Origin of the sequence: Actinoplanes sp. NPDC089786 (assembly GCF_040684855.1) — a bacterium.
GTDB lineage: Bacteria > Actinomycetota > Actinomycetes > Mycobacteriales > Micromonosporaceae > Actinoplanes.
Genome location: NZ_JBFBGU010000005.1, coordinates 1 through 223980 on the forward strand (window position 1 = coordinate 1; position 223980 = coordinate 223980).

216 protein-coding genes, 2 tRNA genes and 2 pseudogenes (1 of these 220 only partly in view) are annotated in these 223980 nt (G+C 71.3%); 117 read left to right on the forward strand and 103 right to left on the reverse strand.

Translation table 11 applies throughout. The features are described 5' to 3' along the window. Window positions 1–137: 137 nt before the first annotated feature. The gene (locus AB0O15_RS18335; protein ID WP_364319757.1) at window positions 138–992 is read right to left on the reverse strand and encodes a LysR family transcriptional regulator; all 855 of its coding nucleotides are present in this window, start codon (window positions 990–992) and stop codon (window positions 138–140) included. Between the two features lie 61 nt (window positions 993–1053). Between AB0O15_RS18335 and AB0O15_RS18340 the strand changes: the two genes are divergently transcribed. After that, window positions 1054–1653 carry an SDR family NAD(P)-dependent oxidoreductase gene (locus tag AB0O15_RS18340; RefSeq protein ID WP_364319759.1) on the forward strand — a complete coding sequence of 200 codons (600 nt, stop codon included), beginning with the start codon at window positions 1054–1056 and terminating at the stop codon, window positions 1651–1653. Then, window positions 1596–1850, forward strand: a complete 255-nt coding sequence (locus AB0O15_RS18345; protein ID WP_364319761.1) for a hypothetical protein — start codon at window positions 1596–1598, stop codon at window positions 1848–1850. Before AB0O15_RS18340 ends, AB0O15_RS18345 begins: the two co-directional genes overlap by 58 nt. A gap of 33 nt (window positions 1851–1883) precedes the next feature. Here AB0O15_RS18345 and AB0O15_RS18350 read toward each other — a convergent pair whose 3' ends face one another. The 3 genes from AB0O15_RS18350 to AB0O15_RS18360 are packed head-to-tail and all read right to left on the reverse strand — an operon-like array spanning window position 1884 to window position 4049. After that, window positions 1884–2714 carry a PHP domain-containing protein gene (locus AB0O15_RS18350; protein ID WP_364319763.1) on the reverse strand — a complete coding sequence of 277 codons (831 nt, stop codon included), beginning with the start codon at window positions 2712–2714 and terminating at the stop codon, window positions 1884–1886. Next, window positions 2711–3529, reverse strand: coding sequence for a metal-dependent hydrolase (locus tag AB0O15_RS18355; protein ID WP_364319765.1), 819 nt, complete (start codon window positions 3527–3529; stop codon window positions 2711–2713). Before AB0O15_RS18355 ends, AB0O15_RS18350 begins: the two co-directional genes overlap by 4 nt. A 58-nt stretch (window positions 3530–3587) precedes the next feature. Beyond that, window positions 3588–4049 (reverse strand): DUF1707 domain-containing protein, encoded by a 462-nt coding sequence (locus tag AB0O15_RS18360; RefSeq protein ID WP_364319767.1) that lies wholly within the window; start codon window positions 4047–4049, stop codon window positions 3588–3590. Window positions 4050–4241: 192 nt separating this feature from the next. Here AB0O15_RS18360 and AB0O15_RS18365 point away from each other — a divergent pair, with 192 nt between their 5' ends. The 3 genes from AB0O15_RS18365 (at window position 4242) to AB0O15_RS18375 (ending at window position 7455) form a co-directional block, all read left to right on the forward strand. Continuing rightward, window positions 4242–5510, forward strand: coding sequence for a sensor histidine kinase (locus AB0O15_RS18365; protein ID WP_364319768.1), 1269 nt, complete (start codon window positions 4242–4244; stop codon window positions 5508–5510). Further along, window positions 5507–6178 carry a response regulator transcription factor gene (locus AB0O15_RS18370; protein WP_364319770.1) on the forward strand — a complete coding sequence of 224 codons (672 nt, stop codon included), beginning with the start codon at window positions 5507–5509 and terminating at the stop codon, window positions 6176–6178. Before AB0O15_RS18365 ends, AB0O15_RS18370 begins: the two co-directional genes overlap by 4 nt. Window positions 6179–6873: 695 nt before the next feature. Beyond that, window positions 6874–7455, forward strand: a complete 582-nt coding sequence (locus AB0O15_RS18375) for a hypothetical protein (protein WP_364319772.1) — start codon at window positions 6874–6876, stop codon at window positions 7453–7455. A gap of 14 nt (window positions 7456–7469) precedes the next feature. Here the strand turns inward: AB0O15_RS18375 and AB0O15_RS18380 are convergent, their stop codons facing one another. From AB0O15_RS18380 to AB0O15_RS18390, 3 genes are all read right to left on the reverse strand, one after another. Next, a complete protein-coding gene (locus tag AB0O15_RS18380) occupies window positions 7470–8084 on the reverse strand; it encodes a GNAT family N-acetyltransferase (RefSeq protein ID WP_364319774.1) in 615 nt (204 codons plus the stop codon). A 29-nt stretch (window positions 8085–8113) separates the two neighbouring features. Beyond that, a complete protein-coding gene (locus AB0O15_RS18385; RefSeq protein ID WP_364319776.1) occupies window positions 8114–9646 on the reverse strand; it encodes an APC family permease in 1533 nt (510 codons plus the stop codon). 62 nt (window positions 9647–9708) lie between these two features. After that, window positions 9709–10371, reverse strand: a complete 663-nt coding sequence (locus AB0O15_RS18390) for a GPP34 family phosphoprotein (protein WP_364319778.1) — start codon at window positions 10369–10371, stop codon at window positions 9709–9711. A 247-nt stretch (window positions 10372–10618) separates the two neighbouring features. Here AB0O15_RS18390 and AB0O15_RS18395 point away from each other — a divergent pair, with 247 nt between their 5' ends. The 3 genes from AB0O15_RS18395 to AB0O15_RS18405 all read left to right on the forward strand — a co-directional run bounded on the left by AB0O15_RS18395 (window position 10619) and on the right by AB0O15_RS18405 (window position 13038). Beyond that, window positions 10619–11464 carry a helix-turn-helix transcriptional regulator gene (locus AB0O15_RS18395; protein WP_364319780.1) on the forward strand — a complete coding sequence of 282 codons (846 nt, stop codon included), beginning with the start codon at window positions 10619–10621 and terminating at the stop codon, window positions 11462–11464. 41 nt (window positions 11465–11505) lie between these two features. After that, window positions 11506–11721 carry a DUF397 domain-containing protein gene (locus tag AB0O15_RS18400; RefSeq protein ID WP_364320474.1) on the forward strand — a complete coding sequence of 72 codons (216 nt, stop codon included), beginning with the start codon at window positions 11506–11508 and terminating at the stop codon, window positions 11719–11721. A 183-nt stretch (window positions 11722–11904) separates the two neighbouring features. Further along, the gene (locus AB0O15_RS18405; protein WP_364319782.1) at window positions 11905–13038 is read left to right on the forward strand and encodes a type III PLP-dependent enzyme; all 1134 of its coding nucleotides are present in this window, start codon (window positions 11905–11907) and stop codon (window positions 13036–13038) included. Here the strand turns inward: AB0O15_RS18405 and AB0O15_RS18410 are convergent. Both AB0O15_RS18410 and AB0O15_RS18415 read right to left on the reverse strand, forming a co-directional pair. Beyond that, window positions 13015–13278, reverse strand: a complete 264-nt coding sequence (locus AB0O15_RS18410; RefSeq protein ID WP_364319784.1) for a hypothetical protein — start codon at window positions 13276–13278, stop codon at window positions 13015–13017. The genes AB0O15_RS18405 and AB0O15_RS18410 overlap by 24 nt on opposite strands. A gap of 21 nt (window positions 13279–13299) precedes the next feature. After that, a complete protein-coding gene (locus tag AB0O15_RS18415) occupies window positions 13300–14319 on the reverse strand; it encodes an FAD-dependent oxidoreductase (protein WP_364319786.1) in 1020 nt (339 codons plus the stop codon). Between the two features lie 215 nt (window positions 14320–14534). On the opposite strand from AB0O15_RS18415, the gene AB0O15_RS18420 reads away from it, so the two are divergent. Beyond that, a complete protein-coding gene (locus AB0O15_RS18420) occupies window positions 14535–17144 on the forward strand; it encodes a glucosidase (protein WP_364319787.1) in 2610 nt (869 codons plus the stop codon). Here the strand turns inward: AB0O15_RS18420 and AB0O15_RS18425 are convergent. Further along, the gene (locus tag AB0O15_RS18425) at window positions 17121–17690 is read right to left on the reverse strand and encodes a hypothetical protein (RefSeq protein WP_364319789.1); all 570 of its coding nucleotides are present in this window, start codon (window positions 17688–17690) and stop codon (window positions 17121–17123) included. The two genes, AB0O15_RS18420 and AB0O15_RS18425, sit on opposite strands and share 24 nt — an antisense overlap. A gap of 59 nt (window positions 17691–17749) precedes the next feature. On the opposite strand from AB0O15_RS18425, the gene AB0O15_RS18430 reads away from it, so the two are divergent. Further along, window positions 17750–18676 carry a histidine kinase gene (locus tag AB0O15_RS18430; RefSeq protein ID WP_364319791.1) on the forward strand — a complete coding sequence of 309 codons (927 nt, stop codon included), beginning with the start codon at window positions 17750–17752 and terminating at the stop codon, window positions 18674–18676. Between the two features lie 151 nt (window positions 18677–18827). After that, the gene (locus AB0O15_RS18435) at window positions 18828–19481 is read left to right on the forward strand and encodes a response regulator transcription factor (protein ID WP_364319793.1); all 654 of its coding nucleotides are present in this window, start codon (window positions 18828–18830) and stop codon (window positions 19479–19481) included. 41 nt (window positions 19482–19522) lie between these two features. Here the strand turns inward: AB0O15_RS18435 and AB0O15_RS18440 are convergent, their stop codons facing one another. Together AB0O15_RS18440 and AB0O15_RS18445 are read right to left on the reverse strand one after the other, a co-directional pair. Further along, window positions 19523–20668 carry a hypothetical protein gene (locus tag AB0O15_RS18440; RefSeq protein ID WP_364319794.1) on the reverse strand — a complete coding sequence of 382 codons (1146 nt, stop codon included), beginning with the start codon at window positions 20666–20668 and terminating at the stop codon, window positions 19523–19525. Window positions 20669–20757: 89 nt separating this feature from the next. Beyond that, window positions 20758–21717 carry a helix-turn-helix transcriptional regulator gene (locus AB0O15_RS18445; RefSeq protein WP_364319796.1) on the reverse strand — a complete coding sequence of 320 codons (960 nt, stop codon included), beginning with the start codon at window positions 21715–21717 and terminating at the stop codon, window positions 20758–20760. A gap of 248 nt (window positions 21718–21965) precedes the next feature. Here AB0O15_RS18445 and AB0O15_RS18450 point away from each other — a divergent pair, with 248 nt between their 5' ends. The 8 genes from AB0O15_RS18450 (at window position 21966) to AB0O15_RS18485 (ending at window position 33558) form a co-directional block, all read left to right on the forward strand. Further along, on the forward strand, window positions 21966–22166 hold the full coding sequence (locus AB0O15_RS18450; RefSeq protein ID WP_364319798.1) for a hypothetical protein: 201 nt from the start codon (window positions 21966–21968) through the stop codon (window positions 22164–22166). Window positions 22167–22180: 14 nt separating this feature from the next. Then, the gene (locus AB0O15_RS18455; protein ID WP_364319800.1) at window positions 22181–22642 is read left to right on the forward strand and encodes a GNAT family N-acetyltransferase; all 462 of its coding nucleotides are present in this window, start codon (window positions 22181–22183) and stop codon (window positions 22640–22642) included. Window positions 22643–22651: 9 nt separating this feature from the next. Beyond that, a complete protein-coding gene (locus tag AB0O15_RS18460) occupies window positions 22652–23482 on the forward strand; it encodes an LLM class F420-dependent oxidoreductase (RefSeq protein ID WP_364319802.1) in 831 nt (276 codons plus the stop codon). Continuing rightward, entirely contained in the window at window positions 23479–23868 is a 390-nt protein-coding gene (locus tag AB0O15_RS18465) for a TIGR03668 family PPOX class F420-dependent oxidoreductase (protein ID WP_364319804.1), read from the forward strand. The genes AB0O15_RS18460 and AB0O15_RS18465 overlap by 4 nt, the downstream gene beginning before the upstream one ends. 300 nt (window positions 23869–24168) lie before the next feature. Then, window positions 24169–27663 (forward strand): tetratricopeptide repeat protein, encoded by a 3495-nt coding sequence (locus tag AB0O15_RS18470; RefSeq protein ID WP_364319806.1) that lies wholly within the window; start codon window positions 24169–24171, stop codon window positions 27661–27663. Further along, entirely contained in the window at window positions 27660–28796 is a 1137-nt protein-coding gene (locus AB0O15_RS18475) for a hypothetical protein (RefSeq protein WP_364319808.1), read from the forward strand. The genes AB0O15_RS18470 and AB0O15_RS18475 overlap by 4 nt, the downstream gene beginning before the upstream one ends. Beyond that, window positions 28793–29377, forward strand: a complete 585-nt coding sequence (locus AB0O15_RS18480) for a hypothetical protein (RefSeq protein WP_364319809.1) — start codon at window positions 28793–28795, stop codon at window positions 29375–29377. Before AB0O15_RS18475 ends, AB0O15_RS18480 begins: the two co-directional genes overlap by 4 nt. Beyond that, window positions 29374–33558: a hypothetical protein gene (locus AB0O15_RS18485; RefSeq protein ID WP_364319811.1), complete on the forward strand. Its 4185-nt coding sequence runs from the start codon at window positions 29374–29376 to the stop codon at window positions 33556–33558. The genes AB0O15_RS18480 and AB0O15_RS18485 overlap by 4 nt, the downstream gene beginning before the upstream one ends. Here the strand turns inward: AB0O15_RS18485 and AB0O15_RS18490 are convergent. The 4 genes from AB0O15_RS18490 to AB0O15_RS18505 form a co-directional block, all read right to left on the reverse strand. Beyond that, on the reverse strand, window positions 33525–33926 hold the full coding sequence (locus AB0O15_RS18490; RefSeq protein WP_364319813.1) for a hypothetical protein: 402 nt from the start codon (window positions 33924–33926) through the stop codon (window positions 33525–33527). The two genes, AB0O15_RS18485 and AB0O15_RS18490, sit on opposite strands and share 34 nt — an antisense overlap. A 101-nt stretch (window positions 33927–34027) precedes the next feature. Then, complete coding sequence (locus AB0O15_RS18495; protein ID WP_364319815.1) at window positions 34028–34318, reverse strand: hypothetical protein; 291 nt, start codon at window positions 34316–34318, stop codon at window positions 34028–34030. A gap of 26 nt (window positions 34319–34344) precedes the next feature. Beyond that, a complete protein-coding gene (locus AB0O15_RS18500) occupies window positions 34345–34632 on the reverse strand; it encodes a hypothetical protein (protein ID WP_364319817.1) in 288 nt (95 codons plus the stop codon). Between the two features lie 38 nt (window positions 34633–34670). After that, on the reverse strand, window positions 34671–35255 hold the full coding sequence (locus tag AB0O15_RS18505; RefSeq protein WP_364319819.1) for a hypothetical protein: 585 nt from the start codon (window positions 35253–35255) through the stop codon (window positions 34671–34673). Between the two features lie 186 nt (window positions 35256–35441). Here AB0O15_RS18505 and AB0O15_RS18510 point away from each other — a divergent pair, with 186 nt between their 5' ends. Genes AB0O15_RS18510 through ugpC form a run of 4 tightly spaced genes read left to right on the forward strand, consistent with a single transcriptional unit; the run spans window position 35442 to window position 39658 of the window. After that, on the forward strand, window positions 35442–36653 hold the full coding sequence (locus tag AB0O15_RS18510; RefSeq protein WP_364319821.1) for an ABC transporter substrate-binding protein: 1212 nt from the start codon (window positions 35442–35444) through the stop codon (window positions 36651–36653). Between the two features lie 2 nt (window positions 36654–36655). Further along, window positions 36656–37597 (forward strand): sugar ABC transporter permease, encoded by a 942-nt coding sequence (locus tag AB0O15_RS18515; protein ID WP_364320475.1) that lies wholly within the window; start codon window positions 36656–36658, stop codon window positions 37595–37597. A 1-nt stretch (window position 37598) separates the two neighbouring features. Further along, window positions 37599–38438 (forward strand): carbohydrate ABC transporter permease, encoded by an 840-nt coding sequence (locus AB0O15_RS18520; RefSeq protein WP_364319823.1) that lies wholly within the window; start codon window positions 37599–37601, stop codon window positions 38436–38438. Window positions 38439–38446: 8 nt separating this feature from the next. Continuing rightward, window positions 38447–39658 carry a sn-glycerol-3-phosphate ABC transporter ATP-binding protein UgpC gene (gene ugpC / locus AB0O15_RS18525; protein WP_364319825.1) on the forward strand — a complete coding sequence of 404 codons (1212 nt, stop codon included), beginning with the start codon at window positions 38447–38449 and terminating at the stop codon, window positions 39656–39658. Window positions 39659–39718: 60 nt separating this feature from the next. Here the strand turns inward: ugpC and AB0O15_RS18530 are convergent, their stop codons facing one another. Then, entirely contained in the window at window positions 39719–40738 is a 1020-nt protein-coding gene (locus tag AB0O15_RS18530; protein WP_364319827.1) for an aldo/keto reductase, read from the reverse strand. A gap of 147 nt (window positions 40739–40885) precedes the next feature. On the opposite strand from AB0O15_RS18530, the gene AB0O15_RS18535 reads away from it, so the two are divergent. After that, entirely contained in the window at window positions 40886–41854 is a 969-nt protein-coding gene (locus AB0O15_RS18535; protein WP_364319828.1) for a winged helix-turn-helix domain-containing protein, read from the forward strand. Window positions 41855–41916: 62 nt separating this feature from the next. On the opposite strand, the gene AB0O15_RS18540 is transcribed toward AB0O15_RS18535, so the two are convergent. From AB0O15_RS18540 to AB0O15_RS18550, 3 genes are all read right to left on the reverse strand, one after another. Next, entirely contained in the window at window positions 41917–43701 is a 1785-nt protein-coding gene (locus tag AB0O15_RS18540) for an anthranilate synthase family protein (RefSeq protein WP_364319829.1), read from the reverse strand. A gap of 162 nt (window positions 43702–43863) precedes the next feature. Continuing rightward, on the reverse strand, window positions 43864–44367 hold the full coding sequence (locus tag AB0O15_RS18545) for a hypothetical protein (RefSeq protein ID WP_364319831.1): 504 nt from the start codon (window positions 44365–44367) through the stop codon (window positions 43864–43866). Between the two features lie 153 nt (window positions 44368–44520). Beyond that, window positions 44521–44760: a hypothetical protein gene (locus AB0O15_RS18550; RefSeq protein WP_364319832.1), complete on the reverse strand. Its 240-nt coding sequence runs from the start codon at window positions 44758–44760 to the stop codon at window positions 44521–44523. 172 nt (window positions 44761–44932) lie between these two features. Between AB0O15_RS18550 and AB0O15_RS18555 the strand changes: the two genes are divergently transcribed. Then, window positions 44933–45307, forward strand: a complete 375-nt coding sequence (locus AB0O15_RS18555) for a response regulator (RefSeq protein WP_364319834.1) — start codon at window positions 44933–44935, stop codon at window positions 45305–45307. A gap of 12 nt (window positions 45308–45319) precedes the next feature. Beyond that, window positions 45320–47308 (forward strand): ATP-binding protein, encoded by a 1989-nt coding sequence (locus tag AB0O15_RS18560; protein WP_364319836.1) that lies wholly within the window; start codon window positions 45320–45322, stop codon window positions 47306–47308. Between the two features lie 243 nt (window positions 47309–47551). On the opposite strand, the gene AB0O15_RS18565 is transcribed toward AB0O15_RS18560, so the two are convergent. After that, entirely contained in the window at window positions 47552–48595 is a 1044-nt protein-coding gene (locus tag AB0O15_RS18565; protein ID WP_364319838.1) for an NAD(P)-dependent alcohol dehydrogenase, read from the reverse strand. A gap of 94 nt (window positions 48596–48689) precedes the next feature. Here AB0O15_RS18565 and AB0O15_RS18570 point away from each other — a divergent pair, with 94 nt between their 5' ends. Beyond that, a complete protein-coding gene (locus AB0O15_RS18570; RefSeq protein ID WP_364319840.1) occupies window positions 48690–49274 on the forward strand; it encodes a TetR family transcriptional regulator in 585 nt (194 codons plus the stop codon). A gap of 7 nt (window positions 49275–49281) precedes the next feature. On the opposite strand, the gene AB0O15_RS18575 is transcribed toward AB0O15_RS18570, so the two are convergent. Both AB0O15_RS18575 and AB0O15_RS18580 read right to left on the reverse strand, forming a co-directional pair. Next, window positions 49282–50046 carry a DUF1206 domain-containing protein gene (locus AB0O15_RS18575; RefSeq protein WP_364319841.1) on the reverse strand — a complete coding sequence of 255 codons (765 nt, stop codon included), beginning with the start codon at window positions 50044–50046 and terminating at the stop codon, window positions 49282–49284. 56 nt (window positions 50047–50102) lie between these two features. Continuing rightward, window positions 50103–50795: a DivIVA domain-containing protein gene (locus AB0O15_RS18580; RefSeq protein WP_364319843.1), complete on the reverse strand. Its 693-nt coding sequence runs from the start codon at window positions 50793–50795 to the stop codon at window positions 50103–50105. A gap of 301 nt (window positions 50796–51096) precedes the next feature. Between AB0O15_RS18580 and AB0O15_RS18585 the strand changes: the two genes are divergently transcribed. Continuing rightward, a complete protein-coding gene (locus AB0O15_RS18585; protein WP_364319845.1) occupies window positions 51097–51771 on the forward strand; it encodes a hypothetical protein in 675 nt (224 codons plus the stop codon). Here the strand turns inward: AB0O15_RS18585 and AB0O15_RS18590 are convergent. From AB0O15_RS18590 to AB0O15_RS18605, 4 genes are all read right to left on the reverse strand, one after another. Next, complete coding sequence (locus tag AB0O15_RS18590) at window positions 51768–53003, reverse strand: SGNH/GDSL hydrolase family protein (RefSeq protein ID WP_364319846.1); 1236 nt, start codon at window positions 53001–53003, stop codon at window positions 51768–51770. The genes AB0O15_RS18585 and AB0O15_RS18590 overlap by 4 nt on opposite strands. A 46-nt stretch (window positions 53004–53049) precedes the next feature. Beyond that, complete coding sequence (locus tag AB0O15_RS18595) at window positions 53050–54564, reverse strand: alpha/beta hydrolase (RefSeq protein WP_364319848.1); 1515 nt, start codon at window positions 54562–54564, stop codon at window positions 53050–53052. 1 nt (window position 54565) lies between these two features. Continuing rightward, entirely contained in the window at window positions 54566–54880 is a 315-nt protein-coding gene (locus AB0O15_RS18600; protein ID WP_364319850.1) for a hypothetical protein, read from the reverse strand. Between the two features lie 162 nt (window positions 54881–55042). Continuing rightward, complete coding sequence (locus AB0O15_RS18605) at window positions 55043–56251, reverse strand: pyridoxal phosphate-dependent aminotransferase (protein ID WP_364319852.1); 1209 nt, start codon at window positions 56249–56251, stop codon at window positions 55043–55045. A 111-nt stretch (window positions 56252–56362) separates the two neighbouring features. Between AB0O15_RS18605 and AB0O15_RS18610 the strand changes: the two genes are divergently transcribed. After that, window positions 56363–57409 (forward strand): HEAT repeat domain-containing protein, encoded by a 1047-nt coding sequence (locus AB0O15_RS18610; protein ID WP_364319854.1) that lies wholly within the window; start codon window positions 56363–56365, stop codon window positions 57407–57409. Further along, on the forward strand, window positions 57406–58887 hold the full coding sequence (locus AB0O15_RS18615) for a glycosyltransferase (protein WP_364319856.1): 1482 nt from the start codon (window positions 57406–57408) through the stop codon (window positions 58885–58887). The genes AB0O15_RS18610 and AB0O15_RS18615 overlap by 4 nt, the downstream gene beginning before the upstream one ends. A gap of 71 nt (window positions 58888–58958) precedes the next feature. Here the strand turns inward: AB0O15_RS18615 and AB0O15_RS18620 are convergent, their stop codons facing one another. Further along, window positions 58959–59270 (reverse strand): hypothetical protein, encoded by a 312-nt coding sequence (locus AB0O15_RS18620; protein WP_364319858.1) that lies wholly within the window; start codon window positions 59268–59270, stop codon window positions 58959–58961. 3 nt (window positions 59271–59273) lie between these two features. On the opposite strand from AB0O15_RS18620, the gene AB0O15_RS18625 reads away from it, so the two are divergent. Together AB0O15_RS18625 and AB0O15_RS18630 are read left to right on the forward strand one after the other, a co-directional pair. Then, window positions 59274–59510, forward strand: coding sequence for a hypothetical protein (locus AB0O15_RS18625; protein ID WP_364319860.1), 237 nt, complete (start codon window positions 59274–59276; stop codon window positions 59508–59510). A gap of 74 nt (window positions 59511–59584) precedes the next feature. After that, complete coding sequence (locus AB0O15_RS18630; RefSeq protein ID WP_364319862.1) at window positions 59585–59986, forward strand: hypothetical protein; 402 nt, start codon at window positions 59585–59587, stop codon at window positions 59984–59986. A gap of 49 nt (window positions 59987–60035) precedes the next feature. Here the strand turns inward: AB0O15_RS18630 and AB0O15_RS18635 are convergent, their stop codons facing one another. Next, window positions 60036–60677 carry a DUF3159 domain-containing protein gene (locus AB0O15_RS18635; protein WP_364319864.1) on the reverse strand — a complete coding sequence of 214 codons (642 nt, stop codon included), beginning with the start codon at window positions 60675–60677 and terminating at the stop codon, window positions 60036–60038. A 180-nt stretch (window positions 60678–60857) separates the two neighbouring features. Between AB0O15_RS18635 and AB0O15_RS18640 the strand changes: the two genes are divergently transcribed. From AB0O15_RS18640 to AB0O15_RS18660, 5 genes are all read left to right on the forward strand, one after another. After that, window positions 60858–62105: an NRAMP family divalent metal transporter gene (locus tag AB0O15_RS18640; RefSeq protein WP_364319866.1), complete on the forward strand. Its 1248-nt coding sequence runs from the start codon at window positions 60858–60860 to the stop codon at window positions 62103–62105. Window positions 62106–62175: 70 nt separating this feature from the next. Continuing rightward, a complete protein-coding gene (locus tag AB0O15_RS18645) occupies window positions 62176–62931 on the forward strand; it encodes a 5-oxoprolinase subunit PxpA (RefSeq protein ID WP_364319868.1) in 756 nt (251 codons plus the stop codon). Then, entirely contained in the window at window positions 62928–63686 is a 759-nt protein-coding gene (locus AB0O15_RS18650) for a putative hydro-lyase (RefSeq protein ID WP_364319870.1), read from the forward strand. Before AB0O15_RS18645 ends, AB0O15_RS18650 begins: the two co-directional genes overlap by 4 nt. Further along, window positions 63683–64300 (forward strand): 5-oxoprolinase subunit PxpB, encoded by a 618-nt coding sequence (pxpB, locus tag AB0O15_RS18655; RefSeq protein WP_364319872.1) that lies wholly within the window; start codon window positions 63683–63685, stop codon window positions 64298–64300. Before AB0O15_RS18650 ends, pxpB begins: the two co-directional genes overlap by 4 nt. A 1-nt stretch (window position 64301) precedes the next feature. Then, window positions 64302–65225, forward strand: a complete 924-nt coding sequence (locus tag AB0O15_RS18660; RefSeq protein ID WP_364319873.1) for a biotin-dependent carboxyltransferase family protein — start codon at window positions 64302–64304, stop codon at window positions 65223–65225. Window positions 65226–65366: 141 nt separating this feature from the next. Here AB0O15_RS18660 and AB0O15_RS18665 read toward each other — a convergent pair whose 3' ends face one another. Further along, on the reverse strand, window positions 65367–66011 hold the full coding sequence (locus tag AB0O15_RS18665; RefSeq protein ID WP_364319874.1) for a class I SAM-dependent methyltransferase: 645 nt from the start codon (window positions 66009–66011) through the stop codon (window positions 65367–65369). A 119-nt stretch (window positions 66012–66130) separates the two neighbouring features. On the opposite strand from AB0O15_RS18665, the gene AB0O15_RS18670 reads away from it, so the two are divergent. Then, window positions 66131–66487 carry a VOC family protein gene (locus AB0O15_RS18670; RefSeq protein WP_364319876.1) on the forward strand — a complete coding sequence of 119 codons (357 nt, stop codon included), beginning with the start codon at window positions 66131–66133 and terminating at the stop codon, window positions 66485–66487. A gap of 64 nt (window positions 66488–66551) precedes the next feature. Here the strand turns inward: AB0O15_RS18670 and AB0O15_RS18675 are convergent, their stop codons facing one another. Continuing rightward, a complete protein-coding gene (locus tag AB0O15_RS18675; RefSeq protein ID WP_364319877.1) occupies window positions 66552–67049 on the reverse strand; it encodes an NUDIX domain-containing protein in 498 nt (165 codons plus the stop codon). 236 nt (window positions 67050–67285) lie between these two features. On the opposite strand from AB0O15_RS18675, the gene AB0O15_RS18680 reads away from it, so the two are divergent. From AB0O15_RS18680 to AB0O15_RS18695, 4 genes are all read left to right on the forward strand, one after another. Continuing rightward, the gene (locus tag AB0O15_RS18680) at window positions 67286–68062 is read left to right on the forward strand and encodes an SAM-dependent methyltransferase (protein ID WP_364319879.1); all 777 of its coding nucleotides are present in this window, start codon (window positions 67286–67288) and stop codon (window positions 68060–68062) included. After that, window positions 67993–68640: a nuclease gene (locus AB0O15_RS18685; RefSeq protein WP_364319881.1), complete on the forward strand. Its 648-nt coding sequence runs from the start codon at window positions 67993–67995 to the stop codon at window positions 68638–68640. The genes AB0O15_RS18680 and AB0O15_RS18685 overlap by 70 nt, the downstream gene beginning before the upstream one ends. A gap of 138 nt (window positions 68641–68778) precedes the next feature. Further along, a complete protein-coding gene (locus tag AB0O15_RS18690) occupies window positions 68779–69435 on the forward strand; it encodes a hypothetical protein (protein WP_364319883.1) in 657 nt (218 codons plus the stop codon). 69 nt (window positions 69436–69504) lie between these two features. Then, window positions 69505–70116 carry an HAD family phosphatase gene (locus tag AB0O15_RS18695; protein WP_364319885.1) on the forward strand — a complete coding sequence of 204 codons (612 nt, stop codon included), beginning with the start codon at window positions 69505–69507 and terminating at the stop codon, window positions 70114–70116. A gap of 9 nt (window positions 70117–70125) precedes the next feature. Here AB0O15_RS18695 and AB0O15_RS18700 read toward each other — a convergent pair whose 3' ends face one another. Next, window positions 70126–70443, reverse strand: a complete 318-nt coding sequence (locus AB0O15_RS18700) for a helix-turn-helix transcriptional regulator (protein WP_364320477.1) — start codon at window positions 70441–70443, stop codon at window positions 70126–70128. Beyond that, window positions 70325–71023, reverse strand: coding sequence for a hypothetical protein (locus tag AB0O15_RS18705; RefSeq protein WP_364319887.1), 699 nt, complete (start codon window positions 71021–71023; stop codon window positions 70325–70327). Before AB0O15_RS18705 ends, AB0O15_RS18700 begins: the two co-directional genes overlap by 119 nt. 3 nt (window positions 71024–71026) lie before the next feature. On the opposite strand from AB0O15_RS18705, the gene AB0O15_RS18710 reads away from it, so the two are divergent. Next, window positions 71027–71371: a hypothetical protein gene (locus AB0O15_RS18710; RefSeq protein WP_364319889.1), complete on the forward strand. Its 345-nt coding sequence runs from the start codon at window positions 71027–71029 to the stop codon at window positions 71369–71371. After that, window positions 71368–72015 carry a GntR family transcriptional regulator gene (locus AB0O15_RS18715; protein WP_364319890.1) on the forward strand — a complete coding sequence of 216 codons (648 nt, stop codon included), beginning with the start codon at window positions 71368–71370 and terminating at the stop codon, window positions 72013–72015. The genes AB0O15_RS18710 and AB0O15_RS18715 overlap by 4 nt, the downstream gene beginning before the upstream one ends. A gap of 3 nt (window positions 72016–72018) precedes the next feature. On the opposite strand, the gene mltG is transcribed toward AB0O15_RS18715, so the two are convergent. Beyond that, window positions 72019–73155 (reverse strand): endolytic transglycosylase MltG, encoded by a 1137-nt coding sequence (mltG, locus tag AB0O15_RS18720; protein WP_364320479.1) that lies wholly within the window; start codon window positions 73153–73155, stop codon window positions 72019–72021. A gap of 85 nt (window positions 73156–73240) precedes the next feature. Here mltG and AB0O15_RS18725 point away from each other — a divergent pair, with 85 nt between their 5' ends. Next, a complete protein-coding gene (locus AB0O15_RS18725) occupies window positions 73241–73846 on the forward strand; it encodes a hypothetical protein (RefSeq protein ID WP_364319892.1) in 606 nt (201 codons plus the stop codon). Here AB0O15_RS18725 and AB0O15_RS18730 read toward each other — a convergent pair. Together AB0O15_RS18730 and AB0O15_RS18735 are read right to left on the reverse strand one after the other, a co-directional pair. Beyond that, window positions 73812–74627 carry an SAM-dependent methyltransferase gene (locus AB0O15_RS18730; RefSeq protein ID WP_364319894.1) on the reverse strand — a complete coding sequence of 272 codons (816 nt, stop codon included), beginning with the start codon at window positions 74625–74627 and terminating at the stop codon, window positions 73812–73814. The genes AB0O15_RS18725 and AB0O15_RS18730 overlap by 35 nt on opposite strands. A gap of 78 nt (window positions 74628–74705) precedes the next feature. Next, on the reverse strand, window positions 74706–75515 hold the full coding sequence (locus AB0O15_RS18735) for a hypothetical protein (RefSeq protein ID WP_364319896.1): 810 nt from the start codon (window positions 75513–75515) through the stop codon (window positions 74706–74708). A 32-nt stretch (window positions 75516–75547) separates the two neighbouring features. On the opposite strand from AB0O15_RS18735, the gene AB0O15_RS18740 reads away from it, so the two are divergent. Beyond that, the gene (locus AB0O15_RS18740; protein WP_364319898.1) at window positions 75548–75724 is read left to right on the forward strand and encodes a hypothetical protein; all 177 of its coding nucleotides are present in this window, start codon (window positions 75548–75550) and stop codon (window positions 75722–75724) included. Here the strand turns inward: AB0O15_RS18740 and AB0O15_RS18745 are convergent. Next, entirely contained in the window at window positions 75701–76702 is a 1002-nt protein-coding gene (locus AB0O15_RS18745) for an LLM class flavin-dependent oxidoreductase (RefSeq protein ID WP_364319900.1), read from the reverse strand. The genes AB0O15_RS18740 and AB0O15_RS18745 overlap by 24 nt on opposite strands. A 76-nt stretch (window positions 76703–76778) precedes the next feature. On the opposite strand from AB0O15_RS18745, the gene AB0O15_RS18750 reads away from it, so the two are divergent. The 4 genes from AB0O15_RS18750 to AB0O15_RS18765 all read left to right on the forward strand — a co-directional run bounded on the left by AB0O15_RS18750 (window position 76779) and on the right by AB0O15_RS18765 (window position 82532). Then, window positions 76779–77216: an RDD family protein gene (locus AB0O15_RS18750; protein ID WP_364319902.1), complete on the forward strand. Its 438-nt coding sequence runs from the start codon at window positions 76779–76781 to the stop codon at window positions 77214–77216. A 207-nt stretch (window positions 77217–77423) separates the two neighbouring features. Beyond that, a complete protein-coding gene (locus AB0O15_RS18755; RefSeq protein WP_364319904.1) occupies window positions 77424–79610 on the forward strand; it encodes a bifunctional diguanylate cyclase/phosphodiesterase in 2187 nt (728 codons plus the stop codon). Continuing rightward, on the forward strand, window positions 79579–80361 hold the full coding sequence (locus AB0O15_RS18760) for a helix-turn-helix transcriptional regulator (RefSeq protein WP_364319906.1): 783 nt from the start codon (window positions 79579–79581) through the stop codon (window positions 80359–80361). The genes AB0O15_RS18755 and AB0O15_RS18760 overlap by 32 nt, the downstream gene beginning before the upstream one ends. Before the next feature lie 182 nt (window positions 80362–80543). Next, window positions 80544–82532 carry a transglycosylase domain-containing protein gene (locus tag AB0O15_RS18765; protein ID WP_364319908.1) on the forward strand — a complete coding sequence of 663 codons (1989 nt, stop codon included), beginning with the start codon at window positions 80544–80546 and terminating at the stop codon, window positions 82530–82532. Here AB0O15_RS18765 and AB0O15_RS18770 read toward each other — a convergent pair. The 3 genes from AB0O15_RS18770 to AB0O15_RS18780 all read right to left on the reverse strand — a co-directional run bounded on the left by AB0O15_RS18770 (window position 82529) and on the right by AB0O15_RS18780 (window position 88177). Further along, entirely contained in the window at window positions 82529–83923 is a 1395-nt protein-coding gene (locus AB0O15_RS18770; RefSeq protein WP_364319910.1) for a M36 family metallopeptidase, read from the reverse strand. The two genes, AB0O15_RS18765 and AB0O15_RS18770, sit on opposite strands and share 4 nt — an antisense overlap. A gap of 63 nt (window positions 83924–83986) precedes the next feature. After that, window positions 83987–84553: a HEAT repeat domain-containing protein gene (locus AB0O15_RS18775; protein ID WP_364319912.1), complete on the reverse strand. Its 567-nt coding sequence runs from the start codon at window positions 84551–84553 to the stop codon at window positions 83987–83989. Window positions 84554–84583: 30 nt separating this feature from the next. Beyond that, window positions 84584–88177, reverse strand: coding sequence for a hypothetical protein (locus AB0O15_RS18780; RefSeq protein ID WP_364319914.1), 3594 nt, complete (start codon window positions 88175–88177; stop codon window positions 84584–84586). A 315-nt stretch (window positions 88178–88492) separates the two neighbouring features. Between AB0O15_RS18780 and AB0O15_RS18785 the strand changes: the two genes are divergently transcribed. Beyond that, on the forward strand, window positions 88493–89548 hold the full coding sequence (locus AB0O15_RS18785) for an NADAR family protein (protein WP_364320480.1): 1056 nt from the start codon (window positions 88493–88495) through the stop codon (window positions 89546–89548). On the opposite strand, the gene AB0O15_RS18790 is transcribed toward AB0O15_RS18785, so the two are convergent. Next, window positions 89542–90519: a serine/threonine protein phosphatase gene (locus tag AB0O15_RS18790; RefSeq protein ID WP_364319916.1), complete on the reverse strand. Its 978-nt coding sequence runs from the start codon at window positions 90517–90519 to the stop codon at window positions 89542–89544. The genes AB0O15_RS18785 and AB0O15_RS18790 overlap by 7 nt on opposite strands. Before the next feature lie 199 nt (window positions 90520–90718). Between AB0O15_RS18790 and AB0O15_RS18795 the strand changes: the two genes are divergently transcribed. Continuing rightward, the gene (locus AB0O15_RS18795) at window positions 90719–91510 is read left to right on the forward strand and encodes a methyltransferase domain-containing protein (RefSeq protein WP_364320482.1); all 792 of its coding nucleotides are present in this window, start codon (window positions 90719–90721) and stop codon (window positions 91508–91510) included. Window positions 91511–91540: 30 nt separating this feature from the next. Here AB0O15_RS18795 and AB0O15_RS18800 read toward each other — a convergent pair whose 3' ends face one another. The 4 genes from AB0O15_RS18800 to AB0O15_RS18815 are packed head-to-tail and all read right to left on the reverse strand — an operon-like array spanning window position 91541 to window position 95790. Continuing rightward, window positions 91541–92104: a copper resistance CopC family protein gene (locus AB0O15_RS18800; protein WP_364319918.1), complete on the reverse strand. Its 564-nt coding sequence runs from the start codon at window positions 92102–92104 to the stop codon at window positions 91541–91543. After that, a complete protein-coding gene (locus AB0O15_RS18805) occupies window positions 92101–93234 on the reverse strand; it encodes a Dyp-type peroxidase (RefSeq protein WP_364319920.1) in 1134 nt (377 codons plus the stop codon). The genes AB0O15_RS18800 and AB0O15_RS18805 overlap by 4 nt, the downstream gene beginning before the upstream one ends. Continuing rightward, entirely contained in the window at window positions 93231–93800 is a 570-nt protein-coding gene (locus AB0O15_RS18810; RefSeq protein ID WP_364319922.1) for a copper chaperone PCu(A)C, read from the reverse strand. Before AB0O15_RS18810 ends, AB0O15_RS18805 begins: the two co-directional genes overlap by 4 nt. After that, on the reverse strand, window positions 93727–95790 hold the full coding sequence (locus tag AB0O15_RS18815) for a cytochrome c oxidase assembly protein (protein ID WP_364319923.1): 2064 nt from the start codon (window positions 95788–95790) through the stop codon (window positions 93727–93729). The genes AB0O15_RS18810 and AB0O15_RS18815 overlap by 74 nt, the downstream gene beginning before the upstream one ends. 101 nt (window positions 95791–95891) lie before the next feature. On the opposite strand from AB0O15_RS18815, the gene AB0O15_RS18820 reads away from it, so the two are divergent. Continuing rightward, complete coding sequence (locus tag AB0O15_RS18820) at window positions 95892–97340, forward strand: PepSY domain-containing protein (protein ID WP_364319925.1); 1449 nt, start codon at window positions 95892–95894, stop codon at window positions 97338–97340. A 104-nt stretch (window positions 97341–97444) separates the two neighbouring features. Here the strand turns inward: AB0O15_RS18820 and AB0O15_RS18825 are convergent, their stop codons facing one another. Genes AB0O15_RS18825 through AB0O15_RS18835 form a run of 3 tightly spaced genes read right to left on the reverse strand, consistent with a single transcriptional unit; the run spans window position 97445 to window position 98686 of the window. Further along, on the reverse strand, window positions 97445–97891 hold the full coding sequence (locus tag AB0O15_RS18825; protein WP_364319927.1) for an SRPBCC domain-containing protein: 447 nt from the start codon (window positions 97889–97891) through the stop codon (window positions 97445–97447). Continuing rightward, window positions 97884–98228 carry a metalloregulator ArsR/SmtB family transcription factor gene (locus AB0O15_RS18830; protein ID WP_364320484.1) on the reverse strand — a complete coding sequence of 115 codons (345 nt, stop codon included), beginning with the start codon at window positions 98226–98228 and terminating at the stop codon, window positions 97884–97886. The genes AB0O15_RS18825 and AB0O15_RS18830 overlap by 8 nt, the downstream gene beginning before the upstream one ends. Further along, window positions 98228–98686, reverse strand: a complete 459-nt coding sequence (locus AB0O15_RS18835; protein WP_364319929.1) for an SRPBCC family protein — start codon at window positions 98684–98686, stop codon at window positions 98228–98230. The genes AB0O15_RS18830 and AB0O15_RS18835 overlap by 1 nt, the downstream gene beginning before the upstream one ends. A gap of 156 nt (window positions 98687–98842) precedes the next feature. On the opposite strand from AB0O15_RS18835, the gene AB0O15_RS18840 reads away from it, so the two are divergent. Next, window positions 98843–99616, forward strand: coding sequence for an SDR family NAD(P)-dependent oxidoreductase (locus AB0O15_RS18840; protein WP_364319931.1), 774 nt, complete (start codon window positions 98843–98845; stop codon window positions 99614–99616). 77 nt (window positions 99617–99693) lie between these two features. Next, the gene (locus AB0O15_RS18845; RefSeq protein ID WP_364319933.1) at window positions 99694–99939 is read left to right on the forward strand and encodes a hypothetical protein; all 246 of its coding nucleotides are present in this window, start codon (window positions 99694–99696) and stop codon (window positions 99937–99939) included. On the opposite strand, the gene AB0O15_RS18850 is transcribed toward AB0O15_RS18845, so the two are convergent. Continuing rightward, a complete protein-coding gene (locus AB0O15_RS18850; RefSeq protein WP_364319934.1) occupies window positions 99918–100220 on the reverse strand; it encodes a hypothetical protein in 303 nt (100 codons plus the stop codon). The two genes, AB0O15_RS18845 and AB0O15_RS18850, sit on opposite strands and share 22 nt — an antisense overlap. A 77-nt stretch (window positions 100221–100297) precedes the next feature. Further along, the gene (locus AB0O15_RS18855; RefSeq protein ID WP_364319935.1) at window positions 100298–101281 is read right to left on the reverse strand and encodes a LacI family DNA-binding transcriptional regulator; all 984 of its coding nucleotides are present in this window, start codon (window positions 101279–101281) and stop codon (window positions 100298–100300) included. Between the two features lie 74 nt (window positions 101282–101355). Between AB0O15_RS18855 and AB0O15_RS18860 the strand changes: the two genes are divergently transcribed. After that, entirely contained in the window at window positions 101356–102165 is an 810-nt protein-coding gene (locus AB0O15_RS18860; protein ID WP_364319936.1) for a phytanoyl-CoA dioxygenase family protein, read from the forward strand. Here AB0O15_RS18860 and AB0O15_RS18865 read toward each other — a convergent pair. After that, window positions 102149–103963: an EAL domain-containing protein gene (locus AB0O15_RS18865; protein ID WP_364319938.1), complete on the reverse strand. Its 1815-nt coding sequence runs from the start codon at window positions 103961–103963 to the stop codon at window positions 102149–102151. The two genes, AB0O15_RS18860 and AB0O15_RS18865, sit on opposite strands and share 17 nt — an antisense overlap. Window positions 103964–104171: 208 nt before the next feature. Here AB0O15_RS18865 and AB0O15_RS18870 point away from each other — a divergent pair, with 208 nt between their 5' ends. Both AB0O15_RS18870 and AB0O15_RS18875 read left to right on the forward strand, forming a co-directional pair. Continuing rightward, window positions 104172–104645: a hypothetical protein gene (locus tag AB0O15_RS18870; protein ID WP_364319940.1), complete on the forward strand. Its 474-nt coding sequence runs from the start codon at window positions 104172–104174 to the stop codon at window positions 104643–104645. Window positions 104646–105095: 450 nt separating this feature from the next. Then, on the forward strand, window positions 105096–106490 hold the full coding sequence (locus AB0O15_RS18875) for a serine hydrolase domain-containing protein (protein ID WP_364319942.1): 1395 nt from the start codon (window positions 105096–105098) through the stop codon (window positions 106488–106490). A 433-nt stretch (window positions 106491–106923) separates the two neighbouring features. Here the strand turns inward: AB0O15_RS18875 and crcB are convergent, their stop codons facing one another. From crcB to AB0O15_RS18930, 11 genes are all read right to left on the reverse strand, one after another. Next, the gene (gene crcB, locus AB0O15_RS18880) at window positions 106924–107298 is read right to left on the reverse strand and encodes a fluoride efflux transporter CrcB (RefSeq protein ID WP_364319944.1); all 375 of its coding nucleotides are present in this window, start codon (window positions 107296–107298) and stop codon (window positions 106924–106926) included. Continuing rightward, entirely contained in the window at window positions 107295–107735 is a 441-nt protein-coding gene (locus AB0O15_RS18885; RefSeq protein ID WP_364319946.1) for a CrcB family protein, read from the reverse strand. The genes crcB and AB0O15_RS18885 overlap by 4 nt, the downstream gene beginning before the upstream one ends. A 294-nt stretch (window positions 107736–108029) precedes the next feature. Beyond that, window positions 108030–108512, reverse strand: a complete 483-nt coding sequence (locus AB0O15_RS18890; protein ID WP_364319948.1) for a hypothetical protein — start codon at window positions 108510–108512, stop codon at window positions 108030–108032. A 142-nt stretch (window positions 108513–108654) separates the two neighbouring features. Next, the gene (locus tag AB0O15_RS18895; protein ID WP_364319950.1) at window positions 108655–109503 is read right to left on the reverse strand and encodes an EamA family transporter; all 849 of its coding nucleotides are present in this window, start codon (window positions 109501–109503) and stop codon (window positions 108655–108657) included. Window positions 109504–109525: 22 nt separating this feature from the next. After that, entirely contained in the window at window positions 109526–111415 is a 1890-nt protein-coding gene (locus AB0O15_RS18900) for a hypothetical protein (RefSeq protein ID WP_364319952.1), read from the reverse strand. 57 nt (window positions 111416–111472) lie between these two features. Beyond that, window positions 111473–112336, reverse strand: coding sequence for a WD40 repeat domain-containing protein (locus tag AB0O15_RS18905; RefSeq protein ID WP_364319954.1), 864 nt, complete (start codon window positions 112334–112336; stop codon window positions 111473–111475). A gap of 139 nt (window positions 112337–112475) precedes the next feature. Then, window positions 112476–113864 (reverse strand): NAD(P)(+) transhydrogenase (Re/Si-specific) subunit beta, encoded by a 1389-nt coding sequence (locus AB0O15_RS18910; RefSeq protein ID WP_364319956.1) that lies wholly within the window; start codon window positions 113862–113864, stop codon window positions 112476–112478. Continuing rightward, window positions 113861–114157, reverse strand: a complete 297-nt coding sequence (locus tag AB0O15_RS18915) for an NAD(P) transhydrogenase subunit alpha (protein ID WP_364319958.1) — start codon at window positions 114155–114157, stop codon at window positions 113861–113863. The genes AB0O15_RS18910 and AB0O15_RS18915 overlap by 4 nt, the downstream gene beginning before the upstream one ends. After that, a complete protein-coding gene (locus tag AB0O15_RS18920) occupies window positions 114154–115206 on the reverse strand; it encodes an NAD(P) transhydrogenase subunit alpha (RefSeq protein ID WP_364319960.1) in 1053 nt (350 codons plus the stop codon). Before AB0O15_RS18920 ends, AB0O15_RS18915 begins: the two co-directional genes overlap by 4 nt. Window positions 115207–115287: 81 nt before the next feature. Next, window positions 115288–115896 (reverse strand): SDR family oxidoreductase, encoded by a 609-nt coding sequence (locus AB0O15_RS18925; protein WP_364319962.1) that lies wholly within the window; start codon window positions 115894–115896, stop codon window positions 115288–115290. Window positions 115897–115918: 22 nt separating this feature from the next. Beyond that, entirely contained in the window at window positions 115919–116461 is a 543-nt protein-coding gene (locus tag AB0O15_RS18930) for a helix-turn-helix domain-containing protein (RefSeq protein ID WP_364319964.1), read from the reverse strand. Window positions 116462–116549: 88 nt separating this feature from the next. Between AB0O15_RS18930 and AB0O15_RS18935 the strand changes: the two genes are divergently transcribed. From AB0O15_RS18935 to AB0O15_RS18960, 6 genes are all read left to right on the forward strand, one after another. Further along, window positions 116550–117404 (forward strand): SDR family oxidoreductase, encoded by an 855-nt coding sequence (locus AB0O15_RS18935; RefSeq protein WP_364319966.1) that lies wholly within the window; start codon window positions 116550–116552, stop codon window positions 117402–117404. 415 nt (window positions 117405–117819) lie between these two features. Continuing rightward, complete coding sequence (locus AB0O15_RS18940) at window positions 117820–118785, forward strand: D-isomer specific 2-hydroxyacid dehydrogenase family protein (RefSeq protein ID WP_364319968.1); 966 nt, start codon at window positions 117820–117822, stop codon at window positions 118783–118785. Then, window positions 118778–119824: a D-alanine--(R)-lactate ligase gene (vanA, locus tag AB0O15_RS18945; RefSeq protein WP_364319970.1), complete on the forward strand. Its 1047-nt coding sequence runs from the start codon at window positions 118778–118780 to the stop codon at window positions 119822–119824. The genes AB0O15_RS18940 and vanA overlap by 8 nt, the downstream gene beginning before the upstream one ends. Beyond that, entirely contained in the window at window positions 119814–120422 is a 609-nt protein-coding gene (vanX, locus tag AB0O15_RS18950; RefSeq protein WP_364319972.1) for a D-Ala-D-Ala dipeptidase VanX, read from the forward strand. The genes vanA and vanX overlap by 11 nt, the downstream gene beginning before the upstream one ends. Before the next feature lie 6 nt (window positions 120423–120428). Beyond that, window positions 120429–121610 carry a UDP-N-acetylglucosamine--N-acetylmuramyl-(pentapeptide) pyrophosphoryl-undecaprenol N-acetylglucosamine transferase gene (locus tag AB0O15_RS18955; protein ID WP_364319974.1) on the forward strand — a complete coding sequence of 394 codons (1182 nt, stop codon included), beginning with the start codon at window positions 120429–120431 and terminating at the stop codon, window positions 121608–121610. A 70-nt stretch (window positions 121611–121680) separates the two neighbouring features. After that, a complete protein-coding gene (locus AB0O15_RS18960) occupies window positions 121681–122457 on the forward strand; it encodes a glucose 1-dehydrogenase (RefSeq protein ID WP_364319976.1) in 777 nt (258 codons plus the stop codon). On the opposite strand, the gene AB0O15_RS18965 is transcribed toward AB0O15_RS18960, so the two are convergent. Continuing rightward, window positions 122451–124901 carry a tetratricopeptide repeat protein gene (locus AB0O15_RS18965; RefSeq protein WP_364319978.1) on the reverse strand — a complete coding sequence of 817 codons (2451 nt, stop codon included), beginning with the start codon at window positions 124899–124901 and terminating at the stop codon, window positions 122451–122453. The genes AB0O15_RS18960 and AB0O15_RS18965 overlap by 7 nt on opposite strands. Before the next feature lie 98 nt (window positions 124902–124999). On the opposite strand from AB0O15_RS18965, the gene AB0O15_RS18970 reads away from it, so the two are divergent. From AB0O15_RS18970 to AB0O15_RS18980, 3 genes are read left to right on the forward strand one after another with little or no spacing between them, the layout of a single operon-like run. Beyond that, window positions 125000–125593 carry a SigE family RNA polymerase sigma factor gene (locus tag AB0O15_RS18970; RefSeq protein ID WP_364319980.1) on the forward strand — a complete coding sequence of 198 codons (594 nt, stop codon included), beginning with the start codon at window positions 125000–125002 and terminating at the stop codon, window positions 125591–125593. After that, a complete protein-coding gene (locus AB0O15_RS18975) occupies window positions 125529–126662 on the forward strand; it encodes a hypothetical protein (protein WP_364319982.1) in 1134 nt (377 codons plus the stop codon). The genes AB0O15_RS18970 and AB0O15_RS18975 overlap by 65 nt, the downstream gene beginning before the upstream one ends. A 50-nt stretch (window positions 126663–126712) precedes the next feature. Continuing rightward, window positions 126713–127414 (forward strand): VIT family protein, encoded by a 702-nt coding sequence (locus tag AB0O15_RS18980; protein ID WP_364319984.1) that lies wholly within the window; start codon window positions 126713–126715, stop codon window positions 127412–127414. Window positions 127415–127419: 5 nt separating this feature from the next. Here the strand turns inward: AB0O15_RS18980 and AB0O15_RS18985 are convergent, their stop codons facing one another. After that, window positions 127420–128976: a serine/threonine-protein kinase gene (locus AB0O15_RS18985; RefSeq protein ID WP_364319986.1), complete on the reverse strand. Its 1557-nt coding sequence runs from the start codon at window positions 128974–128976 to the stop codon at window positions 127420–127422. 102 nt (window positions 128977–129078) lie between these two features. Between AB0O15_RS18985 and AB0O15_RS18990 the strand changes: the two genes are divergently transcribed. Continuing rightward, window positions 129079–130602 (forward strand): M1 family metallopeptidase, encoded by a 1524-nt coding sequence (locus tag AB0O15_RS18990; RefSeq protein ID WP_364319988.1) that lies wholly within the window; start codon window positions 129079–129081, stop codon window positions 130600–130602. A 51-nt stretch (window positions 130603–130653) separates the two neighbouring features. Here AB0O15_RS18990 and AB0O15_RS18995 read toward each other — a convergent pair whose 3' ends face one another. Then, window positions 130654–131244, reverse strand: a complete 591-nt coding sequence (locus AB0O15_RS18995; protein WP_364319990.1) for an RICIN domain-containing protein — start codon at window positions 131242–131244, stop codon at window positions 130654–130656. A 168-nt stretch (window positions 131245–131412) separates the two neighbouring features. On the opposite strand from AB0O15_RS18995, the gene AB0O15_RS19000 reads away from it, so the two are divergent. Then, complete coding sequence (locus AB0O15_RS19000; protein WP_364319992.1) at window positions 131413–133488, forward strand: ATP-binding protein; 2076 nt, start codon at window positions 131413–131415, stop codon at window positions 133486–133488. Window positions 133489–133516: 28 nt separating this feature from the next. On the opposite strand, the gene AB0O15_RS19005 is transcribed toward AB0O15_RS19000, so the two are convergent. Beyond that, window positions 133517–133882, reverse strand: coding sequence for a DUF2750 domain-containing protein (locus AB0O15_RS19005; protein ID WP_364319994.1), 366 nt, complete (start codon window positions 133880–133882; stop codon window positions 133517–133519). 75 nt (window positions 133883–133957) lie between these two features. Next, window positions 133958–142699 (reverse strand): DNRLRE domain-containing protein, encoded by an 8742-nt coding sequence (locus AB0O15_RS19010; protein WP_364319996.1) that lies wholly within the window; start codon window positions 142697–142699, stop codon window positions 133958–133960. A gap of 392 nt (window positions 142700–143091) precedes the next feature. On the opposite strand from AB0O15_RS19010, the gene AB0O15_RS19015 reads away from it, so the two are divergent. Continuing rightward, entirely contained in the window at window positions 143092–144171 is a 1080-nt protein-coding gene (locus AB0O15_RS19015; protein WP_364319998.1) for a hypothetical protein, read from the forward strand. A 4-nt stretch (window positions 144172–144175) separates the two neighbouring features. Here the strand turns inward: AB0O15_RS19015 and AB0O15_RS19020 are convergent, their stop codons facing one another. Next, window positions 144176–145057, reverse strand: coding sequence for an SDR family oxidoreductase (locus AB0O15_RS19020; protein ID WP_364320000.1), 882 nt, complete (start codon window positions 145055–145057; stop codon window positions 144176–144178). 85 nt (window positions 145058–145142) lie between these two features. Here AB0O15_RS19020 and AB0O15_RS19025 point away from each other — a divergent pair, with 85 nt between their 5' ends. After that, window positions 145143–145712, forward strand: a complete 570-nt coding sequence (locus AB0O15_RS19025) for a helix-turn-helix domain-containing protein (protein ID WP_364320002.1) — start codon at window positions 145143–145145, stop codon at window positions 145710–145712. On the opposite strand, the gene AB0O15_RS19030 is transcribed toward AB0O15_RS19025, so the two are convergent. The 5 genes from AB0O15_RS19030 to AB0O15_RS19050 form a co-directional block, all read right to left on the reverse strand. Beyond that, window positions 145686–146006 carry a DUF4387 domain-containing protein gene (locus AB0O15_RS19030; protein ID WP_364320004.1) on the reverse strand — a complete coding sequence of 107 codons (321 nt, stop codon included), beginning with the start codon at window positions 146004–146006 and terminating at the stop codon, window positions 145686–145688. The two genes, AB0O15_RS19025 and AB0O15_RS19030, sit on opposite strands and share 27 nt — an antisense overlap. After that, window positions 145996–147378, reverse strand: coding sequence for an acyclic terpene utilization AtuA family protein (locus AB0O15_RS19035; RefSeq protein ID WP_364320006.1), 1383 nt, complete (start codon window positions 147376–147378; stop codon window positions 145996–145998). The genes AB0O15_RS19030 and AB0O15_RS19035 overlap by 11 nt, the downstream gene beginning before the upstream one ends. Further along, window positions 147375–149015: an FAD-binding dehydrogenase gene (locus tag AB0O15_RS19040; protein ID WP_364320008.1), complete on the reverse strand. Its 1641-nt coding sequence runs from the start codon at window positions 149013–149015 to the stop codon at window positions 147375–147377. The genes AB0O15_RS19035 and AB0O15_RS19040 overlap by 4 nt, the downstream gene beginning before the upstream one ends. Then, window positions 149012–149944 (reverse strand): NAD(P)-dependent oxidoreductase, encoded by a 933-nt coding sequence (locus AB0O15_RS19045; RefSeq protein ID WP_364320010.1) that lies wholly within the window; start codon window positions 149942–149944, stop codon window positions 149012–149014. Before AB0O15_RS19045 ends, AB0O15_RS19040 begins: the two co-directional genes overlap by 4 nt. Window positions 149945–150085: 141 nt before the next feature. Continuing rightward, window positions 150086–151342, reverse strand: coding sequence for an MFS transporter (locus AB0O15_RS19050; RefSeq protein ID WP_364320012.1), 1257 nt, complete (start codon window positions 151340–151342; stop codon window positions 150086–150088). 116 nt (window positions 151343–151458) lie between these two features. Between AB0O15_RS19050 and AB0O15_RS19055 the strand changes: the two genes are divergently transcribed. The 3 genes from AB0O15_RS19055 (at window position 151459) to AB0O15_RS19065 (ending at window position 154081) form a co-directional block, all read left to right on the forward strand. Beyond that, window positions 151459–152148: a GntR family transcriptional regulator gene (locus tag AB0O15_RS19055; protein WP_364320014.1), complete on the forward strand. Its 690-nt coding sequence runs from the start codon at window positions 151459–151461 to the stop codon at window positions 152146–152148. Further along, window positions 152145–153233 carry a tartrate dehydrogenase gene (locus AB0O15_RS19060; RefSeq protein WP_364320016.1) on the forward strand — a complete coding sequence of 363 codons (1089 nt, stop codon included), beginning with the start codon at window positions 152145–152147 and terminating at the stop codon, window positions 153231–153233. Before AB0O15_RS19055 ends, AB0O15_RS19060 begins: the two co-directional genes overlap by 4 nt. Before the next feature lie 68 nt (window positions 153234–153301). Next, entirely contained in the window at window positions 153302–154081 is a 780-nt protein-coding gene (locus AB0O15_RS19065) for a methyltransferase domain-containing protein (RefSeq protein ID WP_364320017.1), read from the forward strand. 34 nt (window positions 154082–154115) lie between these two features. Here AB0O15_RS19065 and AB0O15_RS19070 read toward each other — a convergent pair whose 3' ends face one another. Then, complete coding sequence (locus tag AB0O15_RS19070; RefSeq protein ID WP_364320018.1) at window positions 154116–155498, reverse strand: MFS transporter; 1383 nt, start codon at window positions 155496–155498, stop codon at window positions 154116–154118. Between the two features lie 41 nt (window positions 155499–155539). Beyond that, on the reverse strand, window positions 155540–156514 hold the full coding sequence (locus AB0O15_RS19075; protein ID WP_364320020.1) for an NAD-dependent epimerase/dehydratase family protein: 975 nt from the start codon (window positions 156512–156514) through the stop codon (window positions 155540–155542). 82 nt (window positions 156515–156596) lie between these two features. Here AB0O15_RS19075 and AB0O15_RS19080 point away from each other — a divergent pair, with 82 nt between their 5' ends. Continuing rightward, window positions 156597–157793 (forward strand): YndJ family transporter, encoded by a 1197-nt coding sequence (locus AB0O15_RS19080; protein ID WP_364320022.1) that lies wholly within the window; start codon window positions 156597–156599, stop codon window positions 157791–157793. A gap of 12 nt (window positions 157794–157805) precedes the next feature. On the opposite strand, the gene selB is transcribed toward AB0O15_RS19080, so the two are convergent. The 3 genes from selB to AB0O15_RS19095 form a co-directional block, all read right to left on the reverse strand. After that, the gene (gene selB / locus AB0O15_RS19085) at window positions 157806–159578 is read right to left on the reverse strand and encodes a selenocysteine-specific translation elongation factor (RefSeq protein ID WP_364320024.1); all 1773 of its coding nucleotides are present in this window, start codon (window positions 159576–159578) and stop codon (window positions 157806–157808) included. A gap of 278 nt (window positions 159579–159856) precedes the next feature. Next, a complete protein-coding gene (selA, locus tag AB0O15_RS19090) occupies window positions 159857–161149 on the reverse strand; it encodes an L-seryl-tRNA(Sec) selenium transferase (RefSeq protein WP_364320026.1) in 1293 nt (430 codons plus the stop codon). A gap of 193 nt (window positions 161150–161342) precedes the next feature. Continuing rightward, window positions 161343–161435: transfer RNA gene (locus AB0O15_RS19095), tRNA-Sec, on the reverse strand. Between the two features lie 28 nt (window positions 161436–161463). Here AB0O15_RS19095 and selD point away from each other — a divergent pair. The 4 genes from selD to nrfD all read left to right on the forward strand — a co-directional run bounded on the left by selD (window position 161464) and on the right by nrfD (window position 167985). Next, window positions 161464–162471, forward strand: a complete 1008-nt coding sequence (gene selD, locus AB0O15_RS19100) for a selenide, water dikinase SelD (RefSeq protein WP_364320028.1) — start codon at window positions 161464–161466, stop codon at window positions 162469–162471. A 72-nt stretch (window positions 162472–162543) separates the two neighbouring features. Beyond that, complete coding sequence (fdh, locus tag AB0O15_RS19105; protein ID WP_364320030.1) at window positions 162544–165831, forward strand: formate dehydrogenase; 3288 nt, start codon at window positions 162544–162546, stop codon at window positions 165829–165831. Continuing rightward, entirely contained in the window at window positions 165821–166867 is a 1047-nt protein-coding gene (locus tag AB0O15_RS19110; protein ID WP_364320032.1) for a 4Fe-4S dicluster domain-containing protein, read from the forward strand. The genes fdh and AB0O15_RS19110 overlap by 11 nt, the downstream gene beginning before the upstream one ends. 173 nt (window positions 166868–167040) lie before the next feature. Next, window positions 167041–167985 (forward strand): NrfD/PsrC family molybdoenzyme membrane anchor subunit, encoded by a 945-nt coding sequence (gene nrfD, locus AB0O15_RS19115; RefSeq protein ID WP_364320486.1) that lies wholly within the window; start codon window positions 167041–167043, stop codon window positions 167983–167985. Between the two features lie 8 nt (window positions 167986–167993). Here the strand turns inward: nrfD and AB0O15_RS19120 are convergent. Next, window positions 167994–168077, reverse strand: a pseudogene (locus AB0O15_RS19120) (SAM-dependent methyltransferase); the annotation flags it as partial. Window positions 168078–169134: 1057 nt separating this feature from the next. Here AB0O15_RS19120 and AB0O15_RS19125 point away from each other — a divergent pair. Continuing rightward, a complete protein-coding gene (locus AB0O15_RS19125; protein ID WP_364320034.1) occupies window positions 169135–170613 on the forward strand; it encodes a GAF domain-containing protein in 1479 nt (492 codons plus the stop codon). Window positions 170614–170946: 333 nt separating this feature from the next. On the opposite strand, the pseudogene AB0O15_RS19130 reads toward AB0O15_RS19125, so the two are convergent. Both AB0O15_RS19130 and AB0O15_RS19135 read right to left on the reverse strand, forming a co-directional pair. Continuing rightward, window positions 170947–171084: pseudogene (locus AB0O15_RS19130) on the reverse strand (SAM-dependent methyltransferase); the annotation flags it as partial. A gap of 37 nt (window positions 171085–171121) precedes the next feature. After that, complete coding sequence (locus AB0O15_RS19135) at window positions 171122–172690, reverse strand: methyl-accepting chemotaxis protein (RefSeq protein WP_364320036.1); 1569 nt, start codon at window positions 172688–172690, stop codon at window positions 171122–171124. 255 nt (window positions 172691–172945) lie between these two features. Here AB0O15_RS19135 and AB0O15_RS19140 point away from each other — a divergent pair. Then, window positions 172946–173018, forward strand: a tRNA-Asp gene (locus AB0O15_RS19140). Between the two features lie 228 nt (window positions 173019–173246). Here the strand turns inward: AB0O15_RS19140 and AB0O15_RS19145 are convergent. Further along, the gene (locus AB0O15_RS19145; protein WP_364320038.1) at window positions 173247–174071 is read right to left on the reverse strand and encodes a hypothetical protein; all 825 of its coding nucleotides are present in this window, start codon (window positions 174069–174071) and stop codon (window positions 173247–173249) included. 120 nt (window positions 174072–174191) lie between these two features. Here AB0O15_RS19145 and AB0O15_RS19150 point away from each other — a divergent pair, with 120 nt between their 5' ends. Continuing rightward, window positions 174192–174392: a hypothetical protein gene (locus AB0O15_RS19150; protein ID WP_364320040.1), complete on the forward strand. Its 201-nt coding sequence runs from the start codon at window positions 174192–174194 to the stop codon at window positions 174390–174392. Here the strand turns inward: AB0O15_RS19150 and AB0O15_RS19155 are convergent. Both AB0O15_RS19155 and AB0O15_RS19160 read right to left on the reverse strand, forming a co-directional pair. Further along, window positions 174373–175227 (reverse strand): LLM class flavin-dependent oxidoreductase, encoded by an 855-nt coding sequence (locus tag AB0O15_RS19155; RefSeq protein ID WP_364320042.1) that lies wholly within the window; start codon window positions 175225–175227, stop codon window positions 174373–174375. The genes AB0O15_RS19150 and AB0O15_RS19155 overlap by 20 nt on opposite strands. After that, window positions 175224–176951: an FAD-binding oxidoreductase gene (locus AB0O15_RS19160; protein ID WP_364320044.1), complete on the reverse strand. Its 1728-nt coding sequence runs from the start codon at window positions 176949–176951 to the stop codon at window positions 175224–175226. The genes AB0O15_RS19155 and AB0O15_RS19160 overlap by 4 nt, the downstream gene beginning before the upstream one ends. Window positions 176952–177031: 80 nt before the next feature. On the opposite strand from AB0O15_RS19160, the gene AB0O15_RS19165 reads away from it, so the two are divergent. Beyond that, window positions 177032–177505: a MarR family winged helix-turn-helix transcriptional regulator gene (locus AB0O15_RS19165; RefSeq protein ID WP_364320046.1), complete on the forward strand. Its 474-nt coding sequence runs from the start codon at window positions 177032–177034 to the stop codon at window positions 177503–177505. On the opposite strand, the gene AB0O15_RS19170 is transcribed toward AB0O15_RS19165, so the two are convergent. Further along, the gene (locus AB0O15_RS19170) at window positions 177498–178403 is read right to left on the reverse strand and encodes a TetR/AcrR family transcriptional regulator C-terminal domain-containing protein (RefSeq protein WP_364320048.1); all 906 of its coding nucleotides are present in this window, start codon (window positions 178401–178403) and stop codon (window positions 177498–177500) included. The genes AB0O15_RS19165 and AB0O15_RS19170 overlap by 8 nt on opposite strands. Before the next feature lie 97 nt (window positions 178404–178500). On the opposite strand from AB0O15_RS19170, the gene AB0O15_RS19175 reads away from it, so the two are divergent. Together AB0O15_RS19175 and AB0O15_RS19180 are read left to right on the forward strand one after the other, a co-directional pair. Next, window positions 178501–179217 (forward strand): ABC transporter ATP-binding protein, encoded by a 717-nt coding sequence (locus AB0O15_RS19175; protein ID WP_364320050.1) that lies wholly within the window; start codon window positions 178501–178503, stop codon window positions 179215–179217. Continuing rightward, complete coding sequence (locus tag AB0O15_RS19180; RefSeq protein WP_364320052.1) at window positions 179214–180518, forward strand: FtsX-like permease family protein; 1305 nt, start codon at window positions 179214–179216, stop codon at window positions 180516–180518. The genes AB0O15_RS19175 and AB0O15_RS19180 overlap by 4 nt, the downstream gene beginning before the upstream one ends. Window positions 180519–180737: 219 nt before the next feature. On the opposite strand, the gene AB0O15_RS19185 is transcribed toward AB0O15_RS19180, so the two are convergent. Continuing rightward, window positions 180738–182831: an MMPL family transporter gene (locus tag AB0O15_RS19185; protein ID WP_364320054.1), complete on the reverse strand. Its 2094-nt coding sequence runs from the start codon at window positions 182829–182831 to the stop codon at window positions 180738–180740. 62 nt (window positions 182832–182893) lie between these two features. Between AB0O15_RS19185 and AB0O15_RS19190 the strand changes: the two genes are divergently transcribed. Then, on the forward strand, window positions 182894–183379 hold the full coding sequence (locus tag AB0O15_RS19190; protein WP_364320056.1) for a MarR family transcriptional regulator: 486 nt from the start codon (window positions 182894–182896) through the stop codon (window positions 183377–183379). Window positions 183380–183390: 11 nt separating this feature from the next. Beyond that, on the forward strand, window positions 183391–184161 hold the full coding sequence (locus AB0O15_RS19195; RefSeq protein ID WP_364320058.1) for an SAM-dependent methyltransferase: 771 nt from the start codon (window positions 183391–183393) through the stop codon (window positions 184159–184161). Here AB0O15_RS19195 and AB0O15_RS19200 read toward each other — a convergent pair. Together AB0O15_RS19200 and AB0O15_RS19205 are read right to left on the reverse strand one after the other, a co-directional pair. Next, window positions 184151–185362, reverse strand: coding sequence for an ATP-binding protein (locus tag AB0O15_RS19200; RefSeq protein ID WP_364320060.1), 1212 nt, complete (start codon window positions 185360–185362; stop codon window positions 184151–184153). The genes AB0O15_RS19195 and AB0O15_RS19200 overlap by 11 nt on opposite strands. Further along, a complete protein-coding gene (locus tag AB0O15_RS19205; protein ID WP_364320062.1) occupies window positions 185359–186009 on the reverse strand; it encodes a response regulator transcription factor in 651 nt (216 codons plus the stop codon). Before AB0O15_RS19205 ends, AB0O15_RS19200 begins: the two co-directional genes overlap by 4 nt. An 88-nt stretch (window positions 186010–186097) precedes the next feature. Between AB0O15_RS19205 and AB0O15_RS19210 the strand changes: the two genes are divergently transcribed. From AB0O15_RS19210 to AB0O15_RS19265, 12 genes are all read left to right on the forward strand, one after another. After that, complete coding sequence (locus tag AB0O15_RS19210; protein WP_364320064.1) at window positions 186098–186586, forward strand: hypothetical protein; 489 nt, start codon at window positions 186098–186100, stop codon at window positions 186584–186586. After that, window positions 186586–187623 (forward strand): peptidoglycan-binding domain-containing protein, encoded by a 1038-nt coding sequence (locus tag AB0O15_RS19215; RefSeq protein ID WP_364320066.1) that lies wholly within the window; start codon window positions 186586–186588, stop codon window positions 187621–187623. The genes AB0O15_RS19210 and AB0O15_RS19215 overlap by 1 nt, the downstream gene beginning before the upstream one ends. Beyond that, a complete protein-coding gene (locus tag AB0O15_RS19220) occupies window positions 187620–188273 on the forward strand; it encodes an ABC transporter ATP-binding protein (RefSeq protein ID WP_364320068.1) in 654 nt (217 codons plus the stop codon). Before AB0O15_RS19215 ends, AB0O15_RS19220 begins: the two co-directional genes overlap by 4 nt. After that, on the forward strand, window positions 188273–189451 hold the full coding sequence (locus AB0O15_RS19225; protein ID WP_364320070.1) for an ABC transporter permease: 1179 nt from the start codon (window positions 188273–188275) through the stop codon (window positions 189449–189451). The genes AB0O15_RS19220 and AB0O15_RS19225 overlap by 1 nt, the downstream gene beginning before the upstream one ends. 102 nt (window positions 189452–189553) lie before the next feature. Further along, window positions 189554–190195, forward strand: a complete 642-nt coding sequence (locus AB0O15_RS19230) for a VOC family protein (protein ID WP_364320072.1) — start codon at window positions 189554–189556, stop codon at window positions 190193–190195. A gap of 89 nt (window positions 190196–190284) precedes the next feature. Then, the gene (locus tag AB0O15_RS19235) at window positions 190285–191823 is read left to right on the forward strand and encodes an FAD-binding oxidoreductase (RefSeq protein ID WP_364320074.1); all 1539 of its coding nucleotides are present in this window, start codon (window positions 190285–190287) and stop codon (window positions 191821–191823) included. A gap of 5 nt (window positions 191824–191828) precedes the next feature. Beyond that, complete coding sequence (locus AB0O15_RS19240) at window positions 191829–192875, forward strand: sensor histidine kinase (protein WP_364320076.1); 1047 nt, start codon at window positions 191829–191831, stop codon at window positions 192873–192875. Next, window positions 192872–193498 carry a response regulator transcription factor gene (locus AB0O15_RS19245; protein ID WP_364320078.1) on the forward strand — a complete coding sequence of 209 codons (627 nt, stop codon included), beginning with the start codon at window positions 192872–192874 and terminating at the stop codon, window positions 193496–193498. Before AB0O15_RS19240 ends, AB0O15_RS19245 begins: the two co-directional genes overlap by 4 nt. Window positions 193499–193541: 43 nt before the next feature. Next, window positions 193542–194045, forward strand: coding sequence for a hypothetical protein (locus AB0O15_RS19250; protein WP_364320080.1), 504 nt, complete (start codon window positions 193542–193544; stop codon window positions 194043–194045). 49 nt (window positions 194046–194094) lie between these two features. Continuing rightward, complete coding sequence (locus tag AB0O15_RS19255; protein WP_364320082.1) at window positions 194095–195477, forward strand: cytochrome P450; 1383 nt, start codon at window positions 194095–194097, stop codon at window positions 195475–195477. Window positions 195478–195676: 199 nt separating this feature from the next. Continuing rightward, window positions 195677–196318: a cytochrome P450 gene (locus tag AB0O15_RS19260; RefSeq protein WP_364320488.1), complete on the forward strand. Its 642-nt coding sequence runs from the start codon at window positions 195677–195679 to the stop codon at window positions 196316–196318. Then, entirely contained in the window at window positions 196290–196592 is a 303-nt protein-coding gene (locus tag AB0O15_RS19265) for a cytochrome P450 (RefSeq protein ID WP_364320084.1), read from the forward strand. Before AB0O15_RS19260 ends, AB0O15_RS19265 begins: the two co-directional genes overlap by 29 nt. 4 nt (window positions 196593–196596) lie before the next feature. On the opposite strand, the gene AB0O15_RS19270 is transcribed toward AB0O15_RS19265, so the two are convergent. From AB0O15_RS19270 to AB0O15_RS19285, 4 genes are read right to left on the reverse strand one after another with little or no spacing between them, the layout of a single operon-like run. Next, a complete protein-coding gene (locus AB0O15_RS19270) occupies window positions 196597–197004 on the reverse strand; it encodes a TIGR03618 family F420-dependent PPOX class oxidoreductase (protein ID WP_364320086.1) in 408 nt (135 codons plus the stop codon). Between the two features lie 12 nt (window positions 197005–197016). Next, window positions 197017–197610, reverse strand: a complete 594-nt coding sequence (locus tag AB0O15_RS19275) for a hypothetical protein (RefSeq protein ID WP_364320088.1) — start codon at window positions 197608–197610, stop codon at window positions 197017–197019. Window positions 197611–197635: 25 nt separating this feature from the next. After that, a complete protein-coding gene (locus AB0O15_RS19280) occupies window positions 197636–198310 on the reverse strand; it encodes a transglycosylase SLT domain-containing protein (protein WP_364320090.1) in 675 nt (224 codons plus the stop codon). A 60-nt stretch (window positions 198311–198370) separates the two neighbouring features. After that, window positions 198371–198829, reverse strand: a complete 459-nt coding sequence (locus tag AB0O15_RS19285) for a MarR family transcriptional regulator (protein ID WP_364320091.1) — start codon at window positions 198827–198829, stop codon at window positions 198371–198373. 79 nt (window positions 198830–198908) lie between these two features. On the opposite strand from AB0O15_RS19285, the gene AB0O15_RS19290 reads away from it, so the two are divergent. Further along, window positions 198909–199943, forward strand: coding sequence for an LLM class flavin-dependent oxidoreductase (locus tag AB0O15_RS19290; RefSeq protein WP_364320092.1), 1035 nt, complete (start codon window positions 198909–198911; stop codon window positions 199941–199943). A 3-nt stretch (window positions 199944–199946) separates the two neighbouring features. Next, window positions 199947–200621 (forward strand): NAD(P)-binding domain-containing protein, encoded by a 675-nt coding sequence (locus AB0O15_RS19295; RefSeq protein WP_364320094.1) that lies wholly within the window; start codon window positions 199947–199949, stop codon window positions 200619–200621. On the opposite strand, the gene AB0O15_RS19300 is transcribed toward AB0O15_RS19295, so the two are convergent. Then, window positions 200618–200980, reverse strand: a complete 363-nt coding sequence (locus tag AB0O15_RS19300; RefSeq protein WP_364320096.1) for a hypothetical protein — start codon at window positions 200978–200980, stop codon at window positions 200618–200620. The two genes, AB0O15_RS19295 and AB0O15_RS19300, sit on opposite strands and share 4 nt — an antisense overlap. A gap of 86 nt (window positions 200981–201066) precedes the next feature. On the opposite strand from AB0O15_RS19300, the gene aroA reads away from it, so the two are divergent. The 7 genes from aroA to AB0O15_RS19335 all read left to right on the forward strand — a co-directional run bounded on the left by aroA (window position 201067) and on the right by AB0O15_RS19335 (window position 206639). After that, complete coding sequence (aroA, locus tag AB0O15_RS19305) at window positions 201067–202341, forward strand: 3-phosphoshikimate 1-carboxyvinyltransferase (RefSeq protein ID WP_364320097.1); 1275 nt, start codon at window positions 201067–201069, stop codon at window positions 202339–202341. A gap of 45 nt (window positions 202342–202386) precedes the next feature. After that, on the forward strand, window positions 202387–202935 hold the full coding sequence (locus tag AB0O15_RS19310; protein WP_364320099.1) for an RNA polymerase sigma factor: 549 nt from the start codon (window positions 202387–202389) through the stop codon (window positions 202933–202935). Then, entirely contained in the window at window positions 202932–203801 is an 870-nt protein-coding gene (locus AB0O15_RS19315) for a zf-HC2 domain-containing protein (RefSeq protein ID WP_364320101.1), read from the forward strand. Before AB0O15_RS19310 ends, AB0O15_RS19315 begins: the two co-directional genes overlap by 4 nt. Next, a complete protein-coding gene (locus AB0O15_RS19320) occupies window positions 203798–204457 on the forward strand; it encodes a hypothetical protein (RefSeq protein WP_364320103.1) in 660 nt (219 codons plus the stop codon). Before AB0O15_RS19315 ends, AB0O15_RS19320 begins: the two co-directional genes overlap by 4 nt. Further along, window positions 204454–205236: a hypothetical protein gene (locus tag AB0O15_RS19325; protein WP_364320105.1), complete on the forward strand. Its 783-nt coding sequence runs from the start codon at window positions 204454–204456 to the stop codon at window positions 205234–205236. The genes AB0O15_RS19320 and AB0O15_RS19325 overlap by 4 nt, the downstream gene beginning before the upstream one ends. A 9-nt stretch (window positions 205237–205245) precedes the next feature. After that, window positions 205246–206103: an ABC transporter ATP-binding protein gene (locus AB0O15_RS19330; protein WP_364320107.1), complete on the forward strand. Its 858-nt coding sequence runs from the start codon at window positions 205246–205248 to the stop codon at window positions 206101–206103. A gap of 68 nt (window positions 206104–206171) precedes the next feature. Continuing rightward, window positions 206172–206639 (forward strand): VOC family protein, encoded by a 468-nt coding sequence (locus AB0O15_RS19335; protein ID WP_364320109.1) that lies wholly within the window; start codon window positions 206172–206174, stop codon window positions 206637–206639. A gap of 96 nt (window positions 206640–206735) precedes the next feature. Here the strand turns inward: AB0O15_RS19335 and AB0O15_RS19340 are convergent, their stop codons facing one another. The 8 genes from AB0O15_RS19340 to AB0O15_RS19375 all read right to left on the reverse strand — a co-directional run bounded on the left by AB0O15_RS19340 (window position 206736) and on the right by AB0O15_RS19375 (window position 214591). Continuing rightward, window positions 206736–208274, reverse strand: coding sequence for an acyl-CoA dehydrogenase family protein (locus tag AB0O15_RS19340; RefSeq protein WP_364320111.1), 1539 nt, complete (start codon window positions 208272–208274; stop codon window positions 206736–206738). Window positions 208275–208379: 105 nt separating this feature from the next. After that, window positions 208380–208922: a GAF domain-containing protein gene (locus AB0O15_RS19345; RefSeq protein WP_364320113.1), complete on the reverse strand. Its 543-nt coding sequence runs from the start codon at window positions 208920–208922 to the stop codon at window positions 208380–208382. Continuing rightward, a complete protein-coding gene (locus AB0O15_RS19350; protein ID WP_364320114.1) occupies window positions 208919–209524 on the reverse strand; it encodes an ATP/GTP-binding protein in 606 nt (201 codons plus the stop codon). Before AB0O15_RS19350 ends, AB0O15_RS19345 begins: the two co-directional genes overlap by 4 nt. Beyond that, entirely contained in the window at window positions 209502–209873 is a 372-nt protein-coding gene (locus AB0O15_RS19355) for a DUF742 domain-containing protein (RefSeq protein WP_364320116.1), read from the reverse strand. Before AB0O15_RS19355 ends, AB0O15_RS19350 begins: the two co-directional genes overlap by 23 nt. A gap of 2 nt (window positions 209874–209875) precedes the next feature. Further along, window positions 209876–210313, reverse strand: coding sequence for a roadblock/LC7 domain-containing protein (locus tag AB0O15_RS19360; protein ID WP_364320118.1), 438 nt, complete (start codon window positions 210311–210313; stop codon window positions 209876–209878). Between the two features lie 39 nt (window positions 210314–210352). After that, a complete protein-coding gene (locus tag AB0O15_RS19365) occupies window positions 210353–211834 on the reverse strand; it encodes an ATP-binding protein (RefSeq protein WP_364320120.1) in 1482 nt (493 codons plus the stop codon). Between the two features lie 376 nt (window positions 211835–212210). Beyond that, the gene (locus AB0O15_RS19370; protein WP_364320122.1) at window positions 212211–213911 is read right to left on the reverse strand and encodes a HAMP domain-containing sensor histidine kinase; all 1701 of its coding nucleotides are present in this window, start codon (window positions 213909–213911) and stop codon (window positions 212211–212213) included. Then, window positions 213908–214591 carry a response regulator transcription factor gene (locus AB0O15_RS19375; protein WP_364320124.1) on the reverse strand — a complete coding sequence of 228 codons (684 nt, stop codon included), beginning with the start codon at window positions 214589–214591 and terminating at the stop codon, window positions 213908–213910. The genes AB0O15_RS19370 and AB0O15_RS19375 overlap by 4 nt, the downstream gene beginning before the upstream one ends. A gap of 79 nt (window positions 214592–214670) precedes the next feature. Here AB0O15_RS19375 and AB0O15_RS19380 point away from each other — a divergent pair, with 79 nt between their 5' ends. From AB0O15_RS19380 to AB0O15_RS19410, 7 genes are all read left to right on the forward strand, one after another. Beyond that, entirely contained in the window at window positions 214671–215801 is a 1131-nt protein-coding gene (locus tag AB0O15_RS19380) for an efflux RND transporter periplasmic adaptor subunit (RefSeq protein ID WP_364320126.1), read from the forward strand. Next, on the forward strand, window positions 215798–216478 hold the full coding sequence (locus AB0O15_RS19385) for an ABC transporter ATP-binding protein (RefSeq protein ID WP_364320128.1): 681 nt from the start codon (window positions 215798–215800) through the stop codon (window positions 216476–216478). Before AB0O15_RS19380 ends, AB0O15_RS19385 begins: the two co-directional genes overlap by 4 nt. Then, complete coding sequence (locus AB0O15_RS19390) at window positions 216475–217674, forward strand: ABC transporter permease (RefSeq protein ID WP_364320130.1); 1200 nt, start codon at window positions 216475–216477, stop codon at window positions 217672–217674. The genes AB0O15_RS19385 and AB0O15_RS19390 overlap by 4 nt, the downstream gene beginning before the upstream one ends. A 27-nt stretch (window positions 217675–217701) precedes the next feature. Beyond that, on the forward strand, window positions 217702–218265 hold the full coding sequence (locus tag AB0O15_RS19395) for a hypothetical protein (RefSeq protein WP_364320132.1): 564 nt from the start codon (window positions 217702–217704) through the stop codon (window positions 218263–218265). Window positions 218266–218301: 36 nt separating this feature from the next. Beyond that, window positions 218302–218580 (forward strand): DUF6412 domain-containing protein, encoded by a 279-nt coding sequence (locus AB0O15_RS19400; protein WP_364320490.1) that lies wholly within the window; start codon window positions 218302–218304, stop codon window positions 218578–218580. 88 nt (window positions 218581–218668) lie between these two features. After that, window positions 218669–219397, forward strand: coding sequence for a membrane protein insertase YidC (yidC, locus tag AB0O15_RS19405; RefSeq protein WP_364320134.1), 729 nt, complete (start codon window positions 218669–218671; stop codon window positions 219395–219397). A gap of 99 nt (window positions 219398–219496) precedes the next feature. Continuing rightward, complete coding sequence (locus AB0O15_RS19410; RefSeq protein ID WP_364320136.1) at window positions 219497–220942, forward strand: alpha/beta fold hydrolase; 1446 nt, start codon at window positions 219497–219499, stop codon at window positions 220940–220942. Here the strand turns inward: AB0O15_RS19410 and AB0O15_RS19415 are convergent. Both AB0O15_RS19415 and AB0O15_RS19420 read right to left on the reverse strand, forming a co-directional pair. After that, a complete protein-coding gene (locus AB0O15_RS19415) occupies window positions 220917–221594 on the reverse strand; it encodes a response regulator transcription factor (protein WP_364320138.1) in 678 nt (225 codons plus the stop codon). The two genes, AB0O15_RS19410 and AB0O15_RS19415, sit on opposite strands and share 26 nt — an antisense overlap. Further along, window positions 221591–222637, reverse strand: coding sequence for a histidine kinase (locus AB0O15_RS19420; RefSeq protein ID WP_364320140.1), 1047 nt, complete (start codon window positions 222635–222637; stop codon window positions 221591–221593). Before AB0O15_RS19420 ends, AB0O15_RS19415 begins: the two co-directional genes overlap by 4 nt. Window positions 222638–222656: 19 nt before the next feature. Between AB0O15_RS19420 and AB0O15_RS19425 the strand changes: the two genes are divergently transcribed. Both AB0O15_RS19425 and AB0O15_RS19430 read left to right on the forward strand, forming a co-directional pair. Next, window positions 222657–223415, forward strand: coding sequence for an aldo/keto reductase (locus AB0O15_RS19425; protein ID WP_364320142.1), 759 nt, complete (start codon window positions 222657–222659; stop codon window positions 223413–223415). A 514-nt stretch (window positions 223416–223929) separates the two neighbouring features. Then, window positions 223930–223980: the start of a cupin domain-containing protein gene (locus AB0O15_RS19430; RefSeq protein ID WP_364320144.1), read on the forward strand. Its footprint extends 387 nt past the window's final position; only the first 51 of its 438 coding nucleotides appear in the window; its start codon is at window positions 223930–223932; the stop codon falls past the right edge of the window.

The window sequence follows — 223980 nt, forward strand, 5'->3', positions numbered from 1 at the left end:
ACCGCACCGACGCCCAGAACCTCACCACCGCCGCACCCTGGACCTCACCCTGGCTACCCCAGAGTTACGGGAAACAGTTCCTGCCAGGGGCTTAGCCACGCGGAGCGGCCGAGCCACGTGGAACGCCTCGGGCCTCGCTAGCGGGCACTCGCCGCGACGGCCGCGCGGAACGCCTCGAGCAGGGGGCGGCGGTCGTCGCGGCGCCACAGCAGGATCAGGCGGCTGGGCGGGACGCCGGTGATCGGCAGGCAGACCACGCCGTCGCGGGATACCAGGGGCACGTTGCCCTCGGCGACCAGGCAGACTCCCAGGCCGGCCGCGACCGCCTCGGCCGCGGCTTCGGCCGAGGAGATCTCGCCGCCGATCGTCACCGGGTGGCCGCCCCTCGACTCGGCGGCCAGCCAGTGGTCGCGCAGTTCGCCGGCCGCCGCCGGCAGGGCCAGGAACGGCTCGTCGAGCACGTCGGCGATGTCGATCGATGTGCGCCCGGCGAACCGGTGCGAGGCGGGGACGGCCAGCAGCCGTCGTTCCGTGGCGACGTGCTGCCACCCGTACCGGGAAAGGTGCGGGACCGGCCACCAGACGAAAGCCACGTCGGTCTGCCGGCCACCCACCCCGCCGGTGGGATCGTCCCAGGGCACCTGCCGCAGCTGGAGGCGGGCGTCGGGGAAGGCGGCGCGGATCGCCGGCATCAACCCGCGCCCGACTCCGGTGCTCATCCCGACCACGAACGTGGCCGTCGCCTCGGCGACCGCGTCGGCCCAGGCCGCGAGCACCGTCCGGGCGTGGGGGAGCAGCGCGGCGCCGCCGGGTGTGAGCCGCACCTGTTGCCGGTCCCGCTCGAACAGCGGCGTCCGCAACTGGGTCTCCAGCGCCCTGACCTGCTTGGACAGCGCCGGCTGGCTGACGTGCAGCGCCTCCGCGGCCCGGGTGAAGTGCAGGTGTTCGGCCACCGCCACGAAGTACCGCAGGTCCCGCAGATGCACGTCCATAACCATTGGCTATCACGGCAGGTCTTGGACGGCGAGCGGGAGGGGTAGCAGGCTGGGCCGGGTGAGCGACGACAAGCGGGTGTGGTTGGTGACGGGGGCGAGCAGCGGCTTCGGGCGGGCGATCGCCGAGGCGGCCACGGCGGCGGGTGACCTGGTGGTGGGTACCAGCCGCCGCCCGTCCGGCGACGAGGTGCGGCTCGATCTGACCGAAGTCGGTGCGGCCGAGCGGGCGGTGGCCGAGGTGGAGCAGCGGTACGGGCGGGTCGACGTGCTGGTCAACAACGCCGGTCACGGGCAGGTGGGGGCGGCCGAGGAGACCACCGACGCCGAGCTGCGGGAGATCTTCGAGGTGCACGTGTTCGGCCCGGCGGCGCTGGTCCGGGCGGTGCTGCCGGGGATGCGGGCGCGCCGGCGCGGGGCGATCGTGCAGATGTCGTCGTTCGGCGGCCAGGTCGCGCTGCCCGGTTTCTCGGCCTACTGCGCCACGAAGTTCGCGCTCGAGGGCTACTCGGAGGCGCTGGCCGCGGAGGTCCGCCCGCACGGCGTCAAGGTCCTGGTGGTCGAGCCGGCGCGTTCCGCACCCGCCTGTTCGGCGGCGGCCTGGTGCAGAGCAAGACCCTCGACGCGTACGCCGACACGGTCGGCCCGACCCGCGCCATGATCGAGGCCGGCGACGGCGCCCAGCCCGGCGACCCGGCCAAGGCGGCGTCGGCCATCCTCGCCGCGCTCGACGCCGACGTGACACCGCTCCGCCTGCCCCTGGGCGGCGACGCCGTGGACGGCATCGTCGGCCACCTCGACGGCGTCCGCGCCGAGATCAACACCTGGGAGTCCACCTCGCGAGCGACCGCGTTCTAGGGGAGTGCCTACCGCTGGATCAAGCGCCGGCCGCTATCGCCAGAACTCGTCGGGATGGTCGCCGGGGCGGAAGCCGTGCGCCTCGGCCAGCGCGGCGGCCTCCCGGAAGCCGTGCCCGACGGCGTCCGGGCGGTGGGCGTCGCTGCCGAAGCTGATTGTTTCGCCGCCCTCCTCGCGCCACCAGCGCAGGATCGTGGCGTGCAGCGGGATGCGGGTGTTGACCTCGAGCGTGCGGCCGGAGGCCGCGGTGGCCCGCAGCGCGTACCGGAATTCGTCCTCGAACCGCCCCGGCTCGAACTCGCCGTGCGGCCACGACCGGGCCGCGTAGTCGATGTGCGCCAGCACCTGGAACGGCGCGTCCGAGCCGACCAGCCGCACCACCTCGGCGAGGTAGTCGCGCATCACCTCGTCGGCGTCGCGCAGGGGATAGAGGTACCAGGGCTCGGCGAAGCCGGAATCGTGCGGCAGGCAGTGCTGCGAACCGAGGACCCGGTCGAACGGGCCGGACCGCAGCACCGCCGCGCACGAAGAGGCGTTCCAGTGTGGCTGCCCGAGCTCGACGCCGGTGAGGATGCGCAGGCCGGGGAAGAGGGACCGGCAGCGTTCGATCGACTCCAGGTAACCGGTGACGTCCAGGGGCGGCGGGGTCAGCACCAGGTTCTCGTCGGCCATCGCCCGGTGGTGCTCGTTGACGTACGGTCCGCTGCCGGCCAGGGAGAAGGGCGTCGGGTCGACGTGTTCGGTGAAGGCGATCGACGGGAGCCCGATCTCGGCCGCCCGGGCGCAGGTGCGTTCCATCGAGCCGACGTCGGTGTCCCAGGAGAACTCGCTGTGGACGTGGTTGTCCGGCGGCAGCGGGGTCACGGCGCGGCGGCGTCGAGGTGGATGGAGTCGAGGACGCCCGGGAAGAACATGGCCACGAGGGCGAGCAGCGACACGATGGTGAACAGGCCACGGAGGACGAAGATCTCGCCCGGGCCGCCGGCCTTGATCGCGATGCCGTCGGGGATGCCGATCATCCGCCACAGGCGGTTGCCCAGCGGGATCGGCCAGAGCAGGGGCACGCCGCTGCGGGTGATCATGTCGCCGAAGAGGTGGACCACGCAGCCGACGCCCACCGCCGTGCCGAGCAGCGGATAGCCGCGGTCGGTGTCCAGCTGTGACGCGGCCATGAACGCCGCGGCGGCCGAGGTCAGCGTGATGATCAGCCAACCGGCGCGTTCGGCCCACTTGTCGAACAGGCCCCGCAGGGCCAGGCCGGCCATGAAGAACAGAACCCCGAGGACCGCCCATTTCCCGTACGCCGCACAGAGGCTGGTCGTGCCCCAGCCGACGAGCCCGGCGAACACCAGCGTGTGTGTGAACGTGCGGTGCCCGTTGGTGCGCCGGGGGTCCCGTGGCATCCGGGTGATCGAGTAGATGCCCAGCGACACCTTCTCGATCACCTCGGCGACGAACAGGGAGAACACCCCGAAGGTCCGGGCCACGGTCGCGCCGCCCTGGTTGCGGGTCACCTTGCCGGACAGGTCGAGGTCGGGCAGCAGGGCGGCGCCGGCGCACACCGTCGCCCCGATGGTCACGGCGAGCGGGCTCTGTTCGTACCCCGAGAAGTGATCGAGAGCCCAACTCCCCGCAAGCCAGACGGCGGCACCGGACAACGCATGAGACGGACCCATCACGCATTCAAGCGTTTCAGGGCGATGCCAGTCGATCAACGACCGTCCGGGCCGCGACCGCCTAGGGCGCGTTCCAGGGCGCGACCGGCTGGTGTCGCTGGTAGCCCGGGTGGCGGTGGTGGTGTCGCGGGCCGCGGTGTCTCGCGAATGCCATGAACAGGAAGAATATCGGGAAGATGGGCCAGAAGAAGTGTGCGCCGGAGAACAGCCAGACGGTCGTCAGCACGGCCGTGACGACGAAGACGAAGCCCCCGAACGCCCGGCGGTCCCGGCGTGTCGCGGCTTGGAACTCCGGCGTCTGGGCGAGCGCCTGGCGGCCGTTGCCCGGCAGGTCGGCGGTGAGCGGGATCAGCTCGTCGCGGAACTTGGCGGCGTAGCAGCTGCCCAGGCGCTCCTCGCCCTCCTCGAGCGTCAGCCGGCCCTCGGTCATCGCGGCACGCAGGATCGTCGCGACCTGTTCCCGCTCGGTGTCGGACGTGCGGAGCCGATGTTGCCCGGCCCGCGTGGCGTCGTCGGTGGTCACGGTAGCCCCCTTCGGTTCGTGCGAACTTCCTCAAGGCTCCCCGGTGGCGGCCCGTCCCGCGTCTGCCCGTGGTCGCGACTTCGCCTACGCCACCGGTCCCATACCGGACGTGCGGCGTACGACAGCGGGAGTACGCCGGGACCGGCCCTGGGTTTGATGCCCGGCGGTGGCCCGGTGCCGTACGTTCGGCACGTGGGACGACCGAGGAGCAGGCGGCATGCGCCATGGCAGCAGGACCAGCCATGGCCCGACCCGCCGTGGCGCTCGAACCGTCCGCACAAGGGCCCGCCCGCCGGGGTGGCGATCGGCGCCGGGCTGTTCCACGTGCTCGGGGCCAAGGACATCGCCTCGGACGGCCTCGTCTACCACCCGTTCGACGTGCTCGTGTACGCCCTGCTCCTGATCGGCCCGATCGCGCTGATCTGGCGGCGGCGCGCCCCGGTCGCGGTGCTGCTGATCGCGATGGCGGCGTCGATCGGCTTCGCCACGATGGCCGCGCCGCGCTGGGTGTTCCTGGTCGCCCCGCTGATCGCCTGCTGGAACGCGGTGAAGCAGGGCAAGGGCCGGCCGGCGTTCCTGGCCTCGGCGGCCGGCTACGTCGCGTACGTCCTGGTCGCCGTCGTCCTCGCCGACGAACTCGGCCTGGCCCCCGGCACCCGCCCCGGCCTGCGCACCCTGGTCGTGCTCGCGGCCGCGCTGCTGCTGTCGATGTTCTTCGGCGGGGCGGCCAAGGCGCAGTCCGAGCACCGGGCCGAGGTGATGAAGGCGCGCGCCGAGCGGGCCCGGGCCAAGGAGGAGCAGGAGCGGCGGCAGGCCTCCGAGGAACGGCTGCGCATGGCCCGTGAGCTGCACGACGTGCTCGGCCACCACCTGTCGCTGATCAGCGTGCAGGCCGGCGTGGGCCTGCACCTGATGGACAACCAGCCCGAGCAGGCGCGCGAGGCGCTGACCGCGATCAAGACCGCCAGCGGGGAGGCGTTGCGAGAGGTACGCGCGGTGCTCGGCGTGCTGCGGCCGGAGGAGGAGGCCGCGCCCCGGCAACCGGCGCTGGGCCTGGACCGGCTGGACGAACTGACCGGCAGCGCGGGGCTGCCGGTGACGACCACCCGGACCGGCTTGCCGCGCCCGCTGCCGGCCGAGGTCGACCGGGCGGCGTACCGGATCGTGCAGGAGGCCCTGACCAACGTGCGCAAGCATGCCGGCCCGGCGGCTTCGGCCGAGGTGTCGGTGGACTACGCGCCCGAGGGTCTGCGCCTCTCCATCCGCAACGACGGTTCGCCGGCTTCGTCGAACGAGGACGGCAGCGGGATCACCGGCATGCGTGAGCGCGCGTCGGCGCTGGGCGGCAGCCTGCAGGCCGGGCCGCTGCCCGCGGGAGGATTCCTGGTGACCGTGTTGTTGCCCGTCCCTCCGGATCCCGCTCCCGATTCGGGTGGGCCCGCTCCTCAGGAGGCGACTTGATCTCGGTGTTGCTGGCGGACGACCAGGCCCTGGTCCGGGCCGGGTTCCGCGCGCTGCTGAACGCGGAGCCCGGCATCGAGGTGGTGGCCGAGGCGGCCGACGGGGTGGAGGCGGTCCGCCTGGTCGAGGAGTTCCGGCCCGACGTGGTGCTGATGGACATCCGGATGCCCGGCGTCGACGGCCTCGAGGCGACCCGCCGGATCGCCGCCGACCCGCGCCTGGCCGCCACCCGGGTGGTCATCCTGACCACCTTCGAGCTGGACGAGTACGTGTTCGAGGCGCTGCGCACCGGCGCCTCCGGATTCCTGGTCAAGGACACCGAGCCGGTCGAGCTGCTGCGCGGGGTGCGAGCGGTGGCGGCCGGGGACGCGCTGCTCTCGCCGAGCGTCACGCGGCGGGTGATCGGCGAGTTCGCCACCCCCGGTCGCGGCCGGGCCGCCTCGCCGCCGGCCGAGCTGGCGCAGCTCACCGACCGGGAACGCGAGGTCATGGTCCTGGTCGGCGAGGGTCTCTCCAACGACGAGATCGCCGGTCGCCTGGTGATCAGCCCGGCCACGGCGAAGACCCACGTGAGCCGCACGATGCTCAAGCTCGGCGCCCGCGATCGCGCCCAGCTGGTGGTCTACGCGTACGAGGCGGGGCTGATCCGCCCCGGTTGGCTGACCTGACCTCCCGGAGATCGGGGCCACCACCGGGCCGGAGCTGATCCGTACCGGACTGGCCGGCGAGGCGATCTGGATCGGTTATCTGCTGCCGAACGAGATTATCTTCGCCGACGGCGTGCAAGTTTGACATGGTCCTGACATCGCAGATGTGGCCGACTTGTCGTAGCCTCATTGTCTTGGCCCCGAAGTCCTGGACTTCTGTACCAGGACATTCGCACATGCAGATGCAGATCCGCGCTTTCACCTGGGGAAAGCGCGGCCACCGTGTGTGCAATCAAGAGCCGTTTTCACTATTACTGACGGGTCACGTGCGCCCCTGTGCCGGCTGCGCCCGCCCCCGCCTTGGTTCCAGCCTTCTTGCGTCTGAGCAAGGACTTAGTGCAGTTTGGTGCTAGTCCAGATCGCTTTTCGGTCTCCGGGAAACGATGGCCACCATCGATCTTCGTAACGGTGCGTGCATGCAGGAGATATACGCATCGACACCGGTTTTTGACGCGACTCGGCCGCCCCGGCCGGCCGGCCGAGGCGGCAACCGTCACGAAAACGCGCTGGAGCAGGCCCGGACATGTGGATCGAGATCATCTTCGGACATGATTGGCACAAATGATTGACTAGCACTCATTGTCGTACTCACATCACTCTTCGTATGGTGATGGTCAAGAATCATCGACCGCAGTAAGTACGACGAGCGGGGTCGTTTGCCGACGACCCTCGGGGGTGCAGTGAGCATGCTTGTCAAAATCATCGAGCAGATCACCGATGACGAGAACCTCGACGCCGCGTGGAACCTCTACCTGGAGGCATTCGACGACATCCGTGCCCTCGCAGTGCAGCGTCACCTCATGTATCGCGACGAGTTCGACGCGGTCATGCGGGACCAGCGAGTGCAGAAGTACCTGGCTCTGCGGGACGACGGCACCCTGTGTGGTCTGTCCACGTACACCAACAAGCTGCACGCGATGCCGCTCGTCGCACCTGAATACTTCGAGCGGCGCTGGCCGGAGCTGTACCGGCAACACAAGGTCTGGTACTGCGGTTTCGTCGCCGTCGGCTGCGGGGCCCGGGACACCAGAGCCTTTGCCGATCTGGTAGAGGCCATGTACCTGACGGCCGCGAACCAGAACGGCATCATCGCCCTCGACTTCTGCCGGTACAACGACGACATGCGGAAGATGTCTCGTGTGATCCGGCTGATGCTCCACCGGTTGTCCGGCGGGGTGCGCGCCGAGTGCATGGACGCTCAGCAGTTCTGGATCTACGAATTTCCGTCGGCGGCCTGAGCCGTTGTCAGGGGTCAGGGCATAGGCGACCTCCACATCGACCAGAGCGGCGGCCCGTCGGGTAGATGCAACACGGACCGGACCTGATATCCGTGCCTGAGGTAGAGGTCTCGGTTCCGTGGGTCGTTGGCCTCGAGGTACGCCGGCAGGCCCGCCTGGTCGAGCCGGCTGTGGTGCCGGTCGAGCAGCGAGCTGCCGATGCCGTGACCCTGCCGGTCGGGGCGGACCGCCAGGAACGCGAGATAGTGGTGCGGGTCGAGCGGGTGGTTCTCTTCCATCAGCGCGTCGAGCTGGCACGCCCGGTCGAACGCGTCCCCGGTGACCTCCTTGAGCCGGCGCTCGTAGTCGATCGGGCCCGGGATGACCGAGGTGAAGGGGAACCACAACGCGACGCCGGTCATCTGCCCGGTGTCGGAGTCGGACATGCCGTACACCTCGCCGTACTGGACGGCGTAGTCGACGAAGATGTCGAAGTATTCGGGGCTGCGACTCTTCCGCTCGGACTGGTCCGGGTTGAGCCAGCGGGCGACCGGGCCGTCCCACATCGCCTCGGCCACGAGGTCGGTGATCTCGGCAGTGTCGAACGGCGACACGTGCCGGATGACCAGCTCCCTGATCGCGTACGTCATGAATCTCCCCTATGAGATCGGTTGATCGCTTACTTGATCGACGGAACGTGCGCGCTGAACGGGTCCGCGTGGGTGTGCGGGCGCTTCGGGAGCGGCGAGTCGAGGGTGGAGCGTTCGGTGCCGCGGCCGATCATGGCGTAGACCTCGGGCCGGCCCATCCGCATGATCAGCGCCCAGATCACCCCGATGATCGCGAAGACCAGGTAGGCCACCGAGAACACCCAGTGGAAGATCGAGCCCTCCTCGACCTGGAGCAGGTCGCCGAGGCCGATCACGGTCGCCGCGAGAATGATGCTCAGCAGAAGGAAGGCGAGGATCGGCGCGATCCGGGTACGCCAGACGGACTCGCGCCGGCGGTTGCGGGCGAAGAACGCGATCACCGCGGCCGACGCGCTCCACATCAGGATCAGCACGCCGAGGCCGCCGACCACGGTCAGCCAGGCGAACAGGTAGACCAGCGGGTCGGCGCCACTGATCTTGTAGAGCACGATGACGACCAGCGCCAGCAGGCTCTGGGTGATCGAGCCGACCACGGGGGCGCCGGTGCGGGGGTGGGTGTAACCCCAGAGGCGGGGGAGCACGCCCTCACGGCCGAGCGCGAACTGATAGCGGGAGACCGCCGCGTGGAAGGCCAGCAGGGCGGCGAAGATGCTGGTCATGAACAGCACGTAGCCGATGCTGATCAGGGCTTCCGGCACATGCGGCGAGACCAGCGTGAACACCATGTCGGTCTGTTCCGTGCGGGCCTGGCCGACGACCTGGTCGGGGCCGGCGCCGACCGACATCGCCCAGGCCGAGACGCCACAAAGAAGGCCGGCCAGGATGACCGACCAGTGTGTTGCCCGCGCGATCGTCTTCTTCGGATCCCTGGCCTCCTCGGAGAGGACCACGGTGGCCTCGAACCCGACGAACCCGGCGATGGCCAGCACCATCATCGCGACCACCTCGGGGGTGGCGAGCTGGGCCGGGGCCAGCGAGGAGAAGTCGACCGAGCCGGTCGCCGGGTTGGCGACCATCACCGTGTCGTAGATCAGGACCACGGCGATCTCGAGGACCAGCAGGACGCCGAGCACCTTGCCGCTCAGGTCGACCCAGAGCAGGCCGAGGACGGTGACGACGGCCCAGGCGACCAGGGCGCAGGCGAACCAGGAGGCGGTCAGGCCCATCGCGCCGAGCACGCCGGACGCGACGACGCCGAACAGTCCGAAGAGGCCGATCTGCATCAGCGAATAGGCCGGCAGGGCCACGAACGCCGCCGCCACGCCGAGCACCCGGCCGAGACCATGGGCGATGTACGAGTAGAACGCGCCGGAGTTCACGATGTGCCGGCTCATCGCCACGAACCCGACCGTGAAGATCGACAGGATTCCGGCCACCACCAGGTAGACCAGTGGCACGGCGGTGTTGCCGACCACGGCGTAGATGGTGGAGATGGATCCGATGATCACGGTCAGCGGTGCGGCGCCGGCCACCCCGAAGAACACGACGGAAGGAACCCCGAGCCTGTTGCGGGCCAGGGCCCGCGAGATGATGTCTGGCTCGGCCGCGTCCTTGGACGCCATTAACAGCCTCCCGGCCCATTGATCGACGTTGTACTTGGTGCGGTGATGACGGCCGACGGTGGTCACCGGCGCCCGGCCGTGAGCGCCGAGCCCACCGATGCCTCGGTATACTCGATCAGCTCACGAAGATCCATCGGGAGTGAGGCGATGGCGTCCGGCAGGGTCTGGAACGCGTGCCGGTGCACTTCGAAGTCGTAGAGCACGTGGCGGGTCAGGCCGGTGGCGGCGATCAGGCCGGCCAGCACCCGGTCGGTGATGTTCATGTCGAGGCCGCGGACCAGCAGGTTGGCCAGGCGGGCGGGAGCCCAGGCGGCGGCGTTGCGCTGCTCGGCGCTGTTCGGCATGTAGAGCGTCTGGGTGCTGAGCATGCGGCGGCGGGTCACCGGCTCGACTGCGCCGAGGCGCATCAGCCGCTCGCCGACCCGGACCGCCGCGTCCTGCGAGAGGAACGCGAGCCAGGTGCGGACCTCGCGGTGCTGTGGCTGCGCGATCAGCAGGTCGAGGATGTCGTGCGACAACGCGTCGCTCGGTGGCTGCCGGCTGACGATGTGCAGGTCACCCTCGATGACGCGAAGACGGCCCTCCAATATCAACTCAGCGAGGAGGGCAGCGGCCAAGCCAAGGCCTGTTGCCCGCGGATGTAGCCGGGATCGGCCCGTCCGGTCCTCGTGCGAGATCAGAAAGTACTGGTCAGCCAACACGCTGCCACGCCCCTTATAAGACACTCGACCTAAATCACGCCCGGGCCGGGCTGGCGGGCCCTGCGCAAGAACGCCTTAACTCGTTGTCCGGTGCATCATGTACCCAACTCGGAGATCAAGACAAGAAGTCCTAGACTCCAAGTACGAAACTCGATGTCTAATGTGGTTGTCGGGGCGGTCCCGACAATGCACCGGCGCCGGTCGAGTCCTCGTCGGATCTTGATTCCCGCCGGACGTAGGATCGGGTCCTGCATGGAGTCGAGGAGTCCTGGTGACCGTTGATGAGAGCCCTACGCTGCGACGGCGCCGGCTGGGTGCCGAACTCAAGCGGTGCCGCGAGGCGGCCGGGCTGACTCAGGAAGCCGTCTCACGCCATTTCGAGTGGAACACCGCGAAGCTCACGCGGATCGAGACCGCGCGCGTGGCGGTCACCGCTCGCGACGTGCGTGACCTGCTGACGCTGTACGGCCGGCTCGACGAGGACTACCGCGACGCGATGGTCGAGCTCGCCCGGTTGTCCAAGGAACGCAGCTGGTGGACCGACTACAAGGACGTTCTGCGCCCCGGCAACTTCGTCGGGCTCGAGGCCGGCGCGGCCGCGATGCGGGTGTTCGAGCCGGTGGTGGTGCCCGGGCTGCTGCAGACCGAGGCGTACATCCGCGCCCTCATGCGCTCGGGATCGGACGCGCCCCAGGCCGTGACCGACCGCCGGATCCGGCTGCGGCTGCAGCGGCAGGCCCGCCTGTCCGGAACCAATCCGCTGGAACTGGCGGCCATCGTGGATGAGTCGGTGCTGCGCCGGAACATCGGCGGCGAGGCCGTCATGCGCGACCAACTTCAACACCTTGTGGATATCGCGCAATCACCCAATGTGACGATTCGCATTCTTCCGCTGGACTTCGGCGAACATCTCTTCCTCGGCGGCCCAGCAGCGCTTTTGGAGTTTCGGGAGACCACCCATTTGGATGTTGTATATCTGGAAGGTCTTGCGGGAGACTACTACGAAGAGCAACCGAGCGAGGTTGCCCGTTACCGAGAAGAGTTCGATCGATTGGGCGCGGGGGCACTCGACCACCGGATGTCCCTTAAGATGATCGAGAGTCTCCTGCAGTTGTAGAGCTCTTCCGAGACAACAACATATCGAAGGGAGGTGCTTGGATTTTGTCTACGCATCTCAACGGTGCTGTGTGGCGCAAGGGCAGCCGCAGCAACGGAAACGGCGGCAGCAACTGTGTCGAGGTCGCGATCCTCGACACAGGTGTTGCCGTGCGTGACAGCAAGAACCGGTCTGGACCGGCTCTGATGTTCACTCAGGCGGAGTGGATCGCCTTCGTGGACTCAACTAAGGATGGCGAGTTCGACATCCAGTCCTGAGCCTAGCGATAGGCACGCACCGATGGGAAGTGCTTACTCAAAGTCAACTTCTCGGGTGTGGTAACCAATGCGCGAATGCTGCAACGCCCCTTGACGGGGCGTTGCAGCATGCTGCATTTTATACGGCCCGCGATAGGTGTACGCTGGGCACCGGTTCGGTCACCTAAAGTGAAAGAGTTTACGGTGCTGGAACAAGCCATCGGATTCCTTCCCTCCGGCTCGACCATGGGTGATCCGGCCGACGCCGGGCCACTGCTCGAAATGCGTTCCGCGGTCCTCCGCGAGGCGGTCGCCGAATTCACCGCCGCCTTCCCCGGTGTTAAACCTTTCTACGCCACGAAATGCAATCCCGATCCCGGTGTGCTAAGGATCCTGGGCGAGGCCGGCTGCTCGTTCGAGATAGCCTCCACCGCCGAGTTGCGCATGCTGACCGGCCTGCTCGGCGTACCCCCCGAAGACCTCATCTTCAGCAACCCCGTGCGCGCGCGGGCGCAGACCGCCGAGGCCTGGTCGGCCGGCGTGCGCCGGTTCGCCGTCGACTCCAGTGAGGAACTGCGGCGCACCGCGGCCGTCGCCCCCGGGTGCGACGTGCTGGTCCGCGTGGCCACCGCGCCCGGCGACAGCCTGGTGCCCAGCGAGGGCAAGTTCGGCGTCGGTGCCGACGACGCCGTGCGACTCTGCCGGGAGGCCGCCGAACTGGGCCTCAACGTGCACGGGCTGACCTTCCACATGGGGTCGCAGACGCTCACGCCGGAGGCGCTCGGCCGCCCCATGGACGACGTCCGGCAGGTGATCACCCGGATCGCCGCCGACGGCCTGCGGATCGAGCTGCTCGACATCGGCGGCGGCTTCCCGGCCCGCTACGCCGAGCGGATCCCGCCGATGGCCGAGTTCGGCCGGGTGTTCGCGCTCAAGATCAAGGAGTTTCCGTACGAGGTGGAAGCCGTCGCCGAGCCCGGGCGCTGCCTGGTCGCGAGCGCCGGCACGTTCCGCTGCCGGGTGATCGGGGTGGCGTCCCGGCACGGCGTGCGGTGGGCCCACACCGACCTGGGCGTCTTCAACGGGATGATGGAGGCGCTGGAGTCCGGGGGCGAGCTGCGCTACCCGCTGAGCGACAGCCGCGGGTCGGGGGCGACGGAGCTGTTCAACGTGACCGGGCCGACCTGCGACAGCCAGGACACGTTCGCCACCGGGGTGCCGCTGTCGGCCGACCTCCGCGAGGGCGACGAGATCTTCGTCGGGTCGGCCGGTGCATATACCGCTACTTACAGCACTCGATTCCATGGTTTTCCGTTACCTCGGGTTGTCATCATCTGACAACTCGGGCACCCGCCCGTTCGGGTGAAAAGATCGACGGTCGCCTCCCTCGGGCAGGGTCCGCATCCGCCGCCGGGCGTCGGACGCCTCGACGCCGGGAGTGAGCCGCGCCGCCTCGCGACGGAGTTCGGCCGCCTCGGGGGCGGCCGGGTCGGCGTCCTCCTCGGCCCGGGCCCAGAAGACCAGGGTCGAGATGTGGTGCACGCGGGCGGTGTCGTCGTCGGCGCCCACCGTGTGCATTTACCGTTGGTAATCGATGTGTCACTGTGGGTCGGCGGAAGCGTCGGCCGGACGGCAGCGGGCGAGTTCCGGGGCCGGGTGGCCGCTCACGATCTCTTGGGCGATGAGGCGGGCCGCGGTCGGGGCCAGGCAGACGGCCGAGTGCATGACGGCCAGATAGGTGCCGTCCGGGGCGTAACCGATCATCGGGCCCCCCGGGGGCATGGGGCGGACGCCGATCGTCGAGTTCAGGACGCGGACCTTCTCCGCGCCCGACCACGCCGCGCGGAAGCGGACCACGACGGCGGCGGGGTCGGCGTCGGGCTCGGCGGCGAACAGCAGTTCGCCGGGGCGGGACTCGCGGACCTCGAAGCCGGGGGCGGAGACGATCATGCGGACCAGGCCGGGTGGGGCGGCGGCGCGGATCAGCAGGGCCGGGGAGGGTTCGGTCAGGGCGGCGCCGGTCGCCAGGACCACCGCGTCGGCGGTCAGGTGGTCGCGGTCGGTGGTGACGCTGCGGGCGGTCGTCGCGGTCGCGGTGGTTCCGAGGAGTACGCGGGCGCCCAGGCTCCGGGTGGCCTCGACCAGGGCGGTGGCCATGCCGGCGGCGTCGACCGCGCCGTCGGTGGGGGAGTGGGTCGCCGGCCCGGCGGGCACGGCGCGCAGGTTCGGCTCGAGGCGGGAGATCTCGTCGGGGCCGACAAACGGCAGGGGCTCGGGTTCGCGTGCGGCGGGCTCGGGCGAGGCGGGCTCGGGTTCGCGTGAGGTGGGCTCGGGCTCGGGGGAGGCGGGCCAGGTGAGGGAGCCGCACCAGCGCAGGGGGATGGTGGGGACCTCGGCGGACAGGCGGCGGTGGTCGGCGAGGATGTGGGGGCGCAGGTCGGCGGCGCCGCCCGGCCAATGGCCGCCCTCGCCGATCCAGGCGAAGGAATTGGCGGTGACGCCCATTCCGGGGGCGGGCGCCCGCTCGATCAGCGTCACCTCGGCGCCGTCGCGGGAAAGCTGGTAGGCGACGCACGCGCCGACGATGCCGGCGCCGACCACAATCACTGAGTTCGGCACGGAGGCAGGCTAGGTCGTGTCTCGTGGATCAGCCAAGCGCCGCAGCCCTGGTGATCCACGAGACACGACCTTGGCCACGCCGCCGAGCAGGCACGAGGGGAATTCGACATATGATCTTGAATTCGCCGGACCCGGCGGTGGGGTGAAGATGAGTCGGAGTTCGTAACACGCCGCCTGGACAATCCTCGGTGTGGTCGACTGGTGACAGGTGGGGGGTGAGCGGCGGCGTGGAGCGGGTGCGCCTGGCGCAGGCCGACTCGGGGGAGCAGGCCTGGCGGGCCTGGGGGCCCTACCTGGCCGAACGCGCTTGGGGCACGGTCCGTGAGGACTACAGCGAACACGGGACCGCCTGGGACTACTTCTCCCACGATCACGCCCGGTCACGCGCCTACCGGTGGAACGACGACGGCATGGGCGGGTTCTGTGACGAGCGGCAGACGTTCTGCTTCGCGCTGTCGCTGTGGAACGGGGTCGACCCCATCCTCAAGGAGCGCATGTTCGGGCTCGGCGGGGACGGCGGCAACCACGGTGAGGACGCCAAGGAGTACTGGTGGTACCTCGACTCCACGCCCACGCACAGCTGGATGACCTGGCGTTATCACTACCCGCAGGCCCCTTTTCCGTACGACGAGCTGGTCAGCGTCAACGGCCGGCGCTCGCGCGAGGAGCCCGAGTACGAACTGCTCGACACCGGGGTGTTCGACGACGACCGGTTCTGGGCGGTGACCGTCGACTACGCCAAGGCGTCACCCACCGACATGTGCATCGCCATCACGGTGAGCAACCGTGGGCCGGATGAGGCGACGCTGCACCTGCTGCCCACGCTCTGGTTCCGGAACACCTGGTCCTGGGGGCAGCCCAACCGGCCGAAGCCGCAGATCCAGGGCTCGGACGGGCGGCTGGACGCCCAGCACCGGAGCCTGGGCCATCTCACCCTGCGGGGTGGCGCCGAGGCGCGGGCGCTGGTCTGCGACAACGAGACCAACTCGCAGCGCCTGTGGGGCACGCCGGGCGCCACCCGATATCCGAAGGACGGCATCAACGACCACGTCGTGCACGCCTTGCCGACGGTCAACCCGGCCGGCCTGGGCACCAAGGGCGCGCTGCACTATCGGGTGACGCTGGGCGGGGGCGAGACGCGCACCATCCGGCTGCGGCTCGTCCAGTCGGACGTACCCGAGCCCGAAGTTGATCTTGATTTTGCCGCGGTTCTCGACGAGCGGAAGCGGGAGGCCGACCAGTTCTTCGAGGAACTCGTGCCGGCCGCGGCGAGCAGTGAGGAAGCGGCCGTGGCCCGGCAGGCCGTCGCCGGGCTGATGTGGGGCAAGCAGTTCTACCACTTCGACGTCAAGCAGTGGCTGACCGGCGACCCGGGCTCGGCGCCACCGCCACCCGGCCGCCGCTTCGGGCGCAACAACGCCTGGTGGCACATGAACAGCTTCGACGTCATCTCGATGCCCGACCCGTGGGAGTACCCCTGGTACGCCGCCTGGGACCTGGCCTTCCACTGCGTCACCATCGCGCGCGTCGACCCGGGCTTCGCCAAGTCCCAGCTGTTGCTGCTGCTCCGCGAGTGGTACATGCACCCCAACGGCCAGATCCCGGCGTACGAGTGGGCGTTCGGTGACGTCAACCCGCCGGTGCACGCGTGGGCCGCCCTGCAGGTGTTCGAGATCGACGGCGGCCGTGACTACGACTTCCTGGCTCGCGTCGTACACAAGCTGCTCCTGAATTTCACCTGGTGGGTGAACCGCAAGGACGTCGGCGGCAACAACGTCTTCGAGGGCGGCTTCCTCGGGCTGGACAACGTGGGCCCGTTCGACCGGTCGGCGGCGCTGCCCGTGGCCGGCGTGCTGGAGCAGTCGGACGGCACCGGCTGGATGGCGATGTACGCGCTGAACCTGCTGCAGATGTCGATCCGGCTGGCGCTGCACGACCGCACCTACGAGGACATGGCGACGAAGTTCTTCGAGCACTTCGCGCACATCGCCGAGGCCGCGTACCGCCAGGGGCTGTGGGACGACGAGGACTGTTTCTTCTACGACGTGCTGCGGCTGCCCGACGGGCACCGGCTGCCGCTGAAGGCACGCTCGATCGTGGGGCTGCTGCCGCTGGCCGCGACGACCACGCTGAGCGCGGCGACCCTCAACCGGCTGCCCGAGCTCCAGGCCCGGGTGCGCTGGCTGCAGGCCAACCAGCCGGACGTCGCCGACGTGATCAGCGCGCGACGGCTGTCCCGCACCGGCGGGCAGCAGCGGCTGCTGTCGATGGTCGGTCAGGACCAGTTGCTGCGGATCCTGGGGCGGATGCTCGACCCGGAGGAATTCCTTTCCCCGTACGGGCTCCGCTCGCTCTCCAAGTCACACCAGGAGAAGCCGTTCCACGTGTCGCTGGGCGGCTCCGAGTTCGCCGTCGGGTACGAGCCGGCCGAGTCGACCAGCGGCCTCTTCGGCGGCAACTCCAACTGGCGCGGCCCGGTCTGGATGCCGATCAACTTCCTGCTCGTCGAGGCGCTGCGCGAATTCGCCTCGTTCTACGGCGACGACCTCAAGGTGGAGTACCCGACCGGCTCGGCCACCAAGGTGTCGCTGACCGAGGTGGCCGACGACATCTCCCGCCGCCTGGTGTCGATGTTCGTGCCCGACTCGTGGGGCCGCCGCCCGATCTACGGCGCCTCCGACCTCTTCCAGAACCACCCGGACTGGAAGGACCTCATCGTCTTCCCCGAGTACTTCCACGGCGACAACGGCGCCGGCCTGGGCGGCTGGCACCAGACCGGCTGGACCGCGCTGGTCGTCGACCTAATCCTGAACCTGCACCGCTAGCTCGTCGAGAATGTCCACGATGGACGCCCAGCCGCGCGGATCGGGCATGTGCGACGTGGCCACGCTCCGCACGTCGAAGCGGTTGTGCGGGGTGAGGCGGTCGGCCTCGTGGATGAAGCGGTCCTGCAGGGGCAGCGGGATCATCCGGTCCCGGGTGTGCCGGATGTACGTGCGGGGGATGCGGCCCCAGGTTTCCTTGTGGCCGCGCGCGTCGGCCAGCGGGATGTGCATCGACTCGTCCGGCTGCATGGTGTTGAGCAGGGCGAAGAACTCGTGGTCGGTGGCGCCCGCGCAGAGCGCCTCCTTGAGCTTGGCCAGCACCCGGGGGTCGGCGGTGCGGAAGTTGCTGCGGGTCGCGCCGATCACCTCGGGGTCGCCGACGCCCGCGCCGCCCAGCTCGAGGATCATGCTGTCCTTGGCCTCCGGCTCCATCAGGTACGCCGCCATCGACGGCAGGTCGACGCAGCAGAAGGCCGAGCTGTAGACCAGCCGCTGGATCAGCCGCGGCACCTCGTTGGCGACCCGGTTGACCGTGGCGGCGCCCATGCTGCCGCCTGGCCCAGACGCTGATCGCCGTCACCGGCGACGGCGCGTTCGCCGAGACCATGCTCGGGGTCAGCGCGTGGGTGCCGCTCGCCCTGTCGGTGGTGGCCGACAACATCGTCGAGCGGGGCGTGCCGGTCGCGCGTACCACCTGGATCTGGGTCTTGATCGCGGTGCTCACGGTGGTCGGCGTGCGGCCCTGGGACCCGACCTCGGGCCTGGTGGCGAACGGGTTGCTGCACAGCGCGGTGGCACCGCTGTTCGGGCTCTACCTGGCGGCGCGGCGCCGGAAGATGCAACTGCTGCGGGAGCGGGCCGAGCGGGCGGCGGATCGGGCGCGGGCCGAGGAGCGTACGCGGCTCGCGGCGGAACTCCACGACCTGGTCGCGCACCGGGTGACCCTGATGACCTTGCAGGCCGGGGCGTTGTCGATGAGCGCGCCGGACGCCGCGACCCGGCAGGCCGGGGAGGAGCTGCGGGACCAGGGGGCGCGAGCGCTGGACGAGTTGCGCGAGCTGGTGGGGGTGCTGCGCCGCGACGGGTCTTCGGTGGCGCCGGCCCTGGACGAGCGGCCGGCGCCGGCCCGGGGCGAGTCGCCGGCGCCGGCCCTGGCCGAATTGGTTGACGACGCGGTCCGGGCCGGGCAGCCGGTGCGGTTGACGGTGGACGGATCGCCGTCGCCGGAGCTGTCGAAGGTGACCGGGCGGACGGCGTACCGCGTGGTGCAGGAAGCCTTGACCAACGCGCGCAAGCACGCGGCCGGTGCCAGGGTGCGGGTTGCGGCCTCGTACGGCGCCGATGAGGTACGGATCGTGGTGTGCAACAGCGCGCCTCGCCGGCGGTCGGGGCCGGCCGGGAGTGGCGCCGGGACGGGGCTGGCCGGGCTGCGCGAGCGGGTCGAGTCGATCGGCGGGTCGTTGGCGGCCGGGCCGGACGCGGACGGCGGGTTTCGTGTGGAGACGGTGCTGCCGGCGCGGGGGCTGTCGTGATGCCGGGGTCGGGTGGTGCCTATATGCGCTCAGAGCTGTACCGCGTCGGTTTCGGGTGGTGCCTATATGCGCTCAGAGCCATACCACGCTGGGCGCGGGTGGTGCCTATACGCGCTCAGAGCAAAGGGGCGGGGAAGGGCATGGTGGGCGGGTGATCCGGGTGCTGATTGTGGATGACGAGCCGATGGTGTGCCGGCATCTGACGACGATTCTGGGGGCGGCGGGGGACATCGTCGTGGTGGGCACGGCCGCGGACGGGGCGGAGGCGGCCGAGGCGGTGGTGCGGGAGCGGCCTGATCTCGTACTCATGGATCTGCGCATGCCGGGGGTGGACGGCCTGGCCGCGACCGCCCGGATTCGCGCCCGGGCGGATCCGCCGATTGTGCTCGTCCTGACGACGTTCGACGCGGACGGGTACGTGATCGAGGCGCTGCGCGCGGGTGCGGCCGGCTATCTCGTCAAGTCGACGCCGCCCGGTGAGCTGCTCGACCTGATCCGGGTGGCGGCCCAGGGGCACACGGTGCTGTCGCCGGTGGCGAAGGAAGGGCTGGTGGCGGCGTCGGCGACGGCCCGGGACGAGCGGAAGGGGGCGCTCGACCGGCTGGCCGGCCTGACCGATCGCGAACGGGAGGTGCTGGCGGGCATAGGCGACGGGCTGTCCAACGCGCGGATCGCGTCGCGGCTGCATCTCTCCGAGGCCACCGTGAAGGGCTACATCTCGCGGATGTTCGAGAAGCTGGGCTGCGCGAACCGCACCCAGGCGGGGCTGCTGGCCAAGGCGGCGGGCCTGACCGCGGCCGAATAGGTGGGTCAGGGGGCGGGCCTGACCGCGGCCGAACAGGCGGGTCAGGCGGCGCGCAGGCCCAGGTAGCCGAGGGCGGCCCGGGGGTTCAGGCCACGGGGCAGGCCGGCGGTGAAGCGCCGCCACAGCTCCAGGTCGTAGCGCCAGGCGGAGAGGTAGCGGACGCACTGGGCCGGCTTGATCAGGCCCAGGCTGTAGGTGGCGGCGCCGAGCGCGTCGGCGATCCGGGCGCGGCGGGTGCGGGGCACGTCAGAAGCTGTCAAGTCGGTCCGGATCTGCTCGATCAGGGCGGCCCGGCCGGCCAGGAAGTCGCGCCAGTAGTCCTCGTCGGCGTCGTCGATCGGACGGCCCGCGTCGAGCAGCGCGAAGATGCCCTCGGCCAGGCAGTCGCCGAACTCCTCGCGCGCGGCGCGGCGCGGGTCGGCGTACGGGTCGTAGGCGCGCTGGGCGAACTCGCCGTGGGCGGCGCACCGGGCCAGGCGGTTGCGGTCGAGCACGAAGAACCAGTCCTCGTTGTAGATCGCCGGGAAGAACGCGGTGGCCGCCCGGGCGCCGCGGAACAGCATCGCGCCGGCGCCGAGGAAAGCCTCCTGCCGGTGGCCGGTCTCCCGGTGGGCGTGGCAGACCACCGAGTTGTCCGGGAAACCGATGTTGCGCTGGCCGACCACGTCGTGCCGGTCGAGCATCCCGGCGCCCTCGCGCAGGGAGGCGGGGTCGATGCCGTCGATGTCGTCGTCCAGGAAGAACGCCCGCTCCCAGCCGATCATCCGGGTCAGGGCCAGGCCCAGGTTGCGCTTGACGGGAGTGTCGGGCCGGCGCTGGAACGGCGTGTCCCGCACGACCAGGGTGGTGCGGAACCGGGGGAGGACGTTGTTCGGGCCGTGGACGTCGGCCGCCCACACCCGGGGGTTGCCCCGCCACAGCGCCCGGACCTGGGCGGCCTGGGCGTCGCGGCTGCACAGCACGACGAGGGTCGCGTCGAGGTGGTCGGCCAGGGCGACCGCGACGGCCAGCCCGCTCGCCTCGCGGGCGGCGGGGACGATGATCGCGTCGACCGGCGCGGTCGCGATGGCGGCGCCGGCGCCGGTGGCCAGCAGGCGGCGGTGTGATGAGTGGTGGGTCGTCGAGGCCATCGCGTTCGAGGGCCCCGACACGGTCGGGGTGGGCTGTCGGTCGAGAGTCGTGCTCACCTGGAGTGCCTTTCCTATTCGCCGTTCGTGCAATTTGCTTACGGCGAGAACACTCGCACGATCTCCTGCCAAGGGGTCGCGGATTTTTGTCAAGCCCGAATGGGGGCCGGCCACTCGTGGAGACGGTCATCCTCCATCGTCCAGTCCGGAACCACCACTTGTCGCGCGACTATTCGCACTCGGCAGACGACGCTGTAGGACGTGGCGCCGGGGAATCGTTGGGCCAGATGGGCGGCGTTACGATCGCGAATGTTGAAATCGGTCAATGCGCGGACGACGCCCAGGGTGCCGCGGCTGAACGAGCCGTTGAAGATGGTCAGGGTGCGACGCCGGTCGTACGGATTCGGGGCGCGCAGGAAATGCGCGACATCCTCGACGAGTTGGCTGCGGCCGCCGTTCTCCACGATGCGTGGCACCAGTTCGGCCGGGGCGGTCTCGGCGTCCACCACGAAGCCGCCCGGGTCGGCGTCCAGGGGGCGTTCCCGCTGGCGGACGGGGATGTGCTCGAGGTGTTTGATCAGCTCGGCGGTCACCGGGTTCCAGTCGACGCCGCCGAGCAGGATCAGGTGTTCGGCCAGGGTGTCGGAGGCCAGGTCGTCGGCGGTGCCGATGGTCACCCGGCTGGCCGGGTTCAGCGACGTGACCAGGGGCAGCAGCTCGATCAGGGCGTCCAGGTCGGCGTACTTGTAGGCGTCGATGTAGTCGGGGTTGACCTGGTCGAGCTGGCCCAGGCGGGCGCGGCGGACGTCGGGCAGCCGGGAGCAGACGATGGTGACCGCCTCGCCGGGCGCGAAGGTCAGCGGGTGGGGCGCGCGGTCGGCCGGGCCGGGGGAGCGCAGGGCCAGCAGCTCGGCGCGCAGGCCCTCGTCGCTGCCGGGGGCGAAGTGCCGGGCGTACGCCTCCAGCCGGCGGGCCGGCGGCACGGTTCCCTTCTCCCAGGCCGAGATCAGCGGCACGCTGACACCGAGGGCCCGGGCCAGCGTGGACTGGGTCAGCCCCGCCGCCTCCCGGAGCGCCCGCAGGCGCGCGGCGAGCGCCGGACCGTCCAATGGCGATTCTCCCTCCGGGCGCGGAACATCAAGAGAAGTTCAGCGATCGCTGAAGGCTACCGTGAGTCACCTGAAGATGCCTAGCCGTCACCTTGGTGACCTGCTCCCGGGAGCCTCAGGAACGGGGCTGAAATTAACTGAACAAATGGACCTGACGGCATCTGCGGAAGGCGGCGGAAAGCGGTCGGAGAAAGGCGGCGACGCAATTATGCTCGGTCCGTTCCCTTCGAGGAGAGGTTGTGATTCCGATGGGTGTGGACCTGCTGACCGCCATTGCCATTGCCGTGGTCGTCATGCTGATCAAGTTCGCGCTGGACTCCCTCCGCGGTATGGCCAGGCGGACCCGGGTGATGGCGCAGGGGATGTTCTCGGCCCTGGGGGTGGTCGCGCTCGGATTCACCGCGCTGATTGTTCTCGCGGGCTCGGTGATCTTGCGTTTTCACGGCTGATAATGTCTTCCGCCGTGCGTTATGACGTTCGGATGGCCGAGGAACGTGACCTCCGGCCACTTCAGGACCGGCTGACCGGTGATGATCTCGTCATTCTCCGGCACCGCCTGATGAATGACGACCGCGGGCGGCTGCTCCGCGCGGTCCGCGGTCTCGACACGGTCGGCTCGGTGATCGTCTCCTGGGCGCCGGCCGACGAGCGCGAGGTGCGCGCGGCGCTTCCCGGCGTACCGCTGATGTATCTGCTGCGCGTCGACCAGCCCTACCGGTGTCAGGGGATCGGCACCGGGCTGATCCGGCGGGGCGAGGCCTACCTGCGAGGACGCGGCCACGACCGGGTGCTGATCGGGGTCGACCAGGCCAACACCCGGGCCGGCCGGCTCTACCGCGCGCTCGGCTACCGCAACATGCTGGTCGGGCTGGCCGGGAGTGACGGTCCTTACGACATCCTCGTCCGCGAGCTCGGGCCGTACTAATTTCGAGTCATGGAATTCGGGGTCGGATACTTTCCCACGCATGACGGTGTCGGTCCGGGTCAGCTCGCGCGGCTCGTCGAGGAACGCGGGCAGGACGCGCTGTTCTTCGCCGAACACACGCACATCCCGGCGTCCCGCGAGACGCCCTACAGCGCCGGTGGCGAACTGCCCCGCAAGTACTGGCACACCTACGACCTCTTCGTCGCCCTGACCGCGGCCGCGGTGGCCACCTCCCGGCTGCGCGTCGGCAGCGGGGTGTGCCTGGTCATCCAGCGTGACCCGATCACCACGGCCAAGGAGGTGGCCAGCGTCGACCACCTCAGCGGCGGCCGGCTCGAGTTCGGCGTCGGCATCGGCTGGAACCGCGAGGAGATGCGCAACCACGGCACCGACCCGCGAACCCGGGTGGCGCTGTTCTCCGAGCGGGTCATGGCGATGCGGGCGATCTGGACCGAGGACGAGGCCACCTTCCACGGCGACCACGTGAACTTCGACCGGATCTGGTCGTGGCCCAAGCCGGCGCAACACCCGGGGCCGCCGGTGCTGATCGGCGGGGGCGGGAAGACGGTCCTCGACCGGGTGCTCGAGTACGCCGACGGCTGGTTCCCGAGGTGGAACGAGGAGAACCTGTTCGACCGGATCGACGAGTTGCGGGCCCGGGCCGACCGGCCGATGCAGGTGCAGGTGATCTCGGCGCCGCCCGACCCCAAGGTGCTCGAGCGGCTGGAGGCGCTGGGTGTGCGCCGGGCGCTGACCTGGCTGCCGTCCGGGCCGTGGAGCGTGGTGGAGCCCGCCCTGGAGAGGTGGGAGCGGGCGATCGGCGAGCTGACCGGGTCGTGACCCCGGCCGAACGGTTCGCGGCCGCGCCGGTCGCGCGGCTCGCCACCGTCGGCGCGGACGGGGCCCCTCACCTCGTACCCCTCGTCTTCGCCGTGGCCGGGGAGACGATCCACAGCGCGGTGGACGCCAAGCCCAAGCGGCACCGCGGCCTGAAGCGGCTCGCGAACATCGCGGCCGAGCCGCGGGTGAGCCTGCTGGTCGACCACTACGCCGACGACTGGACGACGCTGTGGTGGGTGCGCGCCGACGGCCTCGCGGTGGTCCGGGAGACCTCGGCGGCCGGGCTGGCGGCGCTGGCCGGGAAGTATGAGCAATATCGGGTGACGCCGCCACCCGGCCCGTTCATCGAGATCGCCGTGCGGCGCTGGACCGCGTGGTCGGCCTGATCAGCGGCGGTCTGTTGCCCTGGAGTCAGCGTGACCCCGCAGCCGGTCCCGGAACTGGTCTGACCAGCTCACCGAGCACCACACCGTCCATCATGGCTTCCCGGGCAGTGCCGTCCCTCCTCATGGCGGATTCGACTGGCCGCTTGCGGGAGGGATCGGCTCCGGGGTCCGGTGACGGTCGCACTTTGCGGTGGACTTGCTTCACGAGTGTTCAGTTGATCTCCGCGTGCTTCGATACTGTCCGTCCACCTCATCGACGGGCCGCTCTGGTGGCCCGTCGGACGAAGAAGGCGGCGGACCGTGGCGGCAGACCGGGTCGATGTGTTGATCGTCGTGGCGAAGAAGGTCGAGTTGGACGCGGCGAAGTCCGCCGCGTTGGCCAAGCCGGATGGCGGGCCGGGGGTGGCGGGCTGGGTGGAGTCGGCCTGGCCCGGTGCCTCTTCGCCGTACTGGCGAGGGACCTATCGCTATGGCGATCACCGCGAGTTGTCGGTCGCGCTCGTCCGCCAACCGGCGATGGGCGGCCGTCATCTGGCCCCGATCGCCACGGCGTTGGTCGAACAGATGAATCCACGCTGTCTGGCGATGTGCGGTATGTGCGCGGGAAGCCCCGAGTACACCGACATCGGCGATGTGGTCGTCGCGTCGCACGCCTACGTCTGGGACGAGGGAAGAGAAACTGAGACGGGCTTTGAGCCTGACCTCGACCCCCTTCCCATGAACAGAGCTTGGCTGAGTGTCACCCAGGAGTTCGATCCGGCCGATCTGCCGAGCCAGGGAACCGTTTCGCCTGATGACTCGAAGTGGTGGCTGCTCGAGCGTCTGCGGCGAAACCAGGATCCACGCGGACACCCGGGTCGTGAGCGGTACTTCCCAGCGGAAACCTGGGGGCCGCGGCTTGCGGCTTGGGAGAAAGAAGGGCTGATCGCTCGGTCGCAGGACGGTTCCTTCCTCCTCGCGGAGGAGGGCAGGCAGCAGGCGCTTCAGCGCTGGTACGACACCGTGGACGGTCCACTGGCGCTTCCGTTCCGGGTTGTGGTCGCGCCGATGGCGTCCGGCAACTCGGTGGTCAGGAACCAGGTGCATTGGAAACGCCTGGCCAACATGGGAATGCGACGTACGGCCGGGCTGGACATGGAGTGCGCGACGATCGCCACGGTGGCCCGCGAGCGCGACGTTCCCCACTGGCTGGTGATCAAAGGCGTCGCGGATCATGGCGACGCCCACAAGGACGACCAGCACCAGCCTTTCGCCTCCCGGGCGGCAGCCGAGGTTCTGTACGCGCTGCTTCCCGAACTGATGGGCTCGTCGGTGCCTGTCTCGACCAACCCGTCCGCCACCGCGCAGCTTGAACGCGACCTTCCCGATCTGGTCGGCCGGGACCAGTTCGTCAACGATCTGGTCGGCCGGCTGGCCCCGGTGATCAAGGGCATCGAGGCACAGCCGGCGATCGTCGTCCTGTGGGGACCCGGCGGAGTCGGCAAGACCACGGTGGCCACACGCATCGCTGGTCACCTGCGCGAAGGGGGCGCCTACCTCCTTTCCGTCAACCTCAACGGAGCCGAAGCGCCGGAGCGCCGGAAACGCTCCGATGACGTGGTGATGAGCTTTCTCGGTGAGCTCGGCGATGACGTGTCCCGGATCAAGCCGGAACACCGTCTGGCACGGTATCGGCGGCACCTCGCCGAACGCACCACGGTTCTGCTGCTGGACAACGCCTCGGATGCCGCCCATGTACGTGACCTTCTGCCCACGGCTGGACGGTGCGTAGTCATTTTGACCAGCCGACGGTCGTTGATGGAACTCGATGGGGTGAGCCGCGAACAGGTCACCCTGCTGGAGCGGGACCAGGGCCTCGAACTGCTCCGGAGTGTGGTGGGTCGAAGCCGAGTCGACGCCGAGCTGGAGGCGGCCACCGCGGTGGTGGACATGTGTGGCGGACTTCCCCTCGCCGTCCGGATCTGCGCGAACCAGCTCGACAGCAGGCCGGGCCGTCGCTTCCGCTGGCTGGAGACGAAGCTCCAGGTGCGGCGGCTGCCGCACCTGACCGCCGGCGAACGAAGTGTCCGCGCCGTGATCGAGTTGAGTTACCTCCACCTCATCGGCCGGAACGAACAGCGAGCGTTCCGTCTGCTTTCCCTGTTGGGGCAGGGTGATCTGCCCGTCTGGGCCCTCGCCGCGCTGCTGGACGTCGGCACGACCGAAGCCGACACTCTGCTGGACGAACTCATCGGGGCCGGGCTCGTCATCGAAGTCGAACACGACGGGAAGTTCGTGCGCGGCCGGTTTCATGACCTCGTACGCGAACTCGCCCGAGACCTCCTCCGGACCGAGGAGCCGGCGGCCGAACAGCACATGGCCGTCTCCCGTCTCGCGGATACTGTCCTACGGCGAGTGACCATGGCATACGACGAGTTGCGGCCGGCCGATCAAGCCGATCTCGCGCTCGAGGTACCCGAGTCGGGAAGGGATTGGGCGGCTTGGGTCGCCGAGGAGGCGAGCTGCCTCGTCGAGGTGGTGGAGCTCGCTGATCGTTTCGACCTGCATGCCGTGGTCTGGCGGATCGCGTGCAAGCTGATCCCGGCGCTCGAGGTTCCGAGCCTGTGGACCGAGTGGAAACAGGTCAACGACGTCGGGTTGCGCGCCGCGAAGGCAGACGGCGCCACGCACGCCTACGCCGAGCTGCTCCGGTTGAGGGGCGACCTCCGCGCCTGGTACCTGCACAGCGGCGACGATGCGGTGATCGACCTGGCGAAGAGCGTGGACATTCTGACGGAACTCGACGACGTCGGCGGCGCGGCCGGTGCGCGTGTCCGACTCGGCGAGGCATACCGGTTCGCGGGCCATCGCGGGAAGGCATTGATCGCGATGCAAGCGGCGCTGGCGGCCTTCGTGAGCATCAACGACAAGGCCGGAGCCGCCACGGCACTTTCCAGCATCGGCGGCGTGTATCGGGCGCAGGGCCAGACCCAGCTCGCCGTCGATGCCTTCCGCGAAGCCTTGCCGATCTTGGAGCGATCCGGGGATCGGCGGTCGGCGGCCATCGCCATGATCAGCCTGGGAGACACCCTGCATCTGCGTGCCGAGTGGGACGAGGCGATGGATTGGTTCGCGCGATGCCGCGTCCTGTTCGACGAGCTGGGTGATGCTCGTTGGGTCGCGAACACCGACCGCCACATCGGCCAGATATGCCTGCTGTGCGGGCGACTTGACGATGCCGAGAAGCTGTTCGACGACGCGCTCGCCGTGTTCCTGCTGCTGAAGGACAAGCGCCGCGAAGGGCTTGCGCGGTGGAACATCGGGGAGCTCCGCGCTGATCGAGGCGATCTGAGCGGAGCTATGGAGAGCCTCCGCACCGCCCGGCAGATCTTCGCCACGATCGAGGACAGGCTCTGTGAGGCCTTGACGGTTCAGGCGGCTGCGGACGCGCAGACACGCCTGGGATCCCTGGACGACGCCAACAAGTGGGTCAGGATCAGCCACGAGCTGTCCGTCAAGGGAGAACATGACTTGGTCACGGTGATGTGCGACCTCAACAGGTCGGCCCTCCTGGTCCGTGCGGGACGGCCGGATGACGCGCGTGCCCTGGCCGACACCTGCCTGACCGCGGCACGGAACTCGATCGCTCCGCGGTGGGAGGCGGCCGCGCTCGTTGCTCTCGGTGATGCCGCTGAGAGGGCCGGCGATCCCGCCGCGAGAAGGCGCCACCTGACGGCCGCCCGCGACCTGTATCACCGGATTCAGATGCCGCAGGCCGCTGATCTGGACCGACGGCTGGCGGAGGATCCGGCATGAGGATGACAACGACCGGACGCGTACTGGCCGGCCGGGGCTGGGCCCCGACGATCTCCGCTCTCTACCCCGGCCATCAGCTGGTCCGGTTCGGGAACACGATGTTTCCTGCCACCGTCTTTCCCGCTCCCGGTGGGGAGGACCCGGACAGCGCCCTCGGCGACCTCGATCTGGGTCTGATCCCGGCGGAGCATGACGCCGACCCGGGCCGAGCCTTCCGGTCTCTCGGCTTCGACCCTCGCGGTGAGGCCGACTACCGGGAGTACGCCGGCAGCCTCGCACATCCCGGCCTGCACGATGGGCCGACCTACGCAGCGGTCCGGATCCGGAACACGTCGAACGGTCCCCGCATCGACGCGAAGCCGGGATCCTATTTCGCCTCGCTGGCCACCGCGGAGATATTGGAGCAGGAGTTCGTCCAGACTCTCGTCGCCGATCCGGACCATCCGGCGCGGATGGACGCGCTACCTCGGCGAGCCTGGTTGCACCGCCGCCTCGACGGGGCCGATCCAGTTCTGGACGGCAGGTTCCGCGCGGGCGCCATGTCGGTTGCCGTCACCATCCTTCATCCGGCTCCGACAGGTCACAACGCATTGCTGGTGCGTCGCTCGGCACACGTTCGTACGCATCCTGGGTTCTTGCACGTCGCCCCGGCCGGGATCCTGGCTCCGTCCGGCGTGACCAGGACAGATTGGCGCGAGGGCTTCTCTGTTCGGCAAACGGTTCTCCGGGAGTACGCCGAGGAGATGTTCGGATATCGCCTGGAGACCTCCGGCGCCGCCGAGGTGAACGCGACCGTGCCCGTGCGCGATCTGGTCAAGGCGATCGAAGCGGGCGAGGCCGAACTACGTCTGACCGGTGTGTCGGTCCCGTTGCTCACCCTTCGGCCAGAGATCTGCGTTCTGCTCCTCGTGCACGAGCCCGACCGCTGTCAGTGGCTGGTCGACGGTCACAACTGGGAGGTGGGCAACGTCGTCGAGCTCGCTCTCGACGACGAGTTCCGGCCGGCGACGCGTCCCTCATCGGTGGACCTGAGCGACCTGCTCCCGGCGGCCGCGGCGTCGCTGCACCTGGCCACCGAGTCGGCTCGTGCGAATCAGCCATCTGCTCCCGGTCACGAGAGAAGGTCAACATGACGGACTCGGAGATCTCCATCGAGCGGCTGCTCATCGTCGAATACGAACGGCTCAAGGAGGAGCAGAAGAGCCGCATCGGGTTCCGGGACAATCTGATCTACGCCACTCTGGGGTCGATGGCCGCCGTGATCGCGGCAACGCTTTCCTCGAAGGGCCATGCCAATCTCCTCCTCCTGCTGCCGGCGGTCAGCACCGTGCTGGGCTGGACCTACCTGGTCAATGACGAGAAGGTGTCAGCGATCGGGACCTACATCCGAGAGACCCTTCATCCGCGATTCGCCGCACACCACGACGGTGTATTCGGTTGGGAGAAAGCACATCGGGGTGATCGCTTCCGTCGCTCCCGGAAGGTTCTTCAACTGGTCGTCGACCTGGGAACCTTCTGCGTCTCCGCCTTGGCCGCCCTGATCGTGTACTGGGTGAACGGGCCATGGAGCTGGATATTCTTATCGGTCTCGGTCCTCGAGCTCCTCGTGGTGGCGCTCCTCGCCGTCCAGATGATCAGGTACGCGGATCTTGGTGTGGAGCCGGCCGCACCCGTCGCCGATAAGACACCCGAGACGCTTGAGAGCCAATCATGAGCGGTGTCGACGTCCTGATCGTGACCGCCCTGCGGGAAGAGTTCGATGCCGTCCGGCGCATCGGCCCGGCTACCTCCGACGGCGAGCCGGGAATCGCCAACTGGGTGGATCGGGACGACGACGCCATTCGGTATGGCACCGCGGACTACCTGGATCGTGACGGCGCGCGTTTCTCGCTCGCGCTTGCCCGGCCGGAACGAATGGGCGTAGTCACGACCTCGGCCGTGCTCTCCATGCTCGCCGGACAGCTCGAGCCACGCTGCATCGCGATGTGTGGGGTGTGCGCCGGCAACCCGAAGTACACGACGGTCGGAGATGTCGTGGTCGCCGATTATGTGTTCTCGGCGGAGGAGGGCAAGCGGAGGACCGAGGGTCTGTCACCGGACTTCCGCCATTACCAGGCCGCCGCGCGGATCCTGAAAGCCGCTGAGCTGCTGTCGGAAGATGCCGGACACCTGCCGAGCTTCGGCGCCCCGACAAGTGCGGACCGAGAGCTCTGGATACTTGACCGACTTCATGCCGGTGAGCAGCCGTTGGAGCACATCGCGTATACGCGGTATTTCTCGGACGAGACCTGGCCGGCCATGCCGTATCGGATGGAGGCCGACGGCCTGATCAGCTTCACGGCCGGCCGATGGCGGCTGACCGGCAAGGGACGAGAGCTTCTGGCGCGGAGGATCCAGGATGCCGGTGGGGGACCGGCCCGGCTTCCGTTCAACGTGCTCAAGGGGCAGGTCGCGACACTGAGTGCGGTACGGGAGGACCCTGATATCTGGACGACGTTGACCGGGCAGAAGAGGTCCGTCGTCGCGCTGGACATGGAAGCAGTGACCGTGGCACAGGCCGCCCGCACTGCTGGTGTTCCGTACTGGATGGTCGTCAAGGGTGTCATGGACCATGCCGGCCCGGATCGCGACGACAGATACAAGCAGTTCGCCGCAACGGCCTCCGCCGAGGTTCTGTTCGACCTGCTCGGCCGATTGGCGCACGAGATCGCACCGAAGCTCAACCGCGGGATGTCCGGCGGGGCCGTCCAGATCCGTGCCGACCTCGCCGAGTGTGGATCAATTGTGTGGACGGATGCCGACTTCGCCGCGGGTCGGGCCGAGTCGGACGATGACGACCCGCCCTTGGACGAGGGTGAGACCGTCGACGTCTTCCTGCTCCGGAGTGGCGGTCTGCACAACCTGCAACGTCACTTCGATCGGCTCGGCGAAGTCTTCGATGTCTGGCTCAAGGCCGGACATCGCAAGCGGAAGGGTAACGGCCTCCGAGTCTTCTGGGTCGTCGGTCCCGGGAGCTCGCACCGCAGCAGGGCCCTTCTGGCGCTGCTTTCCCGGGCCGGGGGAATGGTGGACATCGTCTGCGACGCTGACCGCGACATCGGCCGTGCCGCGGCGTCCATCAAACGTCTGGCGAGCGCCCGCGCGATGGTCACCGGCATCGTGGGACTGGATCTCGTCGACACCGGCGATGCCGGCTGGGGCGATGTACGCACGGTGCTGCGCCGAATGGCGTACGACCCCATGTCACCGACCGGGAGCGGATCACTCCCTCTGATGGTCATCGGCGGTACCTCAGCGCAGGAACAACAGGTTTACAGAGCACTGGGGCAAGCCGTCGAGCTGAGCCCTCATGACGTCGCGGGCAACTCGGCGCCGTCGCCCGCCAGCGATGCCGGGGCGTTCGGCATGGCGAGTGATTCGCTGCCTGACGACGACATCTACTACCGCGGGCTACCGAGCACCACTCGTGATCTGTACGGCCGAGAGGCTGATCTGAACTTCTTGCGTGCCGCCTGGAACGATCGAGGCACAAGCATTCTTTGCATCGCCGCACTGGGCGGAGTGGGTAAATCGTCCTTGGTGAACTACTGGCTCCGGGAGATGCGGGGCAAGAACTATCCGGGAGTCCGGAAGTTGCTCGCCTGGTCCTTCTACAGCCAGGGCACCAAGGACGGGATGGTGTCCGCGGAGCCGTTCATGATCGACACGCTCCATTGGTACGGTGTGCGCGAGGCCGATCTGCTCAGCGCGCCGGATCGAGCCCGCCGCCTGGCCGAGCACATTCGATCCCGGCCCACGTTGGTCATCCTCGACGGTGTGGAGCCGCTCCAGTACCCGCTGAGTGCGCCGGACGTCGGGGGCCAGTTCACCGATTCGGCGATGACGATGCTCATCGACGAACTCGCCGAGCCTGGCTGGGGCGGGCTCTGCCTCATGACCACCCGGGTCAGACCGACAGCGCTCGAGGCTGATGCGGCGGAGAGTGGCCGCGGGACGGTCAGGCTTCTCGAACTCGGCAACCTCGATCCCGCGGCCGGAGCCGACCTGCTCCGCCACATCATCGGCGGACCTGGTCCGTTGGTGGAGAGCGAGCTGCTGGAGGCGGTGCGCGACGTCGACGGACATGCTCTCGCTGTGAATCTCCTCGGCCGGTACGTGCGCGACGTGCACGCGGGCCGTCTGTCCGGGCGGCTGGAGCTGCGGGGGCTGGCGGCCACCGACGGGGGTGGCCACGCGCGTCGGATCATGGAGAAGTACGCGGGCTGGCTCACGGAGCACCGGTGTACGCGCGAGCTCGAGATCCTGAGCATCATCGGCCTGTTCGATCGCCCAGCTCCACCGGAAGAGATGTCGGTCGTGCTGAGTGCCATCCGGCGTGGTTCCCACGGTGGCAATGGACGAGTGGGCGACCCCGAGTGGAACGATGCCGTCGACAAGTTGCGTGAGATGGGGCTGGTCAGTGACGAGTTACCGGAACTGCGCGGAACCCTCGATGCCCACCCTCTCGTCCGGGAACACTTCCGCGACCGGATGCGTCAACATTCCGGGGATCTCTGGCGGCTGGGGCATGCGGCGCTCTTCGACTACTACCAACGCAAGGCGCCGGCGCAGCCTGAGGACGCCGCGAAGATGAATCTGCTCTACACAGCCGTGCACCACGGTTGCGCGATCGAGCGCCATCAGGAGGTGTTCGACAACATCTTGGTTCCTCGGGTCTGGCGGGGCACTCGCGAGAGCTTCTCCACCCGCCGCCTCGGAATGGTCGGTTCTGAGGTGGTCGCTCTGTCGCACTACGTCCGCCTCCCGAGATGGAACGAGCTCCGCGACCTGTCCCTCACGCTCGAGGCTGAGGTGACCGTGATGTCCAACGCGAGCCTCAGGCTTCGTCAGCTCGGCCGGTTAGGAGACGCCCGGGCCAGCTGCGGCGCGCTGCTGGACGTGATCGACGATGCGGAGAAGAGGGATCGGCCGGGAGCCCAGATCGACGGGCGCCACCTCGCCGAGGCAGCATTCGCGGCATCGCTGTACACCGAGTTGCTGGTGATCGCCGGAGCGCTGGAGAGTCCGAAGCCCGAGGGCGGAGTGACGGCCGAGCTGATGAGCAGGCGCGCAATGACCTTCGCCGACCGAGCGTCGGTGCCGTACTTCCAGATGTACGCGCGGTCCTGCCACGCCGAGGTCGCATTCATGCTCGGAAAGCTCGACGAGGCGGACGATCGGTTCGCCGAGGCGAAGGCCGTCGACGGCTCGGACTACCCATTCGTCTACTCACAGAACACCTATCGGTACGGCTACTACCTGATCGACACCGGCCGAGCACGAGAGATCGTCGAGCAGGCGGAGGACCCGGGTTGGGCACTGAACGGCAAGAACTCGTCGCAGCTCTCCCGTGCCCTCCGCCCGTTGGTCGTCGGTGCCGCGGCCAGGTCCATGGTCGAGCAGGGCGAGTGGGATCCCGACCGCCTGGTGGCGGCCAGGCCGATTGTCGATGATGCGATCGTGCGTCTGCGCAGCGTCGGCTATGCCGACTACGTGGTCCGTGGTCTGCTCGAACGATCTCATCTCCTTCGAATCGGCCGGCGGACCGAGGACTACGCCACGGCGGTCCGAGATCTGGCCAAGGCGGCAGGTGCTGCCGCCGGAGCCGGCATGCGGTTGCTCATGGCCGACTCAGATCTCCAGTGGGCCGCACTGGACCTTGCCTACTGGCCCGTCATGACCAGCCGTGAACGTGTAGCCGTAGGGTCCACGGTCCGCGACCGGTTGCGCAGGGCTGGTGAGCAGATCGAGGTGCTGCGGTACGGGCGTCGGCGCGGCATGCTGCGCGAGTTGACGGAGCGGGCCGCGGCGTACGGACTCGATCAGGGAACCAGTGACACGACTGCCCGGGGATAAACGTCCGGCTGGTCCGGGTCGTAGGGTCCATCAGTCAGCCCGACCATGGTCAGTGCGGCTGATCCGTCGTTACGGATCGCATGTGACATTCCCGTCGGCACGTACACGAGAACCGCACCGGACCCTTCGAAGCGACGGCTCTGTGGAGTTTCTCCCGGCCCCTCATCCCAGTGCAGCGACCAGCGGTCCGAGGCCAGGACGAGCAAGATCTCATGCCGGAGGACGTGATAGTGGTTGCCTCGCACGGCACCTGGAGCGATGGTGGCCAGGTGGATGTCGGCCACCGGAAACGAGCTGTCGACAAGCTCGACCGGCACGCTGAAACTGCTGCCTCGGGTGTCGCCGGTATTCGGCAGTTCGACCACCATGAACTCACGATCCGGCACGACAAGACCGTCTCACGTCCACCCGTTACGCACAACCAGGTGGCGAATTCGAGTGAGTCGCTGGCGCCGGACGCGACGGGGATCTAGCCGGAGACCAGCTGGGCCAGGGCCTGGGCCAGGCGCATCGTCGCGGCGTGCAGGCGGGGCGGCTGCTCGGTGCGGCCCGGGTCGGCGTGTGCCTTGTGGTGGGGGACGCGCAGCGTGGCCAGGGCGTCGGCGGTCGCGCGGAGTTCCTCCCACGAGGCGGTGTCGACGGCCAGTTGCATGCCCAGCACGGCGGCCTCGTAGCGGCGCCAGCCGGCCGGGCTCATGCGTTGCACGGCGATCGCGTGCAGGGTGCGTTCGGCGTAGCGACAGGTCGAGTCATGATCCATGTGGGTCTCCCCCCGACCTCTCTGGGCTATGCCTCGATGATCACCCCGGCCCGGGTGATGATCGCTTCGGCCACCCGGCGTAGCTCGGCCTGGTCCGGTTGGAAGCCCGCGGCGATGTCCGGGTGCAGGTGGGTCCGCGTCTCGATCAGCAACTGCTCGGTCAGCTGGTCGACATTCTCACCGGCGTACCTTTCCGAAATCTTGTCGGTCGCGGCGGCCAGCGCGGAGGAGAGCTGATCCTCCAGCGGGCCCTGGAGCTTGCGTTCGACCGGGCTGAGGGACTGAGGATCCAGGTTGACCTGGGGTTCGACCATGCGGGGCGGATACCCATCCGCCCCGCGTCGCCAAACCGTCAGGACCGGCCGCGCTTGACCTCGAAAACGGTGTCGCCGGCGGCCAGTACCGCGACCGCGTCCCAGATCTTCACGGCCTCGTCGACGTCGGGTACCGGGCCGATGATCGGGCCGTGCACACCGCGCGGCGCGCCCTCGGGCCACAGCACCGGCGAGCCGATGTCCGGCCCGGCCGACTGGAACGCCTCGTCGTGCGACTCCCGCACGGCCGCGTCGAGCGACTCGTCGTGCAGCGCCTTGGTGTCCTCGATGCCCGCCGCCTCGGCCGCGGCCAGGACGATCTCCGCCGAGATGGGCGCGTCGGCGCCGTGCGTACGGTTGCCGATCTCGGTGTAGAACCGGCCGATGGCCGCGTCGCCTTCAGGCGAACCCGAAAGCGAAGCGATCAGCCGCAGCGCCGAGAACGACGCCTCGGCCGGCGCCCGCCACTGCTCGGGCGCGTTGGCCAGGCCGCCGTTGAGGATGGCCAGGCTGAACGGTCGCCAGTGGATGTCGAGGTCACGCTCGGGCGCCACCTTCACCAGCCACCGCGAGGTGCGCCACGTGAAGGGACAGAGCGGATCGAAGTAGTAAGTCACCTGCATGAACTCATCCTAGGCACGGTCAAGGTCAACGATGCATTCGCGTTTGTCAACGGTGACGGAGGGGCACCGGACAGCTACGAACCGCCCCACAGGCTGGATGGAGGGTCAATGGCTGACCAACATCTACATCCGCGACGGCGATCGATACGCGCCCGGACCATTGCGGCGGGGGCCGCGATCGCCCTGGTGGCTCCACTCGCCGCGTGCGGATCCGACAACGAGAGCGGAACTCCCGTCCTCAACCTCTATCAATTCCCCGTCGAGAACTTCCAAACCGTCGTCGATCGGTGCAACCAGGAGGCGGGCGGCAAGTACCGCATCGTCTACCAGGTGCTGCCGAGGCAGGCGGACGACCAGCGGGTGCAGATGGTGCGCCGGCTGGCCGCGAACGACGACAGCATGGACATCCTCGGCATGGACGTCACCTGGACCCAGGAGTTCGCCAGCGCGAACTGGATCAAGGAGTTCACCGGCCAGGACAAGACCGAGGTGGAGAACGGCACGCTGCCGGGCCCGCTCGCGTCCGCCGAGTACGACGGCAAGCTGTACGCCGCGCCGAACAACACCAACGTCCAGCTCCTCTGGTACCGCAAGGATCTCGTCCCGACGCCCCCGAAGACCTGGGACGAGATGATCCAGCAGGCCCAGCAGCTCAAGCAGGAGGGCAAGAACCCCTACCAGATCCTGACCATGGGCGCCCAGTACGAGGGCCTGGTCGTGCTCTTCAACAGCCTGGTCGCCAGCGCCGGCGGGCACGTGGTCAGCGACGACGGCAAGACCGCGGTGATGGACGCGGGCACGGTCAAGGCGCTGGAGGTCATGAAGAAGCTGGCCACCTCGGGCGTGGTCAGCCCGTCGTTCAGCAACGCGATCGAGGACGACGTCCGGCTGGCCTTCCAGAACGGCGGCGGCGCGTTCCAGGTGAACTGGCCGTACGTGTACGCGTCCATGCAGGGCGACGCGCCGGACCTGCTGAAGAACGCCGGCTGGGCCCGTTACCCGGGCATCGACGCGAACACGCCGAGCATCACCACGATCGGTGGCTCGAACATGGCGGTCAGCGCGTACAGCAAGCACCCGGACCTGGCCTTCGACGCGATCCGTTGCCTGCGCGGGCCGGACAGCCAGGAGTACCTCGCGGTCAACGCCGGTCAGCCGCCGAGCATCGAGGCGGTGTACGACCGGCCGGACATGCTCAAGGCGTACCCGATGAAGGACGCGCTGCTCGACGAGCTGAAGGACGCCGCGCCCCGGCCGCGTACCCCCGCGTACCAGAACCTCTCGACCGTGGTGGCCGCCGAGCTGTCGCCGCCGTCGCAGATCGACCCGCAACGGACCGCCGACGCCCTGAAGAAGTCGATCCAGGACGCCCTCGACTCGAAGGGAGTGCTGCCGTGACGATTCAGCAGGAGCGGCCACCGGTCGCGGAGAAACCGGCCGGGAAGTCGAAGCCGGTGCTGAGTGAGGGCAAACGCCAGGAACGCAAGCTCGGCTGGCTGCTGTGCGGGCCGGCCGCGCTGGTGATGGTCGCGGTGACCGCGTACCCGATCATCTACTCGCTCTGGCTGTCGCTTCAGCGCTACGACCTGAAGTTCCCGGACGAGCGGGAGTTCGTCTGGTTCGAGAACTATGCGACCGTGCTGACCAACAGCTACTGGTGGACCGCGTTCGGCGTGACCATGCTGATCACGATCGTGTCGGTGGCGGTCGAGCTGGTGCTCGGCATGGGGCTCGCGCTGATCATGCACCGGACCATCATCGGGCGCGGCCTGGTGCGGACCTCGGCGCTGATCCCGTACGGCATCGTCACGGTGGTCGCGGCGTTCAGCTGGCGGTACGCGTGGACCCCCGACACCGGCTACCTGGCCAACCTGTTCGCCGACGGCGCCCCGCTCACCGAACGGGCCAGCGCCCTGGCCATCGTGATCTTCGCCGAGATCTGGAAGACCACGCCGTTCATGGCGCTGCTGCTGATGGCCGGGCTCGCCCTGGTGCCGGACGACCTGCTCAAGGCGGCGTCGATGGACGGTGCCACCGGCTGGCAGCGGTTCACCAACGTGATGCTGCCGGTGATGAAGCCGGCCATCCTGGTCGCGCTGCTGTTCCGGACCCTCGACGCCTTCCGCGTCTTCGACAACATCTACGTCCTGACCGCCGGGGCCAACGAGACCTCGTCGGTGTCGATGATCGCCTACAACAACCTGATCAAGGGGCTCAACCTCGGCATCGGCTCGACGATGTCGGTGCTGATCTTCATCACGGTCGCGATCATCGCGTTCATCTTCGTGAAGCTGTTCGGCACCGCCGCACCCGGCAGCAGCGACGACGGCGGGAGGCGCTGACATGGCACTGGTGGACACCTCGCCGAAGGCCAAGCTCAAGTGGGGGCTGCTCGACGCGATCGTGGTGGTCTTCGCGATCTTCCCGGTGCTGTGGGTGGTGTCGCTGTCGCTGAAGACGACGGCCACGCTGACCGACGGCAACTTCATCCCGCGCGAATGGACCCTGGACAACTACCGGCTGATCTTCCAGACCGATCAGTTCGTCCGCGCGCTGATCAACTCGATCGGCATCGCGCTCATCTCCACCGTCATCGCGGTCGTGCTCGGCACGATGGCCGCGTACGCGATCAGCCGCCTCGATTTCCCGGGCAAGTCCCTGCTCGTCGGGGTCTCCCTGCTGATCGCCATGTTCCCGCAGGTGTCGCTGGTGTCCCCGCTGTTCAACATCGAACGGCAGACCGGCCTCTTCGACACCTGGCCCGGGCTCATCCTCCCGTACATCACGTTCGCGCTGCCGCTGGCGATCTACACGTTGTCGGCGTTCTTCAAACAGATCCCGTGGGACCTGGAGAAGGCGGCGAAGATGGACGGCGCCACCCAGGCCGAGGCCTTCCGCAAGGTGATCGCGCCGCTGGCCGCGCCGGGCGTCTTCACCACCGCGATCCTGGTCTTCATCTTCTGCTGGAACGACTTCCTGTTCGCCATCTCGCTGACCTCGACCGAGCGGTCCCGCACGGTCCCGGTGGCGCTGTCGTTCTTCACCGGCGCCTCCCAGTTCGAGGACCCGACCGGCGCCATCTCGGCGGCGGCCGTGGTCATCACGATCCCGATCATCCTGTTCGTGCTGTTCTTCCAGAAGCGCATCGTCGCGGGGCTGACGTCCGGCGCGGTCAAGGGCTAGGTGAATCCATGGCTGACATCGTTCTCGACAAGGTGACCAAGAGCTACCCCGACGGCACCACCGCCGTGCACGGCATCGACCTGGAGATCGCCGACGGCGAGTTCCTCATCCTGGTCGGCCCGTCCGGCTGCGGGAAGTCGACCACCCTCAACATGATCGCCGGGCTGGAGGACATCACGTCCGGCGAGCTGCGGATCGGCGGCGAGCGGGTCAACGACAAGGCGCCCAAGGACCGGGACATCGCGATGGTGTTCCAGTCGTACGCGCTCTACCCGAACATGACCGTCCGGGAGAACATGGCGTTCCCGCTGAAGCTGGCCAAGCTGCCCAAGGACGAGATCGACAAGAAGGTCAACGACGCGGCCAAGGTGCTCGACCTCTCGGAGTATCTCGACCGCCGGCCGGCCAACCTCTCCGGCGGGCAACGGCAGCGGGTGGCGATGGGCCGCGCGATCGTCCGCAGCCCCAAGGTGTTCCTGATGGACGAGCCGCTGTCCAACCTGGACGCCAAGCTGCGGGTGCAGATGCGCACCCAGGTGTCACGGTTGCAGAAGCAGCTCAACACCACCACCGTGTACGTCACCCACGACCAGACCGAGGCGATGACCCTCGGTGACCGGGTGGTGGTCATGCGCGGCGGTCACATCCAGCAGGTCGGTGACCCGCAGACGCTCTACGACCACCCGAAGAACCTGTTCGTGGCCGGGTTCATCGGCTCGCCGTCGATGAACTTCCTGCCCGCCACGGTGGCCTCGGGCAAGTTGCAGACCGCGATCGGCGAGCTTCCGCTGGGCGAGCGCATGCAGCGGGTGCTGGCCGCCGGGGACGCGCCGCGCGAGCTGGTGCTGGGCATCCGGCCCGAGCACTTCGAGGACGCCGCGCTGGTCGAAGATCGACAGCGGTCCCACGGGTACGAATTCACGGCGCCGGTCGACCTGGTCGAGTCGATGGGGTCGGACAAGTACGTGTACTTCACCGTCGAGGGCGGCGCGGCGACCGCGGCCGACCTGGCCGACCTGGCCGCCGACGCGGGCGGGGCCGACCTCCCGACCAGCGACGGGACCAGCCTGGTGACCCGGTTGTCGGCCGAGTCCCGGGTCCGCGACGGCGCCTCGCTGAAGGTGTGGCTCAACCTCGACAAGATCCACCTCTTCGACCCCAAGGACGGTCGCAACGTGACCCTGCACGAGGGCCGGGCGGCCGGGGTCGCCGCTTCCTGACCCACTGCTTCCTGACCCACCGCGAAGGCGGGCGCCGGCCTCCGGCGCCCGCTTCCGTCTCTAGAGCGCCCGGTCGCGCTGGTTCACGCCCAGCTCGCCGTACGGGTAGTCGGGGGCGTGCAGCTCGCTCGCCTCGTCGAGGACGGCCGTCTCGGCGTCGGTCAGGTGGAGCCCGGCCGCGCTGAGATTGGTCGCCAGCTGGTCGACGGTGCGGGCGCCCAGGATCGTCGACGTCACGCCGGGGCGGTCGGTCACCCAGGACAGCGCCACCTCGGCCATCGAGACGCCGCGGCCCTCGGCGACGCGCTGCACGGCGTCGACCACGGTCCAGGTGCGGTCGGTGCTACGACGGTCGTACGCCTCCATGCCGCGCTGCGGGTTGTCGCCGAGCCGGGTGTCGCCGGTCGGCCGCTGGTCCCGGGTGTACTTGCCGGTCAGCCAGCCGCCGCCGAGCGGGCTCCACGGCAGCAGGCCCAGGCCGGCGTCCTCGGCGGCCGGCACGATCTCCCACTCGATCTCGCGGACCAGCAGGTTGTACTGGGGCTGGAGGCTGATCGGGGCGACCAGGCCGAGTTCCCGGGCCCGGGCCACCGCCTTGGTCAGCTGCCAGCCGGTGAAGTTGGAGAAGCCGTAGTAGCGGATCTTGCCGGCCCGGACGAACGAGTCGAGCGTCCGCAGCGTCTCGTCGATCGGGGTCAGCGGGTCCCACGCGTGCGCCTGGTAGAGGTCGATCGCGTCCACGCCGAGCCGGGTCAGCGACGCGTCCAGCGCGCGGGTCAGGTGGCGGGCGGAGAGGCCCAGCCCGTTGGGCTCCTCGGCCATCGCGAAGCGGCCCTTGGTGGCCAGCACCACGCGCTCGGTCACCTCGGCCGGGCGGGACGCGAACCAGTGCCCGATGATCCGTTCCGACTCGCCGGCCGAGTAGACGTCCGCGGTGTCCACGAACGTGCCGCCCTGCTCCACGAACAGGTCGAGTTGGGCGTGTGACACCTTTTCGTCGGACTCGTTGCCGAACGTCATGGTTCCCAGGCAGTGGGCGGAGACGGCGCAGCCGCTGCGCCCCAGCAGTCGATATTCCATGACTTGAACGTATGCCCACCGGACGCAAGGCCATTCGACCATGGTGAAAACCGTCCGGATTGTTCGGAACCTGACAGTCTTACCGGGTTGTGTCGACCAGACTGACCCAACACAGTGGACGGCAACCGAGGAACGGGGAAGCCTGCGGTGCTGCGCATTCATTTCACGGAAGACGATCTCGCCCGGATCCGGCTCTCCGATGAACCTGATCCGTTATGGGAAACCCTGCTCAGCCTGCACATGTTGCAGGAGCGTCAGCCGCCGCCGATGTACGCGGGCTGGCGCGCCCGGGTCGGCCGGCAACTCGACCCGGGCCTGCGCCCGCTGCTGGCGCTGGCCCCGCCGAAGGGCTACTCACCGGATTTCCTGACGCCGGAGATCGGCTCGGAGGGGATTCAGGAAGGTCTGGACGCGATCCGGCACACCTCCGCCGCGACCTTCCGCCGTGACCTGGCGGTGCTGGCGGCCTACCAGCCCCACGTCGACAACCGGTTCAAGGCCCTGGCCGCCGCCGAGAAGGCCGCCGTGCACGACCTGACCGGCAAGATCGAGCGCTACTACGAGACCGCCCTGCAGCCGTACTGGATGCAGATCCGGGCGGCGGTCGGCGCCACCCGCGTCGCCCAGGCCAAGGAGGTCGCCCGCGGCGGGCTGGAGGCGCTGTTCGCCGGCCTGCACCCGAACGTGCGCTGGCGCCGGCCGGTGCTCGAGCTGCACGGGTTCGCGGTCAACCGGGACATCCGGCTCAACGGCCGCGGCCTGCGCCTGATCCCGTCGTTCTTCTGCCGTCAACATCCGACCGTGCTGCGCGATCCCGACCTGCCCACGGTGCTGGTCTATCCGCTCGACCCCGATCAGGTACGCCTCGCGCCGGCCCGCCGCACCAGCGACAACCCGCTGGCGGCACTCATCGGACGCACCCGGGCGGCGATCCTGGAGGCCACGGCCGACGGCTGCACCACCACCGAACTGGCCCGCCGGCTGGGCATCTCACCCGCCACCGCGAGCCACCACGCCTCGGTCCTGCGCGACGCCGGCCTGATCACCACGATCCGGATCGGCACCTCGGTGCTGCACACCATGCACCCCCGGGGCGAGCTGCTGGTGAATCAGTAACGACTGGGTCGGTGGTCCAAGCGGAGGCTCTCGATCCGCTTGAACCACCGACAGTCCTTTCGCTACCCGATGTTCGCCGGACTAATCGCGCGGGCGAGCAACGGAGGCAGCAAATCGTGAAGAACGGCGATGCCGTCGCGGCTGAGCACCGACTCCGGGTGGAACTGGACGCCGGCGAAACCGGGGCCGCGCAGGGCGTGCACGCTGCCGTCGGCCGGGTCGCGGGCGATCTCCACCGGGCCGTACGGGCTGATCAGCCGATCGTCCCCGGAGCGGGCGGTGAAACTGGAATAGAAACCGACTTTCCGCGGCCGGCCGAACAGGTCGATGTCCTGGGCGACACCCTGGTAGGGCGCGTCGCGGCGGTGCAGGGGCAGGCCGAGCAGGCCGGACAGGATCTGGTGGCCGAGGCAGACGCCGAGCACCGGGCGCCCGGCGGCGAGCAGGCCGGTGGTCAGGCCGCGCAGGTAGGCCATCTTCGGGTCGCCCGGGTTGCCGGGGTCGCCCGGGCCCGGCCCGACGATGACCAGGTCGGCGTCGAGGAGACCGACGTTCCGGTACGACGTGAGGGTGACGCGCAGGCCCAGCGAGCGGAGCTGGTGCGCCAGCATGGCCGTGAACGTGTCCTCCGCGTCGACGATGGCCACCGAGCGCCCGGCGAACGTGCTCAGCGCGGGCGCCCGCTCGTCCAGCCAGAACCGCGCCAGGTCGGTGTTGCGGTTGGTGAGCTCACGGCGTACCTCAGCGGTGTCGATCTCGGGTGGCGGGCCCGACGAGGAAGCCGGCGGCCGGACGCCCAGCGCGGCCAGGATCCCCGCGGCCTTGGTGTGGGTCTCGGCGACCTCACCGGCCGGCGTCGAGTGCCGGACCAGGGTGGCGCCGACCGGAACCCGCAGCGCGCCGGTCGGCGAGATCTCGGCGGTGCGGATCAGGATCGGCGCGTCCAGCGTCGGCCGGCCCGCCTCGTCGTGCCCGAGCAGCGCCAGCACCCCGCCGTAGTAGCCGCGCCCGCGCCGCTCGTGCCGGGCGATCACCCGGCAGGCGTTCTCGATCGGGCTGCCGGTGACCGTGGGCGCGAACATCGTCTCGCGCAGCACCTCGCGCACGTCCAGCGAGCCGCGCCCGGCCAGCAGGTACTCGGTGTGGGTGAGGTGGGCCATCTGCTTGAGGTAGGGGCCGACGACCTGGCCGCCGTGCTCGGCGACGACGGCCATCATCTTGAGCTCCTCGTCCAGCACCATGAGCAGCTCCTCGACCTCCTTGGGGTCGCGGAGGAAGTCGAGCAGGCCGCCTCCTTCCGAATGCCGGAACGTGCCGCTGATCGGGTTCATCATGGTCAGCCCGTCGAGCACGCTCACGTGCCGTTCCGGTGAGGCGCCGACGAGGGTACGGGTGCCGGTGTGCACCAGGAACGTCCAGTAGGCGCCCTGCTCGCCGTGCAACAGCCGGCCGAACGCCTGCTCCGCGTCGCCGTCCATCGTGGCCTCGTACACGCGATGGATGACGAAGGTGGAGCCCTCGCCGCGGCCGATCTCGTCCCGGAGCACCTCGGTGACGATCTCGGCGTACGCGTCGTCGTCGATGTCGAAGCCGCCGCCGGTGACCGTCACCTCGCCCGGCGGATAGGCGCTGAGCGGCTTGCGTTCGCGGCCGGTGATCACCAGGCATTCGAGCGGCGCGTCGTCGTCGACGCAGTCGAAGCCGCGCTCGGTGATCTGCCGGTACGGGATCAGCGCGAGCGTGTCGTCCGGTGGGATCTCGGCGAGCGTGGCTACGGTGACGACGTGGCCGGTCAGCACCTCGACGTGGTCGGCGCCGTCACGGTGGAGCAGTGCGTACGGTGGCATCGGGTCTCTTCTCGGGTTCGTGCCTGCCCGAGACGCCCGGCCGGTGGAAACGCGAAACGGCCGCCTCGGGGAGGCGGCCGCGGATGTCGATCACGCGCGGGGGAGTGGGCCGCCGGTCAGGCGGGCCACCACATGGTCAATCGCGCGTTCATGGCCGGAATCCTACGCAGCTTCCGTGACGCAGCGCCAGCTTCCCGGGCCGGCCGGTTTCGCCTCGGCCTTCGGGTCGGCGTGGATCAGGCGGCACGCCGCGGTCAGGTCGGCCGGCTGGGCGGCGCCCAGGAACGGCTCGCACATCCACGTGCCGCCCTGAAGTTCGGCGGTGGTGAGCGGGCCCGTCGTCGCGACGCAGTACCGCGTGAGGCCGGCCTGATCAAGCACGCCCAGCACGACGGGTGGGCGCTTCTTACGGCGTTGTCGCGCCACGTCGGGGGTCGCCCTCTTCGGGGTGTACGCCTTCGGCGTCGCGATCGCCCGGGAGGTGTTCTGCTCGAACCGGGGGACCGGATGGTTGCTGCGCACCTGGACGAATCGGGCGCCGATCAGGGCCAGGCTGACCAGGCTGAGCGTGGCGCAGACGGCGAGGATCAGCCCGGGTTGCCGGCGCCGGTGTCGCGGCCGGGGCGCGAGGTATCGGCCGCGCCCGTGGCCGCGATGTTCCGTCACTCACGCAACGTTACTTTTGCTGGTCCTCGCGCCGGTCATCGTCACGGTGCGTGTGTCATCCGTCGTTCGGTCGAGGCCGGTCACCCCTGTCCCAGTGGTAGACCCTGGCGGTATCCGGGCGCCGGATGCCGCTCTGCGCCACCACTCGTACCGTCAGGCCTCGGTGTACGCGTCGCGCACCGCGTGCCGCGCCCACCGCATGCGGCCGGGCGCGCAGTCCGGGTGCTCGCCGAACTCCTGGGCGACCAGCTCGGCGCAGCCGCCGGCGCCCAGCCGCTCCAGCGCGGCGATGACCGCCTCGCGGACCGACTCGGGCGACGGGCGCTGCGAGCGTTGCAGGTCGGAAGCGAACAGTGCCTCGGTCCGGACGTCATCGGTGAGCAGTGCGGTCATCGGATCCTCCTGCCGGGTCTCGGTTCTTCGTGCCTCTGTCAAGAAGACCGCTCGCCGGTTGGCGCTCCGCTGCGCCCGGGTTGCCATGCCGTTGCGGGATCCCGGGTCATAACCGGATTAACCGGATATCGTCCCGATAGGTAGCGTCTGTGAAAGAACCGGGGGACAAGCCGTGACGGTGGTGCTGGTCGCCGACGACGACGCCGATATCCGCGACCTGGTCTCGTTCAAGCTCGAGCAGGCCGGCCTGGAGGTCGTCCCGGTCGAGGACGGCCAGGCCGCGCTGGAGCAGGCCCGCGCCCGCCGGCCCACGCTGGCCGTCCTGGACGTGTCCATGCCCGGCCTGTCCGGCATCGACGTGTGCCGGATGCTCCGGGCCGACCCGGCCACCGCCGGGATCCTGATCATCATGCTCACCGCCCGGGTCCAGGAGCAGGACGTCGAGGGCGGGTTCAGCGCCGGCGCCGACGACTACGTGACCAAGCCGTTCAGCCCGCGCGAGCTGGTCTCCCGGATCCAGGCCCTGCTCAGCCGAACCAGGGCCTGACCGGCAGACCTCATGCGCGGCGACGGATCGGTCCGGCGGCTGCTCGGGCGGACGTTCGCGCTCCTGACCCTGCTGATCCTCGGCGCCGGGCTGGCCGAGATGGTCGCGGTGCTGCTCCAGCACCGGGTGGTCGATCAGCTCAGCACCCACGTCCAGCCGCTCCAGGTGGCCAACGCCCACCTGCGCGGCGTCCTCGCCGACGCCCAGCGGAGCCTGCGCGGCTACCTGCTCACCGGGGACGGCCAGATGCTGGACGGCTACTACGTCGCGCGCAGCGACTACGGGAAGGCCGTGGACGACGTCGAGACGCTGGTCGGCGACCGGGAGCAGGGCGGCGTCACCACCCAGCTCCGGCACGCCGACCAGTGGTGGGCGGTGGCCGAGCGGCAGCGCCGGACGCCGCCCCGCGGCGAGGCCGCGGCCGAGTACGTGACCGAGGGCAAGCCGCTGTTCCAGGCCTTCGCCGCCGCCAACCAGGAGCTGGACCTCTCGCTGGCCGCCCGGAGGGCCGCCCTGCAGCGTCGCAGCGCCCGGCTCGAGTGGCTCACCGTGAGCGCCGTCGCGGCACTCACCGTGATCGCGGCCGTGACCGCGGCGATCGCCGCGGCCCGCGCGAACCGCCGGATCACCACGCCCTTGGGCCGCCTCGTCGAGGTGCTCGACCGGCAACGCGCCGGTGACCACGCCGCCCGCGCCGACCCGGCGGCCGGACCGGCCGAGATCCGGGCGGTCGCCGAGGCGATCAACATCCGGGCCGAGGAGGCCGACCGGGCCCGCACCGCCGACCAGGACGTGGCCCGGCTCCGCGGCGCCGTGCGCGAGCTGGGCTATCGGATCCGGGTCACCTGGTCGTCGACGACGCCATCCGGGAGGCGGTGCACGGCCTGGCCGGGATGCTCGGCGCCGACCACGTACTGGTGCGGACCATGGCGAACGGTGTGCCGCCGGCGGTCAGCCTGCACGACGAGCACCGGCCCGGCGGCCCGCTGGCCGACCTGGCCGCCCGTGACACCACCTGGCTGCGCAGCGGCGACGTCTGGGCCACCGACGACCCGGCCCCGGCCGGCGACGTGCGGCCGACCGAGCAGGAGCAGCGCGCGTGGCGGGTGGGCCGGCGACGGGCCCGTCCTCACGGTCGCGGTCAGCGGCGGGGACGAGTGCATCGGCGCGCTGACCCTGATGCGTGACGGCGGGCCGTCGTGGACGGCGGTCGAGACGCGGCTGGCCGAGGTGGTCGCGGCCGACCTGGGGCGCGGCGTGCACCACGCCCGGCTGTACGAGCACGAGCAACACCTGGTGGCCAGGTTGCAGGAGCTGGACACCGCCAAGACCGACTTCATGTCGACCGTGTCGCACGAGTTGCGTACGCCGCTGACCAGCATCTCCGGCTATCTGGAACTGATGCTGGACGCCGAGGCGGGCGAACTGTCCGACCCGCAGCGCCGGATGCTCGAGGTGATCTCCCGGAACACCCGGCGGCTGCGCGAGCTGATCGAGGACATGCTGATCCTGTCCCGGATCGAGTCCGGCGCGTTCCGGATCAGCAAGCGCGACGCCGAGCTGGCCGGCCTGATCGACACTGCCCTGACGGCGATCGAGCCGGCCGCCGCCAAGGCGTCGGTGTCGCTGCACACCGAGGTGGCCGGCCCGCTGGCGCTGCGCGCCGACCCCGAGCAGATCGACCGGGTGCTGATCAACCTGCTGACCAACGCGGTCAAGTTCACCCCGCCCGAGGGCACGGTCACGGTGCGCGCGACCCGCGAGGACGACGAGATGGTGCTGGTCGTGGCCGACACCGGGATGGGCATCCCCGAGGCCGAGCAGCAGGCCCTGTTCGCCCGCTTCTTCCGCGCCACCAACGCCATCCACCAGGCCATCCCGGGCACCGGCCTGGGCCTGGCCATCGTCCGCACGATCATCGACAACCACGGCGGCTCGATCTCGGTCACCTCGACCGAGCGCGTGGGAACCACCGTGACCGTCCGACTCCCGGTCTCCTAGCCGGCCCGTTTGCTCTGAGCGCGTATAGGCAACACCCGGGCCCGAGGGTGTATGGCTCTGAGCGCGTATAGGCAACGCCGCGGCCCCTTTGCTCTGAGCGCGTATAGGCAACGCCGCGGCCCCTTTGCTCTGAGCGCGTATAGGCAACGCCGCGGCCCCTTTGCTCTGAGCGCGTATGGGCAACACCCGGGCCCGGGGGTGTATGGCTCTGAGCGCGTATAGGCAACGCCGGCTGGCGGACGGTCAGTCCAGATCGGACAGGTCGAGGACGAAGCGGTAGCGGACGTCGCCCTTCTCGAGGCGGGTGAGGGCCTCCTCGACGCGGGACGAGGGGACCAGCTCGATGTCGGCCGTGATGCCGTGCTCGGCCGCGAAGGCCAGCAGCTCGGCCGTGTGCTTGCGGCCGCCCACCCCGGACGAGGTCAGCTTCTTGCGGCCGAAGACCAGGTCCATGAGGCGGACCGGCGCCTCCAGCGGGGCGCCCAGCACGCTCAGCGTGCCCTCGAAGGCGAGCAGGGCCAGTAGCGGCGAGAAGTCGTGCGGCGCGGCGATGGTGTCCAGGATCAGGTCGAACCGGCCGAAGGCCTGCTTCAGCTGGGCCTCGTCGGTGGTGATGACGACGTCGGTGGCGCCGAGCGCGCGGGCGTCGGCGGCCTTGTCCGGCGTACGGGTGAGCACGGTGACCTCGGCGCCGAGCGCGACCGCGAGCTTGACGCCGAGGTGGCCCAGCCCGCCCAGCCCGGCGACGGCGACCCGGCGGCCCGGCCCGACCCCGGCCGAGCGCAGCGGCTCCCACACGGTGATGCCGGCGCACATGAGCGGGGCGGCGGCGGCCGGGTCGAGGCCGTCCGGCAGCCGGTAGGCGAAGGTCTCCCGCACCACGTACTCCCGGCTGTAGCCGCCCTTGGTCACCGTGCCGTCGATCCGGTCGGCGCCGCCGTAGGTGCTGACCGCCCGCTCGTAGCAGAAGTTCTCCTGCCCGATGCGGCACATCGGGCAGGCGCCGCACGAGTCGACGAGGGTGCCGACGGCCACCCGGTCGCCCGGCGTGAACCCGGTCACCGCGGCGCCGGCCTCGGTGACCGTGCCGGTGAACTCGTGGCCCGGCACCAGCCCGTCGGTCGGCTTGCCGACGATGCCGTGGATGGCGTGCAGGTCGCTGTGGCAGACGCCGCAGAAGTCGACGCGTACGGCGAGATCGTCCTCGCGCAGGTCGCGGCGCTCGAGCGGGACGCGTTGCAGGGCGGTCGAGTTGCCGGTGCTCTGCCAGGCGGTGGTGGTGCGCATGAGCCCTCCCAAACAAACTATTCGGTCTGCCCGAGACCGTAGCCGCTGATCGGCGAAAAACAAACCAACTCGTCTGTTTTGTTAGGGTGAACACGTGCCTGACCTGCCGACCACCGCCCGGGGCGCCGCGACCAGCCGCCGCATCCTCGACGCGGCCCGGGGCGAGTTCGCCGAGCGGGGCATCGCCGGCGCCCGGATCGACCGCATCACCGCCACCGCGCGCACCAACAAGGCCCAGGTGTACGGCTACTTCGGCAGCAAGGAAGGCCTGTTCGAGGCGGTGCTGGCCGACTGCCGGGCGCAGGGCGAGACCGTCCCGTTCGACGCCGGCGACCTGGCCGGCTGGGCCGTCGGCCTGTACGACGCCCACCTGCGCAACCGAGACCTGTTCCGGCTGATGGCCTGGGCCCGGCTGGAGCAGCGCCAGGCCGGCTTCCTGCTCAGCGACGGCGACACCGCCCCCAAGATCAAGGCCGTGGCCGACGCGCAGGCCGCCGGTCACCTGCGTCCCGGCAACCCGGCCGACCTGCTGCTGATGGTCTTCTCGATGGCGTCGGCGTGGTCGCCGTTCGGCGGCATCTACGCCGCGACGGCCGACGAGCCGGCCGCCGACCACGATCGCCGCCGGGCCATGCTCCGCGCCACCGTCGAACGCGCGGTGTCGCCGCTCCCGCGCTGATCGGGGGTCAGACCTTGCGGTACTTGGCCTCGGCCATCGAGAACAGGCCGTAGGACAGGAAGCCCAGCGCCACCAGGAGCAGGAGCCAGAAGCCGTAGGTCTCGCCGGCCAGGGCCCGCAACGCCGCGTCCAGGCCGCGGGCCTTGCTCGGGTCGTACTGGAGGGCCGCGGTCACGAAGAGGACGCCGGCGATGCCGTACGCGATGCCCTTGGCGGTGAAACCCACCTCGCCCAGCCGGCGCAGCAGATTGCGGGTCGCCCTGGTCATCCGGCTGACCCGCAGGTGGCGCTCGAAGCGCTTGGTCAGGCCGGCGATCGCCAGGCCGGCGCCGATGGCCACCACGATCAGACCCGCCGCGATCACCGCGACCCGGCCGGCGCCGGAGCCGAGCAGGCCCTCGGCCGCGTTCTGCTGGGTGTCGGCGCTGGACGCGGGCTTGCTGCGCAGCACCTTGACGCCGTTCCAGCCCAGATAGAGGTAGAACGCGGCCCGGCCGGCCGAGGCCACCCGCTCAGGCAGGCGGCGATCCTCGAAGATCTCCAGCACCTGCCACACGGCCATCGCCACCAGGCCGACGATGATCGTCACGATCAGCGCCACGCCGAACGGCGACTCGGCCAGCTTCTGCATCGCGCCGGACTGGTCGCCGTCGGCGGCGCGACTGCCGAAGGCGATGCGCACGATCAGGTACGCGAAGAGCAGGTGCACGATGCCGTAGCCGATGAAGCCGGCCCGGGTCAGCTTCTCCAGCCAGGAGTGTTGGGTGGGCATGGCCCGCCTCTTGACCCGCCGGCTCTCCGGCGAAACGTGTACTTTGCAGCCGTCGGTCAGCTCGGGTCGGCGTCGGGCGTGCCGTCGAGCAGCTTCTCCTGCAGGGCCAGGTGGTTCTGGAGGGCGGCGTGATAGCCCGCGGCCAGCCGGGTCAGGTCGTCGATCTCGTGCAGCAGGGCGGTGCGGGCGCCCTGGGTGCCGGCGACCGCTTCGCCGTGTTGCCGGCGGGCGTCGCTCTCGATCCGCAGCACCGACGCCCGCGCGTCGGTGACCGTGCGGTCGGCCTGCTCGCGCGCCGAGGCGATCAGCGCGTTCGACTCGTCCTCGGCCTCGCGCAGGTGGGTCTGGGCCGTGGTCTCGGCCATGGCCAGAACCCGGTCGGTGTTCTTCGTCACTGGCGCGCTCGGGGGCGCGGCCGAGGCGGCCCGGCGGGCGGCGTCGAGCCGTGCCTGCACCTCGCGGGCCTCGCGCTCGGCCCGGTCGCGGGCCTCGGCCGCGCGCCTCAGCTCGGCGTTGAGGGCGGCGAGGTCGGGGCGGGGCGAGGGGGGCGACGGGTGGCTGGGCTCGACCGTCTGGCCGGCCCGCCGTCGCAGCTCCTCGTTCAGCTCGAGCAGGGCGATCATCTCTTCGGAGACCTCGTCCAGCAGGGCGTCGACCTCTTCTTCGTGGTAGCCGCGCTTGCCCAGCGGCGACTTGCCGAAGACGGTGTTGTGAATGTCGGCGGGGGTGAGCGGCACGTTGCTCCTCATCAGAATCCGGTGGCGGGCCCGTCGCACGACGCCGACCGGCTCATCGCCCGTCGGCGTGGGCCGGCCGGCGATCGATCTGGTCGAACTGTACGCCCTTCGCGCTCCAGGCATGGGTGCCGATGGCTGTGGCGGCGCGCTCACAGACTGGCGTCAACCCGGCCACGGAGACCACAGATGGCCTGGTGGAACCGGTTCAGGAGAGGGTGCCGCGCTTCCTCGCCGGCCGGTTCACGCCGCCGGCCGGTTGCCGGTTCCGGCCACGGGTCGCCGAATCGGCCGACGTCGTTCCTAGGATCGCTCCATGCGTACCCCTCTGACGGTTTGCCTGCTTCTGGTCATGGCGGCGGCCGGTTGTGGCTCGGGGAAGACCGAGTTCGTGCCGGTGGAGTTCGGGACCGCACGGCCGGGCGGGGAGAAGATCGCGGTCGCGAAGGCCGAGGTGATCCCCGCGTCGCAGTGGCCGAGCGCGTGCAAGCTGCTGACCGACGGCGAGATCACGGCGCTGCTGCCGCAGGCCACGAAGATCACGCGCAGCCCGCGGCCGGTGAAGATCATCTCGATCCTGCAGAAGGACCAGAACTCGACGGCGGCCGAGGGGGAGTGCTCGTACAAGTTCTGGCTGAAGGGCGCGTCGATCGAGGAGGCGACGTCCAGCATCATCGTCAGCATCCGGGCCATGGGCGACCCGGCGCTGATCAAGGCGCACTACGAGAAGCACCTGGCCGACGACCGGAAACGCACCGACCAGGCCAGGGCCGAGGACCACGGCGACCGGCTCGGTGCCGAGGCCTGCTACGGCTGGGTCGACTCGCTGTCCACGCTGGTCTGCCGCCAGGGACCGCTGATGTTCGAGATCCGCGGGATGGGCTCCGGCGCCTTCGCCGGCGTCCCGTCCGGCCTCACGGCCGAGGCCATCCATTGGCGTGACAAGGCGCAGGGCCCGGTCGCCCAGTTGATCGCGGCCAAGGTTCCCTAGCCGGTCACGATGGCGATGTCGTCGACGTAGCCGCGGAAGAGGCCGGTGTTGCGGGGCTGGTCGTAGCCGATCCGGATCTGGTCGACCACGCCGCCGGCCAGCGGGTTCAGGCGGACCTGGACCTGGTTCCACTGGTTGGGGACCAGGTGGTTGCCCTCGCCCTGGAACTGCGGGTGGGCGCGGGTGCCGTACTGGTCGACGGCGCCCGAGTCGCGGAGGCTGCGGCCGTCGGTCAGGGACAGGTCGACGGCCACCGAGGTCGCGTTCGCGCTCTGCGGGTAGATCCAATAGGTGAGCGTGGACGCGGCCTCCAGCGGGAGGTGCACGTCGAGGACGCGGTTGTAGGAGTAGGACTGGGTGGCGCTGGTGTCGTTGCCCGAGAACATCAGCGCGTACGTGTCGCTGTGGGCCGTCTCCTGCCGGCGGCCGGACTCCATGGTGGTCAGGCCGCAGCAGTAGCCGCCCACGTTCAGTGATCCCTGAACGGTGTCGGTCCAGGTGATCGGCGCCTCGAAGGCGGTCCGGAGGAGCGGCCACGATCGGCCGGCGCCCAGCGCCGGGCGCAGGGCGGCGTACCAGATGGTGGCGAGCTTCTGGTAGCCCGCGTCGGTCGGGTGGATGCCGTCGCCGCTGATGTCGTCGATGGTCAGCGAGCCGTTCAGGTCGGCCAGCCAGACCCGGTGGCCGGCCGCCGTCTCGTCCCGGGCGATCGCCGGCAGCTGGGCGTTGAAGGCCTGCGCCTCGGCGTTGTTGCCGGCGTCCCGGGACGGCACCAGCGTCGAGAAGACCACGGCGATGCCGGGGCGGGCGGCCACGATGCGCTGGATCAGGGAGCGCATGCGGGCGGGCGCGTTGGGCAGGTCGTAGTTCTGGATCGTGTCGTTGGTGCCGACGTTGATCAGCACCACGTCGGGCTGGTAGGTGGCCAGCCAGCCGTCGACGGCGGCCGCGACCTGGTCGATCCGCCAGCCGGGGTGCCCCTCGTTGTCCTTGTCGGCCATCGTGCCGGACTGCTGCGACCCGACGTAGTCGATCGCCACACCGGCGCCGGCCAGGTGCTGACGCAGGCCCTCGCGATAGCCGTTGCCGTCGCTGGACGCGGTGCCCCAGGTGATCGAGGCGCCCAGCGGCATCACCCTGATGGGGTCGGCGGCGGCCGCGGAGGGCGCGGCGAGCCCGGCGGCGACGAGGACAGTGCTGATCAGACCGCGGAGCATGAGGTCCCCTGACATCGATGTCAGACCATCAAACCGCAAGACAATGATGTACGTCAATGTCTCAGATGATCAGACCGCCCAGCCGTCGCAGCGACGCCGTGCCCTCGTCGAAATAGGCGTTGTGTTCGTCATCGCGGTTCCCGTTGTCGTCGTGCAAGATCTGGGCGCCCCACGACTCCAGCGGGTCAGCCGGGTCGGCGCCGTGATCTCCGCCAAAGGTTTGCGCCGCCGGCCCCTGGATCCAGTCGTCGGGCGAGGTGATGGCATAGACGTGCTGCCCCTCGTAGCCCTCGCGCACGCCGTCGAGATTCAGCTCCGAGACGTGATCGACCGGGATGCCGGGGCTGGCCACCAGCACCAGGTCGTCGGCATTTAGGCCGTCGCCGTGCGCGGCGATCCCGGCCACCACGGTGCCATAGCTGTGAGCGATCACCGTCTGGTGCGCGGCGGCGCCGTTGTGCGTGGCGCGCAACCCGTCCTGGAACCGGTCGAGGGCGGGCGCGGCCGCCTCGGCGGGTGCCGCCCAGATGGCTCCGTCGATGGTCGGCGTGTCGTAGCCCACCCAGGCGATGACTGACGTCTGCGCCGCCACGGCCGGGTCCGCGGAGACCTCGCCGGCGGCGGCCCGCAGCCGCTCGGCCCGGCCGATCTCGCCGTCGATCGTGCCGAGGCGGGTGTCCACGCCGGGCACGACCGTGCTGACGTTGACCGCGTTGTCCGGGTTGCCGATCGCGACAATCGCCTGGCCCCGGCCGCTGGTGTCCAGTCCAAGCAGCAGTCGCTCGCCGCCGGGGTTCTCACGCAGGAGCTTGAGTCCGTCGATGCGCTCCTGGAGATCATGGATTTCCCGGGGATCGCCGTCCCGGCGCAGGGGCGGCGTGTCCCGCACTTCGTCGAGCCGCGTCTGGAGGGCGCCGATCTCCCGGTCGAGTACCGACCGGTTTGTTTCATCGCGCACCGCGGCCGGGATGCCGTCCAGGTTGCGGATGGCGTCCGGGTTCTCGCGCTTCAGCGCGTCCTGGGTGGCGTCCGGCTGGGTCTGCCACCAGGCGCGGATGTCACCGGGGGCGGCGCCGGGCGGCGGCAGCTCGGCCCGGCCCAGCGGCGCGCCCGCCGAGCCGGTGATCTGCTCCGCGCCTCCCTGCATGAGGCGGTCGACCTCGCCGGCGACCGCGGTGACGAACGCCGCGCGCCGGGCCGGCAGCTCGCCCTGATAGAGCAGCTCGTTGCGTTCCATCAGGTTCTTGATCGCGAGCTTGACCGAGGAGACCGTCGAGGCGTACGCGTCGGCCCGCCGCCCCAGCTCGACCATCTCCGAGCCGGTCCGGCCCACCGTGCCCAGGTGCCCGCCGGCCCGGGTCAGATAGGCCTTCCCCACGTCGTCGATCCAGCTCTGCTCCACCTCGGCGAGCGAGAAGCCGGCGGTACGGATGAACGCGTCGCCCTGCCCGCGCCAGGTGGCCGACAGCTCCCGCATCGCGTCCTCGTCGGCCTGCGGCCAGGCCGGTCGCCGGTCGGCCTGCATCTCGGCCACGACCTGCGGCCAGAGGTCGCCGCCGGGCTGCGCGACGGGCATGTCAGGCCTCGTCGATGATGACGCGGGCCAGGGTGTCGCGGGCGAAGTCCTCCGCCCCGGTGTACATCCGGACGCACTCGACGCCGACCTCCCCGTCCTTCCGGACCTCGCCCGGCGTCTGGTCGGCGATCGACCTGATCAGATCTCGGTCGGTCTCGTAGATGGCCTTGAAGGCGTCGGCCAGCACGTCGTTGCCGATCGCGCGCTCGGCCGTGCCGACCGCCGCGCGGCCGGTCTGCCAGCCGGTCCCCAGATCGTCACCGGCCACCGCGAGCCGGTGGGCGAGCGGCTCGACCACGTCCGTCCACATGTCCATCCGCCCACGATGCCGCCCGTGGCCGGCCCGGCGGGCACGGTGGCAGCAACCGGCCTCACCGCCACACGCGGGTGCCGATCAGCGGGAACGGGGCGGTCGTCTCGGCCAGGGCGGCGCGCGTGCCGAGGGACGTGCCGACGACCAGGGCGACGTCGCCACGGGTCACTGGTGGTAGCCGGACAGGAAGCGGGCCAGCCGGTCGATGGCGTCGTCGAGCACGTCCACCGGGGCCAGGAACACGACCCGGAGGTGGTCGGTGGTCGGGAAGTTGAAGCCGGTGCCGTGCGAGAGCAGCAGGTGTTCCTGCTCCAGCAGATCGATGATCATCCGCTCGTCGTCGCGGATCTTGTGCATCTCGGGGTCGAGGCGGGCGAACAGGTACAGCGCGCCGCCCGGCTTGGTGCAGGTGACGCCGGGGATGTCGGTGAGTTTGCGCCAGGCGTGATCGCGCTGCTCGTACAGCCGACCCCCGGGTTTGATCAACTCGACGATGCTCTGGTAGCCGCCCAGGGCGGTCTGCACCGCGTGCTGCGCCGGGACGTTGGGGCAGAGGCGCATGTTGGCCAGGAGCTGCAGGCCCTCCAGGTATTCCTCGGACCGCGCCTTGGGGCCGGAGACCGCCAGCCAGCCCGAGCGGAGACCGGCCGCGCGGTACGTCTTCGACAGCCCGCTCATCGTGAGCACGAGCAGGTCGGGGGCCAGGGCCGCGGCACACTCGTGCACCGCGCCGTCGAACAGGATCTTGTCGTAGATCTCGTCGGAGAGCACCAGCAGGTCGTGCTTGCGGGCGATGTCGAGCAGCCCGAGCAGGATGTCGCGCGAGTAGACGGCCCCGGTCGGGTTGTTCGGGTTGATGATCACCAGGGCGCGGGTCTTCGGCGTGATCGAGGCCGCGACGTGGGCCAGGTCGGGCTCCCAGTCGCGTTCCTCGTCGCAGCGGTAGTGCACGGCCCGGCCGCCGCAGAGCGACACGGCGCCGGTCCACAGCGGATAGTCGGGGCTCGGCACCAGCACCTCGTCGCCGGTGTTCAGCAGACCCTGGAGGCTCATCACGATCAGCTCGGAGACGCCGTTGCCGAGGAACACGTCGTCCGGCTGCACGTCGCGGACGCCGAGCGTCTGGTAGTACTGCGCCACGGCGACCCGGGCCGAGTAGATGCCGCGGGCGTCGCTGTAGCCCTGGGCGTCGCGCAGGTTGTGCACCACGTCGGTCATGATCGGCTCGGGCGTGTTCAGGCCCCACGGCGCCGGGTTGCCGATGTTGAGCTTGAGCAGCCGGTGCCCGGCGTTCTCGAGCTCCTGGGCTCGGCGCAGCACCGGACCGCGGATGTCGTACCGGACGTTCTTCAGCCTGCTCGCCTGCTCCACCATGACCTCAGCCTAAAGCCCGTCCCGACCGCCACATAACGGGTAATTTGCTCCTTATGCTACGGATCTTCACGATCATCATCGTGGTGCTGGCGGCCATTCGTGGTCACCGCCGTGGCGATCGTCGCGGTCCGGGTGCTGCGCCAGGTCCGCCGCCGCCGGCAGGCCACCCTGGCCGCCGGGCCGCGCCGGGAACTGCTGGCCTTCGTCGCGGACAACGGCGAGCAGGGCAGCCACGGCCTGGTCGCCATCCCCGAGGACGCCTGGAAGGCCGCCGAGCCCGGCGCCCTCAGCCTGCTCGGCAAGCTGCGCGGCGAGGCCCACCTGGCGCTCGTCTCGGTCTTTCTGCGCCGCGGCACCGCCCGCCGCGCCCTCTACGACCTGCGCTCCCGCAGCCGGGTCAAGCGCGCCCGGGCGGCCCAGGTGCTCGGCGACCTGGAGCTGCGCCAGGCCGTGCCGGAGCTGTGCCGGCTGCTCACCGACCGGCACGCGGAAGTGCGCGTGGTGGCCGTGCGGGCGCTCGGCCGGATCGGCGACCCGGCCGCGGCCTGGCGGATCATCGCCAGCCTGGACCAGTCCGACCCGGTGGCGTCCCTGCTGGCCACCCACACCCTGGTGCAACTCGGCCCCGAGGCGGAGGTCACCCTCTCGGCCGCGCTCGATCACCCCGAGGCCCGGGTACGTGCGGTCTGCCTCGAAGCCCTGGGACTGCTGGGCGCCACCGGGGCCCTGGACCGGGTCGCCCGGGTGCTGCGCGAGGACAGCGTGCTCGACGTACGCGTAGCCGCCGCCACCAACCTCGGCCGGCTCGGCACCCGCGGCGCCGTGGAACCGCTGACCGAGGCCCTGACCCCGGCCCGGCCCACCGCCCTGCGCTCCGCGGCCGCCCGCGCGCTCGGCGACCTGGGCGCGCCCTCCGCCGTGGAGGCGCTGGTGAGCATGATCGACGACGAGCACTACCGGGTGGCGCACGAGGCCGCCCACGCGCTGCGCCGGCTCGGGCCACGCGGCCTGCGAGCGCTGCGGGAGGTGCTGGAACTCGACGACGCCGAGGACCGAGGGCGGCACGCCCAGCCTTCATCGGCGGCCGCGCATGCCCGGGAGGCGCTGGCCATGGCTTCGTTGACGGCTTCCTTGGAAGAGCCGGTGGCCGTCGGATGAGCGTCGAACTCGTCCGGCCGATCCTGCACGCCACCGACTGGGCGATCTTCGCCTACTTCGTCGCCCTCAACTCCAGCTACCTGGTGCTGATCCTGCTGGCCGGGCTGGAGTTCGGGCGGCACCTGCGGCGGCTGCCGTTCGCCGGGCAGGACGACATGTTCCGGTCGCCGCTCACGCTGCCGGTCTCGGTGATCGTGCCGGCCTACAACGAGGGCCCCGGGATCGTGGCCGCGGTCCAGGCGATGACCGCGCTGCGCTACCCGAAGTACGAGGTCGTGGTGGTCGACGACGGCTCGGCCGACAACACCTTCGAGCAGCTGCGGGACCACTTCGACCTGGTCGAGATCCCGCGCGTGGTGCCCGGCGAGGTCCCGTACACCAGCCAGGTCCTGTCGGTGCACGCGGCCCGGGCCAATCCGGAGACCCTGACCGTCGTCCGGAAGACCAACGGCGGCAAGTCCGACGCCCTCAACGTGGGCATCAACCTGGCCCGGCACCCGCTGGTCTGCATGGTCGACGCCGACTCGGTCCTCGACCCCGACGCGCTGCTGTCGGTGGCCAAGCCGTTCGGCGACGACCCGCTGCGGGTGGCGGCGTGCGGCGGCGTGGTGCGGATCGCCAACGGCTGCAAGGTGGTCGGCGGCCGGGTGGTCGACGTCCGGATGCCGCGCACCTGGCTGGTCCGGGTGCAGGTCGTCGAATACCTGCGGGCGTTCCTGATGGGCCGCACGGGCTGGTCACGCCTGGGCGGCCTGGTCGTCATCTCCGGCGCCTTCGGCATCTTCCGGCGCGACCTGGTGGTCAAGATCGGCGGAATGGCCCACGACACCGTCGGCGAGGACGCCGAGCTGGTCGTACGCCTGCACCACTACCTGCGCGAACGCGGCGAGGACTACCGGGTCATCTTCGTGGCCGAGCCGGTCAGCTGGAGCGAGGCCCCCAGCAGCCTCCGCGTCCTCGGCCACCAGCGCCGCCGCTGGCACCGGGGCATCGCCGAGATCCTCAGCAAACACCGCCGCATGGTCCTCAACCCCCGCTACGGCCGCATCGGGCTGCTCGCCCTGCCCTACTACGTGGCCTTCGAGCTGGCCGCCCCGTTCATCGAACTCGCGGCCCTGGTGCTCGTGCCGCTGGGGCTCTGGGCAGACGCCATCAACCTGGACTTCGCGTGGCGGTTCGCGCTTGTCGCCTACGGCTACGGATTGTTGATCAGCCTGGTGTCGCTGTTCATCGAGGAGGTGTCGTTCCATCGTTATCCACGATGGACGGACCTGCTGCGCGGCGTGCTCGCGGCGATTATCGAGAACTTCGGCTATCGCCAGATCCTCGCGCTGTGGCAGGTGTCGGGGGCGGCCCACGCGTGGCGCGGCCGCCCGGCCGTCTGGGGGGTCATGCAACGCGAGGGCTTCGACACGGTCCCGGCCGATTCCGCCGAACTCGTCGGAGCCGGCTCGTCCCGTCCCGGAGATGGTGTATAGCCGGCAGGACATACCGGGGGTCCTCGCCAATTTGGCCGGGGCCCCCAATCTTTTCCCCGGTGCGCAAGCGATCACCTGCGCGGTTCGAGGATGTCGACCACTCTCAAGTCGGTCTCGTCACCGACCAGGTCGAGACCGTTCTCGGCGCGAGCGGCCAGGTCGAGCGGGGCGAGGCTCTCGACGAGGGCGGCGTGAGTGATGCGGTCGAGCCCGGCGCCCACCAGCGGAACAGCGGTGCGCAGCGTGGCCTCCAAGGCGACGCCCTGGGTGGAACCGCCATGCAACACGATGTTGCGTGCCCGACAGAGGCGCCGCATCGTGATCCGCAGGACAGTGCCCGCGCTCGTGAGTTCGGTCCGGGGATCGGTGACGACCCGGCGCATCCGATGTATAGCCGCGACATCGGCGTCACGCCGAAAGCCGCCGGCCGGTTCCAGGGCGATTCCGGCTTTGAGGGCCTCTTCGACGGCGAATGCTCGGTCCCGGTTCGTCGAGCAGGTCGCCAGTCTCTCGGCCAGCGCATCGGGCTTCGAAGGTTGATGGCGGCCGGCCTGATGCCGTTCCGGTTCGCTCTCATGAACGATGACCGCGCGACCATGTCCTCGACGAACTCGCGTGCTTGAGAGGCGGCGCTGAACGGGTCCCGAGCAGTCACCCGATAGAGGAATCCGCCCCCGGCTCGGACGCCGCTGACCGGATGGCCGCGCTGTCTGAGCCAGGCCATGACCTCGCGGTCGGAGATCCACGCGTCGTGCTGTTCGGCCAGTTCTCGCTCAGGCACACTGTCCAGTGCGGCCAGAACGGTGAAGACCCGCGGTTGAGCCGAGTCGAGCGCCACCGCGCTGTCGAGGACGTCCGCCGCGCTTGCGCGTTGGCGGGTGAGTTGCTTGATCCAAGCCCTCAGATGGTTGGCGTCGTAGCCGAGGTCGAGCAGGTGCGCCGCGACGACCCGAGCCAGCCGCTCCGGCTTCGGCCGGTTCACTTCCGGGCGTGCGGCTGCGGCGGCCCAGCGGAGCAGGTAACCACCCCGAGCGTGATCGACGATGTCTCGCAAGCGGCGATGGCCGGCGCTCAGGTCGGGGAGCGGATTGCTCAGTAGCGAGGTCACCGTGGCACGCAGTCGCTCTGACTCGCCATTGTCCAATGGGTCAGTGGACGGCGTTCTCGGGGATCTGGGGGTGGCGGAGGCCGGGGTGCCCGGCGGGGAGGCTGCGGCGGATCACCCACCAGCTCACGGCGATCACCGCGGCGACCAGGGGCCAGGTCAGGGCGATCTGGGCGACGCCCAGGGCGACGACCTGGCCGGCCGCGTACAGGGGCAGGAAGACGGCCAGGCGCACCACGTATTGCAGGACCCAGACCCAACTGCCTTTCTGGTACGCCGTGAGCAGCGCCGGGTCGCGGCGCCAGCTGGTGCGCTGGCCCAGGACGCCGCCCACGACGAGGCCCAGGAGGGGCCAGCGGATGACGATGCTGACTGCCCAGGCCAGGGCGCTGGCGCCGTTGGTGAGGAGGCGGATCAGGAAGAAGTCTTCGGCTCGGCCGGTTCGCAGGGCGACCAGGGCGGCCACGCAGACGCCCAGGAGGCCGATGAGGACGGCGCCGGGCCGGTCGCCGCGGCGCAGGCGCCAGGCGGCCATGGCCAGGGCCACCAGGACCGCGGCGGCGGAGCCCCAGGCTATCGAGTGGCCGGTGGCCAGCCAGCCGGCCAGGAAGCCGGCGACCGGCGCGCTGGCGTCCAGGGCCGCGCGGCGGCCGCCCAGCAGATCCGACAGCGACTCGTCCGCCACCCGACACCCCCCAATGAGTTAGGTAAGCCTAACCGCTTCAGTCCTTTTTGGGGGTGGTGGCGGGGCTGGGGGCGGCGGGTGTGCCACATGCGGAAAATTGTTCAACAACTCTTTCCAGATCGTTGAACAATCTCTACCGTCAAGGGATCGACGGATACCCCCAGTGGTCAGGAGCACACCATGCCACCTGAGTCATCCGCACCGGCCGCCATCACGGCGGAGTCCAGCCCCAAAGCCCGCCGTACCGCCCTGATCGGGGCGATCTTCCTGATGGCCACCAGCGCCATCGGGCCGGGCTTCATCACCCAGACGACCACCTTCACGGTCGCGCTCGGCGCGGCGTTCGCCTTCGGCATCCTGATGTCGGTGCTGGTCGACTTCGTCGTCCAGATGAACATCTGGCGGATCGTCTCGGTCACCGGCAAACGGGCCCACGAGATCGCCAACGCCGTCGTCCCGGGAGCCGGACACCTGCTCGCCGTGCTGGTCATCCTCGGCGGGCTGGTCTTCAACATCGGCAACGTGGCCGGCACCGGGCTGGGCCTGAACGCGGCGATCGGGCTGGACCCGAAGATCGGCGGCGCGATCAGCGCGCTGATCGGCATCTCGCTGTTCGTCGTCAAGCGCGCGGGGCTGGCCATGGACCGGGTGCTCATCGTGCTCGGCCTGCTGATGATCGGGCTGACCCTGTACGTCGCGATCGTCTCGGGGCCGCCGGTCGGCGAGGCGCTCACCCAGACCGTCTGGCCGGACACCATCGACTTCGCCGCGATCACCACGATCATCGGGGGCACGGTCGGCGGCTACATCACCTACTCGGGAGCCCACCGGCTGCTCGACAGCGGCACCACCGGGCCCGAGCACCTGCGCGAGGTGACACGCGGCGCGCTGACCGGCATCGCGGTCACGGGGCTGATGCGCTTCCTGCTCTTCCTCGCCATCCTCGGCGTGGTCGCGGGCGGCGTCGCGCTGAACACCAAGGGCAACGCCACCGCGGACGCCTTCGAGTCGGCGGCCGGCCAGATCGGGCTGCGGGCGTTCGGCGTGGTGCTGTGGGCGGCCGCCATCACGTCGGTGATCGGCGCGGCGTACACCTCGGTCTCGTTCTTCGACGCTTTCTCCCGGCGCTTCACCGAGACGCGTACGCGGAACTGGACGACCGTCGCCTTCATCGTGGTCAGCACGATCATCTTCCTGCTGGTCGGCGCCGCACCCGCCGCCCTGCTGGTGTTCGCCGGCGGATTCAACGGGCTGATCCTGCCGATCGGGTTCACGATCCTGCTGTACGCGGCCTGGCGGCGACGCGAGCTCCTGGGCGGCTATCGCTATCCCGGGTGGCTGCTCGTCGCCGGAGCGGTGGTCGCCGCGTTGACCTGGTACATGGGCGTGGTCTCGGCGCAGAAGATCTTCGAGTACCTGGCGTCCTGACCGTTCACGACTTTTCTGGCGGCTCGGGCGGGTGCGGCAACACCCGTCCCGAGCCGCTCCGGAGGGAACCATGGATCTGAACGCGGACCTGGGCGAGGGCTTCGGCACCTGGCGGCTCGGCGACGACAACGCGCTGCTCGAGGTCGTGACCAGCGCCAACATCGCGTGCGGCTTCCACGCCGGCGACCCGCGGACCCTGCTGGCCACCTGCGAACGGGCGGTCACCCGGGGCGTCGCCATCGGCGCGCAGGTCGGCTACCGCGACCTGCCCGGCTTCGGGCGGCGGTTCATCGACTACGACCCGGCCGACCTGGTCGCCGACGTGCTCTACCAGCTGTCGGCGCTGGACGGGCTGGCCCGGGTGGCCGGGTCGCGGGTGCGCTACGTGAAACCGCACGGCGCGCTCTACAACGCGATCGTGTCGCACCAACGGCAGGCCGCGGCGGTGGTCGAGGCGATCAGCCGGTTCGACTCCCGGCTGCCCGTGCTCCACCTGCCCGGAACGGTGTTCAGCGACGTGGCCTCGGCCGCCGGGCTGCGGGTCGTCACCGAAGCCTTCGCCGACCGCGGCTACACGCCCGAGGGCACGCTGGTGTCCCGGCGCTCACCCGGCGCGCTGCTCGACGACCCGTCCGAGGTCGCCGCGCGGATGGTGCGGCTGGTCACGGCGGGCGAGCTGGTCGCCGTCGACGGCACGATCATCTCCGTACGCGCGGACTCCATCTGTGTGCACGGCGACACCCCCGGCGCGGTCACGATAGCCCGCGCCGTGGCGAAATCGCTGGCTGACGCAGGCGTACCCGTCAAGCCTTTCGTTCTGTCATGATCGCCGCGCAGCTCCGCTCCTCGTTCCGCGACGGCGTGGTCCGCCCCACCGCCGGGCTCGCGCCGGGTCTCGCCCAGGCCAACCTCATCGCCGTGCCGCGCGAATGGGCCTACGACATGCTGCTGTACGGGCAGCGCAACCCACGCCCCTGCCCCGTGCTCGACGTGACCTCGTCCTGGACCACCCCGCTGGCGCCCGGCGCCGACCTGCGCACCGACCTGCCGCTCTACCGCGTCTGGGAGGACGGGGCGCTCGTCGCTTCACCCTCCGACGTCACGCCCCACTGGCGGGACGATCTGGTGGCGTTCCTGATCGGATGCAGCTTCAGCTTCGAGGCGGCGCTGATCGCGGCCGGGATCGAGATGCGGCACATCGCCCTCGGGCGCAACGTGCCGATGTACCGGACCAACGTCGCCTGCCGCCCCGCCGGACGGCTGCACGGGGAGATGGTCGTGTCGATGCGACCCATCCCGGCCGGGCAGGTGGCGCTGGCCACGACGATCAGCGCGCGCTTCCCGGACGTGCACGGGGCGCCCGTACACATCGGAGACCCGGCCTCGCTCGGCATCACCGACCTGGACTCGCCCGACTTCGGCGACGCCGTCCCCGTCGCCTCCACCGAGGTGCCGGTCTTCTGGGCGTGCGGCGTCACCCCGCAGGTGGCGGTCATGGCCTCCGGCGTGCCCTACGCCATCACCCACGCGCCCGGACACATGCTGATCACCGACGTCCCCGACACGAGATACCAGGTATGAGCACACGTTTCCTGCGCTGCGGCCGCGAAGCCGTCCTGGCCGAAGTGGCCGACCTGTCCGCCGCCATGGCGCTGTACGCGACGCTGCGGGAGGCGGCGCCGCCCGGCGTGATCGACCTGGTACCGGCCGCCCGGACGGTGCTGATCCGGCTCGACCCCGCGGTGCTCGCACCCTCCGCGGTGCCCGGCCTGATCTCCACCCTGCCGACCCCCGAGCGCCCATCCGTCGACGTGGGCTCGGTGACCATTCCGGTGCGGTACGACGGAGAGGACCTGCTTGACGTCGCCACGCATGTGGGCGTAACGGCCGACGAGGTGGTGAAGATGCACACGGCGGGGGAGTGGACGGTCGCCTTCACCGGATTCGCGCCCGGGTTCGGCTACCTCATCGGGGGCGACCCGCGGCTGACCGTGCCACGGCGGTCGTCACCGCGTACCCGGATCCCGGCCGGCTCGGTCGCCCTCGCCGGACCGTACTCCGGGGTCTACCCCAACGAGAGCCCCGGCGGCTGGCAGCTGATCGGGCGGACGGAACTGCGCATCTGGGACCTCGACCGCGACCCGCCGGCGCTGCTCACGCCCGGCGTGCGGGTCCGCTTCCAGGCGGTGACCTGACATGCGGATGACGGTGGTGAGGACCGGCCCCCGCGTTGTGGTGAAAGACCTCGGACGGCCCGGGCACGGCGCCCTCGGGGTGGCGCCGTCGGGGGCGGCCGACCGGGGGGCGCTGACGCGGGCCAACGCGCTGGTGGGGAACCCGGGCTGGAGTGCCGGGCTGGAGTGCACGCTGGGCGGGCTGCGGGTGGTGTTCGACTTCGACGCCGTGGTGGCGCTGACCGGGAGTGATGCGTCGTTGCTGGTGGATGGGGCGGCGCATGCGTCCGAGCGGGTGGTGGAGGTGGCGGCCGGGAGTGTGGTGCAGGTGGGGATGCCGCGGCGGGGGGTGCGGTCCTATCTGGCCGTGCGGGGCGGGATTGACGTGGCGCCGGTGTTGGGGTCGCGGTCGACGGATGCGTCAGGGTTGGGGCCGGCGCGGCCGGCGGCTGGCGATGAGCTGCCGATCGGCGCCCCTCCACGCAGGGGGGTGGGTAGCGCTGATCGACGGCCCGCCGCCTCCCCCACCCCGGCACTGGGTGGGTCGGAATCTAGCCCGCCGGAACCGCTTTCCGGCCGGTCATCCACAGGTGACGACCATCTCATCCTTGAAGTAGACCTCGGGCCGCGCGACGACTGGTTCACCGACGACGCGGTGGCGACCTTCCTCGGTGAGACCTACACGGTCACGCCGGCGAGCGACACGGTCGGCCTCCGTCTCGACGGCCCGGCTCTCACCCGGAGCCGCACCGAGGAGCTGCCCAGCGAGGGGGTGGTCCGCGGTTCGGTCCAGGTGCCGCCGAACGGCCTGCCGATCATCTTCCAGGCCGACCATCCGGTGACCGGGGGGTATCCGGTGATCGCGGTGCTGACGCCGGCCGCCGCCGATCGGGCCGCCCAGCTGCGCCCGGGCCAGTCGGTCCGCTTCACGGAGGCGCCTGCGTGATCGGCCTTCAGCGCGCATCTGGTCAGAGGTCGTTGCTGGTCAGCGGGTTGAGGCGAGTGGCTTGCCGGTTGTCTCAGCCGGCCGAGGGCCCGCTCGATCAAGCGGGACACGGTCACGTCGTGCTCATCGATGAGCACAAACCTAAGCCTTGCGGAGCAGCAGGTAGCCCTGCGGGCAGGACTCGGACTCCTCAGGCGGCCGGCTGCCCTGGAACACCACGTCGAAGCCGGCGCCGACAGCCAGGTCGATCATCTCCTGGGCGGGCAGCCAGTACGAATCGAACTCGACCCCGAGACCGGCCGACCGCCCGCTGCGCCGGTGCCGGCCGTCGCCGTCCTTGAACGCGGCCACCAGATAGCCACCCGGCTTGACGACCCTCGCGAGCTCGGCGAACGCGGGCTTCCGGTCGGGTGGCGCCAGGAAGATCAGCGAGTACCAACACACCACACCAGCCAGCGAGGCCTCCGGGAACGGCAGGCCGCGCAGGTCGGCCACCTCGAACGGGAACGCCGGATGATCACGGCGAGCGACGTCGATCATGCCGGGAGAAAGGTCGACGCCGCGTGGCGAAAGGCCGCGCGACGCCAAGTACGGTTCAAGGCGACCGGTACCGCACCCGACGTCGGCCACCTCGGCGCCCAGACCTGCGCCCAGGGTGAGTTCACTGAAGAGGTCGAGGACCGCGCGTTCGACCGGCATCGAGTCCAAGAGGCCGGCCAGCCGCTCCGCGTACCAGTCGGCGAGCACATCATGGGCGTGGCGAAGTTCTTCGATCGGGGCCTCCACGGCCGGAGACCCTAGCGGTTACGCCGTGCCCCGGGCGATCTCGATGCGAGCCGGAGACGAGTCATGTCACTGCAGGATCGGGGAAGCGGTCGATCCCCCTCGCCAATATCGTTGCTGCTATGGCCGTCGCACGCATGCCTCTCATCGTCATCGACTGTCCCGATCCTGGTGTGCTGGCCAGGTTCTATGGCGCGATGCTGGATTGGACGGTCGACTTCTCCGCCGAGCGGGCTTCGGTCTGTGGTGGGGACGGCCGGTGCATCTCGTTTCATCGGGTCGTTGACTACGCGCCGCCGACGTGGCCGACCCAGGACCGGCCCCAGCAGATGCACCTCGACATGCTCGTCGACGATCTCGATGCGGCCGAGGCGGTCGTGATCGAGCTCGGTGCGACCAGGCATCCGGAGCAGCCCGATACCTCTTTCCGGATCTTCCTGGACCCCGCAGGTCACCCCTTCTGCCTCTGTTTGAGGTGATCCGGACAGGGCCAGTTCGGCGAGCCGACGCTGCGTCTGACCGTGATCGCACACCCGGAACCTGCTAGAGGCCGAGTTGGACCGGCCGGTCCGGCGTCCCCGTGGTGAGCAGTGCGGCCAGGGGTGTTGTCAGGTCGCGGGGCGAGAACAGCTCGGATCCCATGTATCCGGTGATCTCCGAGAGATGCCACCACCGGAACCCGGCCAGGTTCTCCTGCGTGGCGAGTTGATCGTCGGTCAGCTCACCGCGGGGCTGGAAGTGGGTCGTGCGGACGAGGAAGTAGTCGTTGACGATGCCGGGGAGGCCCGGCGTGTGGTCGGCGGCCACGACCTGGTGCCAGACGTGAGGTGGATCGGCGCTGATCACCAGGCCGGTCTCCTCGCGCAGTTCACGGCGCAACGCCGTCAACCGGTCCTCGCCGGGTTCGATGCCGCCGCCCGGGGCCGACCACACGGCCGTCGCCTGCGCCGGCACCGCCGGATGAGGGAAGACGAACCGGCAGAGCAGGATCCGGTCGTCCTCGTCAAGGATGATCGCGCGGACGGCGCGGCGAAGCGTCATGGCGTGTCGGACGCGGCGACGAGGCGGGTGTTGATCGGCACGGCGGCAGAGTATCGACCGAGCGATGGCCACCGATGCTGCACCAGGAGCTGACCGAACGGGAGGAGAACAGTGACGCGGCGCGAGATGGGGCCTTTGTCGCTGGTGGAGCCTGGCGGCGGGTGCCGCTGGGAGAGGCTGGGAGGGAGTGCCTAGGATCTTTGTCCAACGGCCGCCTCATCGGAGGGCATTTCGTGATGAACGATCCCAAGATTGACGTAACCCGGCCGAGTAGCGCTCGGGTCTGGAACTACCTTCTGGACGGCAAGGACCACTTCGCCGTTGATCGGGAGGTTGGTGAGGCGCTGCGGGCGGCCAACCCGGGCATCGCGGCGGTCGCCCAGTCGCAGCGGAGGTTTCTCCGGCTGGCGGTCACGCTCCTCGCCGGTGAGGTGGGTATCCGGCAGTTCCTGGACATCGGCACGGGGCTCCCGACGGCGGACAACACCCATGAGGTCGCGCAGCGGGTGGCGCCCGAGTCGCGGGTGGTTTATGTCGACAATGACCCGCTCGTGCTGGCGCACGCCCGGGCGTTGCTGACGAGTTCGGCCGAGGGCGTGACGGCGTACATCGACTCCAACGTGGAAGATCCAGAACGGATCTTGAGCGAGGCGGCCCGTACGCTCGACTTCAGCCGGCCCGTGGCGCTGACCATGATCGGCATCCTGGGCAACGTCGCCGACTACGCCGAGGCCCGCGCGATCGTCGACCGGCTGCTCGCCGCGGTGCCGTCGGGCAGCTACCTGGCGATCAGCGACGGGACGAGCACCAGCGCGCAGAGCGTGGAGAGCCAGCGGGTCGCCAAGCAGAGCGGCCACCCGTACAACCTGCGTACGCCCGAGGAGATCGCCGGCTACTTCGATGGGCTGGAGCTGCTGGAGCCGGGCCTGGTGCCGACGTCGCGGTGGCGTCCGGAGCCGGGCACCGATCCGGCCGCGCTCGACGTGTACTGCGCGGTGGGCCGCAAGCCCTGAGGAAAGGCACATTCATGCCCGGTACGCCGGAATCTGTCACGTACCTCATCGTCGATGGGGAGAACATTGACGCCACCCTGGGCAACAGTGTTCTCGATCGCCGGCCGGCCCCGGCTGAGCGGCCGCGGTGGGAGCGCCTGCGTGAGTTCGCGCAGGAAACGTGGCAGCAGCCGGTCAAGGGTCTGTTCTTCCTGAACGCCTCGGGTGGCGGGCTGCCGATGCCTTTTGTGCGCGCGCTGCTGAGCATGGGGTACCGGCCGATCCCGCTGGCCGGTTCGTCGGATCAGAAGGTGGTGGACATCGGCATCCAGCGCACCCTGGAGGCCATTTCCCGGCGCGCCGGGAACGTGCTGCTGGCCAGCCACGACGGCGATTTCCTGCCGCAGATCGATCAGCTGCTCGGCGGTGACCGTCAGGTCGGCGTCGTCGGTTTCAAGGAGTTCCTGAACGCGGGTTTCACCGACCTGGCGGGCCTGCAGATCTTCGACATCGAGGAGGACGCGGGCTGTTTCACCAGCGTCCTTCCCCGGGTCCGGATCATCGATCTCGACAGCTTCGACCCGGAACGCTTCCTCTAGGCGAGGGCCTATGCCATTCCCACGACGAGGGGTTCTAGGGCGATGGGTCGCGGTCGTGGGCGCCCGGCACTGTATTCGATCATCGATACGGAACGGCCGGCCGGTGTGATCATCGTGTTCGTCGGGTAGAGGGCGGGAGTGGAACTGGGACCGGGTGAGCCGGCGGCCGGCCCGTGGCGAGTCGAGCGGCTCGACGACTTCGCTCGGTCGCTGGCCGCGGCGGCCGACCCGGTCGGGCGGCCGCGGATCGTTGCGGTGGACGGGCGCGGCGGGAGCGGCAAGACCGTGCTGGCCGATCGGCTGGCTCGGGAGTTCGCGCCGGCCGCGGTAGTGCACTCCGACGACGTGGCCTGGGCGCATTCGCGGTTCGGCTGGGACGACCTGATGATCGCCGGGATCCTGGAGCCGCTGCACGCCGGTGAGGCGGTCAGCTATCGGCCGCCGGCGTGGATCCGGGACGGCCGGGAGGGCTCCATCGACGTCGACCCGGGGGCGTTGACCGTGATCATCGAGGGTGTGGGGGTGTCCCGGCGGTCGCTCGCGCCCTACCTGGACGTGGCGATCTGGGTGCAGTCCGACTACGTCGAGGCCAAGCGTCGCGGGGTGCGCCGCGACATGGCCGACCTGGGTCGTGACCCGGAGGAGGCGGATCGCCTCTGGGACGAGTGGGAGGCCGAGGAAGCGCCGTTCCTCGAGGCCGATCAGCCGTGGCTCCGCGCCGGCGTCATCGTCGGCACGGCCTCGTGGGCGGCGCCACACGACCCGGCGACCGAGGTGTCGGTCGCCCGGGGTTGACGCTGGCCAGGCGATTCACTCAATTCAAGTCCCTCGATCGGGGGCTTTTCACGTCCTACTCTGTGCTGCATGCGGGGGCCGCGAGCGGTGCTCTTCGACCTGGACGGGACGTTGCACGACAGCGACCCGGTCTGGCGGGTCGCCTTGCTCGCCCTCGCCGATCGGCACGAGGTGGTTGCCGCGGCGGACGCCTTCGAGGGTCTGGCCGGTTTGAGTACGCCCGAAGCGGTCGCCCTCGTGCACGGCCGCCTCGGCCTCGTCGGCGGCGATGTCCCGGCCGACGTCCGGTGGCTCGAGACGCGCGTCTCCCGCGTCCTGCTCGAACGCGCCGGCTGGTACCCCGGCGCCCTCGACCTGGTGCGCGCCGTGCGGGCCCAGGGTGTCCCGACCGCCCTGGTCACGAGCAGCAGCCGGATCCTCGTCGACAGCCTGCTCACCGGCCCGGCCGCCGACCTCTTCGACACCGTGGTCACCGAGAACGACGTCGTGAACGTCAAACCCGACCCGGAGCCCTACCTGCTCGCCGCCGCCCGCCTCGGCCTGAACATCGCCGACTGCGTGGCCGTCGAGGACTCCCCGGCCGGCCTGGCCAGCGCGACGGCCGCCGGCTGCCAGGTCCTCGACATCGGCCGGGTGGCCGACCGCAGCGCCCTCGACCCGGCCTTCCTCGGCCTCGGGTGACACCACGCCCTACGAGATCTCGGGGCGGTCGCGGAGCTGGCGGCGGGACGTGATGGTCAGCTTGCGGAAGATGTTGCGCAGGTGGGCGTCGACCGTGCGAGGGCTGATGAACAGGCTGTGGGCGTACCCGACGCCGTGGTTCGTTCTTCCAGCAGAGAGAGGGCAGCCGAAGCCTCGGACGGGGCGCCGCAGCGGACGGCCGCATCGATCAGCTCGGGCAGGGCGGCGCCGGCCAGGAACAGTTCGCCCCGGTCGACGGCCGCGCGGGCGGCGGCCAGCGCCGGCGGATAGTCGCCGCGGTCGCGGCGGGCACGTCGACGTCCAGATCGTGTACGGCCGGCCACAGCAGCCGGGGATCGCCGGTCGGATCGGCGCCGGCCACGGTCAGCAGCAGCCGCGCCCCGGCCGGTAGCCGGGCCAGCCGGTTGCGGAAGCTGTTCTCGATCCGGGCCGTCATCGGGGCCGGTGGGCCGAAACCGCCGGCCGACGGCAGCTCCAGCAGGGCCAGCGGGTTGCCGCGGGCCTCGGCGACGATCCGGTCGCGTACCTGCTCGTCGAGCGTCCGGTGGCGGTCGGCGAGCACGGCTCGGGCGTCGGTGTCGGCCAGCCCGTCGACCTCCAGCCCGGGCAGTTCGGCCAGCACACCCGGCCCGGACGATGGCGCGGCGGTGGAAAGGGGCGGCGTTCGGGCGGCGAACAGGAGAGCGATCGGCTCGGCCGACAGGCGGCGGGCCACGAAGGTCAGCGTCCGGGTCGACGCCGCGTCGAGCCACTGGGCGTCGTCGACCAGGCCGAGCAGCGGCTGGTCGCGCGCGGCGGTGGTCAGCAGCTCCAGCGTCGCCAGCCCGGTCCGCAGCAGGTCGGGGGCAGAACCAAGAGCAAGATCGCCCGGCAGGGGTACGCACATCTGGTGCAGACCGGCGTACGGCAGCTCGGCTTCGAACTCCGCACCGGACGCGTCGAGCACCCGGAACCCGGAAGCGGCTTTCCGGGCGCGATCGCCACGATCGGCGCTTTTGTGCAGGGCCTGCGGATCACGAGTGAGGTGTCCGACGAACGCCTCCTGACCGAGGCGTGGCGGACGCTGGCGATCACCGTCTTCGCCGTGCTGGTGATCGGCAAGCCGGACGCCATGCGGCACGTGATCGCCGACGGACCGCTGGTGCTGGCCACGGGGATCGCCTACCTGCTGTGTCGCGGGTGGCTGGCCTGGAAGCCTTCGGCGCGCGGGGAACTGGTTGACTTGACCGCGTGACCACTGCACCAGACAGGGCGGAGACCGGGGCGGCCCGTGCGGTCGCCCGGCTCCGTGACCGGATGACCGCGGGGGAGCTGGCCCCGGGCACGCCGCTGCCGGAGAGCTTCTGGACCGTCGAGCTCGAGGTGTCGCGCAACACGCTGCGCGAGGCCTTCTCGACGCTGATCGAGGAGGGGCTGCTGGTGCGCTATCCGCACCGGGGCGTGTTCGTCGCCACGCTCAGCCCGGCGCAGATCGCGGACATCTATCGGGTCCGGGTGCTGCTGGAGTGCACCGCGCTCCGGCAGGCGCCGACCGATCCGCCGCGGGCCGGGGCGTTGCGGGCGGCCGTGGACGACGCGCTGGCCGCGGCCGAGGCCGGCGAGTGGCGGGCCGTCGGCACGGCCAACATGCACTTCCACGAGCAGATCGTCGCGCTGGCCGGCAGCCCGCGGCTGGACGGCTGGATGCGCCAGCTCACCGCCGAGCTGCGGCTGGCCTTCGCCGCGGCGCCCGACTACGAGGCGCTGCACCGGCCGTTCGTGCCGATGAACGACGAGATCACCCGGGTCTACGAGGACGGCGACGCCCTGGTCGCGGCCGACCTCCTGCGCGACTACCTGCTCACCTCGGAACGGGTCGTCCTCGGCGTACTGCCGTAGGCCTCAGAGACCGCCGTTCTTGCGGGCTTTCTCCTTGTTCTTCTCGTGCTCGGCGTCGGTCACCGCGAACGCCGAGTGGCCGTCCTTCTCGATGGCCACGAAGAACAGCCAGTCGCCCTTGGGCGGGTCCATCGCGCCCTGCAACGCGACCAGGCCGGGGTTGTTGATCGGCGTCGGGGTCAGGCCGGGCTTGCCGTGCAGCCGGTACGGGTTCTTCGGGTCGCGCAGCTCTTCGCGGGTCATCTTCCCGGACGGCTTCGTCGGCCGGCCGGTGAGCTGGTAGTAGTAGTTGATCCCGACGTCGAACTCGAGGCAGTTGCACGGGAAGTCGCCGTACAGCCGGTTGTAGGCGACCCGCGCGATCTTGCCGGTGTCGTCGTCGTTGCCCGACTCGGCCTGGGCGAGCGAGGCGACGATCAGCGCCTCGTACGGGCTGATCTTGCGCTCCTTGGGCACCCGCTCGCTGAACTTCAGCTTCTTGTCCTGCGCCAGGAAGTGCTTGACCATCTCGCTGAGCATCTGCTTCGCGGTCAAGCCTTCCTTGAACTCGTAGGTGTCCGGGAACAGGAAGCCCTCGATCGAGCGGGACTGCCTCTGACCGTCCTCACGCTCGAACCACGATTTGGGTACGCCGAGCGCCAGCGGATCTTTCCCGGCGGCGACGAAGTCGCCCTCGGGCACCTTGGTCGCCTTGGCCAGGGTGGCGTACACCTGCCTGGCGGTCTTGCCCTCCTCGATCGTGACGCCGCCGCGGACCCGGGACTTCGGATCGAGCAGCAGGGCCACCGCGGCCTCGCCGGACATCTGTTTGCGCAGGTTGAACGAGCCGGCCTGGATCTGCTGGCCGCGGGGGTTCTGCGCGGCGGCCCGGGTGAACGCCTCGACGCTCTTGACCACATCTTCGTCGCGCAGGACCACGCCGATGTCGGTGCCGGTGGAGTCTTCCGGGATGTTCACGCGGATGGCGCCGGTGCCGGCGCCGCTGTAGTCGGCGACGCTGAACCGGTCGTACAGGACGTAACCGCCGGCGCCGGTCAGACCGAGCAGGATGACAACCAGAGACCAGCTCGTCACCGCGATGCGCGCACGCTCACCGCGTCGAACGTGACGGGATCGGTACTTCTCGTCACCCACAGAGATGCCTCTCGTCGACGGTCAGAGGCGCAGCGTACGCATGCCTGTCGATGGGCGCGCCAGCAGGTTTACCTAATCTACACTCATCGATATGTTGCCACTGGTTGTCGCGCTGACCGTCGCGTTGAGTGCCCCCTGTCCCGCCCCCGACCACACGGCCCCGACCCGGCCCGGCCCGCTGCTGATCGACGTCTCGTCGGGCGGGGTGGTGCTGCGGTGGGCGCCGTCGACCGACGACCGCGGGCCGATCCACTACCAGGTGTACGAGCGGGACCGGCTGGTCACCACGGTCACCGAGCCCGGCTACCAGTACTCGGCCTTCCCGCCGCCGCCGGGCATCTTCATCTTCGCCGTACGCACGATCGACGAGGCCGGCAACGTGTCGGCGGCGGCCTACCAGAGCCTCGGCCGGATCTGGCGTGGCGACGAGGTGCCACCCGCGCCGACCGACCTGCGGCTGGCCTCCGGGGTGCTCTCCTGGACGGCGCCGGCCCTGCCGCCGGGCGGCTTCGTGCCGCCGGTGGCCGGTTACGAGGTGCTGCTCGACGGGCGGGTCGCCGGCCGGCTGGGCGGCACGAGCTTCGTGCTCGACGAGCGGGCGCGCGTCTACGGCGTACGCGCGATCAACGCCGTCGATCAACTCTCGCCGGTCGCCGAGCTGGTCACGGCTTCCGGCCGACCGCCGTCCAGAGGTTGATGTCCGAGCGCACCGGCACCGTGTCGCCCTCGTCGGGGCGCCACTCGCTGGCCGGCACCACGCCCGGCTCGACCAGCTCCAGGCCCTCGAACAGGTCGGCGAACTCGTCGAACGGGCGGGTCCAGACGTCGGACTTGCCGTCGCGGACCAGCTGCTCGTAGAGGGCCTGCTGCTCGGGGGTGCCGAAGTCGGAGGTGGCGTGCGTGGCGACCAGGTGACTGCCGGGCGGCAGGGCGTCCAGCAGCGTACGCACGATCGGCTTGGCCGCGCCCTTTCCGTGGATGAAGTGCAGGACGGCGATCAGCATCAGCCCGACCGGCTGTGTCATGTCCAGGGTGCCGCGCAGCTGCGGGTCGTCCAAGATCGACTGCGGGTCGTTCAGGTCGGCCTGGATGTAGGCCGTACGCCCGGCCGGCGTGCTCGTCAGCAAGGCCCGCGCGTGGACCATGACCAGCGGGTCGTTGTCCACATAGACGACCCGGCTCTCGGGCGTCACCCGCTGGGCGACCTCATGGGTGTTGTCGGCGGTCGGCAGGCCGGTGCCGATGTCGAGGAACTGCCGGATGCCGGCGTCGGCCGCCAGGAACTGCGTCGCCCGGCGCAGCAGCGCCCGGTTGGCCAGCGCGCCCAGCCGCACCTTGGGGAACAGCCGCTGCAGCTCGTCACCGGAAGCCCGGTCGGCCGCGAAGTTGTCCTTGCCGCCGAGCCAGTAGTTGTACCGCCGGGCGGGGTGCGCCACGCTGGCGTCGATCCCCGCGGCTCCCGCCACTCTGTCGTCCACGCCGGAACGATAGCCCGACAACGATCCCCGCCGCGACCGGCCCGGACGCGTCGCTGATCGTGATCACGGCGTCGCCGATCAGCTCGGTTTCATCGTCCACGAGCCGTCGCCCTCGATGGCGACGACGGTGGTTCCGGACGGGATGGGCACCTCGCGCGAGTATTTGCCGATCTCGTTGATCAATAGGTCGGGGGTCTCGCCGTAGGACTGGACGACGAAGTTGGACCGGCCCTTGTGGGTGAAGGCGGCCGTCTTGCCGGCGTCGGCGGCGGCGATCCGCAGGACCTGGTCGCCGCGGCCGGACGTGGTTCGTGGCCAGGCCGGCGCCTTGCTCATGACCTTGACGACGATCTTCCAGGAGCCGTCCGCCTCGACCTTCAGCGCGGCCGGCTCGTCGTCCAGGTCGATCGGGCGGGCGCCCCGGTAGGTGCCGACCTGGTTGACGATCAGCCGGCCCTCCTCGCCCTCGGAGTCGACCGACCAGATCGCGAAGTTGCTGCTGCCCCGGTGGCTGATCACCGCGAAGTGGTCGTACTGCTCGGCCAGCGGCTTGAGCTTGACCGTCCTGGTGCCGCGACCCGAATAGGTGACGTCGGCCGGGGGCGGGCCGGTCGGCGCGGTGGTCGTGGGCGGGGCCGAGGACGGCTCGGTGACCGGCGGCGCGGCCTCGGGCGTGGTGGGGCGGGGCGAGGCGGGCTCGCCGCCGGGGGCCGGCAGGCGCAGCCCCGAGAGCGGCCCGCCCTCCCTGCTGGCGACGACCATGAACGTCGCCCCGCCGCCGCAGCACAGGACCAGGACGCTGACCACGATGCCGAGGATCAGGGGCAGCCGGCTCTTCCGCGGCGCCGGCTGAGGCGCCGGCGGGAAGTAAGGAGGGGGAGCGGTCACGGCGGACAGGATAGTTGTCCGAGGTCCTTTCCGTGGTCCCGCCATTTTCGCTGGTCCGGCCGGCCGCGGTGAACGCGGTCCGCCGGGCCGGTCCCCGGTTCGACGCCGAGCTGGCCCGGCTCCGTGCCGATCCGGCGGCCGGCCTCGACGGCGACGCCCCCGCCCGGGTGATCGAGACGCTCAGGTCAGCGGCCGAGGGCCGGCCCTAAGGTCTGCGCCATGTCGGTGAGGATCTGGATGTAGTCGTCCGGGCGGAAGGTGAACGGCAGGGCGAAGGCCACCTCGTCGACCTCGCGGAAGGCGGCCTGCGCGTGCAGGCGCTCGGCGATCTCGGCCGACGGGCCGACGATGTCCGGCGCGAACATCATCCGGGCCGGGCCCTGCGGGGTCGTCGTGCGCGGCAGCCGCGTGGCCGCGTACTCCCGATAGCGGTTGACCTGTTCGGGCGACGCGCTGTCGGTCGGGATCACGACCAGCCCCTGCGACACCCGGGCCCGGTCGCCGTCCGGGTGGGCGGCCCGGAACGCCCGGATGTGGGAGAGCTGGATCTGGGCGAAGTCGTCCGACTCCTCGGCCCGCACCACGCTGCTGGTCAGGAAGTTCATCCGGTGCTCGCCGGCCCATCGCGCCGAGCGGAGGCTGGCGCCGCCGTACCACATGCGGGCGCCGAGACCGGGGGAGTGCGGCTGGACCCGGTCGGCGAAGTCCTCGAAGCCGACCCGGCCGCGGAAGTCGGTCACCTGCTCACCGCGTACGAAGGAGAGCAGCCTTTCCACCCGCCGGTAGGTGAAGTCCTCGGCCCCGGCGGTGTCCGGGTAGAGCACGTCCTTGACGTCGTCCCAGCGCATCGGCGGACCGACGCTGATGCCCGGGTTGATCCGGCCCCCGGAGAGCACGTCGAGGGTGGCCAGGTCTTCGGCCAGCCGCAGCGGGTTCTCCCAGCCCAGCGGGGTCACCGCGGTGCCCAGCTCGATGTGGCTGGTGCGCTGGGACGCCGCGCCGAGCACGGCCACCGGCGACGAGATGCCGAACTGCAGGTGCCGGTGGCGCAGCCAGGCGCTGTCGAAGCCGAGGTCTTCACCGAGCCGGATCAGCTCGAGCGTCGCCTCGTGCCCGGCCGCCGGGTCGTTCTCGTCGAACAACCCGATGGTGAGGAAACCCAGCTTGCGAAGCGGTCGCGAGTCCACGTCCTCACGTTAGCCCGGAAGATCGTCGGGGTACGGGGGAACCCGGGCAGGTCCACATAGGAGATGAGGAGACATCGTGTCTGTTACGGGGAACGCTCTCGATGTGCACGTGACCGGGCGCCGGGTGGTCGCCACGCTGATCGACGGCCTGATCTTCAGTGTGCTCGGCTACCTGGCGACCTCGCTGTTCGGGACGACGGTCGAATCGTCCAGTTTCCAGCTCACCACCCTGTCGCCCGGCGGCAGCGTGGTGCTCTTCGTCGTGGCCCTGGCCTACTACATCCTGTTGGAGGGGCTGCTGGGCCGGACGGTCGGCAAGATGGCCACCGGCATCCGGGTGGTCCGTGAGGACGGCGTCACGCCGCCCGGCTTCGGCCCGGCCACCATCCGCACGCTGCTGCGCATCGTCGACGGCCTCCTCGGCAACCTGGTCGGCTTCATCATCGTGCTGGCCAGCCAGAAGCGTCAGCGCCTCGGCGACCTGGCCGCCAAGACGCTGGTCGTCCGGGCCTGATCGACGGCAGATCAGGTGGCGAGCACCGCCCGCGGGGCCCGCTCGCCGCGAACTTCCGCGAGGCCGGAGCACGACACCTCGTGGTGGCGGGCGTCACTGCGGCGACGGCCGCTCGACCGGCTGGGCGTGCCGGTCGCTCAGGTTTGACGGTCCGCTGCCGATGGCACCCATGTGCGGTACGGGCGAGTGTGGCTGGGGTGGCTGGCGGTGGGTCTGCTCGCCATCGGTGGGTGGTGCCTGCTCGCCGACGGGCTGCCCCAGGATATCGCCTACGACGTGATCGGGCTGGCCTCGGTCGGTGCGATCGTGGCCGGGATCCGGATCCACCGGCCGGAGCGCGCGGCGATGTGGTGGTGGTTCGCGGCCGGGAATTTCGTCTGGGTGCTGGGCGACCTCACCTACGAGTTCTACGAGCACGTGCTGCATCAGGAGCCGTACCCCTCGTTGGCCGACGCGTTCTATCTCAGCGCGTACCCCATGATGGTCGTGGGTCTGCTGATGCTGGTGCGGCAGCGCCGGACCGGGGCGGGGCTGGTCGACGCCTCGATCGTGGCGACCAGTCTCGGGCTGATGCTGTGGATCTTCGTGATCCAGCCGATCGCCGCCGACTCGGACGCCTCGACGCTGGAGCGGCTGATCGGCGTGGCCTATCCGGCGGGCGACACGATGATGCTCTTCCTGCTGGCCGGGCTGGCCACCAACGGGCGGAAGGGCTCGCCCAGCTCGCACCTGCTCGGCCTGGCCACCCTGTTGCTGCTCGCCTCCGACGTCACCTTCGCGGTGCTGTCGCTCTACTCCGATCAGCAACCCTCCGTCCTGGACGCCGGGTTCCTGATCTCCTACGTGTGCTGGGCCGCGGCCGCGCTGCACCCCTCGATGCGTGGCTCCGTGGCCGGCGAAGAGCCGGACGTGCGGATGACCCGGCGCCGGCTCGTCCTGCTGGCGATCACCGCGGTGCTGGCGCCCGGGCTGCTGTTCGTCCCGTCGGTCGGGGCGGAGCAGCTCGCCCGGTGGGCCGTCGGCGCCTGTGGCATCGTGCTGTTCCTGCTGGTCGTGGGGCGGATGTCCGGTTTCGTGGCGACCGTGCAGCGGCAGTCCGGCCAGCTCGCCGACCTGGCCATGCGGGACGACCTGACCGGCCTGGCCAACCGCCGCCGGTTCGAGCAGGCGGTCCGCGAGGCGCTGGCCGGCGGCCGCCCCACCGTGCTGCTGCTCGACCTGAACGGCTTCAAGGAGATCAACGACGACCTCGGGCACGCGGTCGGCGACCGCCTGCTGGCCGTCCTGGCCGGGCGGCTGCGCAACGCCGTGCACCCCGATTCGGTGGTGGCGCGGATGGGCGGCGACGAGTTCGCGGTGCTGCTGCCGGACGCGCGGCCCGGCGACCTGCCGGTGGTGGTCGACCGGCTGGCCGGGACGCTGCACGAGGCGATCCGGGTGGGCGAGCACGACCTGCTGGCCTCGGCCAGCATCGGCAGCGCGGACGGCGCCGGCCTGGACGACCCGGTCGAGATGCTGCGCCGGGCCGACGTGGCGATGTACGCGGCCAAGCACGAGGGCGCCTGGCACCGGGCGTACGAGCCGGGCCTGGACGAGCGGGCCGGCGCCGAGGCGCGGCTGGGCGCCGAACTGCGGGCCGCCCTCGACGCCGAGCAGTTCCGGCTGGTCTTCCAGCCGATCGTGACGCTGCCCGAGGGCCGGCTGGCCGCGGTCGAGACGCTGGTCCGCTGGGAGCACCCGGAACGCGGCCTGGTCGGCCCGGACGACTTCGTCCCGGTGGCCGAGCGCAACGGCCTGATCGTCGAGCTGGGCGCGTGGATCCTGCGTACCGCCTGCCTGCGGGCCGCGGGCTGGCGCCGGGAGCACGGTCCGGCGGCGCCGCCGAAGATCAGCGTGAACGTGTCGGCCCGCCAGCTCGCCCAGCCCGGCTTCCCGGACACCGTGCGCGAGGCGCTGGCCACGAGCGGGCTGCCCGCCTCGGCCCTGGCCATCGAGGTCACCGAGACCGCCGTCTTCACCGGTGGCCGCGCGGTCGAGGCGCTGCACCAGATCCGGGCCCAGGGCGTGCAGGTGGCGCTGGACGACTTCGGCACCGGTCACTCGTCGCTGGGTCTGCTGCAGAGCGTGCCGGTGGACATCCTCAAGGTCGACAAGTCGTTCATCGACAACGTCACCAAGGCCGGTCGGCACGCGGTCATCGCCTCCTCGCTGATCGACATCGGCAACGGGCTCGGCCTGGCCACGGTGGCCGAGGGGGTGGAGACCGCCGAGCAGGCGGCCGAACTGCACCGCCTGGGCTACCGGCTGGCGCAGGGCTACCACTTCGGTCGGCCGGTGCTCGATCCGATGGCACCATCGAGGGATGCTGCCCTCACGTTTGCTGCGGTCCAGTGACCACCTGGGCTGGCGATCGGTCCACGCCGAGGTCTACCGCGACCCGCCGACGGCCGAGTTCGCCACCTCGGCGCGGACCGACCTGCTGCTCGTGCTGGTGACCGGCGGCAACTACGAGATCGAGAGCCGGCAGGGGCGGTCGTGGCGGCGTGCGGTGTATCGGCCGGGTTCGGTCGGCGTCACGGTGCCGGGCAAGACCGATCGGCTGCGCTGGCGGGCGCACGCCGGGCCGCCGCTGGAGTCGCTGCACCTGCGCCTGGCCGCCGACCTGATCCCCGCGGGCGCCGCCCCGATGGACACGCTCGACCTGAACGACCCCTACATCACCGCGTCGGCCTGGGTCCTGGCCCGGGCCCTGCGGGAGGGCGCGCCCGCGCTGTACGCCGACTCGGTCGCGCAGGCCATGACGATGCACCTGGCCCGCCCGCCGGCCGAGGGACGGACCGGCGACTTCGCCTCGGTGATCGACCTTCTGCACGCTCGGCTCGGCGACGACCTGACCCTGGACGACCTGGCCGCGCAAGCGGCGATGAGCAAGTACCACTTCCTGCGGATGTTCAGCCAGGCCACCGGGATGACCCCGCACCGCTACCTGACCCGGCTGCGGATGCGCCGCGCCGCCGAGCTGCTCCGCGGCACCGGGCAGAGCGTGCAGCAGATCGCCATCACCTGCGGCTACCTCAGCCCGGGACAGTTCGCCGCGGCCTTCCGGCGGGAGTACGGCATGAGCCCCCGCAACTATCGGCGCTAGCACCGCAACTCCGGGCGCGGATCGGGCCTGACCCGCGGGGAAAGCCGATCTCATGACTACCGACAAGCCCCTGGCCGGCAAGACCGCACTGGTCGCCGGTGGCACCGCCAACCTGGGCCGGCTGTTCGCCGAGGCGATCAACTGACAGCCAGATCTCAGATTCCGGGTGTACGCCTGGGAGCATGCGTGCTCTGGCCAGGCTCGGAGGCCTGCTCATCCTGGTGACCGTGTTGTCCGTCGCGGCGGCCGTGCCCGTCGGCCTGGCGGCCCGCGCGGTCACCCGGGTGCGGCGGCCATCCCTCCCGCAGCAGGTGCTCGACCCGGTCACGGATCAGGTCACCCGGGTCTACGCCGCCGACGGACACACCCTGATAGCGACCTTCTACGACGAGGACCGCCACGATGTCGCCCTGGCGGCCATCGCTCCGGTCATGCGACAGGCGATCGTGGCGGCCGAGGACGCCCGGTTCTACCAGCACGGCGGCGTCGACCCGCGGGGCGTGCTGCGGGCGCTGGTCGCCGACGCCGGCTCGGGCCACGCCGGTCAGGGCGCGTCGACGCTGACCATGCAGCTGGTGCGCAACGCGCTCAAGGACGACCCGGCGCTGACGCCGGCCGAGCGGGCGTCCGCGACGGCGGACACGGCGGCCCGCAAGCTGCGCGAGGCGGAATACGCGGTCGAGCTCGAGCAGCAGCTCAGCAAGCAGCAGATCCTGGAGAACTACCTGAACATCGCCTACTTCGGCGACGGCGCCTACGGGATCGACGCCGCCGCCCGGCGCTTCTTCGGCGTCTCGCCGGCGAAGCTCACTCTCGCCCAGTCCGCCCTGATCGCGGGCGTCCTCCAGTCGCCCGACTCCGACAATCCGGTCACCGGCGACCGCGCTCAGGCGCGATCCCGCCAGCTCTACGTCCTGGCCGCGATGGTCCGGGCCGGAATGATCACCCAGACCCAGGCGACGGCCGCGGCCGCCCGGAAACTCACCTTCACCGGCACGGCCCGGGCCAGTGGGTGCACCGACTTCTTCTGCGACTACCTGCAACGGTGGTGGGCCGCCCAGCCGCGTCTCGGCAACCTGCGCACCGGCGGCTACTCGATCGTCACCACCCTCGACCCGGCGGTGCAGAAAGCGGCTTCCGCGCAGGCCCGCACGGTCTACTCGAACGGCAACCGCAAGGCGTTGCCGATCGCCGTCGTGCAGCCCGGCACCGGGCACGTGCTGGCGCTGGCGGTCAACCGCCGCTTCGGCACGGCCAAGGGCGAGACCGTCGACCCGCTGATCAGCGGCGGCGGTGGGGTGCACGGCTACCCGTCCGGCTCGACCTTCAAGCTGTTCACCATGCTGGCGGCGCTCCAGGCCGGGATGCCGCTGAACACCGGGTTCGACGCGCCGGCCAGGCTGGTCACGCCCTGGTCCGACGACGGGCCGGGCAACTGCGGCGGCCGGTACTGCCCGGGCAACGGCAACCCGGCCTGGATGGACGGGCCGCGAACCATGTGGAACGCGTTCGGCCGGTCGGTGAACACCTATTTCGTGCACCTGGAGGAGCAGGTCGGACCGGCCGCGGCGGTGGCGCAGGCGAAGAACCTCGGCATCTCGTTCTCGGCGCCGGCCGACGCGCGGCTCGCGGCCGCACCCGACGGCTGGGGGTCGTTCACCCTCGGCGTGGCCGACACGACACCGCTCGAGCTGGCCTCGGCCTACGCCACGATCGCGGCGGACGGCAAGTACTGCCCGCCCACCCCGGTCAGCTCGATAACCGACGCCCGCGGAGCGAAGGTGCCGGTCGCCGACGACTGCCGGCAGGCCCTGCCGCCGGACGTGGCCCGGGCCGCGGCCGACGCCGCGCGCTGCCCGGTCGGCGAACAGAGCGCCTGGCACCAGTGCGACGGTGGCACCGCGCCGCAGGTCGCCGGGATCTTCGACGGTCACCCGGTGGCGGGCAAGACCGGCAGCACCGAGGACAACGCCACCGAGACGTTCGTCGGGTTCACGCCCGCGGTGGTGGCGGCGGGCATCGCGAACGATCCCCGGGACCCGTCCGACCACGTCGGCCACGCGGTCGAGTCCCGGGTGGTCACCGCCGTCGCGCGCACCCTGCATACGGCTGCGCGCGACAGCGGCTACCCGTCGTTCATCCCGCCGTCGCCCTCACTGGCGTTCGGTTAGAGGATGCCGCGGTTCTGGAAGGCGGCCTTGACCTTGGCGGCCGCACCGGCGCCGTAGAGCGCGCGGGCGGTGATCACGGTCAGGTTGGCCGCGGTCGGCATGTCGGTGTCCGGCGGGAAGTAGAAGTGCGCCTCGAGGATCACCCGATTGGCGTTGCGCCGGCCGAGCGAGGAGTTGATGTCCCAGAGCGCGCGCGACCAGATCTCGCCGTCGTCGTGCACCTCGCCGTCCAGGTCGGCCGGGTAGACCTTGGTGCCGTCGGTGCGACGCAGGCAGTGCGGCTCGTCCGAGGTGTACGAGGTGGCGTCCCAGTCCATCACGCAGGCCCACGGCGTGACCCGGGTGTCGCGGCTGGTGGCCTGCGACATGGTCACCGCCCAGTAGTCGCCGAAGCCCTCGCCGATCGCGCCGGCCTCTTCGGACAGACCGTAGTCGGGCACCTGGTCGGCCTGGATCGCGTGGCCGTACTCGTGCCAGATGACCTCGTTGTCCTCGGCGTCGTCCACGCCACCGGTGCCGAAGGTGATCGAGTCGTCCGAGTCGTCGTAGTACGAGTTGTCGTCCTCGAACCCGGTGGTCCGGAAGTCCTGCGGCTCGTTGTTGACGTCGGAGAAGCCCAGGTTGTGGATGTACTTCTGCGTCTCGGTGAAGCTGTAGTACGCCATCACCTCTTCGAAGTGATCGTTCTCCCGGTCGAACTTGTACACCCGCCGCGGCGAGGTGACCGCATTGGCGCTGATGTTGTTCGCGTACGCGCCCTGCAGGGTGGTCTTCCCACGGTTGAGGTGGGTCAACGTCACGTTCCGGTACGCCTTCGCGGGAATCGCCGCGGCCGCGTCGTCCTGGTCGTCCAGCGACTCGTCCTGCAACTTCACCACCGGGTTGGGGTCGAAGACGCGCCCCTTGCCGTCCGCGTGGCGGATCGTGCGCTCCTCCTTGAGCAGCGCGCCGGAGCTCGCGTCGAGCACCGACCGCACGGTGCCGCCGGGCGACGCGGTCAGCGTCACCCAGGCCAGCTTGGCCGGGCTGCCCGGCACGACCATCAGCTGGGCGCCGGCCGGCTGCCGCTTGAGCCGGCCCGCGACCGCCGACTTGGCCCGGTCGCCGGAGATCCCGGCCGATCGGGTGGCCAGGCCGGTGACCTGCTTGCGGCCGTCGGTGACGACCGGAGCCTTGGCGTTCTTCTCGGTGTGCGTGGCGTAGTAACCGCCGAGCACCGGAATGCCCTGGTAGAGCTGCTGGTACCAGGTGTGGGTGCCGAGCAGCGACTGGCGCACCTGCACCTGACGCAGATCGTCGGGAAGGGATGGGGCCGCACTTGCCGGGCTCGCCGCCGCTGCCGTGACTAACCCGGCGATGACCAGGGGTACAACCGCTTTCAGTTTGTTCACAGCCGCCGATGCTAGACCGCGCGGAGACCGATGGAAATGTTTCGTTCGGAAAGCTGTCCCGGCCTACCCGCGGTCCCAGCGGGTCAGGCCGAGAATGTTCGAGCTGCCCGCGCGAAGCGCCTCGCTCTCGTCGCTCTCGCTGACCTGGGCGACCACCGGCCGCAGGACCGGCCACCGCAGCCGGCTCGAGGCGGACACCGCCGCGAGACGTACCCGAGGCTCGGAGCGCGCGGCGTTGTCCTGGATCGCGTCCACGATGGTCTGGTCGATCTGGGCCGGCGCTGCCGCGCCCAGCAGGCGCAACGCCGAGATCCGCTCCTCCGGCGTGCTGGCTGACGTCACCGTCTCGACGATCTCGGGGAGCGTGAAGCACGGCACGTCGCGGGTGATTCGGTCGGCGATCGGCTGCGGGTCGTCGGCGTCGACGATCAGGAACGGCCGCTTCAGGGCGCTGTCCTGCACCAGCGTCACCGTCCCGCCGTCCACCGTCCACGACCACTCCGGCGACGCGTCGGCGATCCGCGCGGCGGCCACGGAGTCCTGGTCGAGCTGCCAGCCGTACCCGGTGGCAAGCTCGTCGAAGCGTTCGAACGACACGCTGTCGCGCGGCACGACGTTGAGCGTGGGCAAGGCATCTCCTCTGTTTGAGTCCCGATGGGGTCAGCCACCCAGGATGACGTCGATAAGCTCGTCAGCCCGGGCCGCCAGCAGCGCGGCCAGCTTCGGGTCCTCGGCGGCGAGCTTCTCGGTCTGTTCCTTGGTGAACTGGTGCACCGTCACCGTAATGCCCGCCGCCTGCAGTTGATGGACGGCCGCCTCGCCGGCGGCGCTGTCGGTCGGCGACGTGTGCCAGAGGGAGACCGCCGAGACTCGAACCTTCATGTCCCAGTTCCGGGCCTTGGCCTCGTCCCGGTATCTGATGATCGCCGGGGCGCACGAGGGGCAGGGGCTGCGCGTGACGTTCATCTGCAACCAGCAGAGCGGCGAGTAGTCGAAGGTCTGCTTGAACTGCTCCGCCTCGGGCAGGTGGCCCTTCAGAGCCTCCATGACTACGACCTCGGCGTGCTGGCCCAACCCCTTGGAATCGGTCGGCGTACCCTTCGCCTTGAGCGCACGGTCCAGCTCGCGGCGCGACATGAACTTGGTGCCATCGTCGTGCTCGGCGTAGTACCAGGACCCGCTGTACTGCCGCGCGCTGCGGACCACGCGGAGCTTGCCCAGGTCTTGCGGCCAGGACAGCGATCCCTGGGCCCGGGTGGCGATGTTCTGGTCGAGCTGGACGTCCTGCGGGATGCGGAACGGCTGCGTCTCGTCGAAGTGACCCTGCCCGGTGCGCGGGTCGGCTTCCAGGTTCACGTCGACGTCGTACACCTTGGTGCGCGGGCTGGCCGTGACGTAGACGTCGTACCCCGGCTTGCCGGACGTGCGGTGGATGACCTCGAGCTTCTTCAGGCCGCGTGGCTGCCAGATCCCGTAGACGGCGGTGGCGGCCGCACGCACCTTCGAGGCCTCGGTTCCGTCGGGCGCGCGGGTACGCAGGTCCTGAACGACTCCGGCGCGGATCGCCGCTGGGTCGGCCTTGCCGTCCGGGCCGGTCTTGCCGTCCTTGCCCTTGCCTTTCGCCTTGGCCTTGAGCTTGGCCCAGATGGCCTTGCCCAGCTTGACGATCTTCCCGACGATCCAGTCGACGGCCTTCATCACCGGCTTCGACAACGCCTGGAAGAAGGATTTGACCTTGGTGGCGATGCCACCGATTCCCAGGATCGCGGCCAGCGCCCCGATCAACACCGGAATCGACTTCGCCAGGGCCCCTTCAATCAATGCGGGTACGCCGCCCGCGCCGCCACCGGCGATGGCGATCACCGCGTCGAGGACGGCGTTGACGAACTCGATGATCTGGGCGCCGCGGTCGATGATGAACGTGACGATGTCGATGATCATCTTGCAGGCCTTGATGAACGCACTGGCCGGGTTGAGCAGGCTGATGATCCAGGTGATGCCGGCGATCAGCACGGTCGGGATCAGATACTGCGAGATCTTGCCGAGCAGGTTCTCCTTGAGGTCGCCGACCTGGTCCTTGATCTCCTCGTAGGCGCCGGCCACACCCCCGGACTGGAGTTTCGCCACGATCGGGACACCGGCCTCGACCGCGGTCATCGCCTGCTCGGGAACGCCCTTCTGCACGATCCGGCCGCGGATCGCACCCCAGGTGAGGCCGAGCAGGGACGCGATCATGGACAGGATGCCGCGCAGGTCGAACTTGTCGGGGAGCTGGATGCCGGCGTTGGCCATGCTGCCGAGCAGCCAGCCGATCAGACCCTTCTTCAGATGCGACCCGATGTTGTTCATGAACGCCTTCAGGCCGGCGCCGACGGCGGAGACCAGGTTGCCGAGGAAGCCGATCGGGTCCTTCAGGATGGCCATCACCGCCTGGGCGGCCTTCGCCAGGACGCCGAGGAGGAGGTCCTTGAGCTTGAGGATGGTGTCGATGACGCCCTTGACGGCGTCGACGGCCTTGGCGATCAGGCCTTTGTTCTTCTCCTTCTCGGCCTCGATCTCCGCATCAACCGACTTCAACGCTTCGTTGTACTTGGTGGCCAGGGTCTGGACGAGTTCCTTGCCCTTGGCGTCCACGGACTCGGTCAGTTCGTCGAACTTCCCCGAGAACTCCCCGGCCGCTTCTTTACCGACGGCTTGCAGGTCGGCGGGCAGTTTCTGGACCTCGGCTTGCAACTGCTGGCGGCCGGTGGCGATGCGCTGTTTGGCCCGGTTGAGTTCCCCGCCGATGACGTCGGCGACATTGGAGATGACGCCCTGCATCTTGGTGACGTAACCCTGCCGGGCGGTGACGAAGATCTGGTTCGCTTCGTCCGGGAGGCCGGCGAACTTGTCCTTGACCCACTTCAGCTTCCCGGTGAAACCCGAGTACCGCTTGTCCTTGTACTCGTCCATCTTCCGTTTGTGCTCAGCGGTGAACGAGTCTCTAGCCTGCTTCTCACCTGAGCTGAACGCGTCGTCGACCTTCTTGTCCAGGCCGGTGAGGATGCTCTCGACGTCCTTCTGGGTGGCGTCGAAGACGGTCTGCAGTTTCGCGGTGACCTGCGCCCGTTTCGACTCGTCCTTGCCTTGGGCGCCCTGCTGGCCCTGCCCGACCGCGTTGTTGGCGGCAGCCTTCTGCCCGCGCATGGCCTCGACCGACCCGGCGGCGGTCCCCTTCGCGTCCGCCTTCGCATCGCTCAGCGTTTGGTTCTCGGCCGCCCTCACCTGCCCGGGTGCGGTCGCGGCGTGCTGTTCGCCGGCTTTCTTCTCCTTGAGGGCCCCGGTGAACTCCGGCTCGTTCGACTTCGCGAGTTGCTCCTCGGTGACTTGGGCGCCGGCCATCTCCTGGTTGACCTGGGCCGGTCCGGCGGAGAAGTCGGTTGCGGCGGCGGGGGCTTTGTCGGGGACCGCGTTGTCCGGGTTGGGTGCGCCGGGGTTCGCCGGGGGTGGGTCTTTGGCCAGCGGGGTGACCGGTTTTTCTTTGGCCGCGGAGGTGTCGGGGGCGGCTTTGGTGGTGGTCTCGATCTGCTTGGCCGACTGTTCCTTACCCTGCCCGACCTGCCCCTGGACCTGGCCTTTGACCGCGTCGGCTTTGCCGGAGTCACCGAAGGTGTCGGCCTCGTCCAAGTTCTTGGGCGCTTGGTCGGCGATGGCTTTGTTGACCGCGGCGATGAACGCGGCTTTGTCGAACGCGCCGGGTTGGGCGGCGTTCATCTTCTCGGCGTTCGCGGCCTTGCCCTGCGCCTGCTTGTCATCGGCGGGCGGCTTGGCGGCGGCTTGGGCGGCGTTGGCCTTCGACGCCGGTGGTGGGTGGGCGGCGAGGGTGTTCTGCTTACCTTTCACGTCCGACTTCAGCGCCGCGAACTTCGGTGACGCCGTGGCCGGCGGCCGTGACAGGCGCTGCACCGGCACCGCTGGGGGCGCGGAGGTGGGCGGTTCTGACAGGCGCTGCACCGGAGCCGGCGGCGCGGCCGCGGTGCCCGTGTCCGCGGTGCCCGTGTCCGCCGAGAGAGAAAGAACGTTCGTTCTCTCTGTGCCCGGATTATGAACGCCGGCGGTGGCGGGGTCCTCCGGCGGGGCGGCGGCTTCGGGCCCGGCCAGACGCTGGGCCGGTGTGGTGGTGTCGTGCTCCGCGACCTGGTCGGCGGGCTGGACCGAGCTCTCGGTCGCCGGGGCGGCCGGCGCTTGAGCGGTCGCGCGGCGCTGAGCGATCATGCCCGCCAGCGCCCGGTTACCCGCGGCGGACTGGATTCGTTGTGCGGCGCCCAGGCTCAACGGCCTTCGTGCCGGTGCGCCGCGCGCCTCCGCCACCGATTCGGGCGCCTGGCCGCCGTGAGTTCGGGAAGCAGGCGAAGCCGAGCGTTCCGGTTCTTGGTCCTGAGTGTTCTCCCGCATCGCCGACCTCGCTCTCTCGAGCGTGCACTGACTCCAGGGTCGGACCGCTTCCGGGACGGAGGTAGTCCGGGAGCACTCGCATGAAGGCAGCCGCAGTTGCCCTAACGGGCAGCCGACTACGGTGAGCCGGTGACCATGTCCCGGCGGACCTATCGCGACGTCGACGGCCTGCGGGTCGAAGGCATCTGGCGGCCTGTCTTCATCCGCAACGGCGGGCACTACTTGCTCTCCGATCTCGTCGTCTACGCCGACGGCGCGATCGACACCGGCAGCGGCCTCACCGATCTGGACGGGCTGCAAGCAGAACTGCGTAACGGCCGGGTCGCCACCTCGCTCGACGAGGGCGGGCTCGCGTCGGCCCATCACGTGGGCACCTGGCGGTTCGCCGAGCCGCGGGGCTGGCTCGACGCGGACATGCTGGTCGGTGAGGTCGCCGACGAGATCGACCGGCTCAACGACCGCCCGGACTCGACCGGCCGGTGCCTGATGGCGGTGGAGACGTACCTGGGCGACCCGACCGAGGCGAACCGCCTCGCCGTCCGCGACCGCTACCTGGCCATCCCCGAGCACCTGCGGGTCTACGCCCTCGGCGACATGGACCGGAAGGACCAGCCGTTGAAGGCCCTGATCGACGGGGACGAGCGGGCGGTCGAGTACTTCCGGAAGCGGGGCCGCGGCATCGCCGAGTGGACGGCTCGCGTTCCCGCCGACGGCCCCGAGCAGGCCGAGCGGGCCACCCTGACGCTGTCCCGGCACTACTACCCGAACGGCTGGCCGGCCGACCCCGGCATCCAGGTGCTGCAGAACGACTACGCGGCCGTCATCACGGTCGACGGCCACACCTATCCGACCGTGACCCACGCCTACTGGGCCCTGTCGACCAGCGACGAGGAGACGCACAACCGGATCGCCGTCGCCCCGCGCGTCCACGACGCGGCCGAGTTGGCCAAGGAGGCGCCGCGCCGCGACAACTGGCCGGTGGCGCGGCTCGCGGTGATGGCGGCGCTGATGCGGGCGAAGTACGTCCAGCACCCCGCGCTCGGCGAAACCCTGCTGGCCACCGGCGACGCCCGCATCATCTACAGCGACCACGACTCGGCCTACTGGGTCCGGGGCGGCACCAACTGGATCGGCCGGTTGCTCGAGGTCATCCGCTCCGAACTGGCGGCCGAGCAGGCCGGCTTCTACTGATCCGCGGCCCGGTCGATCTGCTCGGCGGGGTACGGGGTCCGGCGGTCCGCCTCGAGCCGGCGCCAGAAGTCGAGCGTGCTGGCCGCGACGTCCCGGTTCCGGGCGATCGCCGGCTTGTCGTGCCGGGCCAGCCAGTGGTGCAGGTGCGCGCGGACGTAGGCGGCGTCGTAGCCGCGGTGCCGCTCCAGAAACGCGGCCTCCTCGGCGTCGAGGTCGAAGCCCTCGTGCAGCGCCAGCCCGAAGTCGGCGAAATAGACCCGATGCCCGTCGGTCAGCAGGTTGTGGAAGTGCGCGTCGAGGTGCAGCAGGCCGTGCGATCGCATGAACGCCGCGCCGCGCCGCAACTCCGCGTCGGCCCACTCCGCGCCGGCCGACTCCGCGCCGGTCGACCCCGCGCCGGTCGACCCCGCGTCGGCCCACTCCGGGTCGGCAGAGCGCTCGGTCAGCCACCGATCCATGGTGTACGGCAGGAGCTCCAGGAACAGCGTCACCACCGCGGGCGCCTCGGCCAGCGCCACCAGACGCCGCCGGATGGCGGGGGAGCGGTGCCAGTGTTCGTCCCACTGCTCCACGTCGACCGGCTCGGGCGGGTGTGGCCGTACCCGCCAGTGGTACATCAGCGGGAACCCGGCGAACGCCCCGGACAGCACCCACCCGGTGGTCAGCTCGTGGGTGGCGAGCTCACGCCAGGCGCCGAACCCGGCCGACCCGATGCCGTAGTGGTAGTGCATCGGCAGGCCGAAGAGGTTCGCCGTGCTGTGCCGGTGCGCCAGCTCGAGCGCGGTCACCGGCACGTTCTTGACGAACACCGGCACCCCGCCGACCTCGATTGTGCCGGTGTGCCCGCCGACGCCGCCGGCCCGCCCCTCCGCCGCCGCCGCCAGCGTGCCGACCTCGGCGTCGCTCATCGCGGCCAGCGCACCGGCGACCCGGGCGTGCCGCCGGGAACGGTCCTGATGATCGTCCGGCACGCCGACGAATCTACGGCCCGCAGCGCTCCGCGACCGGGCCGGGGCCCGGTCGCGGAAGCCCGGCGGTCAGCGGACGGTGAAGCGCTGCGCACCCGGTCGAGGATGCGTTCCGTGAAGGGGCACGACAGTGCAGCGATCAAGGGTTTTTGCCCAACGATTGAACGCGGGCGACGCCTGGCCGTTCGGTCTTGCCGTGAGCATGCCTACGTTCAGTGACAAGGCCCAGCCGCAGTACCTCCGCGACTACCTGGCCATCGCCGCCGCCTCGCCGGACATCGCCCGGGTGCGCGCCACCGCCCTCGACCTGTGGGAGCTCGGAACGGGGGAGCTGCGCCTCCTCGACGCCGGTTCCGGCAACGGCGAGGCCGCCCGCGAGCTGGCCGCCCTGCTGCCCGGCGCCGAGGTGACGGCCGTGGACTTCTCGGCCGACGCGGTCGCCGAGGCCACCCGCGGGCACGACGGCAGCCGGGTCAAGTACGAGGTCGGCGACGTGTGCGACCTTCCCTACGAGAACGGCCAGTTCGATGGGGTACGCAGTGAGCGCGTCCTCCAGCACCTGACCGACCCGGACCGCGCCGTGGCCGAGATGACCCGTGTGCTGCGCCCCGGCGGCCGCCTGTGCCTGATCGACACCGACTTCGAGAGCCTGCTGGTCGACGGCTCCCCGGCCGGCTTCAGCGACGTGGTGCGGGAAGCGATCAAGGCGGTGTCGGCCCTCCGGGCCGCCGAGGCGATGTCCTCCGGCCGTACCCTCCGCCGCCGCATGGTGCGGGCCGGCCTGACCGACCTCCGGGCCGAGCCGATCACGGTCGTCCACACCGACGTGGCCGCCGCGTCCCGGCTGGTTCCGTTGCAGCGGACCTCGGCGATGGCCGGGGCGCTGGGCGAGCGGCTCGACGCTCTCTTCGAGGTCGTGGAGCAGGCCGCCGCGGACGGCACGTTCCTGCTCGTGCTGACCATGTGGGCGGTCGCCGGCAGCAAGCCCCGCTGACCGTTTTCCGGCACGCGAGGTCCCGCGTCCCTACGCGGGCGTGGGCGGGCGGCCGGCCGCCGCTCGCCTGCGCATGACGAGCCACCACGCCGCGGCGGCCAGCACGACGGCCAGCGCCGCCAGCCCGGCCACAACGAGCGCGGGCCGGCCGCGGTCCGCGGGCGCCGGGGGAGCGGCGGCCGCCGCCGACGGCGTCACGGCTGCGGGCTGGGCCGGGTCGGCCACGGTGAAGACGTACGAGCCCTGCACGGTGTGCCCGTCGGTGGACACCACGCGATAGGCGACCGTGTAGGCGCCGTTGGTCAGCGCCCCGCTCAGCGCAACGGTTCCGGCGCCGTCCTGGATGGACGGCGGGGCGGCCGGCACGCGGCGCCGGGCCGTGTCGCTGACCACGATCGTGGTGAAGTCCGGGTTCAGGCTCTGCGAGAAGACCAGCGTCACCGCCGACGGCGCCTTGGCCAGCGTGGCGTCCTTGGCCGGGTCGGCCGACACCAGCGACGTGTGGGCCCAGACCGGCGTGCCCGGCAGGAGGACCGCCACCACCGCGGCCAGCCCGACCGCCGCGCGCCCGGCCGCGGCGCGGGCCCGCCTCACGACAGCACCTGCTCGCCGATCCAGCCGCCGGGCGCGCACCCCGGCGGGATGGCGAAGACGGACGACCCGATCGGCGTGATCCATTCGTTGAGCAGATCCTTGTCGGCGAGGCGTTTCTGGATGGGTACGAACTGACGGGCGATGTCCCGCTGGAAGGCCGCGAAGATCAGGCCGGCGTCGGGCTGCCCGGCCGCGTTCGGCGCGCCGTCGTAGTTGTACGGCCGCCGCAGGATCTTCAGCTCCGGATCGGTGACGTGGGCCCGGGTCACGTGCGCGAAGTCGGGCATCGCCGGCAGGCCGGACGCGTCCAGGGCGACGAAGTCGGGCTCGTCGTGCTCGGCCCGGCCGCTCAGCGGCGCCCCGGTGTCCATCCGGCGCCCGACCGACAGCTCCTTGTCGGTGACCGAGAGCAGGTCCCACTTCTCGATCTCGGCGCGGATCCGGCGTACCACCGCGGTGGTTGATCCGTCGGGGTTCCACACCGCGGTGTCCATGACCGCGCCGCGCGGGTTGGCGGTGCCGTCGAGCTGACCCAGCACGTTGCGCTGGGTGTGCTCGGGCGCCTGCACGCCGGGACTGCGCCGGAAGCCCTGCTGCACCCAGCGCACCGTCCCGAACGGGCGGGTGTCCTTGATGAGCATGCGCTGGGTGTGTGCCACGGTCAGCGGGTCGTCGGCGCAGATCTGGAGCAGCAGGTCGCCACCGGACCACCGCTTCTCGAGCCGGTCGATGGTGAAGGCGGGCAGGTCGGCGACCGGGGAGGTGAGCCCGGCCCGCCGGTAGAGGCCGGGACCGAAGCCGAACGTGATGGTCAGCCGGGCGGGGAGCACGGCCAGTTGCGCGTCTGTGTCGCCCAGCGCCGGCACGCCCTGGGTCAGCCGGCCCGCGTCGTCGGTGAGCAGCCGCATCATCCGGCCCAGCCCGCGCCGGTCGGTGCCGGCGGCCAGGGTGAAGGCCACGAACGCGGCGTGCGCGGGCGGGTCCTGGGTGACCCCGGCCTGGCGTGGGCCGTGGAAGGGAATGATGGCCGTGCCGACATCAACGGAAGCCGAAGCCGGAGAAGGTGTCGTCAGGGCGCCGAGGCCGGCGGCGACGGCGCCACCGGCCAGCAGCCCACGGCGGGTCGTCATTTCGCCATGGGGGACATGGGCATGCCGGACGAGGGCATCTGCATGCTCGGGTCGTAGCTCTCCCCGGCGCCCGCGAACGGCTTGGCGATCGCCTTGAACTCGACCTTCGCCCCACCGGCGAGCGCGAGCGTGAACGCGACCTCGTCGCCGGCCTCGATGTCCTGCGCGGGCTTCATCAGCATCAGGTGGTCGCCGCCCGGCCCCAGCTCGTGGGTGCTCTTGGCCTTGATCACGAAGCCGCCCTCCTTGGGCCGCATGATCATCTTGCCGTCCTTCATGGTCATCTCGTGCAGTTCCATCGGCGAGGCGGGCGATTCCGCGCCCCGCACGGTCACGTCGGCGTCGGTGTCGTTGACCAGCACCCCGAACGCGGCCGTCATCACGCCGGCCTTCGAGGCCTTCACCCACGGGTCCTTCACGGTCAGGGCCGAGGCGGCAACCGCTCCGGCGGACGGTGTGGTCGCCGGTGTGCCGCCCGCCGTGGCACCGGTGTCACCGCAACCCGTCAGGCCGAGGCTCGCGAGCGTCGCGGTCAGGATGATCGTCGCCAGCTTCTGAGTTCGCATGCCCGTTGGTCGTGACCAGCTCGCGCGAAGTTCCCGGCAAAACCGATTTTGCGAGGGTACGGTCGACCCGCGCCTGTTCCCGCTCGTCGGCCCGGATCCACCGGCGCACCAACAGCAGCAGCACGATCACGCCCGGGATCTCGCCGAACGCCCACGCCAGCCCCGCGCCCAATCGCTGGTCGGTCAGCAGATCAGAGGCCCAGGCCGGGTGTACGGCAGCAAACCAGCCTTCAGCCAGGTCAAAGGGTGGTGGCGGGGCTGCGGATGGCCAGTCCGCCCCGATCACCGTGGTGGACTGGAGCAGCACGAAGCCGAAGAACGCGTGCGCGGCCATCGCCAGGAAATGCACGCCCAGCAACAGCGGCGCCGGAAGGCGGCGGCGGCCCGGGTCGACCCCGATCAGCACCCCGAAGAGCAGATAGCCGGCCAGCACGAAGTGCACCAGCATGGCCAGATGCCCGAGGTGGTACCGCATCAGCGTGCCCAGCCAGCCGCCGAAGTAGAGCCCGTACAGGCTGACCACATAGATCCCGAGGGCCACCAGCGGATGGGTCAGCCCTCGCAGGGCCCGGCTGTGCGTCACCGCCAGCAGCCACTCGCGCGCGCCGCGCACCTGTGGATCGGCCGGTCGGCGCAACGCCCGCAGCGCCAGCGTCACCGGCGCGCCGCCGACCAGCAGGATCGGCACCGCCATGGACAGCACCATGTGTTGCACCATGTGGACGCTGAACAGGACGTAGGCGTACTTGGCCACGCCCAGGCAGGTGATCGCGGCGAGCAGCAGCAGGCCGGCCAGCCACGACACCGTGCGGCTCAGCGGCCACGTGTGCCCCGCCCGGCGCAGCCGCAGCACGCCGATCAGGTAGCAGGCGATGCCCGCGGCCGCCGCGGTCAGGAAGAACATGTCCGGCAACGGGTCGCCCAACATCCGCGCCGCGCTCGGCGGGCCGGGCGGGGTGAAGCCGAGCAGCTCGACCAGCGGGTCGGGCCGGGCGAGCGGGTCTTCGTCCGGCGTGGGACTGCGTGACAGCGCCACCGCCAGCCCGATCGTGGCGCCCAGCACGACCAGCTCGCCGGCCGCCAGCCGCAGGAAGGCGTACGGGGCACCGGCTCGCAGCCGAGGCAGGGTGCGGCCGCGGTGGGCTGCCCCGGCCACGCCGACGGCCACCAGCGCCAGCACCTTGAGCATGACGAGTACGCCGTACCGCGACGTCCACAGGGCCGGCCAGTGCTCCAGGCGCACCGCCGCGTTGACCACCCCGCTGACCGCCGCGACGACGAAGCAGGCCAGGGCGAGGCGGCTGTACCGGGCCGCCGTGCCGGCGAAGCGCCGATGCCGGCGTACCGTCAGCAGCCCGGCCAGACCACCCACCCAGGCCGAGGCCGACAACACATGCAGGGCCAAGCTCGTCACCGCGAGCTGGTGGTCGCCGGCCGACGCGGCATGACCGGTGAACGCGGGCGGCAGCACCGCGGCCATCGCCGTGAGAGCGGCGGCCGCGGCCACCCCGCGCGAGACACCGGCCCGGGAGAGCACGACCACCAGCAGCGCGAGGCCGGCCTGCACGAGCAGCGCCTGGCCCTGGGAGATCGAGGTCGCGAAGCTGACCACGGCGGCGCCGCTGAGCCGCGCGACCGGCACGCCCAGGACGTCGGACACGGTCAGCACGACCAGCGCCAGCGACGCGACCGCCCACACCAGAGCCGCCGCGCCGGCCCGGCGCAACGCCACCCAGCCGTGCGCGGCCACGCTCGGCCCGTCCCCCGGCAGCAGGAACGCCGCCGTGATGGTCAGACCGACGGCCAGCACACCGGCGGCGTTGGCCAGCATGGTGACCGCGGGCAGCGCCCACTCGGTGACCGGGCCCGGGCTCGGGAGGCCGGGCAGCACGGCGTCGTCCACCGCGCCCCCCGCGACCAGCGCCGCGATCTGGGCGGCCACGGACGCCCCGGCCACGGCCCCGGCGGTCTTCACTTCTGCGCGCACCATGAACAGTCGTCCGGAACCCGATGAAAAGTTCCTGGGAACTCACGAACGCCTTCCGACGACCGATGGAGCGATCACCTTGTGCCGGAGAATCGAGGAGCCCCATGTCGCCTGCGCGGTCCGGATTCGGGCAGCTGCTGCTGAGGCTGCACTTCTACGCCGGCCTCCTGGTGGCGCCCTTCCTGCTGGTGGCCGCGCTGACCGGCATCGCGTACGTCTTCACGCCACAGATCGAGAAGGCGGTGTACGCCGACGAGCTGACCGTGTCGGCCCCGGCCGGCGCCCGGGCGATCCCGCTGTCACAGCAGCTCGCGGCGGCCCGCGCGGTTCATCCCACCGGCGACCTGATCGGGGTGCGGCCGGGGCGGCCCGAGACCACCACCCAGGTCGACTTCACCTCGCCCGACCTCGACGAGGAACACCAGCACACGGTGTACGTGAACCAGTACACCGGCCGGGTCACCGGCCAGATGACCACCTGGTGGGCCACCACGCCGCTGCGTACCTGGTTCGACGACCTGCACACCAACCTCCAGCTCGGCACGGTCGGCTACTTCTACTCGGAGTTCGCCGCGAGCTGGCTGTGGGTGATCGCGCTCGGCGGCGTCATCCTGTGGTTCCGGCGGCAGCGCGGGAAGCGGATGCTGCGCCCCGACCTCGGCGCGAAGAAGGGCGTACGCCGCACCCGGGGCTGGCATGCTTCGACCGGCCTGTGGCTCTCGATCGGCCTGCTGTTCCTGTCGGCGACCGGCCTGACCTGGTCGAACTACGCCGGCGTGAACTTCGGCAACGCCGTCGACGCCCTGGACGGCAGCCGCCCCGAGGTGTCCACCACGCTGACCGCCGCCGCCGCGGCGCCGGCCGCCGGCGGCCACCACGGCGGCGGCGCCCCCACCACGGGCGACACCCCGGTCGACCCGGCCGCCATTGACAAGGTGTGGCCGGCCGCGACCGCCGCGGGCATCGACGGACCGGTGGCGATCACCGTCCCCGGCGACAACGCGACCGCGTGGGGCGTCACCGAGCAGGACGGCCGGTGGCCGATGCGGCGCGACGGGGTCGCCGTGGACGGCGCCACCGGCCAGATCACCGACACGATCAACTATGCCGACTGGCCGTTCATGGCCAAGCTCACCCAGATCGGCATCTACGCCCACATGGGCGACCTCTTCGGCCTGGCCAACCAGATCGTCCTGGCCGCGCTGGCGCTCGGCCTGATCTGCGTCATCGTCTGGGGCTACCGCATGTGGTGGCAGCGGCGCCCGACCCGCACCGGCCGCCGGGCGATCGTGGGCACGCCGCCGGTCGGGCCCGGCGCCTGGCAGAAGCTGCCGGCCTGGGCGATCGTCGTGGGCGTACCCATGATCCTGGCCGTCGGCTACTTCCTGCCATTGTTCGGCGTCCCGCTGGCCGCCTTCATCGCCTTCGACGTGCTGATCGCCACCATCCGCCGCCGCCGTCGCACCGCGAGCATCCCGGTCTCCCCGGCCCCGGCGGGCGTGGCGCTGACCTCGCCGCAGGAGGCCTCGGCGCAGGGCGCCGACCAGGGCTGAGCGCGAAACCGGGTGGGGCGGCGCCTCGAAGCCATGAGGTACGCCGTCCCACCCGTATCAGTTGGTCGTCGACCGCCGCCCAGAAGTTCCGGCCGGCACCGACCTCAGTGCCAGTCGCTGATCTGAAGGTCTCGCGGGGCGGGCGCTCCCTGGCCGGTCTCCACCAGGTCCTTCAGGCTCAGCAGGAAGGTCGCCCACTTGGTGCTGCAGTGGTGCATGAACTCGACCGGCTCGCGCCAGCCGCGGTGTCCGAACAGGATGATGGTGTAATCGCCGTCCTGGCGCAGCTTCCAGTCGATGGTGGTGCCGATCCACTCCTCGGGGCCGTCGACCACCCGCCACACCACGCTCTCGGCCGGGCTGGTCTCGATCACCTCCATGTCGAAGCCGCCGACCGGCGGGAACCGGAACCGCAGCACGCCACCGGTGTCACCGTTGCCCTTGGTGTCGGCGGTCCACCAGCCGGCGAGGTCGTCCACGGTCGTCAGCGCCTCGTACACGCGGGACGGGGTGGTGTCCTTGATCCCGATCCGGTGCAGGATGTCAGCCATCGTTCTCCTCCTGAGTCTTCTGGATCGCCTCGGCGATCCGCTTGATCCGGTGCAGCCGCGCGTCCCAGGCCGACCCGACCGACGCCAGCTGGGCGACGGCACGAGCCAGCTGGACGTCGTCCACCCGGTACTGCTTCTCCCGCCCGGCCGGGGTGGTCGTGACGAGGCCGACCCGGTCGAGGACGCCGAGGTGCTTGGCGACCGCCTGCCGGGTCACCGGCAACTGCCGGCTCAACGTGGTCGCGGTGGCGGCGCCGTCGACCAGCAGCAGGTCGAGCATCCGGCGCCGGGTCGGGTCGCCGATCGCGGACCAGAGGTCGTCGTCGACCGCGGTCATCACGGCCGGGCCGCCAGCGTGGCGATGTAGGGCGCCAGGCGCGGCAGGAAGTGGTCCCAGCCGGTGGTGTGGTCCTGGTACTCGTGTTCGAGGACCGCGGCCTCCCAGCCCCGCTCGCGGAAACCGGTCTCGGAGAACTTCACCAGCGTCCCGTCGCCCGAGGGGACCAGGTCGAAGGTGACCAGCAGCGAGTTGCCCACCGCGGCGGGCTCGCCGGCGGGCTGGGTCCAGCGGAACGAGAACCGGCGCGGCGCCTCGGCCTCGACCACGGTGAACGCGACGGCGTGGCCGGTGTCGCGGTCGCCGAACCGGAGCTCGCCGACCGATCCGGGTACGGGGTCGTAGCGCGCGTCGTCCGGCCACCACTGCGCGACGTGCTCGGGTTTGCTGACCACCTCGAAGACGACCTCGGGCGACGCCTCGATGTAGAGCTCCCGCTCGATACTGCCCAGCTCCATGTCCAGCCTCCTGCAACCTTTGGTTGCACGTGACGGTAGTCCGCCCCGGGCCGATGCGCAACCATCGGTTGCGAATGGGTGCTGAGGGGGCTCTGCCGGTACCCGGGCTGATCGGGGCTCTGGCTCCGCCCGTACCCCCGCGGGATCTTTGATCTCATGAACGAAACACTCATCACCGGGGCGTCGTCGGGGATCGGCCGGGCGTTCGCCGAACGGCTGGCCGCGGCCGGGCACGACCTGATCGTCGTGGCCCGGCGGAAGGACCGGCTGGCGGAGCTGGCCAGGTCGCTGAGCGGCGTGAACGTCGAGGTCGTGGTGGCCGACCTGGCCACCGACCAGGGCATCGACGCGGTCGCCGAGCTGTGCGCGGCCCGGCCGCTGACGATGCTGATCAACAACGCGGGGCTGGCCCACTACATGCCGACCGGGGAACTGCCCGCGGCCAAGGCGCGTGAGCTGGTCCAGGTCAAGGTGGCCGCGCCCACCCTGCTGACCCGGGCCGCGCTGCCCGGCATGCTGGCCCGCGGCGCCGGCACGATCGTCAGCGTCGCGGGTATGCTCGCCTTCTCGGCCACCGCGCCGGTCCCGGAGCGGCAGGGCCGGGCCGTCTACGTCGGAACGCTGGCCCACACCGTCGCCATGACGCAATCGCTGCACGCCGAGCTGGCCGGCACCCCGATCAAGGTGCACGTGGTCTGCCCCGGCATCGTGGCCACCGAGTTCCACGAGGTGCAGGGCATGGACCTGTCGGCGCTGCCCCGGATGTCCGCCGCCGACGTGGTCACCGCCGCGCTGGCCGGGCTGGACCGCGGCGAGGTCGTCAGCGCGCCCGGGGTCGAGGACTACGGGCTGCTGGAGTCGGTGTTCGGGGCCGACCTGGCGGCGTTCGGCGGCCAGAGCGCGCAGCTCGCCTCCCGCTACCGGAACTAGAGCTTCACCACCAGCTTGGTCGCCGACACACCCTCGCGTGGCCGGCCCGGAGGTTTGACTTCCCCGGGGCTCGGTAGGTGCGGCTGCGGGCGGCGCCGGGTGGCCGTGGCACCGAGCTGCACGTGCGCACGACCGACCCGGAGGCGCCGGACGGCGAGGTGCGCCGGGCGCTGCGCGAGGGACGGTCGCTGCTCGAGATCGGTGAGGTGCTCCGGCCCGGCGGCCCGACCACCGAACCGACCCTGTTCAACAAGCCGCTTCGCGCGGCGACCGGCCGAGGGTCTTCCTCCCCTGAACCCGGCTACGGCGACTGGATCGGGTAGGCGCCGGGGGCCCAGGGCATGCTGCTCGGCTGGGCCGCCGGCGAGTCGCGCCGCTCGGCGGTGGCGAAACCGGCGGCCCGGACGTTCTCCTGGGGCCAGCCGCCGGCCCGGTGGAACAGGTCGAGCGCGGTGCGGGCCACGACGTCGAGCGACTCCTTGGCCTCGACCTCGATCGTCGCGCCGGGCGTCTCGATACGGATCTTGGTGATGGGCGAGTTCGGAACCTCCGCCGCCACCGTCACGGCCGCCACGGGAGTGGGTGTCACCGGGTCATCGCTCACCGCCTCATCCTCGCCTAACCGATCGGCACGACGCGAGCCCAGTCGTTCGCCTCGCGCGTGACGGCTCGGAGCGCAAGTTAGGCGCTGCCGCGGACCAGGAGGGTGTGGTCGATCGTGATGCGGCGGGCCGGGCCGGTGTAGGGGGTGCGGGCCAGGCGGTCAGCCAGGCAGGTGAGGGCGGCCTCGGCGATGGCCTGCTTGTCGGGGGAGATCGTGGTCAGCGTCGGGCCGGCGTACCGGCCGTCTTCGATGTCGTCGAAACCGGCCACCGCGAGCTGCTCCGGCACCCGCACCCCGCGCTCGGCCGCGGCATGCATCGCGCCCAGCGCGAGCTGATCGCTGAAGCAGAACACCGCGTCGACCGGGGCGCCGCGGTCGAGCAGCCGGGCCATCGCGGCCGCGCCGTCCGCGCGATGGAGCCGGTCGACGGCGATCTCCCGGGCCGGGTCGGCGGGCACACCGGCCTCGGCCAGGGCCTGGCGGAAACCGAGGAGGCGGCGGGCGGCCGTGCCGTTGTGCAGGTGGGGCTGGGCGCCGATCGCGGCGATCGAGCGCCGGCCCAGCGAGAGCAGGTGGCGGGTGGCGTCGGCGGCCGCGGCGACACTGTCCACGGCGACGTGGTCGAGCAGCCCGTCGGCGTCCTGCTCGCCGAGCAGCACCATCGGGGTGGCATCCGGATTTCTCCGCAGGTCGGCCGGGGACAGCGCCCACGGGCTCAGGATCAGGCCGTCGACCGTCTGGCCCCGGACGCCGTCGAACAGCCGGCGCTCGCGCTCGGGGTCGCCGTCGGTCTGCTGCACCAGCAACATCCACGAGCGGGCCTCGGCCGCGCGCACCAGGTGGGCGGCCAGCTCGCTGAAGTAGGGCGACGCGATCTCGGGGATCACCAGCGCGACCAGGCCGGATCGGCCGCCGCGCAGGTGGCGGGCGGCCGCGTTGGGCCGGTAGCCCAGCTCGTCGAGGGCGCGCTGCACCCGCTCGCGGGTGTCCGGCGCGACCAGCGCGAAGCCGGACACCACGTTGGACACCGTGCGGACCGAGACGCCGGCCCGGTCTGCCACCTGTCGGAGATTGGCCGCCACGTGCGGCAATCTACCACTTGCCACGTTGCATGCCACGTTGCAACATGGGTGGCATGACGAACTTCGAAGCCGAACGGGACGCCATCTACACCGACGGCATCACCGCGCTGAAGGGCGCGTTCACCACCGAGTGGGCCGACCGGATGCGCGAGGACATCAACGTCGCCTTCGCCGAGGCGCTCGAACGTCCCGGCGGGGCGGTCGGCCGCGGCCCCAACCGCTACTACGTCGAGATCCACCCCGAGCAGCTGCGCGGGTTCGCCGACCTGGTCACCCACCCGTGGGTGATGGGGGTGAGCGAGGCGGTGCTCGGCCCCGGCTACGAGATCGTCGAACTGGGCTTCGACGTGCCGCTCGCCGGCGCGGTCAACCAGCCCTGGCACCGCGACTTCCCGGCGCCCGAGATCACCCGGACCGAGCGGGTGCTCAACTCCCTGGCCTTCAACCTGACGGCCGTCGACACCGCCGAGGACATGGGGCCTTTCGAGATCGCTCCGGGTACGCAGTTCGACCACGAACCCGACTTCGACCACGGCATGTTCCCGCCCAAGGACCGGTACCCGCGCTACCAGGAGCGGGCGGTCCGCAAGTTCCCTCAGCGCGGCGACATCTCGGCCCGCTCGGCCCTGACCATCCACCGCGGCACCCAGAACCACTCCGCGAACCCGCGCCCGGTCCTGGTCCTCGGCGTCGACGCCCCCGGCGCCGGCAACGGCGACAAGCACGACCTGGCCGTCACACACGGCTACTGGGAGTCGCTGCCCGCCGCCGCCCGCGACCACCTGCGCTGCCCCGTGGTCGACGAGCTGATCCCGATCACCCAGAAGCACACCATCGAGGGGCTGGTCATGGGCGAGGCGTGAGCAGCAGGCCGGGCAGGTCGCCGGCGGGCTGCGGCCGGGCGAAGTGGAAGCCCTGCGCCAGGTCGCAGCCGATCGCGGCGAGCGCCTCGCCGGTGGCCGCGTCCTCGATGCCCTCGGCCACCACGGTCAGGCCCAGCCTGTGGCCGAGCGTGACCGCCGACTCGACCAGCGCCAGGCTGCCGGCGTCGGTGATCATGTCGCGGACGAACGTACGGTCGATCTTGAGCTCGTCCAACGGCAGGGTCTTCAGGTACGCCATCGAGGAGTAGCCGGTGCCGAAGTCGTCGAGGGACGTCTTCACACCCAGGTCCCGGATGCGGCGCAGCGCCCCGATCGTCGTACCCGGATCGCTCATCACCGTGTACTCGGTGATCTCGACACACAGCAGCTCGCCCGGGACGCCCGCGGTCCGCAACTGCTCGGCCATCCGGTCGGGGAAACCCGGGTCGAGGAGGGTACGGGTGGAGATGTTCACCGACACCGGCAGCGCCCGCCCGGCGTCGTCCCACCGCCGCGCCTGCGCCAGGGCCGCCGTCAGGACCCAGTCGGTGAAGTCGTGGATCAGGCTGGTCGTCTCCAGCACCGGGATGAACTCGGCCGGTGACACCATGCCCTCGACCGGGTGGTGCCAGCGGGCCAGGGCCTCGACACCGGCGACAGCGCCGCCGAGCAGGTCGATCTTCGGCTGATAGTGCAGGGTCAGCTGCTCGCCGTGCTCCAGGGCCCGGCGCAGATCGCCCAGCATCGTGATCCGCGCGGCGTACCCCTGGGCCTCCTCGGGTCTGAATCTCCGGAATCCGGATCGTCGCTTCTTCGCGCCGTGCATCGCCAGGTCCGCGTGCACCAGCAGGGCAGTGGCGTCCTCGCCGGGCTCGGCGGTCGCCGCGCCGGCGCTCACCTCGATGTCGACCGTGACGTCGTCCAGCGCGAACGGCGCCAGGAACCCCTCGTGCAGGCGTTTCGCCAGGTCCTCGTCGAGTCCCAGGCGGCGGTCCGGCTCGCGGCGGTCCGCCAGCAGGATCGCGAAGTCGTCGCCGCCGAGCCGGCTCACCGTGTCCTCGGCCCGGACCATGGCGATGATGCGCCGGCCGGCCTCGATCAGCAGCAGGTCGCCGATCCGATGGCCGAACCGTTCGTTGACGTCCCGGAACCCGTCCAGGTTGACGACGATGACCGTCGGCGGATCGGCCTCCGCGCCAAGCTCGCCCTTCTTGTCGAGAGCGTCGCCGACCCGGGCGGCGAACGCGGTGCGGTTCGGCAGGCCGGTCAGCGCGTCGATGCCGGCCAGGTGCTCGATCTGCCGGCGCTGGGTACGCTCCGAGCGGCTGTAGAGCGTCAGCACGGTCAGGCCGAGCAGGAAGATCGCGGCGCTGCCCAGGAGCAGCAGCCGCGAGTCGCTCTCGGCGCCCGCCCGGGCGCGCAGGTAGGTCGCCGACTCGGCGGTCACGATCGTCTGCAGGTTCGCCGCGAGCGCGTCCATGGCCGGCTCGACGTCCTGCTCCAGCATGACGCGCGCGGCGGCGACGTTGCCGTCGTCCACCGCCACGAGGTAGCTCCGGACCGTCGGCTCCAGGGCGTCCTGCCGCGCGGCGATCCGCTCGGCGGTGACGCGGTGCTCCGGGTCGATGGTCGCGGCGAGTCGATCGATCGCGGCGTGGGTCCGGTCGTGCAGCGCGAGAAGCTCGGTGCGTTCCACCCCGTCCGGCTCGTTCAGCACCGCCTGCACCAGCGCCATCTCCCGTTGCGAGAGGTAGATGGCTTCCTGGAAAGAATCGATCTTGTCGGCGTCCGCGGCCAAGCTGGTCGACGATCTCCGCCTGACGCCAGCTGCCCAGCACGGCCAGACCGGACAGCACGGCGAGAATCGCGCCGAAAGCGACGGTCATTCCCCGCGACGCGCGCATCCTGCCTCCACCGCTGTACCCGGACCTCCTGCCGATCGGCCGAACCGCCGCGAGCCTGAGTCGATCGGCCGGGCGGGGCGGGCCGGCGGTTAGGGTTTCGGGATGACGCAGACCTGGCGGCACCTGCCCGCGGCGGCGCGACCGATCGCGGCGGCGACGGTCGAGGCGGTGGAGGCGGCGCGGGCCCACGACGTGGAGGCCGTGGACAAAGCGGCGGTCGAGCTGGGTGCGCTGGACGCCGCCCAGGTGGGTCTGATCCTGGGTACGACCGTACGGGTGCTGCTGGAACGAACCCATCCCGACGGCGTCGACGGCGACGACGTGCGCGCGGTGCTCGAACGCTGCACCCGCACCTCGGCCGCCTGGCACCCGGAGGTCGACCCGCACGTCCTCCTGATCCTGCTGGCCGGCGCCCTCGGCGTGCACGACGACGACGAGACCGCGCCGCGCCCGTCCCCCGAGACCCTGGCCCGGCACAGCGCGCTGCTGCTGGCCGACCTCGCTCCCGGCGCCGACCTGACGCCGCACCTGAACGCGGCGCTGGCCGAGATCGAACGCGCCCAGCTCAACGACTGACCCTTAGACCCTGGTAAATAAGGGGTCTGGGTGCTCGGCGGCCAGGGTGAAGATCGACGGTCGGGCTCGCGTCCGGCGTGGTGGCGTGACATGAGGAAGGGCTCCGTCCGGCCCGTGGCCGGCTCCGCCGGTCGTGTCGATCATGGATTCTTCGCCACCCCGCAGACCGCATCGACCTCGGCCGCGGGCTGGGGCATCCGCTGGGGTGTCCGGTCGCCATCGGCTGCTGGTGACCACGCCGGGTTCGACGAGGTCCAGGCCGGGGAAGTTCGGGACGCGTCCGCCCGGCGGCGCTTGGATCGCTGACTGGACGATTGACCTCCGTAGGTTTGCGAACCCTTCGTGCGGCTGACCAGAACCTTCCTCAGTGGTGCCAAATAGCGCCACTCATGATGCCATTCTGAGCCAACACGGCTTGCTGTGGTGTCATAGACGTGCCATCTTGATGCCATGGACCTTTACATGGACAACTCTGGAGCCGTGACACACGGCATCCCCGGCAAGGCTGAGCACAAGGTTCCAGGAGTAACCAGCGGTACCGAAAACAACAGGGTCCGGATAGTGCGGGTCTTGCGGCGAGTGGGGGTCACGGCGCTGGCGGTCACGCTGCTGGCCGGGGTGGGCGCACCCGGGGTGGCCGGCGCGGACAGCATGGCCGTGCCCAAGGTCGCTGCAGGGCAGGATCGCCCGGAGCTGCAGGAGGCCATCCAGGAGATAGTCGATGCCGGGTTGGCCGGGGTTCAGTTGCGCGTGCACGATGAGCGGGGCGACTGGGTCGGCAGCGCCGGGGTGCGCAAGCTGGGCGAGGCCGCGAAGCCGCCGACAAGCGGGCGGTTCCGGATCGGCAGCAACACCAAGACCTTCACCGCGGCCCTGGTGCTGCAACTGGTGGCCGAAGCCAAGATCGGGCTGGACACCCCGGCGGTCTATTACCTGCCCAAGTTCGGGCTGGACCGGCGGATCACGGTGCGGATGCTGCTGCAACACACCAGCGGTTTGTTCAACTTCACCGGCGAGTACTACGACGACGGGACGGTCGTGCCGGGGATCCCGTGGGCGGGCAAGGAGTGGGTGGACAACCGATTCCACACCTACCGGCCGGAGGAGCTGGTGCGGTTCGCGTTGTCCAATCCGCCGCGCTTTGAGCCGGGGACGGACTGGAACTACTCCAACACCAACTACGTGCTGGCCAGGCTGCTGATCGAGAAAGTCACCGGCCGCTCGTACGCCGACGAGATGCAGCGGCGGATCTTGCGGCCGCTCGGGCTGCGGGACACCGTGGTACCGGGCACCTCGCCCGAGATCCGCGGGCCGCACGCCCACAGCTACTACCGATACGAGGATGCCGGGCAGTGGAAGACTGTCGACATCACCCGCCAGAACCCCTCCTGGATCTCTAGCGCCGGTGACATGATCTCGACCACCGAAGATCTCCACACGTTCTTCTCCGCGCTGCTGGGCGGGAGACTCCTCCCGGGCCGGCTGCTGGCCGAAATGCGCAAGCCTGACCCGAAGAGCGGCGCCTACGGCTACGGCCTCGGGCTGATGGTGCAGGACACGGGCCCGAACTGCAGCGGCACCATACTCACCCACAACGGCAGCGTCCAAGGCTCCGCGGCGCTGATGTACAGCACGCCCGACGGCACCAGGACCCTAGAAGCCTCCATCACCTACGTGGACGACGTCGCGATGTCCAAGGCACAGGCGGGCAAGAAGGCGATACAGAAGCTCTTCAACGTGGTGTTCTGCGGCGGGCAGGCCGGGTTGGCCGCCGAGGCCGAGCCGGCTCAAACGACGGGGTCGAACACCCTGGGCCCCGTCGCCTTGAGGGCGGACACCCTCTGACCGGCGGCTGAGGGAGTGCCTGCTCGGCCGTGTCGCCTGCCTAAATCAGGGTCAGGAGGGACAGTCGACGATGCCGTAAACGCGGTCGAAGGGGTGGACGGCCAGACGTCGTCGCGTTGGATCGCCCAGTAGAGGTCGCCCCGGGTGCCCGTTCGGCCGTGCAGGGTGGGTAGCGGATCGCAGGGTGGGTAGCGGATCGCGTCCACAACGTCGCGGCGCGGGTAAATGATCGGGCGTCCGCGGCAGGTCCCGGCGGGCACGTGCGGGGCCAGGACCTGCCATTCGGCGTCGCTGGTGTCGGACGGGGTAATGCCGGGGCCGGGTGGTCGGCAGGTGATCGGCGAGGGAGGCCGGGGTGGTCGACACGGCGGCCCCGGCGACAAGGTATACAGACAGGGTTGGGCCTTCGGAGCTCGGGCTGCGCGGTCCTTGCTCAACCGAGCAGCGCGGCTGCGAGATGGCTGGCGAGATAGGCGGCGGCGAGGCCGGCGACCACACTGCCGATCGCGTTGGCGGCGGCGCGGAACATCGCGCCGGTCTCGGCCAGGCGGACCGTCTCCAAGGAGAAGGTGGAATAGGTGCTCAGCGTCGCGCACAGGCCCGGCCCGATCAGGTGTTGCAGGGCGTCGGGCACCGCGACCGCGCTCGCGGCGCCGGTGAGCAGACCGAGGCCGATGCAGGCGGCCAGGTTCGCGACGAACGTCCCCCACGGGAACGCCGTGCCGAAGCGGGCCTGCATGGCCCGGTCGATCAGATAGCGCAGGGGCGCGCCGATCATGGCGCCGGCGATGACCATCAGCCAGTTCACGCGGACTCCGTCCTGGTCAGCCCACGGGTGACGGCGGCCGCGCCCCATAGCGCGAGCAGCGCCGCCGCCAGAGTGGCGACGAGGTAGATCAGCGCGGCACCGGGCAGGCCGCCGTCGAACAGGTGCTGCGCGTCGATGACGTAGGTGGAGAACGTGGTGTAGCCGCCGAGCACCCCGGTGCCGAGGAACGGCCGGATCAGCGGGTGAGGCCGGGGTCGCTCGGTGATCAGAACCATGAGGACACCCATCAGGGCGCAACCGGTGACGTTGATCCAGAACGTGGTCCAGGGGAAGGCGCCGGGCGTGGTCGGCCAGAGGAGGCCGGCACCGTAGCGGGCGCAGGCGCCCAGCACGCCGCCGGCCGCGATCACGGCGAGGATCTGTGCCTGCCGGGGCGGCCTGGGGTGGTCCGGCCGGCCGAGGACGGGGTCGGTCACGGTCGGCGTCTCCTACCTGATGGTCTTCACCCCGCATGCGGGCGCGCACGACGAGGGCCAGGTAAGGACTGTTGGCGGCCGCGCACGGCCACGGTTCCGGTCCGGCGAGCCCCACCGTCGCGCAGCCGGCCGACCAGGTTCGCGCCGGCCGGGCGCTGGTGCCTGACCGGACGCGAGGTCCCGGAGGGCGCCTGCCCGCCCAGAATACCGATCATGTTGCCGAGAAGCCGTCGGTGGTAGCGCGACACAAGGGACCCCGCCGATCGCGCCGGCTCGGTGGGCGCCGCGGTTGGCTCAGGGCTGGTTGGTGAGCGCGGCGGGTTCGGGCGGCAGGGGGTCGTCGTTGGCGACCGTGGCCGCGACGATCAGGGCGGCGGCGTCCTCGAGGAGTGCCGCCGGCACCGCGAAATGGTGTTGCGCGGCGAAGGCCCGCCAGGCCGCCCCGGCGTAGCTGGCGCCGACCGCCGTGGCCGCGGCGGCGATGGTGGGCAGCACGACGTTGGTGTGGTTGCGCCGGGCGTACAGGAAGCCGGCCAGCCCTCCCAGCACCAGGCGCCCGCCGAGTGGGGCGGGGCGCAGCCGGCTGGGCGTACCCGGGAGTTTGTCGGCGATGAGCTCGCCCGCCGCGCCCGCCGCCGCCGCGGCCCTGACCCACGGGTTGCCGGTTCGTTGGGCGAGGGCGGCGAGAGGGGTGGCGCTGCGTGCGCCGGCGGCGGCTCCGAGGAGCGCGGCGCGGGCAATGACGTCGGTACGCACGAACGAGCCCGTACCCATCATGATCCGGACCAAAACCCCGATCCGCCGGACCGAACCGGCAGCGAAGCCGCCGGGCCGAACCTGGCGGCTGAGCTGCGGACCGTACCCGGCGGCTAGGTGGCGGGCGAACCCGGCGGCTGAGCGGCGGGCCGGGTTCGGCGGGTCAGCTGCCGGTGACGATCAGGACGATCGCGGCGGCCGAGGCGGCCAGGCCGGTGCGCTGGCTGCGGTTCATGCGTTCGTGCAGGATGATCGCGGCCAGGGTGACCGTGACGGCGGGGTAGAGGCCGGTCAGTACGGCGGCGATGGTCAGCTGCCCGGCGCCGGTGGCCAGCAGGAACAGCAGGTTGCCGCAGGAGCCCAGGAAGCCGCAGGCGCCGCCCCAGCGGAGGGCCGCGCCGAGGGGGAGGGGGCGGCCGGCGCGCCGCATCGAGCGGATCTGTGGCGCCGCCACGGCCAGGACAACGATGAGGGCGACGACCTGGCCGGGCAGCAGCGGCCAGGCCCCGCCGTCGGCGCCGGCCCGGTCGAGGGCCACGAACAGCACGCCGAAGCCGACGCCGGCCCCGAGGCCGTAGCCGATGTCGGCCGGTCGGAAGGCGCCGCCGTCGGAGGACCGGGAGGCCAGGGCCACGGCGGGCAGCGCCAGCAGGATGCCGGCCCAGCCCCACCAGGTCAGCCGGTCGCCGGCCAGCAGGCCGACCACGGCGGGCAGCGCCGCGGTGATCACCGCGCTCAGCGGCGCGACGACGCTCATCCGGCCGACGGCCAGGCCGCGGAGCAGGCAGGCGTTGCCGATGCCGCTGCCCAGGCCGCTGATCGCCCCCCACAGCAGCACGTGCGGGGTCGGGGTTCCGCCGATCGCCAGCACCGAGACGACGGCGGCCAGGACGCCGACGATCTGCACGGCGATCGGGATCAGGGCGGGGTGGGAGCGGCGGCCGCCGAGGCCGCCGACGAAATCGCCGACGCCGTAGCTGAGCGCGGCGAACAGGGCCAGGGCGACGGTCACGTCCCCAGGTCTACCAGGTGGCTCAGGTCAGCCGATCACGGACGGCCGACCAGAGGCGCCGGCCCAGCCGGGTACGCCGGACGAACCGGAACCGCCGCGCCGCGATGCCGAGCAGCCGCCGGGCGGGGATGGCCCGCCGGGGCGCGGTGAGCCGGCGGTACGTGGTGGGGGTGACGTGGCGTACCGCGTCCGGCTGGAGGGTGTGTGTGGCGACGGCCAGGGTGGTGAACTGCTGGAGCAGCGACGACCGCCGGTGGCCCGCAGGGGCGCCGCCGACGCAGTCGCGCAGGGCCTCGCGGACGGCGGCGGGCCGGATGATCGCGGTCAGCGGGCCGCCGGTGGTGTCCAGCAGGTCGCTGATGGCCGGCACGCCGTCGCCGTCCCAGACGGCCGTGGCGGTCGACCGGGTGACCGCCCGGCCGCTGACGAACGGCACGTCCGACCATTCGGGGATGAAGCGGTCGAGGACACCGCGGTGCAGCGTCCACGCCCGCTTCTCGGGGGCGGTCAGCGCGAACGACGCGGCCGCGAACGCCGGTGAGAGGAACGGGGTGAACACGCCGAACAGGTACGCCGAGGTGTACCAGCGGCGGACCCGTTCGACCAGGTAGACGTAGTCCACGATGGCCTGACCTTCGAGGCCGAGGGCGTCGGCGCGGTCGGCCACGGCGGCGATGCGGGCGCGTTCGGTGGCGTGCGCGTCCGGGTCCATCGTGCCGGCCGGGACGGCGCTGGTCAGGTGGCTGACGGCGGTCCGCCGGGCGACGTCCCGGTCCAGGTCGGTGGCGGGATCGGCCGGATACCAGTACGCGACCGCGAGTTCGCCGCCGGCGCCGCTGATCGACGCGCCGCGCGGGGTGGGCAACTGGCGCGCGGCGGCCCGGCGCACCACGTACGTGGACGGGAACTGGAAGTCGTAGAGATCCTGCAGGCGCCGGGTGCGGTCGGCCAGCTTCACCCCGAGCACGTCGGCGGGGGCGGCGACGTGGGCCAGCCGGTGCGGCGGCTCGATCCCGTGTTTCGCCCGGGCGATCCGCATCAGTTCCTGGGCCGTCTCGCCCTCGGCCGGCACATCCACATTGGTGGAGAAGCCGACCGGCCGGCCGGTGGCCAGGAACGCCGCCGCGATCACCCGGGAGTCCTTGCCGCCGGACAGGCCGATGGTGATGTCGTCGCCGTACAGGCCGTCGATGCCCTTGGCCGTGGCCAGCAGGCCCTCGGTGGCGAGGGCGACGGCGGCGTCCGGCCCGGCCGCCCGCGCGGCCAGGCCCGAGGCGACCACGTCGTCGACCGACCGCCGCCGCGATGAGGTCACGGTCCAGCCGCCGTCCGGGCGCCGGGCGCCGGTGAACCGCTCGCCGGGGCTGATCAGCCGCACGCCGCGGATGGGGGAGCGGTCGCCGCCGAAGTGCCCGCTCGCGGTGTACGAGCACCAGCCCTCGACGTCCGGCTCACGGGCGCCCCAGAGGAACGCGGCGAGCAGGCTGGGCCGGTCGGCGAAGGCGGTGACACCGTTCGCGGTCGCGGTGAACAGCCGTCCCATGCCCAGCCAGTCCTGCTGGATCGCGAACCGCTCGGCACGGTCGACCGCGATCAACGTGAAGGGTGGCACCACGTCGGCGTGCACGTCTTCGCCGGCGAGCAGCCGCCCGGCCAGCCGGACCGGGCCGCCGGAGGTGTCGAGCCCGACCGGCAGCCCGAGCGACACCGCGGTGATGCCGTCGCCGGTCGCGACGACCGGCCACCGGAACGGTCCCGGCGGCGCGTGGCGCACCCGCACACCCCAGTCGTCGCCGCCGATCTCGTGGCGCCGATATTCATCGGGGATCAACGGCGCCGCGGCGGCCGCGTGACGCTCGATCCATTCAACCGCAACCGGTTTCTCGGCGAACCACGCCATCACCCCGTACACGCGGCCGGACAGTAGTGGCGGTCGCAAGATCAAGTCAATCGACGTCCGCCAATGGATCTACCCCGCTTCGGAGCCGTCGGCCATGCGCAGGATGGTCACGTGGCCGCGGTTTCCGACGACGGCGATCAGGCCGGAGGCGACCGCCATCGCGGCGGGTGGCGTCCCGTCGCCCGGCCGGTGCCACCAGATGTCGCGATCGGCGCCGAGCGCCGTGAGTGAGCCGTCGGTGGCCGCCACCACCAGGGCCCGGCTGTCCTCGGAGAACGCCAGGGCGGCCGGCGCGGGGGCGCGGTGCCGGATGCCGGCCACCCGTTCGAGTTCGTGGTCGACGATCTCGATCAGGCCGTCCTCGTGCGCGAGGGCCAGCAGGCTGCCGGAATGCGCCGAGGCGACGACCCGGCCGGTCAGCAGGCGCGACTTCGCGAACTGGGTCGCCGGGTTCCACATCTCGAGGTGGCCGAGGTGGGAGACCAGGACGGTGGCGGAGGCCCAGCCGTACGCGGCGATGACCAGCCCTTCGATCGACCGGCCCCGGCGCGCCCGCGGGGTGCCGTCGGTGTCCCACACCGTGATGTGCCCGACCGAGGTGGCGCCGAACAGCCGTTTGCCCTCGGACAGCCAGGCCAGGTGTTGCGGCCGTTCCCGCGAGCCGGGCATCGTCGCGGTGAGCTGGGGCGGGCGGTCGTCGACGACGCGCCAGCCGGCCACGCTGCCGTCGGCCGAGATGGTCGCGAGCAGGGCCACGGCGGCGGGGTTCCAGGCGGCCACGGTGATTCCGCCTCCGCCGCTCAGGGCGCCCATCTGGACCGGGCGGCCGGGCGACGACGTGTCCCAGAGGATCAGCTCGCGGCTGGGCGATCCGAGCGCGAGCCGGTTCCCGTCCCCGCGGAATGCGATCGCGATATTTCGATCGGCGGACAATGGCCCCTCACACGCGAGAACATGTGACAAGTGAGCCGCCGCCACGGCAAACATCTGTCGGGTCAGATTGCGGATTCATATTCGAGCATGATCATGGCATTGGCAAGGGCCGATCATCGGGTTGCCTCGAAAGGCCGAATTATTGAGGTGCGTACTCGCGCAGGCCGGTGAGCAGGGCGCCGAGGCCGCGCTTGGCGTCGGCGAACAGCATCGAGGTGTTCGGCAGCGCGTACAGCTCGTTGTCGATGCCGGCGTAGCCATGGCCCAGCGAGCGCTTGATGACGATGACGCCGCGAGCCCGGTCGACGTCCAGGATCGGCATTCCCGAGACGGCGTTGCCGGGCCGGCGGGCGGCTGGATTGGTCACGTCGTTGGCCCCCACGACCAGCACGATGTCCGTACCCGGGAACGCGGGGTTGATCTCCTCGAGGTCCTTGAGCTGCTCGTAGGGCGCGTCGGCCTCGGCCAGCAGCACGTTCATGTGACCGGGCATCCGGCCGGCCACCGGGTGGATGCCGTAGCTGACGTGCACGCCACGCTCGGCCAGCGCCCGGGCCAGCGCGACCACCTCGTGCTGGGCCTGCGCCGCGGCCAGGCCGTAACCCGGGACCACCACGACCTTCTTCGCGTACGCCAGCTGGAGCGCCGCGTCCTCGGCGGTGATCTCGCGGACCGGCGCCCCGCCGACGGCCGCGGGGGACTCGTCGCCGGTGCCGTAGCCACCGGTCAGGATCGAGCCGATCGACCGGTTCATCGCCGTGGCCATGAGCTGGGTCAGGATCGCGCCCGCGGCGCCGACCAGGGCGCCCGCGATGATCAGCGGGCTGCTGCCCACGATGAACCCGGCCATCGCGACGGCCGTGCCGGTGCAGGCGTTGAGCAGCGAGATCACCACCGGCATGTCGGCGCCGCCGATCGGCAGGGTCAGCAGCACCCCGGCGGCCAGCGCCGCGACCGCGATCCCGCCCAGCGCCGCGACGCCGCCCCGGCCGGTCAGGTGCAGCCCGGCCAGCGTGACCGTGGCCAGCGCGAGCAGCAGCGTGATCCACCGCCCGCCGGGCACGATCAGCGGCCGGCCCGGGATCAGCCCGGCGAGCTTGCCCGAGGCGACCAGGGAGCCGCTCAGGGTCAGGGCGCCGATGACGAGGTCGAGCACCGTCGTGATCAGGGCCGTGGCGTGCCCGAGCGCGTCACCCAGGGCGATCAGGGCGGCCGCGCCGCCGCCGACCGCGTTGAACAGGCTGACCAGCTGGGGCATGGCGGTCATCTGGACCCGGCGGGCGGCGATCAGCCCGGCCACGCCGCCGGCGGCGACGCCCGCGGCCAGGGCGACGACCGCGCCCGCGGTGATCTGGCCGCCGTGGACCAGCACGGCCACCGTGGCCAGGACGGCGACGCCCATCCCGGCCGCCGACACCTGGTTGCCGCGGCGGGCGGTGGCCGGCGCGTTCATCAGGTGGAGCCCGATCACGAAGCAGCTCGCGCAGGCGAGATAGACCAGGTGGACCGTGGTGTCGAAGCCGCTCATGACCGCGCCTTCCGGCCGGTGCGGAACATGGTCAGCATGCGGTCGGTGACCACGTAGCCGCCGGTGACGTTCATCGCCGCGAAGGCCGCCGCGACGAACACGACAACATACCCGGCCAGGGAGCTCGTGGTGGCCGCGAGCAGCATCACGCCGACGATGACGATGCCGTGGATCGCGTTGGCGCCGGACATCAGCGGCGTGTGCAGCGTGGCCGGCACCTTGCTGATCACCTCGAAGCCGACCAGGACGGCCAGCACGAAGACGGTGATGTCGGCCATCAGCAGCGCGCTCATGACGCCACCCCCTCGGCGACCGGGCTGATCAGCAGGGCGGCGTGCACCTCGTCGGCCGGGTCGATCGGGAGCGTGGCGAGAAGGGCACAGACATTTCTCGAGTACGCCGCGGAGGCCGCCTCCGGAACCCGGGCGGCCAGGTCGGGCGCCCGGACGATGGTGACGCCCGGTGAAGAGGCATCGGCGACGTTGCCGCCCACGTCGACGACGACCGCGCCGGGTCGCAGCTTGGCGATCGCCGACGCGGTGACGAGCAGGGGAGGCCGCCCGCCGAAGACCTGGGCCGCGGTGATCACGATGTCGAAACCGGCCACCGCCTCGTCGAGCGCCCGCCGCTGCTCGGCCGCCTCCTCGTCGGTCAGGCGCCGGGCGTAGCCGCCCTCGCCGGTGGCCGCCGGGGCGTCCAGGGTGAGGACGGCCGCGCCGGTCGAGGCGATGTCGGCGCGGGCGGCGGCCCGGACGTCGTACCCGGTGACCACCGCGCCCAGCCGCCGGGCCGTCGCGATGGCCTGGAGTCCGGCGATCCCGGCGCCGAGCACCAGCACCCGGGCCGGGCGGGTGGTGCCGGCCGCGGTGACCAGCATCGGCAGGAAGCCGCCGTACGCGTCGGCGGCCAGCAGCGCGGCCTTGTAGCCGGCCACATTGGCCTGTGACGTGAGCGCGTCCATCGCCTGGGCCCGGCTGAGCGTGCGGGGCAGCCGGTCGAGGCTGAGCGCGGTCACCCCGGCCGCGGCCAGCCGTTGTGGCGCCCCGGGATCGTCGAGCGGGCCCAGCAGCCCGATCAGCGTCTGTCCGCTGTGCAGCGCGTCGAGGTCGTCCGGTGGGCGCAGGCACAGCACGATGTCGCTGTCGGCGTATACCTGCGCGCGGCCGGCGACCCGGGCGCCCGCCGCCGCGTACGCCTCGTCCCGGTGCCAGGCGCCCGCGCCGGCCCCGGTCTCGACGACGACCTCGTGACCGGCGCCGCGCAGCCGGCCGACATCGGCCGGCACCAGCGCCACGCGCCGTTCCCCGGGGGCCGTATCGCGGATCACGCCGATCGTCGTCATGGACGCTCCGTTCGCCGCGGGCCTGAACCTTCGTTAAGTAGAGAGGCAACACCCGCGGGGCGCGTGGGTCAAGCGGTCACCTCATTCGGCCAGGCTCGGCGCCCGTCGCGACCACCGGTGCTGATCAAGCTCCTCGACGATGAAGCCGGCCAGGTCGGCGCGGGTGATCCGCAGGCCACCGGGCGGCATCTCGTTGTCGCCGACCCGATAGGCGCCGGTGGCCGGGCGGTCCTGGAGGTACGTCGGGCGGACGAACGTCCAGTCGAGGTCGGTGGCGCGCACGATGTCCTCCATGCGCCGCATGTCGGCGTACAGGTCCTTGGCGATCGGCCGCACCAGGTAGCGGTACCACCAGGAGAAGTTCGGGTCGTCGGGGCGCACGCCGACCGAGCTGATCGTGAGCAGCCGGGTGACGCCGGCCGCCCGCATCGCCTCGATCGTGGCTCGCGCGCCCGCCGAGTACAGCCCGTTCGACCGGCGTCCGGGTGGTCCGATCGCCGACACGACCACATCGTGACCGCGGATCGCGTCCCGCAGGCTCGCCGGGTCGCGCACGTCGGCGCGGACCTCGTGAGAGAGATTCGATGGGGTACGGACGGCAGCGGTGACCTGATGGCCGGCCCGCGCCGCCTCCTCGACAATCAGGCGACCGGTACGCCCGGCGGCCCCCAGAACGACGACACGACTCATGCCCGAACAGTGACCCCGGCCGTCAACCTCCACTGTGTCCGGCCGGGCCACCGATGCCCTCGATGGCGAGCGTGACCAGCCGGGCCGCGTCGGTGGCGTCGCGGGTGGCCAGCGAGACCGCGTTGGCCACGGTCAGCAGGTCGTCGATGGCGACGTCGGCCCGGACGTCCCCGGCCGCCTGGGCCCGCCGCATCAGCGTGCCGCCGGCGTCGCGCAGCATGACCTCGCAGTCGCTGACCGCGGGCGTCGCGTAGAGCATGGCCTCGGCCAGCCCGCGGGTGGTCGCGCCGAACACGGCCAGGTCGCGCAGCCAGCCGGCCAGCGCCCGGCCCGGATCGGCGGCCGTGCTCAGCTCGCGGGCCTTCGCGCAGAGCACCTCGACGCGGTCGTGGAACACCGCCTCGAGCAGCGACTGGCGCGAGGGGAAGTGGCGATGGAGCGTGGCCGAGCCGACGCCGGCGTCGCGGGCGATCTTCTCCAGCGAGGCATCCGCGCCGGACCGGGCGATCTCGGCCTCGGCCGCCGCCAGGATCTGGTCGTAGTTGCGTTTCGCGTCGGCTCTCATGTGTCCGAGATCCTAGGTCGTTGACAAGTGGGGTGCCACCCCAGTTAAGTGGGGCGGTACCCCATTTCAACCGGACGAGGGAGCGACGATGAAGCGTGTGGTGCTGGTGACCGGGGCGAGCAGTGGCTTCGGGCGGCTGACCGTGGAAGCGCTGGCCGACCGCGGTCACCGGGTCTTCGCCGGGCTGCGGGACGTGCGGGGGCGCAATGCGAAGGCGGCCGCGGAGCTCACGGCGTACTCGCCGGATCTGACCGTCGTCGAGCTCGACGTGACCGATCAGGCGGCGGCGGACCGGGCGGTCGCGGCGGTGCTGGACGACGCCGGGCGGCTGGACGCGGTGGTGAACAACGCCGGGATGATCTTCGCGGGGCCGGTCGAGGCGTTCACCGACCAGGAGGCGGCGCGGCAGCTCGACGTGAACGTGCTCGGGGCGCTGCGGGTCAGCCGGGCCGCGTTGCCCCAGCTCCGGCGGCAGAGGAGTGGCGTGCTGATCCAGATCGGATCGATCGCCGGGCGGGTCACCGTGCCGTTCTCGGGGCTGTACGCGGCGAGCAAGGCGGCGCTGGGCAGCCTGACCGAGGCGTGGCGGCACGAGCTCGCGCCGTTCGGGGTGGAGTCGGTGGTCGTCGAGGCGGCGCCGTACCCGACCAGCATCGGCGCCAACGGCGCGTTCCCGGCCGACGCCGAGCGGATGGAGCCCTACGGCGCGGCGCTCGGCGGTTTTGTCGCCGCCATCACCACCCGCTCGGCGGAACACGGCGGCGACGCGCGCGAGGTGTCCGACGCCGTGGTGGCGCTGGTCGAGACCGCGGACGGCGAGCGACCCCCGCGGGTCGTGGTCGCCCCGCCGGTCCAGGTCGCGGCGCTGGGTTCGTTGAGCCAGGCGGCCGAGGAGACCGCCCGGATCGTGGCCGGGGACATGGGTGTCGGGGCGTTCATGTAATTTCCGGAGGACCTGATCGAGGAGCTCATGATCACTCCACACCGACGCGCGAATTGCTCACTCTCCGGTGATGACGAACGTGCCGTGGCTGTGTATCCTCGGGCCGCATGAGTGACTTCGAGCAGGTGCCGGCCCTCCGGTGCTGTGGTCGCCGATCGACTCTCTGTGATGGCCGCTCTCGCTCGTAGGGCTGGTTCTTACCTATCCATGGCACTCGGGCCCGCGCCAGATGCTGATATACCGCAGAGCAGTGCCGCCGAGGGCCCGCGGCGCGCGTTGGTTATCCTCGGCTGCTGGATTTGCTGCTCGTGACGGCAACCCGCCGTGGCCGCGCGCTCACCGGCAACGCAGCGTCGTGAGTGGGGACAAGCTGGACGGCGCGGCTCGGGCCACGCCGACACGGAAGGAACCGCACGTGACGCTGGGAATCACGATCTATGGCTGTGAACGGGACGAGGCCGTCCTGTTCCGGTCGGCGGCGCCCCGGCTGGGCGTGGTACCCACCATCACGGACGAGCCGATATGCGAGGCCAACGTCGCCCTGGCGCACGGCAACCGGCACATCAGCGTCAGCCACAAGACGAGGATCACCAACGCCACGCTCGACGCGCTCAAGCAGGCCGGCGTGGAGTACATCTCGACCCGGAGCATCGGTTTCAACCACATCGACATCGCGTACGCCGCGTCCGTCGGGCTCGCGGTCGAGAACATCGTCTACTCGGCCGACAGCGTGGGCGACTACACCCTGATGCTCATGCTGATGGCGGTGCGGAACGCGAAGTCGATCATCCGGCGGGGCGACATCCACGACTACCGGCTGCACGACGTCCGCGGGCGGGAACTGCGCGACATGACCGTCGGCGTGGTCGGCACCGGGCGCATCGGTTCCGCGGTGATCGACCGGCTGCGCGGGTTCGGCTGCCGGATCATGGCGTACGACAGCAACGCGGCCAACCCCTTGGTCAACGCCACCCTCGACGAACTGCTCCAGCAGAGCGACATCGTCACGCTGCACACGCCGCTGCACGCCGACACGTACCACCTGCTGAACCGTCAGCGCATCGAGCAGATGAAGCCCGGCGCCTACGTCATCAACACCGGGCGCGGCCCGCTGATCGACACCGAGGCGCTGATCTCGGCCCTGGAGAACGGCAAACTGGGCGGCGCGGCGCTGGACGTCCTCGAAGGCGAGGAAGGCATCTTCTACGCCGACCGCAGCCGGACACCCATCGAGAACAAGTCCCTGCTGCGGCTGCAGGAGATGCCGAACGTGTTCGTCAGCCCGCACACGGCGTTCTACACCGATCACGCCTTGAGCGACACTGTTGAAAATTCCATCAGGAACTGTCTGAAGTTTGAAAGCGAGAATCAGCGTGGCTAGGACGAAAATCGGAATCCTCTTCGGCGGCCAGTCCGAGGAGCACCCCATCTCGATCAAGTCCGCGCAGGAGGTCGCCAAGAGTCTCGACCCCGAGAAGTACGAGCCCTTCTACGTCGGGATCGCGAAGGACGGCGCCTGGAAGCTCTGCGACGCCCCCGGCCCGGACTGGGAGGCCGGCAACACCCGGCCGGCCGTGCTGTCGCCCGACGCCAGCGTGCGCGGACTGCAGATCCTCGAGGAGGACGGCTACCGCACGGTCGAGCTGGACGTGGTGTTCCCGGTGCTGCACGGCAAGATGGGCGAGGACGGCGCGATGCAGGGCCTGCTCGAGCTGTCCGGCCTGCCCTACGTGGGGTGCGATGTGCAGAGTTCCGCTCTGTGCATGGACAAGTCCCTGGCCTACGTCGTGACCAAGGCGGCCGGGATCCCGACCCCCAAGTTCTGGATCGTCACGCCCAGCCAGGGCATCGACGCCGACCAGCTCGACTACCCGGTGTTCGTGAAGCCGGCCCGGTCGGGTTCGTCGTTCGGCGTCAGCAAGGTGACCAGCAAGGAAGAGCTGAGCGAAGCGCTGGCCGTCGCGCGGCAGTACGACTCGAAGGTGCTGATCGAGGAAGCCGTCGTGGCCAGCGAGGTCGGCTGCGCCGTGCTGGGCAACGGCACCGATCTGTTCGTCGGCGTGCCCGACCGGATCGCGCTGTCCCACGGCTTCTTCCGGATCCACCAGGAGGAGAAGCCCGAGGAGGGCTCCGAGAACTCCACCTTCGTCGTCCCGGCCGACATCTCCGAGGCGCTGATCAAGCTGGCCCAGGAGACCGCGAAGGCGATCTACTCCGCGCTCGGCTGCCGGGGGCTGGCCCGGGTGGACATGTTCCTCACCGAGGGCGGCGACTTCATCCTCAACGAGGTCAACACGCTGCCGGGGATGACCTCCTACAGCCGCTACCCGCGGATGATGAAGGCGGCCGGGCTCTCGCTCGGCGACGTGATCGACCGGCTGGTGTCGGCGGCGCTGGCGGTCAAGTCCGATGGAAACTGACTTCTCCTACGTCGACGAGGCCGTGCCCGGCGTCCGCTGGGACGCCAAGTACGCCACCTGGGACAACTTCACCGGCAAGCCGGTGGATGGTTACCTGGTGAACCGGATCGTCGGCTCCAACGCCCTGTGTGAGGCCCTCGCCGCCGCGCGGGACAAGGCGGCCACGCTGGGTTTCGGGCTGCTGCTCTGGGACGGCTACCGCCCCCAGCGCGCCGTCGACCGCTTCATGCGGTGGGCCGAGGAGCCCGACGACGACCGGATCAAGCAGCGGTACCACCCGCGGATCAGCCGGGCCGACATGTTCGAGAAGGGGTACGTGGCCACCAAGTCCGGCCACACCCGCGGCAGCACGGTCGACCTGACGATCTACCACCTGGCCACCGGCGAGCTCACGCCGATGGGTGGCGACCATGACCTGATGGACGAGCTCTCCCATCACGGCGCCGAGGGGGTCGGGCCGGACGAGGCGCGGAACCGCCAGCAGCTGCGCTCGATCATGGAGTCCGCCGGGTTCCTGGCGTACGCCAACGAGTGGTGGCACTACACCCTCGAGAACGAGCCCTACCCGGACACCTACTTCGATTTCCCGGTCGAGTAGCTCGGCTTGTCCCTCTACAGCTCGCGGCGCCTGCAGGCGCTTCGGATGATCGTCACCGGCGGGGGCACCGGCGGACACACCTACCCCGCGTTGACGACGATCCAAGCCCTGCAGGCCCGGCTGGCCGAGATCGGCACCACCCCCGAGCTGCTGTGGGTCGGTGTGGCCGACGGCCTCGAGGCCAAGATCGCGGCCCGCCACGCCATCCCGTTCCGGGCGGTCACCACGGGCAAGCTCCGCCGCTCGTTCCAGCCCCGTGACCTGGCCCGGAACGTCGTCGACGCGTTCCGCATCCCGCTGGGCATCCTGCAGGCCGTGATCACGGTGGCGCGGACCCGGCCGGCGGTGGTGTTCAGCACCGGCGGGTTCGTCTCGGTGCCGATCGGGCTCGCCGCCGCCCTGTTCCGCGTGCCCTACCTGATGCACGAGCAGACGCTGGGCGTCGGCCTGGCCAACCGCATCCTGGCCCGGGTCGCCACCCGAGTCCTGCTCAGCCACGAGGCCTCGCTCGAACACCTGCCGCCCCGCGCCCGCAGCCGGGCCGTCGTCACCGGCAACCCGATCCGGCCCGCCGTGCTCAACGGCGACCCGGCGAAGGGCCTGGCCGCGTTCGGCCTCGACCCGGCCGTGCCCCTGCTGCTGGTGACCGGTGGCGCGATCGGCGCCCAGCAGGTCAACACGATGCTGACCGGCGTGCTGCCCGGTCTGCTGGAGCACTGCCAGGTCGTGCATCAGTGCGGCAGCCACAGCTACGTCGCGATGCAGCAGGTCGCCCGCGAGCTTCCGGCCCACCTCGCCCACCGCTACCGGGCCGTCGACTTCATCCACGACGAGATGCCCGACCTGCTGGCCGCGGCGGCCGTGGTCGTGGCCCGCAGCGGCGCCGGCACCGTGGCCGAGCTGACCGCGCTCGGCCAGGTGTGCGTCCTGGTCCCGTACCCGTATGCCGCCGGCGACGAGCAACGCGTCACCGCCCGCCGCCTGGCCGAGGAAGGCGCGGCCATCATGCTCGACGGGGACACGGCGACCCCGGAGAACCTGTACGCGAGCGTCCTCGGCGTGCTGACCGACCCGGCCCGCCGCACCGCGATGTCCGCGGCCGCCTCGGCCCGGGGCCGCCGGGACGCCGCCGCCCGGGTCGTGACCGAGATCCTGACCGCTACCGCGAGCCCGGCGGGTTCGACCTAGGGCCTTTCCTGTCGATCAGCCGAGAGCCGCAGCCCCGGTTGATCGACAGGACAGGCCCTAAGCTGGCCGCATGGAATTTCCGCGCGGACTCGAGGCGTTTTCGCTGGCCGGCAAGAAGGCTCTGGTCACCGGTGGTAACCGGGGCCTCGGCTATGCGTTCACGCGGGCGCTGGCCGACTGCGGCGCGTCGGTCGCGTTCGTCGGGCGTAACGCCGGCGCGAACCAGGAGGCGGTCGAGCGGCTCGCCGGCGACGGCCTGCACGTACACGGCATCAGCGCCGATCTGACCCGCGACGACGAGGTGGAGCGCGGCGTCGACGCCGCGGCCGACCTGCTCGGCGGGCTCGACATCGTGGTCAACAACGCCGGCGCCTGCTTCCACAACCCGGCGGTGGAGGCCACCGACGACGAGTGGCAGCAGGTGTTCGACCTCAACGTGCGCGCGGTGTGGAAGGTGAGCCTGGCCGCCGGTCGTCATCTGCGCGCCGGTGGCGGTGGCAGCATCGTCAACATCGGCTCCATCTCGGGCCTGATCGTCAACCGGCCGCAGGCCCAGGCGCCGTACAACGCCTCCAAGGCCGCCGTCCACCAGCTCACCAAGTCGCTCGCCGCGGAGTGGGCGCCGGACCACATCCGGGTCAACGCCGTGGCGCCGGGTTACGTGAAGACCGAGATGGCGCCGGTCGACCGGCCCGAGCTGCGCCGGATGTGGATCGAGGACGCGCCGCAGCAGCGGTACGCGATGCCCGAGGAGATCGCGCCCACGGTGGTCTACCTCTGCTCGCCCGCGGCGGCCTTCGTCACCGGCTCGGTGCTGGTCATCGACGGCGGCTACACCGTCTACTGACCGAGCTGCGCACGGAGGGCTCCGGCCTCGGGGACGCCCAGGTGGGCATAGAGCGTGAGCGCCCGTTCCCGGTGCTGCCGGGCCTCCCCGGGGTGGCCGAGCGCGTCGTGCGCCGCGCCGAGCCCGGCGTACGCCCGGGCCTGCTGTTTGGGGTCGCCGGTGTCCTTGGCCGCCGCCAGGGCCGCCGCGTGATGGGCCAGCGCGTCGTCGGGCCGCCCGTCGGCCAAGGCCGCCTCGCCCAGCCCGTTCCACGACCACTGCTCCCCGTCCCGGTCCTTGACCTGCTGAAACAGATCAAGAGCCTGGCGGTGGTACGCCTCCGCGGCGGACGGGTCGCCGAGGCGGGTGTGCACCGATCCCAGGCAGTCGAGCGACCAGGCGACGCCGTTGTGGTCGCCGAGCTCGCGGAACCGGGCCAGCGCCCGTTCGTACTGCTCGCGGGCGGCCTCGACCTGGCCCAGCTGCATCGCCACGTCGCCCAGGTTGTTGCGGGTCGCGGCCTCCTGGTCGGGGTCGTCCGCGGCCAGGGCGGCGTCGAGGGCCCGCTCCAGATGCGCCCGGGCCTCGTGGGCCCGCCCGACCCGCAGCTCGGCCGACCCGAGATTGATCAGGCAGCGCATGATCCCGGGGCCGTCGTCCAGCCGCTCGTACTCGGCCAGGGCCCGGCGCAGGTGGCCGGCCGCCGACGCGAACCGGGACCGCCGATGCTCGACGGCGCCGAGGTTGGCCAGCGCCCGGGCCGCGCCGGCCGCGTCACCGGCCCGCTGGTAGAGCAGGCGGGCCTGCTCGATCTGGTCCATCGCGGCGGCGTACCGGCCCTGGCGCACGCTGGCGATGCCCAGCCCGCGCAGGTTCTCGGCCTCGGCCGCCGGGTCGCCGAGCCGCCGCGCCGCCTCCAGCGCGAGCGAGTGCACGACCCCGGCGTCGACGTGCCGGCCGCCGACCAGGTAGCGGCCCAGGGTCTGCGACAGCCGCACGGTGTGACCCGGCCAGCCGTGCGTCGCCGTGTACGCGGCCACCGCGGCGAAGACCGGCAGCTCGGTGTCCAGCCAGCGGGCCGCCACCTCCCGTTCGGCCAGGTCACCGAGGGGGACCGGGGAGGGCGGCACGCTGAGCCGGCCCTTCGCCTCGGCCGGGTAGACGGTGTCCATCGCGGCCGCGGCGGCGGCCAGGTAGTAGTCGAACAGCCGGTCCAGCGCCGCCCGGCGGTCCGGCGCCGGCAGCTCGGCCACGGCTCGCTCCACCGCGTACGCCCGGAGCAGGTCGTGCATCCGATAGCGACCGGGACCGTTCTCCTGCACCAGGTGGGCCCGGGCCACCGCGGCGAGCGCCCGCCGCCCGGCCGGCACGTCGGTCCCGGCCAGCGCGGCCGCCGCGGCCGGCCCGAACTCCGGACCGGGATGCAGGCCGAGCAGCGCGAACAGGTGCCGAGCGGGCGGCGCCAGATGCCGGATCGACCACGAGAACACGGTCGACACCGCGGCCCGCGGATCGTCGCCGGTGTCGAGGACGGCGAGGCGGCGGCGCTCGTCGCCCAGCTCCTCGACCAGGTCGGCCAGCGGCAGCCGCGGCCGGGACGCGGCGAGCTGAGCGGCGATCCGGATCGCCAGCGGCAGCCGCCCGCACAGCTCGGCCAGGGTGGCGGCCATCTCCGGCTCGGCGTCGACCCGCTCGCCGGCCAGCCCGCGCAGCAGCCGCAACGCGTCGGGCCGCGGCAGCAGATCGAGGTCGAGCCGCCGGGCGCCGTTGACCGCGACCAGCCCGGCCAGCGCGTCCCGGCTGGTCACCACGACCAGGCAGGAGCCGCTGCCCGGCAGCAGCGGCCGCACCTGCTCGGCGCTGGCCGCGTTGTCGAGCACCAGCAGCATCCGGCGGCCGGTGGTCAACGTCCGGAACCGCGCCGCCCGCTCCTCGACGTCACGCGGCACCGCCTCGCGGGGAACGCCCAGCGAGCCCAGCAGCCGGGCCAGCGCGTCGCCCGGCGACACCGGCTCACCCGGGTCGTAGCCGCGCAGGTCGATGAACATCTGGCCGTCCGGGAAGTGGTGGCCGGCCCGGTGCGCCCAGTGCACGACGAGGGCGGTCTTGCCGATCCCGGCCGTGCCCGCGACCGCCGAGACCACGATCGGCCCGGCGCCGGACAGCGTCTGATCGAGCTGGTCGAGCTCGCCGGCCCGCCCGACGAAGGCCGGCACGTCGGCCGGCAGCTCGGCGGGCGCCCCCTCGACCGCCGGTTGCAGCGCCAGCCCGACGAACTTCTCGCGCTCGGCGCCGGCCAGGCCGAAGGCGTCGGCCAGCAGGCGCACCGAGCTCGGCCGGGGGATCCGCCCGCTGCCCGACTCCAGCATCCGCAGGGTACGAACGCTCAGGCCGGTGCGCGACGCCAGTTCCTCCTGGGTGAGCACCAGCCGTCGCCGATGCTGCGCCACGAGTCGACCGAACACGCCCACTTGATACCACGCCGGCTCAGAAAAACTGGCGAGCGCGTGCAACCCTTTCGCCCGCGGCAAGCCTCTTAGCGCGACGGAGGGAGCACAACGGAGTGGACACCGATGACTCGGACAGTTTTCGCGAGTTCGTCCGCAACCGATTCGATCAATTGCGGGCCCTTGCCTTTGTGACGTGTGGCGACTGGCAGACGGCGGAGGACGCCACCGCCGGGACCCTCGCCAAGCTGTATCGGCGCTGGCACAAGGTCACTGTCCCGGACGCGTACGCCCGCACCATGGTGGTTCGCGCGGCGATCAGCGAGAAGCGGAAGCCGTGGCGGCGCGAACGCTCGTACGGCGCCGCGCTGCCGGACGTGGCGCTGCCCGACCACGCCGGCGCCATCGACGAACGGCTTCGTCTGCACGCCGCGCTGAGCAGGCTGCCGACGCGGCAGCGCGCGGTGCTCGTCCTGAGGTTCCTCGAGGGCCTCAGCGTCGAGGAGACCGCCGAGGTCCTCAAGTGCCGGCCGGGCACCGTCAAGAGCCAGAGCTCACGAGGGCTGGCCACGGCGCGGGCCCTGCTGGCCGCCGAAGACATCACCCTGCACGACGAGGACGAAGGGAACGAACGTGTCGTATCACATGCGGGACGTCTTGAAGTCGCTGGAGAGCACGCCGCCGCCTCCGGCCCAAACCACCACCGATGACATCATCGGCCGGGCCCGCCGCGCCCGGGCCTGGCAGAGCGTCGCCCTGGGATCGGGCGTGGCCGCCGTTCTCGCCGTGGCCGTCGCCGTCGGCGTGACCACCCTGGGTGGGCCCGGCGGGGCCGGGCCCGGCGGCGTGCCGGCGGCGGGTCAGCCGACACCCCAGTCGTCGTTCTCCCCGCCGCCGGCCGAGCGGATCGATCCGCCGCTCCCGGTCAAGAAGGTCAGCTTCAGCACCGACCTCGGCGCGTACCGGGTCGGCGCCTTCCGGATCGGTCCCGCGGCCAAGATCACCGACGGCTACGTCGAGCTGCCGGTCTACCACGACGGGATCACGCTCGGCGAGGGGTCGACGTACCCGCTGGCCGTCGCGACGATCACCGTCTACGACAAGGACGTGTACGACACGAGCACGTTCGGTGGCGCCGGTAACGCGACCCTGATCATCGGCGATCATTACCCGATGACCGTGGGTGGCCGGGAGGCCCTGGGCCGGGACTGGACCTACATCTCACCCGTCGACGAGTCGAAGAAGCGCGTCATGGCCGCCCTGGCCTGGCAGTATGACGACGGCGCGTGGGCCACGCTGCTGCCCAACTACGGCGGTCCGGACCTCCCGCGCGACCAGGCGGCGCAGATCGCGGCCGGCCTGACCACGGCGGGCAAGCAGGACCTGAGGGTTCCGTACCGGTTCGGGTACCTTCCCGATGGCTGGCAGGCGGTCGCGGTGCGGCAGACCCCGGCCGACACCAGTGAATTCGTCTCGGAGGTCTTCCTGCACCAGGGCCCGGTCGCCGATCCCGCCACCCGCATCGACGAGGTCCTGCCCGGCCACCTGCAGATCACCGTGCTGAAGGGGCTGGACCCGGGCAAGGCCGATTACACCGACAAGGAGGGCGTGCACTGCACGCCCGGCCGGGAGAGCTGCGCCGTCGTCCACGACGACTACCGGATCGGCCTGCACGGTAACGGCTCCACCCTGTCGGACGCCGAGATCAAGAAGATCGCCGAGGGCCTGCAGTTGCGGGACCTGGCCGACCAGAGCAAGTGGGCCAAGGTCGACTTCTGACCACCGCCGGGCCGCCCGCTCCGCCGGAGCGGGCGGCCTACTCTTGGCCCGTGCACCCCGGAGAACCTCACGACCAGGCCATCTTCACCCGGCTCAGCTGGCTGCGGGCCGCGGTGCTCGGCGCCAACGACGGCATCGTGTCCACCGCCGGGCTGGTGCTCGGGGTGGCCGCCGCCACCACGGCCACCGGGCCGATCCTGACCGCGGGCGTCGCCGGGCTGACCGCCGGGGCGGTGTCGATGGCGCTGGGGGAGTACGTGTCGGTGAGCAGCCAGCGCGACACCGAGCGGGCGCTGCTCGACAAGGAGCGCGGCGAGCTGGCCGACTTCCCCGAGCAGGAGCTCGACGAGCTGGCGGCGCTCTACGAGGCCAAGGGGCTCACGCCGGCGACCGCGCGGGTGGTGGCCGAGGAGCTGACGGCCCGGGACGCGTTCGCCGCCCACGCCGACGCCGAGCTGCACATCGACCCGGACGAGCTCACCAGCCCGTGGCGGGCGGCCGGCGCGTCGGCGCTGGCGTTCACGGCCGGCTCGCTGCTCCCGCTGATCGCGATCCTGTTGCCGCCGGCCTCGGCGCGGGTCCCGGTGACGTTCGTCGCGGTGGCCGTCGCGCTGACCCTGACCGGCTGGCTGAGCGCGCGGCTGGGCGGGGCCGCCACCCGGCGGGCGATCACCCGGCTGGTCGCCGGCGGCGCGCTGGCCATGGCGGTCACCTACGTCATCGGCCACCTGGTCGGCACCGCGATCGGCTGAAGCACTCAATGCCGCGGGCGCGGCAGTGGGAAGGGCAGCCGCGGCGGCGCCGGATGCCTCGGCACCTTCCGGATCACCGGGTGGCGCTTCCGCGGGACGGCCCGGGGCTTCGCCTTCGTCGCGGTCTTGGTGATCTTGGCGACGGGCGTGGGCCGCGTGTGCTTGGCCGTGATCATCGTCGCCGGCCCGAGCACGGACAGCTCGGAACGGCAGGCGACGTCGTTCAGCGTGAACGACTGCGGCAGCGTGGCCGCGTCGCCGTAGGTCGCGGTGAACGAGCTGGTGGCCGCCTTGCCCGGCGCCAGCGCGTGGCCCCGGGCCTGGACCACGTCGCCGGACTGGCGCAGCCCGGACCCGCCGGCCAGCCGCTGGTCGCCGGGCATCTGGAAGGCCAGCGTCCACGCGTCGATCGCCTCGGTGGCGGTGTTGGTCACGGTCACCGTCGCCGCCGCGCTGCCCTCACCGACCACCCGCATCGTGTAGCTGACCTGGCAGCTCAGGGGGACGGGGGCCGCGGCCGGGCGCTCCTGCGCGGTGGCCGGCCAGCACATCACGCCCACCGCCAGGGCCGCGGCCAGCACCGCGCCGCCGGCGGCCAGGCGGTGCCGCCCGGGCCAGGCCAGTGCCCGCCGGTGCAACGGGAGCAGCACCGGCGCGGTGCTGACCGGCTCCGTCGGCACCTCGGTGTTCACGTCGGCCGCGTCGCCGCCCGGCTCGCCGAGGCCGGTCAGCAGGGTCAGCGGCGGCAGGCCGGCCGCCTGGCGCAGCACCCGGGCCGCGGTGATCGCCGGCGGCCGGTCCGACGGCGCCTTGGCCAGGCACGTCCGGACCAGGTCGGCGACCTCGGCGGGCAGGCCGGGCACGGCGGGCAGCGCGGCCGGGTCGCGGTAGCGGTGGGCGCGCAGCATCTGGGTGGTGGTCGACGCGTTCCACGGCATCCGCCCGGCCAGCATCATGTAGAGCAGCAGGCCCAGCGCGTACACGTCGGTCGCGGGCCGGACCATCCCGCTGCTCAGGCGTTCCGGCGCCAGGTAGGCCGGCGTACCGAAGATCTGCCCGGCCTCGTTGTCGCGCTCGCCGACCGCCGCGGAGATGCCGAAGTCGACCAGCTTGACGCCGCCGGCCGAGACGATCACGTTCGCGGGCTTGACGTCGCGGTGCACGACGCCACGGTCGTGCGCGGCGGCCAGGGCGGCGGCGACCTGCGTGCCGACCAGCATGGCCAGCCGCCAGGGGAGTGGACCGCCGCTGAGCAGGGCGTTCAGCGGGCGGCCCTGGACCAGCTCCATGACCACGTACGGCATGGTCACGCCGTTGCTCTGGGTCTCGCCGTAGTCGTACACCTCGACGACGTTGTCGTGGCGCAGGCCGGCCGCGGCCCGAGCTTCGGAGTACAGCCTGGTCAGCGCCATCGGGTCGGCCGAGACGTCGGCGGAGAGGACCTTGACGGCCACCTCGCGCCCGAGCACCTCGTCGTCGGCGCGCCACACCACCGACATCCCGCCGCTGCCCAGCGGCTCCCGCAAGCGGTAGCGATCGCCGATCGTCTGCCCCTGCCTCACGGTCGACCGCATGCCCACCGTGGACAGATCGCAAACTCGTTGACTGCTGATTGCAGAGATATCGAATTGCGGTGATGGGATGGGCGCGTAACGTCACCGGCCATGAGAACGCAACCAAAGAAGGGCCTCGCCGTCTTACTGGCGGTGCTGGTCGGGTCGGTCGGTGCCGCGGCGCCGGCGTACGCGGGGGGCGCCGGACCCACGCCCGGGTCGGCCGGGCTCGGTGACCGGCTGTATCCGCTGCTCGGCAACGGCGGCTACGACGTGCAGAACTACGACCTGCATGTGACGTACCCGGAGAAGGATCCGAAGCAGACGGTGACCGGTGACGTGACGATCACGGCGCTGGCCACCCAGAACCTGTCCCGGTTCAACCTCGATTTCGGCGGCGACTCGGTCGGCGTCGTCCGGGTGAACGGCGACCGGGCCGAGTTCACCCGTCAGGGTGACGAGCTGGTCATCACCCCCAGGCGCCACCTGCCCAAGGGCCAGCGCTTCCGGGTGCGGGTGAGCGGTTACACGGCGACGCCGATCGAGGCCAACGCCAGCTCCCCGGCCGGCTTCGTGACCACCACCGACGGCACGTTCATGGCCGGGCAGCCGGACCAGTCGCACAACTACTTCCCGAGCAACGACCACCCGAGTGACATGGCGACGTACACCATCGCCCTGACCGCTCCGGTGGGCTGGCTCGCCGTCGCCAACGGCACGCATGTCAGCGACAAGCGCGACCACGGGTACGTCACGTCGACCTACCGTGAGGCCAAGCCGCTGGCCAGCGAGCTGATCCAGGCCGCGGTCGGCGACTTCGTGCTGCAGAAGCGCCCGCCGGTGAACGGCATCGCGATCCGCGACGTCGTCCCCCGCCGGCTGGCCGACGACCTGCTGCCCAAGGCCGAGGTCGAGCGCTCCCAGCTGACCTGGATGATCGACAAGGTCGGCAAGTACCCGTTCGAGAACTACGGCTCGCTGGTCGTCGACACCCGCCTGGGCTTCGCGCTCGAGACCCAGACCATCTCGCTGTACGACACCAGCCTGTTCGCCCGGCCCAAGTACATCCTCGACCCGATCATGCTGCACGAGCTGTCGCACATGTGGTTCGGCGACAGCGTCGCGCCCAGCGAGTGGAGCAGCGTCTGGCAGAGCGAGGGCCACGCCACCTGGTACGAGCTGGAGTACGCCGAGGAGACCGGGGTCTTCCAGCAGTACACCCGCACGCCCAACCGCGAGGCCTACTTCAAGCAGGTGTACGCCGAGGGCGACCAGCTCCGCAAGGACTACGGCCCGGTCGCCCGGCCGCTGAAGGCCGACGTGATCTGGGACGTCTTCAACCCCAACGTGTACGACGGGGGAGCGCTCGTCCTCTACGCCCTGCGGCAGAAGGTCGGCGAGCGTGACTTCCAGCGCATCGAGCGCGAGTGGGTCAAGCTGAACCGCGGCAAGTCGGTCGACACCCACGACTTCGTCAACCTGGCCTCCGCGGTCTCCGGCAAGAACCTGCGCCCGTTCCTCAACGACTGGCTCTACGGCACCACGACGCCGCCGATGCCCGGTCACCCCGACTGGACGGTCGACCCGGCCGAGGCGGCCGCGGCACCCGCCGCCGCCACGGCAAGGCACCGCTGATCCGAACCGGGGGTGGCGACCGGCAGCTCGTCCGGTCGCCACCCCCGGGGCTCACTCCGAGACCTCGGTGCGGCGCCACTCCTGCCACGAGCCGCCACCGCAGGTCCACATCTGGACCTTGTCACCGTTCTGGTTCGGGTTGCCGCCGGCGTCGTACCGCGCGTCCAGGCACAACTGGTTGCCGTACAGACTCCTGATCCGGCGGGTGTTCCGCTCGAACTGCCAGAGCTGGTTGGCCGCGCCGCTCTCGCAGTTCCAGATCTGGACGGGATCGCCTTCGACGTTCGGGTTGGTGCTCCCGTCCGTCCTGGCGTCCAGGCACCGCGTCCCGCCCCACCAGTTCACGATCTTGAAGACCGGATTGCCGTTGTGGGTGCCGGCGGACTGGAACTCCCACCACTGCCAGTAGTTGGTCGGCTCGCAGGTCCACAGCTGCACCCGGTCGCCGTTGTGGCCCGGGTTGCTGGTGGCGTCGTTCACCGCGTCCAGGCACAGCCGGTTGCCGAACTGGTTGTGGAGCCGCTGGTAGTAGGGCGCGGCGGCGGCCGGTGCCGACAATCCCAGCAGCACGGTCACCCCCATGAGAGCCGCTGCTGCGACGGCGGTGAGGCGGCGCAGGCGGCCTGACTGAACTCGAGGCATCGTCGTCCTTTCGTTTGTCGGATGTCGGTCTCCTTCGTAGTGGTCCGCCGGTTGTCCTGCTTCCGTACTCCATCGTGGACAACTGATCTTCAGACAACGTCGGACAACCCACTACGGGGGTATGGGATGCCGCGGCCGGAACGACCGCTCGACACGACTGACGAACCGGTGGCCGAGTTCGCCGCCGGCCTGCGCGCGCTGCGCGAGACGGCCGGGAACCCGGCGTACCGCTCGCTGGCCCGCCGGGCCAATTTCTCGGCCGCGACCCTGGCCGCGGCGGCTTCCGGCCGGCGGCTGCCGACCCTGCCGGTGACCCGCGCGTACGTCGAGGCCTGTGGCGGTGATGCCGAGGAGTGGACCGCCCGGTGGCGTGAGCTGGCCCGGACCACGCCGCCGCCGGCCGGCGAGCCCGCGGCGGAGGAGCGCATCCCATACGTCGGTCTCGCGCCCTTCCAAGCCGGCGACGCCGAGCTGTTCTTCGGCCGGCGGCGGCTGGTCGACGACCTGACCCGCCGGCTCACCGAGCGTCGCCTGGTCGTGGTGTTCGGCCCGTCCGGCGTCGGCAAGTCCTCGATCGTCCGGGCCGGCCTGATCGCCCACGCCGAGGGCCGGCGGCCGATGCTGCTCGTGCCCGGGACGACCCCGCTGACCGAGCTCGCGGTGCGGCTGGCCGGGCCGGCCCGGATCCCGGCCGGCGCGCTGCTCGACGACCTGGCCAAGGACCCCGCCCGCGCCGGCCTGGTGGTGCGGCAGGCCTTCGAGGACGAGCTGCTGCTGGTCGTCGACCAGTTCGAGGGGGTGTTCGCGGCCGGCGTGGACCCCGCCGAGCGGGCCGGTTTCATCGCCGCCCTGGTGGCCCTGGGTGTGGGGGAGTACGGGGCCCGGGTCGTCCTCGCGGTGCGCGCCGACCACTACGCCCGGTTCGTGGAGCATCCGGAGCTGCTGGCCGCGTCGGCCGACGGGCACGTGCTGGTCGGCGGGATGAGCCCGGCCGAGCTGCGCGACGCCGTGGTGAAGCCGGCCGAGCGGGTCGGCGCCCGGGTCGAAGGCGCCCTGGTCTCGGCGATCGTGGCCGACGTGGCCGGCCGCCCGGGCGCGCTCCCGCTCGCGTCCCACGCGCTGCTCGAGGCCTGGCGCCGCCGCCGGGGGACCACGGTCACCCTGGCCGGGTACGAGGCGGCCGGCGGCGTGGACGGCGCGGTGGCGGCGACCGCCGAGAGCGTGTACGCCGGCCTCGACGAGGAGCATCGCGGCGTGGTCCGCCGCCTGCTGCTGCGGATGGTCGACATCGACGACCGGGGCGGGGCGCGGCGCCGGCCGGTCCCGCGGCCGCAGATCGGCTCGACCGCGCTGGAGGCGCGGGTGGTCGACCGGCTGGTCGACGCGCGCCTGCTCACCGCCGACCGGGACTGCGTCGAGCTGGCCCACGAGTCGCTGATCTACGCCTGGCCACGGCTGCGGGAGTGGAAGGAGGAAAGCCGGGAGACGCTGCGGGCGCACCGGCAGCTCACCGAGTCGGCCACGGTCTGGCAGGAGCTGGGGTACGACCCCGGGGTGCTCTATCGCGGCGCACGGCTGGCGCTGACCCGGCACTGGGCCGCCGCGCCGTCCTGGCAGCCGGCGCTGAGCCCGCTGGAGCGCCGGTTCGTCGACGAGAGCGTCCGCCGGGAGAAGGCCGAGGCCACCGGCCACCACCGCCAGATCCGTCGCCGCCGCCTGATCGCGGGCGCGCTCGCCGCGGTCCTGGCCCTGGGCGTGACCGGCGGCAGCGAGACCGGCGGTGGCTGGTGGTGTGCCGAGGGTCCGACCGGCCTGCTGGCCGTGGACACCGGGATGCTGACCGCCGCCGAGGACGGCTACTACGGCGCCGACACCGGCCTGCTGCGGGCCCGGACCAGTCCCGGCGTGTACGGCACCTGGGAGCAGTTCCAGGTCTGCCGCCGCCGGGCCGACCCGAGCATCGTCCACCTGCGCGGCTACGCCGCCCGCAAGCGGTTCGTCTCGGCCCGGCCGCGCCGCCCCGGCGACACCACCCTGCGGCTCACGGCCGCCTCGCTCGGCCCTTGGGAATGGCTGAAGGTCGTCCCGGTGGACGGCGACGGGACGGTCCTGCTGAGGTCGGTGGGCCACGACCGCTACCTCACGGTCCAATTCCCCGGCCCTCGGCAGTACGCGGCCCGCCTGGCCGCCACCGCCCCCGCCGAGGCCGGGGCGGGCCGCTTCCGTTTCACGCCCCTGCCCTGACCGTCTCGGCGCCGGCTACCCCTGTCCGCTACTTGTCGTACGGCGGCGCGCTGAGCGCATGGGCGAGCCGGTTGAGGACCTCGTCGACGGTGAAGTCCCAGCCGGTCAGCTGGTCGCCGCTCCAGTTGATGCCGACGCGGAATCGGCCCTTGGCGAGATCGGGCAGCGCCTTGTCCCGCCAATGGTCGAGCGGCATCGACACCGCCCGGAACTCATCACCCCACAGGGCGGCGGCCCGTTTCGCGCGGGCCTCGGTCGACCAGTAGGGGAACGCCCGATCTCCGCCGGTCACGGTCGGTGTCGGGCTGCCGTCGTCGTCGCGGACCCACCACACGGTGTGGTTCTTGGCGACGTCGCGGAAGAACGCCGCGGCCTGTGCTCCGCTCGTACTCACCGGGGTTCCTCCTCGATCGCCGGACCGGGACGCGGCCCGCGGGACATTCCCGGGGCCGCGTCCAGGTCCGAACTGTCAGTAGTCGGGTGGGAGGTGGCGATGGCCACCCGGGTCCATCTTGACGTGATCCTCGGGCCACCGCGGCGTGAGCAACATACCGCCGTCACGTTCGGGGATAGGTTCGTGGCTCAGCTCCATCGACTCGGTGTTGCCGTTGGGCCGCGTCCGCTGCGGGGCTCCGCCCTTCTCCATCCGGGCGACGTTCGCGGCGCCGTACTGGTCGGCGGCGGCCGGCTCCATGGCCTCGTTCTTCCAGAACCGCTTACGCATGGTGGACAGTGACGGCGGCTGGCCCTTCTTGTTCGGCTTGGAGTAGTCCTCACCACGCTTCCAGCGCCCACCGCAGTTGTGCACGAGCACCGGGGCGTCGCCGGCGAGGACGTAGTAGGTGTGGATGCCCTCGACGGTGAGGTTGTGGACCTTCCGCACCTCGGTCCAGGCCTTGGTGTGCAGGACCGTGACCAGCTTGCCGTCCGCGGTGCGGATCTCGTCACCGGCGGTCAGCGCCCCGGCGTCGAGGAAGACGCCGTCGTTGTCGACCCAGAACGGGTGGCCGTCCGTGGCCACGACCGAGCCGGTCCGGTCACCGGCCGCTCCGTCGGTGTCCACGGTGACCTCGACGAGATGCTTCTCGCCGTCGCCCTCGATCAGCGTGGTCACTGGCCGGCCCGCGGTGACGCCCAGCTCCGGGTCGGTGGCGAGCACCTCGTCGCCCAGCTCGACGTCCTCGATGTCGCGATAGGTCCGGTCGGCCATGAGCACCGCGGTGCCGGGTACGAAGCTGTTGGACGTGCAGCTCCCGCCGCGTGAGGCCGAGGTGCCACCGCCGCCGCCGGTCTTGCTGGCTCCGCTGCCGCCGCCGGTGCGGGCGCCCCCGCCGCCCTTGGCCGGACCGCCGCCGCTACCACCGGCCTTCGCGGGGCCGGCGCTGCCGCCACCACCCGCCGCCTTGGTGCCGCCGGTGGCGCCGCCGCCCCCGGAGCTCGCTTTCGCCGGTGACGGAGCGGCCTTACCGGCGGACTGCGCCCCGTCCGCCGCCTTGGCGCCGCTGCGCGCGGCGTCGGCTCCCTTGGCCGCGGACTGTGCCGCGTCCACGCCCTTGGCGGCGTACTTGGCGCCCTTGACCGCCGAGGCGGCGTAACCCGCGAACGGGACGGCCGACGCCGCGGACAACGCCGCGTTGCCGTAGTCACCCTCGGCCGCGTACCAGGCCGCGTTGGCCAGGTCGGCGACCTCGCCCACACCCGGCACCAGGCCGGCCACGTCGAGCGCCGCGTGCCCGATGTCGCTGAGCGAGAAGTGCCCGTCGATCTCCACCTGCGAGATCGGGTTGCCGCCGCCGAACGCGTACCGGTTGTTGGTGAACGGGTCGGTGGTCAGGTTCATGTCGTCCAGGGCGCCGTTGTAGTTGTCCTGGGTGAGGAACCTGTTCAGGCCGGGGTCGTAGTCGCGGAACCCCATGTCGTAGTCGCCGGACGACTGGTCGAACCGCTTGCCGTTGTAGCGGTAGGCGTTGTACGGCTCCTTGTTCGGGTCCTCCGGGTTGGCCGCGTCCGGCTTGTCGACGCCGGTCATCTGGCTGTCGTCGTTCTTGCCGTATGCGGTGTACCCGTAGGTGGCCCGCGAGTCGCCCTGCTCGTCGGTGATCTGCTCGACGTCGGTGTGCGGGTTGTAGCCCTGGTACGACGTCTCGAAGCTGCCGTCGTCGGAGAACTTCGCCTGGGACAGCAACTGGCCGTCGGGCCCGTACTGGTAGCTCTTGCGGAGCTTGCCGCCCTCTTCCTCGGAGAGCATCTGGTCGGTCAGCCCGAGGTACGAGAACGTCGTGGTCTTGTCGTTCTGCTTGCGGGTGAGCTGCCGGTCCAGCGGATCGTAGGTGTACTCGGTGGTGCCGCCGGGAGTCTTGATGTGCTTGGTGACCCGGTCGAAACCGTCGTACTCGTACTTCTCGATCTCCGTGTTGTTCTGGGCGAGGGCCGTCCGGGTCTGCCGGCCGAAGTCGTCGTACTCGTACTTCGTCTGGATGCCCGAGGTCGTCGAGGTCTTCAGCCGGTTCCGGTCGTAGTCGAACGTGGTCTCGGCGTTCTTGACGGTCTGCCAGATCACGTTGCTGTTGGCGTCGTGGCGGTACTTCTCCGTGCTCGCGCCACTGCCGGTCTTGACCTGCTCGCGGACCCGGTCCCGCGGGTCGTACTGGTAGGTCGTGGTCGTGTCGATGTTCGCCGACTTGTTGTCCGCGTTCTGCTTCTTGCCGGTGTCCTTGGACCGGTTGCCGTTGGCGTTGTACTCGATCGTGTGCTCGTTCACGACCGTCGAGCCGTTCGACTTCTTCTCGACCTGGTGCTGGAGCTTGGTGTCGAGGTAGTAGTCGTACGTGACGGTGTTGCCGTTGCCCTTCTTCTCGGTCTTCACCTGTTCCCGTGGCGTGTAGGTGAAGGTCGTCGTCTTGGCGTCGGCGTCGTTCTCGGTCTTGCCGTTCTTGACGCTGGAGATGAGGTCCCGGGTGTCGTAGACGTACTCGGAGAACGTCTTGTCGTGGACCCGCTTGAGCAGGTTGTCGTTGATGTCGTAGTGGTACGTCGTGGTGTTCTTGGTCGAGTCGCCGAGCTTCTCCACGACCTTGTCCATGCGATTGACGACGTCGTACGACATCGCGTAAGTGTCGATCTTGGCGTCGTTGCTCTTGTCGAGCATCTGCGTCATGTTGGCATTCGGGTCGTAGCCGAACTCGAAACTCTTGCGCGGCTTGTCACCGCCGTCACCGTCGTCGCGCTGCGTCTTCTGCTTGCCGTCGGGGAAGAACGTCCAGCTCATCTGGCGCGTCTTGCCGCCGCCGGTGAGCTTGCGGGACGTCTGGTTGCCGATCGTGTCGTAGTCGTACTCGGTCTTGACGTTCCACGGATCGGTGCTGGTCTTGTTCCAGCCGTTGTCCCAGTACGTGTACGTGGTGTCGGCCCGCTTGTCCTCGCCGTCGGACGGCGGCGCGCTCACCTTCTGCTGGTTGCCGACCACGTCGTACTCGTAGAGTGTCGTGTCGGCGGTGCGGTACCGCTGCTCGGCGTCGCCGGGGTCGTACGGCTCCCGCTGCTCCTTCACCCGGTTCAGCACGTCGTAGACGGTCACCGCGGTGAAGTCGTTCGCCTCGGCGGTGTCCACGCCGCGCGGCGACTCGACATGGGTCTGGTTGCCCACCTCGTCGTACCGGTAGCGCGTGGTGCGGTAGACGGTGTCACCGTTGTCCGCGCGCTTGTGCGGCACCTTCTGCTCCTCGAGCAGCGCGCGCGGGTCGTACTTGAGGAGGGTCTTGTTGCCGTCCTCGTCGACCCGGGCGGTGGTGTTGCCGTCCTTGTCGTACTCGGTCCTCGACGTGTGGCCGAGGGCGTCCGTGGTGATCGTGTTCCGGCCGTTGAGGTCGTAGTCGTACTTGACGTTGACGTCGTCCGGGTCCGTCGTCGCGGACTTGCGCTGGTCGGCGACGGTCTTGATGTTGCCGACGTTGTCGTAGGTGGCGGTGATCTCGCCGCCGGCGGCGTCCCGGGCCTTCAGGACCTGGTTGAGCTCGTTGTAGGTGTAGCTGGTCCGGTAGTCGTCGGGGTTCGCGGTGAGCGTGCCCTTGGGCTCGGTCTGCTTGAGCAGGTTGCCGACGTTGTCGTAGTCGTAGGTGGTGATCCGTTCGGGCGTCCCGGAGGCGTCCCTGGGCTCCTTCCAGAAGGCCAGGCGGTCGACCGGGTCGTGGCCCATCTCCTGGACGGCGCCGTTGGCGGCCTCGTCGCTCACGACGTTGTCGTTGCCGTCGTACTTCTTGCCCGGGGTGAAGATGTAGACATTGTTCGCCGCGTCCTTCGGTTCCCGGGTGCTGAGCGGGCGGCCGAAGATGTCGTAGGTGTACGTCGAGGTCTTGTCCGCGGCGTCGGTGACCGACACGACGTTGCCGACCCCGTCGTACTCGTACTTCTCGACCTGGTTCAGCGCATCGATGATCCGCTTCGGGTACCCGACCGGGTCGTACTCCTCGTACTTCGTGGTGTTGTCGTTGGCGTCGGTCGAGGTGAGCTGTTGCCCCCACCGGTCGTACGTGTAGCTCGACGTGTAGTCGCCGTCCTCGGAGGTGGCGTTGCCCTTCGGGTCGGTGACCGAGGTCAGGTTGCCGAACTGGTCGTACCCGAAGGTGTGCTTGCGCCCCTCGGGGCTGGTCTTGGCCGTCAGCTCGGCGGTGTGCCCCTTCAGCCCGAAGCGGTACTCCATCTTCTGCGCCGGCCAGTTGTTCTTGTTCGCCTCCGGATCGCGGATCTCCAGCGGCAGGCCGGTCTTCTCGTCGTAGACCCAGGTGGTGACCGCGTCGTTGGGCTCCTTCATGCGCCGGACGTTGTTGTCCGCGTCCCAGGTCAGCTCGGTCTTCTGGTTCTTCGCGTCGGTCAGCAGCGTGGGCCGGCCGTAGCCGTCGATCGAGTACGTCGAGGTGTGCCCGTTGGCGTCGGTGACCACGTTCTCGATGAACGAGCCGGTGGTGCCGTCCGGGTCGCGGTAGGTGAACGCGGTCGCCTTGTCGTTGCGGTCGCTGACCCGCTCGGTGCGCCCGTTCAGCAGGGCGCCGGCCGACGCCGGGTGGTAGCCCATCGTGGTGCCGTTGCCCCGCGGGTCGTCCACCCGCACCAGCTTCGGGCTGAGCAGGGTGTCGTCGTAGTAGAAGCCGAACGGCTTCTCGCCCGGGTCGCCCTGGCCGTCGATCAGCTCACGCAGCTGACCCTTGTCGTTGTAGGTGAGCGTGACCCGCCGGCCGGTGACGTCGGTGATCGCCCGGAGCTGGTTGACGATCTGGGCGTTGGCCAGGTTGGACGCGCTGCGCCGGTCGTCGCTGTTGCCGACGAAGTAGTCGAAGTCGTCGCCGGGGTTGAAGTACTCGAAGGTCAGCGTGCGCCGGCCGGTGGCGTCGGTGATGTACTTGAGCACCCCGGTGTTGCGGTTGCCGATCTTCGCCCGTTCGTAGGTGAACCGCAGGTCGTTGCCGTTCTTGTCGATGACCGCGGTCTGGTAGCCGTCGGCGTCGAAGGCGAACTGGCTGCGGTCGGGCCGGGTCATCACCCAGGTGCGCATCGGGTCGCTGTCGCCGTTGCGCTGCAGATAGAGGTGCACGCCGGCCGGGCTGTCGTAGTCCCAGTCCTTCTCGTTGGTGCTGTCGTGCTTGTTCAGGTCGAACCAGTGGCTGGTGCCGTCGCCGTCGGTCAGCGTGATCTTGGCCGGCCAGCGGGGGTCGAGCCCACTGAACTGCAGCGGCGAGCCGAGCCGGGTCACCGTGGAGGTGGACAGCGACCAGCCGTACCCGATGTAGGAGTTGGAACTGTCCTGGCTGTTGTACGAGAGCCGCAGGAACGTGGACAACCCGCGGCTGGGGTTGCTGAACGCGTTGTAGCTGAACACCGCGTTGCCGGAGAACTGGTTGACCATCACGGTCGAGCCGGCGCCCGCGTTCTGCCCGGTGTACTGGTAGAACTTCTCCAGGCCGAGCTGGTCGGAGGTCGGGTCCTCGACGGTGATCGGCTGGGCCAGGGGCGGGATCTCCCACACCTGCGACAGCCACTGCCCGGTGGTCTTGTTCTTCAGGTCCCACTTGAGGACGTACTTCTGCCGCTTGTTGCCCTGGTCGAAGCGGACCGGCGTCATGATCTTGGCGTTGACCGTGGTCACGGCGCCCGAGGCGAGGTCGACCGGCAGCGCGGTCTCCCGCTGGTTGTCCGCGTTGGTGACGTCGGTGCCGTCGGCCAGCTCCCAGCGGTAGGAGAGCACCCAGTCGTTCTTGGCCCAGGTCGAGCTGGTCGAGTTGGTGATGGTGACCGGCGCGGTGTACTCGTCGCCGGGGATCATCCGGGACGGCACGGTCGGCGCGTAATAGGTGTTCTCGGTGGCCGGCGCCGTGTAGATCACCTCGAGGCGGGGCCGCTGACGGATGTCGGGCACCTCGCCCGCGGTGAACAGCACCCGCTGGGTCGGCGAGGTCTCGTTGGCCAGCCGGAACAGCACGCCCTTGTTGGTGCTCGCGTTGTTGACCCAGCCCTGGGTCAGCGACGTGGCGTCCCAGTTCTGCCAGCGCGGGTCGGTGCCGATGTTGTCGACGTAGGAGGCGGCCCCGGCGGTGTAGTCACCACCCTTCGTGGTCCAGGCGGCGGCACTGCTGGCCCGGTCCCACGACCCGGTCGCCTCGTCGAAGTCGCGGGTCAGGCCGTGCATCTGGAAGCGGGCGCCGGTCCCGCCCTCGGAGTACGCGCCCCACATGCTGGCCGTGGCCTTGAGCACCTTGGTGCCGGCCGGCAGCCCGGTCATGCTCGGCCACTTCACCACCGTGCGGCTGGTGCCGAACTTCGACCCGTTGTTGCCGATCTGGACCAGGCCGCCGCCGTCCAGCACGTCGTGGCCGGTGGTGGGCTCCAGGCTGGTCAGCGTGGTGTCGGTGGAGTTGCCCTGGAGGACCCGGACGATGTGGCCGGCCTTGGGCAGCTGCACCTGCTCGGCCGGCGACGGGATCAGCTCGCCGGAGCGGGTCTTCACCACGATCATGTAGTACGACGGCGGCCCGAACTCGGTCGCGTTGTTCGCCGGGGTGGGTGTTCCGCTGGTGTCGCTGTAGGTGGTGCGGTCGGCCCGGACCGGGGCGACCAGGGTGCGGTCGGTCGGGATGAAGCTCTGCGAGGTGCTGCGGTGCACCTGGTATTCGAGGAGGTCGTCGCCGGCGTAGGCGCTCCAGGCGAGCTCGGCCCCGGTGGACCGGATGGTGGTCGGCATCTGCAGCGTCACACCCGGCTTGCCCCAGGTCAGCAGCAGCGTCGGGAAGGTGTCGACCTCGCCGCCGAAGGCGTTCTCGGCGCCCTCGTAGCGCACGCCGCTGAGGACCTTGGTCTCGTCCGGCGTCTTCATGATGAAGCCGTTGTTGGTCGACGGGGCGTCGACCCAGCCCTGCGCGATGTTGCGGACGCTGAACGAGTGCCAGGCGTGGTTCTGCTTCTTGCCGCGGTGGGCCGTGCCGTTCTTCACCAGCCGGACGCCGTCGGCGACCACGGTCTTGTTGGCCACGTCGCCGAGCACGATCTTGTGGGTGGTGCCGGCGTTGAAGTTGTACGTGCCGATCGAGACCCAGTTGCCGCTGCCGGAGCCGGTGGTCTGGTTGACCGTCTTCGGCGTGGTGCCGCCGGCGTGGTAGACGGTGTACGGGGCGTTGGTGGCCCGGTCCGATCCGGGCACGTAGTGCACGAACGCCTCGTACGCGCCGGCCTCGGTGACCCGCGGCACCCAGGTGAACGTGTCGCCGGTCTTGCTGCCGCTGTTGGCCCGGTACGACCCGCCGAGCGCCGTGCTCGCCGTGACCGAGCTCCACTCGCCGGCCGCCGCGACCTTGGTGAGGTCGGAGTTGTCGACCTGCTCGGTGTTGGCGCCGAGCTCGCCGACCGCGTTCTTCACCGTGTTCCAGGTGACCGAGTTCTCGGCCCACGGCACGGTGGCGCGGTGCGCCTCGACGTCCATCTCCACGTCGTCGTACGAGTTGAGCATGTTCTGGTCGAAGTAGAGCTTGAGCTCGGCCGAGTCGAGGCGGGTGCCGGTCGGCACCTCGGTGAGCGGGAACTTGACCAGGCTGCGGAAGGTGGCCGTGCCGCCCGCGTCGAGCGGGTTGGTGCCGACCGACAGGCGCCAGTTGGTGTCGTAGTTGGTGGCCGGCTCGTACGAGTTGACCATCCCGTCCTGCGCCGAGCCGACCTGCGGCTGCACCTTGATCGTGGGGTCGATGACGACCGGGTAGCGCCGCTTCGGGTCGCGCAGCCACGCCTGATCGGCGGTCACGGTGAGCTTGAGCTCGCGGCCGGTGCCGCTGAGCGTCTGGGTCACCTTGGTGCTGTGCCCGCTGCCGGTGGCCGACGCCGCGCTGGCGCCGCTGTCGTACATGAATGGCTTGGGCAGGTAGAACAGCGGCCGGCCGTCGGCGTCGTCGGCCTTGAAGGCGACCGAGCCGTCGGCCTGCCGCGCGGCGGTGACGCCGTCGAGCGAGAGCCGGAAGGTGTACGTCGCCGCGCCGGTCGGCGCGCGGTCCAGGACGATCTTCTCCTTGAGCGAGGAGGAGGTCACGTCGTAGGCCACGTCGGCCGGGCCGAACACGTCGGGGTAGGTGATCGCGCTGCCCGACACCTTGGGCGTCACGCTCCGGGGGGCCGCGTCCACGCCGACCCCGATCGAACGGCCGCCCAGGTCGTAGCGGACCAGGCGGTCGGTGCGGTCACCGAAGCGGCTGGTGAAGGTGTTCCGGACCGATGCGTACGGGTAACCGGCGGCGTTCGAGCGCCCGATCCGGGTGTCGATCTCCTGCCACCGGCCGTTGCCGTCGCGGTAGTGCACCGGGGACGCGCCGACCTCGGCCTGCGTCCGGCCGTCGGCGAGCCGCCAGACCTTGGTGTTGGCGGTGCGGGCCGACACCACCTCGGCCACCCGCTTGACCGCCGGGATCGCCTTGGCCGCCGGCGCCTGCGCCGGGTGGGCGAGCGTGCTGCCCGGCCCGGGTGGCGTCTCGGCGACCGGGCGGCCGCGCACCGGCTGGAGCCCGGCGGCTCTGTCGGCGGCCTCCTGGGCGGCCTCGATCTGCGCCGGTGACATGGTGTCGTCGTCCCGCGTCAGGCGGGGCGCGACCACGGCGGTGGTCCCGGCGACGGCCAGGGCGAGCAGGCCGGCGCCGATGGCGGTGCGCCGGCGCCGGCGGGTGCGGTCGGGTGTGCTTTGCATTCCGGTTCCCCCGTTGCGGAATTGCGCAAGATTCATCGCCGCACGCCCTTGACCAAAGGTGGGAGTGCGCCATTACGAAGAGCCTTTGTGAACGTCTGTCGGCCGTCTCGGTAACAACCTTTAAGGACGCGTGCTGTGCGCGTCGGACCGAGCAGATCCGGCCCCCCGTGTGTGTGGTTGCCATGAGGCAACTGCCCGTGAACCTAGCAGCGCGGTACGACAACAGCAACGACCATCCTCAATGGTCAGTCTCTTCCCCCGTGACAGATTGTCCGTTTTCCCGGAAGCCGATAATCGCATTCGACCCGCCCCGCGCGATCATGACTGGTGTGGATAGCCTTCCTCCGCCAAGGCTTTTGTGGCCCACGGGGGGAGTACAAATGAGGCTGTCCATGAAACGTGCGCTCGCGGCGTCGTCGTCTGTCTTATTGACGACCACGCTCGGCGTTCTCGCGGCGGCGGGCCCGGCCCGGGCCGAGACCGACCTGGGCCTGCCCGGCTACGGCGATCTGGTCGCCAACGACGAGCACGACCGGGTCTTCGTCAGCGGCGGCGCATCGTCCAACGGCATCACGGTCACCGACCTCGACGGACAGGTCGTCAAACACATCAAGAACCAGTACGGCGCCACCGGCCTGGCCCAGGACGACGACACCGAGTGGGTGTACGCGGCGCTGGCCGCGGGCGACGCGATCACCGAGATCGACGTGCACACCCTCAAGGAGAGCGACAAGATCCAGCTGCCCGCGAACACCTGCCCGACCCACCTGGTCTACGCCGGTGACGTGCTGTGGTTCGGCCACGGCTGCGACGGCAACTGGAACGGCGGCATCGGCCGGGTCACCTGGCCCGAGCCGACCGAGGAGAACCCCGACCCCGAGCCGGTCTACGAACTGAACGTGCAGGGTGACCTTCGGTTCCAGCGGGCGCCGCTGCTCGCCGCCCACCCGTCGACGCCGGCCGAGTACGACCAGCCGTTCGAGGCCGGGACGCTGGTCGCCGCGCAGCTCAACCTCAGCCTGTCCACGGTGTACGTCTACGACATCAACGAGGACAACGGGCTGACCCAGCGGGCGTCGTCCACCGCGCCGGGCAGCAACCTGTTCGACATCGGCCTCGACAAGTACGGCGAGACGCTGCTGACCGGCGCCGGCGGCCGCAACGCCACCCAGGCGTACGCGACCGCCGACCTGTCCGGCCGCGGCTCCTACTACACCGGCTACCACCCGCTGGCCGTCGCCGCCGCGCCCGACGACTGCTACGTGGTCAGCGGCGTCCGCTCGACCGCCGACGACATCTACCTCTACGAGACCGGCGGCGTCGTCCCCGAGAAGCGCATCGACATCAGCGACGACGTGCTCGCCCCGCGCGGCCTCACCTGGTCCGACGACATGGAACACCTGTACGCGGTGACGGTCCCGCCGGCCGGCGGCGCCCCCGAGCTGCACGTCATCCACGACTGGAAGAGCTGACCGCTCACGGCTGGATGTTCGCCAGGTCCTCGAGGAGGCTGGGGTGCTTCGGCTCCCAGCCCAGGGCCTGCCGGGTGTGCGTGCTGGTCGAGGGCTGGTCGGCCGCGAAGATCGCGCCCAGGGGGCCGAAGTTCTCCGCCGGCACCGCCTCGACCGGCAGGCCCAGGCGCCGGCCGATGACCTCGGCGATGTCCCGCACCTGGTCGCCCTCGTCGTCCACGGCGTGCCAGGCGGTTCCGGCCGGCGCCTGCTCCAGGGCGAGCCGGAAGAGAACCGCGGCGTCCAGCGCGTGCACGGCCGGCCACCGCTGGGTGCCGTCGCCGGGGTAGCCGGAGACGCCGGTCCGGCGGGCGATGGCGGTCAGCAGGCCGGCGAACCCGCCGTCGCCGTTGTTGTGCACCGTGCGGGGCAGGCGGATGGCCGTGCTCCGCACCCCGCGGGTGGTCAGGCCGAGGACCGCGTCGACGGCGCGGCCCCGGCCGCCGACCGGCCCTTCAGTCGACGTCGGGTCCGACTCGGTGGAGGCGCGGCCGGGGATCCAGGGTGTGCCGGACACGGTGACGAAGGGACGGTCGCTCCCGAGGAGCGTCTCGCCCAGGGTCTCCTGGGCGGCCGTCTCCTCGGCGACCGCGTTCGCGACCGCCTCGGCGCTGCTGAAGTCGTTGCTGAAGGCCAGGTGGATCACGCCGTCGGCCTGGGTGGCGCCGGCCCGGAGGGTGTCCAGGTCGGCGAGGCCGCCCCGGATCACCTCGGCGCCGGCCGTCGCGGCGGCCTCCGCCGAGGCCTCGGACCGGGCGAGGGCGAGAACGGTGTGACCGTGGCCGAGCAGTTCGGCCACGACGGCGGAGCCGATCAGGCCGGTGCCGCCGGTGATGAAGACGCGCATGGTTCGCTCCCGCAAGTGATGGGACTCTTGTCCCGTCACCGTAGCACCGTGATGGGACCAAAGTCCCGTCACCTATGATGGACCCATGGCTCGATGGGAACCCGGCGCGCGTGAACGTCTCGTCGTGGCCGCGGTCGACCTGTTCACCGAGCAGGGGTACGACGACACCACGGTCGCGCAGATCGCCGAGCGCGCCGGCGTCACCAAGAGCACCTTCTTCCGGCACTTCCCCGACAAGCGCGAGCTGCTGGTGGCCGGGCAGGAGGCGCTGAGCCGGCTGCTCGCCGAGGGGATCGCCGAGGTGCCCGCCGGGTCCGGCCCGCTCCAGGCGGTGGCCGAGGGTCTGCGGCGGGTGTCCAGCGCGATGGGTCCGGTGAACCGCCAGATCGCCCCCCGGCTGAAGGCGGCCGTCGCGGCCAGCGCCGAACTCCAGGAGCGGGCCGCCCTCAAGAGCGTCAGCCTGGCCGCCGCGATGACCGCGGCGCTGATCGCCCGCGGCGTGCCCGACGCGACCGCCGCCGTCGCGGCCGAGCTGGGCGCCCTCGCCTTCAGCCGGGGTTTCGCGGCCTGGTCCGAGGGCGACCGCGAGGACGACCTGGCCGACTACGCCCTCCCGGCCCTGGAAGAGCTACGCGCCGCGAGCTCCGCCCTCTAACGCCAACTGGGCCAGCGGCACGTGGTGCTGGCCGGCGTGCATGTCCCGGTCCCGCAGGCTGCCCTGGGTGACCGGGCGCGGGAACGAGATCTTGACCGCCTTCAGCGACGGGATGCGGAAGATCTGCACGCTGTCCTCGGCGACGTCGTAGAGCCGGGCGACCACGGTGGCGTCCACGAACGACACTGCCTGGAAGCCACTCTCGTCGCGCATGAAGAGCTCCATCGTCGTCCAGAACGGCCCGGCGTTCTTGGACCGGACCTCGACGGCGAGGTCGCCGACCTTATCGGACATCGCCGGCCTCCAGCATGACGGTGCGGAACAGGGCGGTGGGAGAGTCCACGTCGACGACGTGGTTGAGCACGAACTCGTACGCCGCGCCGCGCTCGGTCTCCGCTGGCGAGAACGGGAACGCCAGGCTGGGCAGGTAGTCCATGTCCGGCGTGGGCAGGTGCAGCATGAGCGGATTGGCGATCTTCGCGATCGCCGTGGCCGTCGGCTGGTCGGGCGCGCTGACCAGCAGCATCACGCCGACCTCGCGGGGCGGCGCGGTTGCTTCCTCCAGGGCGCCGAGCACCGCGTTGTGGCCGTAGAGCCGGATGTCGAACGCGTAGTCGTCCGGCCCGAGCGAGAGCGTCTGGCTGACCCGCTCGGTGAGGATCCGGCGCAGGAGCGCGGCCCAGGTGTCGAGCTGGCCGAGGATGTGCGGGTCGCGGATCGCGGTGAACGACATCGTCTCGTACCCGGTGATTCTTGATCCTTCGAGCTTGTTCGTGTACTGCTCGGCCAGCTCGAAACGCGACCCCTCCACGCGTACGCGCCGGTCGTCCAGCGCGGTGTAGACCGCGTCGGCGACCTGCAGGGTGCCGGCCGGCTCCCGCATCGAGAACGGGTTCACCGTCTCGTAGAGCATGTGCGCCGCGACCGAGTGGGGTGTGCAGGCGACACCGTCGGAGAGCGGCTCGATGGTGAACCCGGTGGCGTCGATGGTGGCGAAGACGCCGCTGGAGCGCGGGTTGGTGGTGCACTGCGCGCCGCACTCGACGATCTTCGCGGCGTGCCAGGTGGGCCCGGCCGGCATGCCGTGCATGAGCGGGAACGCCGCCGCCACGGCCGTGTCGGTCGCGCGGCCGGCCAGCACCACGTCGGCTCCCGTGGCCAGAGCGTCGGCGATCGGCTCGTGGCCCATCATCGCCACGATGTGCTCGCAGCTCTCCAGGGTCGAGGGGTCGAGGTCGCCGTGCGGGGCGAGTGGGTGGATCCGGTCCAGGCGCTCCTTGAGGTCGGCGGCCGGCTGCTCGCTGTAGATCCGGGCGATCCGCAGGGCGAGGCCCTCTTCGTCCAGCAGCGACGAAGCGATGGAGAAGACCCAGTCGACGCCGGAATCGGTGCCACTGGTGCCGCAGGAGCCGACGATCAGCGGGATCCGGGCCGTAGCCGCGGCGCGCAGCAGGATGCGCAGGTCACGCTTCACCGCCGCGGCAGTGGTCTTGGCGGTGCCGGTGCCGAGATAGTGCGGCCCGGAATCGGTCGAGCCGCCGTCCACGGCGATCACGTCCGCGCCCAGCTCCAGTCCCCGGTCCACGATGGAGGCCGGGAAGCCCGAGCCGAGCATGCCGGACGGGACGAGGATGCGTACTTCGACTTTGCTTTCGGCCTGGATCACAAGGTTCCTTTCAGAGAGCGACCGGCCTGGCGTCCGGAGAAGAGACAGCCGCCCAGGAACGTGCCCTCGAGCGACCGGTAGCCGTGCATGCCGCCACCACCGAACCCGCTGGCCTCGCCGGCCGCGTACAGCCCCGGCACCGGCTCGCCGGCGGCGTCGAGGACCCGGCCGTCCAGGTCGGTGTGCAGGCCGCCGAGCGTCTTGCGGGTCAGCACGTGCAGGCGTACGGCGATCAGCGGCCCGGCGCCGGGATCGAGGATCCGGTGCGGGGCGGCCGTACGGATGAGCTTGTCGCCGCGGTAGGTGCGGAAGTTGCGGATGGCCGCGATCTGCATGTCCTTGGTGAAAGTGTTGTTCAGCTCCCGGTCGCGCGCCTCGACCACCCGCCGCACCTCGGCCGCGTCCAGCAGCGGCGCCGGCGTCAGCGCGTTCATGCCCTTGACCAGCTCGTCCAGGTCGGTCGCGACCACGAAGTCGGCGCCGTTGCGCTTGAACGCCTCCACCGGCCCCGGCGCCCCGGCCCGCACCCGGCCCAGCACCTGCCGGACGCTGCGGCCGGTCAGATCCGGGTTCTGCTCCGAGCCGGAGAGCGCGAACTCCTTCTCGATGATCTTCTGGGTGAGCACGAACCAGCTGTGGTCGTGGCCGGTGGTGCGCAGGTGGGCGAGGGTGCCGAGGGTGTCGAAGCCCGGGTAGAGCGGCACCGGCAGCCGGTTCCCGCGCGCGTCCAGCCAGATCGACGACGGGCCGGGCAGGATGCGGATGCCGTGGTTGGCCCAGATCGGATCCCAGTTCTGGATGCCCTCGACGTAGTGCCACATCCGGTCCGGGTTGATCACCGCGCCGCCGGCCGCCTGGGTGATGCCGATCATGCGGCCGTCCACATGCGCCGGCACGCCGCTGATCATGTGGTCCGGCGGCGGGCCGAGCCGCGCCGGCCAGGCAGCTCGTACGAGGTCGTGGTTGCCGCCGATGCCGCCGGAGGTCACCACGACGGCCTGCGCTTCGTACGCGAAATCGCCGATCTTGACTCTTGAACTGGCCTGGCCGCGCTGGACGTCGCTGGGTTCGAGCACCACCCCCGAGACACCGGTGACACGACCGCCGGCGGTCGTCAGCTCATCGACCCGGTGGCGGAAGGCGAGCGTCACCCTGGGGGACGAACGGACGGTCGCGATGAACGGCTCGAGCACGCCCGGCCCCGTACCCCAGGTGATGTGGAAGCGCGGCACCGAGTTGCCGGGCCCCGTCGCGTCGTAACCGCCCCGCTCGGCCCAGCCGACGATCGGGAAGAGCTTGATCCCCTGGGTACGCAGCCACGAGCGCTTCTCGCCGGCCGCGAAGTCGACGTACGCCTCGGCCCAGCGCCGCGGCCAGGCGTCCTCGTCCCGGTCGAATCCCGCGGTGCCCAGCCAGTCCTGCCAGGCGAGCGCGTGCGAGTCGCGGATGCCCATCCGGCGCTGCTCCGGCGAATCGACCAGGAACAGCCCGCCGAACGACCAGAACGCCTGCCCGCCGAGGCTCTGCTCGGGCTCCTGCTCGACCAGGATCACCGACTTCCCGGCCGCGACCAGCTCGGCCGTGGTCACCAGGCCGGCCAGACCCGCCCCGACAACAATGACGTCCGCGGTCCTCATGTGTGCTCCCCTCGGATGATCGCGTGGGCCGGATGTCCCGCCAACGCGGCGACCAGCTCCTTGGCGCCGTCGAGCCCGGCGGCCCGGCGCGCCTCGGCGGTCTGACCGGCCATGTGCGAGTAGATCGTGATCCCATCCACTCCGCGCAGCACGCTATCGGCCGGGAGCGGCTCCGTGCTCACCACGTCCAGCGCCGCGCCCGCGATCCGCCCGCCGCGTACCGCATCGGCCAGCGCTTTTTCATCGACGATCGGCCCGCGGGCGGTGTTGATGAGGTGGGCGGTCCGCTTCATCCGGGCGAGGGCCGAGGCGTCGATCAGATTCCGGGTACGGTCGGTCAGCGCCGCGTGGATCGACACGAAGTCCGACTCCCGCAGCAGCTCATCCAGGCGTTCGCCGGCCGACGTGCTGGTCGTGCTCAGCACGCGCATCCCGAACGCCTCGGCCAGCGGAGCGACCTTTCTCGCGACGGCGCCCCGGCCGATCAGGCCGAGCGTCCTGCCCCGCACCTCGGTGCCGTCCTGCCGCGGCCAGCCCCCGGCCTCGACCCCCGCGGCCATCGGCACCAGCCGCCGGGCCTGGGCCAGCAGCAGCCCCATCGTGTACTCGGCCACCGCGTTGGCGTTGATCCCCGGCAGGTTGCTGACGCTGATCCCGTTCCTGGCGGCCGCGTCCACGTCCACCGAGTCGTAGCCGGCGCCGGTGCGCACGATGGCTCTCAGCGTTGTCGCGCCGGCCAGCACGTGCTCGGTCATCGGCTCGTTGGCGACGAGCGCGCCGTCGACGTTGTGCAGGGCGGCGATGAGCTGCTCGGGGTCGCGGCGCCCGCGCATCGGGTCGTGCCGGGTGGTGAAGCCCAGCCCGGTGAGGTAAGTGTCCACCTCGTCGCCCGGGACCAGGTAGTCGGTGGTGATCAGGATGGTCGGCATCGCTCTCTTCCGCGTCGGGGGTGGTGCCTATAGGTGCGCAGAGCAGCTCTGCGCACCTATAGGCACCGGTTCGTCGGGTCAGGTGGCGCCTATGAGTGCGCTGAGCCGGCTCTGCGCACCTATCCGCACCGGTTCGTCGGGTCAGGTCATGTGCGTCGTGGGGGCGGGCTCGTCCTGGAGACTGCGGTGCAGGCGGCCGAGCCGGACGAGGACGAAGACGGCGAGCAGGGCGAGCACCGCGATGTAGAACAGCATCCCGGTCCAGCCGAGCAGGTCGACGATGCCGCCGACCAGGGCCGGCCCGCCGAAGCCGCCGAGGTACCAGGTGACCGCGTACAGGCCGGTGTAGGTGCCGAGCACGCGGCTGGACGGGGCCAGGTTCCAGAGCGCGACCGCCGCGTTGATGGTGAAGGCGGCGGCGCCGATCGAGGCGATGCAGAAAACGACCACGGTCGCGGTGGGTGTCCGCACGACGGTGCCCGCGGCCAGGGCGACGGCGAAGATGGTCATGCCCACGCCGATGGTCTTGAACCGGCCGAAGCGTTCGGCCAGCAGCGCGGCCGGATAGGCGGCGACGACGTACGCGATGCCGCTGGGCAGGGTCAGCCCGCCGGCGTCACCGCGGGAGAGGCCGAGCACCTCCATCCCGTACGGCGTGACCAGCGACCGCGAGGCGAACCAGGCCCCGCCGAACAGCAGCACGGTCAGCAGCAGGAGCAGCCGCCGGCGGTCGCGGTCCGTGACCAGGTCGGCGACGATCTCGCGGAACGGCACCCGTGACCGGGCCGGACCGGCGGCGGCGTCCTCGGTCAGCGCGGCCTGATAGGCCCGGGACGCGCTGTCCCGCACCCGGACGACCAGCACGACGGTGGCGGCGAGCAGGATCGCCGACGGGATGAGGAACGACGTCCGCGGGTGCTCGTCGATCAGGAGCAGGCTGATCAGGGACGCCACGATGATGGTCAGGGCGGTCGCGATCTTCACCACGGCGTTGGCGCGGCTGCGGCGCTCGGGCGGGATGAAGTCGGGCACCATCGACTCGGCCAGCGGGCGCATCGTGTTGGCGATCAGCGCGTACCCGACCATGACCACGACCAGCATGGTCAGTGACGTGGTCCAGGGCAGCAGGGCGAAGATGATCGCGGCCAGGGGCATGCCGACCGCGAGGTAGGGGATGCGCCGGCCCCAGCGGGTGCGGGTGTTGTCGGAGCGGTTGCCGATCCAGGGCTGGATGAAGATGCCCAGCAGGTTGTCCATCCCCATCAGCGCGCCGACGAGCGCGGTGCTGGCCACGTGTTCGCGCAGCAGGACGGGCACCTGGTTGTCGTAGAAGTTCCACGTCGACTCCTGCGCGAACAACGCCAGGGCGATGTAGAAGGTGATCTTTCGAGTGGACAACTCGCCATCCTCCTTCGTCGGCCGACAGCTTGTGTCCCGCGTCACGTTAATTTGCTGTAGCAAAATCGTCAACAGTTGCAAACAAGGATGCTACGGCAATGCGCTACGTTTGCTTCATGACAGCAGTGGGGACGCTTGCCGATCAGGCGTATCGCCAAGTTCGTGACGAGATCGCCAACGGCCGGCTGGTGGCGGGTGAGAAGGTGACCGAGCGCGGCATGGCCGAGCGGCTGGCGATCAGCCCGACCCCGGTCCGTGAGGCGCTGCGCCGGCTCGAGCTCGACGGGCTGATCGAGCGGATCGGCCCGCGCACAGTCCTGGTCGCCACGATCCGCGACGCCGCCATCGACGACCTGGCCGAGGTCGAGGTCGGCCTGCGCGGCCTGGTCGCCCGGTTCGCGGCCCGGCACGCCACCACCGACCAGCTCGACGCGCTCGACGACATCCTCGACCGGGCCGACGACCTGCTCATCCTGGTCAAAGAGGCGCAGAACCAGGGCAAGCGGGTCGAGCGTTATCTCGGCGAGCTGTTCGAGACGATCCAGCGGTTCAACGATGCCGTGATGGCGTGCGCCCACAACCCGGTGCTGGCCCGCATGGTCGAGCAGAGCCGGGTGTTCACGCTTCCCGAGCGCCGCTTCGTGGTGCTCCGGAAGGTGGCCGAGACCGGCACCTGGGGCATGGACCGCTACTCCAGCCACCGCAAACTGGTCCGGGCGCTCCGTGACCGCGACTCGGCCACCGCCGAGCAGATCGCGCTGGCCGACGTCCAGGGTGGCCTGGCGGCTCTGCGGGAGGCGATGTGACCGGCGCCGTCCACCGCATCGCGGTCATTCCCGGCGACGGGATCGGTCAGGAGGTCGTCCCGGCCGGGCTGGCGGCGTTGCGGGCCACGGCCGAGCGCTTCGACCTGCGGCTGGAATTCGACAGCTTCGACTTCGCCAGCGCCGGCTACTGGCAGCGGCACGGCACGATGTTGCCGCCCGACTGGGAGCAGACGCTGCGCGGGTACGACGCGATCTACTTCGGCGCGGTCGGCTGGCCTGAGGTCGTACCCGATCATGTCTCGCTCTGGGGCAGCCTCCTGCAGTTCCGCCGCACCTTCGACCAGTACGTCAACCTGCGCCCGTGCCGGCTCATGCCGGGCGTGCGCAGCCCGCTGGCCGGCCGCGAACCGGGCGACATCGACTTCGTCGTGGTGCGCGAGAACACCGAGGGTGAATACTCCAGTGTGGGTGGGCGCATCTTCGAGGGCACCGACCGCGAGACCGTGCTGCAAGAGACGGTGATGACCCGGGTCGGCGTCGACCGGGTGCTGCGCTTCGCCTTCGAGCTCGCCGCTCGCCGCCCCGCGCGCCATCTGACCTCGGCCACGAAGAGCAACGGCATCAGCATCACCATGCCGTACTGGGACGAGCGCGTCGCGGCGACGGCGGCGCACTATCCCGGCCTGCGCACGGACAAGTTCCACATCGACGCGCTGGCCGCCCAGTTCGTCCTGCACCCCGACTGGTTCGACGTGGTCGTGGCCAGCAACCTGTTCGGCGACATCCTCTCCGACCTGGGCCCGGCCTGCACCGGCACGCTGGGCATCGCCCCGAGCGCCAACATCAACCCCGACCGCGCCCACCCGAGCCTCTTCGAGCCGGTGCACGGCTCCGCGCCCGACATCGCCGGCCGCGGCATCGCCAACCCGGTCGGCCAGATCTGGTGCGGCTCGATGATGCTCGACCACCTCGGCCACCCCGAGGCCGCCGCCCACCTGCTCGGCGCCATCGAAGACGTGCTGGCCGCCGGTCCGTCGGGCGCCCCGCTGACCCCCGACCTGTACGGCACAGGCACAACCGCCGAACTGGGCGAGACGATCGCGGCGAGGGTCCGCGAGCGGTGAGGGCAGACGCGCTTCCCTTGTGGACTCCGCGACGACCGTGGCGACCCCGGGGAATCTAGAGTCGCGCCGTGGCCTATCTCCTCGACAACCAGCAGTCCGAGGCCGGGGAGCGCTTCGGCGCCATCAACCGGATGTTCAACCGCCGCACCTTCGACCGCCTCGACCAGGTCGGCATCGGTGCCGGGTGGCGGGTCTGGGAGGTGGGCGCCGGCAGTTCGAGCGTGCCCGCCTGGCTGGCCGGCCAGGTCGGCCCCGACGGCGAGGTGCTGGCCACCGACCTCGACACCACCTGGCTCGACGCGGACGCGGGTTTCACAACGCTGCGCCACGACGTGGCCGCCGAGCCGCCGCCCGGGGAGGGCTTCGACCTGGTGCACTCCCGCATGGTGCTGCTCCACGTGCCCGGCCGCGACCAGGCCCTCGCCTCGATGATCCAGGCGCTCCGGCCCGGCGGGTGGCTGGTCCTGGAGGACATCGACCCCCTCATGCAACCTTTGAGCTGCCCCGATGTGTACGCGCCGGAGCACCGCCGAGCCAACAGGCTGCGCGAGGGCTTCCGCACCCTGCTCGCGTCCCGAGGCGCCGACCTCGCGTACGGCCGCCCCGCCCCGCGCCGCCTCCGCGAAGCCGGCCTGACCGAGATCGAGGCCGAGGGCTACTTCCCGCTCTCGATGCCCGACTGCGCCGTCCTCGAAGCCGCGACCATCCGCCAGATCCGCGACGACCTGATCGCCCGCGACCTGGCCACCGCGACCGAGATCGACGACCACCTGGCCTACGTGGCCACCGATCCGGGCCAGTTCGCCACCTCGGCCATCATCACCGCCTGGGGGCGAAAGCCGCTCTAGCCCTTCGGCCGCGGGAACGGAAGCCGCTTTGTCTCTATCGCCGCGCGGGTGTGTAGGCCGTCGCGATCCTGAGTTCGCGAACCGCCGGGCTGGCCAGCGGCACCGCGGCCGCGAGGGCGCCGAGCACGGCCAGGCCGGCCGCCACCGCGGTGACGCCGAGGTGGTCGACCGCGGCGCCGCCGGCCAGGTAGCCGATCGGCACCGGGATCAGATGGCCGAGCGTGTTGTACGACTCCACCCGCGAATGCACCTCGTCCGGCAGGCTCAGCTGGAGATACGTCGACCAGCTCACCAGGGCCAGGTCCACGCAGAAGCCGGCCACCGCGGCCGTCACCGCCAGCACCGGGACGCCGCCGCCCAGCGCCAGCGCGACCGGGAACAGGCCGGCCGCCGCGTAGTTGGCGCACGCCACCAGCCCCACCCGGTCCGGCGGCCGCAGCACCGACACCACCGACCCGGCGACCAGCCCGGCCGAGAAGGCCGCCGCGATCAGGCCCCACGCCGCCGGCCCGGCACGCACCGGGCCGAGCAACTGGAACGCGACCAGCCACACGCCCACCCCGACGCTGCCCTGCGCGGTTATCCACCGCAGCCAGCGCCGCGACCAGAACTCCCGCCACCCGAGCCGAAAATCGCCGGTCGAGGCACGGGGCACCGGCGCCGTGACGGAAGCAGCGACCGAAGCCGTGACCGGCGCCGTGACCGAAGCCGTGACCGGGACCGTGACCGAAGCCGGGGCCAGCGCTGTGACTGGGACCGTGACGGAAGCCGGGACCAGTGCTGTGACCGGGGCCGTGACCGGAGCCGGGACCAGTGCGGTCACCGAAGCCGGGACCGGCGCCGCGACCGGGGCCGGGACCTTGGCGATGATCGCCGCCGCCAGCACGAAGGACAGCGCGTTCCCGGCCAGCGCCCACCCCGGGTTGACCACCGAGACGAGCAGGCCGCCCAGCGCCGGCCCGGCGACCTTGGTGGTGTTGCGCGCGACCCGCTGCAGGGCCGTGGCCTGCCCGATCAGGCGGGCCGGCACCAGCGTCCGGATGGCGCCCTGATGGGCCGGAACGCTGAACGCGGCCGCCGTGCCGGTGACGAACGCGGCGCCGACCGCCTGGCCCACCGTCGCCACCCCGGCCAGCACCAGCACCGCGAAGACGCCCTCGCCGGCCGCGGCGACCAGGCTGCTCCAGATCAGCACCCGTGCTCGTGAGACCCGATCGGCGACCACCCCGCCGACCAGCGTGAACAGCAGCTGCGGCACGGTCGCCGCGGCGAGCACCCAGCCCAGCGCCGACGCTGTGCCGCCGAGGTGGAGCACGGCGAACGCCATGGCCACCGGCGCCATCGCCGAACCGGCGCTGGACACCAGCCTCGCCGACCAGTACCGCCGGTAGGCCGGGTACCGGAAGGCGAGATCCACGTAGGGCGACGCTAGGCGGGCCGGCGCCGGCTACCGGGCAACTAGTGCGAACGCGCAGAGTTCTCGGTGACAGATTCCACAATGGTGGTCTCGGCCGGGCGGGGGCGCCAGCCGAGCGTCTTGGCGCGGCCGTTGTGGATGATCGGGCCGTCCACCGGCGTACGCGAAACCGGCTTTCCGCGCAGGACGTCGGCCACCTCGGCGAAGCTCCAGGTCGGGCCGTCGGACACACAGATGAAGCGCCGGCCGCCGGCGTCGGGCGCGGCCATCGCCCGCAGGTGCAGGTCGGCCACGTCGCGCACGTCGGCGATGCCGAACCGGCGGTCGGGCAGGCCGTCGACCGTACCCTCGCGAAGGGCTTTGATCAGGTACATCGAGGAGCCCAGGTCGGTGGTCAGCGCCGGCCCGAAGATCGCGGTCGGGTTGACCGACACCAGGTCGAGGCCGCTGTCCCGGGCGAAATCCCAGGCCGCACGTTCGGCCACGGCTTTTGAGCGCGGGTACGCGGCGAGGCCGGGCGTGTCCGGGTCGGTCCAGTCGTCCTCGGTGAATTCGGCCACCGTCCCGGGCGACGACGCCACCGCCCCGGGCGACGACGCCGCCGGCTTGGGTGAGTAGCCGATCGCGGCGAACGACGAGGTGAGCACCACCCGGCGTACCCCGGCCCGGTGGGCGGCACGCAGCACCCGCAGCGTGCCGTCGCGGGCGGGCACGATCAGGTCGTCGGGGTTGTCCGGCTGGACGACCGGGATGGGCGAGGCGACGTGGTGCACCTCGGCGCATCCGGCCGCGGCCGCGGCCCAGCCGTCGTCGGACCTCAGGTCGGCCTCGACCACCGTGAGCGCGGTGTCGTCGGCGCCATCCCGGCGGACGGCGGCGCGTACCCCGGCCTCGCGGGCCATCGAGCGGACCGTGGTGCGGACCTGGCGCCCGTCGCGCAGCAGGGCCGCGATCACGTGCGTGCCGACATACCCGGACCCGCCGGTGACCAGAACCAAACTCTCAGCTGTTGTCATGCACTCAGCGCACCAAACCTCAAGCGCCTGAGGTCAAGCAAGCTGCTATGTTGAACACGTTCAACTAATGGAGTGAGCTGTGATGGATCGCTTGACCGGGCCCGGCTGGCTGGCGCTGCACATCGTGGTGGCGGTCGGCGTGCTGCTGTTCGTGCCACTCGGGCTGGGTGCGCTCGGCCGGGGCCGCCGGCTGGCCCGGTGGTGGCCGGTCGTGGCCGTACCCGCGGTCGTCGCCCTGTTGTTGCCGCGCGGGCTGCTCGCCGCCCTGCTCTGCGTGCCCTACCTCGCCGCCACCCTGGCCGTGCCGGTCGTGCTGCGGCGCGACCGGCTCGCCGCCTTCGCCGCGGCGTGCCTGCCGGTCGCCGCGTCCGGTCTCCTGGCCGAGCGCGGCGGCTATGCCCTGCTGGGTTATCCCGCGGGGGTGCTGGGCCTGACCGCGGCCCACTTCCACGTGGCCGGCTTCGGCGCGATGCTGCTGCTGTCGCTGGCCTCGGCCCGGCGCCGCTGGCTCGCGCCGACCGGCGTGGCCCTCGTCGGCGCGGGCTTCCTGATCGGCCGGTTGTTCGGCCAGCACACCGGCGACGTGGTCGAACTGGTCGGAGCGGGCGTGCTCAGCGCGGCCCTGTGGCTGGCGCTCGCCGCTCGCGCCCGCCTTCTGTTCGGGCTGAGCGTCGTGACGATGGGGCTGGCCCTGCTCTACGCGGCCGGCCAGGTCTTCGACATCCCACACCTGAACCTGACCTGGATGGTCCTGACCCACGGCGTGCTGAACGCGGCCGCCGTCCTCACGGCGCTCGTGGTGGCGTGGGCCGGCCGCCCGCAGACGTGGTCGTCACATCGCTGGTCGCATCGGGTCGGCGACTACGACGCCGCGTCGTCCGCCCTCCTCGGCTGGGAGATGCACCGCCGGGCGGGCGCCTGGGTCGAGCCGTCCACCCCGCCCGCCGCGGTCGGCCAGCGCATGATGTCGTCGCTGGGCGTCTGGCGGCTGCGCGTGCCCGAGCCGTGCGAGGTGACCGAGGTGGTGCACACCGCCGACCGCACGGTCATGCACTACCGGGCGCTGCCCGGCCACACCTTCGAGGGCGACGAGCGGTTCAGCGTGGTGCGCGCGCCCGGCGGCGAGACGCGGCTCGAGGTGGAGGTGCGGTCTCGGCCCTCGTTGTTGATCGCGAGGCTGGCCGGCCCGCTGGTGCCGGCGGCGCAGTGGCTGTTCATCTTCCGGTGTGCGGCCGTCCTGCGTCATCGCGTTCCGTCCGTCCGGACTGAACGGGCGTAGCGGCCGGGGGAGCTAGACCGGGTTCTGAGATGCGGCCTGGTCCAGCACGCGCCGATCGTCCGGCAACCGCCGCGTGTGGCCGCGCTTGTCGAGCAGTTCCAGCAGCGGCACGGCCACCCGGCGGGTGGTGTTGAGGGCCTTGCGGGCGTCGCTCAGGGTGAACGGCTGGGGGATTGTCGCGAGCGCCCGGGCGGCGGCCTCGACCGCGTCGGGCGCCAGCACCACGGCGTCGCCCAGGCGCAGCAGGGCCCCGGTTCGCACGGCCGCCGCGATCTGCCGCGGGCCCAGGCCGACCTCGGCGAGCCGGGCGGCCTCCGGCGCCGCGAACGGGTTCTCCGCCAGGTCGGCGCGGATGAGCGCGACGGCCTGGGCGACCGGCGCTGGAAGGTCTCCGGCGCCCGGGCGGGCGATGCGGCCGTTGCGGTAGGCCAGCGGCGGGCTCACCAGGGCCTCGACCAGGGCGCGGTCCGGCAGGTCGAGTGCCCGGCGCAGTTCCTCGACCGGCATGCCCGGCTCCAGCGGATGCCGCTTTGAATAGGCCGTCACCGCGGTGATCAGTGCTTCGCCCAGCGAGGACCAATGCGCCGGGTCGGCCAGCCAGTCGCCGGTCACCGGTGTCATCGCGGCCGGCACGCCCATCCGCCGGAGGTCGGCTCGGCGCACCAGCAGCCGGCGGCGGACCTCGTCACGCTCGTCCGGGCGACCGTCCATCGTGGCCAGTTCGGTTGCCCGGGCCGCCGCGGCGCCACGCCGGGCCAGGGCGGGCGGGGCCACGTCCAGCACCGTCACCCCGCCCATCAGGCGGCGCAGGCCGGGATCGCGCAGCAGCGCCCGATCGCCCGCCCGCAGCGGCAGGGGACGGTCGAGCCGCAGCCGCACGGTGTCCGGGCCGAGCGGCCGCACCCGCACCGGCACGGACGCGGCGCCGATGTGCAGGGTCCCGGTCCGGGGCAGGTCGTGGGCGTCGTCACCGGTGACACGCACGTCGATCAGGTCGGCGGCCCCGAACTCGCCCGGCGTCAGCAGCGCCGTGCCCCGGCCGGCGTCGGTCGGCTCGACGCCGCGCAGGTTGACCGCCACCCGGGCCACGGCCACCACCTCGTCGATGGCCCGGCCGAGCGACTGCAACCCGCGCACGTGCACCGCCCGGCCGTCGCTCAGGGTGAGTTCGTCGCCGACCCGGATCCGCCCGGCGCCCAGCGTGCCGGTGACCACGGTCCCGCTGCCGCGAATGGTGAACGCCCGGTCGGCCCACAATCGCACCGGCGCGTCCAGGTCGGGCTCCGGCAACGCGGCGACCAGCCGGTCGAGCGCCGCCACGAGGTCGGGCAGCCCTTCGCCGGTCGCGCCGCTGACCGCGACCGCGGCCACCTCGCCCAGGGACGTGGCGGCCACTTCGGCGCGAGCCTGAGCGATGGCCGGGCCGGGATCGGCGAGATCACTGCGGGTGACAACGATCAAGCCATGGCGTACGCCCAAAGCATCCAACGCGGCCAGATGCTCCGCCGACTGCGGCATCCACCCGTCATCCGCCGCCACCACGATCATCGCGGCCGGCACCGGCCCCACCCCGGCCAGCATGTTCGGCACGAAGCGCTCATGCCCCGGCACGTCGACGAACGCCACGGTCTCGCCCGACGGCAGTTCGGTCCAGGCGAAGCCGAGATCAATGGTCATCCCGCGCCGCCGCTCTTCAGCCCACCGATCAGGCTCCATCCCGGTCAGCGCCCGGACCAACGTCGACTTCCCATGATCCACATGCCCGGCCGTAGCGACGACGTGCACCTCAAACCACCCCGTCCCGGCCCTGCTCTGAGCACCTCGACGCATCACTCGGTTTGAGGACGGCGAGCTGCACGGCCGAAGCCGGATGGTTGCAGGCCGCCGTGGCCGCGGACCGGTGGATCCCGGCGGAAGGAAATACGCCGGGTGGGTGAGCGCCGGGCGGGACCGTCTCGGGCGAGACGGCCGGGTGGCGGTGGGGGACGAGGCCGGGCGGGCGAGTGGCGGGCGGGACGACTTCGAGCGAGACGGCCGGGTGGTGACCTCGGACGGGGTGCATGTCAGACCGCCCGGATGGCGGCGGCCAGGACGGTGTCGGACGCGGGCGGGATGCACCGGAGGTCCAGGAGGAGCCGGCCGTCCTCGACGCGGCCGATGACCGGTTGGGCGCCCAGGCGGAGGGGGAGCGCGTACCGCTCGGGAAGGGAGACCGCCCACGACGGTAGGGAGACGCCGGGTGCGCCGCCGCCGCCCACGACGGCCTGGCATTTCGTGGCCGCGGCGTCGAGGCCGTCGGCTGTCAGTGACTCGGCCAGGGTGACGGCACGTGAGTGCAACTGCGACGGGTCGGCTCGCAGCGCGTCCCAGGTGGGGGTGCTCGCGGCGCGCAAGGTGGCAGCCAGGGCGGCCAGGGTCAGCTTGTCCACCCGCAAGGCGCGGGCCAGGGGGTGCCGGCGCAGGCGGGTCACCAGGTCGTCGCCGCCGAGCAGCAGGCCCGCCTGGGGACCACCCAACAGCTTGTCGCCGCTGGCCGTGACCAGGTCGGCGCCGGCGCGCAGGGCGGTGGCGGCGTCCGGCTCGTCGGGCAGCAGGGGGTCGGGCGCGAGCAGGCCCGATCCGATGTCCACGACCACCGGAGCGGGCAGCGTGGCCAATTCGGCCACCGGGACGGCCGAGGTGAAGCCGGTGACCACGAAGTTCGACGGGTGCACCTTGAGCACGAAACCGGTGCGGGGGCCGATCGCGGCGGCGTAGTCCGCGAGGGACGTGCGGTTGGTGGTACCGACCTCGTGGAGCAGGGCGCCGGTCGAGGCGAGCAAGTCGGGCAGCCGGAAGCCGTCGCCGATCTCGACCAGCTCGCCGCGGCTCACCACGATCTCGCGGCCGGCGGCCAGTGCGGTCGCGGCCAGCACGAGCGCCGCCGCGCCGTTGTTGACCACGTGCACCGCGCCGGCGTCGGGGACGGCGGCCGCCAGCGCTGCCATCGCGTCGCGGCCGCGGCGGGCCCGGCGTCCGGTGGCCAGGTCGAGCTCGACGTCGGTGTAGCCGGCCGCCGCGACCAGCGCGTCCACGGCCGCGGGGGAGAGCGCGGCCCGGCCCAGGTTCGTGTGGAGGATGACACCGGTGGCATTGAGTACCGGCCGGGGGCCCGACAAGGTGAGGGCCGACCAGGCTTCCCGGGCGACGTCCTCGGGTGCGATCTCACCGCGCCGGGCGCGCGCCTGGGCCGCCGTGACCGCATCCTTGACCACCGCCCGGCCGAGCGACTCCGACGCCGAGGCCAGCAGCGGGTCGGCGAGCACGGCGTCGGTGCGCGGGATCCCGCGACGCGGATCCGTGGTGGCGTGACTCAAGCGCACTCCCGGGCAGGCTGGGCACCGCGCGGAGCCTGGACGAGCGCTCCAGCAAGGTCGGCGGTGACGGCGGAATGGGTCGGCGGTGACGGCGGGAGGAAGGGGTGGGCGGTGACAGCGGAAGGAAGAGGTCGGCGGTGACGGCGGGAGAAAGGGGTCGGCGGAAGGAGCGGGTGTGTGAGGGGACAGGGAGCGGAGGCGGACGGGAATCGAACCCGCCCGGCCCGGATCCCGGGCCGCACCGATTTTGAAGATCGGGAGGGGCACCAGCCACCTGAACGCCTCCGTGGGAAAGGGTATGCCACAGTCGATGGGTGACGACCGAACCTCGCCGGTTGACCGGCTACGCCCACGGTGGCGGCTGCGCCTGCAAGATCCCCCCGGGCGAGCTCGAGGCGGTGGTCGCCGGCCTGAAACAGCCCGACACCGGTGACATGAACGGTGAACTGCTGGTCGGCCTGGATGACGGCGACGACGCGGCGGTGGTCCGGCTGCAGAACGGCGTCGCCGTGGTGGCCACGGCGGACTTCTTCACCCCGGTGGTGGACGATCCGTACGACTGGGGGCGGATCGCGGCGGCCAACGCGCTGTCCGACGTCTACGCCATGGGCGGGACGCCGGTCGTGGCCGTCAACCTGCTGGCCTGGCCGCGTGACCTGCTGCCGATGGAGATGGCGGCCGAGGTGCTGCGCGGCGGGCTGGCGGTCGGCCGGGCGGCCGGGTGCCACGTGGCGGGCGGGCACAGCGTGGACGACCCGGAGCCCAAGTACGGCATGGCCGTCACCGGTGTCATCGACCCGGACCGGATGCTGCGCAACGACGCCGGCCGTCCGGGCGTACCGCTGACCTTGACCAAGCCGCTGGGAATCGGCGTGCTGAACAGCCGCCACAAGTCCACCGGCGAGGTGTTTCCGCAGGCCGTGGCCGCGATGACCACCCTGAACCGGGACGCCGCCCGAGCCGCCCTGGCCGGCGGCGCTACTTGTGCCACCGATGTCACGGGCTTCGGCCTGCTCGGCCATCTGCACAAACTGGCCCGGGCGAGCGGAGTCACCGCCCACCTCGACGCCGGCCGGGTGCCCTACCTCGACGACGCGCGGCAGGCGTTGGCCGACGGCTATGTCTCCGGTGGCACGAAGCGGAACCTCGACTGGGTCCGCCCCCACCTCGACCCGGGCGCCATCAGCGAGGACGAGCTGCTCCTGCTGGCCGACGCGCAGACCTCGGGCGGCCTGCTCGTGGCCGGTGAGCTGCCCGGGCACCCGGTGATCGGCGAGCTGAGGGAAGCCCGGCCGGACGGTGTCACAATTCAGGTGCGTTGACGCGGATGCCCCGGTGAAACCGAGATAAACGCCACCCGCGCGCCCGATCAGGAACTGTTCTACGGTGGTTCCGTGGGAGTCCGGACGTGGATCGAGGGCTGGCCGGTCTATCGGCAGCTCACCGGCACGGACCCGCTCGGCCGCGGCGCCGCCGCCCAGTCGGAGCGGAGCCGGTCGTTGACCGCCCGCACCGAGACGGCCGATTCGGTGGCGAAGTCCGTGTGCCCGTACTGCGCGGTCGGGTGTGGCCAGCGCGTCTTCGTCAAGGACGGCGAGGTCGTCCAGATCGAGGGCGACCCGGACAGCCCGATCTCCCGCGGCCGGCTGTGCCCCAAGGGTTCGGCCAGCAAGAGCCTGGTGACCAGCGACCGCCGCCAGCAGAAGGTGCTCTACCGGCGCCCGTACGGCACCGACTGGGAAGAACTCGACCTGGCCACCGCGATGGAGATGATCGCCGACCGGGTGGTCGCCGCACGCGAGGCGACCTGGGAGGACTCCGACGGGGACGGGCGGCCGCTGAACCGTACCCTCGGCATCGCCAGCCTCGGCGGGGCGACCCTCGACAACGAAGAGAACTACCTGATCAAGAAGCTCTTCACCGCGGTCGGCGCGCTCCAGATCGAGAACCAGGCGCGCATTTGACACTCCGCCACCGTTCCCGGTCTGGGAACCAGCTTCGGCCGTGGCGGGGCCACCGGATTCCTCCAGGATCTGGCTAACGCGGACTGCATCATCATCCAGGGCTCGAACATGGCCGAGGCCCACCCGGTCGGCTTCCAGTACGTCGTGGAGGCCAAGAACCGCGGGGCCAAGGTCATCCACATCGACCCCAGGTTCACGCGTACGAGCGCCCTCGCGCACTCCTACGTGCCCATGCGCGCCGGCGCCGACGTGGCCTTCCTCGGCGGCATCGTGAACTACATCCTCAGCAACGAGAAGGATTTCCGCGAGTACGTGCTGGCCTACACCAACGCCGCCACGCTGGTCTCCGAGGACTTCCAGGACACCGAGGACCTGGACGGGCTGTTCTCCGGGTACGACGAGGAGCTGCACACCTACCACCAGGCCAGCTGGGCGTACCAGGGGCAGGAGGAGCAGGCGCAGTCGCACGGCGAGGCGCATGCCGACCGGTCCACCGCGTCCGGCCTGGAGCAGGAATCGCACGGCCCGCCCGTGCCCCAGGACCATCCCCGGGACGACACGCTGCAACATCCGCGCTGCGTCTACCAGGTGCTCAAGCGGCACTTCGCCCGGTACACGCCGGAGCTCGTCGAGCGGCTCTGCGGCGTACCCCAGGAGAAGTTCTTGGAAGTCTGTGAGGCGTGGACGTCGAACTCGGGGCGGGAGCGGACCACCGCGCTGGTGTATTCGGTCGGCTGGACGCAACACAGCACCGGCGTGCAGTACATCCGCACCGGCGCGATCATCCAGCTGCTGCTGGGCAACATGGGCCGGCCCGGCGGCGGCGTGATGGCGCTGCGCGGGCACGCCAGCATCCAGGGCTCGACCGACATCCCGACGCTGTTCAACCTGCTCCCCGGCTACCTGCCGATGCCGCACCACTCGCAGCACGAGACCTACCAGGACTGGGTGGACGCGATCCGGCACCCCGACCAGAAAGGCTTCTGGGCCAACGCCGAGGCCTATGCGGTCAGCCTGCTCAAGGCCTACTGGGGCGAGGCGGCGACCAAGGACAACGACTGGGGGTACGGCTGGCTGCCGCGCCTGACCGGCGACCACGGGACGTACCAGACCGTGCTGGACATGATCGACGGCAAGGTGAAGGGCTACTTCCTGCTCGGGCAGAACCCGGCCGTCGGCTCCGCGCAGGGCAAGGCGCAACGGCTCGGCATGGCCAACCTCGACTGGCTGGTCGTCCGCGACCTGTTCATGATCGAGAGCGCCACCTTCTGGAAGGACGGCCCCGAGGTCGCGACCGGCGAGATCGTGCCGGAGACCTGCCGCACCGAGGTGTTCTTCATGCCGGCCGCCTCGCACGTCGAGAAGGAAGGCACGTTCACACAGACACAACGGATGTTGCAGTGGCGCGAGAAGGCCGTCGAGCCGCCCGGCGACTGCCGCTCCGAGCTGTGGTTCAGCTACCACCTCGGCCGCCTCGTCCGCGAGCGGCTGAGCGGGTCGACGCTGGCCCGGGACCGCGGCATCCAGCGGCTGGCCTGGGACTATCCGCTGGGCGGGGCGCGCGGTGACGAGCCCGAGGCCGAGGCCGTGCTCAAGGAGATCAACGGGTACGCCGTGCCGACCGGCGAACCGCTGTCGGCGTTCACCGAGCTGAAGGCGGACGGGTCGACGGTCGGTGGCTGCTGGATCTACACCGGGGTCTTCGCCGGTGGCGTCAACCAGGCCGCCCGGCGCAAGCCGCACACCGAGCAGAGCTGGGTCGCGCCGGAATGGGGCTGGGCCTGGCCGGCCGACCGCCGCACGCTCTACAACCGGGCCTCGGCCGACCCGGACGGCAAACCGTGGTCGGAGCGCAAGAAATACGTGTGGTGGGACCCGGACGCCGGCGACAACGGCGAGTGGACGGGTTTCGACGTGCCCGACTTCGAGAAGACCAAGCCGCCGTCCTACCGCCCGCCCGACGATGCCACCGGTGTCGCGGCCATCTCCGGCGACGACCCGTTCATCATGCAGGGCGACGGCAAAGGCTGGCTGTACGCGCCCAGCGGCCTGATCGACGGCCCGATGCCCACGCACTACGAGCCGGCCGAGTCGCCCGTGCGCAACCCGCTCTACGGGCAGCAGGCCAACCCGACCCGGATGGTGTACGACCGGCCGGACAACCCGACGAACCCGAGCGCCACCGAGCGGCACGCCGAGGTGTACCCGTACATCTTCACCACCAGCCGGCTGACCGAGCACCACACCGCCGGCGGGATGAGCCGGCAGCTGGCCTACCTGTCCGAGCTCCAGCCGGAGATGTTCGTCGAGGTGTCACCCGACCTGGCCCGCGAACGCGGTCTCGCCCACCTGGGCTGGGCCCACGTGATCACCTCGCGTTCGGCGATCGAGGCGCGGGTGATGGTGACCGACCGGCTCGCGCCGCTGCGCATCGAGGGCCGCCGGGTGCACCAGATCTGGCTGCCGTACCACTGGGGCAGCTCCGGCCTTGTCACCGGTGACTCGGCCAACGACCTGGTCGGGATCGCGCTCGACCCGAACGTGCTCATCCAGGAGAGCAAGGTCGGCACCTGTGACATCCAGCCCGGCCGCCGCCCGACCGGACCAGAACTTCCGGCGTACGTTGACTCGTACCGTCAACGGGCCGGCCTCGGCCCGGACCACCGCACACCGATCCTGACCACCGACCCGCCTGAGGGGGACTCAGATGCCGTTTGATCCCGCCCTCGACGCGGGCCATGTCGACGCGCCGCCGCGCATGGGCTTCTTCACCGACACCAGCGTCTGCATCGGCTGCAAGGCGTGCGAGGTCGCCTGCAAGGAGTGGAACCTCGTACCCGACGACGGTTTCGACCTGCTCGGGCAGTCCTACGACAACACCGGCGGGCTGACCGCGAACTCGTGGCGGCACGTCGCGTTCATCGAGCAGTCGGCGTCGTCCGCCTCCACCTCTGGCGCGGCCCCATCCGGCGCGGCCACCGGGACGCCGGGCGCCTTTGCCGGCCTGCCGACCGGCCCGTCGGCGAGCGCGCAGACCGCGACGGTCGCGGCTCAGACCGGTCATGACACCGGCACGGAGCCGGGCCTGCCGCCGGCGGTCGACGCCCTGGCCGCCGCCGGCAGCACCCAGTTCCTCGGCATGCCCGGTACCGACCTGCCCGGCCGCACGATGGACGCGCCGCGAACCGACTTCCGCTGGCTGATGATGTCCAACGTGTGCAAGCACTGCACCCACGCCGGCTGCCTCGACGTGTGCCCGACGGGCGCCCTGTTCCGCACCGAGTTCGGCACGGTCGTGGTGCAGGAGGACATCTGCAACGGTTGCGGCTACTGCATTCCCGCCTGCCCGTACGGCGTGATCGACCAGCGCAAGGACGACGGCCGCGCGTGGAAGTGCACGCTCTGCTACGACCGCATCGGCGACGGCCTCACACCGGCCTGCGCCACCGCCTGCCCGACCGAGTCCATCCAGTACGGCGAGCTCGACGAGCTCCGGGCCCGGGCCGCCGAACGCCTCACGCGGCTTCAGGACCAGGGCGAAACCTCGGCCCGCCTGTACGGCCACGACCCGGACGACGGCGTCGGCGGCGACGGCGCTTTCTTCCTGCTCCTCGACGAACCCGAGGTGTACGGCCTGCCACCCGACCCGGTCGTGGCCACCAAGCACCTGCCCGCGATGTGGAAGAAGGCCGGGCTGGCCGCGCTGACCATGGTCGGGGCGGCCGTGGTCGCCTTCGCCGGGCGGCGCCCATGACCGCCTCCGACAAGAGCCGCGACGCCTCCGCCGTGCCGCCGCCGTGCCGTGACACCTCCGCTGTGCCCCCGCCGGGCCGCGACGTCTCCGCCGTGCCGCCGCGGGGCCGTGACGTCTCCGCCGTGCCGCCGCGCGGGCGCGGAGGGCGGCGCCGTCGCGGCGCCGAGCGGTCCATGGTTCCTGAGGCCGACTTCAAGTCCTACTACGGCCGGCCGATCGTCAAGGCGCCGGTGTGGCGGCACGACATCGCCGCGTACCTGTTCACCGGCGGGCTGGCGGCCGGCTCCGCCCTGCTCGCCGCCGGTGGTGACGCGACCGGCCGCCCCGCCCTGCGCCGCGCCGGCCGGCTCACGGCTCTCGGCGCCGTCGGGGCGAGCGGCTACTTCCTGGTCAACGACCTCGGCCGCCCCGAGCGCCTCCTGAACATGCTGCGGGTCGCGAAGCCCACCTCGCCGATGTCCATGGGCACGTGGATCTTCAGCGCGTTCAGCCTCGCCGCCGGGGTGGCGGGCGCCGCCGAGGCCGCGCCGCTTCTGCCCGAGCGAGGTGTGCTCGGCCTGGCCCGCAAGGCTTTGCCACCGCTGGGTACGGCCGGCCAGTGGGCCGCCGCCGTGACCGCGCCCGCCCTGGCCACGTACACCGCCGTGCTCCTGTCCGACACGGCCACCCCGAGCTGGCATGCCGCGTACCCCGACCTGCCCTTCCTCTTCGGTGGCAGCGCCCTGGCCAGCGGCGCCGCCGTGGGCCTCATCGCCGCGCCGACCACCCAGTCCGGCCCCGCCCGCCGCCTGGCCGTCGCCGGCGGCGCGCTGGAGCTGTACGCCGGCCACCGCGTCGAGGAGTCGCACGGCCTGCTCAGCGAGCCCTACCGCCAGGGCCGCGCGGGTCGCCTGCTCAAGGCGGCCCGCTGGCTGACCGCGGCCGGCATGGCCGGCGCCGTCCTGGGCCGCCGCAGCCGGACGATCTCCGCCCTGTCCGGCGCGGCCCTGCTGGCGGGTTCCCTGGCCACCCGCTTCGGCGTCTTCGAGGGCGGCGTGGCGTCGGCCAAGGACCCGCGCTACACGGTCATCCCGCAGAAGGAGCGACTGGCGGAGTCTGACGGCGGAGACCGCTCCTGACCAGGCTGCAGGCTCGCGTCCACATAGGCCGTGCGGCCCTCGGGCGAGCTGGTCAGCAGGGCGCGCGCGTGTGCCAGCAGCACGATCGGGTCATAGCAAGTCTGGTTGTGCACACACGAACGATCCTGTCCGTTTGCGTCGGGTTCCGTACTAGATCTTCGTGTGACGACTCTCTGACTAGATTCCGGCGCTGTCGGTCAGAACCACTCTGCGAACCCGAGGTCAACGCGTGGGCCATTCGCAACCTTCAACTGGATCGGACACCGCTTGTCCTGTCCAAGCCAAGGTGGCGGCGTCCAGTCCAACATGGCGGGATGATCTGGCGGTGTCCAGTTTAGTCGGCGGGTGCCTCTGCGCGATCGATGTCCGGTCTCGGGCCCAGACCGACACGGCCCCGGACAGCTCGCCGATCGCCATCAGTCCAGGCCTGGCGGTGAACGCGTCGCGGGGGCCGTCCCGCGTCGCGCTCGCAGGCGTTCGCGTAGGCTCCCGCAGCTGCACGGCAGAGCCCGGTGGGCATTCTCCTGTGCGATGTCCGCAGCGATGGCGGGGGTCTGGCCGCGGGGCCGGGTGAACTGGGGCGGCCTACTCAGGTGTGAGATGCGCTCGGTAGGCGCTCAGTTCGGCGGCGGCGTCGACCTGCTCAGTGTGCGCGACTAAGGCGACCGCAGTCGTGTCGGGGATGACTCCGGCCATGCAGAGAGTCTGGACGAGCTGGTGGTGCAGCCGTGCCAGCCCGATGCCGCTGACGATGAGCGGTCAGTTCGGTGATGGCGGGCGACATCGCGAAACCCCTTCTACTGGATGGCGGCCGGGCGCCCGGAGCGACCCTGCATTCGGGTTTGCTCACCCAAGGCCGTCCTTACTGCGGATCCGGTATACCAGCTCTCTGCTTCTGAGCTGCGAGATCTGCGGGTCTGGTCGGTCGCGGACGGGTGAAAACTGACCGGGCCTCCGTCGGCCACGCACGGTAAAGGCGGGGCTAATCCTCAGGCGGCGCTTTCTCGGCCGATGAGAGAAGTGCCGGGCGGGATCCGCCATGGTGTGGCGAAGGGGGCCGGGATGGGCTGGTTCGGTGGGCAGAACGCGGCGGGCCAGGCACTGGCGCAGGCCATAGCATCCGAGTCGCAGGAGAATACCGCCGCGATTATGAAGGTGTTGGACGCGCTGGCCGGCGCCGACACCACCGCAGGCGCGGCACAGGCCGCGTTGGACGCGGTCCGGGACAGTTTCGGCTGGGCGTACGGCTCGTACTGGCGGGTCAACGGCGCCGAGAAGGCGTTACGGTTCGTGACGGAGTCCGGTGACGCCGGCTCGGAGTTCCGGAAAGTGACCCTTTCCGCGTCGTTCGCCGAAGGTGTGGGGCTGGCCGGGCGGGCGTGGCGGGCCCGGGATCTGGTATTCGTCGCTGATCTCGGCGAACTCGCCGACTGTGTCCGGGCCCCGGTCGCGCAGCGAGCCGGGGTGAAGAGCGGTGTGTGTTTCCCGTTGTTCGAGGGCGGCGCCGTGGTCGCCACGATGGATTTCTTCGCCACCGAGACGTTGGATCCGTCGCCGCAGCGGCTGGACACGCTGCGCGCGGTCGGTCGGCTGGTGTCGCAGAGTCTGGAACGACTCGCGGACGGTGAGCGGCAGGCCGCGGCCACGGCCGACGCGGGCGCGGTGACCACCGTGCTGCGGGAGGTGTCGGCCGCTGCCTCGGCAGCGGACGCGGCTCGCCGGGCGTTGGACACCATCCGGCGGGAGTTCGGCTGGGCCTACGGCTCGTATTGGCAGGTCGAGCCCCGGGACAACGCGCTGCATTTCGTGGTGGAGTCCGGCACCGCGGGTGAGGAGTTCCGGCGGGTCACCGAGCAGGCCAGCTTCGCCGAAGGGGTTGGGCTGGCCGGCCGGGCTTGGCGTAAGAAGGACATGCTGTTCGTGCGGGATCTGGGGGAGCTGACGGATTGTGTCCGATCGCCCGCCGCGCAACGCGCCGGGGTGAAATCCGGGGTGGCGCTGCCGCTGATCGTGCGGGGTGCCGTGATCGGCACCATGGACTTCTTCACCACCGAGGTCCTCGACGAACTGTCCGCCGGCCGCGCCGACGCGCTGCGTAGCGCCGTGTTCCTGGTCGCCGAAGCGATGCAACGCATCGAGGAGACCAACCGGGTCAGTGCCGCCGGCGCGGAACTGGTCACCTCGATCGAGGAAGCCGAACGCAACGTCGTGCAGGCCACCACCGTCGCCGTCGAGGCACAGACCATGACCGTCAACGCGAACGCCTCCGTCCGGCGCCTCGAAGAGTCCAGCGGCAAGATCGGCGACGTCGTCAAGGTGATCACCGCTATCGCCGCACAGACCAATCTGCTCGCGCTCAACGCCACCATCGAAGCCGCTCGCGCCGGCGAACTCGGCAAAGGCTTCGCCGTGGTCGCCGGCGAGGTCAAAGAACTCGCCCAGAGCACCGCCCATGCCACCGACGACGTCGGCAACCTGGTCACCGCGATCCAAACCGACGCGGCCACCGTCGTCGAAGCCCTCGCCGGCATCGGCCAGATCGTCGACCGGATCAACGAGACCCAAACCATGATCAGCGGTGTACTCACCGAACAAGCCGCGGTTACCCGCGACATCGTCGGCGCATAAGGGGCCGGTCGCCCGCACCACGCCGAAGATCCACCGAATCCGTCGACCGGACCTGCACACCGGGATCGAAACCGTCCAGGTCTTCTTGGCGGTTCGTGAACGGCGCTCGCGTAATTCACTGGGGCGGATGCGGTGCTGACGTAATGTCCGCCCCTCGGTCCGGCAAGGCAGACCGGTCGTGCCCTGTGCCGGGTGCCTCAGAACCGGGCTGGCCGGTTGCCGAAGATCCGTTCAGCAGTGCTCAATGCCGGGTAGGCGCGCGAGTCGATACCGGAGTAGACGCGCACCGGTACGGCGACCGGGCGATGATCGCTGGGGTGGTCAGCAGGCCGGTCGGGCGGTCGGGGCTTGCGCCACCTCGTGCACGTTCGGCGACGTCGGCAGCCCCGTACCGATGTCGAGGTATTGTCGGATGCCGGCCTCGGCGGCCAGGGACCGCACGGGCCGCCGCAGGAGAGCCCTGTTCTGCAGGGGCGCGGTGGCGGCGTCGTCAGCCGGCCGCGTGTCCTCAGTAGCGGAACGCGGCCACCATTGTGCGCAGCCGGCCCGAGATGTCGGCAAGGTCCGCTGCCGTGGACTCGGTCGCCTGCGCCGTGTCGCGGGTGGCCGTGGTCACCTGCACGACCTCGGCCAGGTCGCCGCTGATCTGCGACGTGCCGCCCGCCGCGCGGTTGAGGTCGCCCGTCATGGTGCGGGTCGTCGCGCTCTGCTCCTCCACCGCCGAGGCGATGGTGTTCTGGTAGTCGTTGATCTTCCCGATGACCTCGCCGATGCCGGAGATGGCCTCGACCGCCGCCCGGGTGTCGTTCTGGATCACCTCGGTGCGCCGGCTGATCTCCTCAGTGGCCTTCGCCGTCTCCTGCGCCAGGTCCTTGACCTCCCCGGCGACCACGGCGAAGCCCTTGCCCGTCTCGCCGGCCCGCGCGGCCTCGATAGTGGCGTTGAGGGCCAGCAGGTTGGTCTGCTCCGCGATGGCGGTGATGGCCTTGACCACGCTGTCGATCTCGCCGGACGACGCGTCCAACTTGGTCATGAGCTGCCGGGCGTCCGCGGCGACCTCCACCGCGTTGGCGGCCACCTGCGCGGCCTCGGTCGCGCTCATGGCGATCTCCCGGATGGCCGCGCCCATCTCCTCGGCGCCCCCGGCCACGGCCTGCACGCCGGCGCTGACCTCGCCGGCCGCGGTGTCGATGGAGCTGACGCGGTTCGACGCCTGGTCGGTGCTGCCGCTGAGCGTGCGGCTCGCCTGCTGCAGCTCACCCGAGCGGTCGGCGAGCCCGGTGCTCATCGAGGCGAGGGACTGCATGGTGGTGCGCAACTGGGCTGCGGCGCGGTGCACCGAGCGGGACATCTCGCCGATCTCGTTCGACGCCTGGTCCGGCGGGCGCTCGGTGAGGTCGCCGTCGGCCATGGCCGAGACGACGTCGCGCAGGGCGTACAGCCGCCGGTTCAGCGACCGGCCCACCATCAGCGCGAACGCGGCGGCCATGAGCACCCCGGCGACCAGCACGATGGCGATCACCGTCCGGGCCTCATCAGCCGCCGCGCGGGCGGCGGCCGCGCTCTCGGTCGCGCGCTGCTGGGAGACCTCGACCAGCGCGTCCAGGTCCTCGATGGCCTTGCCGATGGCCGGGTTCAGCGTGCTGGAGCGGAACTGCTGCCACTCCTCGATCTTGCCCGCGTTCTTGAGCGCGGACGACTGCTTGCGCAGGTCGAGGTAGGTCGTCCAGGTGCCCTGGAAGGACTCCATCGCCGCCCGCTCGGTGGCGCCGACCGGCAGGGTGCTGTACTCGCCCAGGCGGGTGGTGACCAGGTCGTAGGTGGCGGATGCCTCGTCGGCGTACGCGCTGGCCTTGGCCGGGTCGGTGGCCGTCAGGTTCGACAGGCTCGCCCAGCGCGCGTGCCAGATCAACTGCTGGACGTCCTTGACCGTCGCCAGCGGGCGCAGGGCCTCGCTGTAGATCGCCTCCGCCCGGCCCGCGGTCGCGTTGGTCCGCGTGATCCCGACCGTGCCGACGATCATCGCGACCAGCAGGGCGACCCCCGCCGACGCCAGCAGGCTGCTTCGCATACTCATGGACCGCATGACGGTGTCCCCTCGCGGTATCCGCACCTGGCCGAAGATCATGAGACCACCCCGGCCGGTCACCGCGGGCGAATTCGGCGAAGACCGCCGCGCACACCCGCGTCACCTGCTATGCGGGTGAGTTCCAAGTCGACGTTCGCCTGCCACGTGAGCTGGTCAGACATCCCTTGGCCGTTGGCGCAGAGGTGGTCGCACCGATGGCGTCCCAAACGGATTGATCGAGATCGGTAGGCTTCGGTGCAGGTGGGGTCCGTAGCGCAGGGGTAGTCGCGCCGCCCTGTCAAGGCGGAGGATGCCGGTTCGAGTCCGGTCGGGCCCCACCCTCACGGGGGCAGGGGTGGGACTGGTGGATGGGCTGCTGGCCGGGCTGTCCGGCGTCGAAGAGGCAATCACCCCGGGCGGCGTCCGGCTCCTCAGCGGCGAGGTTCCGCGCGGCCGGCATGACGAGGTGTGGCGCGACGTGCTCTCGGTGAGGTCGGTGACGTTGCCCGTAAACAGGTGCGCGGCGACCACTGGTCGTTCTGGTGGGACTGACGGAGCTCGGGTATCAGGTCGAGGTCGGGATCTCGGTCACCCTGCCTCCGGAGTGGTAGACGCGGAGGGTGGTCAGGTCGAAGCCGTCGTCGACCAGGTAGGCGTCGACGCAGCGGACCTTGCTGCGACCGCCCGCCGGGATCGGGCCGCCGGAACAGGACGGGTCGCGGCCGAAGAGGCCGGCGGAACGGCTGACGCACCACCCGGGGACGATCGGCCGGAACCAGCCGGTCTGCTGGGCCCCGCAGCCGGCCGCCAAGGTCGTCGCCTCGCGGGCGAAGTGGAAACCGATGGCCGGCGCCTCGCGGTCGTCGCGGCGGTTCTCGACCGTGATGTCGAGGTACAGGTACCGGCGGCCGGGGGCGGCCGGCGACGTCTTCAGATGTGCCTCCGACACGCGATAGGTCCAGCCGTCGGCCGAGGTCAGGGTGGTCTCGACGTCGAGCAGCGTGGTGTGGCCGCGGAGGTAGGCCCCGGACCATCCGCCCAGGGCCGCGACGACGACCAGCAGCACCGGCCCGGCCGCGGCCAAGAACCGCCGCGGGCCGGGCCCGGTCGAGCCGAGGCTCCGGCTCAGGTCTCGCTTGAACCGCCGATGATGCTGGACGCTGGCCGCGACGCGCTGTGAAAGCAACGCCAGGGCGGCGGGGTCGTCGGGCCAGGCCCGCAACGACGCCAGCGCCGCGTGGGTCGCTGGGTCGTCCCGGGCCAGCTGGTCGAGGACGCCGAGCGTCCGTTCGGCGGTCCGGTCGGGTTTCGGGTCCGGCGTGCGGAACAGCGTGCGCCGGAAGTATCCGAGCACGATGTCGATCGCCGCCGTCGTGAGTGCGCGCTCCACCGTTGATCCACTCCCGTCGTTCGAGGAACACTCGAAACTGACGGACTCCGCGCCGCGCGGGTCACCCTTACGAGGACGGCGAACGGTTTACCGGGGGACGCGGCGGGAATGGGTGCGGTCATGGAAGAGGACGGTCTCACCCGGCTCGGCCGGTACATCGGGCCGGCGGCGCTGCCCGGTGACCGGGCCACGATCCGGCGGAGCGCCGAGATCCTGCTGGCGCCGGACGACCTGCTGGCCGACCTCGACCGGCTGCCGCCCGGCGCCACCTATCACTCGGTCGTCGAGATCTGGGACGCGGTCAGGAACGCGAACGCTTGACGATGTCGCGGACCTCGGGGGCGACCTCGGCCGCGAGCCGTTCGTAGGACCGCGCGTCGTCGCCGCCGAAGATGAAGCCGCTGATCCCGTGGTTCAGGGCCAGGTCGGCCAGCCGTTCGGCCGATCCGTCGAAGCGCATGAAGTTCATCAGCCGGCGTACGGCGGCGGGGGAGCGCCCCGCCTCGGTAGCCGCCTCGTCGATGTGGGCGTTCATGCCGGGCAGCGACGCCACGCCGTCCGGCAGGTAGTCCATCGACGGCAGCCACCCGTCGCCCAGCGCGCCGGTCAGCGCCAGCATCTTCGGCTTGTACGCGCCCACCCAGACACCGATGTCATGCGCCGGCTTGGGCCCGCGCTTCGCCCCGCTGACCTGGTAGTACGTGCCGTCGTGCTGCACCCGGTCGCGGGCCGAGGTGTCCCACAGGTCGCGGATGACGCCGATCCCCTCGGCCAGCGCCTCGATCGACTGCCCGGCGGTGAGCCGGCGGCCGCCCATCGCGACGATCGGGTCCCAGAAGGCGCCGGCCCCGATGCCCAGCTCGAACCGGCCGCCGCTGAGCAGGTCGAGCGACGCCGCGGCCCGGGCCAGCACGGCCGGCGGCCGCAGCGGCAGGTTGATCACGTTGCCGGTGATCCGGATCCGGGAGGTCCGCGCCGCGACGTACGACATCAGGGTCCAGGTGTCGAGGAACGTGGGCTGGTAGGGGTGATCCTGGAAGGTGACCAGGTCGAGCCCGGCCCGGTCGGCGGTCACGGCCAGCTCGACGGCCTGCCGGTCCTGGGCGGTCGGCGTCACGAACGCGCCGAACAGCAGATCGTGCCCGTAGTCGGTCATGAGTTCTCTCCTACCCAGAAGTTGTCGCGGAACAGATGTGTGGGGTCGTACCGCTGCTTCAGCGACCGCAGCCGGGCCAGCACGTCCGGCGGGAACGCGTCGTGCAGCCGCGCGGGCCGCGGGTCGGTCTCGAAACTGAGGTAGAGACCGTCGAAATGGCCGGCCAGGCGGTCCCAGGCCTGGTCGAGCCCGTCGCGGTCGGCGCCGATCGCGGTGACCTGAAATTCGGGGGTACGGTGCGAGAACGCGGTTGCCTCCCGGGTGGTGTCGGCGATCGCCCCGCCCATGTGGCGAAGGGCGAAGAAGAACACCTTTCCGGTACGCAGCAGAGCCGCCGCGTCGCGCGCGAACTCGTCGGTCAGCACGGGCAGGAACCCGGACCGGGCCATCGGCTCACCCCGGCCGTGGTGACCGTCGGGGCCGACGTCGGCCGCCCCGGCCATGATGCCGGCGTATCGGGTCAGCACCACCTGCTGCTGGGCGAGCAGGCCGGTCCCGGCGAACGGGGTGAGCCGCTCGACCACCACGTCGGGGTCGGGGGAGTCGACCACCCCGTACAGCTGGATCACCGTTTGGCCCTGCCGGGGCGGACCGGCGATCAGGAACACCGTGGTGTCCCGCGGCGCCTCGCGGGCCACCTGCCCGTACTGCCGCAGCGACTGCTCGAGGTCGGGGCTGACCAGGGTGAGCTGGGCCCACCCGACCTCGTGCACCTCGCTCGCCTGGAACTCGAACGCGGTCGCGACACCGAAGTTCGCGCCGGCTCCGCGTACCCCCCAGAAAAGGTCTTGGTTGAGGGTCTCGTCGGCGCGGATCTGGGTGCCGTCGGCCAGCACGAGCTCGACGGCGACCAGGCTGTCGATGGTCAGGCCGTGCTCGCGGGAGAGGAAGCCGATGCCGCCCGCGGTGGCCAGCCCGCCGACCCCGACGCCGCCGTAGTCGCCCGAACCGATCGCCCAGTCGTACTTATCGAGCTCGGCCGCCACCTGTTTCCAGGTCGCGCCGGGGCCGATCCGCACGAGCCGGGTCGCCTCGTCGAGCACCTCGATGTCGTTCATCCGGCTGACGTCGATGACCAGCCCGCCGTCGTTGGTGGAGCGGCCGCTGACGCCGTGCCCGCCGCTGCGCAGGCCGAGCGGCAGATCGGGGTGCCGTCTCGCGAAGCGGAGCGCGTCGGCCACCTCGTCCGGCGTGCGGGGCTGGAGGATCAGGCCCGGTGAACCGCCACGCATGTAGGTCGACCGGCGTCCGCGGAAGCCCGGATCGCCCGGTTCGATGGTCGCGTCGGCCAGCGACGCGGGGACGTCGTCGTAGGCGATGCCGGCCCGCCGCTTCGCCCGCACGGCCGCGGTTCGCCCGGTGCGGTCGCGTTCGGTGACCTGGATCCGGTCGATGTCGGACGCGGGCCTGACCTGGACGCCGGCCGGCGCCGAGGTGAGCACCCGGCCGCCGGCCAGGAAGCCCAGGCTCTCGACCGCCTTGGCCGCCATCGCCTCGGAGATCGCCGCCGGGTCGTGCTCGATCGCGATCGGGATCTGCCGGGTACGCCCGGCGAGCCAGGCCGCGGTCGTCCAGGGGTCGAGCCCCTGACCGTCATCGTCATCGTCGTCGTCCTGGAGGACGATCAGATCCAGCCCCCTGGCCTCGGCCCGCTCGGCCAGGGCGAGCAGCTCGTCCCGTCCGTGCCGGGCCAGGCTGAGGGCGATGCCCCACTCGACCGCCATGCGATCCTCCGGATACTCGATCGTCGTCTTGCTAGATAGTATTCCTAGCAGATGATCTGTCCAACAGATAGGATGGGGCGGTGAGCAACGCGACAGCGGACTTCGCCGCGGCCCTCGGGACCGTGCTGCGGACGTACGCGGAGATCTCCGGTCCTAAGCTGGTGAATTTCCCGCAGGGTGCGCGCGGCTACCAGACGCTCGTCGAGGTGGCCCAGGTCGAGCCGCCCAGTCAGGCCGTGCTGGCCGCGAAGCTGGGCATCGACCGCACGATGATGACCTACCTGATCGACGACCTGGTCGAGGCCGGGCTGGTCGAGCGCCGCCCCAACCCGGCCGACCGCCGCCAGCGGCGCATCGTGGCCACCGCGCGGGGGCTCGACGCGGTCGCCGAACTCTGCGAGCAGATGGCCGAGGCGGAGGAGGCGGCCATGGCCAACCTCGACGCCGAGGAGCGCGCGGTGTTCCGCCGCCTGCTCAGCAAGGCCGCCGGCACCGGGCCCGTACACACCGTCGAGGCCTGTTCGATCGTGGAAAGCGCGCTCGGAGCTAGGTGATCCGACGCTGGGTGAGCAGTCGCTCGAACCCGTCCAGCAGGCGCTGCAGACCGAACTCCATCAACCGGTCGAGAGCCAGGTCGGTCTCGGGCGCCTTGATGTGGTGGGCCAGCAGCGGGAAGCCGGCGTCGGTGACCGTCGCGGCCGCCCGGTCGCCCTGGCGGTCCAGCCACTCCTCGCCGCTGATCCCGGTCTCCTGCTCGGCCTGCGCCTCCGACTCCAGGTTCAGCGCGTGCCCCCGGACGTACCCGGCCAGCGTGACCGCGGCCAGCAGCATCTCGTCGGGCGAGAGGCCGTGCCCGTCGAGCACCCGCAGCGTCCACTCGCTGTGGGCCATCGCGTGCGGGGCCGGCTGCGGCCGGGTGAACGACAACGCCTGCGCCAGCCAAGGATGCCGGCAGTAGAGCGCCCACTGCTGCCGCGAGATCGCCTCGAGGTTCGCCCGCCAGCCGTCCGGCGACGGCGCCGGGGGCGGGCTGGTCGCGAACACCCGGTCCATCATCAGCAGCAGCAACTCCTCCTTGTCGCCGACGTGCCGGTAGAGCGACATGGTGGCCACCTTCGCCTCGCCGGCCAGCCGCCGCATCGACAGCCCCGCGAGCCCCTCGGCGTCGGCGATCCGGATGCCCGCCTCGATCACCAGGTCGCGCATCGACCGGCGCGGCGCCACCGCCGTGGTGCCCGGGATGCCGTGCGCCACCACGGTTCCACGGCCGGGCCGGGCGTCCACCAGGCCCCAGGACCGCAACTCGGCGATGACCTTGGTGGCGGTCGCCATGGCCACGCCGTACCGCCGGGTCAGCTCCCGGGTCGACGGCACGCGATCACCGGCGGCGAGATCACCCGACGCGATGCGGGCCGCGATCTCCCCGGCGATCCTCCGGTACGGCGGCTCCACGCGTTCTCCTTGCACTAGTGCGGTGCACTATCCCGCCACCAGAAACCGTGGTGTTAGCCCTACTTCGGGCCCCGGTGCATCTTCGTACGGTGTTCTCATGAATGCAGTCAGCATAGAAGACCTGCGCCGGGTGTACGACGGCGACGTGATCGCGGTGGACGGGGTGACCGCCCAGTTCGCGGCCGGCACGTTCACCGCGGTGATGGGACCCTCCGGCTCCGGCAAGAGCACCCTGTTGCAATGCGCGGCGGGACTGGACCGGCCGACCTCCGGACGCGTGCTGATCGGCGGCACCGAGCTGACCGCCACCCGGGAGGCGGCGATGACCCGGTTCCGGCGCGAGCGGGTCGGGTTCGTCTTCCAGGACTTCAACCTGATGCCGGCGCTGACCGTCACCCAGAACGTGACGCTGCCGCTGCGGCTGGCCGGGCGCCGGGTCCCGGCCGGCCGGGTCCACGACCTGCTGGCCGGGCTGGGCCTGGGCGACCGGCTCGGCCACGTGCCGGCCGAGCTGTCCGGCGGGCAGCGGCAGCGGGTGGCCATCGCCCGGGCGCTGATCGCCGAGCCCGACGTGGTGTTCGCCGACGAGCCGACCGGCGCGCTGGACCTGCGCGGCGCACGCGAGGTGCTCGACCTGCTGCGGGCGGCGGTGCGCGACTTCGGCCGTACGGTCGTGATGGTCACCCACGACCCGGTGGCCGCCGCGTACGCCGACGCCGTGCTCTTCCTCGCCGACGGCCGCGTCGTCGACCGGATGGACCAGCCCACCGCCTCAGCCGTGGCCGAGCGCCTCACCCTGGTGGGCGTCTCATGATCATCGTCGCCCTCGCGCTGAGCGGCCTGCGGCATCGCACCGGCGCGTTCGTCGCGACCTTCGTGTCCGCGACCCTCGGCGCCGCGATCCTGATGACCTTCGCCGCCCTGCTCGACACCGCGGCCGGCACCACCGACACGGTCAGCCGCGACGCCCTGATCCTGATGGCCTCGGTGGCCGGCGGCTGGTGTCTGCTGATCGTGGTGTTCGCGGTGTCGTCCACGATGTCCCTGTCGGTGCGGCAGCGCTCGCCCGAGATGGGCGTCCTGCGCCGGGCCGGCGCCACCCCCGGCCAGCTCACCCGCATGATCGTCGGCGAGGCGGTGCTGGTCGCGCTGATCGCCGCCGCGGTCGCCGTGCCGATCGGCCTGGCCCTGGGCCGGGTGCTGCTCGACCTGCTCGCCGACACCGGGCAGGTCACCGCGTCGGTCGGGTACGCCTTCGGCCCGATCGCCCTCGGCCTGGGTTTCGGGGTCACGGTCCTGGGCTCGGTCCTCGGGGCGCTGCTGGCCGCCCGCCGCCGGCCTTCCCCCGCCCGGTCAGCCCGCGGGCGGGGCCGCGTCATCGCCGCCGTGGTCCTCCTGGCCGCCGGCGTGACCTGCGGCGTGCTGACCGCGACCGTGATGAAGGGTCAGGGCGCCGCGGCCATGCAGACGGCCGGCCAGGCGTCCATCTGGTCCGCGGCCGGCCTGGCCCTGCTGGCGCCGTGGCTGCTGCGGCTGACCGCCCGGGCCGTTCCCCGGCTCGGCGCCTCGGGCGACCTGGCCGTCATCAACGTCCGGCAGCAGGCCGCGACCCTGTCCGGGGCGGTCATGCCGGTGATCATCTTCGTCGGCATCAGCACCGCCACGGTGGCCATGCAGGCGATCGAGGACACGGCGTCGGCGGGCCGGGTGCGGCCCGGCCTCGAGAAGAGCATCCAGACCCTGAACTATGTGGTCGTCGGCATGATCGCCCTGTTCGTGGCGATCATGCTGGTCAACACGGTGCTGGCCGTCACCGCCGGTCGCCGCGGCGAGTTCGCCCGCCAACGCCTGGCCGGCGCCACCCCCGGACAGACCCTGACCATGGTCGCCGCCGAGAGCGCCCTGCTGACCGTGACCGGCGTGGGTTCCGGCCTGCTCGCCTCGGTGGTGACGATCCTGCCGTACGGCTACGCCCGCGCCGGCGACTGGACCCCACCGGTGCCCGCCTGGCCGTTCCCGCTGATCGCCGCGATCGCGGTGCTCCTGACCTTAGCGGCGACGCTGGGCGCGACCCGCCGCGCGATCCGGGGCCGCGCGATCACCGCGGTGGCCTGATCGCGAGGCGGGTCCGGACCGGAGCAGGGTCAGGGGCGTGGGTCCGCCCACTCTCCCCGCCGAGGGCGCAGTAGCAGGCCGCAGATGGTGTGCCGTCCGGACCTACCACCGTCTCGACCAGTGGTAGAGCAGCGCGGCATTACGGCCCCGAATACCGTCAGGGCCTACCACTGCCACGGACGGTGGTGGGGCAGCACGGCGTCGCCCGCCCGGATACCGTCAGGGGCTACCACCGGTGCTGGGCAGCGGGGGTGAGGGGCGGCAGGGAGGGGGAGTGGGCCGCCGTGGTCCGAGCCGGCGCGGGAGCCACCAGTTGGCCCGGTCGAAGAGGACCACCAGGGCGGGTACGAGGATGGCGCGGATCACCGTGGCGTCGAGGAGGATGCCCAGGCCCAGAGCGGTGGCGAAGATCTTGACCTCGGTGCCGGGCGTGCCCGCCAGTGACGCGAAAGCCAGGAACAGGATCAGCGCCGCGCCGGTGACCAGGCGGCCGGTGCGGGCCAGACCGACGACCGTCGCCTCGATCGTGGAGCCGAGGCGGTCGTACTCCTCGCGGATGCGGGCCAGGATGAAGACCTCGTAGTCCATGGACAGCCCGAACAGGAAGGCGAAGACCAGCACCGGCACCCACTCGGTCAGGGCGCCGGTGGCGTCGATGCCCCAGACCCGTTCGGAGAGCCGGCCGTCCTGCCAGGTCAGGACCAGCAGGCCGTAGGTGGCGCCGACGCTGAGGACGTTGAGCAGGACGGCCTTCACGGCGAGCAGGACCGAGCGGAACGCACGTATCAGCAACACCAGGGTGACCACGACGATCAGAATGAGAACGACCGGGGCGTTGCCGTAGACCGCGTCGACGAAGTCGCGGCCCTGGGCGGTGGTTCCGCCGACGCGGGCGAAGGGCAGACCGACGTAGCTCGCCGGGTGGTCGGCCAGCACGACGACCAGCCGGGTGCCGTCGCGGGACCAGTCGGTGGGAGCCACCGCGGCCCGGATGCCGGGCCGGCGGGCCGCGGTCGCGGCGATCTGGCCGGCCTCCGTCGCGTCGGCCAGCACGTAGGCCGGACTCAGCACGCCGGGACCGATGCCGCTCGCGGTCAACGTGTCGAGGGCGGCCCGGGCCGGTCCGGAGGAGGCCATCGAAGCGGGCGCCGGCGCGCCGAGCCGGATCGAGAACGCCGGGACGATCAACGCGACCAGGACGATCCCGGCGGCGAGCGCGCTGATCAGCGGCCGCCGCGTGACCAGCCGCGCCCACCACGTCCACCAGCGATCCGTCCCGCCCCTCCGGGCCGGCGGCCGGCCGGCCGGACGAGGGGAGAGGCGGGGGCCGACAGTGGCCAGCAGGACCGGGAGCAGGGTGATCGACACCAGGACGGCGAGGAGGGGGACCAGGAGGCCGCCGAACCCCATCGCCCGCAGGAAGGGGACCGGCAGGACGATCATCGCGGCCAGCGACACCGCGACCGTCACGCCGCTGAAGACGACCGCGCCGCCGGCCGTGGCCATCGCTCGGACGACCGCTTCCTCGTCGGGGAGGCCGGCGACCCGCTCCTCGCGCCAGCGGGTCGTCACGAGCAGGGCGTAGTCGATGGCGATGCCCAGGCCGATCAGACCGACCAGGAACTGGACGACGAACGACACCTCGGTCAGCGCGGTCAGGCCCCAGACGGCGAGGAACGTCACCAGGATCGCGATCGCGGCGATCAGCAGCGGCAGCAACGCCAGCGCCGAGCGGAACAGCGCGACCAGCACGACGAGCGCGGCCAGCCCGGCCAGGGCGATCTCGGCGAGCAGACCGGGGCCGGTGGCGTCGCTCGCCGCCACGAACAGCGCGTCGGTCCCGGTGACCTGGACCGGGGCGCCGGCCACGGTCAGGCCGTTCAGGTTTCGCAGTGCCGCGGCATACGGCGGGAAGCCGGGCGCCGCGGGCGGATGCAGCAGGGCGAACGTCGTTCGCCCGTCGGCCGAGACGAAACCGCGGTCGCCGGTCGACGCCCAGGACACGACGCGCGCATCGCCGGACACGCGGGCCAGGGCCGTGGACCACGCCGACCGCACGCCCGGGCTGTCCACCGTGGTTCCGGGCGGAAGCGTGAGGACCAGCACCACCGGGTCGGAGGCGCCGCCGTTCCCGTACGTACGCAGAATCTCCTGGTTGGTCGCGAAGCCGGACCGGCCCGGCAGCGCGCCGAAGTCCTGGGTCATCGCCCCGGTAGTGGGGCCGGCGGCGAGCGCGCCCGCCGCGGTCAGCGCGAGCCACGCGAGCATGACCAGAAGCCGGTGCCGGAGAACCCACCGCGTGATCGCGGCCATCACGACCTCCGTCGTCTAGAATTGTCACGAACAACAAGCATCTTGATTATCGAGAGGTTAGATTGTCAAGCGAATACCCCGAGCCGCCGGAACTGCGTGCCCTGCCCGAGGCGCCGCGGGCGCTGCTGTTCGCGCTGCTCGACCTGAGCGCCGACGTCAACACGGTCGGCAACGCGGCCGCGCGCGCTATCGGCATCAACCAGACCGACCTGATCTGCCTGAACCTGCTGTTCCAGCGGGGCCCGGCCACCGCCGGCGAACTGGCCTCGGCGGTCGGCCTGACCACCGGCGCGACCACGACGGTGATCGACCGGCTGGAGCGTGCCGGCTACGTGCGGCGCACGCCGGCCCCGGACGACCGCCGCAAGGTGCTCGTGACCGCCCGCCCCGACGCGACCGGGGAGGCGTTCACGCTCTTCGACGACCTGATGGCATCGCTGGCCGAGCTGACCGCGGGCTACCGCGACGACCAGGTGGCGCTGCTGACCGAGATGCTCACCGACTTCCGGGCCCGGCTGACCAGATTCGCCGGTGATCTCAAGCGCTAGAGTTCGGCGCTGTGACCCTCGACAGTGGAATCCCGCACAGCGCCCGGATCTGGAACTACTGGTTGCAGGGCACGGACAACTTCGAGTCCGACCGGGTGGCCGGCGAGCAGATCCTGGCCGTGGTTCCTGACCTGGTGACCTCGGCCCGGGCCGACCGGGAGTTCCTGGCCCGGGCGGTCACCTTCCTGGCCGGCGAGGCGCGTGTCCGGCAGTTCCTCGACATCGGCAGCGGGCTGCCCACCGCGAACAACACCCACGAGGTGGCCCAACGGGTGGTCCCGGGCGCGCGGGTCGTCTACGTGGACAGCGACCCGCTCGTGCTCACCCAGGCCCGTGCCTTGCTGACCAGCACCGGCGAGGGCGCCTCGGACTACGTCGAGGCCGACCTGCGCGATCCGGGGACGATCCTGACCGCCGCGAGCCGGACGCTGGACCTCGGGGAGCCGGTCGCGATCATGCTGCTCGGCGTCCTGAACTTCATCATCGGCGACGACGAGGCGCGGGCCGTTCTGCGGCGGCTGATCGACGCCGTGCCGGCCGGCAGCTACCTGGTCGTCTCGCACCCGACCACCGAGGTGCACGGCGAGGCGATGAGCGAGGCGGTACGCCTGTGGAACTCGACCGGCGGCGCCGAGATGCGGCTGCGCGACCGGGCCGGCGTGGAGGCGTTCTTCGCCGGGCTCGACCTGCTCGACCCGGGCGTGGTCACCTGTTCCCGGTGGCGCGCCGACGGCGTCGCCGTGTCGCACTACGCCGGGGTGGCGCGCGTCGTCACCGGGTAGCGGTCCCGGGGAAGCTGACGGTCACGGTGAGGCCGCCGGACGGGAGCGGCGACGCGGTCACCGTGCCGCCGTGGGCGCGGGCCACCGCCCGGACGATCGACAGGCCCAGGCCGGTGCCGGTGGATGAGCCCACCCGGTCGGTGAGGCGCTGGAACGGCTCGAACAAACGCGGCACCTCGTACGCCGCGATCACCGGGCCGGTGTTGGTCACGGTCAGCGTGCCCGGCGTGCAGGTCACCGACACCGAGCCGCCGGGAACGTTGTAGGCGACCGCGTTCTCGACCAGGTTCTGCACCATGCGTTCGAGCAGCACGGGGTCGCCGGTGATCGGGGCCGGCGCGGTCGACACGTCGGTGACCTCGTGGATCGCCGCGACGTGGGTGACGACGTCGGCCAGGTCGAGCGGGACCGGGTCGGCCAGCTCCTGGTCGCCGCGGGCGAGCAGCAGCAGGCCGTCGATCAGGCGCTCGTGCCGGGCGTTGATCACGAGCAGGGTCTCGCCGAGCCGGCGTACGTCGGGGGAGGGGTCGGGGTGGGTGAGCGCGACCTCGATCAGCGTGCGGTTGATCGCGAGCGGGGTCCGCAGCTCGTGCGAGGCGTTGGCGGCGAACCGGCGCTGCGCCGCGAACGCCGCGTCGAGCCGGGCCAGCATGTCGTCGAAGGTGTCGGCGAGGCGGCGGAGCTCGTCGCGGGGACCGGTCATGCCGATGCGTTCGTGCAGGTTGCGGTCGGCGACCCGGCGCGCGGCGGCGGTGATCTCGTTCAGCGGGCGCAGCGTACGCCCGGCCGCGAACCAGGCCAGGCACACGCCGGCCACCGCGACCCCGCCCAGCGCCAGGCCACCCTGCTGGAGCAGCGACTTCAGGGTCGCCGAGCGGAAGTCGACCTGGATCTTCCGGGCCACCTCGGCGCTCTTCATCAGATCGACCTGCTGGGCCGTGGTCAGCTGCGGCACCTCGCCCCGCCGAAGCGCGACGTCGTCCAGCGGCACGGAGTCGCCCGACGCCGGGTAGGCCGGAGCGCCCGCCCGGGTCGCCGGGATCTCGGCGATGGCCAGCACCGCCGTCTGGCTGACCGGCTGCCGGTTCAGCGCCTGGGCCAGGAGCAGGTAGGTGATCGTCAGCAGTATCGCCCCGGCCAGCATGAACAGGCCTCCGTAGAGGACGGTCAGGCGCAGGCGGACGGTCCAGCGGTGGCTCATCGGATCTGGTACCCCACTCCGGTGATCGTCTCGACCACCTGCGGTGGCCCGAGCTTGCGGCGGAGCGTCATCACGACGACCCGGACGACGTTGGTGAACGGGTCGGTGTTCTCGTCCCAGGCGCGTTCCAGCAGCTGCTCGGTGCTGACCACGGCGCCGGCGGCCCGCAGCAGCTCCTCGAGCACGGCGAACTCCTTGCGCGACAGGCCGACGACCCGCCCGTCCCGGAAGACCTCGCGGTGGGCCGGGTCGAGCCGGATCCCGGCGCGTTCCAGCACCGGTGGCGCGGCCGGCCGGGCCCGGCGGCCGAGGGCCCGCACCCGGGCCACCAGTTCGGCGAACGCGAACGGTTTGGCCAGGTAGTCGTCGGCGCCCAGGCCCAGGCCGTGCACCCGGTCGGTGAGCTCACCGGCGGCGGTGAGCATCAGGATGCGTACCTCGCCACCGGCCACCGCCCGGCACACGTCGTCGCCGTGCACGCGGGGCAGGTCACGGTCGAGCACCAGCACGTCGTACTCGTTGACGGCCAGCCGCTGCAGCGCCGCGTCGCCGTCGTGGACCGTGTCCACGGCCAGGGCCTGGAGGCGGAGGCCCTCGGCGATCGCCTCCGCCATCACGACCTCGTCCTCGGCGATCAGTACCCGCATCGGGACATGGTTACCGGTCGAGCAGTAAGAAAGCTGTAAGCGCCGGCGCTGATGATGATCTTACGGGCGACCCGGTGTGCTGGGCGGCATGAAGCGATTCGTTGTGCCCCTGCTGCTGGTGACCTTCGCGCTCGGGGGTTGTTCCGGAACCGAGGACCGAGCCGCGCCCGCCCCGTCGGCGTCGGCCGACCAGGTGACGCAGATGCGGGCGTACGCGAAATGCATGCGCGCCAACGGCGTCGACATGCCCGACCCGACCGGCGAGGGCATGCCCGGCCTGCCCGCGATGAAGGTCGGCTCGCCCGAGATGAAGACGATCGAGGCCGCCTCGGAGAAGTGCCGTGACCTGCTCCCGGTCGGCGCGGCCGGCGACCCGCCGAAGCCGTCGGCGGAAGAGCTGGAGAAGTCTCGCGCGCAGGCCAAATGCTTCCGGGAGAACGGGCTGCCCAACTTCCCCGACCCCGACCCGGAGACCGGCGCGGTGCCGATGGACCCGAGTGTTCCGCTGAGCCGGGACAAGATGCTGGCGGCCACCAAGAAGTGCGGCGGCACCATGCCGGCCATCCAGGTGGGCTGATGGGCCGCCGAACCGTCATCGGGGTGACCACGGCCGTGGTCGCGCTGGCCGGAGCGGGCACGGCGGCGGTCGTGCTGCGCGATCCCGGCCCGGCGACCGGTACCTCACCCGGACCAGCGGCCACCACGACGGTCGAGCGCGAGACGTTGTCGGGTTCGGTCACGGTCGACGGCGAGCTCGGGTACGGCGAGGAGGTGCCGATCGCCGCCAAGGCCCCCGGCACGGTCACCTGGCTCCCCAAGGCCGGCGCGACCGTCAAGCGCGGCGGCACCGTGCTGCGCGCCGACAACCTTCCGGTCGTCCTGCTCTACGGGCCGCTGCCGATGTACCGCGAGCTGCGTCCGGGTCTCGAGGGCCCGGACGTGGCCCTGCTGGAACGCAACCTGCGCGACCTCGGCTACGACGGCTTCACGGCCGACGACGAGTACACCGCGCTGACCGCCAAGGCCGTGCGGCGGTGGCAGAAGGATCTGGGCCGGAAGGAGACCGGGGTGGTCGACCCGTCGTGGCTGGTGGTGGCCGACGACGCGATCCGGGTGGCCGCTCTCAAGGTGCGCCCGGGAGCGCCGGCCACCGGCGAGGTGCTGACGTACACCCGGGCCGGGTCGGTGGTCACGGTCAAACTGGAGGCGGACCAGGCCGGTTGGGCGCAGGCCGGCGTCAAGGTCACGGTCACGCTGCCCAACGGCAAGGAGACGCCCGGCACCGTGACGTCGATCGGCGCGAAGGCCGAGCCGAAGGATCCGGGGGAGGAGCCCACGGTCCCGGTCACCGTCGCGCTGGGTGACGGCGCCCCGCTCGGCAAGCTGCGCGAAGGGCCGGTCACCGCGACGTACGTCAGCGAGCGCCGCAAGAACGTGCTCACCGTGCCCGTCGCCGCGCTGGTCGCGCTGGCCGAGGGCGGCTACGGGCTGGAGGTGGTCGAGGGCGGCGGGACCCGGTTCCTGCCGGTCGAGGTGGGGTTGTTCGCCGACGGCAAGGTCGAGGTACGCGGGGCCGGCCTGGCCGAGGGCATGACGGTGGGGATGCCGGCGTGATCACGATGAGCAACGTCCACAAGGTCTATCCGGGCGGGGTGACCGCCCTGGACGACGTGTCGCTGTCGGTCGAGGCGGGCGAGATGCTGGCCGTGGTCGGGCCGTCCGGCTCCGGCAAGTCGACGATGCTGCACCTGCTCGGGGCGCTCGACCGCCCGTCGGCCGGCGCGGTGCGCATCGCCGGGCACGACATCGCCACGCTCAAGGACCGGGCGCTGTCCACCCTCCGCGCCCGTACCATCGGCTTCGTCTTCCAGCAGTTCCACCTGGCCGCTGGGGTGTCCGCCCTGGACAACGTGGCCGACGGCCTGCTCTACACCGGCGTGCGCCGCGGCGAGCGCCGGGACCGCGCCCGGGTCGCGCTGGACCAGGTCGGCCTCGGGCACCGCGCCCGGCACCGGCCGCACGAGATGTCCGGCGGCGAGCGGCAACGGGTCGCGATCGCCCGCGCGGTGGTCGCCGCCCCGGCCCTGCTGCTCGCCGACGAGCCGACCGGCAACCTGGACTCCGCCTCCGGCACGGCGGTCATGGGCCTGCTGCGCGACCTGCATCGCGCCGGCACGACCACGGTCGTGATCACCCACGACCGCGACCTCGCGGCCGCCCTGCCCCGGCGCATCGCGCTGCGCGACGGAAAGCTGGTGAGCTGATGCGGCCGGCACGCCTGGCCGCGGCCGACATCCTCCGCCTCGGCGCCGCCGGCCTGCGGGCCCGCCCGATGCGCATGGTGCTCTCGGCGGCCGGGATCGCGATCGGCATCGCGGCGATGCTCGCGGTCGTCGGCATCTCGGCCTCCAGCCGGGCCGACCTGGACCGGTCCCTGGCCGCCCTGGGCACCAACCTGCTCACCGTGACGCCCGGCGAGACCTTCGGTGGCGACGCGGCGGTCCTGCCGCCCGAGTCGCCCGCGATGGCCGGCCGGATCGCCGCGGTGCGGTCGGTCAGCGCCACCGGCAAGCTGGACGCCAAGGTCTACCGCAACGAGTACATCCCGGTGGCCGAGTCCAGCAGCGTCACCGTGCTGGCCGCCCGCCCCGACCTGCTCGCCACCCTGGAGGCGCGGCTGGCCCGCGGCCGCTGGCTCACCACCACCAAACCCGGCTCGCCCGCGGTGGTGCTCGGCGCCGGCGCGGCCGAGCGGCTCGGCGTCCACGCCCCCGGCCAACGGCTGTGGCTGGGCGGCCAGTGGTTCTCGGTGGTGGGCATCCTCGCCGCCGCGCCGCTGGCCCCCGAGCTCGACTCGGCCGCGCTGGTCGACTGGTCGACCGCCACCACCCGGCTCGGCTTCGACGGCCACCCGACCATGCTCTACACGCGGTCCGACGAGGCGGCCGTCGAGCAGGTCCGCCGCCTGCTCGGCCCCACCGTCAACCCGGCCGCCCCCAACGAGGTGAAGGTGTCCCGCCCGTCCGACGCGCTGGCCGCCGCCCGGGCCACCGACTCGGCCCTGAACGGCCTGCTGCTCGGCCTGGGCGCGGTGGCCCTGCTGGTGGGCGGCGTGGGTGTGGCCAACACGATGGTCATCTCGGTCCTGGAACGGCGTGGCGAGATCGGCCTGCGCCGCGCCCTGGGCGCCACCGGCGCGCACATCGGCCAGCAGTTCCTGACCGAGTCCCTGCTGCTCTCCACGGTCGGCGGCCTGGCCGGCGCGGCGACCGGCGCCCTGGTCACCGCGGGCTGGTCGTGGTGGCGCTCCTGGCCGGTGGCCCTGCCGCCGTGGGCCCTGGGCGGCGGCCTGGCCGCGACCATCCTGGTCGGCGTGGTCGCCGGGCTCTACCCGGCCGCGCGAGCGGCCCGGCTGGCCCCGACCGAGGCGCTGGCCCGGTAACTCGGCTGCGGGCGGCCCGGCCCGCTCCTAGGTCCTGTCTCAAATTCGCTTCCGGGGCAAAACGACTGGGATTGAATTTGCGACAGGACCTAGGCTCCGGTGATGACGTCTCAGCTGTCCGCCTTCTGTTTCGGCGCGCATGACCCGGAACGCCTCGAACGGTTCTGGACCGTGGTTCTCGGCCGCGACCCGGCCGGCCCGCCCTTCCCGGTCCGCTTCCGGCCGTCGGCGGCCGAGAAGGCCGGCCACAACCGCATGCACTTCGACCTGACCAGCATGTCGCCGGACGATCAGGAGGCGATCGTGGACCGGGCGATCAAGGCCGGCGCCCGGCACATCGATGTGGGCCAGCTCCCCGAGGAGAAGCACGTGGTGCTGGCCGACCCCGAGGGCAACGAGTTCGACGTCATCGAACCGGGCAACAACTTCCTGGCCGGCACCGGGTTCATCGGGGCGGTGGCCTGCGACGGGACGCGGGAGGTGGGGCTCTTCTGGAGCGCGGCGCTGCGCTGGCCGCTGGTCTGGGATCAGGACCAGGAGACCGCGATCCAGTCGCCTGAGGGCGGCACGAAGATCTCGTGGGGCGGGCCGCCCCTCAACCCGAAGAGCGGGCGCGAGCCGCGCTTCGAGCTGGTGGCGTCGGCCGCGGAGGTCGAGCGGCTCGTCTCGCTCGGCGCGACCCGGCTCGACGACACCACGATGACCGACCCGGACGGCAACGAGTTCTCGGTCACGGTGGAGTGACTCAGCCATCCGGTTGAGGGGACGGCTCAGCCGCCGGACCGGTAGCCGGGTCGATGTGCGGGCGCGCTCCGGCCGCGAGGCTGAGGGGCATGAATCTGAGCCGACGCACGGTCCTGGCCGCAACGGGAGCGTTGGCGGCGGGCATCCCGCCGGCCAAGCTCCGCACCACACCGCCGGCGGTCGCGATCCGGCCGGGCGACCGGCGATACGAGAACCTGTTGCGCGGCAACAACTTCAGGTTCGCGGGGCGGCCGGACGAGATCCGCGTGGCCACGAACGCCGACCAGGTGGTGGGGGCGGTGTCGGACGCGGTGCGTGGCGACAAGCGGATCGCCGTACGCAGCGGTGGTCATTGTTTCGAGAATCTGACCGCCGGCCCCGACGTCCGGATGCTCCTCGACCTCGGGCCGATGAACGGGGTCGGCTACGACGAGCGGCGGCGAGCGTTCTTCGTGGAGCCCGGCGCCACGCTCGGCGAGGTGTACCGGGCGCTGTTCAAGGGGTGGGGCGTGACCGTCCCGGGCGGCGGCTGCCCCGGGGTCGGTGCGGGCGGGCACATCGTGGGCGGGGGATACGGGCCGCTGTCCCGGCGCTACGGCTCGGTGGTCGATCACCTCCACGGCGTCGAGGTCGTGGTGGCCGACCGGGACGGCCGGGCCCGCAGGGTGGTCGCCACCCGCGAGCCGGACGACCCGAACCGCGACCTGTGGTGGGCGCACACCGGTGGGGGCGGCGGTAATTTCGGCGTGGTCACCCGCTATTGGCTGCGCTCCGAGAACATGGAGAGCGAACTGCCGCCGTCGCCGCAGAACATGCTCCAGCACGTGCTCTTCTGGTCGTGGGAACAGCTCACCGAGACCTCGTTCACCGGGCTGCTGCGCAACTTCGGCGCCTGGCACGAACGCCACAGCGCGCCCGGCTCCGCGTACCAGGGAGTCTACGGGATCTTGCAGCCCTCGCACCGCTCCGGCGGGACGGTCATGCTGGTCGTGCAGGCCGACGCCGACCTGCCGGGCATCGCCGGCCGGATGAGCGAGTTCATCGTCGCGGTGACCGCCGGCACCGGCCTGACGCCGGTCTTCGAGCAGCGCGACACGCTGTCCTGGCTGCACCGGATGACCTGGCCGGGCAGCGGCGAGGCGGGCGACGTGGTGACCCGGCGCTACAAGATCAAGGCCGGCTACCTGACGCGCGGCTACACCGAGGCGCAGCTCGCCACGATCTACCGGCACCTGACCAACGACAGCGGCGGACCGCAGGCGGGGATGCTGCTCATCGGGTACGGCGGTCAGGTCGGCGCGGTGCGCGCCCCGGCGACCGCCATCGCGCAGCGGGACGCGGTGATGAAGGTGGTCTACCAGACGGTCTGGGCGAACGAGGCCGACGACGCGGCCAGTCTGGCCTGGGTGCGGGAGTTCTACCGCGACGTGTACGCCACCAGCGGAGGCGTGCCGCCGGACGGTTCGTACATCAACTACGCCGACGCCGACCTGGCCGACCCGGCCTGGAACACCTCGGGCATCCCGGCCCAGCGGCTCTACCACGGCGACAACTACCCGCGGCTGCGCCGGATCAAGGCCACGTGGGATCCGCGGGGCGTCTTCCGGCACGCGCTGTCCATAGAGTGATGTCCGTGACGATCGGTGCCTACGCCCTCCTGGCGGTGCTGACCGGGGTCACCGCGCATGTCCACGGTGTCTCGTGGGAGCTGGTCCTCTGTGGCCTGCCGGCCGTGCTGCTGCCGCTGCGGCGACCGGTGTTCCTGGCCGCGCTCGTCCTGACCACCGGCGTTCTGGTGGTCCCGGCCGCGTGGTTCGGGTTCTTCACGCCGGTGCTCTATGTCCGAGCGTTCAAGCTGCGGCGGCCGATCGCGGTGGGCGCGGTGGCGGTGGTGGCGGCCACCGCCCAGACGTATGGCGTGGACCGCACCACGCTGCTCGGCGTACTCATCTGGGTCGCCGTGATCGCCGGGAACGCTGGCCCGATGTGCGCGTTCGCCTGGTACGAGCGGCGCCTGGAACGATCCAAGGCCGAGAACGCCGCGCTCCAGGAGCAACTGCTCGTGCGGGCCCGCGACGCCGGTGTGCAGGAGGAACGCCGGCGCCTGGCCCGGGAGATCCACGACACCCTGGCCCAGGGCCTGACCGGCATCGTCACCCAGCTGCGGGCGGCCGAGCACCTGGATGACGACCCCGGGCAGCGCCGCCGGCACACCACTGCCGCGATCGATCTGGCCCGGGAGAGCCTGACCGAGGCGCGGCGGTCGGTGGACGCGCTGCGCCCGGAGCCGCTGACCTCGGCGCGCCTGGGCGAGGCGGTGTCCGGGGTCGCCGAGCGGTGGTCGGCCCGGCACGACATCCCGGTCCAGGTCACCACGACGGGTACGCCGTTCGCGCTGGGCGCCGAGGTCGAGACGGCCCTGCTGCGCATCGTGCAGGAGGCGCTGGCCAACGTGGCCAGACACGCGCGGGCGACCCGGGTCGGCGTGACCCTGTCGTTCCTGGAGGCGGAGATGGCGCTGGACGTGCGGGACGACGGCGTGGGCTTCGAGCCGGCCAGGCGGTCCGGCGGCTACGGCCTGACGGCCATGCGGGAGCGGATCACCGGTGTGGCCGGCACGCTGGCGGTCGAGTCCGAGCCGGGCGCCGGCACTGGCATCTCGGCCCGGGTGCCCACGTGAGCCCGGTCAAGCTGCTCATCGTCGACGATCACCCGGTCGTGCGGGACGGCCTGAGCAGCATGTTCGCCCGTGACCCGGGGTTCGAGGTGCTGGGCGAGGCGTCCGACGGGGCCGAGGCGGTGCGCCTCTTCGACGAGCTGCGACCCGACGTGGTTCTGATGGACCTCCGGATGCCCGGCATGGACGGCGTGCAGGCCATCGCGAACCTCGAGGATGCCCGGGTCTTGGTGCTGACCACGTACGACACGGACAGCGACGTGCTGCCCGCGATCGAGGCCGGCGCCATCGGCTACGTGCTCAAGGACGCGCCCCGCGACGAGTTGCTGCGTGCCGTCCGGGCCGCCGCCCGCGGCGAGTCGGTGCTGGCGCCGTCGGTGGCCGCGCTGCTGATGAACCGGGTCCGGAAGCCCGCGCCCGGCCCGCTCAGCCGGCGCGAGCTGGAGGTGCTGGAGCTGGTGGCGGCCGGCGCCTCGAACAAGTCGGCCGCGGCGCGGCTCTTCCTCACCGAGGCGACGATCAAGTCCCACCTGCTCAACATCTATGCCAAGTTGAACGTCAACGATCGAGCCGCCGCGGTCACCGAGGCCTTCCACCGCGGGTTGCTGACCCCGCGCTCGCGGTGAACGGGGTCGCCGACCCGGCGGGCATCGGCTACGGTCCCCGGCCGTGAAGCTTATTCGTACCGCATCACTGGCATGTGTCGCCGTGACCGCGCTCGGCCTGGCCGCCTGTGGCGACGAGACGCCGGCCGGCGCCCCGAGCTCCGCGCCGTCGGGCCCCGCGCCCGCCACCTCGTCCCTGGTCACCTCGGCCCCTCCGGCCGCGACCGGCGGCGCGGCGAAGAGCGACAAGGAACGGTGCGAGACGGCGCAGAAGGCCGGGGTGAAGTTCAAGGACGACCTGCTCGCCGGGATCAAGTCGGGCGAGGCCCAGACCTCGGCCAGCTACCGGAAGTACCTCGAGGACTTCGCCGGCGGGCTGACCGAGGCGTCGGGCGGCGGCGACAGCAAGGTCGCCAAGGATCTCCAGGTCATGGGTACGGAGCTCAAGAAGGCCTCGGCCGCCGCCGACCCGGCCAAGGCGGCCGACGGCGATGCCCTGACCAAGGCGGCGAGCGATGTCGAAGCCGCGTGCAAGGCGGCCGGCGCGGAGCTCAAGTTCGGCGAATAGTCGAATTTCCGACTTTCCGAGCAGCTGTCCGACGAGGACACTGGGCGGCATGGCTACGACCGTGAGCGCCCTCGCCGGACCCCGACCGCTTCCCCTCGTGGGCAACCTGGCCGAGTTCGTCCGGGGCCAGGTTTCCCACCGGGTGCTCGACCGGTGGGCCGACGAGTTCGGGCCGACCTTCCGGTTCCGCCTCGGCGGCAGCGACGTCATCGGCACCGCCGACCCGGCGATCGTGGACGTGGCGCTGCGCAAGCGTCCGGATGCCTTCCGGCGTAGCGCGCGGGTGTCCGACGTGATCGACGAGATCGCCGCGCACGGCGTGTTCACCGCCGAGGACGACAAGTGGCGCCGCCTGCGCAAGGTCGCCGCGCAGTCGTTGAACGTGGCCTACCTGAGGCAGTACTTCACCACGATCACCATGGTCACCGAGCGCCTGCTGAGGCAGTGGGAGACCGCCGCCGGGAGCGGTGAGTCCATCGACGTGCTCGACCGGATGATGCGCTACACCCTCGACGTGACGTCCGGGCTGGCCATGGGCCACGACCTGAACGCGCTGGAGAACACCGGCGAGGGCCTGCACAGCCGGGTCCCGATGCTGTTCCCCGCGTTCTCCCGGCGCATCAACGCGGCTTTCCCGTACTGGCGCTACGTCAAGTTGCCGCAGGACCGGCGGCTCGACGGCACGGTCGGCGAGATCGAGGCGATCGTCAAGGAGCGCTTCGCGCAGGCGAGGGTACGGGTGGCCGCGGGCGAACCGCCGTCGAACTTCCTCGAGGCGCTGGTGAAGCCGATCGAGAACGAGCCCGGGATCACCGACGACGAGGTCTTCGGGAACGTGCTGACCATGCTGCTGGCCGGGGAGGACACCACCTCGTCGACCGCGGCGTGGGCGCTGCACTATCTGGCCGAGAACCCGGACGTCCACGAGAAGGTCCGGGCCGAGGCCGACGAGGTGCTCGGTGACCAGCGGCTGCCCACCGACCCGGGCACGGTCGGCCGGCTGAAGTACGCCGAGGCGGTGGTCAACGAGGTGCTGCGGCTGCGTCCGGTCGCGCCGTACCTCGGTGTCGAGACCAAACATGACATGACGCTCGGCGACCTGTTCCTCGCCGAAGGCACCACGCTCTTTCTGCTGACCTCGTACGGCGCTCGGCGTGACACCGCCCGCTTCCCCGACCCGGACCAGTTCCGCCCCTCGCGCTGGCTGGACGGCGCCGTGAAGACCGAGGCGCTGCCGTTCGCGCCGTTCGGCAACGGGCCGCGCTTCTGCCCCGGCCGCAACCTGGCCATCATCGAGGCGTCGATCGTGACCTCGGTGCTCGCCCGCGCCTTCGACTTCATCCCGGACCACACGGCCGGCCCGGTCGAGGAACGGATGGCTTTCACGGTGTTCCCGACCAACCTCCACCTCCGGGTACGCGCACGCGCCTGACCCGCCGGGCAGCATCGACCGCCGATCGGGGCAGAAGGGTGGAACCGTGCGGCCTCCGATGGGGACACTGGGTGACATGCCCGAGAGCGTGAGCGCCCTTCCCGGACCCAAGCCTCTCCCGTTCGTCGGGAATGTGCCGGAGCTCAGCCGGGGCCAGAAGCAACACCGGGTGCTGGAGCGGTGAACCGACGAGTTCGGGCTGACCTTCCGCGTCCGCCTGGGCGGCAACACCGTGATCGTCACGGCCGACCCGGCGCACGCCGATGTGATCCTGCGCCGCCGCCCGGACGCCTTCCAGCGCAACCGGCGCAACTCCGAGATCATCCTGCCGGGCGTGTTCACCGCCGAGGGTGACCGCTGGCGGCGGCTCCGCAAGGTGGCCACCCAGTCGTTGAACGTCGCGTACCTGCGGCAGTACTTCGCCACGATCACCATGGTCACTGAGCGGCTGCTGCGCCAATGGGGGAGCATGGCCGCGTCCGGTGAGCGGATCGACGTGCTCGACCGGATGATGCGCTACACCCTCGACGTGACGTCCGGGCTGGCCATGGGCTACGACCTGAACTCGCTGGAAGCCACCGGCGACGGGCTGCACCGCCGGATCCCGATGATCTTCCCGGCCTTCACCCGGCGCATCAACTCACCCGTCCCGTACTGGCGGCGCATCCGGCTGCCGCAGGACCGGCGGCTCGACGCCACCGTCCGCGAGATGGAGGCGCGCGCCGATCGTCGGCGCCCAGCCGATCGAGGACATCACCCTGACCGGCCGCGACGGCACCGAGCTGTTTCTGGCCAAGGGTCAGCCGATCATCGTGCTGGCGTCGTACGGCGCTCGGCGTGACACCGCCCGCTTCCCCGACCCGGACGAGTTCCGCCCGGCGCGCTGGCTCGAGGGGAGCCTGCCGAAGGAGTCGCTGCCGTTCGCGCCGTTCGGCAACGGCCCGCGCTTCTGCCCCGGCCGCAACCTGGCCATGATCGAGGCGGCCATGGTGACGTCGGTGCTGGGCCGCGCGTTCGACCTGGCGCCCGACCGCTCGGGCCCGCCGGTGACCGAGCGCGTGGCCTTCGCCACCTTCCCGGCCAACCTCTACCTGCGCGCCCGCCCGCGGGCCTGACGCGTCACCTGCCCTTCAGCGCGCCCCAGCCGTGGTGGCGCTCGACGATCAGGTGGGTGCTGACCCGGGGGCTGGTCCGGTTCGGGTAGGGGGCGCCGCCGTAGTGCTGTGACAGCCGGTCGATGTCGCGCAGGCCCTCGTCGTCGCGGAACGGCTCGACCCGGCCCTGCAGGCTGACGTGGGTGTACCAGTCGTCGGCCAGCACGGTCAGCGAGACGCGCGGGTCGTTCTCCATGTGCTTGATCCGGGCCCGGGACGCGTCGAGCCCGAGCAGGATCCGGCCGTCGTCCTCCAGCAGGTACCAGGTGGCGACGGTCACCGGCCGGCCGTCGGCCGCGAGGGTGGCCATCACCGCGGGGTTCGGCTTCCGGAGGAACTCGAGGATCTCAGCGGGCAGCGGAGTGATCGACATCCGGCCAGCCTCTCACAGGCACGGCGGCGTGTAGCGGTGGACCCGGAGGCCACGGAAGTCGAGCTCGTTGGCGGTCTTGCCGACGAAGACCAGGCCCCGGGCCTCGCCGCGGGCGGTGGCGAACGGGTGGGCGGGCTCACCCAGTTCGGGCACCGACGTCCAGGCGCCGGGACGCAGGCTGAAGAACCGGGCCGCCACGCGCCCGTGGGTGGACGGGATCGCGGTGGCCCACTGGGCGCCGCCGCTCCAGTGCGAGGCCGGGCGGAGCTGAACCCACAGATCGTCGGTCGCGCTGTACGTCAGCCAGAACCCGGCCGACCGCGACAGGTCGGCCTGCGCCTCGAACTGGTTGCCCAGCCAGAGGACGGCCACGTGCCACTCCTCGTTGAGGAAGGTGATCCGGGCGGCGTAGTCACGGCCGTGGTGGATGGGCACCAGCATGCTGCCGGTGGCCGGGACGGTGGTGCCCTCGCCGGCGGCCAGCCACTGCTGGTAACGGTCGATCGACGGGGTCGCACACTCGCGCGACCCGGTGTTCGCGGCGTTCGCCGGGGCAGGGATCAGGGTCACCAGGGCGACGGCCGCCGCCACGATCAGTCTGCGCATAGATCGATACTTTACGATGTGGGCCCTAGTAGTTGCCCGCGCTCTGGAAGTGGGACCACGCGCCGCAGGGTGATTTGTAGCGCTTCTTGACGTACCCCAGGCCCCATTTGATCTGGGTCGCCGGGTTGGTGCGCCAGTCCGAGGCGATCGACCCCATCTTGCTGCCGGGCAGGGCCTGCGGGATGCCGTACGCGCCGCTGCCCTTGTTCTCGGCCTTGTGGTTCCAGCCGCTCTCGTGCTTCCACAGCTTCTCGAGGCACGGGAACTGGTCGATCGCGAAGCCGCCGGCGAGCATCAGCGCGCAGCCGGTCTTGCGGTTGCCGCTGTACTCCGTGCAGGAGGACGGGATCGGCCCGGAGTAGGGGACCGTGCCGTTGGTGGGCTTCGGCGTCTTCTTCTTCTTCTCCTTGGCCTTCTTCTCGACGGCCCGGGCCCGGCGCGCGGAGTCCTTCGCCGCGGCGGCGGCCCGGACCGCGGCCTGGCTCTCGGCCTGACGCTCCCAGGCCCGGGCGGCGGCGACCTGGTTCTGCCGCGCGTTCAGCAGCTGCGCCTCGTCCTCGCCGGCCTGCAGCACAAGCCGCGAGTGGGCGCTCTGCCGCTGGTCGGAGCGCACCCCGGCGAGGTGGACCCCGCCGACCACACCGGCCACCAGCAGGCCGACCGAGACGACCCGCACACCGACCGCGTTGAACAGCCTCACATCGATCCCTTCGCCGTGGCCGACAAAGTATCAACGAGCGTGGGGCGGAAGGAAAACCGGTCAGCCGGTGAGGTGCCGGCGCAGGGCCGCGGCCACCTCGCCGGCCGCGGCGACCTGCTCATCGGTGAGCGCGGTCACGAACAGTTCGCGGATGGCCCGCAGGTGGGGCGCCGTGGCGGCGTGGAAGGCCCGGTCGCCGGCCGGCTCCAGGCTGATCCAGGAGCCCCGGCTGTCGGCATCGCAGTGTTCCCGGCGGATCAGGCCGCGCCGTTCCATGCGGCCCAGGTGGTGGGAGAGGCGGCTGCGTTCCCAGCCGATGGCCGCGGCCAGGTCGGAGGAGCGGTAGCGCCGGTCCGCCGCCTCGCTCAGCGCCAGCAGCACGGTGTAGTCGCCCATGGACAGGCCGGTGTCCTCCTGCAGGCGCGCCGCCACCGCCGTCCGCAGCAGCTCCGTCGCCTCGATGAACTCCCGCCACATGGCCAGCTCGTGGCGGGAGGGCAGCCGTCGCGTCCCGGGCATAACCGTGCCTCCCTCGGTGTTTGACGTGTCAATTACATCATGCTTTAGTTGACGTGTCAGCCAGTGGAGGGCAGGAACCATGAGCAGCAACCTCGTGATGGGTCTCGACACCTTCGGCGACGTGCCGGTGGGCGACTCGGGAGAGCCCGTCTCGCAGGCCGCCGCGATCCGTCAGGTGATCGAGGAGGCCGTCCTCGCCGACCAGACCGGCGTCGACGGGATCGCGCTGGGCGAACACCACCGCCCGGAATACTCGATCTCCAGCCCCGAGACGGTCCTCGCCGGCATCGCCGGGCGTACCCAGCGCATCAGACTGGCCTCGGGCGTGACCGTGCTGAGCTCGGACGACCCGGTGCGGGTGTTCCAGCGGTTCGCCACCGTCGACGCGATCTCGAACGGGCGGGCCGAGGCCATCCTCGGACGCGGGTCGTTCACCGAGTCGTTCCCCCTGTTCGGGTACGACCTGAGCGACTACGACGTGCTCTTCGAGGAGAAGCTCGACCTGTTCGTCAAGCTGCTCGACGAGAAGCCGGTGACCTGGAGCGGCACCACCCGCGCGGCGCTCGACGACATCGAGGTGTTCCCGAAGACCGAGTCCGGCCGGCTGACCACCTGGGTCGGCGTCGGCGGCTCACCGCAGTCGGTGGTGCGCACCGCCCAGCACGGGCTGCGGCTCATGCTGGCCATCATCGGCGGGCAGGCCGCGCGCTTCGCCCCGTACGTCGACCTCTACCGCCGGGCCACCGAACAGCTCGAGACGCAGGCGTACCCGGTCGGCATGCACTCGCCCGGCTTCGTCGCCGACACCGACGAGCAGGCCAAGGAGATCTTCTGGCCGGCCTACAAGGAGCAGATGGACCGCATCGGCAAGCTGCGCGGCTGGCCGCCGATGAGCTGGATCGCGTTCAACAACGAGGTCGCGGACGGTTCGCTCTACGTGGGCTCGCCCGAGACGGTGGCCCGCCGCATCGCCGCCTCGGTCAAGGCGGTCGACGTCGGCCGCTTCGACCTGATCTACACGGTCGGACCCCAGCCGATCAGCGCCCGGACCCGCGCGGTCGAGCTGTACGGCTCGAAGGTGATCCCGATGGTCCGCGACATCCTGGCGGGCTGACCCATGACCACGGTGGGCATCCTCGGCGCCGGCAAGGTCGGCACCGTGCTGGCCCGGCTCGCCGTCGCCGCCGGCTATCAGGTGCTGATCGCCGGCTCCGGCGACCCGGCCCGGATCGCGCTGATCGTCGACGTCCTCACGCCCGGCGCCAAGGCCGTCACCGCGGCCGAGGCGGCCGCGGGCGCCGACATCGTCGTGCTGGCCCTGCCGCTGGGCAAGCACCAGGCCGTCCCGGTCGAGCAGCTGCGCGGCAAGCTGGTGGTGGACGCGATGAACTACTGGTGGGAGATCGACGGCGTCCGCGACGACCTCACCGACCCGCGGACCTCGTCCAGCGAGATCGTGCAGGCCTTCCTGCCGGAATCGCGGGTGGTGAAGGGCTTCAACCACATGGGCTACCACGATCTCGAAGCGGGGGCGCGGCCGCCGGGCGCGCCCGACCGTAAGGCGATCGCGCTGGCCGGCCCCGCTTCGGAGCTGGCGACGGTGGCGGCCTTCGTCGACGCGCTCGGCTTCGACCCGGTCCAGGCCGGGCCGTTGGCCGAGGGGGTACGCCTGCAGCCCGGCGCCGAGACGTTCGGCGCGAACACCGACGCCGCGTCGCTCCGCGAGATGATCGACCGCCACCCTGAGTCGGAGCACGGCCGCCAGGTCGCCGAGGGGCGCGCCGCCCGCTAGCGAGCCGTCCAGCCGTTGAGCCGGCAGGTCTTGGTGAAGGCGTCGGCGTGCACCCGCCACTGCCGGTTGTCGTCGGTGTCGCGGCCGAGCGCGGGCGCGGCGTCGGCGACGGCGTCGTTCTCGGTGTCCTTGATCGACAGCGCGACCTTGTCGGCCAGCTGGAGCCGGCTCGCCGAGGAGGTCGCGTCGCGGCGGCCGGCCTCGAAGTCGTCGCAGGCCTGCTTGGCCCCGGCGTCGAGGGGCTGCGCCTGCTCCTGGGCGCCGCCCGCGCCGCCCCAGCCCCGGGCCAGCAGCGCGAACCCCACCACGACGACGGCGGCCACGATGATGAGTGAGCGCCTGTCCAGCTTGAACTTCACAGGCTCCAACCTACGCGGCCGTCTTTTCCGCCCACAATGTGGAAAATCACCTACCCACTGGTAGCCGTGGCCAGCAGAATTGTCCCGTGACCGATTCCCGCATGGTGAGACCAGCCGTCCGTCCGCTCGACGCTGCCGTGCGTCCGCCCGGCTCCAAGAGCATCACCAACCGGGCGGTGCTGTGCGCGGCGCTGGCCCCCGGCGTGTCCACGCTGGGCGGGGCGCTGTTCGCGGACGACACCCGGGCCATGATGGACGCCGCCGTGGCGCTGGGCGCCGTCGTCGACGCTTCTCCGGACGCGCGCACGATCACGGTGCGCGGGGGCGCCGGCCCGGTCGCCGGTGCGGTGATCGACGCGCGGCAGTCGGGCACGACCTCGCGGTTCGTGCTGCCCGCGGCGGCGCTGTTCGGCTCCCGCACGGTCGTCGACGGCTCGGCGCAGCTGCGGGCCCGGCCGTTCGGGCCCGTCCTCGAGGCGCTGCGGCAGGCCGGCGCCAAGGTCGAGGAGTTGGGCGAGCCCGGCTACCTGCCCGCGGCGGTCAGCGGCCCGATGCGCGGCGGCGTGGTGCACGTCAGCGGGAATGTCTCCAGCCAGTTCCTCTCCGGGCTGCTGATGGCCGGGCCGTTCATGCACGACGGGCTCGAGGTGGCGCTGACCTCGGAACTCGTGTCGGTGCCGTACGTCGAGATCACCAAGGCGGTGATGGGCGCGTTCGGCGTACCCGTCGAGGGGTTGACGGTCGAGCCCGGCGCCTACCGGGCGCGCGCCTACGACATCGAGCCCGACGCCAGCGCGGCCTCCTACCTGCTGGGCGCGGCGGCCGTCGCCGGTGGGCGGGTCACGGTGGCCGGGCTGGGGGCGAACAGCGTGCAGGGCGACGTACGCTTCGCCGACGTGCTCGCGCGGATGGGCGCCACGGTGTCCCGGAGCGCGGACTCGATCACCGTCGAGTCGGCCGGCGCCCTGCACGGCATCGACGTCGACATGGCCGACATCTCGGACACCGCGCAGACGCTGGCCGCGGTGGCCGTCTTCGCCTCCTCGCCGACCCGGGTGCGGGGCATCGGCTTCATCCGCCGCAAGGAGACCGACCGCATCGCCGCCATGGTCACCGAACTGCGCCGCGCCGGCATCGACGCGACCGAGGACGAGGACGGCTTCACGATCAACCCGGGTACGCCCCGGCCGGTGGCCTTCGAGACCTACGACGACCACCGCATGGCGATGAGCCTGGCCCTGCTGGGCCTGCGCGTCCCCGGCATCGAGATCCGCGACCCCGGCTGCGTGGCCAAGACCTACCCGGACTTCTTCACCGACCTGGACACGCTCGTGGACGGTCAGGCGGCGCCGGCCTCCTGAAGGCGCGGTGAACCTTTGGCGCGGGGCGACGCTACTCACCCGGTGATGGGTACGGACGAGGTGGACGCGGCGCTGCTCGGGCTGGTGGCCCGGGGGGACAGTGCCGCGCTGACGCGGCTGTACGAGGCGCACTCGGGGCGGCTGTTCGGGTATCTGCTGCGGCTGGCCGGGGACCGCGGGGTGGCCGAGGAGATCCTGCAGGACACGATGCTCGCGGTGTGGCGGTCGGCCGGTAGTTACGCGGGCGGGGCGCGGGTGACCACGTGGCTGTTCGGGGTGGCTCGGCGGCAGGCGCACAATCGGCTGCGGAACGTTGCTCCGCCCGTACCCGCCGAGGCTGTTGATCGGCCCGATGGGACGCCGGGACCGGACGAGCTGGCGATCGCCGCGGCCGGGGGGACGCCGGTGGCCGAGGCGATCGGGCGGCTGCCGGACCATCAGCGGGACGTGATCGGGCTGGTGTTCGTGGCGGGGCTGCCGCTCGTCGACGCGGCCGAGGTCCTCGGTGTTCCGGTGGGGACGGTCAAGAGCCGCCTGCACCACGCGCGGGCCAGGCTGGCCCAGTTGCTCAGTCGCCAGGGAGTTCCGGAATGAACGAGCGGTTGATGGAGTACGCGGCCGGCACGCTCACGCCGGCCGAGCGGGCGACGGTCGACGCGCACCTGGCCGGCTGCGACGGCTGCCGGGCCGACCTGGCCGCCTGGGCCGGCATCGCCGCCGCCGCCGACCCGGACGTGACCCCGCCGGGCCCGGCCCTGATCCGCCGCGTGCTGGCGCGCAGCGTGCTGTCAGCCGTCGGCCCGCCGGCACGTGGTGGATCAGGGCCGAATATTGATCTGGTCCGGGCCGAGCTGCGGCTGCTCCGGGTCCGGGTGCTGGTCGCGTCGGCGTTCGTCATGGCGCTCGGCGTGGTCCTGGCCGTGGTGCAGGGCGGCGGGGCCGGTGACGTGCTGGCCCTGGTGGCGCCGGTGGTCGCCGCGGCCGGCGTCAGCGGGGTGTACGGGCCGCGGCACGACCCGGCCTTCGAGGTGGTGGCGGCGACGCCGACGGCGCAGTGGCTGATCCTGCTGATCCGGCTCACCCTGGTCTTCGGGTACGACCTGATCCTGGCCCTGGCCGCGTCGGCCGTCGTGGCGCTGCTGGGCGGCTCGGTGGCCGGGATCTGGGCCCTGGTCGTGGCCTGGCTGGGCCCGATGGCCCTGCTGTCGGCCCTGTCCCTGCTGCTGGTGGTGTGGTTCGGCCCGGACCTCGCGATCGGGGCCGCGCTGACCCTGTGGTCGCTGCGGGCGCTGTCCGGCAGCGTGCTCGCCCAGGCCGGCTGGCTGGTCGACCTGACCGGCGTGGTGTGGTCGACCAACCTGGTCACCGGCCTCGTGGCGGGTGTGCTGACGGTGGCCGCGGTGATCGTGGCCGGTCGCGGTGAACCCGTGCGGCACTCGCGCGCTACCTACCTGACGTGAGACCACTCGCTCTGTGGCGGCATGAGATCCGCCGGGCCGGCCGGGCCCCCGTCCTCGGCCCACCGCTGCTGGCCGGCGCCCTCGTCGTCATCACCTGGGCCGACCATCCACTGCGGAACCTGTTCGTCTTCCTGGAGCTGGGCCTGCCACTGACCGCCGGGCTGGGCGCCGCCGCGCTGGCCGGGCGGGACCCGGCGGCCGAGCTGCAGTTCACGATGCCGACGGCGTACCGGTCGACGCTGATGCGCCGGCTGGCCGTGATCGCCGGGTGGACGGCGCTGGTGGCCGTCGCCATCTCGGCGGTTCTCCTGGTGGCGGACGGCTGGCCGGGAACCCGCGGGCCGGTCGCCGGCCAGCTCACCTGGCTGGCGCCGGGACTGTGGCTGGGCGCGTTCGGGCTGCTGGCCGGGGCGGCGCTGCGGATCCCGGCCGCCGCGAGCGGGATCGTCGCCGTGCTGTGGCTGGTCGAGCAGCTGTTCGGCGGGGCCTTCCAGCAGCACTTCGTCATGAAACAGCTGTTCCTGTTCGCCACCACCCAGGGCGCGGCGCCGGAGGAGTGGGCGGTCAACCGGCTCACCCTGATCGGCACCGCGGTGGTGCTCGGGGCCGGCGGGTGGCTGTTGTCGGGGCGTTCCTACCAAGAGGAGTCCGAGTGATCACGGCCGCGCGGTACGAGCTGCGGATGATGCTGCGGAAGCGATCGCTGTGGGTCAGCCTGGGCGTGATCGTCGTGCTGCTCGCGGCGGTCGGGTCACAGCAGGTGCGCGAGGTGATCCGGCAGGACGACCCCAAGGGCGCCATGCTCTCGGGCGCGCTGCTGGTCAACATCTTCCTGCCGGTCGCGTACGGGTGCCTGCTCGCCGACCGCCTCGTCCGCGACCACCGGCTGGGCGTGGCGGCGATCCTGGACGCCACCCCGGCGTCCCCGGTGGCCCGGCTGACCGGCAAGTACCTCGGGGTGTGCGCCGCCGTCACCGCGCCGGTCGCGCTGGCCTACTTCGGCTTCGCCGTGGCGTACGCGATCGCCTCGGGCCGTTTCGCCGCCCTGGGCTGGGCCCTCGCCGCCTTCGCCCTCGTGCTCCTGCCGGCGGTGCTGTTCGTCGGGGCGTTCGCGCTGGCCGTCCCGCTCGTCGTGCCGGCGCCGCTGTTCCGCGTGCTGTTCGTCGGCTACTGGTTCTGGGGCAACTCGATCACCCCGGACACCATGCCGACCCTGGCCCACAGCATCGTCACGCCGATCGGCAGCTACCCGATGCAGGAGCTGCTCGGCTTCCGGATCCGCGGCGGCGAGACGATCGCCGGCCCGGTGCCCGGCGCCGCCCTGAACTTCCTGCGCCCCGAGGCCACCCCGGTCACCGCCTGGCTGTCCATCGGTGTGCTGCTGGTCCTGGCCGCGCTCGCGCTGGCCGCCGCCTCCGTCCGTCCTCGTCGCTAGGAGCCTCCGTTGCGCATCGACATCGATCGTCTGACCAAGCGGTACCGGGGCGGGGTGACCGCGCTCGACGGGCTGAGCCTGGAGGTGCCGACCGGCATGTTCGGCCTGCTCGGCGCGAACGGCGCCGGCAAGACCACGCTGATGCGGATCCTGGCCGGTCTGCTGCGGCCGACCGGAGGTTCGGTACGGGTGGGTGAGCACGACGTGACCACCCGGGCCGGGCGGGCCGCGGTGCGGCGGGTGCTCGGCTACCTGCCACAGGAGCTGGGCGTCTACCCGGACCTGAGCGCCCGCGAGTTCCTCGACTACGTGGCCCTGCTCAAGGGCATCGACGACCGGACCGAGCGGCGACGCCGGGTCGGCGAGGTGCTCGAGATCGTGGCGCTGACCGGCGACGCCGGCCGCAAGCTGAAGGGCTACTCCGGGGGCATGCGCCGGCGGGTCGGCATCGCGCAGGCGCTGCTCGCCGGCCCCCGGCTGCTCATCGTGGACGAGCCCACGGCCGGCCTCGACCCGGAGGAGCGGATCCGCTTCCGGACCCTGCTGGCCCAGCTCGCCGGGGACCGCACCGTGCTGCTGAGCACGCACATCGTCGACGACGTCGCCCAGACCTGCCGCGAGCTGGCCGTCCTGGCCTCGGGCGCCCTGGTCTTCCGGGGCACCGTCGAGGAGCTGACCTCGCGGGCCTCGGACCGCGTCTGGTCGGTGATCACGGCCGGCCCGGCGCCGACCGGCGGCACGATCGTCTCGGCGGTGCCGCACGCGGCCGGGATGCGTTATCGCGTCGTGGCCCCGGTGTCCCCGGCCGCCGGCGCCGAGACGGTGGAGCCCAACCTGGAGGACGGTTACCTGGCTCTCGTGAAGTAGCGGCCACACCCTGGCACCTATGGCTGCGATCTTTGTTTCCGTCAGCGAGAAACGAGATCGGAGTCGTCATGAGCATCACCACCACCACGCACCTCAACTTCCGCGGCAACGCCCGCGAGGCGCTGGAGTTCTACCAGTCCGTGTTCGGTGGCCAGATCATGGTCATCGCGTACGGCGACTTCGGCCTGCCCCAGGACGCGCCGGACGCCGACAAGGTCGTCTGGGGTCAGGTGGCGGCCGACAACGGCTTCCGGGTGATGGCCTACGACGTGCCCGGCCAGGCCGGCCCCGCGCCCGCGCCGGCGTCGCCGACCAGCCGCGAGAACGGCGTGACGCTGACCGGTTCGCCGTTCTTCCTGTCGGTGCGCGGCGACTCGGTCGAGGAGGTCGGCGGCTACTGGGAGAAGCTGGCCAAGGACGCCACCATCGTCGAGCCCTACGGCCCGGCCCGGTGGGCGCCCGCGTTCGGCATGCTGACCGACCGGTTCGGCGTCACCTGGATCCTCGACGTAGCGGCGCCGTACAGCGTGGCCTGAGGACAGCGCGGCCTGACAACAGCGCCGTCTGAGGACAGCGCGGCGGGCCGGCGGGGCTCTCGAACCGCCGGCCCGCCGCGGGTTCCGGGGGCTGTCCTAGCCGATCAGCAGCGGGTCGGCCCGCCACTCCTCGGCCGGCCAGCGCTTCTGGTCGATGTCACCGATGGCCTCGCCGAAGCCGCCCACATGGTCGGCGAACTCGGCCGCGGTCGGCAGGCTCCGCTCGTCGAGGTCGTACGGCGCGCTGCGCAGGCGGTCACGCAGCTGCCGCTCGGCCCACAGGGCGGTGTAGGCGTGCATCGGGGACCGGCCGGCGGCGCCGCTGGTCACCATGGCCATCATCGTCCAGCAGACCAGGTCGCCGACCACGGACGCGTGGACGTGCCGGGCCGCGGCGTCGCCGGGCGGGTCGGCGATCAGCTGCGCGACCTGGCCGGCCAGCTCCCGTACCTCGGCTCCGGGCCGGAGCCGATCGACCAGGGCCAGGAAGCCGGCCGGGTTCCGGCGCATCACGGTGCCGAGGTAGACCGTGATCGCCTCGGTCGAGCCCTCGAAGATGCGGAACAGCCGGAAGTCGCGGAAGTGCTGACCGACGGTGTTGGTGTCGAGGAAGCCTCGCGCCGCCATCACCTGGAGAGCCGAGTCGACCGCGCTCCAGGCCAGTTCACACCCGAGGATCTTCGCGCAGAAGTACCAGGCGTCGGGGACGTCCTCACCCGCGTCGCGCCACGCCGCGATGCGGGCGAGCAGCTCCTCGACCGCCTGGACCGCGGCGCCGGCCTCGGCCAGGATCTGCCGGATGCGGCCGTTCTCGGCCATCGAGCCGGTGGCGATCGTACGACCGGTGGCGAAGCGCTGGGCCAGCTCGAGCGACCGCATCGCCGCGCCGAGCGTGCTCGCGGCCAGCACCACCCGGCCGGCCATGAACGCCGTCTTGGCGATGGCCGCCCCGGATCCCTCGTCGCCCAGCCGGGCCGAGGCCGGCACCCGCAGGTCGGCGAAGGCCAGGTCGTACTGCGGGAGGGCGCGCAGGCCCAGCGTCAGCATCTCCGGCCCGACCTGGAAGCCGGGCGTGCGGCTGTCGACCAGGAAACCGGTGATGCCCAGGGGCTGGCCGTGCTCGTCGTGGAGTTTCGCGAAGACGTTCACGTACCGCGCGTCGCCGCCCAGCGAGATCCACTTCTTGGCGCCGTTGATGGTGTAGCCGCCGTCCGGGTTCCGGCGGGCCGACGTGTCCATCCCGCGGACGTGCGAGCCGATGCCCGGCTCGCTGATCGCGCTCGTGGTCAGCGCCCGCCCGGTGGCCAGGCGCGGCAGCACGTCCTGCTTCACCGCCTCGTTCGCGGCCAGCACGATCGGCGGGGTGCCCAGCGTGTTCTGCACGACGCAGAGCACCGCGAGATTGGCGTCGATCGCGCCCAGCTGGGTGAAGACCCGGTTCATGTCCGAGTGGGACAGTTCCTGGCCCTGGTAGCTCCGGGGGATCTGAAGACCCAGCAGACCGACCTCGGCGAAGTCCGAGACCAGTGCCGGCGGTAGCGAGCGACGCTCATCCATCAGCCGGGAATTGAGGAACTTCCGCGCGTACTCGCGCAGGAAGCCCAGCATTCGCTTCGCCGGATCCTCAGTGTCCATACTTTGCTCCTGTCGACGTGCGTGATGGGACATCGATCTGGTGCACGGACGGCGGGCGGGCGAGGCGGGCCACCACCCCGCCTCGCCCTCTACCCACCAACCGGATTAAAGCTCTCGGGAATTGATCTGGTTCATCAGATCGGCGGCCAGCGACTTGATGGTCTCCAGCCCGGCGCGGCCCCAGGGCCGCGGTTCCACGTCGACCACGCAGATCGTGCCCAGGGCGGTGCCGGTGCGGTCGATCAGCGGCGCGCCCAGGTACGAGCGGATGCCGATCTCGTCGACCACCGGGTTGCCGGCGAACCGGGGGTAGTCGCAGACGTCGTCCAGCACCAGGGCCTTGCGCCGCACCACGACATGCGGGCAGTAGCCGTGCTCCCGGTCCATGCTCCGGGGCAGCTCGGCGGCCGGTGGGGCGCCGGGCGGCGCGGCGGCGACGTGCAGCCCGGCGAAGTACTGCCGGTCCTCGCCGATGAAGTTCACGAACGAGTACGGCGCGTTGGCCACCTCGCTGAGCCGGCGCGCGAACTCGTCGAACTCGGGAACCGGCGCGTCACCCAGGCCCAGCTGCCTCAGGCGGCGCATCCGGGTGGGCACCTCCGAGTCGATCGGGGTCAGGGGGTTGTGGGCGGAGAACTCGTAACTCATGCCGATGCTCCGTTGTGAGGGACGGTGTCGCGTGCGATCTGGCTGTCCAGAAGGTGTTTGGTGAGGCTGATCAGCACGCCGTGGGCGGACTTGCGGTCGCGGGCGTCGCAGAAGATCACCGGGGTCTCCGGTTTGAGGTCGAGGGCGCCGCGGACGTCGTCCGGCTCGTACCGGTAGTCGAGGTCGAACTCGTTCACCGCCACCAGGAAGGCGATGCCCCGCGACTCGAAGAAGTCCACCGCCGCGAAGCAGTCCTCCAGCCGCCGGGTGTCGGCCAGCACCACCGCGCCCATCGCGCCGTTGCACAGCTCGTCCCACATGAACCAGAACCGTTCCTGCCCGGGCGTGCCGAACAGGTACAGCACGTACTCGCTGCTGATCGTGATGCGGCCGAAGTCCATGGCCACGGTGGTGGTGGACTTGCGCTCGACCCCGGACAGGTCGTCGGTGCCGATGCTCGCGGTGGTGAGGATTTCCTCCGTACGCAGCGGCGCGATCTCGCTGACCGAGCCCACGAACGTCGTCTTGCCGACGCCGAAACCGCCGGCGATCAGCAGCTTGAGCGCGGACGGGAAGATGTCAGAGCCGTCGTTGTAGGGCATCGAGGATGGTCTCCAGTACCGCCGGGTTGGTGGGATCGGCAATCGGGTCGGGCGCTCGGGTGTCCACGGCCCCGCAGTCGACGAGGTCGCAGAGCAGGATCTTGGTGACCACCGCCGGCAGCCGCAGCCGCGCCGCGATCTCGGCCACCGAGGTGGGTTGGCCGCACAGCCCCAGCGCCAGCGAATGGTCCGGGCCGAGCTGGTTGTGCGCGGGCCGCCCGGTCGCCATGACCAAGGAGAGCAGCTCCATCCGGAGCGTCGGCTCGGTCCGGCCGTTGCTCACGGTGTACGGCCGGATCAGCCGGCCCGCGGCATCGTCGAACCAGTGCTCGTCGTCGGTGCTCGGCATGCTCAACGGCCGGGTACGACGACCGGGAAGTCAGCCTCGTGGCGGGTGGGCGTGGATAGGTACGGCCGGACGCTCTTGACCAGCTGCGCCATCTCGTAGCCGAGCACGCCCGGGTCGGCCTGCTTGCCGGCGATGACCGCCAGCACCGCCCCCGAGCCGGCCGCCGAGACGAACAGCAGCGATTCGTCCAGCTCGGCCACCACCTGGCGCACCACCTCGCTGCCGCCGAACCGGACGCCGGCGCTGCGGGCCAGCGAGAACATGCCGGAAGCGACCGCGGACAGGTGGTCCGCGCCGTCGGTGTCGAGCCCGTGGGCGGCCTTGCGTAGTCCGTCGGACGAGAGGAGCAGGGCGCTGCGGGTGTCCGGGACGCGATCGACGAGCCCGGACAGGAGCCAGACGAGGTCCTGGGCGGGGCGCATCGGATCAGTGCTCGACATAGGGGCCGAACCCTTCCTTGTGTGGTGATGGTGCGCTGGTCAGCCGTGGTGATCGGGGCGTGGCTGGTCGGCCTCGCCCATCGAGACGCCGTTCATGAACGACCCCATCAGGCCGGTGTCGTGCTCACCCACCGGGTCCTGCGGCGGTTTGGGCGGGCCGAGCTGGAGTTGCGGGGCCATGTGGGTCTGGCCGCGGCGCCGGGGCAGGGGCGGGCGCCCGTCGGTGGCCGCCGGCGGCGGGGGGACCGGCTGGCTGTGGCTGTGGCCGTTCCCGTTGCCGTTCGCGCTTCCGTTCGCGCTCCCGTTGATCACCCGCGGCCGGTTCGTCGGGGTGCTGGCCTGGAACGCCGGCCAGCTCCCGTGCTGGGCGAACTCGATGGTGTGCTGGGCCAGGCTGTCCGGCCGGACGCGGCGCTCGGGGCGCTCCGTGCGCTCGGGCTCGGCGGCCGAGGCGATCAGCACCTGGGGCAGGATGACGACGGCCTGCGTACCGCCGTAGATGTTGTTCTGGAGGCGCACCAGGATGCCGTGCTGCCGGGCGATCATGGAGACCACGAAGAGCCCGATCCGGCCGTCGCGCAGCAGGTCGTCGAGGTTGATGTCCTCCGGGTTGGCCAGCAGCTGGTTGAGCCGGTCCTGGTCGGTGCGCTGGATGCCGAGGCCGCGGTCCTCGACCTCGATGGCCACGCCGGCCGCCACCAGCTCGACCCGGATCACCACGTTGGTCTGCGGCGGCGCGAACATGGTCGCGTTCTCGATCAGCTCGGCGACCAGGTGGATCACGCTGGCCACGGCGTGGCCGGGCACCGTGCCCTCGATCGGCGGCACCAGCTTGACCCGGGAGTAGTGCTCCACCTCGGCGATCGCCGAGCGCAGCACCTCGGTCAGGGCGACCGGGCGGCTCCACTGCCGCCGGGAGACCGACCCGCCGAGGACGGCCAGGTTCTCGGCGTGCCGGCGGATGCGGGTCGCCAGGTGGTCGACCTGGAACAGGCCCTTGAGCAGGTCGGGGTCCTCGACCTCGTTCTCCAGCGCGTCGAGCAGCTTGATCTCGCGGTGCACCAGCGACTGGAGCCGCCGGGACAGGTTGACGAAGACCTCGACCTGGCGACCGGCCGCCTGCGACTCGGACTTCGCGGCCAGCACCGGGCGGACCTCGGCCTCGTGCAGCGACTTCTCCAGCCGGTCCAGTTCGGACCGGGCCTCGCTCAGCTCGGCGTGCGCGCCGGCCAGCGCCGAGTTCGTCTCGACGGCGGTCGCCCGCAGCTCGGCCGATCGCTGGCCGGCCTTGCGGGTCAGCCGGACCGCGACCGCCGCCGCGATCACGATGGCGGCGATCGCCACCAGGTAGGGCACGACGAAGGTGGGCTGGAGCCCGTTCCGCCCGCGCAGGTAGCCGATCGTCACGGCGAAGAGGGTGACCGTGGCGATCGACGGCAGCGTGATCAGCCAGATCAGCTGGCCGGGAAGGGCGTCGTGTTCCGAGGCCGGAGCCATCGGCGGATGTGGTTTGTCGGGCATGGCCGTCCTCGGTCGCGGTGACAAATTGTCCGGTGTGGAGGCACGCTCACTTTAGTGAATGACCATGGAATGTCCAGCGTGACCATCTTCCCGGACATCTTCCGGCTGGTTTGCCGGGCAACGCAGTGAGCGGGCGGTCACTCCGCGATCAGGCCGCAGCCGACGCGCCGCTCTCCCTCCGGATCGCCGGAAACGCTTGTTGAGCAGCGAATCCGGCGCTGGTACGCGGGCGCGCCGGTGGATGGCCCCCGGTGCCGGGCGGGCGATCAAGGGGGGCCGGCGATAAACCGGATTAGGGGCTTAGGGGATTGCCGGCGCGAGCTGCTAGGGGACCCCGGAAAACGTTATTCCCAGATGGAGAGACAATGGCGGCGAGCTATCGGACCGGCACGTCGATGGTGAACGTGCTGCCCCGGCCGAGGCGGCTGGTGGCCGTGATGTCGCCGCCGTGGGCCCGGGCCAGCCGGCGGGCGATCGACAGGCCCAGGCCGCTGCCGCCGGTGGCGCGGCTGCGGGAGCCGTCCGCGCGCCAGAAGCGGTCGAACACCTTCGGCAGGTCCCCGGGCGCGATCCCCGGCCCGGTGTCGGTCACCGCGATGGTCAGGCGGTCGCCGGTGACCTCGGCGTGGATGGTCACCCGGCCGTCCGGCGGGGTGTGGCGCAGGGCGTTGGAGACCAGGTTGCCGACCATCTGGCGCATGCGGACCGGGTCGACGTACGCCATCAGGTCGGGGTCGGCGATCACCTCGGCCTCGGGCCGCCCCAGCAGCAGTTCGCGGATATAGCTGTGCTCACGGTGGATGCGCAAACTGCCCGCGTCGGCGGCGGCGATGTCGCGCAGGTCGTCGACCACGTGGTGCAGCTGGATCGCCTCCTCGACGAGCAGGCCGACCGCCTCGGCGTCCAGCTCGACCGCGCCGTCCCGGGCGGTCTCCAGCCAGGTGCGGATGTTGGTCAGCGGGGTACGCAGCTCGTGCGCGATGTCGTTGACCATGGCCGTGCGCTGCTCCTCCAGGGCCTCCCGCCGGGCCGACAGGTCGTTCAGCGCCGTCGCCAGGTGGCCGATCTCGTCGCGGGTGGTCACCGACACCCGGCCCTGCCGGTCGGTGGGCTGCCGGGCCGCCTCGGTCAGCAGCCGCAGCGGGCGGACCAGGCGCCGGCCGACCAGCACGGTCGCGATCACCGCCAGCACGAGCACGATGCCGGTGGTGCCGGCGATCCGCAGCTGGTTGACCGGGGACAGGTCGACCGAGGGGGCGGGCGCGGCCCGGCCGGTGACGAAGAGCAGCGCCGGCGGGGCGACGTACGGCCGCAACTGCTCGCGGCGGCTGTCACCGACGCAGCGGTCGAGCTCCTGCTGGGAATCGGGGTTCGGGGCGCGCGCGTACCGCACGCCGAACAGCGGGGTGAGCGTCAGGTCCTCGCCGGTGCACCGCTGGACCAGACGGGTCAGGTCGGCCAGCGGCTTGCGCTCCGAGCCGGTCGGCGTCGCGCTCTCGTCCGCACAGCCGGTCCCGGTCGCCGGGTCGGCGCTGATCCGGCGGACCACCGGCCGGCCGCTCGGGGTGTCGACGACCTCGGCCGCCACCCGGTCCGAACGCAGGCAGTCCACATAGCTCACCGCGGCCTTCTGCAGGGTCCGGCGCTCGTCCTCGGTCAGCCGGTACGGCCCGACCGCCCGCGCGTCGATCCGGCCGCCGGTGTTGCGGGCGATCCCCGGGTCGAGGAACAGCGGGTCGACGGTCGCGGTGGGCACGTCGGAGACCACCGCGGCGTCCAGCGCGTCGACCGGCGAACCGGCGATCCGGCGCCGGTCGGGGGTGGTCAGCGCGATCCGGGCGCCGGTCAGGTCGGCCAGCCGCTCGACCTTGGCCTGGGCGCCGTCCCAGCTGTCGTGGGTGGCGGCGTACTCGATCAGCGCGTCGTAGATGTCGGTGTCGGCGGAGAGCGTGCGGCTCTGCTCCTGGGTGACCGCCTGCTTGGTGAGCTGCATGGTCAGCCAGGCGGTGGCGGCGATCGCGCAGACGGCGATCAGCAGCGAGGTGGCCAGCAGCCGGGCGATCAGGCTGTGTCTCATCCGGCCGCCAGTTTGTAGCCGACGCCGTACACGGTGAGCAGGTGCACCGGGCGGCGCGGGTTCGGCTCGATCTTGCGGCGCAGGTTGGACACGTGGGTGTCGATGGCGCGCTCGGCCGACTCCTTGTCGTAGCCGCTGGTCGCCTGGAGCAGGGCGGCCCGGCTGAACACCCGCTCGGGCCGGCGCATCATCGTGGTCAGGATCGCGAACTCGTCCGGCGTGCAGTCGATCGGCCGGTCGTCCACGGTCACCTCGCGACGGGGCCGGTCGACCGCGATCGGGCCGAGCCGCAGCACGTCGTGCTCCTGGCCGTCGCGCTGATGCCGGCGCAGCAGCGCCTGGATCCGGGCGAGCAGCTCCCGCGGCCGGTACGGCTTGGTCAGGTAGTCGTCGGCGCCGCGGCCCAGGCCGGCCAGCAGGTCGTCCTCGCCGGCCCGGGCGGTCAGCATCAGCACCGGCACGGCCGACTCCCGCCGCAGCACCTCGCACAGGTCGAGCCCGTTCATCCCCGGCATCATCACGTCGAGCAGCAGCAGGTCCGGTGCCAGGCGCCGGGTGCGGTCGAGCGCGGTCGGGCCGTCATGGGTGATCGTCGTGCGGTAACCGGCCGACTCCAGATAGCGACGGAGGATCTCGGCGTGCGTGCGGTCGTCCTCGGCGACCAGTACGTGAGCTGCCACGGCGCCGACTATAGGACCGCCGCGGAGGAATCCGGCCGTCCCGACAAGTTCCTGTAGATCGTCCGCCACGATCGTCGCCATGCCAGCCAAGCCCCGTCTCGTCGCCGTCACGCTCACCGGATTCGTGGTGCTCGCGGCGGCCGGCGTGGTGGTCTGGGCGCGCGGCACGGAGGGCCCTCCCGTACCGCGCGCCGCCACCATCGCCGTGCAGACCGTCGAGGTCGCCCGCACGAACCTGTCGACCAGCCGCACCCTGCACGGATCGCTGGGCTACGGCACGCCGCGGGTGGTCAAGGGCGGGCGCGCCGGCGTGGTCACCTCGCTGCCGCGCGCCGGTCAGGTGGTCAAGCGCGGCGCGACGATGTTCCAGGTGAACGACGACCCGGTGCCGCTGTTCTACGGCAGCCCGCCGCTGTACCGGACCCTGTCGGCGGGCGTCGTCGGTCGTGACGTCGCGATGGTGCGCAAGAACCTCAGAGCCCTCGGGTACGCCACGGGCCTCCAGCCGCGCCCCGGATCCGTGGTGACCCTGCCCGCCGAGCCGCCGCCGGCCGGTGAACCCGCCCCGCCACCCCGGCGGGTGACCGTCCGGGCGGGCGAGGCCGTTCTCACCGCAACCCTGATCAAGGCGATCAAGCGGTGGCAGAGCGACATCGGGCTGCCGGTCGACGGGGTGCTGGAGGTCGGCGATCTGGTGGTGATGCCGGAATCCGTACGCGTCGAATCGGTCTCCGCCGTCGTGGGTGACAACGCCGACGGGCCCCTGCTGGCCGTGACCCGCACCTCGAAGGTGGTGTCGTCCCAGGTCGACGCCCCGGAAGCGGCCTCGCTGAAGACCGGCGCCAAGGTCACCCTGCGGATGCCGGACGGCGCTTCGGCCCCGGGCACGATCGGCGCGGTGGCGTCCGTCGCGGCCACCCCGGACGGCCAGCAGCCGGGCGCCCCGCAGCAGGTCGCGGTGACGATCCAGCCCGGGAAGGCGGTCACCCTCGACGGCGGCGACGTCGAGATCACCGTCACCGGCGAGACCCGGTCGGACGTGCTGGCCGTGCCGGTCACCGCCCTGCTCGCCCTGCGCGAGGGCGGCTACGCCGTCCAGCGGCCGGACAACACGCTGCTGCCGGTGGAGACCGGACTGTTCGCGATGGGCCTGGTCGAGGTCACCGGCGACGGGCTGACCGAGGGCCTCGCGGTGGTGACCACCTCATGAGCCGGGTGGTCTCGCTGCGGGACGCCGGGAAGGTCTATCCCGGCGGTGTGGTCGCGCTCGACCGGGTCAGCCTGGACATCGAGCGCGGCGAGCTGACCGCGATCGTCGGGCCGTCCGGCTCCGGCAAGTCGACGCTGCTGAGCATCATGGGCACCCTCGACCGGCCCAGCCACGGGTCGGTCGAGGTGGCCGGCCACGACGTGGCGACGCTGGGCGACCGCCGGCTGTCCGCGCTGCGCGGGCGCTGGCTGGGCTTCGTGTTCCAGCAGTTCCACCTGACCGACGGGCTGACCGCGGCCGAGAACGTCGCCACCGGCCTGCTCTACGCCGGGGTGCCACGCCGGCGCCGCCGCGCCCTGGCCGAGGCCGCGCTCGACCGGGTCGGCCTCGCGCACCGCATCACCCACCGCCCGCACGAGCTCTCCGGCGGCGAGCGGCAGCGGGTGGCCATCGCCCGCGCGATCGTCAACGAGCCCGCGCTGCTGCTGGCCGACGAGCCGACCGGCGCCCTGGACACCGCCAACGGCCAGGCCGTGCTCGAGCTGTTCCACCGGCTGCACGCCGAGGGGGCGACGATCGCGGTCATCACCCACGACCGGGAGATCGCCGCCCGCCTGCCGCGCCGCGTCGAGATGCGCGACGGCCGCATCGTGGAGACGGCCGGTGATCGGCGATGACCGACATCCGCCCGGTCCGGCTGGCGCCGCTCGACCTGCTGTCGCTGGGCACCATCGGGCTGCGGATCCGGCGGATGCGGGCGGTGCTGTCCGCCCTCGGGATCGCCGTCGGCATCGCCACCATGGTCGCGGTCACCAGCATCCCGGCGTCCAGCGAGCGGGCGCTGATGGACGAGCTGGCCGCGCTCGGCCCCAACCTGCTCCAGGTGATGCCGGCGCCGGACCGGGAGGTCGACCGGGCCGCCCTGCCCGCCGCCTCGGTCGCCATGGTGTCCCGGATCGGGCCGGTGACCAGCGTCTCGGCGGTGGCCAACCTGAACACCGTGGCCCGCCGTTCGAACCTGACCGACCCCCGGGACGGCTCCGGGCTGACCGTGCTGGCCGGCCGCCCCGACCTGCTCGACGCGCTCGAAGGACACCTGCTGTCCGGGCGCTTCCTGGACGGCGGGAAGTTCCCGACGGTGGTGCTCGGCTCGGTGGCGGCGGCGCGGCTGGGCATTCCCGCCGTACCCGTCAACGGTCCTCCCCGCCAGATCGCCGTGGCCGACTCGTGGTTCAGCGTGGTCGGGGTCCTCGCGCCCACGCCGCTGTCGCCCGAGATCGACCGCTCGGTGCTGGTGAGCTGGGAGGCGGCCCGCGGCGTGCTGGGCTTCGACGGCCGGCCGACCGTGCTCTACCTGCGGGCGCGCGAGTCGGCCATCGAATCGGTACGCGCCGTGCTGCCGGCCACGGTCAACCCCGAGGAGCCGAGCAAGGTGCTGGTCACGCTGCCGTCCGACGCGCTCGCGGCCAAGCGCGCGACCGAACGCTCGTTCTCCCTGCTGTTCGTCGGCCTGGCCCTGGTCGCGCTGCTGGTCGGCGGCATCGGGGTGGCCAACACGATGGTCATCTCGGTGCTCGAACGGCGCTCCGAGATCGGGCTGCGCCGGGCGCTGGGCGCGAGCCGCGGCCAGATCCGCGTGCAGTTCCTGACCGAGTCGGTGGTGCTCTCGGCCCTGGGCGGCGTCACCGGCGCCCTGCTCGGGGTGGCCGGCACCGCGGTCTACGCCACCCGTCAGCACTGGCCGGTCGTGATCCCGGCCGGCGCCCTGGCCGCCGCCCTCGGCGGCGCCGTCCTGGTCGGCGTCATCGCCGGCGTCTACCCGTCGATCCGCGCGGCCCGGCTGACCCCGACCGCCGCGCTTGCCTCGGCCTGATCAACTGTCCCTGGGAAGGAACCCACGATGAAGGTACGCATCACCGGCGCCGTTCTGGCCGTCGCTCTCCTGCTCACCGGCTGCTCCGGTGGCGCCGACGACTCGTCCTCGGACGACGTCGCGTCGGTGGTGAGCATCAAGCCGCCGCAGCCCTCGTCGTCGTCCGCGCCCTCGTCGTCGTCCGAGCGCCCGCTGATCCGCACCGACACGTCGGACGACGAGAAGGATCGCCTCATGCAGCTGTGGCTGAGCTGCCTGGACAAGAACGGCGCCGGCACCGCCGAGAAGCGGAAGCTGGCCGCCGACTCGACCGGCGGGGCAGCGAAGGCGAACGTCGACCCCGCCTTCGAGGCCAGGTACAAGCAGGCCGAGAAGCTGTGCGCGAACAAGGAGCCCGAGCAGGTCTGGGAGCGGGCCAAGCGCCTCGACCCGGCGTACGCCGACAAGCTCCGCGACTGGGTCACCTGCACCCGGTCGCAGGGCATCGACGCCTGGGAGAGCGACGGCTACCTGACCTTCGAGAGCCTGCCGCCGGAGAACCAGATGAAGAAGGTCGACGCCTGCCAGGACAAGGCGTTCGGGCGGGGCTGACCATCCTTGCGGCCGGGGGATAGCGTGGTCGGCGTGATGGCACAGGCGCTCTGGCTGCTGCTGGGCCCGGTGCTGCCCGGAACCTCCGACTCGGCCGCCCAGTTCGTGCTGAGCCTGGCCGTCGTCGCCGCCGCGCTGCTGGTGGTGGTCGCGGCCGCCGGGGTCAGCCTGCCGAGTTCCCGTACGGTCGGCGTCGCCTCCTGCCTGCGCACCCGCGCCGTCGCCCGCCCGCCGCGTCTGAGCGACCCCGACGCGGCCGGTCGTCCGCGCCCCCGAGCCCCGACCGAGTACCCGGCGGCCGCCCGTTGCCGATAGGTGCGCAGAGCAGCTCTGCGCACCTATCGGCAACACGCCGGCCGCCTCCGCGTCCATCTCGCCTTTTGTGGAACGCAGGGGTACTCCCATGTCCTTTTTCACGCACTTTGCCCACTCGATCATCGACCTGCTGGCCGCCTTCTCCACACCCGCGCTGGCCATCGTCCTGTTCACCGTCGCCGTCCGGCTGCTGATCAGCCCGCTCACCTACTGGCAGGTCCGCGGCGAGCGCCGCCGGGCCACGCTCGCCCCGCAACTGGCCGCGCTGCGGGACAAGCACAAGAACGACCCGATGGGGCTGGCCACCGCCCAGCTCGAACTGCAGCGAGCACACGGGATCAGCCCGCTCGGCCCGCTGCTCCCGGCGATCGCGCAGGCGCCGTTCTTCATGCTGATGTACCGGGTCAGCAGCGACGGGCTGATCGCCGGGTCGCTGTTCGGCCACCCGCTGACCGCGCACGTCACCGCGGCCGTGCCGGTGTTCGCCGTGCTGATCGCCCTGTCGGCGGCCCTGGCCTGGTGGTCGTCGCGGCGGATGCGCCGGCTCAACCCGGAGACGCCGGCCTGGATGACCTGGCTGCCCTACCTGAGCGTCCCGGCCCTCCTGATCATGCCGCTGGCCGCCGGCCTCTACCTGGTGACGTCGGCGGCGTGGACGGCCCTGGAACACGCCGTCCTCCGCCGCCCGCGACCGGCACCCACCGGCGCCGACCCCCAGCCGCTCCCGGTCACGGCCGAGGCCCGGCGGAACGTCACGGCCGGGGCCCGGCGGAAGGTCGGCGCCGGCCGCCGGACGTCAAGATCACGCCGCCGGTGATCCAGCCCGGGTCGGGTCGATCGATCCCCCAGCTGGGGGAGGGCGGGCAGGCGCACGAGGGTGACGATCGCACGGCCGCCGATCCCTAGCGTCGACGGCATGAAGAAACTAGCCGCGGTCCTGGCGATCGCGCTCTCCCTGACCGGGGGAGCGGCGGCCTACGCATCCACGAGTCCGGCGCCGGAACCCTGCTCAGACCTGCCCGGCGCGCGATGCGGCAGCGTCACCGTCCCGCTCGACCGGGCGAACCCCAGGGCCGGGACCACGACCGTGGCGTACGTGCTGGTGCCCCGCCGCGAGCAGGACAAGCCGTCGCTCGGCACGATCGTGCCCAACCCCGGCGGCCCGGGTACGTCGACGATCGACCTGACCGGCAAGGATTTCGCGGCGGCCCTCGACCCGATCCTCGACCGGCGTGACCTGCTGCTGATCGACCCGCGCGGGGTCGGCCGCTCGGATCCGCTGAGCTGCCCGGCGCTGGCCGGACCGGACCCGGTGTTCCAGGGGCTGGAGGCGCAGCGGCGGGCCATCGGCGACTGCGGGCGGCAGCTGGGCGCCAAGGCCCGCTACTACGGGACCGCCGCGGTGGCGGATGACGTCGACGACGTACGCGAGTCGCTCGGTCTTGATCGTCTCGATCTGCTCGGGGTGTCCTACGGGACCTATCTGATGCCGGTGTACGCGCAGCGGCATCCGCGGCACGTGCGGTCGATCACGCTGGCCGGCGCGTACGCGGTCAACGGCGAGACCAGCGAGGCGGTGGCCGCGACGGCGCTGCGGCGGGCGATCACGCTGGTCTGCGCCCGTACCGGAGCCTGCGAAGGAAAGACCGTCCTGCGTGACCTCGGCGAGCTCGCCACGCGGCTGCGCAAGGATCCCACCACGGTCGACGTCGAGTACGGGACCAAGACGCATCGGGTCGTGCTCGACGAGTGGGCGCTCGCGGGGGCGGTCGGGAAGATGTACTCGGTGAAGCCCAACGAGACGGCGCAGCTGGGACTCGCGCGGGCCGTGGCCGAGGCCCGGCGCGGGAACCTCGAACCGATCCGGGACGTGGTCCGGGCCCACCTCGTCACCGAGGCGGAAACGGTGGAGATCGGCCCGCAAGGGGTGTCGATCCCGCTGAGCTGGGCCACCAGCTGCCACGACTACCCACGCGTATTCGACTACGGCGACCGCCCGGCCGAGCGGCGGCGCGACTACGAGCGGCACGTGGCGCGGCTCGACCCTCGGGACTTCGCGCCATTCTCGCCGCGGGCCTGGGTCACCCGCACCGCCTTCGACACCGGCGCCTGCCTGCGCTGGCCGGACGACCCGACCGCGAAGCCGCCGTTCGCCCCCGGCGCCCGCCTGCCCGACGTGCCGGTGCTGGTGCTCAGCGGTGACCTGGACGCGAACACCCCGACCGCGTCCGGGCGCGCGGCGGCCGCCCAGTTCCGGCACGCGCGGGTGGTCGAGGTGACCGGCGCCGGGCACACGCCGGTGCAGATGCCCGAGGGCCTGCGGCTCGCGCTGGAGTTCATCGTGGATCCGGGCCGGCGGTGAGCCCGACCCGGTGAGCCAGCACGACGGCGTGCACCCGGTCGCGCAGGTTCAGCTTGGTGAGGATGCGTGACACGTGGGACTTGACCGTCTCCCGGCCGATGAACAGCGCCGCCGCGATCTCCGGATTGGAAAGACCGGCGGCGACCAGCCGGAGCACGTCGGCCTCGCGCTCGGTCAGCGCCGCCAGGACGTCCGCCGTCGCGCGGTCGTCCTGGCGGAGGCGAGCGCCGAAGTGACCGATCAGGTTCCGGGTGACCTCGGGCGCCAGCAGGGCGTGGCCGGCCGCGACCGTGCGTACCCCCTCGATCATGGTCTCGGCCGGGGTGTCCTTGAGCAGGAAGCCGCTGGCGCCGGCCCGGATCGCCTCGAACACGTACTCGTCGAGGTTGAACGTGGTCACCACCAGCACCCGCGGGCCGTCCGGGGGCGCGTCCGGTCCGGCCAGCCGCCGGGTGGCCTCGATGCCGTCCAGCAGCGGCATCCGGATGTCCATGATCACCACGTCCGGGCGGAGCCGGCGGGCCCGCTCGACCGCTTCGGCGCCGTCGGCGGCCGTACCGACCACCTCGAAGTCGGGCTGCGAGGACAGGATCGTCACGTAGCCCGCCCGCACCAGATCCTGATCGTCGGCGACCAGCAGCCTAATCGTCACAGCGTCGCCCGCACCACGAAGGCGCCGCCGGCGTCCCGGTGAACGTCGAGGTCACCGCCGACGAGGCGCACCCGCCGCCGGAGCCCGTCCAGGCCGCGGCCCGGAGCCCAGCCCGGCGCGGACGGCCCCGCGGTGCTCACCTCGACCGACGAGGGCGTGGCCCGCACCACGGTCGCCCGGCCCGGCGCGTGCTTCAGCGCGTTGGTCAGAGCCTCCTGCACCACCCGGTAGGCGACCGCCGAGTCGATCTCACCCTCGGTCACCAGCTCGATCGGCTGCCCGGCCAGCCGGGTCTGCTCGACCAGCTCCACGATCCGGCCGGTCGACGGGGTCCGCGGCGCCTCGCCGGTCGGGCTCAGCACGTTCAGCAACTGCCGCAGGTCGGTCAGCGCGCGGCGGCCGGTGTCACCGATCGCCCGCAGGCCGGACCGGTCGCCGGCGGGCACGAACCGCGCCGCGTCGGCCTGCATGATCATCGCCGTGACGTGATGGGTCACCACGTCGTGCAGCTCGCGGGCCAGATGCTCGCGCTCGTCCCGCAACCGCGACTCCATCTCGTGCCGCTGCTGCTCCTCGCGCCGCAGCACCTCGCCCCGGGCCCAGCTCCCACCCAGCCAGCAGGCCGCCGGGATGGCGAAGTAGTAGACGTACTCGATCACCGGGGGCGCCCCCAGCAGCACGAACGCGGCGCACAGCCCGGCGTACCCGACAACCCACGCACCAACCGTGACCCACCGATGCCGTCGCTGCCGCGCACCCGCCGTGAACAGCGTGAGGTAGAGCGCGACGCTGGCGAAGGTGGGTCGAAAACCCATCAGCTGGTACGCCGAGAAAGCCGCCGACACGAGCGTCAGGCCGAGCACCGGGTAGCGCGTCCGGACGGCGAGCGGGAGCCCCTGCGCGACGACGAGCGCCGCCGCGAGCAGGTCGAACGGCCGCTGGGGCGTGTCCCAGCCCAGGATGGTGCCCTTGTCGCGCACCCACGGGGTGAAGGAGAGCCCGACCACCACCGCGGCGATCAAGGAGTCGCGCGACCACCGCACGGGGGAACCATACTTGGTCATGACCAACGTTCCTACCGTTGCCGTCGCCGACGGCGTGCAGATGCCGATGATCGGGCTCGGAACCTACGGGCTGCGGGGCGAGAAGGGGTATGCGGCCCTGCGCAGCGCGATCGACCTCGGATACCGCCACTTCGACACCGCGACCAGCTACGGCAACGAGGCCGAGGTCGGCCGCGCGGTCCGCGACTCGGGCGCCGAGGTCTTCATCACCACCAAACTGCCGCCCGAGCGGGCCCACGAGCCGTCCGTGGTGCTCGACGAGAGCCTCCGCGCGCTGGGCGTCGACCACATCGATCTCTGGCTGATCCACTGGCCGCCGAACCGGACCGCCTCCCCGCCGACCTGGCGGGCGCTGGTCGACGCGGTCGCATCGGGCCGGGTGCGCGCGGCCGGCGTGAGCAACTACAGCGTCGCCCAGCTGGACGAACTCGTCGAGGCCACCGGCGTCACCCCCGCGGTCAACCAGGTGCCCTGGTCGCCGTCCCAGCACGACCCGGCCTACCTGGCCGCCCAGCAGGAGCGCGGCGTGACCGTGGAGGGCTACAGCCCGATCAAGCGCAGCAACCTCCGCGACAAGACGCTGCGCGGGATCGCCGAGGCGCGTGGCGTCACCCCGGCCGAGGTGGTCCTGGCCTGGCACCTGGCCCACGACATCGTGGTGATCCCGAAATCCGCCAACAACGACCGCCTGCGCACCAACCTGGCCGCCGCCGAGCTGACGCTGACCCCCGACGAGGTCGCCGCCATCGACCGCTGACCCCGTCCCCTCCCTGCCCACCGCTCGCCCCGGCCCTCACATCCCCGCCCGCCGGTACTTTGCTCTGCGCACATATACGTACCCCCCCGCCCCGCCTCAGGGACGTGGATCGCGTGTCGCCGTCTGCGGTCGCAAGCCGGCCGCCGGCCGTCCTTGCCCGGTGGAACCGGCGTTCGTCCGGTGTTCGCCCAGGTCAAGCCTGGGGTGCAGATAGGTGCGCAGAGCGGGAACGAGGCGGTGCCGTTCTGGCGGATCACCCGCAGTGACCAGGCCGGCGGGAAGGTTCGGCGGGCCGGGTGCGAAGTCGCAGGTGGGCGAGGGGGTGAGTATGAGTGCGCAGAGCAAACGGGGCGGGGGAGGACTGGCGGGTGGGTGTGGAGGTCACGGAGGGTGTGTTTGGAGGCCGCGGCGGCGCCGCTGCCGAGAGGAGGCGTTGCGCTGGCTCTGGTAGGCCTGGGGCTGAACCCGGGCAAAAGGTTCAGGGTGCGGTGAACTCCGGGGCGAATCAGCCGTTATGCACGTCGTGAAGAGAACAGCAATCGTCGCGGCCGCGGTCGTCGGCGCC

What these genes read in the sequence shown, in the direction of transcription:
- AB0O15_RS18335 (WP_364319757.1), bottom strand. Translation starts at nt 992, where the DNA reads ATGGACGTGCATCTGCGGGACCTGCGGTACTTCGTGGCGGTGGCCGAA.
- AB0O15_RS18380 (WP_364319774.1), bottom strand. Translation starts at nt 8,084, where the DNA reads ATGACGTACGCGATCAGGGAGCTGGTCATCCGGCACGTGTCGCCGTTC.
- AB0O15_RS18385 (WP_364319776.1), bottom strand. Translation starts at nt 9,646, where the DNA reads ATGGCGTCCAAGGACGCGGCCGAGCCAGACATCATCTCGCGGGCCCTG.
- AB0O15_RS18410 (WP_364319784.1), bottom strand. Translation starts at nt 13,278, where the DNA reads ATGCACACGGTGGGCGCCGACGACGACACCGCCCGCGTGCACCACATC.
- AB0O15_RS18425 (WP_364319789.1), bottom strand. Translation starts at nt 17,690, where the DNA reads ATGGGCGCCGCCACGGTCAACCGGGTCGCCAACGAGGTGCCGCGGCTG.
- AB0O15_RS18430 (WP_364319791.1), top strand. Translation starts at nt 17,750, where the DNA reads ATGCTCGGGGTCAGCGCGTGGGTGCCGCTCGCCCTGTCGGTGGTGGCC.
- AB0O15_RS18450 (WP_364319798.1), top strand. Translation starts at nt 21,966, where the DNA reads ATGGGTGTGGACCTGCTGACCGCCATTGCCATTGCCGTGGTCGTCATG.
- AB0O15_RS18460 (WP_364319802.1), top strand. Translation starts at nt 22,652, where the DNA reads ATGGAATTCGGGGTCGGATACTTTCCCACGCATGACGGTGTCGGTCCG.
- AB0O15_RS18475 (WP_364319808.1), top strand. Translation starts at nt 27,660, where the DNA reads ATGAGGATGACAACGACCGGACGCGTACTGGCCGGCCGGGGCTGGGCC.
- AB0O15_RS18480 (WP_364319809.1), top strand. Translation starts at nt 28,793, where the DNA reads ATGACGGACTCGGAGATCTCCATCGAGCGGCTGCTCATCGTCGAATAC.
- AB0O15_RS18485 (WP_364319811.1), top strand. Translation starts at nt 29,374, where the DNA reads ATGAGCGGTGTCGACGTCCTGATCGTGACCGCCCTGCGGGAAGAGTTC.
- AB0O15_RS18490 (WP_364319813.1), bottom strand. Translation starts at nt 33,926, where the DNA reads ATGGTGGTCGAACTGCCGAATACCGGCGACACCCGAGGCAGCAGTTTC.
- AB0O15_RS18495 (WP_364319815.1), bottom strand. Translation starts at nt 34,318, where the DNA reads ATGGATCATGACTCGACCTGTCGCTACGCCGAACGCACCCTGCACGCG.
- AB0O15_RS18500 (WP_364319817.1), bottom strand. Translation starts at nt 34,632, where the DNA reads ATGGTCGAACCCCAGGTCAACCTGGATCCTCAGTCCCTCAGCCCGGTC.
- AB0O15_RS18505 (WP_364319819.1), bottom strand. Translation starts at nt 35,255, where the DNA reads ATGCAGGTGACTTACTACTTCGATCCGCTCTGTCCCTTCACGTGGCGC.
- AB0O15_RS18520 (WP_364319823.1), top strand. Translation starts at nt 37,599, where the DNA reads ATGGCACTGGTGGACACCTCGCCGAAGGCCAAGCTCAAGTGGGGGCTG.
- ugpC (WP_364319825.1), top strand. Translation starts at nt 38,447, where the DNA reads ATGGCTGACATCGTTCTCGACAAGGTGACCAAGAGCTACCCCGACGGC.
- AB0O15_RS18530 (WP_364319827.1), bottom strand. Translation starts at nt 40,738, where the DNA reads ATGGAATATCGACTGCTGGGGCGCAGCGGCTGCGCCGTCTCCGCCCAC.
- AB0O15_RS18540 (WP_364319829.1), bottom strand. Translation starts at nt 43,701, where the DNA reads ATGCCACCGTACGCACTGCTCCACCGTGACGGCGCCGACCACGTCGAG.
- AB0O15_RS18550 (WP_364319832.1), bottom strand. Translation starts at nt 44,760, where the DNA reads ATGACCGCACTGCTCACCGATGACGTCCGGACCGAGGCACTGTTCGCT.
- AB0O15_RS18560 (WP_364319836.1), top strand. Translation starts at nt 45,320, where the DNA reads ATGCGCGGCGACGGATCGGTCCGGCGGCTGCTCGGGCGGACGTTCGCG.
- AB0O15_RS18565 (WP_364319838.1), bottom strand. Translation starts at nt 48,595, where the DNA reads ATGCGCACCACCACCGCCTGGCAGAGCACCGGCAACTCGACCGCCCTG.
- AB0O15_RS18575 (WP_364319841.1), bottom strand. Translation starts at nt 50,046, where the DNA reads ATGCCCACCCAACACTCCTGGCTGGAGAAGCTGACCCGGGCCGGCTTC.
- AB0O15_RS18580 (WP_364319843.1), bottom strand. Translation starts at nt 50,795, where the DNA reads ATGAGGAGCAACGTGCCGCTCACCCCCGCCGACATTCACAACACCGTC.
- AB0O15_RS18585 (WP_364319845.1), top strand. Translation starts at nt 51,097, where the DNA reads ATGCGTACCCCTCTGACGGTTTGCCTGCTTCTGGTCATGGCGGCGGCC.
- AB0O15_RS18590 (WP_364319846.1), bottom strand. Translation starts at nt 53,003, where the DNA reads ATGTCAGGGGACCTCATGCTCCGCGGTCTGATCAGCACTGTCCTCGTC.
- AB0O15_RS18595 (WP_364319848.1), bottom strand. Translation starts at nt 54,564, where the DNA reads ATGCCCGTCGCGCAGCCCGGCGGCGACCTCTGGCCGCAGGTCGTGGCC.
- AB0O15_RS18600 (WP_364319850.1), bottom strand. Translation starts at nt 54,880, where the DNA reads ATGGACATGTGGACGGACGTGGTCGAGCCGCTCGCCCACCGGCTCGCG.
- AB0O15_RS18605 (WP_364319852.1), bottom strand. Translation starts at nt 56,251, where the DNA reads ATGGTGGAGCAGGCGAGCAGGCTGAAGAACGTCCGGTACGACATCCGC.
- AB0O15_RS18615 (WP_364319856.1), top strand. Translation starts at nt 57,406, where the DNA reads ATGAGCGTCGAACTCGTCCGGCCGATCCTGCACGCCACCGACTGGGCG.
- AB0O15_RS18620 (WP_364319858.1), bottom strand. Translation starts at nt 59,270, where the DNA reads ATGCGCCGGGTCGTCACCGATCCCCGGACCGAACTCACGAGCGCGGGC.
- AB0O15_RS18625 (WP_364319860.1), top strand. Translation starts at nt 59,274, where the DNA reads ATGTATAGCCGCGACATCGGCGTCACGCCGAAAGCCGCCGGCCGGTTC.
- AB0O15_RS18630 (WP_364319862.1), top strand. Translation starts at nt 59,585, where the DNA reads ATGGCCGCGCTGTCTGAGCCAGGCCATGACCTCGCGGTCGGAGATCCA.
- AB0O15_RS18640 (WP_364319866.1), top strand. Translation starts at nt 60,858, where the DNA reads ATGCCACCTGAGTCATCCGCACCGGCCGCCATCACGGCGGAGTCCAGC.
- AB0O15_RS18645 (WP_364319868.1), top strand. Translation starts at nt 62,176, where the DNA reads ATGGATCTGAACGCGGACCTGGGCGAGGGCTTCGGCACCTGGCGGCTC.
- AB0O15_RS18650 (WP_364319870.1), top strand. Translation starts at nt 62,928, where the DNA reads ATGATCGCCGCGCAGCTCCGCTCCTCGTTCCGCGACGGCGTGGTCCGC.
- pxpB (WP_364319872.1), top strand. Translation starts at nt 63,683, where the DNA reads ATGAGCACACGTTTCCTGCGCTGCGGCCGCGAAGCCGTCCTGGCCGAA.
- AB0O15_RS18660 (WP_364319873.1), top strand. Translation starts at nt 64,302, where the DNA reads ATGCGGATGACGGTGGTGAGGACCGGCCCCCGCGTTGTGGTGAAAGAC.
- AB0O15_RS18670 (WP_364319876.1), top strand. Translation starts at nt 66,131, where the DNA reads ATGGCCGTCGCACGCATGCCTCTCATCGTCATCGACTGTCCCGATCCT.
- AB0O15_RS18675 (WP_364319877.1), bottom strand. Translation starts at nt 67,049, where the DNA reads ATGACGCTTCGCCGCGCCGTCCGCGCGATCATCCTTGACGAGGACGAC.
- AB0O15_RS18680 (WP_364319879.1), top strand. Translation starts at nt 67,286, where the DNA reads ATGAACGATCCCAAGATTGACGTAACCCGGCCGAGTAGCGCTCGGGTC.
- AB0O15_RS18695 (WP_364319885.1), top strand. Translation starts at nt 69,505, where the DNA reads ATGCGGGGGCCGCGAGCGGTGCTCTTCGACCTGGACGGGACGTTGCAC.
- AB0O15_RS18705 (WP_364319887.1), bottom strand. Translation starts at nt 71,023, where the DNA reads ATGTGCGTACCCCTGCCGGGCGATCTTGCTCTTGGTTCTGCCCCCGAC.
- AB0O15_RS18725 (WP_364319892.1), top strand. Translation starts at nt 73,241, where the DNA reads ATGTTGCCACTGGTTGTCGCGCTGACCGTCGCGTTGAGTGCCCCCTGT.
- AB0O15_RS18760 (WP_364319906.1), top strand. Translation starts at nt 79,579, where the DNA reads ATGCTGCCCTCACGTTTGCTGCGGTCCAGTGACCACCTGGGCTGGCGA.
- AB0O15_RS18765 (WP_364319908.1), top strand. Translation starts at nt 80,544, where the DNA reads ATGCGTGCTCTGGCCAGGCTCGGAGGCCTGCTCATCCTGGTGACCGTG.
- AB0O15_RS18780 (WP_364319914.1), bottom strand. Translation starts at nt 88,177, where the DNA reads ATGATCGCTCAGCGCCGCGCGACCGCTCAAGCGCCGGCCGCCCCGGCG.
- AB0O15_RS18785 (WP_364320480.1), top strand. Translation starts at nt 88,493, where the DNA reads ATGTCCCGGCGGACCTATCGCGACGTCGACGGCCTGCGGGTCGAAGGC.
- AB0O15_RS18795 (WP_364320482.1), top strand. Translation starts at nt 90,719, where the DNA reads ATGCCTACGTTCAGTGACAAGGCCCAGCCGCAGTACCTCCGCGACTAC.
- AB0O15_RS18805 (WP_364319920.1), bottom strand. Translation starts at nt 93,234, where the DNA reads ATGACGACCCGCCGTGGGCTGCTGGCCGGTGGCGCCGTCGCCGCCGGC.
- AB0O15_RS18810 (WP_364319922.1), bottom strand. Translation starts at nt 93,800, where the DNA reads ATGCGAACTCAGAAGCTGGCGACGATCATCCTGACCGCGACGCTCGCG.
- AB0O15_RS18815 (WP_364319923.1), bottom strand. Translation starts at nt 95,790, where the DNA reads ATGGTGCGCGCAGAAGTGAAGACCGCCGGGGCCGTGGCCGGGGCGTCC.
- AB0O15_RS18820 (WP_364319925.1), top strand. Translation starts at nt 95,892, where the DNA reads ATGTCGCCTGCGCGGTCCGGATTCGGGCAGCTGCTGCTGAGGCTGCAC.
- AB0O15_RS18825 (WP_364319927.1), bottom strand. Translation starts at nt 97,891, where the DNA reads ATGGCTGACATCCTGCACCGGATCGGGATCAAGGACACCACCCCGTCC.
- AB0O15_RS18830 (WP_364320484.1), bottom strand. Translation starts at nt 98,228, where the DNA reads ATGACCGCGGTCGACGACGACCTCTGGTCCGCGATCGGCGACCCGACC.
- AB0O15_RS18835 (WP_364319929.1), bottom strand. Translation starts at nt 98,686, where the DNA reads ATGGAGCTGGGCAGTATCGAGCGGGAGCTCTACATCGAGGCGTCGCCC.
- AB0O15_RS18840 (WP_364319931.1), top strand. Translation starts at nt 98,843, where the DNA reads ATGAACGAAACACTCATCACCGGGGCGTCGTCGGGGATCGGCCGGGCG.
- AB0O15_RS18860 (WP_364319936.1), top strand. Translation starts at nt 101,356, where the DNA reads ATGACGAACTTCGAAGCCGAACGGGACGCCATCTACACCGACGGCATC.
- AB0O15_RS18870 (WP_364319940.1), top strand. Translation starts at nt 104,172, where the DNA reads ATGACGCAGACCTGGCGGCACCTGCCCGCGGCGGCGCGACCGATCGCG.
- AB0O15_RS18875 (WP_364319942.1), top strand. Translation starts at nt 105,096, where the DNA reads ATGGACCTTTACATGGACAACTCTGGAGCCGTGACACACGGCATCCCC.
- AB0O15_RS18890 (WP_364319948.1), bottom strand. Translation starts at nt 108,512, where the DNA reads ATGATGGGTACGGGCTCGTTCGTGCGTACCGACGTCATTGCCCGCGCC.
- AB0O15_RS18910 (WP_364319956.1), bottom strand. Translation starts at nt 113,864, where the DNA reads ATGAGCGGCTTCGACACCACGGTCCACCTGGTCTATCTCGCCTGCGCG.
- AB0O15_RS18915 (WP_364319958.1), bottom strand. Translation starts at nt 114,157, where the DNA reads ATGAGCGCGCTGCTGATGGCCGACATCACCGTCTTCGTGCTGGCCGTC.
- AB0O15_RS18920 (WP_364319960.1), bottom strand. Translation starts at nt 115,206, where the DNA reads ATGACGACGATCGGCGTGATCCGCGATACGGCCCCCGGGGAACGGCGC.
- AB0O15_RS18925 (WP_364319962.1), bottom strand. Translation starts at nt 115,896, where the DNA reads ATGAGTCGTGTCGTCGTTCTGGGGGCCGCCGGGCGTACCGGTCGCCTG.
- AB0O15_RS18930 (WP_364319964.1), bottom strand. Translation starts at nt 116,461, where the DNA reads ATGAGAGCCGACGCGAAACGCAACTACGACCAGATCCTGGCGGCGGCC.
- AB0O15_RS18935 (WP_364319966.1), top strand. Translation starts at nt 116,550, where the DNA reads ATGAAGCGTGTGGTGCTGGTGACCGGGGCGAGCAGTGGCTTCGGGCGG.
- vanX (WP_364319972.1), top strand. Translation starts at nt 119,814, where the DNA reads ATGGAAACTGACTTCTCCTACGTCGACGAGGCCGTGCCCGGCGTCCGC.
- AB0O15_RS18960 (WP_364319976.1), top strand. Translation starts at nt 121,681, where the DNA reads ATGGAATTTCCGCGCGGACTCGAGGCGTTTTCGCTGGCCGGCAAGAAG.
- AB0O15_RS18975 (WP_364319982.1), top strand. Translation starts at nt 125,529, where the DNA reads ATGCGGGACGTCTTGAAGTCGCTGGAGAGCACGCCGCCGCCTCCGGCC.
- AB0O15_RS18990 (WP_364319988.1), top strand. Translation starts at nt 129,079, where the DNA reads ATGAGAACGCAACCAAAGAAGGGCCTCGCCGTCTTACTGGCGGTGCTG.
- AB0O15_RS18995 (WP_364319990.1), bottom strand. Translation starts at nt 131,244, where the DNA reads ATGCCTCGAGTTCAGTCAGGCCGCCTGCGCCGCCTCACCGCCGTCGCA.
- AB0O15_RS19010 (WP_364319996.1), bottom strand. Translation starts at nt 142,699, where the DNA reads ATGCAAAGCACACCCGACCGCACCCGCCGGCGCCGGCGCACCGCCATC.
- AB0O15_RS19015 (WP_364319998.1), top strand. Translation starts at nt 143,092, where the DNA reads ATGAAACGTGCGCTCGCGGCGTCGTCGTCTGTCTTATTGACGACCACG.
- AB0O15_RS19020 (WP_364320000.1), bottom strand. Translation starts at nt 145,057, where the DNA reads ATGCGCGTCTTCATCACCGGCGGCACCGGCCTGATCGGCTCCGCCGTC.
- AB0O15_RS19025 (WP_364320002.1), top strand. Translation starts at nt 145,143, where the DNA reads ATGGCTCGATGGGAACCCGGCGCGCGTGAACGTCTCGTCGTGGCCGCG.
- AB0O15_RS19030 (WP_364320004.1), bottom strand. Translation starts at nt 146,006, where the DNA reads ATGTCCGATAAGGTCGGCGACCTCGCCGTCGAGGTCCGGTCCAAGAAC.
- AB0O15_RS19040 (WP_364320008.1), bottom strand. Translation starts at nt 149,015, where the DNA reads ATGAGGACCGCGGACGTCATTGTTGTCGGGGCGGGTCTGGCCGGCCTG.
- AB0O15_RS19045 (WP_364320010.1), bottom strand. Translation starts at nt 149,944, where the DNA reads ATGCCGACCATCCTGATCACCACCGACTACCTGGTCCCGGGCGACGAG.
- AB0O15_RS19055 (WP_364320014.1), top strand. Translation starts at nt 151,459, where the DNA reads ATGACAGCAGTGGGGACGCTTGCCGATCAGGCGTATCGCCAAGTTCGT.
- AB0O15_RS19075 (WP_364320020.1), bottom strand. Translation starts at nt 156,514, where the DNA reads ATGACAACAGCTGAGAGTTTGGTTCTGGTCACCGGCGGGTCCGGGTAT.
- AB0O15_RS19080 (WP_364320022.1), top strand. Translation starts at nt 156,597, where the DNA reads ATGGATCGCTTGACCGGGCCCGGCTGGCTGGCGCTGCACATCGTGGTG.
- AB0O15_RS19110 (WP_364320032.1), top strand. Translation starts at nt 165,821, where the DNA reads ATGCCGTTTGATCCCGCCCTCGACGCGGGCCATGTCGACGCGCCGCCG.
- nrfD (WP_364320486.1), top strand. Translation starts at nt 167,041, where the DNA reads ATGGTTCCTGAGGCCGACTTCAAGTCCTACTACGGCCGGCCGATCGTC.
- AB0O15_RS19125 (WP_364320034.1), top strand. Translation starts at nt 169,135, where the DNA reads ATGAAGGTGTTGGACGCGCTGGCCGGCGCCGACACCACCGCAGGCGCG.
- AB0O15_RS19135 (WP_364320036.1), bottom strand. Translation starts at nt 172,690, where the DNA reads ATGAGTATGCGAAGCAGCCTGCTGGCGTCGGCGGGGGTCGCCCTGCTG.
- AB0O15_RS19150 (WP_364320040.1), top strand. Translation starts at nt 174,192, where the DNA reads ATGGAAGAGGACGGTCTCACCCGGCTCGGCCGGTACATCGGGCCGGCG.
- AB0O15_RS19155 (WP_364320042.1), bottom strand. Translation starts at nt 175,227, where the DNA reads ATGACCGACTACGGGCACGATCTGCTGTTCGGCGCGTTCGTGACGCCG.
- AB0O15_RS19160 (WP_364320044.1), bottom strand. Translation starts at nt 176,951, where the DNA reads ATGGCGGTCGAGTGGGGCATCGCCCTCAGCCTGGCCCGGCACGGACGG.
- AB0O15_RS19175 (WP_364320050.1), top strand. Translation starts at nt 178,501, where the DNA reads ATGAATGCAGTCAGCATAGAAGACCTGCGCCGGGTGTACGACGGCGAC.
- AB0O15_RS19180 (WP_364320052.1), top strand. Translation starts at nt 179,214, where the DNA reads ATGATCATCGTCGCCCTCGCGCTGAGCGGCCTGCGGCATCGCACCGGC.
- AB0O15_RS19185 (WP_364320054.1), bottom strand. Translation starts at nt 182,831, where the DNA reads ATGGCCGCGATCACGCGGTGGGTTCTCCGGCACCGGCTTCTGGTCATG.
- AB0O15_RS19200 (WP_364320060.1), bottom strand. Translation starts at nt 185,362, where the DNA reads ATGAGCCACCGCTGGACCGTCCGCCTGCGCCTGACCGTCCTCTACGGA.
- AB0O15_RS19205 (WP_364320062.1), bottom strand. Translation starts at nt 186,009, where the DNA reads ATGCGGGTACTGATCGCCGAGGACGAGGTCGTGATGGCGGAGGCGATC.
- AB0O15_RS19210 (WP_364320064.1), top strand. Translation starts at nt 186,098, where the DNA reads ATGAAGCGATTCGTTGTGCCCCTGCTGCTGGTGACCTTCGCGCTCGGG.
- AB0O15_RS19215 (WP_364320066.1), top strand. Translation starts at nt 186,586, where the DNA reads ATGGGCCGCCGAACCGTCATCGGGGTGACCACGGCCGTGGTCGCGCTG.
- AB0O15_RS19225 (WP_364320070.1), top strand. Translation starts at nt 188,273, where the DNA reads ATGCGGCCGGCACGCCTGGCCGCGGCCGACATCCTCCGCCTCGGCGCC.
- AB0O15_RS19230 (WP_364320072.1), top strand. Translation starts at nt 189,554, where the DNA reads ATGACGTCTCAGCTGTCCGCCTTCTGTTTCGGCGCGCATGACCCGGAA.
- AB0O15_RS19235 (WP_364320074.1), top strand. Translation starts at nt 190,285, where the DNA reads ATGAATCTGAGCCGACGCACGGTCCTGGCCGCAACGGGAGCGTTGGCG.
- AB0O15_RS19255 (WP_364320082.1), top strand. Translation starts at nt 194,095, where the DNA reads ATGGCTACGACCGTGAGCGCCCTCGCCGGACCCCGACCGCTTCCCCTC.
- AB0O15_RS19270 (WP_364320086.1), bottom strand. Translation starts at nt 197,004, where the DNA reads ATGTCGATCACTCCGCTGCCCGCTGAGATCCTCGAGTTCCTCCGGAAG.
- AB0O15_RS19275 (WP_364320088.1), bottom strand. Translation starts at nt 197,610, where the DNA reads ATGCGCAGACTGATCGTGGCGGCGGCCGTCGCCCTGGTGACCCTGATC.
- AB0O15_RS19285 (WP_364320091.1), bottom strand. Translation starts at nt 198,829, where the DNA reads ATGCCCGGGACGCGACGGCTGCCCTCCCGCCACGAGCTGGCCATGTGG.
- AB0O15_RS19290 (WP_364320092.1), top strand. Translation starts at nt 198,909, where the DNA reads ATGAGCAGCAACCTCGTGATGGGTCTCGACACCTTCGGCGACGTGCCG.
- AB0O15_RS19295 (WP_364320094.1), top strand. Translation starts at nt 199,947, where the DNA reads ATGACCACGGTGGGCATCCTCGGCGCCGGCAAGGTCGGCACCGTGCTG.
- AB0O15_RS19310 (WP_364320099.1), top strand. Translation starts at nt 202,387, where the DNA reads ATGGGTACGGACGAGGTGGACGCGGCGCTGCTCGGGCTGGTGGCCCGG.
- AB0O15_RS19315 (WP_364320101.1), top strand. Translation starts at nt 202,932, where the DNA reads ATGAACGAGCGGTTGATGGAGTACGCGGCCGGCACGCTCACGCCGGCC.
- AB0O15_RS19335 (WP_364320109.1), top strand. Translation starts at nt 206,172, where the DNA reads ATGAGCATCACCACCACCACGCACCTCAACTTCCGCGGCAACGCCCGC.
- AB0O15_RS19340 (WP_364320111.1), bottom strand. Translation starts at nt 208,274, where the DNA reads ATGGACACTGAGGATCCGGCGAAGCGAATGCTGGGCTTCCTGCGCGAG.
- AB0O15_RS19345 (WP_364320113.1), bottom strand. Translation starts at nt 208,922, where the DNA reads ATGAGTTACGAGTTCTCCGCCCACAACCCCCTGACCCCGATCGACTCG.
- AB0O15_RS19350 (WP_364320114.1), bottom strand. Translation starts at nt 209,524, where the DNA reads ATGCCCTACAACGACGGCTCTGACATCTTCCCGTCCGCGCTCAAGCTG.
- AB0O15_RS19355 (WP_364320116.1), bottom strand. Translation starts at nt 209,873, where the DNA reads ATGCCGAGCACCGACGACGAGCACTGGTTCGACGATGCCGCGGGCCGG.
- AB0O15_RS19360 (WP_364320118.1), bottom strand. Translation starts at nt 210,313, where the DNA reads ATGTCGAGCACTGATCCGATGCGCCCCGCCCAGGACCTCGTCTGGCTC.
- AB0O15_RS19365 (WP_364320120.1), bottom strand. Translation starts at nt 211,834, where the DNA reads ATGCCCGACAAACCACATCCGCCGATGGCTCCGGCCTCGGAACACGAC.
- AB0O15_RS19370 (WP_364320122.1), bottom strand. Translation starts at nt 213,911, where the DNA reads ATGAGACACAGCCTGATCGCCCGGCTGCTGGCCACCTCGCTGCTGATC.
- AB0O15_RS19380 (WP_364320126.1), top strand. Translation starts at nt 214,671, where the DNA reads ATGCCAGCCAAGCCCCGTCTCGTCGCCGTCACGCTCACCGGATTCGTG.
- AB0O15_RS19385 (WP_364320128.1), top strand. Translation starts at nt 215,798, where the DNA reads ATGAGCCGGGTGGTCTCGCTGCGGGACGCCGGGAAGGTCTATCCCGGC.
- AB0O15_RS19390 (WP_364320130.1), top strand. Translation starts at nt 216,475, where the DNA reads ATGACCGACATCCGCCCGGTCCGGCTGGCGCCGCTCGACCTGCTGTCG.
- AB0O15_RS19395 (WP_364320132.1), top strand. Translation starts at nt 217,702, where the DNA reads ATGAAGGTACGCATCACCGGCGCCGTTCTGGCCGTCGCTCTCCTGCTC.
- AB0O15_RS19400 (WP_364320490.1), top strand. Translation starts at nt 218,302, where the DNA reads ATGGCACAGGCGCTCTGGCTGCTGCTGGGCCCGGTGCTGCCCGGAACC.
- yidC (WP_364320134.1), top strand. Translation starts at nt 218,669, where the DNA reads ATGTCCTTTTTCACGCACTTTGCCCACTCGATCATCGACCTGCTGGCC.
- AB0O15_RS19410 (WP_364320136.1), top strand. Translation starts at nt 219,497, where the DNA reads ATGAAGAAACTAGCCGCGGTCCTGGCGATCGCGCTCTCCCTGACCGGG.
- AB0O15_RS19425 (WP_364320142.1), top strand. Translation starts at nt 222,657, where the DNA reads ATGACCAACGTTCCTACCGTTGCCGTCGCCGACGGCGTGCAGATGCCG.